Source organism: Micromonospora sp. BS32 (assembly GCF_059089345.1).
In genome coordinates this window covers 57,672-283,348 of sequence record NZ_JBSSHR010000007.1, presented here as the reverse complement: position 1 = coordinate 283,348, position 225,677 = coordinate 57,672, and the positions used below count along the sequence as shown (strand labels likewise).

Sequence of the window (225,677 nt, the reverse complement as noted above, 5' to 3'; positions counted from 1 at the left end):
CAGCAGGCCCTCCGGCTGGTGCACCACGAAGTAGGCGTACGCCATCGAGCCGGACGCGAGCAGCGCCGCCGGTCGGGTGAGCAGCCCGGCCAGCACGAGCGCTCCGCAGACGAGCTGGATCAGGGCGGCCCACCAGCCGGGCCAGACACCCACGGGTACGGCCTTCCCGGTCATCGGGTTGCCGCCGAACACGCCGAAGACCGATGACAGCCCGTGACAGAGGAAGAGCAGGCCGAGCACCACGCGGTACAGGGAGAGGATCGGCCCGCCGAGCCGGTCGAGATTCATGTGACACCTCCATGGAAGGGGATGTATGCCCCTCAGAATCGTCCACGGATATATCTAAATACATGAGTTCTTTGTTAACGGGACGGTCCCGCCGGCCAGCGGGCCGGCCGGCTAGCAGCTCAGCCGGCTACGAGGTGACGTCCTTGCGGGTGAAGCGCCAGAACGCCAGCCCCCAGAAGAGCGTCGCGTAGCTGACCGCCGAGATCGCGCCCCGGACCACGTCGTCGGTCTGCACCGGCGTGGAGAGCAACCCGAGCCAGGCGGTGCTGTAGTGGGTGGGCAGGAAGGCGCGCAGCCCGCCGAGCGCGGTGATCTGGTCGAGGATGCTGGAGAGGATCCAGAGCAGCACCGCGCCGCCGACCGCGCCGAGCGCGGCGTCCGTACTCACCGACAGCAGGAAGGCCAGGCCGGCCACCACCAGGAGAACGACCGCCAGGTAGCCGAGCACCGCCAGCAGCCGCAGCAGTCCCTCCCCCGGTGCCAACTCGGCCGCCACCTGGCTGCGCAGCGGCGTCCAGCCGTACCGGAGGGTGCCGGCGAGCAGGGCGGTGCCGGCGAGCAGCAGCAGCGCCAGCGCCGAGTACGCGAGCGCGACCACCAGCTTCACGGTGAGCAGCCGGGCCCGGGGTACCGGGACCGCCAGCAGGTAGCGCAGGCTGCCCCAGCTCGCCTCGCTGGCCACCGTGTCCCCGCAGAAGAGCGCCACCACCACGACCAGCAGGAACGACGCCGACACGAAGATCGAGAAGAGGGTGAAGTTGAGCCCGCCCGAGGTGGCCAGGTCGACCAGGCTGGCGAACTCGTTGCGCCCGTTGTCGTCGTCGCCGCCCGAGTCGAACTGGAACGCGATCAGGATGATCAGCGGCAGCAGCACCATGAAGCCGAGCGCGAGCTGGGTCCGCCGCCGGGACGCCTGCCGGCGGAACTCCGCCGCGAACGGCAGCGTCGCCGACGGCCGGTAACCCGCCGCCGCCCCGGGACCGGCCGGCCCCGGGCCCGCCACGTCGATGGATGAACCCGCCATCACCGGTCCCCGCTTCCCCGAGAGTTGTCGCCCACCAGGGCGAGGAACGCGTCCTCCAGGCGGCGCCGGGGCACCACCCGGTCCACCCCGATCCCGGCCCGGACCAGCTCCGCCACCACCTCGCTGCGGGCGGTGCCGTTGGTGTCCACCACCAGCTGCCCGTCGGTGTCCGGCAGCACCCGCACGCCGGCCAGCCGGTCGAGCACGGCCCGCGCGGCGTCCGGGTCGGTCACCTCGAACAGCACGCTCGGCGACTCGCCGACGATCTCCCCGACCAGGCCGGACGCCACGATCCGGCCCTTGTTGACCACCACGGCGTGGGTGCAGGTCTGCTCCACCTCGGCGAGCAGGTGACTGGAGACCAGCACCGCCCGGCCGTCGGTGGCGTACCGCTGGAGCACCCGGCGCATCTCGGCGATCTGGGGCGGGTCGAGCCCGTCCGTCGGCTCGTCGAGCACCAGCAGCTCCGGCAGGCCGAGCATCGCCTGCGCGATGGCCAGCCGCTGCTTCATGCCGTGGCTGTAGTTCTTGATCCGCCGGTGCACCGAGGCGCCCAGGCCGGCGATCTCCAGCGCCTCGTCGAAGTGCGCGTCCTCCCACGGCCGGCCGGTCGCCCGCCAGTACGCCTTCAGGTTCTCCAGGCCGGACAGGTGCGGCAGGAAGCCCGGCCCCTCCACCAGCGCGCCGATCCGGGAGAGCACCGGCGAGCCGGGCACCAGCCGGTGGCCGAAGACGTAGATCTCGCCGGCGGTGGGCTGGGTCAGCCCCATCAACACCCGCAGGGTGGTGGTCTTGCCGGCGCCGTTCGGGCCGAGCAGGCCGACCACCTGGCCCGGGTGCACCTCGAAGTCCACGTTGGACACGGCGACGAAGCCGTCCGCGTACTCCTTGCGGAGCTGGCGGACGGCGAGCGGGATGCCCGCGTACTCCGGATGCACGGAGCTGTCCTGGCGACGGTGCCGGCGGCGGGCGACCAGGACGACCAGGGCGAGCCCCACCGCGATGGCGGCGAGCAGCCCGACCAGCACCCAGCGCCAGACGGCGGCGGTGGTCGGGATCGGCTCGGCGCCGACCGTCGGCAGGCCGACCGGGCCGTCGCCCGCGGCCACCGTGTAGACCGTCGGCTCGACGGGTGTGGTGTACGCCTGGTCGGAGGTGGCCACCACCACCCGCACCCGGTGCCCCGCCTCGAACCGGCGGACGATCGCCGGCAGGGTCACGGTGACCGGCCGCGCCGCGTCGACCGCCCTCGGCAGCCCGGTGAGCCGGACCGGGGCGACCAGACCGTCGGGGAGCGTCGCGGCGCCGTTCGGGTCCACGTCGTAGAGCTTGACGAAGAGCACCGCCTCGCCGGTCGGCGACGCCGCCCGCAGCGAGAAGGTAGGCGCGCCGACCACGTCCACCGCGTCGGGCAGCGGCGCGGACTCGAACCGGGCGTGCTGGCCGGGGATGTCGCCGGCCACCCCGTCGAGCAGCGAGCCGAGTGCCCCGGCGAACGGCACCGACGAGATCGCCGCCGGGTTGCCGTTGGGCGGGTTCGCCACCGGCTGCGCCGGCCCGGTCACCGCGACCTCGCGCCGCTGGTCCCCGGCCACGCCGGGGTAGTCGCTGGTGGAGTAGCCGGTCGCCACCAGGCCCCGGTTCAGGGCGTCGAAGCCGGCGATCCGGGAGAAGGTGAAGTCGTCACCGGGGGCCTCGCCGCCGCCCCTGACGTAGTGGTCGAGCCACTGCGCGGTCAGGAACTTCACCCGGTCGGAGTCGCTGGCCGGCCCCGACCCGCCGTCGTGGCCGCCGGTGAACCAGGCGACCCGCACGGGGGTGCCGGCGGCGGCGATGCCGCGCGCGTTGGCGTCCGCCTCGGTGAGCGGAAAGAGGCTGTCCGCCTCGCCCTGCACCAGCAGGGTCGGCGCCTTGATCCGGTCGAGCACGCCGGCCGGGGACGAGCGGCGGAGCAGGTCCACCGCCGCCTGGTCGGCCCGGCCCGTGGTGGCGATCCGCAGGTACGCGGCGCAGACGTCCGCGGCGAACCGGCCGCAGGACGGGTCGGCGGCGCCGGCCGGGGCGCGCCCGGGAGCGGTGCCGGGGCCCGCGCCGGGCTGCGGGCTGGGCGCGCCGGCCGAGGCCGGGGCCCCCTCGGGCGCGGCGGCGGTCGCGCCGGAGAGCCCGGTCGGGCCGGAGCCGGCGTTGCCGCCACCGCCGAAGAAGATGCCGGCCCAACCCTTCTTGAACACGCCCTCGGTGGCCGGCTTCCCGGTGCTCTCCGGCAGGAAGGCGCGGGAGAGGTCGTTCCAGGTGATCATCGGGACGATCGCGTCGACCCGCCGGTCCTGGGCGGCGAGCAGCAGGGCCAGGCCGCCGCCGTACGAACCGCCGACCACGCCGACCCGGGGATCACCGGCGGCGTCGGTACGGATCTCCGGGCGGGCGGCGAGCAGGTCCAGCAGCCGTTGCGCGTCCCGGATCTCGTAGTCCGGGTTGTCCAGGTGGATCTCGCCGCCGCTGCGGCCGAACCCGCGGGCGGTCCAGGTGAGCACGGCGTACCCGCGCTCCACCAGGTCCTCGGCGTCGGAGCGGACCGAGTCCTTGGTGCCGCCGAAGCCGTGCGCCAGCAGCACCGCGGGCACCTTCCGGTCGGCCGAAGCGTCCGCGGGCAGCCAGAGCGTGGTGTCCAGCGACACCGGCTGGTCACCCGCCGGCCCGGAGCGGACGGTGACCAGGGCCGACTCGGTCCGGTGCCCCGGCCCGTCCGGCCACGCCGCCCAGACCGCGACGGCGGCGAGCAGCACGACGACCACCGACGCGGCCACCACGCGACGCCGGTTGGCCAGGACGCGCCGTACCGGGGCGGCCGACAGCGGTGATCTCATGCGGCTCACGGTACGGCGCGGATCCTGAGCGTTGGCTGAGATCCTCCGTACGTCCGTTCGGTTGGCCCGATCGGCGCGCCGGGTCGGTCGACCGCGTCACGTCCAGACCAATCCCGGCGGGATGACTTCGGATCACGTGAATTCCGACCCTTGGCGAAAATCACCTCTGATCCGATCATCACGCACGAGTGAGGGGACACTACGTGTCGACAAGGTCAACGACACGTAACATCGCTCCCAGTGACGCATAAATGACTGACTAATCGCGACCTTCCCTCCACACCGGTCGGTTAGTTTTCCGGTCCGGTGCACGGGACTCCATCGGCGACCCCCGACACCCGACGAGATCCCCCGCCGTCGCCGGAGGAGACAGACATGACAGTCCCCGCGCAGCGGGTCCGTCGGCGGCCCTCCGCACCGGGCCGCGTACTGCCGCTGCTGCTCGTCGCGGCGCTGCTCGCGCCGGTGGCGTTCCTCTTCGCGCAGACCCACCGGCTCACCGGGGAGGACCGGGACCTGGCGGCCCGCGAACGGCTCGGCGTCGAGTACCTGCGCGCCCTCGGCCCGGTGACGGAGGCGCTGGTGGACGCCCAGTCCGCCGCCGTGGCCGGCCGTCCCGGCTCGCGCGAGGGGCTGGACCGGGCGGTCCAGGCCGCCGCCGCGGTGGACGCCCGGATCGGCGGCGAGCTACGCAGCCACGAGCGGTGGGCCGGGCTGCGCGCCAAGCTGGAGGCGCTGCCCGACCGTGCCCTCACCGACCCGGAGGCCGCGTTCGCCGGGTACGGGGAGGTCACCGACCTGCTGCTGGCCCTGCACCGCAAGGTACGGGAGAGCTCCGGGCTGATCCGCGACCCCGCCTCCGACTCCTCCTTCCTCCAGGACGGCATCGGCGGGGACCTGCCCACCGCGATGGTGACCGCCGGAAGGCTCGCCGACCTCACCTCCCTCGCCACCCGCCGGCCCGCCACCGAGCGGGCCGCCACCCAGGGTCAGCTCGCCGAGCTGCGGGTGTCCGCGCTCGGCTCGGCCACCGACCTCGTCGCCGACCTGCGGTCCGCCGTCGACAGCACGGAGAGCACCGACCTGGGCCCCAGCGTGCTCACCCCGCTGGACACCTACCAGCGCTCCGTCGAGGCGCTGGCCGCGCTCTCCGCGCCGACCGGGCGCACCGGGCAGACCGAGCCCGGGCAGGTCGCCGCCGCCCGGCTGAACGCCCAGGCCGCCGCCAAGCAGCTCCAGCCGGTCATCCTCAACGAACTCGACGTGCTGCTCAAGGAGCGGATCGACTCGTACGACCGGGACCGCTGGTGGGCGATCGGCGCCGCCGCCGCCGCGGTGCTGCTGGTGCTGGTCCTGGCCGGGGTGCTGATCGCCGCCTTCCGGCGGGCGTACCGGCGGGCCGCCGAGGAGCGGCGCGCCCGGCGGGAGAACTCCGGCGCGCTGCCCCAGCCGAGCGCCTGGCAGCCGCCGGCCGGACGCACCATCGGAGCCGAGGACCGGCGGCTGCTCCAGCCCGTCGCCACCGGCCAGGACGGAACCGAACGCTGGGGGCCGTTCGATGCTGCTCGGTAGGCTCCGGATCCGGGGCAAGCTGGCCCTGCTGGTGATCATTCCGCTGCTCAGCATGGTGGGGCTGGCCGTGCCGGTGGTGCTCGACCGGATCGCCGCCGCCCGCGAGGCCGGTGAGATCGCCGACACCGTCCGGCTCGCCAGCCGGATCGGCACCCTGGTCCAGGACCTCCAGCAGGAACGCATCCTCTCGGTCGGCCTGCTCCTCGGCCGGGTGCAGCGCAGCGAGCTGATCCAGCGGTCGGCGACCGTGGACGACCGGGTCGCCGACCTTCGCGCCGAACTGGGCGAGGAGCTGCCGGCCCAGGTCTCCGCCGCGCTCGACGGGGTACGCAAGCTCGACGAGCTGCGCGGGCTGGTGCTGGCCGGCGCGGCCACCCCCACCCAGATCATGGAGGTCTACGGCCCGGTCGACAGCGCGCTGATCGAGTCGCTGCGGCTGAACTTCCAGGTCGACACCAACACCTCCGCCGGGCGGCAGGTGCTGGCCCTGGACGGGCTGCTCCGGGCCGACGAGGGGCTGGGCGCCTGCGCCACCCTGATCGTCCTGGTCAAGGCGACGAAGGACCCGAAGGTCTCGGCCGCCTACATCGCCTGCATGTCCGCGCTCCAGGTGGACAACCTGCGGTTCCGCAGCCTGATCACCGCCGAGCAGTACCAGCTCGCCATGCTGGACGACGCCGCGGTCGGCGCCCGGACCAGCCCGACCTTCCTCGTCGACAGCGTGAAGGACCCCGTCGCGGCGATCGAGAACGTGTCGCTCGACGCGCTCTTCCCGTCCGTCCGCTCGATGATCACGCTCGGCCAGTTCGTGGAGAAGAAGATCGTCGCGGACGTGACCGCCGAGACGAAGGACGACCAGCGGGACGCGCTGACCGCCGCCTGGCTGGTCGGCGGCGCCGCCACGCTGATCCTGCTCACGGTGGTGCTGCTCAGCTTCGCGGTGGCCCGTACGGTGGCCCGGCCGCTGACCCGGCTCACCCGCTCCGCCGACCGGGTCGCCCGGGTCGCCGAGGCGGAACTGGTCCGGGTCGCCGACGACGAGACCGAGGCCGGCCCACCGGTCCGCCTCGACCCGGTCGACGTCCGGGCCCGCGACGAGATCGGCGACCTGGCCCGCGCCTTCGATCGGGTGCAGAGCACCGCCGCCAAGCTGGTCGAGCGGCAGGTAGCCGGCCGGCGCAACGTCGCGCAGATGTTCGGCCACGTCGGCCGCCGTACCCAGAACCTGGTCGGCCGGCAGATCGCGCTGATCGACCAGCTGGAACGGCAGGAGGCCGACCCGGGCCGGCTGGAACACCTGTACCGGCTCGACCACATCTCCAGCCGGCTGCGCCGCAACGCGGGCAGCCTGGTCGTCCTCTCCGGTTCGGCCGGCACCGACGGGCACGTCGCCCCGGTGCCGCTGGCCGACGTGGTCCGGCTGGCGCTCGGTGAGATCGAGGACTACACCCGGGTGGACGTGCAGGTCGCCCCCGGCGTCTCGGCGGCGCCCTCCACCGTCGGCGACCTGGTGCTCGCGCTGGCCGAGCTGATGGAGAACGCCACCGTGTTCTCCCCGCCGCACACCCGGGTGGTGGTGGCCGGCGAACTGACCGCCACCGGCGCCCGGCTGTCGGTGGTCGACCGGGGCATCGGGATGACCGAGGAACGGCTGGCCGCGGAGAACGCCCGACTGACCCGCCGGGAACGGCTCGACCTGGCTCCGACGGAGGTGCTCGGGCTCTTCGTGGTCGGCCGGCTGGCCCGCCGGCACGGCTGGAGCGTGGACCTCGCGCCGACGGCCGGGGGCGGGTTGACCGCCCGGCTGGAGGTGCCGCACGCGCTGCTGGTGGTGCGCCCGGCCGACCGGGCCGGCGCGACGGTGGCCCGGGCGACCGTACCGGCCCGGGACCGCCGGTCGGCGGGGGCGCTCGACGCGGTCCGAGCCGGCCGGGCCCTGACCGCGGCGCCGGCCGCACCGCCCGGCGGGGCGCACCGGGACGACGCGGCCCTCGGCTTCGACCCGGCGCTGCTGGACCGGGCCACCCGGACGATGGAGTCCGGCGAGTCCTGGGACGCGTTCGGCGCGGGTACCGGCCCGGAGCCGGCACCCGCCGCCTTCGTGGCGACCGAGCCGCCCACCCGCGACGCCGGGCCGCCGCCCGACGGCACGACCACCCAGGGCGGGTTGCCGAGGCGCCGCCGCACCGACCATCCGGGCGAACCCGCCGGCCAGGCGGCCGGGCCGGCCGCCGCAGCGCCGCCCGCACCGGTTCCGGCGCCACCGCCGGTGGCCCCGGTCGCCGTCCCGGCGGCGTCGGCCGGTCCCGCCGCCCCGGCCGGCCCGGTCGCCCCGGCCGGTCCTGCCGCCCCGGCCGGTCCCGCCGGTCCGCCGGCCTGGCCGCCGGTCACCGCCGCGCTGCCCACCGTCCGCCAGCGGGTGCCCGGCGCCAGCCTGCCGCCGGCCGGGCCACCGACCGGGCCGGTGGACGCCAGCACGGCCGACCCGGAGGCCGCACGGGCCCTGGTCGAGCAGTTCCAGTCCGGCGTACGCCGGGCCGAGCAGAGCCGGCCCGATGGCCGGGCGGTCGAGCTGGACGTCACCCCGGACCGCCCGCGGCTGAGCCGACGGGTGCCCGGGGCGAACCTGATCGCCACCCCGCAGCGCGCGGCCATCCCCAGCCAGCACCCGGGCGACCCGGCCGAGGTCCGCGACCTCATCACCGAGTTCGAGGCGGGCGTGGCCCGTGCCCTGCGCGACGTCCGTACCGACCACCGCCACGACGAAGAGGGATCATCACGGTGACCAGCCCGTTCCTGCACGACAACGTCGACCACCAGTCGCACGCCGGCCCGGAGCTCAGCCCGGAGGCGCGCACCTTCAACTGGCTGCTGGACTCGTTCACCTCCAGCACCGCCGGCGTGTTGGAGGCGATCGCCGTCTCGTCGGACGGGCTGCTGATGGCCATGTCGGCGATCAAGGACCGGTCCAACGCGGAACGCCTCGCCGCCGTCGTCTCCGGCATGACCAGCCTGGCCGGCGGCGCGGCGAGCTGGTACGCCCTCGGCGGGCTGAACCGGGTGATCGTCGACATGGCCGACGGATACCTGCTGATCAGCGCGATCAGCAGCGGCTCGGTGCTCGGTGTGGTCGCCGACCGGTCGGCCAACCTCGGCACCGTGGCGTACGAGATGACTCTCTTCGCGGGCCGCGCCGGTGGCGCGCTGAGTCCGCGACTGATCGCCGAGCTGAAGAACGCCGTTCAGCAATGACCCCGGAGGTCGCCGGTGGGGATCCGGATCCGCAGATCCGGATCCGCCCCTACCTGCGTACGCCCTCACCGTCCGGTGACGGCCCGCCGGCGACCACCCCGGCGCCGGCGGTCGACCCCGACCCGGAGGTCGGCCGCCCCACCGGCCCGCGCCCGTTCGTGCTGACCGCCGGGCGGGTCGCGGGGGCGGACCCGGCGATCGGGTTGGAGACCCAGGTGACCGCCCGGCCCGGCGCGGGCCTGCAGCCGGGCGGGCCGCCGTCCCGGCTGTCCCCGGAGTTGCAGGCGATCGTCGCGCTCTGCGGCGAACCGATCTCGGTCGCGGAGATCTCCGCCCGGATGCAGATGCACTTCGGCGTGACCCGCGTCCTGGTGGGTGACCTCCGTGCCGCCGGCCACCTCGACGTGCACGTCGGCACCTTCGAGGACGCCCATGACCCCGACATCATCCTGCGACTGATTGATGGACTCCGTGCGATCTCCTGAATGGCCGGTCGCCCCGCTCGGGGGGCTCGCCGCGAACAGCGCCTCCGCCCGTTACGGCCAGCCGGTGGGTGGGCCCCCCGCACCGACGTCGGTGCCGCCGACCCACGCGCCGGCGCCCCCGCCGTACCGGCCGCCGGTGGGGCAGCCCGCGCCGGTCCCGCAGACCCGGCCCGCGCCGCCGATCCCGGTGAAGATCCTCGTCGCGGGCGGGTTCGGCGTCGGCAAGACCACCACGGTCGGGGCGATCTCCGAGATCGCGCCGCTGACCACCGAGGCCGAGATGACCAGCGCGGCCATCGGCGTGGACGACCCGGGCGTACGGAGCTCGAAGACCACCACCACGGTGGCGATGGACTTCGGCTGCGTCACGATCGACCGCAGCCTGAAGCTCTACCTGTTCGGCACGCCCGGCCAGTCCCGGTTCGGCTTCATGTGGGACGACCTGGCCCGGGGCGCGCTCGGCGCGCTGGTGGTGGTGGACAGCGCCCGGCTGGACGACTGCTACCCGGCGATCGACTTCTTCGAGCGGGCCGGCCTGCCGTTCGTGGTCGGGGTGAACGCCTTCGACGGCCGGGTGGCGCACGACCTCGGCGCGATCCGTTGGGCGCTGGCGATCGGCGACCACGTGCCGCTGGTGCAGTTCGACGCCCGGGACCGGCTCTCGGTGCGGGACGCCCTGCTGGTCGTCCTGGACCGGGCGCTGGACCGGGCCACCCGCGAACGGGGGGTGTGAACCGTTCGCCGGCACGGCCCGTTTTCATCATCAGACAAGGGGGACGTGATGAGAGGTGGTCTGGACGAGACACTGGCCCGGATGGCCCGCCGGGAGGAGGCCCTGCGCCGCCGCGCCACGGACCCGGGCGAGGAGACCGGCGCGGACGTACCCGTCGTCGACCCACCGCGGGGCGTGGAGCCGGACGGGTGGGGGCGGTTCGGGGCTGGCCGGCCGGCGGCCGATGACCGGGACCCGGTGGCGGAGGTCGCCGAGGCGGTCCGCCGGGTGGTGGCGGACCACCCCGGCCTTGCCGTCGTGGTCCGGGTGGAACACGAGGGGCGGACGTACCCGCTGCGGGTGGACTGGGCCGACACGGACGTGACGGTCGGCCCGGACAACCCGAGCACGCCGCCGCCGGCCTGGCCGCTCTCGGACCGGACGGTGCCCGCCTGGTCCCCCGGTCAGGAGGGGCCGACCGGGGACCCCGCGGCCCGGCTGGCGGAGATGATCCGGCGCGATCCCTCGCTGCTCGACGACGACCGGTGACGCCGGTCGGGACGGCCCGGCGGGCGGTGCCGGCGGCGGCTACTGTCGGGCGATGGCCGAACCGGACCTGACCCTCACCGCGAGCCTGCGGCCGGCCGCGCTGGACGCCCGCCGGGGCATCGTACGGCTGCACCCCGAGGTGCTCACCGCCCTCGCGCTGCGCCCGGGCGACCCGGTCCGGTTGGCCGGCCGGCGGGTGACCGCCGGGATCGTCGCCACCGCCGAACCGGGCGCCAGCCCCGCCCTGCTCTACGCCGACGACCTGATCCTGGGCAACCTCGGCCTGCGCGACGGTGGCCAGGTGACGGTCAGCCCGACGCCGGTGACCGCGGCCCGCCGGATCACGCTGCGCGGGCCGGCGCCGGTCGTCGCCGCCGTCTCGCCGGAGATGCTCCGGCTCGCCCTGCTCGGCAAGGTCGTCACCACCGGCGACGACGTCTCCCTGCTGCCCCAGGACGTGCTGCCGGACGCCTCGGTACGCGGCCTGGTCGAGGCGGCCCGCCGCCGGCTCGCCGACACCGTCGGGTACGCCTGGACGAGCACCCTGCTCACCGTCGTCGACGCCGAGCCGGACGCCGGCGTGCTGGTCACCATGGACACCGTGGTCGGCTGGGAGCACGGCGCGGCCACCCACGGCTCCCCCGGCCCGGTCCGGGGCCGGTTGAACGGGTCCGGCGGCCCGGCGGCCGACCGCGCCACCGACCCGCTCGGCGACGCGCCCGACGATCCGCCGCACGTGGACGAGCTGCCCGGGCTGCGGGCGCAGGCCGAGGAGCTGACCGAGCTGCTCGACCTCGGTTTCCACCACCGGGAGGTGCTCGGCCGGCTGGGCACCACCGTCTCGCTCGGCGTACTGCTCGGCGGGCCGGCCGGCTCCGGCAAGTCGGCCCTGGTCCGGGCGGTCGCGGCCGCGGTCCGGGTCCCGGTCCACCCGCTCTGGGCGCCGGAGCTGGCCGCGCTGACCAACGACGCGGCGGCCCGCCGGCTGCGCACGGCCGCCGCCGAGGTGACCTCGGCCGGGCCGGCGGTGCTGCTGGTCACCGACGTGGAGGCGCTGGCGCCGGCCGACGGGCCCGGTCCGCTGGCCACCGTCTTCCGCCAGGTGGTCGCGGAGACCGTCCGGTCCGGGGCGGCGGTGGTCTGCACCACCTCGCGACCGGAGGCGGTCGACCCGGCGCTGCGCGCGCCCGACCTGCTCTCCGTACGGATCACCGTGCCGCTGCCCGACCCGGCGCTGCGCCGGGAGCAGCTGACCGTGCTCACCCGGCAGGTGCCGCTGGCCGAGGACGTCCGGCTGGACGAGGTGGCCGGGCGTACCCCCGGGTTCGTCGCGGCGGACCTGGCCGCGCTGGTGCGGGAGGCCGGGGTGCGCGCGGCGCTGCGGCAGAAGACGGCGGAGCGGCCCACGGTGGCGATGGCGGACTTCACCGCGGCCCTCGAGGTGGTCCGACCGACGACGATGGCCGCGTCCACGCTGGAGCTGGCCTCGGTCACCCTGGACGACGTCGGCGGCCTGGTCGAGGTGAAGCAGACCCTCACCGAGTCGGTGCTCTGGCCGCTGACCTACCCGGACACCTTCGCCCGGCTCGGCGTGCAGCCGCCCCGGGGTGTGCTGCTCTACGGCCCGCCGGGCTGCGGCAAGACCTACCTGGTGACCGCGCTGGCCGGGTCGGGAAAGGCGAACGTGCTCTCGGTGAAGGGCGCGGAACTGCTCTCCAAGTGGGTCGGGGAGAGCGAACGCGCGGTGCGGGAGCTGTTCCGCCGGGCCCGGGAGGCCGCGCCCACGCTGATCTTCCTCGACGAGGTGGACGCGCTCGCGCCGGTCCGGGGTCAGGCCACCGACGGGGGTACGACCGACCGGGTGGTCGCGGCGCTGCTCACCGAGCTGGACGGGGTGGAGGCGCTGCGCAACGTGGTGGTGGTCGGGGCGACGAACCGGCCGGACCTGGTCGACCCGGCGCTGCTGCGACCGGGCCGGCTGGAACGGCTGGTCTACGTGCCACCGCCGGACGGCCCGGCCCGGTCGGAGATCCTGCGCGCCGCGTCCCGGACCGTGCCGCTGGCCGAGGACGTGGACCTCGCCGCGCTCGGCGAGGAGCTGACCGGTTTCTCGGCCGCGGACTGCGCCGCGCTGGTCCGGGAGTCGGCGCTGGCCGCGATGCGGGAGTCGCTGACCGCCTCCACGGTCACCGCCGCTCATGTGGCCACCGCCCGCCGCCGGGTCCGCCCGTCCCTGGATCCGGCGCAGGTCGCCTGGCTGGCCGCGTACGCGGAGAAGCAGTCCAGCTGACCGGGCGCGCCGGGAGCCGGGCGTGCCCGGCGGCCCGGGCGGGCCCGGCGTGTCGGGGCCGTGGGAGGCGTCTTCCTGATGAGCGATATGACGGAGAGTCATGAATATGCCTCTGCGTCATATCGCTCAAGGCGACATCCGTTCCCCGGACCCGCTCAACTCCCTGCCAGTGGGTCGCGGGTCAGTCGGTGGGGAGGAGAGGGCCGAGCGGGCCCAGGTCGAGGTTGAGGTCCTCGGGGGCGAGGCCGAAGTACTCGCGGAGGTGGGTCATCTGCTCCTCCAGCGCCATCAGCGTCGCGCCGACCCGTTCGATCTGGTCCTCGGTGAGGTCGCCGAGGTCGACCCGGCGCAGCGCCTGGCGCTCCATCAGCTGCCGCAGCAGCTCGATCACGGTGAGCACCAGGCTGGCCAGCCCCCGTTCAACAGAGTCGCTGTCCACGGCCAGCCGACGGTCCAGCGGCTTCACCCGGGGCGCCTGCCAGGGCGTCGTGTCGCCCAGCGCGGCGGCCAGCTCGGCCGCCTCGTTCCGCCGCTCCGGGCGCGCCTGCTCGGGTTCGGTCATCCCGCCTCCCCCGTCAGCACCGCAGCGCCGGGCGGGGCCGCGTCGGGCGCCACCGCCGTTCCGCGCAGTTCGGGCGGGGCCAGGGCGCCGACCGAGGCGACCAGCGCGCGCAGCGAGATGCGCACCAGGTCGATGTCGGCGATGGCCAGGGTGATGTCCCCGCTGATCACCACCCCGGTGGCTAGCACCCGGTCGAGCAGGTCGACCAGGGCGACGGGGCGGTAGGCCAGCGGGTCGTCAGCGCTGCTGGGGGCGAGCGAGGTGGTCACCATGCCGGCTCCCGGACGCTGTGCGCGGGCTCTGCCGGACCGTCCGCCACGAAGGAGTACGGCGGCCACGGGCCGGTCAGCTCCAGCCGGATCTCCGGATGCCGCTCGGCCAGCTCCCGCACCAGCCCGGCAAAGCCGTCCACCCCGGCGTTGTCCACCAGGTACGCCCCGTTGAGCACCATCGCGGTCGGCGCGCCGGAGAGCCGGCGGTCCTGAGCCGTGTGTCGGCGGGCGGCGGCGGCGTACCCGGCGAGGGCGGCGTGCACGGTCGCGGCAGCCTCGCCGGCGATCCGTTGCCCCTCGTCCCGGGCGGTCAGCTGGGCCCGGCGCCGCCGCAGGTACGCCGCACCCGCCCCGCCCCCACCGGCCGGTTCCTCCGTTCGGGGCAGCGCGCCCGGCACCACGTACCCCTTGACGCCCCACTCGCCGCGGCCGGTGAGCCGGTCCAGCACGCCGGCCAGCTCGGCCCGCCGCTCGGCGAGCATCGCCGCGACCCGGGCGTCGTCGAGGTGGACGGTGGCCAGCCGGGCCGGCACCACCGCACCGGCACGGCTGAGCGCGTCCACCACCGCGTGGTGCGCCCGCGCGGCCCGCTCCAGCCAGGCCAGATCCTCCAGGTTGCGGCGCAGCGCCTCCTCGCCGTACTCGGTCAGCGGGGCGGCGCTGACCACGGCGGCCAGGCCGGCGGCCCGGACGACCCGGACCGGCCCGCCGTCCATGCCGGACACCCCGGCCAGCGCGGCCGGGTCCGCGTCGCGCACCACGCCGTGCAGCCAGGCGCCGACCGCGACCGTCGGGTCAGCTGTCGTACTCATTCCCACACCTCCCGTGCGGCCGCCCGGCGGGCCACCCGGGGGCGGCGCTCCGCCTCGACCTCCTCCGGGTCACGCGGGCCCGGTTCGATCGGCGGGTGGGCCTTCGAACTGAGCCACGGGTCGTGCTCCCACCAGTCGATGCCGATCTGCCGGGCGGTGTCCACCGAGGCGATGACCAGCCGCAGCTTCAAGGTGAGCAGCTCGATGTCGAGCAGGCTGACCCGGATGTCACCCGCGATCACGATCCCCCGGTCGAGAACCCGCTCGAGGATGTCGCCGAGGTTCGCCGGCTCGTTTCCGGCCGGCAGCACCTGGCCGGAGTTCTGCACCACCGCCGGTTGCCGCGGACTGGTCATCTCATCCCCCGTCGCCCTTGCCCCGCTGGTAGCGGCGGGTCCGCCGGTAGCCGAGCAGCCCGCCGGCCATGTCGAGTTCGACCTCGTACAGGCCGAGCAGGTCGGTGGAGGCCGGGATCCGGTGGTCCTCCACCACCTCCACCCCGATCAGCCAGCCGTCGTCGGTCGGCTGGATCGAGACCACACCCAGCGCGTCCCTGCCGGTCAGCGCGACGATCTGGCGCTGCCCCTCCCGGGCCGCCTCGGCGGTCGAGATCGGCTCGTAGTCCTCGTCGTCGTACCGGTCGTCGCGGCCGGCCGGTTCCGGCCGGCGCGCCCGATCGCCGTCGCCACGAATCAGTGCTGAGGCCACCCGTTCCCCTCTCCTCGTCGCCGGTCCCGGCCGCCCCGCCGGTCGGCGGCGCGCGGCGCGGAGGCACCCCGGCGAGCAGCGCGGCGTCGCTCCTGAGCAGCGCCCGCCGCGGCGGGCCGGCCGGCGGAAGCCCGCCGACCGGACCCGGCGGCCGAGCCGCCACCGCCCGAGAGGCGCTCGAGGACCTGTTCCTGCCCCCGGTCGCGCTCCTCGGTCGTGATCTCCCCGGCCGCCGCCGCCTCGTCCAGCTCCTCCAGCTCACGCCGGATGTTGACCGGGTTGTGCTGGCGGGACTCCGCCTCCCTGGCGATCACCTTGACCAGCGAGGTCAGGCCGCGTACCGGCGCGTACGGCAGGGTGAGCAGGTTCCACAGGATCTCCACCGGTCACTCCGCCAGTTGGTGCGCGCCGACGAAGTCGTACGGGGCCAGCGGGCCGAGAAGCCGGAGCCGCATCAGGTCCCGCCGCTGCTCGGCGAATTCCTCGGCGGCGTCCACGAACTCCGCCTCCCGGTCGGCGTCGACCAGGAACGCGGCGTGCACGGAGTCCAGCTCGCTGCTCGGCGGGCGGGCCACGTTCGCCACCGACACGCCGGCCAGCGCGTCGAGCAACTGGCCGTTCTCGGCCTCCCGGCGCAACTCCACCGCCTGGCTGATGATCTCGCCGAGCCGGATCCGCTGCTCCCGGCTGACCTGCTCCGGCTGGCCGCGCACCTGGCCGGCCAGGTCGGCGGCGGCCGGGTTGTCGGCGAGGATGGCGCTGATCAGCGCCTGCTCGTCGTAGCGGCCGTGCAGGATGTACTGGAGCTTGCCCTCGAACTCGTCGAGGGCCTGGGCGAACTCGTCGTGGTGGGCGTCGAGCAGGTCGGCCACCGCGTCCGGTCCGGTCACCACGGTGCCGAACCGGACCGGCAGCACCGGCGCCACCGCCGCCGTGCCGTCCAGCAGCTCCTGGTACGCGGTCAGGTCCGCCGGGCGACCCAGCGGCTCCTCCAGCCCGACCTCGCTGACCAGCGCGGCCAGCTTGCCGTGCCGGACGGCGGTCACCTCGCCGGGCGGGTTGCCGACCCCCTCCGCCTCGGGGGTCGGCTCCACGTCGGACGGCACGATGCCGTAGATGAACAGCCCGATTTCCTCGGCCATGTCAGCGCCTCCCGTCCGGCCGGCGGCGGGGCCGGTCGCGGACCGCCTCGGTCGCCTCATCGACACCACTGGTGGCGGTACGGCCCAGCTCACCCGCGGTCGTGCCCAGTTCCCGTGCGGCACCACCGACCTCGCCGACGGTCTCGCCGAGGCCGGAGGTGACCTGCTTCGCGGCGCCGGTGACGTCGCCGACCAGGCCGGAGAGTCCGGCGCCCTCCTTCGGCTGGATGTCCAGCCGGTCGGTCATCTCGGCGAACTTCAGGTACGTCTCGATGCTCGCCACCACCACCCGGGCGTTGATCTCGATCAGCGGAATGCCGATCACGCCGATGGTGACCTGGGCGTCGATCACGACGCCCTTGTCGAGGACGGTCTCCACCACGTCGGCGAGCCCGGAGGCGGCGCCGCCGCGCTCAAGAGCACCCTCGCCCGGGGCGCCGCCCGTCGTCGCGATGCTCATCCGTCGCCCTCCTCGCGCCGACGCCGGACCACCGGCCGACGGGGCGCTTCCGGGGCACGGCGGGCGACGGGACGACGCTCCTCCCGTGGCTCGCGCGGCTCGCGCGGCTGCTCCCGCTCCGGACGGGGCTGCGCCCGGCGGGCCCGCTCCGGCTGGGGGCGGCGACGCGGCGGGGGCTGCTCCTCCTCGGGCTCCTCCTCTTCGTACCCCTCGTCGTAGTCCTCGCCCTCGTCGTAGGCCTCGTACTCCTCTTCCTCCGGGGGACGACGGCGCTCGGGCGGGCGACGGCGGCCGCGCTCGGCGGGCCGGCGCTCCTCCTCCGGCTGCTCCTCCGGCTCCTGCGGCTCCGCGCCCCGCTCCTGCTGCTCGCGGGCCTCCTGCTCCTCGCGCAGGGCCGTCTCGTGGTCCTTGACCACCTGGGAGTCCTCAATCTCGCCGCGCCAGCCCTCGACCGAGTCGGGGTCGAGCACGGTGGAGGTCATCACGTGGCGGACGAAGTGCTTCAGCTCCAGCCGCGCCCGTCGGCCCTGGGCGCGCCAGAGGTTGCCGGTGTGCTCGAAGAGGCCCTGCGGGTGGTACTCCAGGACGACCAGGATCCGGGTCAGGTCCGGGGTCAGCTCGTGGAAGCTGACGGTGCCGTCCACCGCGCCCTTCTCGCCCTTGGACCGCCAGTGGATGAGCTTGTCCGGGATCTGCCGGACGATGGTCGACTCCCAGGTCCGGTGCGACCAGAAGACCTGCGCCTTCCAGGTCATCTTCTCCTCGGACTCGTTGTCGGCCTGCTCGACCTTCTTCATGAAGCTCGGGAAGTCGCCGAACTGGGTCCACTGGTTGTACGCGACCCGGACCGGCACGCCGACCTCGATCGTCTCGACGATGTTGGTGACCTTGAGCTTCTTCTTGCCCTTGCCACCCTTGCCGCCGCCACCGCCGAACGCCGACATCAACTTCTCCTTACCGCCGGCCAGGCCGGCATGGAACATGGCCTTCATCGGGGAGTGACCCTCGGCGAGCTTCTGCGCACCGGTGGCCGCGGCGATCAGGCCGGGGCCGCCTCCCTGCTTGGCGTACTCGCTGAGTCGGCCGGTGGCGCCGGTGAGCCGTTCGGTGACGACCGCGACGGCGCGTTCGCCGATCGCGGAGGCGAGGTCCTTCAGGTCCGCGGTGAGCTGCTCCTTGGCCCGGTCGGCCAGGCCGCCGGTGGGGTTCGGGGCCATGGTCACCGCCCCCGTCCGGCCTTGGCCGACCGGTCGCCACGGTCCGGGTCGTCGCCTGCGGCCGGCTGGTCGGCCAGCTCCTGCTCCTCGTCGGGCGCCGACGAGGAGTCGCGGCCGGACTTCCGGCGCAGCGTGTCGGCCCGGCCGCGGAGCTTGCCGCTGAGCGCGTCGATGCCGCTGCCGGCCGCCGCGGCGGCGGCGGACTTGCCGGCGGTGGCGAGCGGAGCGCCGAGCTTGCCCAGGTTCGCCAGCTGCGGGGTGGAGGTCAACAGGTCGCCGCCGCGCTTGAGCAGCTGACCCGGGTCACGGCTGGCCCGGCCCGCCGCGACGGCGGCAGCGAGGGTGAGGGCGGTGCGCAGCTTTCGGCGCCGCCCGAGGATGTAGCCGATACCGACCGCCAGGCCGATACGTGTTCCGCTCTTCATCGGTTCTCCTTCACTCCCCGGTGGTGGGACGACCCGATCCACCGAGGGCCGGAAAACAGCTACCGGGGAATAGCGCACGGCGGGCCTGCGATCGGGTGTCCCGTATTGGCGGACCCGGCCGGCAGTACCCGAAGCCGGTGGCGCAAAACATTTCCGCGCCATTCCCGGGCGACCTCACCACAGCAAGGCGGAAACCGCACGCAGCGACCGACGAAGGGGATCAATCGGACAGTGGGGCGGCAGTGAGCAGGGAGGACAGAAAGAACGCCATACCGCAAGGAATCTGGCAGAAATGCTTCAGAATGCCGGTGGAGTGGCGTCCAGGCAGATTGTCGCGTGCACCTTACCGCCCTCTTCGAGCAATTTGGCGCCACACTTCTTCAGCACCGAGACAGCGCCCGCGTTGTCTGCCGTGGTGTGCGCGACGACGGTGTGCATGCCGGCCGCCGCGGCGGCGTTGAGCAACTCCCGCAGCGCGGCCGGGCCGAGCCCCTGGCCCCGGGCCGACCGGCCCAGCCACATCCCGGTCTCGGCGACTCCGGGCTCGTCGCAGCGGCTCATCCGGACCATGCCGACCACCTCGCCGCCGGCCAGGATCGCGTACATCCGGATTCGGGTGGGGCCGTCCAGGCCGCCGAAGCTGGCCCGGTGGAACTCGCGGAACGCGTCGCGCCGGGCCTGCGACCAGCCCGCCGGAGCCTCCACCGGGGGCATCACGTCCCCCGGTTCGGCCTCGGCAACCGCTACAGAGAGCAACGGTTCCAGGTTCTGTTCGTCCACCGGCTCCAGCCGTACCGCACCCGCCACGTGCCGCAGTCTGCCGGCCCCACCGGCCCTCGTCCACCCCTTTGGGCGTCGACTGCCGGTCCGGTCGGAGGTCTCGACCGGTCGTCCCATCGGAGTGTTCCGCGTCACGCTCCGCTGTCGACGCCGACGCCGCGCCGGTCGATGGAGGTCAGCCCCTCGGCGAGAACTCGCAGCACACCACGGAGGCGTCGTCGGCGTGCTTGTACCGGCTCAGCCGGTCCGGGTGCTCGCGCTCGGCGGTGCGCACCCGGTCGATCAGCGCCCCCGGCCCCTCCGCGGTGACCAGGCCGAGCAGGCCGGCCCAGTCGAAGAGCCCGAACTGCTCGACGGCGCAGGAGGCGCCGTCGGAGAGCAGCACCGCCCGACGCACCGCGTCCGGCCCGCGCAGCGGCAGGGTGCCGGTCACCGCGTGGTACGCCGCGTCCGGGTCGGCCGCGGCCACCCAGTACCCGTGGGTGCGGTTCATCCGCTCCCGTTGCAGCCGCACCGCCTGCCGGAACCGGGTGGCCGGGTCGGCCTCCCCCGCCGGCACGGCCGCCACGATCCGCCGCAGGTCCGCCATCGCGGCGTCCAGCCGGTCGTCCGCGACCACCTGGATCCGGCCGCCCACGTCCAGCACCAGCGGGCTGTCACAGAGCACCAGGTAGTCGATCTCCTCGGCGCCCTCCCGCAGCAGGCACACGGTGGCCGAGGGCGTCCCGGGGTGGTCCAGGTCGCAGGTGTCGGCGTGGTCGGCGCGGACCCCGAGCAGCGCCGCCGCGAGGCTGCTGACCAGCGTCGCGGCGGGTCGCGCGGCGACCGCCAGGCCGATTCGTGCGGCGAGGTGCCGGACGAACCAGGCCGGCCCGTGCAGGCAGCCGGTGTCGAACCCCTCGGGGACGGTCGCCCCGTCCAGCACCCCGACCAGCGGGCCGAAGCGGAAGACCAAGTCCTCGTTCTCCGCCCGCCCGGGCGCGGGCGACGAGGCGGACCGGACCTGCATCGTCCAGGCCTCACCCACGGTCCGCACCGTGTGCCCCGCCGGGTGCCGTGCCTCCGGTCCCACCATCGGTCTGCTTCCCTTCCCCGTGCGATCCGTCCGCCGGGCGGCTACCCGGCCAGCCGGCCCCCATGCCGCCCGGCGGGACGATCGCCCGAACTCACCGGTACGCCTTCGTGACCGACGGTAGCGTCGGGGACGGTGGGCTTCCCGTCACCCGCCGGCGCCGCCAGGGGCCGGTCAGATCGCGGGAGCCGTTCGACGCGACAGGGGGATCGCCATGTTGGCACGGTTGCACGACTCGGGACTCAAGGCGGAGCACGCGTACATGGCGGGGTTCGTCAGCATCGGACTCTCCTTCACCAGCTGGTTCCTATCCAAGCACCTGGAACGGGCGGGCGTTGCCCGGGCCGACCGGTGGGGGATCTTCATCGGGGAGTGGGCGCCGACCTTCTTCGCCATCGGCAACGGGCTGCGCACGTACGAGAAGTGATCAGCGGCGCCGGTTGCGGGCCCGGGAGGATCGCAGCCGGCGGAGCCGGCCGACCAGCAGTGGCTCGGCGGCCAGCGCGGCGGGCCGGTCCAGCAGCGCGTTGAGCAGCTGGTAGTAGCGGGTGGCGGAGAGCCCGAAGGTGTCCCGGATGGCCTGCTCCTTGGCGCCGGCGTGCTTCCACCACTGCTGCTCGAAGGCGAGGATCCGCTGTTCGCGCTCGGTCAGCGCGTCGGCGCCGGCCGGGCCCGCCGGCACGGCGGCGGGGCTCGCCGGTGGGGCGTCGGCGGAGTCGTCGGGCGCGGGCCGCTCCGGGTCGCCGGTCGCGACGTCCGGCGCGTCCTCTAGGGCGGGGGCGCTGCGCGGCGGGGGGACCCGGCCGCCGGCCACGTCGACCCGGCCGGTCACCGACCGCTCCGGCGACGGCTCGGACCGGTCGGCGTCGGCCGGGGCGGCGTCGGCGGGGGGCATGGCGCTCCTCAGCAGGGCGGACGACCGGCCACGGACCGGCCGCTCGGGGGACACCAAGCCTAACCAGCGGGGGCGACGGTCGCAGCGGGCGACGAGCGGGCCCGTGCCCCCGGTCACCGGGTCGGCACGGGCCCGCTCGCCCGCCGGGGCCGTCCGAACCGGACGGCCCCGGATTCAGGAGATGTCCCGCCGGCGCATCGTCACCAGGGCCGCCCCGACCACCACGACCAGCCCGACGGTGAGCAACACCGAGGACTGCTGCCAGGTGATGTCGAGGGTGTCCGGTTTGCACTCGCCGAACGAGGCGTTGTTGCAGGCGTTCCAGTCCTCCAGGGTGACCTTCTTCTGCATCCAGGCCAGCCCGTAGGTGGGCAGCAGCCACGCCTCCATGAACCGGACGCCGGCCATGGAGAGCAGGATGCCGAGGCCGAACTGCCCCACCACCGCGACGCCGATCGCGCCACCGAGCGCCATCGCGGTGTGCCGGCCGAGCGAGGCCAGCGCGAAGCCGATCGCCGCCACCGCCAGCACCAGCACCAGGCCGCGCAGCCCGGTGAGGGCGAAGGACCGCCACACCCCGGCCGTCATCTTCGCCGTCGTACCGCGGAAGGTGCCGATCAGCCAGAACCCCAGGGTCCAGAGGGCCGCGGTGGCCAGGGTCAGGGTGACCAGCCCGGTGAGCAGGGCCGCCAGCTTGGTCAGCAGTACGGTGAGCCGCCGCGGCCGCCAGAGCAGCAGGTTCATCATCCCGCCGGTGCTCCACTCCGCTCCGACGAAGGAGGCGCCGACCACGAACCCGACCAGGGCGAGGATCGCGGTGAACGCGGTGATCGTCTCCTCGAAACCCCTGCGGAAGTCGAAGCTGGACGGCAGGAACCACTGCGCGTCGAAGGCCTCTCGGGGCGGCGGGGTGATCATCTCGCAGTCGGGCGGGAAGCGGTCGTTCGCCTTGCCGTCCGCCTTCGCCTCCTGGCAGGCCACCTTGTCCCGCTCGACCGCCCGCACCGTCTCCCGGTACTGCTGCTCGGCCTGGCGCTCGGCCCGGACCTGGTCGGCGGGGCCGACCTTCTGATTGGTGAGGAAGACGCCGGCCAGCACCGCGATCAGGACCAGCAGGCCCGCCAGGGTCATCCAGCGGGTGAAGCGCCGCTTGATGAGCCGGCGCAGCTCCGTGCGGTAGAGACTCATGCTCCCCAACCTCCCCCGGCCGCGCCGGCCTGCTCGGTTCCGCCGACGCGGGTGGACTGGTCGACCTGGCGGTGCTGCCCGGGGACCGGCGCGGTGGCGGTCAGTTCCAGGAAGACGCTCTCCAGGTCGACCGCGACCGGGGCGAGTTCGCTGACGTACAGGTGCTGCTCGGCGAGGAGCCGGCTGACCGAGGCGGGCTTGTCGACGCCGGTGAGCATCAGGTGGTCGGCGTGCCGGGTGGCCGGCACGCCGGCCCGGTCGAGCAGCTCGGCGGCGGCGGCCAGGTCCTCGGCCGCCTCCAGCCGGACCCGGACCGTGCCGTGCGAGTACGCCGCGAGCACCTGGTCGACCGGGCCGAAGGCGACCCGACGCCCCAGCGAGATGATGGTGACGGAGTCACAGATCAGCTGGACCTCGCCGAGGATGTGGCTGGAGAGCACCACGGTCATGCCGGACTCGGCGAGGGTGCGCATCAGGGTGCGCATCTCCCGGATACCGCCTGGGTCCAGGCCATTGGCCGGCTCGTCGAGGATGAGCAGCTGCGGATTCTTGAGCAGGGCCGACGCGACGGCGAGCCGCTGCTTCATGCCGAGCGAGTACGTCTTGACCCGCTCGCCGGCCCGGTCGCGCAGACCGACCAGCTCCAGCACCTCGTCGATCCGGGTGGCCGGCACCTCCCCCGCCCCGGCGAGCAGGGAGAGCGTGTCCCGCGCGGAGAAGTGCGGGAAGAACTGCGGGCTCTCCACGATCGCGCCGACCTGACCGGCCACGGTGGGCAGTGCCGCCGGCACCTCCTGCCCGAGCAGCGCCATCCGGCCGCCGTCGGGGCGGATCAGGCCGAGCAGGGTCCGCAACGTGGTGGTCTTGCCGGAGCCGTTGGGCCCGAGGAAGCCGTGCACCTGGCCGGCCTCGACCCGCATGTCGAAGCCGTCCAGCGCGTTGCGGGTCCCCCGCCGACGGCTCTTGTACGTCTTACGTAGACCTTCGATCTCCAGGACAGCCGACAAGCTGCGCCTCCCCCGATGGTTGGCTTATGACAGCGGTCACCATACTCGGTATGCCCCGAGAGGCAATACCTGGTATGCACCGGCGCGCCGATCGCTACCGTCGATAGAGGAACGATTCACTCAGGCGCAGATGACGTGAACCCCGGCGTCCCGGAAGGCCTCGACCACCTCGGGCGCCGCGCCGGAGTCGGTCACCAGGGTCTCCACCCGGTCCACCGGGCAGATCCGGGCGAAGGCGTGCCCGCCCAACTTGGACGAGTCCGCGATGATCACCACCCGCTTGGCCCGGGCCACCATGAGGTTGTTCATCGCCGCCTCGCCCTCGTGGTGGGCGGCGGCGCCGAGTTGCGGATCGACCGCGTCCACGCCGAGCAGGGCGACGTCCAGGGTGACCTCGCGCAGCAGCGCCCCGCCCAGCGGGCCGACCAGCTCGAAGGACTTCGGTCGGACCACGCCGCCGGCCACCACCACCTTCATCCGCGAGCGGACCAGCAGCTCGTTGGCGATGTTCAGGGCGTTGGTGACCACGGTGAGCTGGGCGCCCTCGGCACTGGTGTTGAGGTCGGGCCGGACGGCGAGCGCGCGGGCCACCTCGGTGCTGGTGGTGCCGCCGTTGAGGCCGACCACCGTGCCCGGCGTGACCAGGGCGGCGGCGGCCGCGCCGATCCGCTGCTTCTCGGCGGAGTGCTTCGCGGTCTTGTAGCGCAACGGCAGGTCGTACGAGACACCGTTGGCGACCGCGCCGCCCCGGGTCCGGGTGATCATCTGCTGCTGGGCGAGCTGGTCGAAGTCACGGCGGATGGTGGCCTGGGAGACGTCCAGCCGCCCGGCCGCCTCCTCGACGCTGACCCGGCCACTGTCGGTCAGCATCTCGAGCAGAGCGTTCCATCTGGCGTACCGGTCCACCGCGGGGGCCTCCGTTGACTGACTCTGCACGAACGGTGATTGATTGCGTGCACAGTAGTGCGCGAAACTACGAGGGCGCAAAACTTGTGTCTGCGCGAACCGGGAGCTGGTTGCCAGGGCCACCCGCGTTCGCGCAGAATAACGCGCGAAAGACGGTCGTAATGAGCCGTAATGCGCACCGCTGCCTGTGCGAGGAGTCCTGATGGCGTACGTCGACGCCGAGATCGCTAGCCAGCCCGACTGTTGGCGGGAGGCGGCGGTACTGGCCCGGGCCGTCACCGCCGATCTGCCCCGCCCCGGCGAGCGCGTCGCCGTCGTCGGCTGCGGCACGTCGTGGTTCATGGCGATGGCGTACGCGGGGCTGCGCGAGCAGCTCGGCCAGGGCGAGACCGACGCCTTCCAGGCCAGCGAGTTCCCCCTCGGCCGCCGCTACGACCGGCTGATCGCGATCACCCGCTCCGGCACCACCACCGAGGTGCTCGACCTGCTCGCCGCGCTGCGCGGCCGGACCACCACCACGGTGCTGGTCGGCGACCCGGCCGCGCCGGCCGCCACGCTGGCCGACGCGGCGGTCACGATGCCCTTCGCCGACGAGCGGTCGGTGGTGCAGACCCGCTTCGCCACCACCTCGCTGGCGCTGCTCCGCGCCCACCTAGGCGACAACGTGGAGGCGCTCGCCGCCGACGCGGAGGTGGCCGTCCGGGCACCGCTGCCGATCGACCCGGCCCGGATCGAGCAGGCCACCTTCCTCGGCCGCGGCTGGACCGTCGGGCTGGCCCAGGAGGCGGCGCTGAAGTGCCGCGAGGCGGCCACCTTCTGGGCCGAGGCGTACCCGGCGATGGACTACCGGCACGGCCCCATCTCGGTCGCCGCCCCGGGCCGGCTGGTCTGGGCTTTCGGCGCGCTCCCCGAGGGCCTGCCGGAGGACGTGGCGGCCACCGGGGCCGCCTTCGTGCACAGCCGGCACCACGGCCGCCGGGCCGTGCTGGGCAGTTGGGCGGCGGGGCGCACCCCGGTCGACCCGATGGCCGACCTGATCCTGGCCCAGCGCTTCGCGGTGGCGCTCGCCACCAGCCGCGGCCTCGACCCGGACGCCCCCCGACACCTGACCCGGTCCGTGGTCCTCGCATGATCGACGGCTCCGCCACCGACCGCCGGGTGGTGGTGGCGCTGGACGTCGGTGGCACCGGGATGAAGTGCGCCCTGGTCAGCCCGGACGGCCGCGTCGTGCACGCCGAGCGGCACCCCACCGACGCCGACCGCGGCCCGGACGCGGTGGTCGGCACGATCCTCGACGTCGCCGAGGGGCTGGCCGGCAAGGCCCGCGCCGACGGGCTCACCCCGGTCGCCTGTGGCATCGCCGTGCCCGGGGTGATCGACGAGGCCGCCGGGGTGGCGCTCTGGTCGGCGAACGTCGGCTTCCGGGACGTACCGCTGCGCACTCTGGCGCAGGCGCGGCTCGGCCTGCCGACGGCGCTCGGCCACGACGTCCGCGCGGGTGGTCTCGCCGAGGCCCGGCTCGGTGCGGGCCGGGACACCGGGCACGTCCTCTTCGTCGCGATCGGCACCGGCATCGCGGGCGCGCACGTGGTCGGCGGGTCCGCCGCCACCGGCGCGCACGGCGCCGCCGGGGAGATCGGCCACATCCTGGTACGCCCCGACGGCCCGCGCTGCGGCTGCGGCCGCCCCGGCTGCCTGGAGGCGGTGGCCTCGGCCTCCGCGATCGCCCGCCGCTACGCCCAGCTCGCCGCGCCCGTGACGGCGGCCGATGTGGCCAGGCGGGCGGCGGGCGGCGAGGAACTGGCGCTGCGGGTCTGGCGGGATGCCGTCGAGGCGCTGGCCGACGGGTTGGCCACCGGCCAGGCGCTCTTCGACGTGGAGACCATCGTGGTCGGTGGCGGCCTGGCCCGGGCCGGCGGCCAACTGCTCGACCCGCTGCGCGCCGCCCTGCACGAGCGGATGACGTTCCACCGGGAACCGCGCCTGGTCGCGGCGGCCCTGGGCGACGAGGCAGGCTGCCTCGGCGCCGCCCTGCTCGCCCTCGACAGTCTGGAGAAGTGATGGCCCTGCGGGTGAACGGCAAGGTGGTGACCCCGACCGGCGTGGTCCGCCAGGGGTGCGTGGAGATCGACGGCGACCGGATCAGGGCCGTGGCCGAGTACCCGTCGGTGCGCGACGGGCACTGGATCGTGCCCGGGTTCGTGGACATGCACACCCACGGCGGCGGCGGGCAGACCTTCACCACCGGCGACGCCGGCTCCGCCCGCGAGGCGGCCGCGTTCCACCTGCGACACGGCACCACCACCCTGCTGGCCAGCCTGGTCAGCTCCCCGTTCGAGCTGATGCGGGCGGCGACCGAGGCGTTCGCCCCGCTGGTCCGCGAGGGCGTGCTGGCCGGCGTCCACTTCGAGGGGCCGTACCTGTCGGCGGCCCGCTGCGGCGCGCAGAACCCCGAGTTCCTCCGCGACCCGTCCACCGACGAGCTGGCCGAGCTGATCGAGCGGGGCGCGGGCGCGGTCCGGATGGTCACCCTGGCCCCGGAACGGGACGGCGCGCTGGCGGCGATCAAGCTGCTCACCTCGCACGGCGTGGTCGCCGCGGTCGGCCACACCGACGCCACCTACGACGAGACCCGGGCCGCGGTGGCGGCCGGCGCGAGCGTCGCCACCCACCTGTTCAACGGCATGCGCCCGGTGCACCACCGCGAGCCCGGCCCGGTGGTGGCGCTGCTGGACGCGCCGAACGTGGTCTGCGAGCTGGTCGCCGACGGGGTGCACCTGCACGACGGGATGCTCACCTTTGCCACCTCGGTCGCCGGCCCGGAGCGGGCCGCGCTGATCACCGACGCGATGGCCGCCGCTGGCATGCCCGACGGGTCGTACGAGCTGGGCGGCCAGGCGGTCACCGTCACCGACGGGGAGGCCCGGCTGGCCTCCGACGGCGCGATCGCCGGCAGCACGCTGACCATGGACGCCGCGCTGCGGCACGCGGTGGCCGCCGGCATCCCGATGGCCGACGCGGTACGCATGGTCTCGACCACCCCGGCCCGGGCGATCGGCCTCGGCGACAAGACGGGTGCCCTCCAGGTGGGCCTCCGCGCCGACCTGGTCGTGCTGGACGACGATCTGAACGTGGTCCGGGTGATGCGCGCCGGCGCCTGGCAGGAGTAACCCTCGGCCCGGCTGCCGCTGACGGCCGCGCCGGGGGCCTCACCGGCCGGGCGTGGCCTGGGGCGGGCGGATCCGGTCCTCGACGAGCTGGCCGCGGGGCGGCTGCTGCCCGCTCATCTGGGCGCCGGGGGCAGCCGGGGCGGCGGGGCCGCTCGGGGACGTCGAGGGCGCGGGGCGGCCCGGGCGTCAGGTGGCGGCCGGGGCTCCCGGGGCCGCTACGAACTTGATGACGTGAACGAATCATGCTTCCACCGCCAAGGCGTGCCGGCCCGGCGTGGAGCATCGCCACGCCCGTGATTCGTTGACGTCATCAAGTTCGTAGCGTCCGAAACGAAACCCGGTCTGGCACGGCGACAGCCCGGCACGGCCGCCGGACCAGCGTGGCCGCCCGACCAGCACGTCCGCCGAGCCGACATGGCCGCCGAGCCGACATGGCCGCCGAACCGACATGGCCGCCGAACCGACATGGCCGCCGAGCCGACATGGCCGCCGAACCGACATGACTCGCCGAGCCGACATGACTCGCCGGGCCGACATGGCTCGCCGGGAGGACCTGAGCGACGGCTGCGGCCGGTTGCCAGGCGCGGGTCGAGCCCAGGGGATCAGGTGATGGCGGGGACCTCGACGCCGAGCACGGCCTGCTCGTCGGGGCGGTGCACCAGCACGTCGGCCAGGTACGACTGCACGGCCGGCCCCATTCCGACGTCCCGGCCGGCCTGTTCGGAGAGCAGCCACTTGTGCTCGATGATCTGGGCGAAGAGCTCCTGCGGCTCGAGCTTGTGGCGCAGGTGCGCGGGCACCGCCCGGACCACCGGCTCGAAGACCTCCGTCAGCCAGCGGTGCGCCGCCTGCTGCTCGTCGGTCAGGTCGCTCTCCACCCGGTACGCGTCCAGGTCGTTGAGGAGCCGGCGGGCCTGGTTCTCCTCGGCGTCCAGGCCGGTCAGGCGGAGCAGCCGCCGGGTGTGGTAGCCGGCGTCCACCACCTTCGGGCGCACCAGGTAGCGGCCGTTGTCGACGGTCGACAGGGCCACCTCGGCGACGTCGAAGCCCAACTCGTTGAGGCGGCGGATCCGCCCCTCGATGTCGTGCCGGGCCTCCCGCTCGACCTGCTGCTCGTAGGTGATCTCGTGCCAGAGCCGCTCGTAGCGCTGCACGACCTCCTCGCAGACCACCTCCGGGTCGATGGACTCGTGCAGCAGCCCGGCGGCCTGCAGGTCCAGCGCCTCGCCGAAGATGTTCACCCGGGCGATCTCCAGGTCCTCGCCGCGCTGGCCGTTGGAGAGGGAGCTGTGCAGGGCACCCGTCTCGGCGTCGACCAGGTAGGCGGCGAACGCCCCGGCGTCCCGGCGGAACAGCGTGTTCGACAGCGAGCAGTCGCCCCAGAAGAAGCCGGTCAGGTGCATCCGGACGATCAGGGCGGCGAGCGCGTCGAGCAGTCGGCTCATCGTCTCCGGGCGCAGGGTGTGCGAGAAGAGCGCCCGGTAGGGCAGCGAGAACTGCAGGTGCCGGGTGATCAACACCGACTCGAGGGGCTCCCCGTCCTCGGTCTGCCGGTCGGCGACGATCGCCACCGCCTCGACCGACGGGAAGTCGATCCGCTCCAGCGCCCGGAGCAGGTCGTACTCCCGTTCGGCGATCCGCTCGCGAGTCTCCTTGAACGCGTACACGTAGTCGCCGAGCCGGACGAACCGGACGATGTGCCGGGAGATGCCCTGTGGCAGCGCCACCAGGTGGTGCGCAGGCCACTGCTCCAGCGGGGTCGACCAGGGGAGGTCGAGCAGCGCCGGGTCGACGAGGGCCGAGGTGATCCGCACGCGGACAAGTGTGACGGGTACCCCCGCTGAGCGCTTCCCTTCGTGGCTCGGCACACATCGACCCCGGCCGCGGCACCCCGGCGTGCGCGGGCGGCCGGTAGCGTGACCGGGTGCGGGAAACCACGACGGTACGCCACGGGCTGCGGCTGAACCCGGTACGCCCGGCCAGCTGGTGGTGGGACGCGGTGCTGCTCACCGCGCTGGTCGGCCTGACCGTCGCGCTCGCCACCGACCACCTCTTCGGGCTGGACCGGGCGGTCGCCGACTGGTCCGCCGACCACCGGCCGACGGTGGCGTACTGGGTGGCCCGGGTCTTGAACTTCCTCGGCCAGGGCACCCCGCTGACGCTTTTGGCCGCCGGATTGGGCGTGCTGGTGGCGGTCCGGCTCCGCTCGATCCGGCCGGTGCTGCCCCCGGTGGTCGCCTTCGTGCTCACCTACCTGACCATCGGCCCGCTGAAGGTCTGGACCGCCCGGCCGGCGCCGAGCGCCAGCGTTCGGGAGCCCTTCCTGGCGCCCGAGCGAACCCTGCCGCTGTTCCAGCACGACCTGTCGGTGAGCTACGCCCAGTCGTACCCGTCGGGGCACGTGGCCAACGCGATCGTCTGGTACGGCGTGCTGGCGCTGCTGCTCGTCCCGCTGCTGCGTACCGTCGGCCGAAGCCTGCCGCCCCGACTGGTCACCGTGGTCCGGGTGGTGCCGCCGCTGGTGGTCCTCTGCACCACCACGTACCTGGGCTGGCACTGGCTGACCGACTCGGTGGCCGGGCTGCTGCTCGGCCTGCTGCTGGACCGGCTGCTGCACCGGGCGCCCTGGGACGACGTCCCGTTGCCGGGCCGGTTGCGCGACTGGGACCGGCCGTTCACCTCGTACCCCTAGGGTCTGTGCTCGTGGATCGACTCGCACGACGGTTGGGCGTACCCGACGCGGTGGTCATCGGGCTGGGATCGATGCTCGGCGCGGGCGTCTTCGTGGTCTTCGCTCCGGCCGCGGCGGCGGCCGGCGGCGCCGGGCTGCTGGTCGCGCTGGCGCTGGCCGGCTTCATCGCCTTCTGCAACGCCACCAGCTCGGCGCGGCTGGCGGCCCGCTACCCGGAGTCCGGCGGCACCTATGTGTACGGGCGGGAGCGGCTCGGCCCGTTCGCCGGGTTCCTGGCCGGCTGGGGGTTCGTGGTCGGCAAGACGGCCAGCTGCGCGGCGATGGCGCTGACCATCGGCGCGTACCTCTGGCCGGGGCAGGCCCGGCTGGTCGCGGTCGGCGCGGTGCTCGCGGTGACCGCGGTGAACCTGCGCGGCATCGCCAAGACGGCCGCCGCGACGAGGGCCCTGGTGGTCGTGGTGCTCGCGGTGCTGGCCCTGGTGGCGGTGGCCGGGGCGGGCGCCGGTGACCTGCGGCTCGACCGGCTCACCGAGTCCGGTGGGTCCACCCGAGGTGTGCTCACCGCCGCTGGTCTGCTCTTCTTCGCCTTCGCCGGGTACGCCCGGATCGCCACCCTCGGCGAGGAGGTCCGCGACCCGGAACGGACCATCCCCCGCGCGGTGCCGCTGGCCCTCGGCGTGGTGCTCGCCGTCTACCTGGTCCTCGCCGTGGTCGCGGTCGGCGTGCTCGGGGCCGACGGGCTGGCCGACTCCGCCGCGCCCCTGGCCGACGTGGTGACCGCCGCCGGGCTGCCCGGCCTGGCCTGGGTGGTCCGGGCCGGGGCGACCGTCGCGGTCACCGGGGTGCTGCTCTCCCTGGTCGCCGGGGTCGGCCGCACCACGCTGGCGATGGCCCGCCGGCGGGACCTGCCGGGTGGGCTGGCCGCCGTGCACCCGACCCGCCAGGTGCCGCACCGGGCCGAGCTGGCGGTGGCCGCCGTGGTGATCGTGGTGGTCGCGCTCGGCGACGTCCGCGGGGCGATCGGCTTCTCCAGCTGCACGGTGCTGGTCTACTACGCGATCACCAACGCGTCGGCGCTGACATTGGGGCGAGACCCGGCGCGGAAGCTGCCGGTGCAGGTGCTGGCCGCGTTGGGGCTGGTCGGCTGCCTGGTGCTGGCGGTCAATTTGCCGCTGGCCAGCGTGCTCGCCGGGTTCGGGGTGCTCGCCCTCGGCGCCGCCTGGTACGCCGGGAAGTCCCGGTTCACTCCGTCGCGCGCGGGTGGCCGGTCCCCGCGTAGGTGAGCCAGACCGTGCGACGCTCGTCATCGATCAGGTACCAGATCCGCCCGCCGCCGGTCACCTCGTACTGCCAGCGCTCCAACTCCTGGCCCTTCCAACTCGCCGAGGCGAGGGAGCCCTTGAGGCGGTGCTGCCGCTCCGGCGACGTCCTCGACCTCGGGTCGGCCCGCAGGGCGTCGTAGGCGCGGCGGAGGTTGGCCGGCGCCTGCCGGGCCAGTTGCTCCCAGCCGTCCGCTGCCGCGGACTCGGCGAAGCGCAGCTCGTACTCCCCGGCCAGGGCCGGCGGGGCGGCCCGGTCTCCGCGCTTTGGGCTCACCGCGGGAGGTCCGGAGTCGGCACGGCACCGAGATCGCCGCTCGGCTCACGGGTGATCATCTCGTGCAGGACCGGGTCGGCGTGGATCTCGGCGGTGTGCCGCCACTGGGCCAGCAGGACCGCGATCGGCGACAGGTTCTCCAGGGAAGCCGCCCCCTGGGCCACGGTGATCAGCTCGGTCAGCAGCTGATCCACGTCCTCCTCGGGGAGGAAGGCCACCCAGGGCAGTGCCTCCCCCAGCACCCGCCGCACCACGTCCGTCGGTTCGGACCGCACCAGGCCGGCCAGCAGCCGTGCGGTGAAGTCGATGACGACGGCGTCCTGCTCCAGCTGGTCGGCTCGGGTCAGGGCCAGGTCACCCGCATCACGGCGACGCAGGCGCAGTGCGCGGACCCGTTCCAGCCGGTCGGCGGCAGCCGCCGGTCGGTGCAGGAACTCACTGAAGGGCACTTCGTCGTACACGGCGGCCATGACATCCACACTACCTTGGAAGTCCCGGTGTGAGGTCTACCGGTGGGCACCACCCAAGGCCGCCATGTCCTCAACGCCAGAGATCACTCGATCAGCAGATGGGCGGGCGGGACAGGTGGAGCAGATCCGGATCCCTGCGGACCAACTCGCCTTCGAAAGCGTCCCAACCATGCTCGATGATGTACCGCTTCTCCGATTTACTGATCGGGACCAACCAAACAATCGCCGCTTCCGCTCCCTCGTCGAGCGCGACCTGGTCGAATCGCTCGTCGAAGTAGCCGGGGACTGCGGCATACAGGCAGGAAAGCTCGCTACCCTCGGCGACGCCGCCCGGAAGGTCGAAGGTCTGTCCCCGCAGGATCGCCTCGTGGCGATTCAGCAGATCCCTACCGACCACCTGCAGCGATTGCGGAAGACGTGCGGGTGCCAGCGCGGCATGCGTCGTCATGATCAGCTCCAGCCGCATCTCCTTCCCTCCCGTCGGGGAGGGAAGGAGATGCCGGCTGAGTCCCAGCGTCGCGTAGGACATCGATCCTTCGAGCGTTCCTCCGCCACCGAGCTCGGCTACCTGAAAGGGCAGTTCCAAGCCATTCGGATCGCGGGTCCACCCGGATCGGATCGGACCGAGCCGCTCCTCCAAGTGTGCGACGAGCAGGGACATGAGCCACCAATCAGTCAGCGCCAGCGCCACGGTTGCAAGGGATGCACTCTACCCCGCCGCCCTGGTGGTACCGATCGATCACTTCCTCACGTGTCACGTCGGCCGGGAACTTGGTGTTGCTCCAAGCATCTCCCTGATCGTGCCCGTAGTCCCAGTCCCGGTTCTGACCGGAGCCAGGGGCAACGGTCACCTCACCAACACAGTTCGGACCGCCACGTCGGCAAATCCTGCCCCCGGTCGGACCCACTGGTGCCGCCGCCCAGACCCGCTGCTCGACGCTGGTTCGCAGGCTCGGCCTGCTCGTCACGAAGCCGGGTTCATTGGTGCCCCGTAGCATGCCGTCCGCGTCTGCGGTGCCGGGCTGGTGCCGGTTGGGATCGGCAAGCCAACGGCCATTGTCGCCGCGAGGACGAGCCCCGTTCGCACAGTCGCACGTTGCCGAGTGCCCGGACTCTCCACCACCGCAGTTGTGCACGAGGACCGGCTCGTCCTCGACGACCACGTAGTACGTGTGGACGTCGGCGACCGTGAGGTCGCGCATCTCCTCGGCGCCCGCCTTGTTGAGCACCGCGACGACCGTGACTGCGCCCGTGCCCCGCACCAGCAGCTTCGTGCCCGGCTTGAGGTCCTTGGCGTCGTCCCACTTCCGCTTGGACGCGTTCCAGAACGGGTGGTGCTGAGTCGTCTTGACCTTCGTGGTCTTCCCGTCCTGGTCGCGGACGGTCAGGTCGGTCAGGTCCTTGTCGGTGTTCCGGTGAAGTTGGGTGACCTTCTTCGGCTCCGACTTGCCTGTCTTCGGGTCGGTTGCGACGACTTTGTCGCCGACGTTGACGTCCTCGATCGGCCGCTTCGAGCCGTCGGCCATCAGGACCTTGGTCTTCGGATCGAAGCTGTGGCGACGGCCTCGGGTTCGTGAGTCGTCGTTGGTCGAACACGCTCCCCCGCCACCGACCCCCTTGATCAGGTTCAGGCCGGGGACCATGTTCTCCACGGCCGCCCGCGGGTTGTACCGGCCCGACGTCGCGATCTGGTCGACCGCGTCCTCGACGCCGTTCTCCGCCGCCTCCTGGGCGAGTCGGCCGGCCAGGCCGGTGCCCACCTTCTTGGCGACGATCGCGCCGACCCGGCTGGCCAGGGCGCCACCGGCGCCACCGATCAGGCCGGTCACCGCTCCGGTGCCGAGCGAGCCCAGGGCGTCACCGATGCTGTGGATGTCGCCCTGCGCGGCGTCCTTGGCCAGGTTGATCAGTGCGGCCGTACCGGCCATGCAGGCGATGGCGCCGGCACCGGCGGTCAGCGCGGTGCAGGCCATGCCGGCGAGGATCGCCCCACCGACCGCGGCCACCTCGATCAGGACGTCCTTGTGCTCCTTGACCCACTTCTTGGTCGCGTTCGCGGCGTCCTTGACGTGGCTGACCGCCTTCTTGACGACCCGGTGGGCCTTCGCGGCGATCTTCTTACCGGCCTGCTTCGCCTTGTTGTAGAGGTGTTTCGCGCGCTTCTTCGCCGCGGCGATCTTCTTGGAGACGTACTTGCGGCCCTGCTCGTACTTCTTCTTCACGTACCGCTTGGCCTGGTGGTACTTCTTCTTGACGTACCGCTTGACCTGGTTGTATTTGCGCTTGACCTGGTGGTAGCGCTTCTTCACCGCCGCCTTGGCCCGGTGGTACGTCTTCTTCACCGCGCTCTTGGCCGCCTGGTACCGCGTGCTGACGTACGAGGAGGCGTAGGAGTAGTAGCTCGACGCGTACGACGACGCGTACGAGTAGGCCGACGAGGCGTACGAGCGCACCGAGCTGACCGTCGAGCTGAAGGCCTTCTTGATGCTGCCCCAGCCCCAGTGGCCGGTCGGGTCGGTGACGGTCAGCGGGTTGGCGTCGCCGTACTGGTAGCGGTTGGCGTTGATCGAGTCCGGCACCGGGCTGTTGTTGGCGGTGTCCCGGGTGTCGAACTGACCGGTGTCGGTGTTGTACCAGCGGGCGTGCATGTTGACCCGCGAGGTGAGCGCGTCGGTCCACTCGGACTGGTAGCCCAGCGAGCCGAGCAGGCCGGCGGTGTTGACCACCTTGCCGAGCGGGTCGTAGGTCATCGAACCGTCCAGCGCCGTCCCGGTGGCCGTGAACTGCCCGACCACGTCGGTGTGCAGGTCGGTCCAGACCATCCGCTGGGTGCCGCCGGCGGCGGCGCCGACCACCTCGCCGGAGGGGCCCCGCACGTAGGTCGCGGAGCCGTCGCCAGCCAGGTCGTTGGCGAGACCGGTGTACGAGTGGTTGGGGCGGATCGCCCGACCCAGACCGTCGTACGTGTAGGTCTGGGTGCCTCCGCCGGCCTGCTGCGACACCACCTGGCCGAACGCGTCGGTGCTGGTGGTGTTGCCGCCGGCCGTCGCGAGGGTGCCGCGGGCGGTGTAGGTGTAGGCGACCCCGTCCGCGGTCTGAAGCCGGTTGCGCTGGTCGTACGTGAACAGCTTCGAGCCGTTCTGTACGCGGTTGCCGGACTTGTCGTAGGCGTACACCGTGGTGGCGGCGCCGTTGTTCCACGACGTCAGCCGGTCGGCCAGGTCGTAGGTATAGGTGTTGGCCGTCGAGCCCGCGAAGCCCGTGGTGGTCTTCGAGGTGATGTTGCTGTTGGCGTCCCAGCCGTAGGTGATCTTCGCCAGCGAGGTGCCGGTCGACGACTTCAGCTCGTCGCCGGTGAGCCGGCGCAGCGGGTCGAAGGTGAAGTTACGGGTGTTCCCGTTCGTCCCGTAGGTGATCTTGCTGACCTGGGAGAGCGTGTTGTAGGTGTACGCCATCTGCACGCCCGCAGTCGGGTTGTCCAGCTTCGAGAGCCGGCCCGCCTGGTCGTAGTTGTACGAGGTGGCACCGGCGGCGTCCTGGCGGGAGGCCAGCCGGCCGTCCGGGTCGTAACCGAACGACGAGTCACCCGACGGGCCGGTCACCGACAGCGGCAGACCACGGTCGTCGTAGCTGATCGTGTTCGTGCCGCCCGAGCCGGACAGCGAGGTCATCCGACCGGCCACGTCGTAGTCGAAGACCCGGTCCTCGGTGGCCGCCTCGGCGCCCGTGCCACTCTGCCGGATCAGCCGACCCATGTCGTCGTACGCGTTGGTGACCGACACGCCACCGGGCAGCAACTGCGTCGACGGCCGTCCGCCCTGGTCGTAGACGATGGTGAAGGTCCGGTCCGCGGCGTCCGGGTGGGCCGCCGTGGCCGGCTCGATCTGCGACTCCGGCAGCCCCCACGTGTTGTACGTGGTGTAGAAGGCGTTGCCGCGACCGTCGGTGAACCGGGTGCGGTTGCCCTCCAGGTCGTAGCCGAACGTGGTCTGGATCGAGTCCGATCCGGAGATCGGCTGGATCTCCTTGGTCAGCGCGCCCGTCGCGTCGTACTCCATGGTGGTGGTGGTGCCGCGGGCGTCCGTGGTCGCCACCATGTTGCCGGCGCGGTCGTACTTCGCCGACTGCGACGACAGCAGCGTGCCGGTCGGGCTGTACTCGGCCGTGCCGGTCGCCCGGTCCGCCATGTCGTAGGCGACCGTGGCGTACGAGTTGTCCGGGCGGATGCTCTTGGTCGTCCGGCCCTCGCTGTCGTACTCGTAGCGGGTGGTGTTCCCCGCGCCGTCCACGACCGCGATCGGCTCGCCCGCCTTGTTGTAGCTGGTCGAGCTGGCCACCCCGGCGGCCGAGGTGACGGTGGTCTTCTGGTCGGCGGCGGTGTCGTCGTACGTGTACCTGGTGGTGTAGTTGGTGCTGCTCTGCCGGACCACGTCGGTCGAGGTGAGCGGCCGGCTCAGGTAGTCGTAGGTGCTCGTGGACACCGCGCCGGACGGGTCCTTCGATGAGAGCAGGTTGCCCGCGTCGTCGTAGGTGTACGTGGTCACCCCGTCGTTCGGCGCGGTCTCCTTCGCGAGCCGGCCGAGCTGGTCGTACTCGTAGCGGGTGATCTTGCCCAGCGGGTCGGTCACCGCGGTGACCTGCCCGGTCGAGTCGTACGTCTGGGTGCTCTCCGGCACGATCGGGACGCTCGAACCCGGCGGCGTGTAGGCCGGGTCCTTCTGCGACACGACCCGGCCGGCGGCGTCGTAGCCGGTCACCGACCAGTTGCCGTTGGCGTCGCGCGCGTCGGTCTGCTCGTCGAAGGTGTTGTACCCCGCGTAGCTGACCGCGTTCGCCAGTGCCGGCAACTGCCCGGCCTGCTCCACCATCGCCGCCGGCGCGGTGGAGCGCGCCACCCGGCCTTCCTCGTCGTAGGCCTGGTAGGTGGTGTTGCCGTTCTCGTCGGTGATCGCGGTCGGCAGGCCGTCCTGGTCGAGCACCTGGGAGGTACGGATGACCTGCGCGTCCGCGGCCGGCGCGGTACCGGCCTTGAGCTGCGAGATCTCGGTGGCGGTCAGCGCCTTCTGGTAGACCTGAACGTCACTGATCTTGCCGTTGAAGTAGTTGGTGCAACCGCCGTTCCACAGGCCGCAGCCGACGGTGAACGGACCGTCCGTGGCCCAGGACGTCACCGCGGTCTTCGTACCGTCGGCGACACCATTGACGTACAAGGTCATGGTGGCGGTCTTGGCGTCGTACACACCCGCCAGGTGGGTCCAGGTGTTCACGGCGGGAACGGCCGTCGCGGTGGCGGCCTGGTCACCCGTCGGGTTGTCGATGTCACCCGACTTCATGACGAACTTCCACTGGTTCGTCTCGTGGTAACGCAGCTCGAACGCGTTCTGCCGGTCACCGTCCTGGCCCAAGATGCGGCCCTTGACGCCGGTCGCGCCGAGGTTGACCCAGGCGGCGAAGGTGAGGCTCCGCTCGGTGTCCACCAGCGGTCCCGTCGTCTGGAACTTGGCGTTCGTACCGTTGAAGACGGCCGAGCCGCCCCGCTCGGTCGACCAGGCCATGCTGCCCGACCCGGTCGCCGGGCTGTTGCCCACCGAGTCCGCGGCCTTGGTACCCGAGGTCTCGTTGAGCTTCCAGCGCGCGACCGGGGTCAGCGCCGCCGACGGGTACGTCGTCTCGGCGACCGCCCGACCGGCCCTGTCGTAGAGCGCCTCGGAGATCCCGGTGACCTGGTTGCCGTTCGCACCGTCGGTGGAGACGGTGGAGATCACGTTGTCGTCGGCGTCGTAGGCGAGAGTGGTGGTCCGCTTCAACCCGTTCGGGTCGACCGTCGAGGAGATCGTCCGGCCGGCCGCGTCGTAGCTGGTGGAGGTGACGCTGCGGCCGTTGTTGCCGACCTCGGTCAGCTCGTTGCCGGCCGCGTCGTAGGTGTGCTCCTCCACCACGAACGTCTTGGTGCCGTCGGTGCGGATGACCTTGGCTTCCAGGCCGTTGTCCGTGTAGGTGAACGACGTGGTCCAGCCCATCGCGTCGGTCTCCGACGCGAGCCGGCCCGCCGGGTCGTACGACCGCCGGCTGGTGACCAGGTCACGCGGCGCCGAGGGGTTGTTCGGGTCGCCGGTCCAGCCGACCACGGTCGAGGTGAGCAGGTTGCCCTCGGCGTCGTACGTGCTGGTGGTGACCCCGCCGTCCGCCTCGGTCTCCTTGACCACCCGGCCGTACAGGTCGTACTCGAGGTTGGTGGTCTCGTTCGTGGCGTTGGTGGTCGCCGTCTCCTGGCCGTACGCGTTGTAGGTGTGCTTCTCGGTGCGCGGCGCGTCACCGCCGGTGGTGTCGCTGACCGTCTGCTCCACCACGTTGCCGTCGACGTCGTAGGTGGTGTCGGTCTTCGCGGTGTGCACCGCGCCGGTGACCCGGTTGGTCACGCCCGGCTCGGTCTCGCTGAGCGGCCGGCCCAGTTTGTCGAAGGTGCGGGTGGTGGTCAGTCCCGCCGGGAAGGTGTCGGTCACCTCCGTCTCGCTGACCGGCTGGCCCAGGCCGTCGTAGGTGTAGCGGGTGACCTTGCCGCCCGGCTCCACCACCTCGGCGACATCACCGCTGGCGTAGTAGACGACCGTCTGGACCTGCCCACCCGGGGTGGTCACGGTCGAGGCCAGGCCGGCCGGGGCGAAGCCACCATCCTTGGCCGCCACGGTGGCGCCGTCGGTGTAGGTGGTGCGGGTGACCCGGCCGAGCGGGTCGGTGATGGTGGTCTGGTTGCCCTTGGCGTCGTAGTCGTAGCTGGTCTTGTACGTGTTGTCGGTCTCCGACGCCGACCGGCCATCCCGCATCGTCAGGATGACGTCGTTCCGCGGGTCCGGCTGGCCACCGATCTTCACCGAGGCGCCGGTGACCCAGCCGCCGGTGCCGTTGCCCGAGACCAGGTACATGTCGTTGTCGGTCGACTTGCGGTAGACGAAGTCGGCCTTCTTGTCGCCGTCGAAGTCGCCTGAGGTGAGCAGCGCGTTGGCCGAACTCCAGCCCGTGCCGATCTTGACGGACGTACCGGTCGACCAGCCGCCGGTGCCGTTGCCGGCGACCATGTAGAGGTTCTTGTCGGAGGAGTTGCGGTAGACGATGTCGTCCTTGCCGTCACCGTTGAAGTCCCCCGGGGCGGCCAGCAGGTCGGCGTTCTGCCATCCGTTGCCGATCTGCGTCGCAGTGGCGCTGACCCAGCCGCCGGTGCCGTTGCCCTTGAGCATGTAAAGGTTGTTGTCGACCGAGCTGCGGAAGATCAGGTCCGGCTTGCCGTCACCGCTGAAGTCGCGGGACATCACCATGAGGTTCGCCGAGCCGACAGCCGGGCCGATCTTCACCGAGCTGCCGGTGGTCCAGCCGCCCGTGCCGTTGCCGGCGAGCAGGTACATGTTGCTGTCGCTCGAGCTGCGCCAGAGGATGTCCGGCTTGCCGTCGCCGTTGAAGTCCTTGCTGCCGACGATCAGGTTGGCACCGGCGATGCTCGTGCCGATCTTCGTCGGGATGCTGGTCAGCCAGCCGCCGGAACCGTTGCTCCGCACCATCTGGATGCTGTTGTCGGTGGCCTCCCGGTAGACGATGTCCGGGTAGCCGTCGCCGTCGAAGTCGTTGAACATCACCGGCAGCTGGGCGGTGGACCAGTCGAGCGGGTCGGCCGAGTTCCCGTAGTAGGTGTAGTAGACCGACGAGCACTTGTTGGCCGACTGGTCCTGGCAGGTGATTACCTGCTTGGTGTTGCCCCGGACGTCCTGCAGCTCCTGCGTCCACACGCCGTTCGGGTCGTAGGTCAGGTTGCCGAAGCCGCCGACGTCGTAACCGAACTTGGTGGTGTTCCCCAGCGCGTCGGTCTGCGCCACCATCCGGTTGCCGTTGACCACGTCGTAGCTGTAGGAGAGCTGCTCACCGGTCGGGCCGGTGACCGTGACCGTGGAGACCGGCATCGCGACGGCCGTCGCCTGCCCGGACACCATGGTCACCGCGACCGGAACGGTCTGCTTCGACGCCTGGAAGTGGGAGCTGACCTGGGCGTCGCTGAGCTGCGTGCGGTAGAACGCCACCTCGGCGATGGAGCCCGGGAAGTACGCCACCCCGCTCGTCGGGGAGGACGGCCACGACTTGGTGTAGCCGGCGCCGATGTAGGCGTTGGCGGCGGTGGTGGTCTCCCCGGCCAGGGCGAGTTGGCCGACGGTCGCCCCGTCGAGGTAGAGCTTCTGGGTGGAGCCGCTGAGGGTGAGTGCGACGTGGTGCCACTTGCCGTCGTTCACCGCCGCCGTGGTGATCGGCGGGTTCGTGGTGTTGCTGCCGCAATAGCACCACTTGCCGCGCAGCTTGCCGTCGATGCCGACGTAGAGCGCGGGCACCCAGTTGCCGGTGAAACCGCGGGTGGCGATGTCCTCGGTCTGGAAGCCGAAGAGCGTGCCACCGGCGGTGCTGCCGGACGGCATCTTGAACCACATCTCGACCGAGTTGGGTCCGGTGGTGGGGATGTCCTCCGCCGGCATCTGCAGGTACGAGCTGGAGCCGTTGAACGAGGCAGCCTTGCTGTCGCTGAACGGGCCGGCGACGCCGAGCGTGGCGTCGCTGAAGGTGGCCGTGCCACCCTCGACCTCGTTGATCGCGTCGGTGACGTCGACCTCGCCGAGCCGCCAGTAGTCGACCGGCTTCGCGCCGAGCACCGAGGCGGCGTACACGTCGCTGTCACCGGAGACGGTCGGGGTACCCATGGTCCAGGCGCCGCCGTTCTCGTCCTTGACGCTGGCGACCCGACCGGTGGTCTTGTCGTACGAGATCTCCGCGGTGACGCCGCCGGAGGGGCGGACCACCTTGTTGAGCACCGGGTGGCCGGTCCGGCCGGCGCTGTTCAGCGCGGCGATCGTGGTGCCGGTCAACGCCTGGTTGAAGAACGCCACGTCGGAGATCGAGCCGGAGAAGTAGTTGGCCACCGCCGGGGAGGCGCCGGTGTTCTTGTGGCTGGGCCACGAGCCGCCGACGAAGCCGGCGCCGATCTGCACGTTCGCCGATCCGTTCGGGACCTGGGCGATGGTGCCGGCCAGGGTGCCGTGCAGGGTCCCGTCGAGGTAGAGGGACTGCGTGTCACCCGCGCCGGTGAGCACCACGTGGTGCCAGGCGCCGTTGTTCACCACGGAGGTGGAGGCCATCGCCTGCGTGGCGTTGCCCTGCCACCACTCGCCGCGCAGCTTGCCGTCGCTGCCGATGTAGAGCGCCGGGGTGTAGTTGCCGGTCGTGGTGCCCTTGGTGATCGCGTCGCCGTTGTAGCTGAACAGCACGCCGTTGACGGTGGTGGTCTTGAACCACATGCTGATCGACTGGTACTGGCCGTCGGCGACCAGCTTGCCAGGGAGCTGCACGTACGAGCTGGTCCCGTTGAAGCCGGTGGTGGTCGCGGTCGAGCCGGCCAGGCCGGCCGGCTGGCCCAGGGTCACGCCGTTGTAGCGGGCGTTGTCGACACCGGCGTTGCTGAGCACCCGGCTCGCCGCGATGGTCGCGCCGCTCGCCTCGTTCAGCGGCCAGTACGAGTACGGGCCGGCGTTCAGCACCGCGTTGGCGTACTGGGAGGTGGTGTCCGTCTGGTACGTGGTGCAGTTGGCCCAGTCCGTCGGCGGGCAGACCTTGGTCAGCGCGTCGTTGGAACCGTAGGTGTACTGCCAGGTCGCCGAGGTGTTCCAGTCGCCGGCGGTGGCGGGATCGGTGTAGACCGTCGCGACGTGCGGAGCACTCGACCCGGCCGGGGTCGACCAGGTGACGTACAGCGACCGGCCGGAGGCAGAGGTGAGCTTGGTCAGATTCCCCGAGGTGTCGTAGGAGAAGCTGAGCGAGCGACCGTTGGCGTCGGTGATCTGGGTGACCTTGTAGACGCCGGTGCCGGCCAGCTGGCTGAAGACGTAGACCGTGCCGTCCTTGTCGGTGAGCGTGTAGCCGGCCACCGCTCCCGCGGTGTCCTTGTTCTCCTTGAACACCGAGTACCGGCCGGAGGTGGAGGTGAAGCTGCCGTCGGCGTTGCGCCCCATGGCCACCTCCTGACCGGTGGGGTAGGTGATGAGCACCGACTGGATGCTGCCCGCCACGTCCTTGACCTGGGTCGCGCGCACGTCCAGCAGGCTGGACCAACCGGTGCCGAAGGCGTTGCTGCGCCGGGTGTCGAGGCTGTTGTAGCTGCGGGTGACCGAGAGCGACGGGCCCACCGTGGTCACGCTGGCGTCGGTGGCCGAGGTGGTGTAGTTGCCGACGCTCGGGTCGTAGCCCTTGCCGGCGTTCTGCGCGAGGTTCGCGGTCAGCAGCGGCTGCGGCACCGAGGTGGTGAAGGCGTACGCCGGGGAGACGGCGCTGTAGGCGGCCTTGTCGTAGACCTGGACCGTGTAGAGGTAGGTCTTGTTCCAGGTCAACTTGCCGGACGGCACCGTCCAGCTGGGGGTCGTGATCCAGCCCGAGCTGACCACGGTGGCGTTGGTCTCGGCGTCCGTGACCACGTAGTTGTAGGTCAGGCCCTTGGCCGGCCAGTTGTCCGAGTCGACGGCCCGGGAGAGCAGTTCCGGGGTGAGCGTCTGCACGACCGCGTTGTTGGCCGGGTACCGGAGGTTGACCTGCGGCGCGACGTCGTTGGTGTAGGTGAACTCGACGTACGGCTTGTAGGCGCCGGAGGAGAAGTTGGCGGAGGTGAACCGCTTCCAGGCGTACGAGTCGGTCTCCGACGCGGTCAGCGCGAGACCCTCGTTCGCGCCGCCGGTCGACCAGTCGTTGAAGGTGTCGACGTTGAGCGGGACGCTGACCCACTTGCCGATGCTCCGGTCGGCGCCGCTGTTGGTGCAGGCCGGGTTGTTGTCGCTGATGGTCAGCGAGCCGATCGACGACGAGATCGTCGGTCCCGGGTAGCTGGCCGTGCTGAGGTCCTCGACGGTCCAGGCCTGGGTGGCCCGGTGCACGTAGAACGGCTTGTGGGTGGCGCAGTCGTACGACCACGTGTGGTAGAGGAAAAGCTTCGCCGCGCTGAACCGCTTGCCGACGAAGCCGTTGTTGTCGAAGTCGTCGAGGTGGATGAACGAGCGAGCCTTGGTCGTGCCGCCGTTGTAGGTGCCGACCGGCAGGTTGTCGCCGTTGTTGGTGGTGGTGCTGTCGTTGTCGACGAAGACGTCACCGGTGGTGCCGGTGGTGGCGGTCGGGTCGATCCGCACCGGGTACTGCCGGGCCGGGTCGCGCAGCCACGCCTGGTCGGCGGTGACCTTCAGCGCGGGAGCGCCGTCGACGGTGACCAGCTCGAAGACCACCTTGTCGGACTCGGCCGGGGCACCGGACTTCGGGTCGACCTTGGCGTCCTGCATGGAGCCGCGCGGGAACCAGGCGACGGCCTTGCCGCCGGCGTTGAGCAGTTCCACCGAGCCCTGCGCGGTCAGCCGCGGGGTGAGGCCCTTGAGCCGCAGCGGGAAGACCCAGCTCGACGCCGCGTCGGGCGAGTGCAGGACCAGGGTCTCCTTGACGCCGGCGTCGAAGGCGGTCAGCTCCAGGTCGGTCTGCCCGAGGATGTCGCGGTAGCGGGCGGTGGCGCCGTCCACGGTCGGCGCGGTGACGTTGGCGCCCTGAAGCTGGTAGCCCACGCTCTCGCCGGTCGGCAGGGTGAGCTGCGCCAGGTCGGGGCCGGTGGTCGCGGTCGCGGCGGGAGCGGTGCTCGGGTCAGCGGCGGGGGCGGCGGTCGGGGCGGCGGCATCCCGGGTGGCTGGCGCGGCGGTGCCGGCGACCGAGACGCCCAGCTGGTTCGCCTTCACGTGCAGCCGGCCGTCGGCGCGCCCGGTCAGGTTCGAGTCGATCTTCTGCCAGGTGCCGTCGGCGGCGCGGTAGTTGACCGGGCGGTTGTAGGTCCGCTTGGTGTACGAGCCGTCGGCGTTCTGGAAGACGTCCGAGCGGGCGCTCGACCGGGCAGCGAGCCGCTTGCTGGTCCGCCCGTCGAAGCCCTGCTCCGCCGGGCCGGTGGTTTCCGGCGTCGTCTCGATCTCGTGCGGCCGGTACGAGTCGAGCGTGCCCGCGGCCGGCTTGGGCGCCCGTCCGGCGCCCTGACGCGCGTCGGTCGCGGCGGCCGAAACGTGCGGGTCGACCGCGATCGGCCGGCCCTTCTGCTGCACGGGGAGGCCCAGGAAAGCAGCGGTGGCCGACCAGGCCGGCCGCTGAGCGAACCAGGTCAGCCAGGTCAGCGGGAACTCGCCGCCCGGACGGACCACATCTGCTGGCACCGCGACACTGAGCCCGAAGACCACCGCGATCACGATGGCCAGACGGCGCGCAGAACTGGTGACGGATCGGCGCACGGCCGGTCCCCTCCCCGTGAAGTGAAAATTTCTCCGCGGAGTTTGAGGGTCAGCCGGTCCGGGTAACAAGCCCCCTGATCAGATTCTCCTGAGAGGAAGCTGAAAGAAGCTCCGCCTCAGGAGGCGAGCCCGGAGATCAGTTCGCGGGCCTTCTGCTGCGCGACTTGCGGGCTTTTTGCTTCCACAACGGACACGTTACTTGCGGCGCTTCCACCATTGATACCCACGAAGTGGACAGTTGGGAATCTTGCCGCTCCGGCCCGCAATGCGCCCACCGGTGCCGGACCCGCGCTGAGAATAAGATCACACCTGCTCTGGACCAGGCTCGCCAGGTACGTCTCGGCATTCTCCGCCGTCTGCGGGCCGTTCACCTCGAGATACTGGATCTTGACGTGGGTGGTCACGGACGCCTCCTGCATCCCGGCCCAGACCGGTGCCGCCTCCGACTCCGCGACACCCTTCTCGCCGGTCAGCAGGCACGCCGTCTCCGCCCGGTACTCGCGCTGGCGCGGCGGCGGCGCGTCGGCCGGCCACAGCGTCCATGCCAGCCCGCCGGCGGCGACCACCAGCACGGCGACCACCGCCCACCACGGCGGGCGCACCCGCAGCCACGACGGGAGGGCGCCCGCCCGCGCGGGGCGCTGCCGCTCCCGGATCCGACGTCCCAAGCCTCCACCAAGCACGGCGAGAGACTACTCGGTGCCGGATTCAGTCCTGGCCCTCCCGGGGCACCGGCGCAGCCGGGGAGGCAGGCGGGGACGAAACCGCCGGCGGCGGCGGGGTGGACTCGCGCAGCAGCCCCGCGAGCCCGGCCCGGCGGGCCACCACGGTCAGCCGGTCCCCCGCCGAGATCACCATCCGCGGGTCGGTCTTCCAGTCGGTCTTCTGCCCCGACCGGGTGTGCGCGAGCAGGCGCACCTCTCCGGGGCGGGCCACCGAGGCGAGTGGACGGCCGTCCAGCGGGGCACCCGCAGCCACCGGCACCTCCACCACCAACAGCGCGTGCCGGTCGACCGGGATGGTGGCGATCACCGCGCGGTCCAGCAGCGCCACCGCGAACGAGGGCGCGGCCAGGTACGACACGCTGCGCGAGATGCCGATGCCGAACGCCTTCTGGATCCGCTCGGCGAAGTCGCCGTCGAAGAGCCGCAGCACCACCCGCACCTCGGCGTTGAGCGCCCGCGCGTTCAGCGCGGCCCGCAGGTTGACCCCGTCGTCGGTGGAGACCACCACCAGCGCCTGGCAGTGCTCCACCGAGGCCGACCGCAGCGTCTCCTCCCGGGCCGCGTCGCCGACGATGAGCGGCACGCCCAGCCGGCGGGCCAGCGCCGCGCCCCGGGCCTCGGGGTTCCGGTCGATCACCACCACCTCGACGCCGAAGTCGCGCAACTGCGCCATCACCCGGGTGCCGATGTTGCCCAGCCCGACCACCACCACGTGCCCGGCGCGGACCGGCTGAATCCGCCCGGAGTGCAGGGCCAGCCGGGCGTTGACGATGCCGTCGACGACCACGGCGGTGATCAGCGGGATCAGCGCCAGCCCGGCGAGGTTGAGCACCACCTGCATGATCTGCGCGGCGGCCGGCTTGCCGACATCCGGGTCCTGCCCGCTGAGCGTGGTGACCAGGGTGAGGTAGAGCGCCTCGGCCCAGCTGACGTGCGCCGCCCGGCCGTTGAGCCAGCCGAGCACGGCGATCACCGCCAGCAGCAGGAGGACCGCGATGCCGATCTTGCGGGTGGCGAAGCTGCGGACCGCGCGGAGCAGCACGGCCAGCGGCTGCCGCCGGCGGCGGGCCCGGACCAGTCGGCGGGCGGCCAGCTCGGTGCCGACCGGCTGCCCGGTCGCCTCGGCGAGCACCACGTCGGCGGCGGCCTCGTCGGCGGGCAGCACCCGGACCAGGTCGGGGTCGGTCGTCACGGCCAGGCCGCTGACCACGTCCACCGGGCGTACGTCGTCGCGGCGGGCCACGTAGAGGGTGCGACCGCCGTGCCGGAAGTGGGTGGGAGCGACCTCGCCGAGCGCCGCGGCGACGAACGCCGGGGCGGCCATCGAGGCGTCCGACAGGACCGCCGAGTCGGGGAAGAGCTGGCGCAGCCCGTTGGCGAGGCTGGTGTTGAACATCCGGACCACCAGGCGCAGCCGCGGCTCGACCTCCTGGGCGCAGAGCGCGGCGTGCATGTTGCCCACGTCGTCCTGGTGCAGCAGGGCCAGCCCGTCGGCACCGGCCAGCCCGGCCCGGCGAAAGGTGGCCTCGTCGAGCCGGTCGGCGCGGACCACCTGGATGCCGTCCAGGTCGCGGCCGTCCGGGCCCTCGGAGCGGCGGCGCTCCGGCACGACCAGGGTGATCCGGATCCGGCCGTACGGCAGCTCGGTGCCGAGCAGCGCCCGGACCACCCAGTACGCCAGCGGGTCGTTGCCGCAGACCACGTAGTGCGGGCGGGTCTCGCCGTTCATCCGCAGCCGCCAGCCCGTCGCGCGCCGGGCGCGGTCGCGCAGGGGTTCGGCCATGACCGGATGGTAGTCAGCCGGTCGCACCGGGCGCAGCCCCCGTGATCATGAACGTCGGGCGTACCGGCATGTCCGGGCCGGCGGCGGGTAGAGCACCGGCATGCAGACCTTCCTCCCGTACCCGGACTTCCTGGCGAGCGCGCGGGTGCTCGACCAGAAGCGGCTGGGCAAGCAGCGGGTGGAGACCATCCAGGTGCTGCGCGGGCTGACCCGGCCGAACTACGGCTGGCGCAACCACCCGGCGGTGAAGATGTGGGCCGGCTACGAGGAGGCGCTGACCCGGTACGGGCTGGACATGTGCGCGGTCTGGTCGGAGCCGGGCCGGGCCGACACCTGCGCGGCGACCATGGCCACGGACCTCGCCGCCGCGTGCGGCATCACCGCGATCCGTACCCAGGCCGAGCTGGCCGGGGCCGGTGAGCTGCCGCCCTGGCTGGGTCAGGAGGACCTGCACCTGAGCCACCGCTCGTCGCTGCTGCGCAAGGACCCGGAGCACTACCGGCCCCGCTTCGGCGAGCTCCCGCCCGACCTGGAGTACGTCTGGCCGGCCTCGGACCGGGATCGGCGCTGCCTGCTGCCGTCCGACGGCTGAGCCGGGCAGACTGGGGACTCGGGCGGGCGGGAAGGTGCACATGGCGCTGTCGCAACTGTTGGGTCGGCTCATCGGCGTACGCGAGCACGAGGTGGACCCGGGCGGCGGCGGTGCCCCCCGCGTGCCGCGCCCGGTCACGGCGGTGGTGGTCGGCGGCGGTATCGCCGGCATGTCGGCGGCGGTGGTGCTCGCCGAGCGCGGGGTGGACGTGACGGTGCTGGAGGCCGCGCCGACCCTGGGTGGCCGGCTCGGCGCCTGGCCGGAGCAGCTGCCCGACGGCAGCCAGCAGAACGAGCACGGTTTCCACGCGTTCTTCCGGCAGTACTACAACTGGCGGTCCGTCCTGCGCCGGGTCGACCCGGGGCTGGGCTTCCTCAAGCCGATCCCCGGCTATCCGATCCTGAGCGAGCGGTGGCCGACCGAGGAGTTCGGCAAGCTGCCGCCCGCAGCGCCGGCGAACCTGCTCGCGCTGCTGCTGCGCAGCCCCAGCCTGCGCCTGGCGGACCTGCGCGGGATGGACCGGGACGCGGCCCTGCCGCTGCTCAGCTACGACCCGGTGCGCACCTACGCCGAGTTCGACCACACCACCGCCGACGAGCTGCTCACCTCGTTGCGCCTGCCGGACCGGGCCCGGGCGATGCTCTTCGAGGTCTTCTCGCACTCGTTCTTCAACCACGAGGCGGAGATGTCGGCCGCCGAGATGATCGCCCAGTTCCACTTCTACCTGCTCGGCAACCCGGAGGGGCTGGCCTTCGACTGCCCGGACGAGGACTACGCGACCGCGATCTGGCAGCCGCTGACCCGGCACGTGGAGAAGCACGGCGGCCGGGTGGTCACCGGCGCCGCCGCGACCCGGCTGGACCGGAGCCCGGACGGCTGGCGGGTGACCGTCGCGGACGGCACGTCGTACGACGCCGGTCACGTGGTGCTGGCCGTCGACCCGCCGGCGTTGGCCGCGCTGGTGGCCGCCTCGCCCGGCCTGGTCGCGGCGGCGCCCCGGCTGGTGGCGGCGATGCCCGCGTTCGGGCAGGCCGGCCCGCCGTACGCGGTGGCGCGCTACTGGCTGGGCGGGGACGTGCGCGCCGACCGGGCGGTGTTCAGCGGGGTGTCCCGGCAGCCCACCCTGGACTCGGTGACCCTCTACCACCGGCTGGAGAACGAGTCCCGCCGCTGGGCGGAGCGGACCGGCGGCGCGGTGGTGGAGCTGCACGCGTACGCCTGCGAGCCGGACGTGCCGGCCGAGGAGCTGGCCGAGCGGATGCGGGTCGAGCTGACCGCGCTCTGGCCGGAGGTGGCCGGGCTGCGGGTGCGCGAGCTGCGCGCCCGGGTCGAGGCGCAGGCCCCGGCGTTCACGCCGGGTAGTCACGCCGGCCGTCCGGGAATACGCACCGATGCCCGCGGCCTCTACCTGGCCGGGGACGGCATCTCCACGGAGTTCCCCAGCGCCCTGATGGAACGGTCGGCCGCGACCGGGATCATCGCCGCGAACCACATCCTGCGGGGTGCGGGCGCGGCGGCCGAGCCGGTCCGCTCGATCCGCCCGCGGGGGCTGCTGGCGCGCCGCTGAGGGATTCCCTGCGCACCCGCCCGAGGCGCGGCAATCGGCTTATTCGCCCCTTTTCGCACCAAATCCTGATCTACGCTCGACTGACGTCGATCGACGCCGGCGCACGGCCGGCACGGGAGGTCGGGAGGGTGGCAGCGCACCGGGCCGGCGTGAACGCCGGCCCCGCCGAGGAGAACGGCCGCGACGACGCGTACGGGCTGCTCCGCGACGAACGGGCCTGCATCGGCACCGCGCTGCGCCTCGGCTGGTGGATGGCCGACGCGTACCACCACGCGCAGACCGCCGACCTGACCGGCGTCGACGATCCGGCCGCCGCCCCGCCCGCGAAACTCTCCAACCTCACCGAGATGTCCGGCCGCGACCGGATGCGGATGTACCTCGACGGGGCCGAGGTGGCCCTCAACCAGATCGCCGAGCTGACCGACACCCGCCGGCCCGGTCCGTCGCTGGCCGCCGCCCGCGCCGAGACCGCCGGCGAGCCGCTGCTGCTCGCCCTGGACGCGCTCAACATCGACGTGCTGCGCTGGGCGATGGCCACCAACCACCGGGTCGGGCTGGCGTACCGGCTGGGCCGGTCCCTCGCCGACACCGTCCGGCACGGCGACGCCGACCAGCTCGTGCATCGCTTCGGCGGCCGGCAGATCGAGATCAGCCGGTGGCTGGACGAGCTGGCCAGCGTGCTCCCGCCGTACTCCTCGGCGGTGGTGCGCCGGTCCCTGCTGGCGTGGGCGGACGCGGCCACCCGGGCCCGGGTCGGTGACCCGGCCGAGGCCGACACCGCCGAACTTGCCCGGGAGCTGCGCAACCAGGGCGACCTGTGGCGCGGTGTGCTCACCGGCGGGCTGCACCCCCGGGACCTGCTCGACGAGGAGGACTGGGCCGTGATCGCCCGGAACCTGATCATCCGGGACCGGAAGCTGGTGGTGCAGGCCGCCCGGGGCGTCTTCTGGCCGGTGCTCGTACCCCTGCTGGTGGTGCTGGTGGCGGTGGTCGGGGTGAGCGCCGCCGCGGCGGCCGGCTCGCCCATTACCCGGGCCGCAGTGGCCCTGCTCGGCCTCGGCGCCGGGCTGACCGCCATCTGGCGCTCGGTCTCCGGACCGGCCCTCACGGTCGCCGCCGAGGTCAACCGGCCGCTGCTGGACAGCGAACTCGTCTCCCGGATGACCGGCCGGATCAACCGGCCCCTCACCGCCGCCCGGGCCGCCGGCCGCACCCGCCGGCAACGGCACCCGGGCCGGATCGAGGGCGGATCGAAATACGTTGCCCCTCTCTCCCCCGCCGACCTACCGTGATCGCGCAAGGTCAACCGCCGGATCGGGAGTTCAGCATGACGAACGCGCACGCCACCCGTGTGCCGTCGACGCTGCCCAGCGGCGGTCACCGAGCCGAAGGTCCCCGGGACAGGTGGCCCGACTGACGCGTGTCCGCACGCGCCTCAGCCGCCCGTCCCACCGTGGACCGGGCGGCTTTTCGCTGTCCGGCCCGCTCCGCCGCCGATCGTGAAGGGAGAGCCCGGTGGACGCCGTCCTCGTCATCAACGCCGACCTCGGCCCGCTGCACCGGGTCACCGTCCAGCACGCCATCCGGATGCTGTGCCGCCGGGTCGCGGAGATCCACGAGGCCGAGCCGGACCAGGTGATCGGCGTCTTCCCGGTCCCCCGGGTGGTCCGCCTCGTCCGGTACGTCGTGACCCGCTGGCGGTTCAGCGCCGGGCCGGCCTGGTCCCGGGCCGGCGTGCTGCGCCGCGACGCCCGCTGCTGCGCGTACTGCGGCGGGCCGGCCAGCACCGTCGACCACGTCCTGCCCCGCTCGCGCGGCGGCCGGAACACCTGGCGGAACACCACCGCCGCCTGCTACGCCTGCAACCAGCGCAAGGGCGACCGGACGCCGGCCGAGGCGGGCATGCCGCTGCGCCGCGAGCCGGTCGTGCCGAGCTGGGCCGCGTTCGCCGGGCGGTGACGAGACCGGCCGGCGGGCACAGGGGGCCGTGTCGGGGGTACGCCCCGGCGCGGCGCCCGCCGGCCCCGAGCCGTCAGTTCCGGCCGGACGGCGACCAGGTGAAGCGCGGCGACCGGCGCTCGTGGAACGCCGCCACCCCCTCGCGGGCCTCGCCGCTGGACCGCGCCTTGGAGTGCCACCAGGCGATCCGGGTGCTGTTGGCCCGGTCGTCGACGATCTCCTTGGCCGCCGCGACGCTCAGCTGGGAGCGCTGGGCGATGGCGGCGGTGACCGCGTCCACCCTAGCGGCGAGGTCGTCGACCACCTCGTCGACCAGCCCCACCCGCAACGCCCGCTCGGCGTCGATCAGCTCGGCGGTGAAGAGCAGGAACTTCGCGGTGGACGGGCCGACCAGCCGGGTCAGCCGCCGGGTGGTCGGCGCCGGGTAGACCAGGCCGAGCCGGGCCGGGGGTACGCCGAACCGGGCATCGGGGGCGGCGATCCGCAGGTCGCAGGCGACCGCGAGCTGGCAGCCGCCGCCGACGCAGGGGCCCTGGATCGCCGCGATGGTCGGCTTGGCGAAGGCGGCGAGCCGCTCCTCGGCGGCGACCGCGATGCTCCGGTCGCCGGCGTCCAGCAGCTCGTCGAGGTCACCCAGGTCGGCGCCGGCGCAGAACGCGCCGTCCGCGCCGGTGAGCACGAGGACCCGCACCGCGGGGTCGGCCTCCAGGCCGTCCAGCAGACCCGGGAGCTGCCGCCACATGGCCGGCGTCATCGCGTTGCGCCGCCCGGGATGGCGGATCGTCACCGTCGCCACGGCGCCGGTCACCTCGACGGTCAGCTCGGCGTCCGGCACCGCCACCACCCCTCTCCGCGGGGCCGCCGCGTGCCGGGACCCGTCCCGGCGACCATAACGGCGCGGGCCCGACGACCACCCGCGAGGGGTGGCCGCCGGGCCCGCCGACGGCGAGGTCAGGTCAGGAGACGTTGACCGCGGTGTCGTCGATCACGAAGGACGTCTGGAGCGAGGAGTCCTCGACGCCGCTGAACTTCAGGGTGACGGTCTGGCCGGCGTACGAGGCCAGCGAGAACGACCGCTGGGTGTACCCGGTGGCCTTGTTCAGGTTCGAGTAGGTCGCCAGGGTCGCCAGCACCGTCCCGGAGGAGTTGAGCACCTGCACCTTGAGGGTGTCGTACGCGATGCTGGTGGTGGTCTCCGACGTGTCGATGTGCAGCCAGAAGCTGAAGTTGTACGAGGTGCAGCCGGCCGGCAGGCTCACCGACTGGGAGAGCGTGTCGGTGTGGGTGCTGCCGTACCCGTCCAGCCAGGCGTTCCAGGTGCCGCCGTGGGTCGGCTGGCCACTGCCGCCGTACTGGCCGATGACGCCGGAGGTGGAGGCCCAGACCGTGTTGCCGGACTCGAAGCCGGGGTTACCGAGCTTCTGGCCGGCGCCGGTGCAGCCGCCGCCGGTGCCGTTCACGGTCAGCGTGTAGCTGGCCGAGTGGCTCACCGCGCCGGCGCCGGTGACGGTCACCGTGTAGGTGCCGGCCGGGGTGCTCGCCGAGGTGGCGATGGTGAGGGTGGACGAGCCGCCCGAGGTCACCGAGGTGGGGTTGAACGACGCGGACGCGCCGGTCGGCAGGCCGGACGCGGAGAACGTCACGGTCTGCGCGGTGCCGCTGGTGGTGGCGGTGGCGACGGTGGTGGAGACCGAACCGCCCGCGGTCACCGAGCCGGAGGTCGGGGAGAGCGAGACGGAGAAGTCGTTCCCGGTCGACGTGCAGGGCGCGTCGCTGCCGGAGACGGCGACCGCGGTCCACGCCGCCTGGACGGCCTTGTACTCGGTGGAGCAGTTGCCGTACAGGTCGGTCGCCGCCCGCAGGCTGTAGGCCCGGGCGGTGTTCGACGGGGTGGTGGTGTTGACGTACGAGGTGTTGGAGGTGAAGTACACGTCCAGGGCGCGGAACCAGATCTTCTCGGCCTTGGCGCGACCGATGCCGACCACCGCCGGGGCGGAGCCGCAGACCGGCGAGGTGCCGTACGCGGTGGAGCCGGTGCCCTCGGCGAGGTTGAAGTAGAAGTGGTTGGCCGGGCCGGACGAGTAGTGCACGTCCTTGTTCTTGGTGCTGGTGGTCCAGCAGCTGTCGGACGAGCCGTCCAGCGAGGGGTTGTACATGTAGCGCAGCGGCGTGCCGTTGCCGTTGATGTTGATCTTCTCGCCGATCTGGTAGTCACCCGGGTCGGCGGTGGTGTTGGCGTAGAACTCGACCATCGTGCCGAAGATGTCGCTGGTGGCCTCGTTGAGGCCGCCGGACTCGCCGGAGTAGGTCAGGCCGCCCGGCACCACGTTCTCGGTGACGCCGTGGCTCATCTCGTGGCCGGCCACGTCGAGGGAGACCAGCGGCTTGGCGTTGCTGGAGCCGTCGCCGTAGGTCATCCGGGAGCCGTCCCAGAAGGCGTTGACGTAGTTGCTGCCGTAGTGCACCCGGCTCGGCACGCCGGTGCCGTTGCCGAAGATGCCGTTGCGGCCGTGCACGTTCTTGTAGTAGTCGAACGTCTTGGCGGCGCCGAAGTGGGCGTCCACACCGGCCGACTGCCGGTTGGAGGTGGTGCCGTTGCCCCAGGTGTTGTCGGCGTCGGTGAACGTGGTGCAGGTCGACGTGCCGTTGTTCATGTCGCAGGTGGAGTTGTTGCCGTGCGACGGGTCGACCATCTGGTACGTGCTGCCGGAGAGCGTCGTGTCGATGCTGACCGTGCCGGAGTAGATGCTGTTGCCGGTGCCGGCGACACTCTCGATCTCGTCGTACGAGCCGATCACCCGGCCGGTGGCGGCGTCGGTGATGACGTGCAGCTTCGACGGGGTCTGCTTGTCGGCCTTCCAGCCGGAGGCGACGGTCTCCCAGGCGAGGCGGCCCCGGCCGGAGCTGGCGTCGACGAAGAGCTCCGGGGCGCCCACGGTGGTGAGGCTGCCGGAGAACGTCTTGCGCGCGGTCGCGCTGGCCGCCGCCGAGGAGATCTTGGCGCCGGTGCCGAGGGTGAGCGGGGCGGCGAGGCCGACGGAGGTGCCGGCGTAGCTGCCGTTGGGCGCCGTGTGGATGACGAAGTCACCACCGTAGACGCGGAGGCCCTTGTAGGTGCGGGTGTAGCGGGTGTGCGCCGCTCCGTTGGCGTCCACCTTCGTACGGACGGCCTGGTACGACTCTCCGCTGGCGCCCTGGACGGCGCCGGGGTTGCTACGGAGCAGGCTTTCGGCACGAGCTGCGGGTGAGGTGTCCGGGGCGGGGGCGGTGGGGGCCGCTTGCGCTGCGGTGGCGACGCAGGTCAGCACCCCGCTGGTGAGCAGAGCTGCGCTGACGGCGGCGAGGGTTCTTTTCACGTGCCCTCCTGACAAGGGAAGTTGTGACGGGGGTAGTCACGCATGTAGATATAGCGATACACCGCGGAAAAGAGAAGGGGTGGAGCGCTTCCAGCCCTCGACACTGGCCGAACGGAGGAGGAGCCCTGGTGAGGGAACCCGGCGGCGTCGATGCACGTCCGATCGGCATGAGATCACCCGCCCCTGCCGCTGTCAAGATCATGGTCGCTGCCGCCCTGCTGACCGGCTGCTCAGCGACCGACCCGGCGTCACCTGGGTTGTCGCCGTCCGCCTCGGCCACCGGGGCCACCGCGTCCCCCGGTTCCACCCCGGCGAGCAGCACCCCGGGCGGCGTGACCTCGGCCCCCGCGACGACCGGCGCGCCGCCCACCACGGGCACGACGCTCCCCCGGGTGGTGCTGAACCGCACCGGCGGCTTCGCCGGGCAGACCCGGACGGTCACCGTCGAGCCGGACGGCCGCTGGACCGTCACCGGTGACGGGGCCCGGGGCAGCGGGCGGCTGACCCCGGCCCAGCTCGACCAGCTCCGCTCCCTGGTCGCCGACCCCCGACTCGCTGCCGAGGCGACCCGGCCCACCGCGTCGACCGTGTGCCGGGACGCCTACGAGTACCAGCTCACCGTCGGCGCGACGAGGTCGTTCTACGTCGACTGCCCCTCGGACGCCGCCCGCCCGCCGGCGACCCGCGCCGCGGTCGAGCTGCTGACCCGGGCCACCGGCGGCTGAGCCGACCGCCCGGCTACCAGCCGGCCGCCGCCGCCCGCAGGGCCCGGCGTACCGCCTGTACCTCCCGCCGCCCGGCCACCCCCGGCCGGGCGGTGAGGAAGAGGGTGTTCAGCGGCGGCACCGCCGGGGTGAGCAGCGGGCGCAGGGCGCCGGCGGCCAGCTCACCCCGACAGAGGTACGTCGGCAGCACGCTCACCCCGGCCCCGGCGAGCACCGCCGCCCGGACCGCGCGCAGGTCGGCCACCACCAGGCTGGGCGCACGGGTCAGCCGGGTGTCGAAGACCGTGCGCCACCAGCGCCGCAGGATCGGCGCCTCCTCCGCGTACGCCACCAGCGGGACGTCCCGCAGCACCGCTGCGGTGACCGGCTCGGGCAGCCGCTCGGCCCACCCGGGCGCGGCCACCAGCGCGAACTCCTCGTCGTAGAGCGGTTCGGCGGTGAGCCCGCGCCGACGGGGCCGGACGCTGCTGACCGCCAGGTCGAGCCGGCCGGCCACGACGTCGTCGAGGAGCTGGTCGGGCAGGCCGGCGGAGACCCGCAGCTCCAGCCCCTCCGCGACCAGCCCGGCCACCGCCGGCAGGGCCAGCTCCGCGAGGAACTCGGCCGGCCCGCCGAGGAAGACCGTCCGGGGGTACGGGGTGGCCGAGTCGTCGGCGAGCACGGCGTCGAGCCGGTCCAGCGGCTCCGCGACCCGGCGGGCCAGCTCGTCGCCGGCCGGGGTGGGCACGACACCCCGGGGGACCCGGTCGAAGAGCGGCCGGCCGACCGCCTCCTCCAGCGAACGGAGCTGGGCGGTGACCGTCGGCTGGGCCAGCCCGAGCAGTTCGGCCGCGGCCGTGATCGATCCGGACCGGTGCACGGCCAGGAAGCTGCGGAGCAGGTCCAGCGACACCTTCACATCAGCAAACCTATCGCCGGTGTGTCATTCGCCTATTGGTCAGCTATGGATTCGCGAGCCAGCATGGTCGGCATGACACGTGCACTCATCGCTCTGACCAGCCACCGCCAGCTCGGCGACACCGGCCGGGAGACCGGCTTCTACGTCGGCGAGGCCGCCGAGCCGTGGGAGGTCTTCCGGGGCGCCGGCTGGGACGTCGACCTGGTCTCGGTCGCCGGCGGCCAGCCGCCGCTGGACGGCCGGGACGAGAACGACAAGACCCAGAACGACTTCCTGGCCACCGCCGACGTGGCGAACACCCCGAAGGCCGCGGACGTCGACCCGACCGGCTACGACGTGATCGTGTACGCGGGGGGCCACGGCGCGATGTGGGACTTCCCGGACAACCCGGACCTGGCTCGGATCGCCGCGTCGATCTACGAGCGCGGCGGCGTGGTCTCCGCGGTCTGCCACGGCCCGGCGGCGCTGGTGAACCTGAAGCTCTCCGACGGTTCGCATCTGGTGGCGGGCAAGCGGGTGGCCGGCTTCACCAACGACGAGGAGAACGCCGTCGGCCTCACCGACGCGGTCCCCTTCCTGCTCGCCGACAAGCTGACCGCCGCCGGCGCCACCCACGTCCCGGCGCCGAACTTCACCGAGCAGGTGGTCACCGACGGCCGCCTGGTCACCGGCCAGAACCCGCAGTCGGCCCGGGCCATGGCGGAGGCCGTCGTGCAGGCCGTCCAGTCGCGCTGACAGCCGTTCTCCTTCGAGGGGTCGTCCCGCCCGGGCGGCCCCTCGACGCGTTCCAGGGGCCCACGGCACTTTGCAACGCGACGTTGCGTTGCGGTAGCGTGCGGGACATGACCGCCGCCGCGTTCGCCTCGCAGACCGCCGCCCCGAGCAACCCGGCCACCAGCGGGGTGCCGCCGGTGGTGCCCGACCGGACCGGGGAGCTGGTGGGCCAGGTGCGGGGCAGCGGTCCCGCGTTCACCGCACTCTCCCCGCTGACCGGGGCGCCCACGGTGGACGTACCGTCGAGCGGCCCGGCCGATGTGGCGGGCGCCTTCGCCGACGCGACCGACGCCCAGCGGGCCTGGGCGGCCCTACCGGTCGCCCGTCGGGCCGCCGTGCTGCTCCGGCTGCACGACCTCGTCCTCGACCGGCAGGCCGAGGGGCTGGACCTGATCCAGCTGGAGTCGGGCAAGGCCCGCCGGCACGCCGTCGAGGAGGTCCTCGACGTGGCCATCACCGCGCGCTACTACGCCCGGGCCACCGCGCGGCTGCTCCGCCCCCGACGCCGGGCCGGCGCCCTGCCGGTGCTCACCCGCACCGTCGAGCTGCGCTCCCCGGTCGGCGTGGTCGGCGTCGTCTCGCCGTGGAACTACCCGCTCTCGCTCGCCGGCGCCGAGGTGCTGCCGGCCCTGATGGCGGGCAACGCGGTGGTGCACCGGCCCGACCCGGCCACCATGCTCAGCGCGCTCTGGCTGCGCGACCTGGCCGTCACGGCCGGGCTGCCCCCAGCGCTCTGGCAGGTCGTCGCCGGGGAGGGCGCCGACGTCGGCCCGCTGGTCACCGGGCGCGCCGATCTGGTCTGCTTCACCGGTTCCACCCGGGTCGGCCGGGAGGTCGCCGCCCAGGCGGCCCGCCGGCTGGTCCCCGCCTCGCTGGAGCTGGGCGGCAAGAACCCGCTGCTGGTGCTCGACGACGCCGACCTGGACCGGGCGGTGGAGGGGGCGATCCGGGCCTGCTTCGCCAGTGCCGGCCAGCTCTGCGTCTCGGTCGAGCGGGTGCACGTCGCCGACCGGCTGCACGACGAGTTCCTGCGCCGCTTCGTGGCCCGCACCGCGACCCTGCGACTCGGGGTCGGCGGCGACTTCGACGCCGACCTCGGCTCGCTCGCCTCCGCACGGCAGCTCGACACGGTCACCGCGCACGTCGCCGACGCCGTCGCCAAGGGCGCCACCCTGCACACCGGCGGCCGGCACCGCCCCGACATCGGCCCGTACGTCTTCGAGCCCGCCGTGCTCACCGGCGTCACCCCCGGCATGACCATGTACGCGGACGAGACCTTCGGCCCGGTCGTCGCGGTGTACCGCTTCGACACCGACGACGAGGCGGTCGCGCTGGCCAACGACACCGCCTACGGGCTCAACGCGAGCGTGTTCAGCGGCTCCGGCGCGCGCGGCGAGGCGGTGGCCGCCCGGGTCGACGCGGGCAGCGTGAACGTCAACGACGGCTACTCCGCCGTCTGGGGCAGCATCGACGCCCCGATGGGCGGCTGGAAGGACTCCGGGCTGGGCGGCCGGCACGGCGCCGACGGGCTGCTCCGGTTCACCCGGGTCAAGACCGTGGCCCGGCAGCGTGGGCTGGACCTCGCGCCGGCGTACCACCGGTCGGGCGCGGAGACCGCGGCCTGGACCCGCCGGATGACCGCGGCGCTGCGCCTGCTGCGCCGCACCGGCCGATGACCGCCCCCGGCTCCGCGGCCAACGGCGGCCGCGGCCCGCGCGGCGCCGCGGCCATCCACGCCGCCGTGCTGGACCTGCTGGAAAGCGAGGGGTACGCCGGCCTGACCATCGAGGGGGTGGCCCGCCGCTCGGGGGTCAACAAGACCACCCTCTACCGCTGGTGGCCGTCGAAGCCGTCGCTGGTGGCGGCGACCTTCCGGCACGCCATCGCCCGCGACCTGCCGGTGCCGGACACCGGCTCGCTGCGCGCGGACCTGGTTGCGCTGGTCCGGTCGAAGGCGGCCTTCCTCGGCGACGGGCCCGGACGGCTCGCCGCCGACGTGCTGGCGCACACCGGCGCGGACGGCGAGCTGGCCCGACTCGCCGACGAGCTGCTCGGCCAGCACTGCGCGCACGTGGCCGAGGTGACCGCCCGGGCCCGCGCCCGGGGTGAGCTGACCGGCCCGGTGGACGACCTGCTCCTGGCAGACCTGCTGCTCGGCCCGGTGTGGCTGCGGGCCGTGGTGACCCGGCGTCCACTGTCGACGTCCGAGACCGACGCGCTGGTCGACACCCTCCTCGCCGGCCTGCCCCTGGCCCCCTCAACCGGCCCGGCCTGACCGGTCCCGCCGTTCCCGCCCGGCCGGCGTCGCCGTTGGCCCCGGCCTGTCCTCATCGGCGTCTCCATTCCGGCGGTCCGGCCGCGACCGGAGGCCTCACCTCCCACCTACCAACTTGATGACGTCGGCGAATCACCGCCGAGCCGTCGAGTGCCGGCCTCGCCCGCGGGCCGTGGTGCATCCACGTCATCAAGTTGGTAGCGAAGCAACCGGCCTACCAGCGCCCGCGCCGCTGGGACGTCGCCGCGCTGCCGCTCGGGCGGCCGACATCCGGGCGGCCGGGATCAGAGTGCCGTGACCAGGCGGAACCGTAGGGCCACGGCTACCGTGTCGTCGTCCACGGTGAACGCCGGGTCGCCGAGCCAGCCGCGGTAGTCGGGCCCGTGCCAGAACTCCTCGTGGCCGGCCCGCCAGTCGGCGACCGACTCGTACCCCTCGCCCTCGTCCCGGGCGTGGTCCAGGTCGACGTCGCCGACGCGGACGATACGCACCTCGGTCAGCTCGATCACGGCGACCGGACGACCGGCGGAGTCGACGACCACCGAGCGGTCGCCCACGACCGACAGCGGCTCGGCGTCGCGCTCGTAGTCCTGCAACAGCCCGGTGGTCGAGGTCTTCGCCCCGGAGAGCACGGCGGCGACCAGCTGGTCACGCAGCGGCCCCGGGAAGGCGAACTCGCAGATCGGCAGGTCGTCCGGTGTCGTCGTCACCGGGCCGACGGTAGCCGGGTCACGCCGCCGGTCACACCCGATAATCCGGGGGCAGCCCGGTCCCCCGCAGCTCCGGCGGCAGGTGGGCGACGTCGTTGAAGGCGATCAGGCTGGGTGGGCCGGCCGAGCTGTAGCGGATCACCGTCAGCCCGGCGTTGTGGTGGTTCAACCCCAGCCAGCGCCGCTCCGGCGCGTCCAGGGCGTGCCGGACCAGCCAGGCGATCAGGAAGTTGTGGGTGATCACCAACTCCCGGACGTCCCCCTCGGCCGGCGCCGTGGCGAAGCGCGCCACGGCCTCCGCCGCCAGTCGCGGCCCGTCGACCCGCTCGGCCGCCGGGAACCCGGCCAGGAAGTCCACGTACGCCGGGGGCAGGCCGGCCGGATCGGTGTCGTGCGGGAGGTGGTCGCCGGCCAGCTCCGTCGCGTACACCGGGATGCCGGTCAGCGACCCCGCGACCAGCTCGGCGGTCTCCGCGGCTCGGCGCAACGGGCCGTGGTGGACAGCGCGCACCGGTACGCCCCGCAGCCGCTCGCCGAGCAGCGCCGCCTGCCGCCGGCCCCGCGCGGAGAGCCCCACCTCGGGCGCCTCGGCGGCGGCGCTCTCCTGCTCGGCGTGCCGGGCCAGGTAGAGCAGGCGGGTCGGCATGGTCGTCTCCTCGTGAGGTCGGGAGGCGCGATGCTAACCCGCGCCCCCCGGCCCGCACCGCCCCGGGCGTCGCCGGCCCCGGCCACCGTCTCCTCAGGACCGAGGGAACATCTGGCCGATGCGGATCCGGTTGCCGAACGGGTCCCGGATGCCGAAGTCTATGCCGTACGGCCGCTCGGTCGGCTCGTCGGTGATCTCCACGCCCTTGGCGACCAGATCCTCGTACGTCTTGTGGGCGTCGTCGGTGGTCATGAAGAGGTAGCCGCCCAGCGCCCCCTTGGTGAGCAGCTCCCGGACCTGCTCGGCGGTGGCCGGGTCCAGCGCGGGCGGGCCGGGCTTCTCCAGCAGGATCTCGCGCTCCTGGTCACCCGGGAGGTTGACCGTCAGCCAGCGCATGAAGCCGAGGTCCTGGTCCGTGTTGACCTCCATGCCGAGCTTGCCGACGTAGAAGTCGAGGGCCTGGTCCTGGTCGAGGACGTAGATCTGGGAGCGGCTGATCGCGTTCATCGTCATGCCTGAAACGCTAGAGGACTGCGGTGACCTGCTGCTTATCCAAAACTGCTGGGCCTGGTCCAGGCCTTGGTGAAGCAGCTCGGCACGTGCGCGGCGGCGGCCGACCGGCTCCTGCGGAAGTCGCTCGGCGACTCGCCGACGATCTGGCGGAACGTCCGGCTGAACGAGCCGAGGCTGCTGAACCCGACCGCGAAGCAGATGTCGGTGACGTCCCGGTCGCTCTCGATCAGCATCGACATGGCCCGTTCCACCCGTCGGCGTTGCAGGTAGCGGTGCGGGGTCTCGCCGAAGGTGGCGCGGAACGTCCGGATGAAGTGCGCCTCGGAGACGAGCGCGATCCGGGCCAACGCCGGGATGTCCAGCGGCTCGGCGTACGCCCGGTCCATCGCGTCCCGGGCCCGCAGCATCGCCCGGTTCGACTCTTCCACCGCACGACTCATCGCACCCTCCCGGCCCGCGCCGACCCCCGTCCCCGCCGAGCCTAGGCCAGACCCCGCCGACCGAGGGGGCACCGATCCACGGCTACGGGTGACACCGGCCTCCCGTCACCCTGCTGCCGGTGTCACCCCGGGGGCTTCGGCTGCGCGACGAGCAGGAGCACCGCCCCCAGCAGCGCGGCGCCCACGACGAGGGACGGCGACACCTGGTCGAGGAACCGGACCCACCCCGGGCTGGCGGCATCGTGCACCCAGCCGAGCTCAGGGCCCGTGCGGTCCTGGCGGGGGCGGTTGCTGAACCAGTTGGCGCAGCAGAGGAGGAAACCACCGTGCGTCAGCCCGAGGATCGTCCGCCAGCCGGCGCTGCCGTCGTTGAGCCTCGCGGTCCCGAAGAGCAGCAGGATGACGACCACCGGCGTGAGGACGAGTTGGGCCATTCCCACCTGTTCGGCCAGCAGGTAGCCGAGGGAGCCGTTCATCGAGTCGGGGGACCCCGCGTAGAACACGTCCGGGTGGGTCAGGTCGTAGCCGGTGAGAACGGCGGAGAACACCAGGCCCAGGCAGAGGAGACCGGTCGTCGCCCAGAGCCACTCTCCGGCGCGTACGGCGGCGGGGGTGGCCAGCCCAGGGTGGGACTCGTCCGGGTCGCTCCCGGGTCGCTCCCGACGCTCGTCGATCGGTTCCATCCGATCATGATGCCGGCCGCACGGTGGCAGTGGTGTCCCCCGTCGATCCCCCCTGCCCGGCACGACCCGCCCGACAGGGTCGTCAGCCGCCCCGGCCCACCCGCCCGGCCCGCCTCCGGTACGCGCGCAGCGCCCGGTCGAACGCGGCGGGCGGCAGCGACCAGTCGCCCTCGGCGGGCGCGCCGAGCCGTGCCAACGTGGGCGGCAGCACCTCCATCCAGCCGAATAGGCCGCGTCCCGTACTCCCGCGCCGCAGCGCCGCCCCGGCCTCGGTGAGCCAGTACCGGTCCGCCGTGGCGTCGGCGCCGACGAGCCCGGCGGCGACGAGGCGGGCGACTGCCCGCACCAGTTCCGTCTCGGCCGGAACGGCGTGGTTGATGGCGTCGGCCTTCGCGATCACCTGGGCGAGGGTGTACCCGTCACGCGGGCCGCCGCCCTCGATCGAGGCGAACACCCACGCATCGGAACTGGTCCATCCGGGGGACACGACCCAACCCCGGTCGACCTGCTAATGCTGAGCCTGCTGCCGGGTCACGGCGCGATCTTCAGCGTGTACGTGTACGACGCCGCGGGCGAAAAGTTTCCGGCCGCGTCGTAGCCGGCGACGGTGAACGTGAAGGGCGTGCGCCGCCCGGTGTAGTAGGACTCCAGGTCGTAGGTACCGAAGGTATGGGTCCACGTCCCGTCCGCCCCGATGGACTCGGTGGCCGCCTGGCCCGACTCGGGCTGGATCCACACCTCGGTCGACGGCTCGCCGGTACCGCTGATCGTGAACGACTTCGTCGTGATGACCTTCTTCGGCGACGGCGAGGTGACGACGGGCGTCGGCGGCGCCGTGCCGTCGACGGTGAACGTGACGCTGGCCGTCGCCGTCCTGCCGTAGCTGTCCGTGGCCTCGAAGACCGTCGTGTACGTCCCGTCAGCGATGTAGCCGCCGTCGTAGACGAAGGAACCCGAAACGCCGCTCAGCAAGGTCGGCCCACTGCCGTCGACGTACACCTTGATGGTGGACTCGTAGTTGACGTAGCCGGTGATCTTCACGGTCGGGTCGACGATGGCCCCGTCGTTGGGCCCGGTGATGTACAACTCGAGGGGCGGCGGCAGCACCTGGTAGGCCGAGCAGTAGCTGGCGTAGGTGACGTTGAGGTCGAGGTTGCGGATCTGCGCGCACAAGGTGTTCCAGCCGTAGTCGAACTGCTGGTACACCATCTCCCAGGTGCCGTCGGCGCGTAGGGTGCCGTAGCGGTCCTCGCCGTTGACGACCAGGACGAGGCGGTAGGCGCTCGGGTCGGCGTTGGAGGTACCAGTGACGCTGATGTCGCTGGGTCCGGTGCTCCCGTTGGCCGGCGACGTGATCGTCACCGACAGGTCTTCCGCCTGGGCGGGGGCGGCCCCAACCAGCACACCGACCAGTGCGGACAGCAGAACGACGATCCCCATACGCAGCCTCATCGCTGCCCCCTCCGTGTGGTAACCAGGATCGTGCCCCACCCCACCGACGCGGACAATCAATTGCCATAGGTCAAGTTCTGCAAATGGCGCGATGGTACGCCCGGGCACCCGGCCAGTCGGTGCAGGTCAACCAGCATGGGCCGGCGGCGGTGGGTCCTGGGTACGTGGAAGCGCAACTTGGAGCCCCTGCGGACCCACCAGTGGCTACAGCGCAGATGCCCCTGGCAACGGTCTGTGACCGCTCGATCCGGTGCCGGCCAGCCTCCTGGCGCAACCAGGCTCGCGACGAAATCACGAGACACCACCGCAGTCGGGGGTGGACGGTATGCGGTGTGGAATTCGTACTCCCCTGTCCGTGCTGCGGCTACCGGACGATGAGAGGAGCGCCGGGCAGTTACGACATCTGCCCGGTCTGCTGGTGGGAGGACGACATCCTCCAACTCCGTTGGCCACAGCTCGCCAGCGGCGCCAACAAGGTCTCACTCATCGAGGGCCAGCGAAACTTCGCACATACCGGCGCCAGCACCGAATTGCCGCTGGGGGTTGAGCTCGCCGACCCGAACAACCATGACCTCGAACCGCACTGGCGCCCCATCGACCTTGGCCGCGACACCTTCGAACCGCCCCTCTGCCAACTCGCACCGTGGCCGGACGACCTGACCGTCCTGTACTGGTGGCGCTACCGCGACGCCGGCGCTTGGCGCAGACGGTAACCACATCCCACGCGCTGCTGGCATGATCGCGCCGTGGGGCTTCTGTGCGACTACTTCCCGGCCGCGTCCGATGACGCTGCGGCTGCGGTGATCGATGTCCTCGGCGGTCCGCGGGCCGCTTCAGACCGCGGCTCGGATGTTGTCGAGCTGAAGGGGATAGAGCCCTTTGTGCAGCTCGGGAAGCTGGAGGGGTTACTGACGGGCGTCGACTACGAGTCCGTGACCGAGAATCCGAGGTGGGGCCGCGCCCTCGCTGTTCGTCATGACGGCGAGCTACTTGTCGTCTCGCTGACGGACGAAGTCCAGGCGGCGCTGGCGGGCGCCTCGAAGAGCCAGCTACGTGAGGTTGCGGTGCCCTGGTCGCAGAGCGAGGAGTTCTGGGGGCAGGGAGAGCCCTCCGACCTGGCCGAGATCCTGATCGAGCTGGCGGCCTTGGCGCGCGCAGCGAAAGCACGTCATGAACGCCTGTACTGCTGGGTTTGCGTCTGATCGGCGCGCCGTCGTTGTCGCTGGTCGGTCCGTTCCGGGATCTTGCGGTCCCGGAGCTGCCTGATGGACTTGGAGCCCCCGGCCGGGATCGAACCGGCGACATCTCGCTTACAAGGCGAGTGCTCTGGCCAGCTGAGCTACAGGGGCGCGTGTATCGACGTCAGCATAGCGACCGGCGTCCGGTTTTCCCGCTCGGCACGGGTCCCGGGCACGGGAAACGTCAGTTTCCCGACCGGTCCGCCGACGGATCGGTCCTGCGGGCGACCGTACGGCGTGGTATTTGATGCCTCGCCGTGCCCGACTGACCGTTATGTGTATGCCGGGCGTCCCATCCGCTGTCCCTCGTCTTGGCAGGGGTGCGAAACCCGTTTACCGTGCAGTGACACGGAAGACACCCCGATCGGCTCCGGCCGCCCCCCGGTGCGTCGCCCGTGAACCGGCGCCGACTCGGCGCCGGTGGCTCCTTCACTCGGATCGTCCGGCACGTTCCTGCCGGTGAAAGGAAGCGCTTCACCATGGCTACGGTCACCTACGCGAAGGCGTCCCGGATCTACCCGGGCACCGAACGCCCCGCCGTCAACCAGCTCGACCTGCAGATCGGCGACGGCGAGTTCCTCGTCCTCGTCGGCCCGTCGGGCTGCGGCAAGTCCACCAGCCTGCGGATGCTCGCCGGCCTGGAGGACGTCGACGACGGCGCGATCTACATCGACGACCGGGACGTCACCCACCTCCCGCCGAAGGCCCGCGACATCGCGATGGTCTTCCAGAACTACGCCCTCTACCCGCACATGTCGGTGTACGAGAACATGGCGTTCGCGCTGAAGCTGCGCAAGACCTCCAAGGACGAGATCGACCGCCGGGTCAAGGAGGCCGCCGCCCTGCTCCAGTTGGAGGATTACCTCAACCGTAAGCCGAAGGCGCTCTCCGGTGGCCAGCGCCAGCGGGTCGCGATGGGCCGGGCGATCGTCCGCGAGCCGCAGGTCTTCCTCATGGACGAGCCGCTGTCGAACCTCGACGCCAAGCTGCGCGTGCAGACCCGTACCCAGATCGCGTCGCTGCAGGCCAAGCTCGGCATCACCACGGTCTACGTCACCCACGACCAGGTCGAGGCCATGACCATGGGCCACCGGGTGGCGGTCATGCTCGACGGCGTCCTCCAGCAGGTGGACACCCCGCGGGCGCTCTACGACACCCCGGCCAACGTCTTCGTCGCGGGCTTCATGGGCTCCCCCGCCATGAACATCAAGACCGTGCCGCTGAACGAGCAGGGCGCGGCGTTCGCGGAGATGCACATCCCGCTGACCCGCGAGCAGGTCGAGGCGGCCCGCGCCGAGGGCGGCGACGGCAAGGTGACCGTCGGCTTCCGTCCGGAGGACTGCGACCTGGTCAGCCCGACCGAGGGCGGCATGCCGGTCATCGTCGAGCTGGTCGAGGACCTCGGCTCGGACGCCAACGTCTACGGCCACGCCGCGCTGGAGGGCCACGACGAGCGGTTCGTGGTCCGCACCGACCGGCGCACCATGCCGAACATGGGTGACACCGTGTTCGTCAAGCCGCGCGCCGGCCAGAGCCACATCTTCAACGCCGCCAGCGGCAAGCGGATCTGACGTACGGAAAAAGGGGGCGGTCCGCTTCGGCGGACCGCCCCCTTTCCGTGTGCCTGTCGTCGATCAGGCCTCGGCGGCGCGGCGCCGGGCCACCTCGGCCAGGGTGACGGCGGCGGCCACGCTGGCGTTGAGCGACTCGATCTCGGAGATCATCGGGATGCTGACGGTCAGGTCGCAGGTCTGCCCGACCAGCCGGGACAGCCCACGCCCTTCGGAGCCCACCACCACGACCAGCGGGCCGACGGCGGCCTCCAGGTCGTACAGGTCGGTGTCGCCGTCGGCGTCCAGGCCGACCACCATGAAGCCGGCGTCCTGGCAGGCCTTGAGCGAGCGGGTCAGGTTGGTGACCTGGGCGACGGGGACCCGCGCGGCCGCGCCGGCGCTGGTCCGCCAGGCGGTCGCGGTGATCCCGGCAGCCCGCCGCTCGGGTACGAAGACACCCTGCGCGCCGAATGCGGCGGCGGACCGGATCACCGCGCCGAGGTTGCGCGGGTCGGTGACCCCGTCCAGCGCCACCAGCAGCGGGGCGGCCTGCTCCAGCGCGGCGGCCATCAGGTCGTCGAACGGCTCGTACGCGAAGGGCGGCACCTGGAGGCCGACGCCCTGGTGCAGCACACCGCCGGTCATCCGGTCCAGCTCGGCCCGGCTGATCTCCAGGTTGGCGATGCCCCGGTCGGCGGCGGTCCGGAGGATCTCGTTGACCCGGTCGTCCATGTCGATGCCCTGCGCGACATAGAGCGCGGTCGCCGGCACCGCGGCGCGCAGCGCCTCCAGCACCGGGTTGCGCCCGACCAGCAGCTCCGGGCCGTCCTTGGACGGGTTGGACTTGCGGCCCGGCGCGACCCGGGGGCCGGTACGGCCGGTGGGCTTACCGCCCCGGCTGGACGCGGCACCCCGGCTGGCCGGTACGCCCCGTCCGCCGCCCTTGCCCCAGGTGGTGTCCTTGGCACCGGGCTGGCCGATCTTGGGAACGCGCCCCTCCTCGGCCGCCGCGCGGCGCTCCTTGTCCTGCTTCCACGCGGTGCGCTGGGGCAGCTTCTCGGTGCCCGAGTACGCCTTGTGCCAGGGCCGCTCGTCGGCGGGCAGAGTCTTGCCCCGACCGGCGAGGGAGTCCTTGTTCTTGCCGCCGGAGCCCTTCGGGGCGCCCTGCTTCGGGGACAGTCGCCGGCCACGGCGCTGCGAGTTGCCGGCCATCAGTCCTGCTCTCCAATAGTCCAACGGGGGCCCTGGGCGGTGTCCTCGACCACCACGCCGGCCTGCTTGAGCTGGTCGCGTACGGCGTCCGCGGCGGCCCAGTCCTTGCGGCTGCGGGCCTGGGCGCGCTGCTCCAGGGCCAGCGCGATCAGGGAGTCCACCACACCGCGCAGGTCGCCGGCGCGTTCGCCGCCGGTCCAGGCCGGGTCCAGGGGGTCGACGCCGAGGATATCCAGCATCCCCCGGGCGGCGGCCAGAGTCGTGCGGACGGTCACATCGTCGCCGGCGGTCAGCGCGGTGTTGCCGTCCCGGATCACCTCGTGCAGCACCGCGAGGGCGGCCGAGGTGTTCAGGTCGTCGTCCATCGCGGCGACGAAGCCGGCCGGCAGCTCGCCGGGCTGGCCGCCGCCGACCCGCTCGGCGGCCCGCTGCACGAAGCCCTCGATCCGCCGGTAGGCCACCGCCGCCTCGCGCAGCGCGTCCTCGGAGTAGTCGATCCGGGAGCGGTAGTGCGCGGCGGCGTAGTAGTAACGCAGCTCGACCGGACGCACCCCGAGCGAGGCCACGTAGTCGAGGTCGAGGGCGTTGCCGAGCGATTTGCCCATCTTGGCGCCGCCGATGCTGAGCAGGCCGTGGTGCACCCAGTAGCGGGCGAACGGCAGGTCGGCGGCCTGGGACTGGGCGATCTCGTTCTCGTGGTGCGGGAACGTCAGGTCCAGCCCGCCACCGTGGATGTCGAACTCGGCGCCCAGGTAGCGCCAGCACATCGCCGAGCACTCGATGTGCCAGCCGGGGCGGCCGCGGCCCCAGGGCGACGGCCAGTAGGCGTCGGTCGGCTCGTCGGGCTTGGCGCCCTTCCAGAGCGCGAAGTCACGCGGGTCCCGCTTGCCCCGCTCCGGGGCGTCGCCGGCGGACTGCATCTCGTCGGGCGACTGGCCGGACAGCGACCCGTACGCCGGCCAGGAGGCCACGTCGAAGTAGACGTCGCCGGAGCCGTCGGTGGCCGGGTAGGCGTGACCGGTCTCGATCAGCCGGGCGATCAGCTGATGCATCTCCGGGATGTGTCCGGTGGCCCGCGGCTCGTACGTCGGTGGCAGCACGTTCAGCGCCCGGTACGACTCGGCGAGGATCTGCTCGTTGGCGTAGGCGATCGACCAGAACGGCCGCCCCTGCTCCATCGCCCTGACCAGGATCTTGTCGTCGATGTCGGTCAGGTTGCGGATGAAGGTGACCTCGTAGCCGGCGGCGAGCAGCCAGCGGCGCAGCACGTCGTAGTTGACGCCCGAGCGAAGGTGGCCGATGTGCGGGGGTGCCTGCAGGGTGAGACCACACAGGTAGACCCCCACCTTGCCGGCTTCCCGCGGGACGAAGTCCCGCACCGATCGGGTGGCGGTGTCATACAGGCGTAGCGTCACCGTACAAGGGTAGCCGTCCAGGCTTTCCGGGGTCTTCCGGAGCCGGGTCGTACGCTGCGTGCTGTGGAGACGACGGCGGGGCCCGGCGGGGCGGCGGCCCGTCCCGGGGAGACGGCGCAGACCCTGGATCGGGGGCTGCGCCTGCTGCACCTGGTCGCCGACGCGCCCGCCGGCCTGACGGTCACCGAGGCGGCGCACCGGCTCGGCATCGGCCGGGCCGCCGTCTACCGGCTGGTCGGCGCGCTGACCGGGCACGGGATGCTGCGCCGCGACGGCGACGGCCGGCTGCGTCTGGGCGCGGGGGTGCTGCACCTGGCCCGGCGCGCCCAGCCGCTGCTGGCCGAGGGAGCGCTGCCGGCGCTGCGCCGCCTCGCCGAGCAGGCCGGCGCGACCGCCCACCTGACCGTCGTCGAGGGCGGCGAGGGGGTGGCTCTGGCGGTGGTCGAGCCGAGCTGGACGTCGTTCCACGTGGCGTACCGGACGGGCGCCCGGCACCCGTTGGAGCTCGGGGCGGCCGGGCGGGCCATCCTGGCCGGCCGGGCGGGCGCCGCCGGCCCGGTGAGCACCAGCGGGGAACTCCAGTCCGGGGCGTACGGGGTGGCCGCACCGGTGCTCGGCGTGCCGGGGCTGGAGGCGAGCGTCGGGGTGGTGGCGCTGGCCCCGCTGGACGTGGCGGCGGTGGGCGCCCAGGTGAGGGCCGCCGCCGAGGCGATCGCCGCCGCCCTCTCCTGACAATCGGCCGCGTCGGACCAACTCGTCGCCGCCGGCTGGCTCGCGCCGACATGACCGGCGCCAGCTGCACCACCGGCCGGAAGGCTGCCACGAAGAGGGCCCGGGCGACAGTCGGTCGCCCGGGCCCCCTCCCCGGCCGTCACATGGGGGTGGTCACCGCGGCGTACGCGTCGACGATCCCGTAGCCGTAGAAGCCGTTGAACTCCTCGTTGCCTTCGCAGTAGGCGTTGAACAGGCCACTGCGTCCCTCGCGCTGGTAGGTCTGCATCCGCGGCTGCGGGCAGGCGTGCTCCGCGGCGGTGGCGTAGAGCTGGCGCTCCACCGCGTCCGGCGCGAGGCCGAAGCCGGCCTGTGTCGCGCCGCCGAACCGGCTGACGATCAGCGAGGCCACGCCGGAGGCGTGCGGTGCCGCCATCGAGGTGCCCTGCAGGTAGGTGTAGTAGCCGCAGGTGCCGGTGGCGGTGCACTGCTTGAAGACGAAGCTCTGTGCGTCCGGCACGATGTTGCCGTTCTTGTCGACCGCGCCCTCCTCCTGCAGCACCTTCTTCGGGTAGCTGGAGAGGATCATGTTGGCGTCGGTGCGGTAGGCGTCGGTCCCGTAACCGTCGCGGAACCATCCGCCCGGCGCGGCGACCGAGATCTGCTCAATGCCGTAGTTGGAGTAGTCGGCCTTACGGCCCGACGGGCCGACCGAGGAGACGCCGATCACGTGCGGGCCCTCCACTGGCAGGTCGAGGCAGGTGTCGTTGTCGATCGGCCGGTGGTACGGCGCGGGGCCGTAGTCCGGGCTGCTGGTGTCGACGCGGGGCTTGCCGAGGTCCTCGTGGTTGTTGCCGAGGGCGCCGACGAGCGTGACGCCGTGCTCGTGGGCGTAGTCGAGGGCCCGCTTCATCGCCGTGATGATGGCCCGCTGCTCCGCCTGCGCTTCCGGCGAGTCGGTCGGGTTGCCGGTGCAGTTGTAGAGCCACGGGTCGACATAGAACGACATGTTGACCACGTCCAGGCCGTTGTCGCCGGCGTGGACCAGCGCGTTGACCACCGGGTCGAGGAAGAAGTATCCGGAGTCCTGGCCACCCTTGAGCTCGACCAGGGTGACGCCCGGCGCGACGCCGGAGACTCCGAAGCCGTTGGCGGCCGCGCCGACGGTGCCGGCGACGTGCGAGCCGTGTCCGCCGTCGTCCGTGCCGACCGGGTCGAGACAGCTCGCGACCTCGCACGCGCCGTCGATGTCGGTCATGTCCGGGGCGAAGTTCTTCGACAGCGACCAGCTGAAGTTGGCGGCCAGGTCGGGGTTGCTGGCGTCGAGGCCGGTGTCGAGGATGCCGACGGTGACGGCGGAGCTGCCGTCCTCGACGGCACGCGCCCGGTCGGCGTGGATCATCGACAGGCCCCACAGCTTGTCATCGAGCGGGTCGAGGCCGGTCGGACCCTTCGCCAGCTCGATGCTGCCCTTGGTCTTCGCCGCGCTCGCCAAGTTTTCCCGCTCGACCTTGTCCAGCTCGGCCCTGGGCGCGTAGCCGACAGCCTTTCGCTGGGCCGCGCCGACGAGGGAACCGCTGCTGGCGATCCTGCTGGTGAAGTCGGCACGGTTGCTGACCACGCGGTACATGCCGACGCTGTCCGTGCGGGAGACCACCGTTCCGCCCGCGGCCTTGATCGCGGCGATCGCCGTGCTGGCGGAGACGCCGTCCTTTGCCACCACGGTGAAGGTCCGGGTGCTGGTGGTTCCGGCGTTCGCCGGGGCGACCAGAGCGGTCACCGTGAGTGCCAGCGCGGCCGCTGTCGCGACCCCGCCGACGGTGAAGCGTTTGCTCACCACATCAGATCCTCTCCGTTGAGGGACGTGGCAGACATCACATAACACCGAGCTGGTTTACGCCAGACAACTGTTCGGAATGGACATCGATTCGGCTTATGTCGGATCCATCCAGCTCAGCGCGTCGGGCAGTTCGGCCAGGGTGGACACCTCGGCGTCCGGCGAGAGACCGGCCGGACGGGGCAGTCCACCCCGGTTGAGCCAAACCGCCCGTAAGCCGGCCCGCTGCGCCGCCACCACATCGTGTTCCGGCGAGTCCCCCACGTAGACGATCCGCGCGGGCGACACGCCGACCGCGGCCACCACCGCCGCGTAGAACTCGGGTGCCGGCTTCTTCAGCAGGCCGTTCTCGTGCGCATACAGCTCGAAGGCGAACTCGCCGGCGAGCCCGCAGCGTTCCGCGCGACTGTTGCCGTTGGTGGCGAAGCCGAGCAGGTGACGCCGGCGTAGCGCGGCGAGCGCCGGCAGCGCGTCCGGAAACGGTCTGGTCAGCGCGAACCGACGCGCGAAGAAGAGCGCGGCGAGCTCGTCCAGGTGGTCGTCGAGGCCGGCCCGGGCCAGCGACCGGGCCAGCGCGGTCCGCCGGATCTCCTGCACCGGTGCGGCGCTCTGCTCACCGAACACCGCGTGCCAGTCGGACTCCAGGTCCGCGAGGGAGAGGCCGGCCGACAGCGGGGTCAGCCGCCACATCTCCTCAAGTACGGCGACCAGCGCACCGGTGACCGCCGGGCGCAGGTCCAGCAGGGTCTCGTCGGCGTCGAACACGACGGCGGTCGGCATGGCGGTCAGCCTCTCACCGGCCCGGTGCCGACCTGGCTTCGGGCCGGGCCGGGTGGGTCCCGGTGTCTTACCTCTCGCTCGCCAGGGCCGGCTGGGCCGGCGGTTCGGTCGACTGCCCGGGCGCCGGCGCCACGCGCAGCTCGTCGAGGCGGACCAGCGCCACCCCGGCGACGATCAGCGCCCCACCGAGCAGCTGCACCACGCTGGGCAGTTCGCCGAGGACCAGCCAGGCGATCAGCACCGCGAACATCACCTCGGTGAGGCCGACGAAGGAGGCCAGCCGGGCGCCGAGGACCCGGGTGGCGGCGATTCCCGCCAGGTAGGCGACCACCGCGGCCACCAGGGAGAGCCCGGCGATGGGCACGAGCCAGCTGGTGCGCTGCCCGGCGAAGTCCACCGCGCCGAAGGTGGCCCGCAGCGGCAGCACCCCGACCAGGCCGAGCAGGACCAGCACCGCGGCGCCGACGGCCATGCCGAAGCTGGCCATGGCGACCGAGGGCAGGTCGGCGTCCACCCGGGCGGCGAGGACGAAGTAGCCGGCGAGTCCGACCCCGGCGCCGAGCCCCCAGAGCACGCCCACCGGATCGAGTCGGCCGGTGCCGGTCAGGTCGAGCACGAAGGCCAGCCCGGCCAGCGCCGCCACCGAGCCGACCACGGTGAGCCGGCGGGGACGCTGCCCGTGCACCAGCCACATCCAGCCGACGACCAGGATGATGCCGAGGTATTCCAGCAGCAGGGCGACGCCGACCGGCAGGTAGCGGACGGCGTTGAAGAAGCAGGCCTGGGCGGTGGCCACGCCGAGCAGCCCGAAGACGCCGACGGAGCCGAGGGTGCGGCGCAGCACCTCACCCCTGCCGCGCAGGGAGAGCACGGCCGGCACCGCGAGGAGCAGGGCGGCGATGCCGACCCGGGCGACGACCACGGCCTCGGCCGACCAGTCGGCGGCGATCAGCGAGCGGGCGAAGGTGCCGGAGGTGGCGAAGGTGACGGCGGAGAGCAGGGCCAGCCCCAGGCCGACGCCGGCGGTGGGTCGGTGCGGCATGGGTTCCTCCGGAGGTCATGGGCAAAGTACCCTTACGCTCGTGACGCTAGCGGCCGGCTCAGACAGGAGTCAAGTTGCTCTTTGCCCATGACACCGAGTGCGGGCTGCTCGCCGCCGCCGCCCTGGTCAACACCGACAGCCGGGACGGCGAGGGGCTGCCCGACGTCACCGCCCTCGACGGATTCGTCACCACCCACGGCTGGACCGGCCGGCACGAGCACACCGAGGACGAGCTGCGCGCCGTCCGCGCGCTGCGCCCCCGCCTGCGCCGGCTGTGGGAGGCCGACCCCGACCAGGTGGTCGCCGTCGTCAACGAGCTGCTCCGCGAGTCCCGGGCGCTGCCGCAGCTGATCCGGCACGACGACGAGCCGTACCACCTGCACGCGGTGCCCCGGGACGCGCCGCTGGCCACCCGGATGGCCGTCGAGGCCGCGATGGCGGTCGCCGACCTGGTCCGCAGCGGCGAGCTGAGCCGGCTGCGCAGCTGCGAGCACCCCGACTGCGACAACGTGCTGGTCGACCTCTCCAAGAACCGGTCCCGGCGGTTCTGCGAGGCCGGCTGCGGCAACCGGGCGGCGGTCAGCGCGTACCGGGCGAGGAAGGCGGCCGGTCGCTCCTGAGCAGCTCGTACTCCACCTCACCGTGCTCGGTCCCCGGGATCGGGTTGTCGAAGTGGAGGTGGAAGGTCCGGACGTACCGCAGGCCGGCCTTCTCCATCACGCTGCGGGAACGCCGGTTCACCGCCATCGTCTCGGCCCACACCCGACCCAGACCCACCGTGTCGAACGCGTGCCGGAGCAGGGCGCGGGACCCCTCGGTGGCCAGCCCCCGTCCCCAGGCGGCGCGGCGCAGCCGGTAACCCAACTCGGCCTGCGTCCCGTCCTCGGCCGGGTCGAGCGCGAACCAGCCCAGGAACTCGCCGGTCGTCCGGGCCTCCGCCGCCCAGCGGCCGAGGCCCGGGTGGCGGTCGTACCGGGCGAGCAGCCGGGGCAGCTGCTCGTCACGGACGGTGGCGGGCGGGGTCGGCCGACCACCGGTCAGAAAGCGCATGACCTCCGGGTCGGAGTCCAGCTCCACCAGGTGGTCCACATCGTCCAGGGTGACGCGGCGCAGCCGCAGCCGGGCGGTCTCCAGCAGCACGTCACCGGTCATGCCCGGATCATGCCGCCGGCCCCGGGCAGCGGTCGACCGCTTATTCCGGCATCGCCAGTGAGCTGCGCGGGCCGGCGGTCACGTTGTGCGCCGTGACGTCAGCGCGGCGGCGCGGCCACGAAGACCTGCGGCCCCACCGCCCGGGCGATGACGCAGCCGACATCAAGTTCGTAGGGAGCGAAACCATGCCCCGGTCACCCCGCGAGGAGCGGCGGTGAGCGGCCCGACGCGGTCGTACGCACCCGGGGGGCTGCGGCGGCGTCAGGGGTGGGTCATCCGGAGCAGGTCCAGGGCCTCGTCGAGCTGCGTCTCGCTGAGCTTGCCGGAGTCGACGTGCCCCCGGGAGATCACCACCTCGCGGATCGAGGTCTGCTTGGCCAGCGCCTCCTTGGCGATCGAGGCGGCCTCGTCGTACCCGAGGTAGCGATTGAGCGGGGTGACGATGGACGGCGACCCCTCCGCGTACGCCAGGCAGACCTCGGCGTCCGCGACCAGGCCGACCACCAGCCGGTCGGCGAAGAGCCGGCTGGACGCGGAGAGCAGCCGGATCGACTCCAGCAGGTTGCGGCCCATCACCGGGAGCATCACGTTCAGCTCGAAGTCGCCCTGCGAGCCGGCGAAGGCGACCGTCGCGTCGTTGCCGATCACCTGGGCGCAGACCTGGCGCATCGCCTCGGCGACCACCGGATTCACCTTGCCCGGCATGATCGACGAGCCGGGCTGGAGGTCCGGGATGCGCAGCTCACGCAGGCCGGCCCGAGGCCCGGAGCCCATCCAGCGGATGTCGTTGGCCATCTTGTACAGCCCGACCGCGATGGTGCGCAGCTGGCCGGAGCTCTCCACCAGCGCGTCCCGGGCGCCCTGCGCCTCGAAGTGGTTGCGCGCCTCGGTCAGCGGCAGCCCGGTCGAGTCGCGCAGCTTCTCGATCACCTTGGCGGCGAAGCCCAGCGGGGTGTTGATCCCGGTGCCCACGGCGGTGCCGCCGAGCGGCAGCTCGGCCAGCCGGGGCAGCGCCGCCTCCAGCCGCTCCACGCCGTAGCGGACCTGGGCGGCGTACCCGCCGAACTCCTGGCCCAGGGTGACCGGGGTGGCGTCCATCAGGTGGGTACGCCCGGCCTTCACCACCGTCTCGAACTCGGCCGCCTTCTCCTCCAGCGCACCCGCGAGGTGTTTCAACGCGGGCAGCAGATCCTCCACCACGGCCTGGGTGGCGGCCAGGTGGATCGAGGACGGGAAGACGTCGTTGCTGGACTGCGAGGCGTTGACGTCGTCGTTCGGGTGCACGCTGCGGCCCAGCTCCCGACCGGCCAGGGTGGCGATCACCTCGTTGGTGTTCATGTTGGACGAGGTCCCCGAGCCGGTCTGGAAGACGTCGACCGGGAACTGGTCGTCGTACCCGCCGTCGGCCACGTGGGCGGCGGCGGTGGCGATCGCGCCGGCCACATCCGCGGCGATCACCCCCAGCTCCCCGTTGACCTGCGCGGCGGCGCCCTTGATCATGGCCAGCGCCTTGATCTGGGCCGGTTCGATGCCACGCCCGGAGATCGGGAAGTTCTGCACCGCGCGCTGGGTCTGCGCCCGCCACAGCGCCTCGGCGGGCACCTCCACCTCGCCCATCGAGTCGCGTTCGATCCGGTAGCCCGCTGCCTCTGGAGTCGTCACGCGTACCATCCTGCCGCGCTCGCCGCCGACTCGCAGATGATCGCTCAGTCCAGCTCGGCGAGCAGCCGCTCCACCTCGTACCGGTCCGGGGACTCGACCTGGCGGAACAGCGCCAGCGCCCGCTTCCAGTGCGAGCGGGCCGCCGCCGGGTCGGTCTCCCGCAGGCAGCGGGCGATGCCGTCCAGCGCCCGCGCCTGCTCGTAGCGGGCGCCCAGCCGGGTGGCGTCGGCGAGCACCCGGCGATGCAGGTCCAGCGCGCTGGAGCCGTCGCCTTGGTCGAGGATCGCCCGGGCCAGCAGGTTCCGGGACGCGCACTGTCCGATCCGGTCCCCCGCCTCGCTGATCGCCACCAGCGCCTCCCGGTGCAGCGCGGCGGCCTGCTCCGGCCGCCCCTCGTTCCGCTCCATCACGCCGATCTCGTTGAGCACCTCACCCTCGCCGTACCGGTTGCCCACCTGCCGCTTGAGGTGCAGCGCCACCCGCAGCAGCCGTCGGGCCGGCCCGAGATCGCCCATGCGGTGGCGAACCAGCCCGAGGTGCCCCACCGCGTTCACCAGCTGGCGCTTGTCGGACGCCGCTCGGGCCAGCAGGAGATGCAGCCGGCCCGTCCGCAGCGCCTCCTCGTACCGGCCCCAGTTGAGCAGGGCGAAGGTGATGTTGTTGAGCAGGTTGGCCAGCTCGGCGAGCTCGTCGGGGCCACCACCCATCGTGAGGGCCAACGCCGCGTCGAAGCACTCCTTTCCGCGCCGGTGGTCACCGTGGGCCGAGTAGGAGATGCCGAGGTTCCACAGCGTGCTGCGTACCTCGCGGCGCAGCCCGAGACGCCGCCGGACGTCGAGCGCCACCTCCATCAGCCCGATCGCCTCCGGGAACCGGGCCAGCCGGTAGTACGCCGACGAGAGGTAGTTGAGCATGACCGCCCGGGCCGCCTCGTCACCCACGCGCTCCGCCGACCGCAGGCCGACGGTGTGCGTCTCGATCAGCTCGTCCAGGTGGCCACCGTCGAAGTGCGACCGCCAGCAGGCCCGGGCCAGCTGCCAGCAGTGCCGCGGGAAGCCCTCGGCGTCGGCCAACCGGACCAGTGCGGTCAATGCCGCACGGTTCTCGTCGAACCAGACCACGCCCTGGGCCGCGCTTGCGCCGACCAGGTCGGGCCGGGGCGGCGGCGGGAGGACGAGCATGTTCCGGCTACCCGCCGACTCGATCGTCCATGAGATCGTCGCGGCCACGTGCAGGTGATAGTCGAGCAGGCGTTCGGTGGCGGAGGTGCGCTCGGCCGCGTGTCCGGGTTCGTCCAGCAGCGACCGGGCGTACTCGCGGAGCAGGTCGTGCAGCCGGTACCGGCCGGGTTCCGCCTCTTCGGCCAGATGCGCGTCGACCAGCTCGTCCAGCACGTCCTGCGTCTCCGGCAGGGGCAGCTCGGCGAGGGCCGCGGCGACGCGGTTGTCGAACCGTACGCCGGGGTGCAGGCCGAGCAGCCGGAACACCCGCTGCGCCGCCGGCGACACCTGCGCGTACGACAGGGAGAACGCCCGCCCCACGGAGCGCTCCCCGGCCGCGAACTCGGCCAGCGGGTCCCGCCCCGACGCCAACCGCTCGGCCAGGTCGGCGACCCGCCAGCGGGGCCGGTGGGCCAGCCGGGCGCCGGCCAGCCGGATCGCCAGCGGGAGATAGCCGCAGCGACGCACCACCTCGGCGGCTGCCCCGGGCTCGGCGGCGACCCGCTCCTCGCCGGCCACCCGGCCGAGCAGTTCCACCGCCTCGTCGGCGTCCAGCACCGGCAGCGACGACGGGCGTCCCTCGTCCAGGCCGACCAGCCGGCGGCGGCTGGTGATGAGGACCAGGCAGTCCGGGCCGTTGGGCAGCAGCGGCGCCACCTGGTCGGCGTTGGCGGCGTTGTCCAGCACCACCAGGGCGCGCCGGCCGGCCAGCTCGCTGCGCCACAGGGCGAGCCGGTCGTCCAGGTCCAGCGGGACCCGCTCCGCCGGTACGCCGAGCTGCCGGAGCAGCGTGGCCACCGCCGCAGCGGGAGTCAGCGGACTCCGTTCGCTGTGCCCGTGCAGGTCGATGAAGAGGTGCGCGTCCGGATAGCGGTCGGCCAGGGCGGTGGCGATCTGTACGGCCAGGGTGGTCTTGCCGCTGCCGGCCATCCCGTCGATCAGCTGGATCCGGGCCGCGTCCTCGTGGATCTCCTTCACCAGCCGGGCGATGGTCTGCTGCCGACCGGTGAAGTCGCTGATTGCCCGGGGCAACGAGCGGACCGGCGCGGCCGGGCGGTTCTCCGGGGCGGCCAGCGCGAGGTCGCCGGCGAGCACCCGCTGGTGCAGCTCCTGCAGCGCCGCGCCGGGCTCGATGCCCAGCTCCTCGGCGTAGATCCGCCGGCCCTCCCGGTAGACGGCGAGGGCGTCGGCCTGCCGACCGACCGCGGAGAGGGCGAGCATCAACTGGCCGCGCAGCCGTTCGCGCAACGGATGCCGCTCGACGCTCTCGGTCAGCTCGTCGAGCAGGTCGGCCGCCTGCCGCAGCCGCAGCTCGACGTCGACGCACTCCTCCAGGGCGGCGAGCCGCTGCTCGTCGAGGGCCTGGGCCCGCCGCCGTACGCTCCGGCTGGGGATGCCGGCGAGCGCCGGCCCCCGCCACAGGCCGAGCGCCTCGCGGTAGTGGCGGCGGGCCTCGGCGGGCCGCCCCGCGGCGACCGCGGCGCGGGCGGCGTCGACCCGGCGGGCGAAGACCTCGGCGTCGAGGTCGGTGTGGTCGACCCGGATGCCGTAGCCGATCGGGTCGGTGGCGATGGCGTCGGCGGGCAGGCCGAGCGTGGCGAGACGCTGTCGCAATCGCGACACGCAACTGTGCAGCTGGGCCCTTGCGGTAGCCGGGGGCCGTTCCTCCCAGACCGCGTCGACCAGGTCCTCCACCGCGACGACCCGACCGGCGCGCAGCAGCAGCATGGCGAGCACGACCCGGTCCCGACCTGCGGTGACGGTGGCTTCGCCACCGCCGACCCGCAAGGGCCCCAGGATCCCGAACCGCATCTGCGCCCCCGCATGCCGACTCTGCAACTTGCAGCGTAGCCCGGGCGTCACGGGTCGCCCTCTTCAGGCGATAGCGATCCGATAGCGGAACGACAGTGGTGGAGCCGAGACTCTTCCTGGGTTGTCGGTGACGGCATCCGACGGGGGCGGTGCGCCCGACCGGGCGAACACTCCGCTCGGGCGCACCGATGTCGGCGAGCACCAGATGACGAGGGGGCGCCGGGCTTTCGCCCGGCGCCCCCTGTCGTCCGTCCGGCTCAGCGCCGCCCGACGGTCAACACCGGCTTGGTGACCTCGGCGAAGAAGTCGTTGCCCTTGTCGTCGACCACGATGAAGGCCGGGAAGTCCTCCACCTCGATCTTCCAGACCGCCTCCATGCCCAGCTCGGGGTATTCGAGGACCTCGACGTGCTTGATGCAGTCCTGGGCGAGCCGGGCCGCCGGGCCGCCGATGGAGCCGAGGTAGAAGCCGCCGTGCTGCTGGCAGGAGCGGGTGACCTGGGCGGACCGGTTGCCCTTGGCGAGCATCACCTGGGAGCCGCCGGCGGCCTGGAACTTCTCCACGTAGGCGTCCATCCGGCCGGCCGTGGTGGGGCCGAACGAGCCGGAGGCGTAGCCCTCGGGGGTCTTCGCCGGGCCGGCGTAGTAGACCGCGTGGTCGCGCAGGTACTGCGGCATCGGCTCGCCGGCGTCCAGCCGCTCGGCGATCTTGGCGTGGGCGATGTCCCGGGCCACGACCAGTGGGCCGGTCAGCGAGAGCCGGGTCTTCACCGGGTACTTCGACAGCTCGGCGCGGATCTCGTCCATCGGCCGGTTGAGGTCGACCTTGACGACCGTCTCGGCGTCCAGCGTCTCGTCGGTGACGTCGGGCAGGAAGCGCGCCGGGTCGGTCTCGAGCCGCTCCAGCCAGACGCCCGACGGGGTGATCTTGGCTACCGCCTGCCGGTCCGCCGAGCAGGAGACGGCGATCGCCACCGGGCACGAGGCGCCGTGCCGGGGCAGCCGGACCACCCGCACGTCGTGGCAGAAGTACCGGCCGCCGAACTGCGCGCCGATGCCGAAGTTGCGGGTCAGCTCCAGCACCTCCGCCTCCAGCTCCAGGTCGCGGAAGCCGTGCGCGGTCATCGAGCCCTGCGTCGGCAGCGCGTCGAGGTACTTCGCGGAGGCGTACTTGGCGGTCTTCAACGCGTACTCGGCGGAGGTGCCGCCGATGACGATGGCCAGGTGGTACGGCGGGCAGGCCGCGGTGCCGATCAGGCGCAGCTTCTCCTCCAGGAACTGCATCATCCGCGTCGGGTTCAGCAGCGCCTTGGTCTCCTGGTAGAGGTACGACTTGTTGGCCGAACCGCCGCCCTTGGCCATGAAGAGGAACTTGTACGCGTCGGGGTGCCCGTCCGGGTCCTCGGCGTAGAGCTCCACCTGGGCCGGCAGGTTGCTGCCGGTGTTCCGCTCGTCCCACATGGTCAGCGGGGCCAGCTGCGAGTAGCGCAGGTTCAGCTTCGTGTACGCCTGGTAGACGCCACGCGAGATCGCCTCGGCGTCGGTGCCGTCGGTGAGCACGTGCCGGCCGCGCTTGCCCATCACGATCGCGGTGCCGGTGTCCTGGCACATCGGCAGCACACCGGCGGCGGCGATGTTGGCGTTGCGCAGCAGGTCCAGGGCGACGAACCGGTCGTTCGGCGAGGCCAGCGGGTCGTCGATGATCGACCGGAGCTGGGCCAGGTGCGCGGGGCGGAGGAAGTGGGCGATGTCGTGCATCGCCTCGGCGGTCAGCGCGGTCAGCGCGGCCGGCTCCACGGTGAGGAACCGGCGGCCCCCGGGACCGTGGACGACGTCAACGCCCTCGTCGGTGACCAGGCGATACTCCGTCTGGTCCGGCCCGGTCGGCAGCAAGGGGTCGTACGAGAACGCGGCGGCACTGCTCATGAGCGGAAAGCCTAGGGCAGACCGGTCGATCAGTGGCACCCGCCGGGTGCGTCGTGGGACGCCGCTCTCATCCGTCCTTGGGCTCCTCGGTGTAGCAGAGTTCCCGCTTCGGGCCGCAGCTGTCGTCGACGTCGGGGATGCCCCCGGTGTCCCCCGGCCCGGGGGCGCCGCCGCCGTCCGCGGGCGGCACCGGCGCGACGCCGGTGCCGGCGCCGAAGCGGACGTATCCGATCTCCCGCCCCTCGCCGATGATCATGCCGTACGGCCCGATCGCCAGCGCGTCCGCGCTGGTCCGCAGCACCAGCAGTTCCCGGCCGGTGCGCGGGTCCAGGGCGATCAACCGGTTCGGCTTCTCCTGGGAGACCAGCGCCGCGTACGGGGTGAGCGTCGCGCCGACCTTCCCGCCGACGGGACGGGTCCAGCGGGCCCGGGCGACGCCCAGCTCCCGGCCCACGACGGTGCCCTTGTCGGCGGTGCGCACCAGCGCGTACCGGTCGTCGACGGCGAGCAGCTTCTCGCCCTCGGCGTCGACCAGGAGCAACCGGCCGTCGTACCCGTCGAGGACCGCCTCCCGGCCGTCCGGTCCCACACCGATCAGCACGTTGCGGGCGCCCTGCGGGTCCTCCCGCTGCGGGCAGCCGGCGTTGTCCGCGGTACGCGGGTTGAGGCCGGGCCGCCGCCACACCTCCTGCCCGGTGATCGGGTCCCGCGCGGAGATGACGAACTGGCAGGTGCCGTCCCGGGAGACGGCGGTGATCCGCAGCATCCGGCCGCCGATCACGGCGAGCCGCTCGTCCCGCCCGGGCTCGACGTTCTGCACCACCTTGCCGGTGGCGGTGTCGACCACGTGCACCCGGCCGTCGACCGGGAAGCCGAGCAGCGGCGGCACCGGCTCGGGGCCGGCCACCCCGGCGTCGATCCGGGGCGCGGTGAGCCGCCGGGTGCCGAGCAGGCGCGGGTTGTCGGCGAAGAGCCCGGTGCTGACGCCGGGCAGCGCGGCGGTCCACAGGGGCGCGGTGCCGCGCGGGTCCCAGGCGCTCAGGGTGCAGTCGGTGGGCTCGAAGCAGCGGGCGTCGAGCAGCAGGTTGCGGTACGTCCAGACGGCCACCGCGTCGTCGTCCCGGCGACGGACCGCCCCGGTGGCCGGGTCGAGCAGCTCGTACCCCTTGACCAGGAGCTTGCCCACGGCGACGACCGGGTCCCGGTCGCCGCCGGCCACCGCCGCCCAGTCCGCCTTGCGTTCCCACAGCTGGGTGCCGGTGGCCAGGCTGAGCGCCTCGACCCGGGTGCGCTGCTCGACGATCACGGTGTCGCCGGCGATGGTGACGCTCTTCGGCGTGCCGCCGACCCGCTGCTGCCAGACCACGTCCGGTTCGGAGATCGGCTGGCTGCGGTTGACCCAGTCCCACAGGCGCGGAAAAGGGTTCCACACCCCGGTGGCGGCGAGCACGACCACGGTGAGGAGCCCGAGCAGCAACCACCCGCGCACTCCGAGGCCCTTCACACCGCACACGCTAGCGACGATCACCGAACTCCCGTGCCCCTCGCCGGCCGTGTCGCCGCGCTTTCTGGCGGCGGGCCGGTCAGCGGGGGAGGGCGGCCGAATGGACCAGCGGCAGGACCCGGTACGGGATCTGCTCGGCCAGCGCGATGATCGTGGAGGCGCGGCGGATGCCCTCGTAGGAGACGATCTGGTCGATCACCCGCTGGAGGTCGGTGTTGGAGCGGGCCACGATCCGGCAGAGCAGGTCGCTGGAGCCGGTGATGGTGTGCGCCTCCAGCACCTCCGGGATGGCGGCCAGGTGGGCGGTGACCGCGTCGTGGCCGTGCCGCTGGCTGATCTCCAGGGTGACGAAGCTGGTCACCCCGAAGCCGATCGCGGCCGGCGAGATCTCCGGCCCGAAGCCGCTGATCACCCGCCGGTCGACCAGCTTGTCGAGCCGGGCCTGGACGGTGCCGCGGGCCACCCCCAGCCGCCGGGAACACTCCAGCACCCCGATTCGCGGCTCGTCGGCGAGGAGCTGGACGAGCCGGGAGTCCAACTCGTCGAGCTGTACAGCCTGTCCAGGGTTCATGTCAGAAGACTCTACCGATTGCGCAAGCTGACCAGGTATATCGCCGACAGTTGCCCAGTGACCCGGGGTCCGGCGATCCTCCCCACAAGAGCAACCGAACCACCGCGGCGGCCCACGAGGCCGGCCGGTACGCAAGGGAGGCCACCATGACCCAGGCGATCGACCGACCCCAGACGACCGACGAGGTCGACGTCGACCAGCTCGTCGGCGCCGTCGACCACGACATCAGCCGGGACCCGTTCCCGGTCAAGGGCCTCGACCACGTGCACTTCCTGGTCGGCAACGCCAAGCAGGCCGCGCACTACTACTCCACCGCGTTCGGCATGACCTGCGTGGCGTACCGGGGGCCGGAACAGGGCTACCGCGACCACGCCGAGTACGTGCTGACCAGCGGTTCGGCCCGGTTCGTGCTGACCGGCGCGGTCCGCCCGGACGCCGCCGGCGCCGACCACGTCGCCAAGCACAGCGACGGCGTCTCCGACATCGCGCTGGAGGTGCCGGACGTGGACGCCGCGTACGCCCACGCCACCGCGCAGGGCGCCACCGGCCTGGTCGAGCCGCACGACGTCGCCGACGAGCACGGCACCGTCCGGATGGCCGCCATCGCGGCGTACGGCGACACCCGGCACACCCTGGTCGACCGGTCCCGCTACACCGGCCCGTTCCTGCCCGGCTTCGTGGCCCGCGGCCCGATCGTGGACCGGCAGCCGATGATCGACGCCGGCATCCAGCCGAAGCGCTTCTTCCAGGCGATCGACCACGTGGTCGGCAACGTCGAGCTCGGCCGGATGGACGAGTGGGTGGAGTTCTACAAGCGGGTCATGGGCTTCAGCAACATGGCCGAGTTCATCGGCGACGACATCGCCACCGACTACTCGGCGCTGATGAGCAAGGTCGTGGCCAGCGGCACCCGCAAGGTGAAGTTCCCGCTCAACGAGCCGGCCGTGGCCCGCAAGAAGTCGCAGATCGACGAGTACCTGGAGTTCTACCAGGGCCCGGGCGCCCAGCACATCGCGGTCGCCACCAACGACATCCTGGCCAGCGTCGACGCGATGCGGGCCGCCGGCGTCGAGTTCCTGAACACCCCGGACTCGTACTACGACGACCCGGAGCTGCGCGCCCGGATCGGCAACGTGCGGGTGCCGATCGAGGAGCTGAAGGCCCGCAAGATCCTGGTCGACCGGGACGAGGACGGCTACCTGCTCCAGATCTTCACCAAGCCGGTCCAGGACCGCCCGACCGTCTTCTTCGAGCTGATCGAGCGGCACGGCTCGCTCGGCTTCGGCAAGGGCAACTTCAAGGCCCTCTTCGAGGCCATCGAGCGGGAGCAGGAAGCGCGCGGCAACCTGTAACACTGTCGAGCGTGACGCAGCCTCCGACGCACCCGACGCCGCCGGCCGGTGGGCCTCCGCCCGCCGCCGGCGGCTTCGCGCCGCCCACCGGTCCCCAGGGGTACCCGATGCGACCCCCCTACCCGGTGCCGCCCCAGCCCGGCCCGTACTCCGGGCTGCCGACCTATCCGGTAGGGCCACCCGGGGTCCCGCCGTACCCCGGCTTCGCCCCCGTGCCACTCTCCCCGGGTGGGCTGCCGCTGGCCAGCTTCGCCGACCGGCTGCTGGCCTGGCTGATTGACGTCGCCGTGGCGAGCGTGCTGTCGGTGGTGCTCTTCGTGCCGGTCTTTTTCTGGATCTGGTACCGCACCTTCAGCGACATGATGAAGGTCAACCCCGACGGGACCCTGGTCGAGCCCGACCCGGCGCGGATGATGAACGACTTCGTCGTTCCGCTGCTGCTCGCCGAGGCCGCGCTGCTCCTGGTCCTCCTCGTCTTCTACTGGTTCTACCACGTGGAGTACGCCCACCGGACCGGCCAGACGCTCGGCAAGAAGGCGATGAGGATCCGGGTCGTCCCGCTGGACCCGGCCCGCACTCTCACCCGGGGCATGGCCGGCAAGCGGTACCTGGTCGAGTTCGTCGCCAGCTCGCTCGTCCCCTTCCTCAGCTACCTCGACGGCTTCTGGCAGCTCTGGGACAAGCCCTTCCAGCAGTGCCTCCACGACAAGTTCGCCGGGACCGTCGTCGTTAAGGTGTCCGGGTGAGCGTTGAACCCGGCTGGCACGTCGACCCCGCAGAGCCCTCCACCAGGCGTTACTGGGATGGCGAGGGCTGGATTGGCGCGCCCGTCCCGGTCGACGTGACCCCGCCGGAGGGTCCCCCGCCGGCGGAGCCGCAGCCGGCCCCCGAGCCGCCCCGCCCCACGTCCCCGGCCGCCGGCTCCCCGGCGGCCCCGGGCACTCCACCCGGCCCCGGAGCGCCGTACGGGCCGCCGCAGGCTCCGAGAGCGCCGTACGGCCCCGGAGCGCCCCACGGTCCCGGCATGCCGTACGGCCCCGGCCCGACCCAGGGGCCGCCGCCCGGCTGGCCGTACCCGACCTGGCCCGGCCGACCGCCCGAGCCGCGCCCACACGGGCTGCCGCTGGCCGGGTACGGTGCCCGGCTGGCCGCGAAGCTGATCGACTTCGGTCTCGTGTTCCTGCTCAACGCGGCGGTCAACGGCTGGTTCGTCTGGCGGTACGTCCGCGAGCTCCGCCCCGCCCTGGACGAGGCGTGGCGGCGGGTGAGTACCAACGACACCACCACCGCACCGCTGCCGCCCCCCGGCGAGCAGGCCGCCTGGCTGCTGATCGCCATCCTGATGATCGCCACCGCGCTCTGGTTCGCCTACGAGGTCCCCTCGATGGCGGCCAACGGGCAGACCTTCGGCAAGCGGATCATGCGGATCCGCGCGGTGTCGCTCGAGGCCGATCAGCCGCTCGGCTTCGGCCGGGCGACCCGCCGGTGGAGCACCATGGGCCTGCCCACCCTGCTCTGGTACTGCTGCGGCCTCGGCCTGCTGCTCCAGTTGGTCGACGCGGTCTCCGCGCTCGTCGACCACCCGCTGCGCCAGGCGCTGCACGACAAGCGCGCCCGGACCGTGGTGGTCCAGCTGCCGCGATCCGGCGGCCCGGCCACCCCCGCCACCCCGACCGACCGTGCCGACACCCCGGGAGACACCCCATGACCGACACCGGACGTCACCAGCCCCCGCTGCGGCTGACCCGCGCCGACCTGGACGCGCTGCCCAACTACGTGCCCGGCCGCAGCCCCGCCGACCTGGCCCGCGAGCTGGGCCTGGACGAGGCCATCAAGCTCGCCAGCAACGAGGTGCCGTACGGCCCGCTGCCCGGCGTGGTCGAGGCGGTCACCGAGGCCGTCGCCGGCTCGCACCGCTACCCGGACATGGGCGTCGTCGCGCTGCGCAGTGCGCTGGCCGACCGGTACGGCGTGGACGTCGACCGGATCGCCACCGGCTGCGGTTCGGTGGCGCTGGCCGAGCACCTGGTCCGGGCCACCTGCCTCCCCGGCGACGAACTGCTCTACTCGTGGCGCTCGTTCGAGGCGTACCCGATCATCGCGGCGACCAGCGGCGCGACCAGCGTCCGGGTGCCCAACGACGCCGGGCACGGCCACGACCTGGCGTCGATGGCGGCGGCGGTGACCGACCGGACCCGGATGGTGCTGGTCTGCAACCCGAACAACCCCACCGGCACCGCGGTACGCAAGGCGGAGCTGGACCGGTTCCTCGACTCGGTGGGCGACGACGTGCTGGTCGTCATCGACGAGGCGTACCGGGAGTTCGTCACCGACCCGGAGGTGCCGGACGGCCTGACCTACCTGGACCGGCCGAACGTGGTGGTGCTGCGCACCCTGTCCAAGGCGTGGGGCCTGGCCGGGCTGCGGATCGGTTTCCTCGTCGCCGCCCCCGAGGTGGCCGCCGCCGTGCGAAAGGTGGTCACCCCCTTCTCCACCAGCATGGCCGCCCAGGCCGGGGCACTCGCCGCGCTGGCCCAGGCCGACGAGGTCGAGCGGCGCTGCGCGCTGGTCGTCGCCGAGCGGGAGCGGGTCACCGAGGCGCTGCGCAAGCTGGTCCCGGACGTGCCGTCCAGCCAGGCCAACTTCGTCTGGCTGCCGCTGGGCGACCGGGCGGTCGACTTCGGCAAGGCGTGCGAGGCGCGCGGCGTGATCGTCCGGCCGTTCGCCGGTGACGGGGTCCGGGTCACCATCGGCACCCCGGCCGAGAACGACGCCTTCCTGGTCGCCGCCGAGGCGGCGCTGGCCTGACCCGTCGCCGGCGAGGCTCGCCGCGGCCGGCTCAGGTCGCGGCGAGCAGCACCGGCTCGGCCGTCAGGAACCACCCCTGGTCGTCGTCGTCCGGCCGGGCATCCTCGCGGAGCCGCTCGACGGCCACGTAGCCGTCGGCCGCGTACGCCATGCCCGGGTCCCAGCCGATGCCCTCGCGGCCCAGGGTCATCGGGAAGCTGGACCGCTGCGCCCCGGTGACCGGGTCGAGGGTGACCAGCTCACGCGCCTCGGTCAGCACGTGCACCCGGCCGGGCTCGGTGGCGATCACCCGCACCGGCCCGAGGTCGCCACGCCGCCACCGCTGCTTGCCCGTCCGCGCCTCCCGACCGGCCAGCACCCCACCGTCGACGCCGATCGCCAGCTGACCGGCGAGAACCGTCCCGGCCGCGTCCAGCGCGGGCGCGGCCGCCGGCGCACCCGGACCGACCAGCCAGCCCCGCCCGGCCGTGTCCCCCGGCCCTGCGGTACGCACGCCCCGGCACTGCGAGCGGGGAGTCAGGCAGCCCAGCGGCGTCACGGTCAGCTCGGCCGGCGCGTCCGGCGGTCGCCAGCGGGTGGCCACCGCGCCCGTGGCCACGTCCCGGAACTCGACCGTGGCCGGCCCGGCGCAGGAGTCGACGGAGACCACCCGGCCGGCCGCCGTGGTGCCCAGGTCGGTACGGCAGTCCCCGCCGCCGTCGGCCCGCCACAGCTCACGCCCGTCGGCCAGCGCGTACCCGCGCAGCCGGCCGTCGCCGGAGGCCACCAGGACCGGCCGGCCATCGGGACCGGAGCCGACGAAGATGCCCTGCGGGTCCCACACCGTGGCGGCCCCGGTGCGCCGGGAGGTGAAGCCCTCGCCCGGTTCGGGGCCGTCGGCCCGCCAGGTCACCCGGCCGGTCAGCGCGTCCAGCGCGACGAGTTTCCCGTCCGACCAACGGCTGACCACCGTGGTGCCCGTCGCCAGCACCCCGTTGAGCTGCGCCGGCCAGCGCCGGTACGACCAGAACGGGGTGACCCGGAACCTGCGGTCGGCGGGCTGGTCGGCGTAGAGCTGCCGCTCGGCGGCGTACACCCGCAGCCGGCCGTCGATGATCAGCGGTGCCGCCGGGAGCCGGCCGAGCGTGCCGATCGGCGGGGTGCCGGCCGGCGGCAGGGCAGCGCCGGCGGGCGTGCTGACCTCGGCCGGCGCGAGCACCCGGTAGCCGACGCCGGCCGCCGCCACCAGGGCGGCCAGCGCCGTGACCGCGACCACGACCCGTCGCCGGCCCTTCGGGACACCCATGCCGCACCTCCGCCCGGCACCCTACCGAGGCAGCCGCCGGTCGAGCCGGTCAGGTCTGATCAACGAAGTGGGCCTGCTCAGGCCGCCACGGCGCTGTCGCCGTGGCTCGCGGCGGCGAGGTCGGCGAGGTCACGCCGGATGGCGCCCTCCACCGCCCGCGCGGCCAGCCCGCCGAAGAGCAGCGCGACCACCCGCCCGTACGGCGCGGTGGGCACCGCGGTGTGCTCGACGGTGACGGCGGTGCAGCCCCGGCGGCGGCGCTGCACGGTGCGCAGGGTCCAGGTGATCCGGTAGTCCACCCCGATGCCGGGGGAGCTGAGCACCAGTCGGCGCGGCGGCTCGGCGGCCAGGACGAGGAACTCCTCCGCCTGGTCGCCGCCGTCGGGTCGGGTGCGGGTCTCCCGCCACGCGGTGCCGGGGCCGAACCCGCCCGTGGTCAGCAGCTCGACGCCCCCGACGGTGCGCAGCCAGCCCGCGCGGACCGGCAGGTCGACCAGGCGCGCCCACACGTCGACGGCCGGCGCCTCGATGAACTCGGTGACCGTGACCGTCGACATGACACCTCCCGTGGCGTCCACGGTACGGCGGGTGAGCGCGCCACGGGGGGTCCTACGGCGGAATTTCCGTCACCGGCGCCCCGGATCGGGGCACCGGTGCGGTCCCGCCGGGCGGGTCAGGGGCGGAAGTCGCCGAGGCGGATCGCCCCGACGAACGCCGTCCAGCCCGGCGGGCCGACGACGAGCACCGGCCCGTCCGGGTCCTTGGAATCGCGTATCCCGACCACGCCCCGGTCGCGTACGAGGTTGTCCGCCACCTCCACGCAGAGCCCCTGATCGTTCGATCGACTACTGGTGCGCCAGACCGCGCCCACGAAATCGTCCATGCTCGTACCTCCTGTCCGCTGGGATGTGCCACGCCGGTCACGACCCACGCCGCCCCGGGACGGGACGGCGTGGGGTGGTGACCGAATCCGGTCGATCAAACGCGGCAGGGGGGCCGGCCGGTCGCACAGCTGGTGCGACCGACGGATCCGGAACGTCAGCGGGCCGGCGGGAGCCCCGACGTGGCCGCTTCTCCGGTCCAACGGGGCATCGGCCGCCTTCAGCGGCCACTACTCTGGCTTCCCCGGGCGGCGCCAGTCAGCGCGCCCGGCAATCCATTCCCCAGGAGGAAACGTTGGCTCCATCGAGGGCCCGCACCATGCTGCGCATGGTGATCACGGCACTTGTGACGGCGGTGCTGGTCGCCGGCGGCCTGGCCGCCCCCGCGGCGGCCGCCCGCACCCCGCGGATCACCTTCTCCGCGATCTTCTTCTCTCCCGAGCACATCGACACCACCGCCGGACCGTACGTCGTCAACGCGAACTGGACGGTCGCCGACACCAGCGCGACCGCCACCCAGGTCACGGGCACGACCTGGTTGCAGCAGTTCACCGGGCCGACCGCGGTGGGCCCGGAGCTGCCGGTACGGTTCACCCTCACCCCGGACGGCACCGGGCAGGTCTCGGCCAACAGCGGCGGCACGGTCAGCAGCTCGTCGTACTCGTACGAGTTCGTCGTCCCCCAGTACGGCGCCAGCGCCTCGGCCACCTGGCGGATCACCCGGATCACCGCCCAGGACGAGCAGGGTGCCACCGGCAGCATCTCCGGCAAGGCCCTGGCCAAGTACGACCCCGAGGTCGTTGTCACCCAACTGGTCGACTCCACGGCGCCGGAGCTGGAGAGCTTCGGGCGGGCCAGCGACCAGCAGGACGCGGTCTACGACGACGGCTCGGGTGCCACCCTGCGGTACTCCACGTCCATCTCGGACCAGGCGGGGTTCTGGAAGGGCAGCTTCGTCCTCGCCGGCCCCGGCGGCGCCCGGATCACCGCTCCCATCGAACTGCGCGACTCCGGTGCCTACCCGCTGTACTGCGGGAAGGACTCACAGATCTACGACGCCACGTGGATCTGGTGCGACGGGATCGAGGCGAAGGTGCCGGCTGGCAGCCCGTCCGGCACCTGGACCGTCGAGAAGGTCGTGGTCACCGACCGCGCCGGTAACACCCGTGAGGTGACGGACGTGCCGGCGAGCCCGATCCGGGTCAGCCGCAACGACGTCCTCTCCGCCAGCGACTTCACCCTCGACCCCGCCCAGGTGGACAACTGGCGGGAGGAGCAAGCGGTCACGCTGCGCCTCAAGCCGGCCGGTGTGGTGGGCGGGCTGGTCTCCATCGCCCCGTACACCGACCGGTGCTGGGGCGCGACGACCGAGCCGACCATGGGCGCGGACGGCACGGCCTCGGTCACGCTGCGCATGCCGACCTACATCGACAGGTGCGCGGTCACCGGAATCGTGCTGACCGACAGCGCGGGCAACGTCGCCGTGTACGGCAACGCGTACGGCGGCGCCGCGCTGGACCTGGTGGTCACGCGGGTGCCGGACACCACCGCGCCGGTGATCTCGTCGGCTCGGCTGAACCTGACCACGGCGTCGGCCAGCACCCTGCCGTACGCGATCGGCGTCTACGTGACCGTCGACGACACCAGCGGCGCGCCGGTCAACGGCATCTCCACCACCATGTACGACGCGGAGGGCCGCTCGGTCTCCGGGTCGTCCGGCGGCGCCTCGCCGCTCCCGACGGGTGAGTACACCGCGACGATCCGGACCGAGGGCCTGGCACCCGGCACGTACACGGTCGGTGTGACGCTGACCGACGCGGCGGGCAACAGCACCCTGATCGGGTACCCGAACGGGGCCGGCGACCCGGCGCCGGACGGGCCGTTGGTCTTCACGGTCACGCCCTGACCTATTGAGACGGCCGGGCCGCCGCGCCACCGGCGGGGCGGCCCGGCCTGTTGTCACCAGCGTGACCGTGGGAACGGCCACGGCCGCCGGTGCGCCGGCAGGAGAGTCCGCCGGTCGCACGGCGGGTGCGACCGGCGGAACGGAACGTCAGCGGGCGGGCAGGATCCGCCCGGTGACCTCGCCGAGGGCGACGGTGGTGCCGTCCGGACCGGGGGCCGTGGCCCGGACGGTGACGATGTCGCCGTCCTCCAGGAAGGTGCGGGTCTCCCCGCCGCCGACCTTCACCGGCTCGGCGCCACCCCAGGTGAGCTCCAGGAACGAGCCGACCTGGCCGCGCTCGGGCCCGGAGACGGTGCCCGAGGCGTAGAGGTCGCCGGTGCGCAGCGAGGCGCCGTTGACGGTGAGGTGGGCCAGCTGCTGGGCGGGCGTCCAGTACATGGTGGCGAAGGGCGGCTCGGTGACCCGCTCGCCGTTCCACTCGACCGCCAGGCGCAGGTCGAGGCCGAGGTGGGGGGTGTCGCGCAGGTAGTCCTGGACCGGCGGGTCCTGCTCCGGGGCGGGCACGAACGCGTCGGCGAGCGCGTCCAGCGGGGTCACCCACGCCGAGATTGAGGTGGCGAAGGACTTACCGAGGAACGGGCCGAGCGGCTGGTACTCCCAGGCCTGGATGTCCCGGGCGGACCAGTCGTTGACCAGCACCACCCCGAAGACGTGGTCGGCGAAGTCGTCGACGGCGACCCGGTCACCGAGCCGGCTGGGCACGCCGACCACGAAGCCGACCTCGGCCTCGATGTCGAGGCGTACGGAGGGGCCGGTGGTGGGGCCCTGCGGGGTGGCGCGCTGCCCGCTGGGGCGGACCACCGGGGTGCCGGAGACGACCACCGTGCCGGCCCGGCCGTGGTACCCGATCGGCAGGTGCTTCCAGTTGGGCAGCAGCGGCGGCTGCCCGGGGCGGAAGATCTGCCCGACGTTCGAGGCGTGGTGGTCGGAGGAGTAGAAGTCGACGTAGTCGGCGACGTCGAACGGCAGCAGCAGCTCGACCTCGGCCAGCGGGACCAGCAGCGGCTCCACCGCCGGCCGGTGCGCCTCCTCGGTGAGCAGCTCAACGAGACGCTGCCGTACCGCCGTCCACTGGGGTCGGCCGAGCGCCATGAAGTCGTTGAGCGTCGGGCGCCCGAGCGCGCCGCCGGCGAGCACCAGGCCGGCCGCCTCCGCGCCGGCCAGGTCGAGCACCAGGTCGGCCACGCGTACGCCGATCCGCGGCTCCCGCCCGTCGTGCCGGAACACCCCGTACGGCAGGTTGCTGATTCCGTACGCCGAGCCGTCCACTCCGGTCACCCAGCTCATGCCGGCACTCCGCTCCGCTGCGTGCCGCCATGAGGCACGACCGCACTGCGCCTACTGATTCGCTCGCTACGCTCGCTCATCGGTCGAATCCCCCGTTCACCAGCCCCAGCCGGATCAGATCGGTCAGTGGTTCCAGGATGCTGCACGAGCCGAACCCGATCCACAGCGGACGCCTCGCCTCGAGCCGGGCGCGGACCTGCTCGACCACCGGCAGCGGATCGGTCGCGGCGAGCAGCACGGCTACCGCGTCCACCTCCGCGCCCTCGGCGGCGGCGAGCGTGGCCGCCAGCACGTTGCCGAAGCCATGGTGGGTGAAGCCGGTCTCCGGGTCGAGGTGGCGGGTCGCCTGGTGCAGGCCGGCGGTCAGCTTGAACGGCACGTCGCGGTCGCGGCAGGCACCGATCACCGCGGCCAGCTCGACCGGGGTGGGGAAGAGTTCGGCGGCCAGCCCGCCGGTGCGGAACTTGGCGGCGATCGGCACCCCGTCGGCGCGGGCGGCGGCCAGCGCGTCGAGCGCGCTGCTCAGCCCGAAGGTGAGCGGGATCTCGGCGTACCAATCGAGCGCGCTGCCCTCGGCGGGCCCGGCGGCCGATCCTGGCCCGGCGGCCGGGGCGTCCTTGCCGGTGCCACGGGCGAGGTCGATCAGCGTGGTCAGGCCCGGGAGCGGGTCCTCGCCGCGCTTGGCGACGGCCGCCTCGACCTGACGGACGGTCAGGCGCGGGTCCGCGGCGGCGCGGGCCTCGTCGAGCCGGTCCAGCGGGACGTCGCCGATGATCCCGACCGCGATCCGCTCGTCGGCGTGGAGCAGCGCGGCCAGTTCGGCCAGGCGCGAGGCGGGCAGCAGCAGCGGGCCGACCAGGTCGGCGTACCAGGAGGCGCGGTGCCCGCGGTGCGCGGCGAGCGCGTCGGGCAGCGACGCGCTGCCGGGCGGGAAGACGGCGGCGTCGTCGACGAGGCCGGCGAAGAGGCGGGGGACCTGCGTTGACACGAGACAAGAATCTACGGGACGCTACAAGGACCGGACAACAGCGTCCGATTATCGGACGCCACCGCCCGGAGAACGGGACATAACGGGAGGCGACATGCCGTACTACCGCAGCGTCGGTGAGCTGCCCCGCAAGCGGCACACCCAGTTCCGCCAGCCCGACGGCAGTCTCTACGCCGAAGAGCTGATGGGCCAGGAGGGCTTCTCCTCCGATTCCTCCCTGCTCTACCACCGGTACGCCCCGACCGCGATCGTCGCCGCCGAGGAGTTCACCCCGCCCGCCCTCACCCGGCTGCCCAACCTCCCGCTCAAGCCGCGCCACCTGCGTACCCACAAGCTCGACGGCTCCGGCGCCGACCCGGTCCTCGGCCGGCGTTACCTGCTCGCCAACGACGACGTCCGGATCGCGTACGTGCTGGCCGACCGGCCGTCCCCGCTCTACCGCAACGCCACCGGCGACGAGTGCCTCTACGTCGAGGCCGGCACGCTGCGGCTGGAGTCCACGTTCGGCGCGCTCGACCTGGTCGCCGGCGACTACGTGGTCATCCCGACCTCGACCATCCACCGGCTGGTGCCCACCGGCGACCAGCCGACCCGGCTGCTCGCGATCGAGGCCACCGGGCACATCGGCCCGCCGAAGCGCTACCTGTCGGTGCGCGGCCAGTTCCTGGAGCACGCGCCGTACTGCGAGCGCGACGTCCGCGGACCGGACGCGCCGCTGCTGGTCGACGGGACCGACGTCGAGGTGCTGGTCCGCCACCGCCGCGGCTGGACCAGGTACGTCTACGCCAACCACCCGTTCGACGTGGTCGGCTGGGACGGGCACATGTACCCGTGGGCGTTCTCCATCCACGACTTCGAGCCGATCACCGGCCGGATCCACCAGCCGCCACCGGTGCACCAGACCTTCCAGGGCCCGAACTTCGTGATCTGCTCGTTCGTGCCACGCAAGGTGGACTACCACCCGGATGCCATCCCGGTGCCGTACAACCACCACAACGTCGACTCCGACGAGATGCTCTTCTACACCGGCGGCAACTACGAGGCCCGGCGCGGCTCGGGGATCGAACAGGGCTCGATCTCGCTGCACCCGTCCGGCTTCACCCACGGCCCGCAGCCCGGCGCGGCGGAACGCTCCATCGGGGCGGACTTCTTCGACGAGCTGGCGGTCATGGTCGACACGTTCCGCCCGCTCGACCTCTGCGACGCCGCCGGCGAGTGCGAGGACGACGGCTACGCCTGGACCTGGGCCCGCCGCCCCTGACGCCGACCCCGCCCGCCCGTCCGGTCACCCCTGTGCGGGCGGGCCGGGCGGACGCCGCCGGCCGGCCCGCCGCCGCGCCCGGCGCAGCAGGGCCACCAGCCCGGTCACCGGCTTCGGCAGCAGGCAGACCCCGGCCGCGCTCAGGGCGACGAGCGGACCCGTCCGGACCCCGACCGGCTGGACCACGTGCGCGAAGACGAGCAACGCGGCGGCGGCGGTCATGACGAAGTCCACCGCCTCGTCGCGCACCGCGGCGGCGACCCGGCGCCAGCCACGGCGCACCGGCGGCTCGGGCAGCTCGGCGCCGCTCACCAGCGCACAGACGCGGCGGCCGGAGACCGCGGTCGTCCAGGCGAGCACCATCGGCAGCTTCACCACCATGATCAAGGCGGCGTACCGGGCGGGACGCAGCACCACGTCGCCCAGCACCTCGGGGTCGACCGCCGCGGTCACCCGGTAGGTGACCAGGAGCAGCACGAAGTCGATCCCCGGCGCGAGCAGGAACACCAGCACGGCGGTCCACCGGGTCAGGTGCCTGAACTCGGCCTCGGTCATGGCAGACATCGGTTCATTGTCGGCGCGGAGGCCGGGCGCCGCCGCCCCGTCCGGTCGGCGCAGGGCCCGGCCGGCTCAGCGCAACGTGCGTGCGCCTCAGCGCGGGGCGCGTCCGGCTCAGCGCAGGGCGCGGGAGAGGAAGGCCAGTTCGGCGGCGGCGACGACGGCGATGGTCGCCACCAGCGGCCACGGGGTGCCGACCAGGGCGTACAGCAGGAGCAGGGCCGGGCCGGCCGCCACCGCGTACACCGCGAGGGCCAGCGACCGGTCCTCCCGGCGCAACGCCGGCAAGACGGTACGGGTCAGCTCGGGCACCCGGCCGGCGAGCCGCCAGAGCAGCAGCGCGCCACCGGCCGCCGCCAGCCCGGCGAACACCCGCGACGCCCCCGCGCCGCCACCGGCCAGGACGGCGCTCAGCAGGCTGGCCACCAGCGACCAGCCGCCGCCGACCAGCACCAGGCGCCGGATCCCCTCGCCCACTCCGAGCGTGCCGGAGCCTTCCGGACGGATCGGTGCCAACGCCGCCACCTGCGCCAACGCCTCGGCCCAGCGCCGCCGTTCCAGCCGCAGCACACCCGGGTCGTCCTCGGCCCCGGCCAGTTCCGGGTCGAGCCGCAGCGCCTCCCGGTAGGCCCGCTCGGCCAGGTCGAACAGGTCCAGCCGGCCCGCCACCAGCGCCAGCACCAGGTGCGCCTGCGGCTCGTCGGGGGCCAGCTCGACCCCGCGCCAGGCTGCGTTCAGCGCCGGCTGGCCGTTGCGCGCCTCGGCCAGCAGCGCCGCGCCGGCCCGCTGGGCGTACGCGTCGGCCGGCGCGACCGCGAGGATCCGGTCCGCCGTACCGGCCGCCTCGGCGTACTCCCCCAGGTCGGTCAGGGCGAAGGCGCGAGCGACCAGGGGTGGTACCGCGTCGGGCGCGGCGGCCGAGGCGGAGTCGGCGGCAGCGAGCGCCTCCCGCGGACGACCCGCCACGAGCTGCACCCGGGCCAACAGGGTAAGCGCCGCGCTGTCGCCCGGCTGCGCGGCGATGCCGGCGGCCAGTTCCTCGGCGGCCTCGTCGTACCGGCCCAGCTCGGCGAGGAGCTGGGCCCGGTCACGGTAGCCGTCGGCGGCGGACCGCTCGGGGCCCGGTTCGGCGGTCACCCGGTCAGCCCACCGGGGCGTCGTAGACCAGGGCCACCGCGATTCCGGTGAGCCCCTCGCCGCGCCCGGTGAAGCCGAGCCCGTCGGTGGTGGCGGCCGAGACGGTGACCGGCGCGCCGACCGCCTGGGAGAGCACCTGCTGCGCCTCGTCCCGGCGCGGACCGATCTTGGGGTGGTTGCCGATTACCTGGACGGAGACGTTGCCGATCTCGAACCCGGCGGCCCGGACCCGCCGGGCCGACTCGGTCAGCAGCGCCACCCCGGAGGCGCCCGCCCACTCCGGCTGGCCCACCCCGAAGTTGGCCCCGAGGTCACCGAGCCCGGCGGCGGAGAGCAGCGCGTTGCAGGCCGCGTGGGCGGCCACGTCCGCGTCGGAGTGCCCGGCCAGGCCGTCCTGGTCCGGCCAGTGCAGGCCGGCGACCTGGCAGGGCCGGCCCGCCTCGAAGGCGTGCACGTCGACGCCGACGGCGACCCGAGGAACGATCATGACCCGAGGGTACGCGCCGACGCCCGCGCCCCGTCACCACCGGCCTGCTCGGGCCGGACGTCCGTGACGAGCCGGCGCTCGTACCGCCGGCCGGGGCGCCCCCCGATCTCGACGTCCCCCACCAGCACGAACCCGGTACGCCCCAGCACGGCCATGGACGCCGGGTTGTCGAGGGTGGTGACCGCGGTGAGGGTGGTGAGCCGGTACGTCGCCACGGCGAGCCGGCACACCTGCCCGACCGCCGCCGTCGCCACGCCCCGGCCCGCGGCGCGCTCGCCGATCCGGTAGCCGAGTTCGGCGGTCCCGCCCTCGACGTCCACCAGGTTGACCCGGCCGATCAACTCGCCGCGGTCGTCCAGGACGACGTGGAAGTGGCAGGTCCCGCCATTCTGCTCGGCGAGGAGGGCGCAGTGCCGGGAGGCGAAGTCGGCGAAGTAGGCGTCGCCCCGATCCGGCACGGAGCGGGCGAACCACTCCCGGTTCTCCCGCTCGAAGGCCAGCAGGGCGTCCGCGTGGTCGGCCCGGAGCCGCTCCAGGGTGATCATGGCGGCCAGCATAGGTACCGTCGGACCGGCGAGGGCTCAGCGGCCGGTGGTCAGCAGGTGCTCGGCCAGGGCCAGGTCGAACGGGCGGGTGACCTTCAGCGCGTACTCCGAACCCGGTACGCAGAACACCGGGACGCCCTGCTTCTCGACCAGGCCGGCGTCGTCGGTGAGCGGGCCGCCGGCCGCAGCGTGCGCGGCGGTGAGCACGTCCCGACGGAAGCCCTGCGGGGTCTGCACGGCGCGCAGCGCCGACCGGTCGACGGTGCCGAGGACGATCTCGCCGGCCCCGACCTCCTTGATCGTGTCGACCACGGGGAGCACCGGGATCACCGCATGGTGCCCGGCCCGGACCGCCGCGGCCACCGACTCGACGAGGTCCGGCGGGGTCAGCGCCCGGGCGGCGTCGTGCACCAGCACGATGCCCGGCCCGGGCGGGACCGCCGCGAGGGCGGCCGCCACGGACGCCTGCCGCTCGGCCCCGCCGGGTACGACCAGCACGGGCGCCACCGGGGCGAGCAGCTCGCGGACCGCCCCGACCTCGGCGGCCGGGGCGGCCACCACGATCGTGTGCACGGACGGCGCCGCCGCGATCCGGCGTACGGCGTGCACCAGCAGCGGCTCGCCGCCGAGCAGGCGCAGCGCCTTGGGAGCGCCGGGACCGAGGCGTACCCCGGCACCGGCCGCAGGCACAAGGACCGCGACGTCACCGCGCGGATTGAGCTGCGCGGTCACGTCGCGGTCCTCGGGTTTCTTTGCTTCGGGCTGGGTACGACGATGCTGTGGAAATCAGGCCTCGGTCAGTACCTTGTCGAGCAGCGACTCCGCCTCGTCCTTGGTGCTCTTCTCGGCCAGCGCGACCTCGCCGACGAGAATGTCGCGGGCCTTGGCGAGCATCCGCTTCTCACCCGCGGAGAGGCCCCGCTCCCGCTCCCGACGCCACAGGTCGCGGACGACCTCGGCCACCTTCAGCGGGTTGCCGGAGGCCAGCTTCTCCAGATTCGCCTTGTAACGCCGCGACCAGTTGGTCGGCTCCTCGGTGTGCGGTGCACGGAGCACGTCGAAGACCTTGCCCAGGCCCTCTTCGCCGACCACCTCGCGCACACCCACGATCTCGGCGTTCTCAGCGGGCACCCGGACCGTCAGGTCACCCTGCGCGACCCTCAGGACGAGGTACTGCTTAGGCTCGCCCTTGATGACCCGAGTCTCGATTGCCTCGATGAGTGCGGCCCCGTGGTGGGGGTAAACAACGGTCTCGCCGACACTGAAAACCATAGGTTCGAAACCCCTTTCGCTGTGTCTAGAGTAACACGCTCAGGCACCGATGTCCCACCGCTGTCCTGACCGTTGGCGCAGCTCAGGGGCCCTGTGAGAGGTATTTCTTCAGCTTGACAGGCGGTCAAACCGATGGTTTGAACACGCTCCGTAAGCAACGGATGACAACCCGGTACGGGTGATCGGAGCGTGGATGTCTCGGGCTATGCGCTCCTCCCATGGTAGCCCGGTGCCGCTCGCCCCGCCCAGGTGTAGCGGGAGGAGGGGGCGGTGCGGGAGGCTGGAGGAGGTACCACAGCCCGCTCGCCGCGACGCTTCCCGGGGGTCCGATGGGCATGCCTGACGCAGAGGGTCACGGCCCGCCAGAAGGGCTGCCCGACCTGCCACCGGAGTGGGGCCGGGTGGTCGTACCGGACGACGCCTCGGCGCTGGCCGCGGAGGCCGCTCAGCTCCGGCGGGAGCTGCGCCGGCGCGGCCCGGCGGGCCGCTGGCGTCGCCGGCTGGGTCTCGCCCCCCGCCCGGACGGCGGGCCACCCCTCGGCCTGCCCCTGCTGATCCTGCTGGTCGCCGTGCTCACCACGCTCGCCGGGCTGGCCGCCGTCACCTGGCCCCGGCCGCCGCGCAGCGGGGATCGACCCACCGTCCTGCCGTACCCGTCGGGGCCGGCCGCACTGACCGGCCGGCCGCTGCCCGCGCTCGACCTGGTCGGCACCGACCAGGCGCCGGTGCCGCTACGCCGGCTGCTCCCCGCCATGATCATCTTGGTGGACGCCTGCGCCTGCGCCGACCAGGTCGTCGCGGCCGCCGCGGCCGCGCCCGCCGGCGTCCAGGTGGTCACCGTCACCGGCGGTCGCACGGTCGGCGCCGCTCCCACCCGCGCCGGCGGCGACCGGGTCCGGGCCCTCGCCGACCCGGCCGGCGGCCTGCGGGCCGCCCTGCATCTCGACAGCCGCCCCGGCGTCGCCCCCGCGCTGCTGGTGGACCGCGCCGGCACGGTCGTCCGGGTGCTGCCCGAGCTGGGCGCCGCCGACAACTACCGCGCCGACCTGGCCCGGCTCGCCGGCTGACCACCCCGGCCGGCACGCCCGCCGACGGGCGGACTCAGCGCAGGGCGACCAGTTGAGCCTCCAGCTCGACCGGGCCGGGTTCGACGGCGGAAAGGTAGAGCCGGGTCCGCACCAGCGGGTCGGGCAGCTCCAGCGAGCCCAGGTCCCCGTCGCAGGTCGTCTGGCGGTTCTCGGTGTACCGCTCGTCGTGAATGATCGTGACCAGCAGCTGCCCGTCGCCGGAGCAGCGGTACTGGAACAGGTGCCGGGCGCCGTCCGGCAGCGAATCCCGACTCACCGGCGGCTGACCCGGCACCAGGACCAGGCGCTCCCGCCAGAGGGTGTCGGTGGACGTGGGCAGCCCGACGTCCGGGTCGCCGTGGTCCGGCACCTGTGTCAACCCGGTGATCCGGCCGGTCCCCGGGGCGATCTCCACCCGGACCGTGGCGAGCGGGCCGGGCACGGGCAGGTCCGCCAGCGCCGGGGTCGGGGTCGGCGCCGCCGTGGGGCCGACCACCGGCGCGGCGTCCCACCACCACCAGCCACCGGCCGCCAGGACGGCCAGCGCCGCCCCGATCAGCACGGCACCGCGCAGCCGGCCACCCGCATCGACGCCCATCCGGGCAGCCTAGCCGCCGGTCCGTTCCAGCAGGGCCGCGTAGAGGGTGAGGCCCGGTCCGAAGGCGAGCATCACGATCCGCTCCGGCCGGTGCGCGTCACGCAGCAGCCGGTCCAGGATCAGCAGCACCGTCGGGGACGAGCAGTTGCCGTGTTCGTCCAGGATGGCGCGGGACGCCGCCAACGCCTCCGGCGGCAGCGCCAGCTCGCGTTCCACCACGTTGAGGATGCGCGGGCCGCCCGGGTGCACCGCCCAGCCGTCCACGTCGGCGATGCTGCTGCCGTGCCGGGCGAGCAGACCCTCGACCAGGCCCCGGACGTGGGTGGAGAGCACCTGCGGCACCTTCGGCGACAGCCCCATCCGGAAGCCGGTGTCGGTGACGTCCCAGGTCATGTGGTCGGCGGTCGAGGTGTCGGTGACCGAGGAGACTTCGCGCAGCGCGTACCCGGACGGAGCGCCCGGGACGAGCACGGCGGCGACCGCCGCGTCGGAGAAGAGCGCGTGCGAGACGATCTGCTGGGTGTCCATCCGGGCCGACGCCGGCTGGATGTGCAGGCTGGTCAGCTCGGCGCAGAGCAGCAGCGCCGGCCGCCCCCGGGCGGTGACGAAGTCGCCCGCCGCGCCGAGCCCGGGCAGCGCGGCGTAGCAGCCCATGTGCCCGACGAACATCCGCTGGGTGTCGGGGGCCATGCCCAGGTCCCGGGCGAGCAGGATGTCCAGCCCCGGGGTGGCGTACCCGGTGCAGGAGCAGACGACGAAGAGCCCGACGTCCCCCGCGGCCAGCCCCGCCGAGGTCAACGCCCGGCCCACCGCCTCCTTGCCCAGCGGCAACGCCTCCACCTGGTAGCGCCGCATCCGGCGCTCGGTCGGCCAGTCCGACACGTCCTCCAGCAGCGGGTTGACCGCGGCCTGCCGACGGGACACCCCGGAGTTCGCGAAGATCCGCCGGGCCAGGGCCCGCGTCGTGCCGGAGAAGTGCCGGGAGAAGAACCCCTCCCAGAGTTCGTCCTGCCCGGCACCCGGCGGCTGCGCCGTACCGAGCCCCGCGATCACTGGCACGGCCATGTCCCCACCTCTCGTTCGCACACCACACCCGGCGGCCGTCCCCGTCCGGAAGACGGCCGTCCCCACCGCCCTCACCAACGAGGGGTCGAACCATCACGGTCCGGGTCGCCACCCAACGCCGCGATGCCCAGCCGGTCGGCGCAGACGTCGCCCGCACCGCCCGACGCTCGGGGGAGCATCAGTCCGAAGAGGCCGGCCTCCCGCAGGTCGGCGAAGTCGTCCACCGGAAAGGAGCCGTCCCGGTCGTGCACCGCCGCCCGCGCGGCGAACCGCGGCGCCAACCGACGGGCCGCCTCCAGCGCGTGCACAGCCATGTCGCCCCCTTCTCGGCGTCCCCTCTACCCCCGCCCGGTCGGACTACCCGTGTCGGACACCGCGTCCCTGGTAGAGCACGGCGGTCGACCAGGTCGGCCGGATCCGTGGTTCCCGGCCGGAGGTGGGCGTCGGGCCGCCCCGGACCCGGCGCACCAGCCAGGCCAGGGTCCCGCGCAGCCCCGGCCGGATGCCGCACGTCCGCAGCGTCACACCGTGCCGGGCGCATTCGGCGATCAGCTCGCGCTCGTCCACGAACAACTGTGGATCATGGATTCCTCGGGGCACGGTGGGCAGCCGCTCACCGAGGTGGACGGCGACCAGCCGGCTCAGCGCGGTGTCGTTGAGGGTGTCCAGCACCAGCAGGCCACCCGGCCGCAGCAACCGGCACGCCTCGGCGACCGCCCGCCGCCAGTCGGGTACGTGCTCCAGCAGCTCACCGGCGGCGACCACGTCGGCGCAGCCGTCGGCGAGCGGCACGGCGGTCGCGTCGCCGTTGACCACGGTCACCCCGTGCGCCGCGGCCTGGGCGAGCGCGGAGCGGGTCAGGTCGACACCGACGTGCCGGTAGCCCTTGCCGGCCAGGTGCGGGGCGAGCAGGCCGGCGCCGCAGCCCAGGTCGACCAGGAGCGCATCGGGGCGGCCCGCCGGGGGGACCAGCGCGGCCCGGGCCCGGGCCAGCCAGTGCAGCATCGCGAAGGCGCCATCGGGCCGCCACCACTCGCCGGCCAGCTCGTCGTACTGCCGGGGGTCGTTGGGGGGCAGCACCCGGCCACGGGTGGCGACCGGACCGTTCCGCATGGACCGAGCCTGGCACGACTCCCCGATAACGACCAGACTTCCCTTATGTCGTCGACGGTGTTAGGGCTGGTCAGGGCGAGCCATCCGGAGCCGGCCGCGGCGGTCACCACGGTGACCGGGCTGCTGGCCTGGGGGGCCGGGCACTCCCCGGCAGGGGTGGCCGCGGTGACCGTCAGCGTGCTCGCCAGCCAGCTCGCCGTCGGCTGGGCCAACGACGCGCTCGACGCGGAGCGGGACGCGGTGGTGGGGCGTACCGACAAGCCGGTCGCCACGGGCGCGATCGGCCGGCGCACGGTCGCCGTCGGCGCGGTGCTGGCCGCCCTGGCCTGCCCGGCCGTGGCGCTGACCACCAACCCGGTCGCCGCCGGCTGGGTCGCCGTCGCGCTGGTCTCGGCGCTGCTCTACGACTGGCCGCTGAAGTCCACTGCGGCCTCGGTGCTGCCGTACGCGGTCTCCTTCGGGGCGTTGCCGGCCTTCGTGGTGCTGGCCCTGCCCGGCGCCCCGACCCCGCCGGTCTGGCTGGTCGCCGCGGCGGCCTGCCTGGGCGCCGGGGCGCACTTCGCCAACGTGCTGCCGGACCTGGCCGACGACGCCCGGACCGGGGTGCGCGGCCTGCCGCACCGGCTGGGGCCGGCCGGCAGCCGGATCGCCGCCGCCGCGCTGCTGCTGGCCGCGACCGTCACCCTGGTCCTCGGGCCGCCCGGGCCGCCGTCGTGGGCGGGGCTGTCGGCGGTCGTGGTCGCCGCCGTGGTGCCGGCCCTCGGCTGGTACGGCGGGCGCGCCACCACCCGGGCCGGCGGCCGCCCGGTGGCGGCCTTCCGGGCGGTGATGGTGGTCGCCCTGATCGACGTGGTCCTGCTGGTGGCGAGCGGTCGGGTGGTCTGACCGACACCCCTGTGGGTGGCACCCCCGGGTCGGCGTGCGGCAGTCGATCAGCCCCAACTACCCTGGAGCGCGGTCTGCGCGGGTATGACCACCCCGTGCCCGGGGTATGGCCGGGAGGGGATCGTGACGAGGAGGACCGACGTGACGCGCTCGATCAGGGGTTCCCGGCGGGCGGCCCTGCTGCTCTCCGGCATGGCGGCCGCGACCGCCCTGCTGGCGACCGGATGCGGTGCCGGCCAGGCGGCCGAGACCTCCAACAAGCAGCCGTCGGTCCAGGGCATCAACGTCCAGACCCCGGACAACGCCTACAAGGTGCGCGGCCTCTACGTCGAGTACCCGGGCACCGAGGGTTACCCCGCCGGCGCGAACGCCTCGGTCAACGCGGTGATCTACAACGACACGGAGAGCCCGGTGACGGTGACCGTCACCACCGACAGCGCGCGCCAGCTCGTGATCACCGGCACGGCCGGCTCGCCGAGCCCGTCCGCCTCGGTCTCGCCCAGCTCGTCCCCGTCGGAGAGCGCCTCGCCGTCGGAGAGCGCCTCGCCGTCCGCGTCGGCCAGCCCGGCGGAGAGCGCGTCCGCCCCCGCCGGCGAGCCGGCGAAGGTCGAGATCCCGGCGCTGAGCTACGTGCAGCTGAACGTGCAGGGCGGCCGCTACCTCCAGCTCGTCGGGCTGAACGAGGCGCGCAGCGTCGGTGAGCAGGTCAACCTCACCTTCGACTTCGGCAACGGCAAGACCATCACCACCGCGGCGGCGATCGGCATCCCGCTGACCCCGGCCGCGCCGGTCTCCCCGATCATCAGCCGCGAGGGCGGCGAAGAGGGCGGCGAGGGCGGCAGCGCCGGCCACGGCGGCTGACCCGACGCACGACGATCTGCCGACACCGTCGGCGTGGTGACCACCACGCCGACGGTGTTTTCGTCACAGGTGGGGGTTAGCGTCCTGGGGTGACCACGTCCCGATCGACCTCCCCGCGCGCCGGCGCGGCGTCCGGTGCCGCCCGGGGCCGGGCCGCCCGCGAGCCGCGCCCGGCCTACGCGTGCGACGCCTGCGGCCACCAGCCACCCAAGTGGGTGGGGCGCTGCCCGGAGTGCGGCGAGTGGGGTTCGGTGGTCGAGTGCACCGTCACCGGGCCGCTGGTCTCCGGCCGGGTGGTCAGCTCGCGGATGCCGGCCGAGCCGGCCCGGCCGATCGCCACCATCAGCGCCGCCCCGGCCCGGGCCCGACCCACCGGGGTCAGCGAGCTCGACCGGGTGCTCGGCGGCGGCCTGGTCCCCGGTGCGGTCGTGCTGCTCGCCGGCGAGCCCGGGGTCGGCAAGTCCACCCTGCTGCTCGACGTGGCCCAGCAGTGGGCCACCGGCGCCGGCAGCCCGTCCCTGGTGGTCAGCGGCGAGGAGTCGGTCAGCCAGGTCCGGCTGCGCGCCGAACGGATGGGCACCCTGCACGACCAGCTCTACCTGGCCGCCGAGAGCGACCTCAGCGCCGTCCTCGGCCACCTCGACGCGGTCAAGCCGGGCCTGCTGGTGCTCGACTCGGTGCAGACCATCTCCACCACCGGCACCGAGGGGGTGCCCGGCGGCGTCACCCAGGTCCGGGCGGTCACCGCCGCGCTGGTCTCGGTCGCCAAGGAGCGTGGCATCGCCACCGTCCTGGTCGGCCACGTCACCAAGGACGGCCAGGTCGCCGGCCCCCGGGTGCTGGAGCACCTGGTCGACGTGGTGCTGCACTTCGAGGGCGACAAGCACTCCTCGCTGCGGATGGTCCGGGGGGTCAAGAACCGGTTCGGCGCCGCCGACGAGGTGGGCTGCTTCGAGATGCACGAGGGCGGCATCAGCAGCCTGGCCGACCCGTCCGGGCTCTTCCTGACCCGCTACTCCGAGCCGGTGCCCGGCACCTGCGTCACGGTGGCGATGGAGGGGCGCCGGGCGCTGGTCACCGAGGTGCAGGCGCTGATCGGCGCGACGGTCGCCGGCTCACCGAGGCGTACGGTCTCGGGGCTCGACGGGGCTCGGCTGGCCATGGTGCTGGCGGTGCTCCAGCGGCGTACCGAGCGGCTGACCCTGCACGACCGGGAGGTCTTCGCCGCCACCGTCGGTGGCATCCGGGTGGTGGAGCCCGCAGCCGACCTCGCGGTGGCCCTGGCGGTCGCCTCCGGCGGGCTCAATCTGGCCATCGCGCCGAATCTGGTGGCGATCGGCGAGGTCGGGCTGACCGGCGAGGTTCGGCGGGTGGGCGCGGTGCCCCGGCGGCTGGCCGAGGCGGCCCGGCTGGGCTTCCGGGTGGCGCTGGTGCCGTCCGGCTGCGGCCCCGCCGGCAGCGGGGTAGCCGCACCGGCGAACATGCAGGTGATGGAGGTCACGGACGTCCGGTCGGCGCTCCAGTGTGTCGCCCGCGCGTCCGCCGAGTGACCGAGGGTGCCCGTCGGGCGGGACGCCCGACGCATAGCGGACACCGATCACCGCCTCCGACCGGGCGGAGGAATCCGACGCCGTGACACATCACAGTAACCACGACAGCACCCACCGCACGGCAGTCCGTAGACTGTGCCCGTGCCGATCGACCGCGATACCACCAAGCCTGCCGGCGCGACGCCCCACGCCCGCACCGGTGCCGTGGGTTCGCCCGCCCGTCAGATCAGCGTGAGCGTCACCGGGGGCGCCGGCAGTGCGGGGGACCCGCTGCGGGCCAATCTCGCCCTGATGGCGCCCGGCACCGCGCTCCGCGACGGGCTGGAGCGGATCCTGCGCGGCCGCACCGGCGCGCTGATCGTCCTCGGCTACGACAAGGTGGTCGACCAGATCTGCACCGGCGGCTTCCCGATGGACGTCGAATTCTCCGCCACCCGGGTCCGTGAGCTGTGCAAGATGGACGGCGCCGTGGTGCTCTCCAGCGACGGCACCCGCATCGTCCAGGCCGGCGTCCACCTGATGCCCGACCCCTCCATCCCCACCGAGGAGTCCGGCACCCGGCACCGCACCGCCGAGCGGGTCGCCCGGCAGACCGGCTACCCGGTCATCTCGGTCAGCCAGTCGATGCGGATCATCAGCCTCTACGTCAACGGCCAGCGGCACGTGCTGGACGACTCGGCCGCCATTCTGTCCCGGGCCAACCAGGCGCTGGCCACCCTGGAGCGCTACAAGCTCCGGCTGGACGAGGTATCCGGCACGCTCTCCGCGCTGGAGATCGAGGATCTGGTCACCGTCCGGGACGCGGTAGCGGTCGTGCAGCGGCTGGAGATGGTCCGCCGGATCGCCGACGAGATCTCCGGTTACGTGGTCGAGCTGGGCACCGACGGTCGCCTGCTCGCCCTTCAGCTCGACGAGCTGATGGCCGGCGTCGACGCGGACCGCACCCTGGTCATCCGGGACTACCTCCCCGCCGGCCGCAGGCCCCGCACCCTCGACGAGGCGCTCGTCGAGCTGGACCTGCTCGGCGCCACCGAGCTGATCGACCTGGTCGCGGTCGCCAAGGCGATCGGCTACCCGGCCGCCTCCGACGCGCTCGACGCCGCGGTCAGCCCGCGCGGGTTCCGGCTGCTGGCCAAGGTGCCCCGGCTGCCGGTGGCGATCGTCGACCGGCTGGTCGTGCACTTCGGCAGCCTCCAGCGGCTGCTCGGCGCCACCGTGGAGGACCTCCAGGCCGTCGAGGGGGTCGGCGACGCCCGGGCCCGGGGCGTACGGGAAGGGCTGTCCCGGCTCGCCGAGGCGTCCATCCTGGAACGCTACGTCTGACCCGCTCAGCCGGTGATGATCAGCGCCACCGGCTCGCTCAGCTTGGTACCCACCCGGGCGAAGACCTGGTACGTCCCGGCCGGCGGGTTCGGCCCGGCGGCCACCCCGTTGGCGCAGCGGGTGACGTCCATGCCGTTCCAGGTGAGTTGGTAGGAGCGCACGAAGCCCGGGGTGAACGACTGCACGTCGGAGCCCCGGCCGGTGCCGCAGGTGTCCGACGACCAGACCTTCTCCGCACCGGACTTGATGAACAGCTCCTGCACGTCCGCGCCGACGTCCCGGCTACACGTCCGCTGCGACCTGTTCTTGATCTTGAGGCTCAGGTCGACGGGCGCGCCGCGCTGCGCCTGGGAGGGCATTGCCACCGGGGTCACCACGATCTCCGCGTCCGTGCAGGTGCCGTCGTCGACGGCGGCCGGGCCGACGGGTGCGGCGGGCGGGGCGGTGGGCGGGGCGGTGGTCGTACCCGGGTCGGCCGCCGGACCGACTGACCCGCCGGGCGCCCCGGACGCGGCCGGCGGGGACGCGGAGTCCGGACCCGACGCAGGGGGCGAACCGGTCGGCGACGGGGCCGTCACCGGCGACGACGGGGTCGACCGCGCCCCCGGTGTGGTCGCCGTGTCACCCGACTGGTTGCAGGAATAGAGCAGGACAATCAGGAAGAGAAGCCCTGCTCCGAGTACGACCGCACGACGCCGCCAGTACACGGCGGAGGGCAGAGGACCGACCGTCAGACGCATGATGCCCCCACCGTAGTCGCGCCCCGCACGGGGACCCGGCGCGACGCGCCGTACTCCGTGCGGGTCAGGACGGCCGTTCCACTCACGACAGACGGCAGCCCGGGTTCACAGGTAGACCTTGCGCTGGTAGACGGCGTGCGCGCCGGCGACCTGGTCCAGGAAGAGCAACCCGGCGCAGTGATCGATCTCGTGTTGCAGCGCGCGGGCCTCGAAGCCGTCGGTGACCAACCGGACGGACTTCCCGGTGCCGGGCAGCACGCCCTCGACGACCAGCCGACTGGCCCGCTTCACGTCACCGGTGAGGTCGGGCACCGACATGCAACCCTCCCGCCCGGCCTTCCACCGGCTCGCCTCCACCACCCGGGCGTTGCAGAGCACGAAGACGCCGTGCACGGTGACCGCCTTGGGGTGGCCGGTGACGTCCACCGCGAAGACCTGTGCGCCCACCCCCACCTGCGGGGCGGCGAGACCCACGCAGCCAGGCGAGACCTTCATCGTCGCGACCAGGTCGGCGGCGAGCCGGACCACCTCCTCGGCGGTCGGGTCGACCTCCGGGCCGGGCCGGCTGAGCACCGGGTCGGGGGCGCAGACCACCGGGCGCACCTCCCCCACCAGGCCCAGGCTCTCCGGGGTCCAGTCGCCGAGGCCGGCGTACTCCTCGCTCACAGCACGTCCGGCTCGGTCGGCCGCAGCGACACCCCGACCCCCAGGTCGGCGGCGGCCCGGGCGAGCCGCCCGGCCACCTCGTCGGCGCTGCCCGGGCGCAGGTCCACCTCGGCGACCACCACGTAGAGCGAGCCGGCCAGCCGGGTACTCAGGTCCGTCACGTTGCCGCCCGCGTCCGCGAGCGCCCGGGTCATCCCCGCCACGATCCCCATCCGGTCCGCGCCGTGCACCGCCATCACGTACGGCTCACCCCCGGGCGCCGCCTCCCCGTCCGGGGTGACGGCTCGTACGGTGGCCAGCAGTTGGCCGTCGGCGGCGAGTGGGGCCAGCGCGGCCTCGACCTCGGCGGCGGCCGGGCCGACGCAGATCAGGGTCATCGCGAAGTGACCCCGTAGCCGGGTCATGGTGGAGTCGGTGAGGTTCGCGCCGAGCCGGGCGAGCACCTCGGCGACGTCGGCCACGATGCCGGGCCGGTCCCGGCCGATGACGGTGATCGCGAGCTCGTTCATCCGGGCATTCTCCCCTTTCCGGGTCGAGCCGCCGCGTCGCCCCGCCCGGGCCGCCCATCCTGCGGGAAGCCGACGCGTGACATCATCGGCGACGCGATGACTGAACCCACCTTCGCCACCCGGGTCAGCCGGTGGTACGAGCAGAACGCCCGTGACCTGCCGTGGCGCGAGCCCGGCGTCGGGGCGTGGGCCATCCTGGTCAGCGAGGTCATGCTCCAGCAGACCCCGGTGGTCCGGGTGCTGCCCGCCTGGCAGGCCTGGCTGGCGCGCTGGCCCGACCCGGCCGCCCTGGCCGCGGACCCGCCGGCTGAGGCGATCCGGATGTGGGGCCGGCTCGGCTACCCCCGCCGGGCGGTCCGGCTGCGTGACTGCGCGGTGGCGATCGTGGAGCGGCACGGCGGGGCGGTGCCGGACCAGCTCGACCAGCTGCTGGCCCTGCCCGGCGTCGGGACGTACACCGCGCGGGCGGTCGCCGCGTTCGCGTACGGGCAGCGGCATCCGGTGGTCGACACCAACGTCCGGCGGGTGGTCTCCCGGGCGATCGCCGGTGAACCGGACGCCGGACCGGCGACCCGTCCCTCCGACCTGGTCGCCTGCGAGGAACTGCTCCCCGTCGAGCCGGCCGCCGCCGCGCTGGCCAGCGCCGCCTTCATGGAGCTCGGCGCGGTGGTCTGCACGGCCCGTACGCCGCGCTGCGCGGTCTGCCCGGTGGAGTCGGTCTGCGCCTGGCGGGCCTCCGGCCAGGACGCCCCGGCCGGCCCCACCCGCCGGCCCCAGCGGTACGCCGGCACCGACCGGCAGGTCCGGGGACTGCTGCTCGGGGTGCTCCGGGAGGCCACCGGGCCGGTCCCGCACCAGCGGCTGGACCAGGTCTGGCACGACGACGTGCAGCGGGCCCGGGCGCTCGCCGGACTGGTGAAGGACGGCCTGGTCGAGCCGGTGGGCGAGGAGTCGTTCCGCCTTCTCGGCGACGGCCCGGCCACCCCCCTCGCGCTCCCCTGACCCCTTACCCCAGATCCACGAAAAGGCGACGGCCCCGGTTGGCTTTCGCCGACCGGGGCCGTCGCCCTCGTGCTGTCGTCCTTACTCGTCCGCGCCCGCGGTGGCCGCGCCACCGAGGTCGGCCGGAACGGCGTCCGGCACCTCGGCCGGGCGGTCCGAACCGCGGAAGACCAGCTTGGACTTGTCGATGTCCTCCGGGTCGCCCTCGCAGTCCACCACCACGATCTGACCCGGGGTCAGCTCGTTGAAGAGGATCCGCTCGGAGAGGTTGTCCTCGATGTCGCGCTGGATCGTGCGACGCAGCGGACGCGCGCCCAGCACCGGGTCGAAGCCCTTCTTGGACAGGTACTTCTTGGCGTTGTCGGTCAGCTCCAGACCCATGTCCTTGTTGCGGAGCTGGGTCTCGATCCGCTGGATCATGATGTCCACGATCGAGAGGATCTCGGACTGACGCAGCTGGTGGAAGACGATGGTGTCGTCGATCCGGTTGAGGAACTCAGGCCGGAAGTGCTGCTTGAGCTCGTCGTTGACCTTCTGCTTCATCCGGTCGTAGTTCGACTCGGAGTCCTCGGAGGCCTGGAAGCCCAGCGACACCGCCTTGGCCACGTCCCGGGTACCGAGGTTGGTGGTCAGGATGATGACCGTGTTCTTGAAGTCCACGATCCGGCCCTGACCGTCGGTGAGCCGACCGTCCTCCAGGATCTGGAGCAGCGTGTTGAACACGTCCGGGTGGGCCTTCTCGATCTCGTCGAAGAGGACCACCGAGAACGGCCGACGCCGCACCTTCTCGGTCAGCTGCCCGCCCTCGTCGTAGCCGACGTAGCCGGGAGGGGCACCCACCAGCCGGGAGACCGTGTAGCGGTCGTGGAACTCGGACATGTCCAGCTGGATGAGGGCGTCCTCGCTGCCGAAGAGGAACTCGGCCAGCGCCTTGGAGAGCTCGGTCTTACCGACGCCGGACGGGCCGGCGAAGATGAACGAGCCCGACGGGCGCTTGGGGTCCTTCAGGCCGGCCCGGGTACGCCGGATCGCCTTCGAGACCGCCTTGACCGCGTCCTCCTGGCCGATGACGCGCTTGTGCAGCTCGTCCTCCATGCGCAGCAGGCGCGAGGTCTCCTCCTCGGTCAGCTTGTAGACCGGGATGCCGGTCCAGTTGCCGAGCACCTCGGCGATCTGCTCGTCGTCCACCTCGCTGACGACGTCCAGGTCACCGGCCTTCCACTCCTTCTCCCGCTGCGCCTTCTGGCCGAGGAGCTGCTTCTCCTTGTCGCGCAGCTGGGCGGCGCGCTCGAAGTCCTGCGCGTCGATCGCGGACTCCTTGTCGCGACGCACCTGGGCGATGCGCTCGTCGAAGTCGCGCAGGTCTGGCGGCGCGGTCATCCGGCGGATCCGCATCCGCGCGCCGGCCTCGTCGATCAGGTCGATCGCCTTGTCCGGCAGGAAGCGGTCGGAGATATACCGGTCGGCCAGCGTGGCGGCGGCCACCAGAGCGGCGTCGGTGATGCTCACCCGGTGGTGCGCCTCGTAGCGGTCCCGCAGGCCCTTGAGGATCTCGATGGTGTGGGCCAGGGACGGCTCACCCACCTGGATCGGCTGGAAACGACGCTCGAGAGCGGCGTCCTTCTCCAGGTGCTTGCGGTACTCGTCCAGCGTGGTGGCGCCGATGGTCTGCAGCTCGCCACGGGCCAGCATCGGCTTGAGGATGCTCGCCGCGTCGATCGCGCCCTCGGCGGCACCCGCACCCACCAGGGTGTGGATCTCGTCGATGAAGAGGATGATGTCGCCGCGGGTGCGGATCTCCTTGAGCACCTTCTTGAGGCGCTCCTCGAAGTCACCGCGGTAGCGGGAACCGGCGACCAGGGCACCGAGGTCGAGGGTGTAGAGCTGCTTGTCCTTCAGCGTCTCGGGCACCTCGCCCTTGATGATCTTCTGGGACAGCCCCTCCACCACGGCGGTCTTGCCGACGCCGGGCTCACCGATCAGGACCGGGTTGTTCTTGGTACGGCGGGAGAGCACCTGCATGACCCGCTCGATTTCCTTCTCGCGCCCGATCACCGGGTCGAGCTTGCCCTCGCGGGCGGCCTGGGTCAGGTTGCGGCCGAACTGGTCCAGCACCAGGCTGGTCGACGGCGCGGCCTCACCCGGCGTGGCACCGGCCGCGGCCGGCTCCTTGCCCTGGTAGCCGGAGAGCAGCTGGATCACCTGCTGGCGGACCCGGTTGAGGTCGGCGCCGAGCTTGACCAGCACCTGGGCGGCGACGCCCTCGCCCTCGCGGATCAGGCCGAGCAGGATGTGCTCGGTGCCGATGTAGTTGTGGCCGAGCTGCAGCGCCTCGCGCAGTGACAGCTCCAGCACCTTCTTGGCCCGCGGCGTGAACGGGATGTGCCCGCTCGGCGCCTGCTGACCCTGGCCGATGATCTCCTCGACCTGCTGACGGACGCCCTCGAGGGAGATGCCGAGGCTCTCCAGGGCCTTAGCCGCGACGCCTTCACCCTCGTGGATGAGGCCCAGCAGGATGTGTTCCGTACCGATGTAGTTGTGGTTGAGCATCCGGGCCTCTTCTTGGGCCAGGACGACAACCCGTCGCGCTCGGTCGGTGAACCGCTCGAACATGCCCTCGTGCTCCTCACGTGCCGTGCGCCTTGATAGCCAAGATCTTGGCGGGGCCGGTGCGCGGACGTCCGGGACGGGCGTCCGTGCCTCCTTACTCTATCGCCGCTGACCGACTCCGCTGAGGTCGTGTCTCCCCGTGCTGAGCCGTTCTGACGTCGTTTTGAACAACCATCCGCGCTCAGGAGGTGTTCCGGGACCCTCAGCTGTACGCGCAGAGCGAAATTCGCCAGGGGGGTCCGCAGCGCCTTCCGGCGCCACGGTGACCTCATCCACAGGCTGTGGACAACTTCTCCACCGGTTGTGGACAACGTCGGCCGGGCTGAGAACCTTCCCGGCCCCGACGGCGGCGCCGACATCCGCCCCGGACCGCCCCCGGACACGGCGACGCCGGCCCGGAGCCACGCTCCGGTCCGGCGTCGTGTCGCCTGGGCCCTCGGTCAGTGACCGGCCTTCGAGTGGTACTCCTCGACGATCTCCTGCGGGATGCGACCCCGGTCGGAGATGTCCCGGCCGGCCTTCTTGGCCCAGGCCCGAATGGCCTTGTTCTGCTCGCGATCGGCAGTGGCGCCGCCCCGGCCCCGAGCGGCCCGGCCGCCGACGACCACGCCGCCCCGGCCGACCCGGGTGCCCGCCGCCACGTACTGGGCGAATACGTCGCGCAATTTCTCGGCGTTCTTGGCCGACAGGTCGATCTCGTACTGAACGCCGTCCAGGGCGAACTTGACGGTCTCGTCCGCGTCCCCGCCGTCCAGGTCATCGACCAGCTTGTGAATGATCTGCTTGGCCACGTCCCACATTCCTTTCGAGCAGGGTGCTCCTGCAATAGGAGCACGATAACCCGCCCGATGCTTGTCGCGTCAACGGGATGCGGTAACGAGCCGGAGAAGAAGTCGTCCGGTCACTCGGCGCGAACCAAGGGGAACAGGATCGTTTCCCGAATTCCCAGGCCGGTGAGCGCCATCAGAAGGCGGTCGATTCCCATTCCCATACCCCCGGCCGGCGGCATTCCGTACTCCATCGCCCGGAGGAAGTCCTCGTCCAGCCGCATGGCCTCGTCGTCGCCGCGGGCGGCCAGCTGCGCCTGGGCGACCAGCCGCTCCCGCTGCACCACCGGGTCCACCAGCTCCGAGTACGCGGTGCCCAGCTCGAAGCCGAGCACGTAGAGGTCCCACTTCTCGGCCAGCCCCGGCTCGCTGCGGTGGGCCCGGGTGAGCGGGCTGGTCTCCTCCGGGTAGTCCCGCACGAAGGTGGGCGCCTGCAGGCCCGGGACGACCAGTTCCTCGAAGAGCTCCTCGGCCAGCTTGCCCGCGCCCCACTTCGGGTCCACGGAGAGCCCGACCTTGTCGGCGTATTCGACCAGGCGGGACCGCTCGGTGCGGACCGTGACCTCCTCGCCGAGGGCCTCCGAAAGCACCCCGAACAGGGTCACCGAGCGCCACTCGCCGCCCAGGTCGAACTCCCGCCCGTCGGCGTGCGTCACCACCGTCGAACCACTCACCGCGACCGCCGCCCGCTGCACCAGATCGCGGGTCAACTCGGCCATGGTGTCGTAGTCGCCGTACGCCTGGTAGGTCTCGAGCATCGCGAACTCGGGCGAGTGCGACGAGTCGATGCCCTCATTGCGGAAGTTGCGGTTGATCTCGAAGACCCGCTCCACGCCGCCGACCACGGCGCGCTTCAGAAACAGTTCCGGCGCGATTCGCAGATACAGATCAGTGCTGAGCGCATTGCTGTGGGTCACGAATGGGCGGGCCGCCGCGCCACCGTGCAGCAACTGGAGCATCGGCGTCTCGACCTCGATGAATCCCGCATCGTGCAACGAGTCACGCAGACTGCGCACCGCGGCCGCCCGGGTACGAACCATCTGCCGCGCCTGCGGGCGGACGATGAGGTCAACGTACCGCTGGCGGACCCGGGCCTCCTCGCTGAGCGGCTTGTGCGCCACCGGCAGCGGGCGCAGCGCCTTGGCGGTGACCGCCCACTCGTCGGCCAGCACCGACAGCTCGCCCCGGCGGCTGGTGATCACCTCACCGGTCACCCCGACGTGGTCGCCGAGGTCGACCAGGCGCTTCCAGTCCTCCAGCCGCTCGGCGCCGACCCGGTCCAGGGAGAGCATCGCCTGCAACTCGGTGCCGTCGCCGTCGCGCAGGGTCGCGAAGCAGAGCTTGCCGGTGTTCCGTACGAAGATCACCCGGCCGGTGACCGAGACCTTGTCCCCGGTGGCTGTGTCGGTGGGCAGCTCGGCGTACTTCTCGCGGACCTCCGCCAGGGTGCTGGTGCGGGGGAAACCGACCGGGTACGGCGCGACGCCCTCGGCGAGCATCCGGTCCCGCTTCTCCCGGCGGACCTTCATCTGCTCCGGAAGGTCGTCGGCGGGGTCGACTGGCACGGCGTTCTGCTCGCTCACGGCACGCTTCCTCAGACAGGAGATATCGGCGGGGTCAGGCCCCGAGCGTACTCAAGCCCCCAGGTGGCCGTAACGGGATAACCTGCCCGCCATGACGGACCCCACTCACGCCCTCTCGTTCGGCGCGGCGGCAAGGGAGTACGACCGGTTCCGCCCCCGCTATCCCCGCGAGGCGGTGGTTTGGGCCCTGGCGGACGTCGGCAACCCGCCCCGGGTGGTCGACCTCGGCGCCGGCACGGGCATCCTCACCCGGCAGATCCTCGACCTCGGCCACCAGGTGTTGCCGGTGGAGCCCGACCCGGGGATGCGGGCCCGGCTGGACGCGGTCACCCCCGGCGTCACGGCGCTCGCGGGCACGGCCGAGGCGGTGCCGCTGCCCGACGGGGCGGTGGACGCGGTGCTGGTGGGGCAGGCGTACCACTGGTTCGACAAGGAGCGGGCGCACGCCGAGATCGCCCGGGTGATCCGGACGGGCGGGACGTTCGCCCCCATCTGGAACAGCCGGGACGACAGCGTCGAATGGGTGACGGAGCTGGGTCGGATCGCCGGTATGCGGAACGACTCCGGCGACCTAGTCGAGAAGGTCACCGACTTCGGGCCGGCCTTCGGACCGGTGGAGCTGGCCCGGTACACGCACCGGACCACGGGCACCCCCGACGAGGTGATCGGCATGCTGCGCACCCGCTCGTCCTGGCTGACCGCGCCCGCGGAGGAACGGCAGCGGGTCGACCGGGAGCTGCGCGAACTCTTCGCCACCCACCCGGACCTGGCCGGGCGGGAGACCGTCGAGCTGCCGTACCAGACGCTGGTCTTCCGGGCCCGGCGGCGCTGAGCCCGGCGCGACGCCCGACCCCGGCGGCGGCCGGGGTCAGGTGTTGCGCTCGTAGACCATCCGCAGGCCGATCAGGGTGATCATCGGCTCGTGGTGGGTGATGGTCCGGCACTCCCCGATCACCACCGAGGCGAGGCCGCCGGTGGCGATCACCGCCTTCACCTCGCCCAGCTCCTCGATCATCCGCTCGACGATCCGGTCCACCTGGCCGGCGAAGCCGAAGTAGAGGCCGGACTGGAGGCACTCCACGGTGTTCTTGCCGATCACCGAGCGGGGCTTGGTCGCCTCCACCTTGCGCAGCTGCGCGGCCCGGGCGGCGAGCGCGTCGAAGGAGATCTCGATGCCCGGGGCGAACGCCCCGCCGAGGAACTCGCCCCGACCGCTGATCACGTCGAAGTTGGTGGTGGTGCCGAAGTCCACCACGATCGACGGACCGCCGTAGAGGGTGTACGCCGCCAAGGTGTTCACCACCCGGTCGGAGCCGACCTCCTTCGGGTTGTCGATGGCCAGCTGCACGCCGGTGCGTACCCCCGGCTCGACGATCACGTGGGGCAGGTCGGCGTAGTACCGGCCCAGCATGGCGCGCAGCGAGCGCAGCGCGGCCGGCACGGTCGAGCAGGCGGCCACCCCGGTGATCTCCACGGCGTCACCGGCCAGCAGCCCGCGGAACATCAGGCCCAGCTCGTCCGCGGTGGACCGGGCGTCGGTCTTAATCCGCCAGGAGTGCACCAGCTTGTCGCCGTCGAAGGTCGCCAGCACGGTGTTGGTGTTTCCGATGTCGATGCAGAGCAGCACGCACGCAGCCTAGACAACCCGCGGCCGGGCGGGCGCGCAGCGGCGGGCTAACCGTACTCTGGAGCCATCGCGACATGAACATGGTTCTATCCGTGGCGGCCGGACGGGGAGCGGACATGTCGAGGATGTGGTGGGCCCGGGGGCGTAACGCACTGCGTCGACGCCAACGGCACCTGCTCGTGCTCATGGCGCTGGCCGGCGGCGCGCTCTGGATGGTCGTCGGGGCCTGGCGGTCCGACCAGCGGGACGGGCAGACCTTCCGCGGCGACCTCTACCTGAACATCGGCACGGCACTGATCATGACCCTCCTGACCTACCTCGTGCTCAACCCGCTCTTCCGGGAGCTCCAGACCGCGACCATCATCGAGCACCCCCGGCTGGACCGGGACGCGCTGATCCAGCGGATCGCTCAGTCCCGGGAGACCGTCGCGATCCTGGAGACCTTCACCAGCATGCTGGAGGGGCCCTACACGTCGCGCTTTCTGTCCGCGTTGCGGTTCGCGCTCAACGACGGCGCGATGGTCAAGGTGCTGCTGCTCGACCCGGACTCACCCGCCGTCCGGCTCCGCGCCGAGGAGCTGCGCCGCGCGGACGCCGCCATCGCGATCATGAACAACCTGTACCACTTCGGGCAGCTTCAGCAACAGCTCGCCCCGGCCGCCCGGTCCCGGCTCCAGGTACGGACGTACGCGACCGCGCCCTCGGTCCAGATGTACCGCTGGGATCACAAGGCGTTCATCTCCTTCTTCCCCGTGCACGGCAAGACCTTCGACGCCCAGCAGCTGGAGGCGTTCGTCTCCACCCCGCTCGGTGAGTTCGTCGACGACCGGTTCACCGAGCTGTGGGAGACCGCACCGGTCCGCGACCTCGACGCCTGCCTGCATCTGAGCGTCTGCCTCCGGCGCGGCGGCACCGAGCTGGAATCGTGCGAGGCACGCTACGTCCGGGTCGACGGCACCTGGTACATCGCCGGCGCGGACCTCGTGCGCAACGTGGCCCGGCACGGGCTGGCCGGGCTGAGCGTGGTGCTGGACCGGCCGGAGGCCGCCGGCCAGGCGTTTGCCCTCGGCGAGGCGGACGAGCTGGAGCCCGAGGTCTACCAACGTGCGCTCCAGCTCTTCCGTGCGAAGTACGGCCTGGACGGCCGGGACGACACCGAGAACCAGGTCATCTTCAACCTCGTCGTCGCCACGCTCACCCGGCAGCTGACCTGACCGTCACACCTCCCGGAGGTCCAGCGCGATGTCCAGGATGGGCGACGAGTGGGTCAGCGCGCCCACCGAGATGAAGTCCACGCCCGTCGCGCCGTACTCGGCAGCCACCGGCAGGGTCAGCCCGCCGGTCGCCTCCAGCTCGGCCCGGTCGCCCACCGCCGCGACCACCTCGCGCAGCAGCGCCGGGGTCATGTTGTCCAGCAGCAGGAAGTCCGCCCCCGCCTCGACGGCCTCCACCGCCTCGGCGAGGGTGTCCACCTCCACCTGCACCGGGACGTCCGGGAAGGCTTCCCGCACCCGCCGGTAAGCCGGCGCGATCCCGCCGGCGGCCAGCTTGTGGTTGTCCTTGATCATGGCGACGTCGTGCAGGCCCATCCGCTTGTTGGTGCCGCCGCCGGCCCGCACCGCGTACTTCTCCAGCGCCCGCAGGCCCGGAGTGGTCTTCCGGGTGTCCAGCACCATCGCCTTCGTGCCGGCCAGCGCGTCCGCCCAGGCCCGGGTGTGGGTGGCCACCCCGGACATCCGGCAGAGCAGGTTCAGCGCGGTGCGCTCGGCGGTGAGCAGCAACCGGGTCGGGCCGGTCACCGTCGCCAGCACGTCGCCGCGCGCCACCCGCGCGCCGTCGTGGGCCACCACCGACACCTCGACGGTACGGTCCGACCCGGTCACCTCGCCCACCAGCTCGAAGACGGCCGCGGCCACGGCCAGCCCGGCGACCACGCCGTCGGCCCGGGCCACCAGGTCGGCGGTGTCGGTCTGCGCGTCGGGGATGGTGGCGACGCTGGTGACGTCGAGGAAGTCCAGCCCCAGATCCTCGGTGAGCGCGTCCACGATCACCCGCCGGACCCGTTCCGGGTCCAGGCCGGCCTCCCGCAACGCCCGCTCCGTGCCTGACCTCACGCTGCCTCCTCAGTTCGCGACTGCGGGGCTCGCAAGATCGGCTCACTCCTCGCGCTCACGCCGACTCCTCCCACCGCTGCGTCACCCTGCCCTGCGCCCCGACCGCCTCGACCAGGTGGCCGCGCCACCGCTCGTCGGCCGTCGGGAAGTCCTCCCGCCAGTGGCACCCCCGGGTCTCCTGGCGTATGTACGCGGCGGCGACCAGGGTCGACGCCACGGTGATCAGGTTCGTCGCCTCCCAGTCGGCGGTCCGCGGGGTGCCGCGCCCCTGGCCGACCTCGGTCAGGGTGCCCGCCGTCGCGACGAGCGTCTCCGCCGAACGGAGCACGCCCGCGCCCCGGGTCATCGCCCGTTGCAGCGTCGCCGTGCCCTGCGCCGGCACCACCCAGCCCTCGCCGCCCACCCAGGCCCCGGTCTCCGCCGGCTTCGCCTGCTCCGGCAGCCCGGCGGCGACGTCCTCGGCGATCCGGCGGGAGAAGACCAGCCCCTCCAGCAGCGAGTTGCTGGCCAGCCGGTTCGCGCCGTGCACGCCGGTGCAGGCGACCTCGCCGCAGGCGTACAGGCCGGGGATGGAGGTGCGGCCGCGCAGGTCGGTGCGGACGCCACCGGAGGCGTAGTGGGCGGCCGGGGCCACCGGGATCAGGTCGGTCGCCGGGTCCACCCCGATGGCCAGGCAGGACGCCACGATGGTCGGGAAGCGCCCGGCGAGGAAGTCCCCGCCGAGGTGCCGGGCGTCGAGGAAGACGTGGTCCGCGCCGGTCGCCAGCAGCACCCGGTGGATGCCCTTGGCGACCACGTCCCGGGGGGCCAGCTCGGCCAGCTCGTGCTGCCCCACCATGAACCGCTTGCCGTCGCCGTCGACCAGGTGGGCGCCCTCGCCGCGCAGCGCCTCCGAGACCAGCGGCTGCTGGGCCAGTCCCGCGCCCGGCACCCGGGCGTGCTCGGGCACGATCAGCGCGGTCGGGTGGAACTGGACGAACTCGACGTCGGTGACGGCCGCGCCGGCCCGCATCGCCAGCGCCACCCCGTCGCCCGTGGAGACCGCCGGGTTGGTGGTGGCCGCGAAGATCTGGCCCATCCCGCCGGTGGCCAGCACCACCGCCCGGGCCAGCAGCGCGCCGACGCCGTCCTCGCTGCCCTCGCCGAGCACGTGCAGGGTGATGCCGCAGGCCGGGCCCAGCCCGTCCGGGCCGTCGCCGGGGGCGCGCAGCAGGTCCAGCACCAGGGCGTGCTCGACCAGCCGGATCCACGGGTCGCGGCGGACCGCGGCGTGCAGCGCCCGCTGCACCTCGGCGCCGGTCGCGTCCCCGCCGGCGTGCACGATCCGGTCGGCCCGGTGGCCGCCCTCGCGGGTCAGCATCAGCGAGCCGTCCGGGTGGCGGTCGAACTCGGCGCCGATCCGCATCAGCTCCCGCAGCCGGGGCGGCCCCTCCTCGACCAGCACCCGCACCGCCGCCGGGTCACAGAGGCCGACCCCGGCGACCTCGGTGTCGTACGCGTGCGCGGCCGGGGTGTCCGCCGGGTCGAGCACCGCGGCGATCCCGCCCTGCGCCCAGCGGGTGGAGCCGTCGTCGATGTTGACCTTCGTGACGACGGTGACATGCAGGCCCGCCTCGCGCAGGTGCAGCGCGGCGGTGAGCCCGGCCACCCCGGAACCGACCACGATCACGTCGGTGGTCTCCACCCAGCCGGGCGCGGGAGCGGCCAGCAGCCTGGGCAGGGCCGGCAGGTCGACGGTCCGAAGTTCCATGGACACAGTCAACCCGAACGGCCCTCACCCTGGGCGGCGGGGGCGGGACGAGTGGTTTGGACTACGGCGTCCGCTACCTCGTCCGTAGTGGCAGGCCGGCCGGGCCGGCGCCCTTCAGCGAGGCGGTCACCGTGCGGTTGCTGAGCCACAGGTAGCAGCGGACGCCCCGGTCGCCGACCCGCCAGCGCCCGGCCCCGGGCGGCCGGACCACCACGTCGCCGCGGAAGCGCAGCTCGGCGTCGTCCGGCACACCGACGTACCGGCTGATCGCACCGCGGCAGCCGGCGTAGACCGGCAGCCAGTCGACGTCCCGGGTGGGAAAGGGACGGTCCGGCGCCTTCCACACCCCGACGAACTCGGCGTCGTGGGCGGTGCCGCAGCCGACCGGGGTCAGCGTGCGCACCCCCAGGGTGCTCCCGGCCCGGGACTGCTGGCAGCCCAGCCGTAGCGCCGAGGCGCCCCGCAGCGCGTCGCGGAGACTGCCCGTCCGGGTCACCACCGTGGCCGCCGCCTCCACCGTGGTGAGCTCGCTGACGTCGCAGCGGTACCAGCGGGAACCGGCCGCCCAGCCGGGGGTGGTGGGCAGCGCCACGGCCAGCCGCAGCCGGCCGGCCCGCCAGTCGTCGCCGACGTACCCGGTGGCGCGCGCGTCGCACTCGGCGAAGGCGCCGCGCAGCTCCGCCGAACCGGTGGCTGGACGGGTCGGGCGGTCGCCCGGGAAGGCACCCACGTGCACGGTCTCCACCCGGTGCGGCACCGCGCAGTCGACCGGGGCGTATCCGGCCAGCGGGACCTCGTCGGCGAAGTCGGCGACCTGGCAGACGCCGGCCGCCGGAGTGAACGCGGCCGCCGTGGGCAGCGCCGCCCAGTCGTCGGTGAGATTCCCGTCCAGCCCGGCCGCGTTCCCGCAGCCGGCCAGCAGCGCCGCCGCCAGCAACGCGGCGACCACGATCGTCATCGCACGGCGCATCGCGGCCTCCCCCGGCGACGACCGTCAATCCGACGGTTCGACCAGGGTAACCAAAAATGACCTTCCGGTGACAGACCGGATGCCTGGCTCAGCCGAGGACGGCCAACGGGCTGGAGACGGGATCGCCGGCGGTGCCGGGGGCCACGGCGGCCGGGTCGGCGCCCAGCTCGACCACCCGGTTGTCGGCGTCGACGTGCACCACCCGGGGCTGGTACGACCGCGCCTCGGCGTCGTCCATCTGCCCGTACGAGATGAGGATGACCAGGTCACCGGGGTGCACCAGGTGCGCCGCGGCGCCGTTGATGCCGATCACGCCGCTGCCCCGCTCGCCCGGGATCACGTACGTCTCCAGCCGGGCACCGTTCGTCACGTCCACGATCGCCACCTGCTCGCCGGGGAGCAGGTCGGCGGCGTCGAGCAGATCCTGGTCCACGGTCACCGAACCGACGTAGTGCAGGTCGGCCTGGGTCACCGTGGCCCGGTGGATCTTCGACTTCAGCATGGTCCGGAACATCAAGGGTGCCTTTCAGCAGGGTGTGGTGGTGGGTGTTCAGGAACGGGGGGCGAGCCGGATCGCCAGGTTGTCGATCAGCCGGGTGCCGCCCACCCAGGCCGCCACCAGCAGCCGGGCCGGGCCCGCCACCGGGCCGGGTTCCAGGTCCGGATCGGTGAGCACCAGGTAGTCGAGCCGGGCGTCCGCGCCGGACGCGCCGAACGCCCGGTGCGCCTCGGCCAGCACGCCGCCCGCGTCGTGCCCCGCCTCGGCCGCGGCGACGCCGGCCCGCAGCGCCACCGACAGGCTCAGCGCGGTGCGCCGCTCCTCCGGGGAGAGGTACCGGTTGCGGCTGGACAACGCCAGCCCGTCCGGCTCGCGGACCGTCGGCACGCCGACCACCTCGACCGGTACGTCCAGGTCCCGCGCCATCCGCCGGACCAGGGTGAGCTGCTGGTAGTCCTTCTCACCGAAGAAGGCCAGGTCGGGGCGGGTGAGCTGGAGCAGCTTCAGGACCACGGTCAGCACTCCGTGGAAGAAGCCCGGCCGGCTCTGCCCCTCCAGGTCCTCGCCGAGCGGGCCCGGGTTCACCCGGACCCGGGGCTGCCCGTCCGGGTACATGTCGGCCACCGACGGGGCGAACACCACGTCCGCGCCGGCCCGGCGGCAGATCTCCAGGTCCGCGTCGAGGGTGCGCGGGTACCGGTCGAAGTCCTCGTTCGGGCCGAACTGCAACGGGTTCACGAAGATCGTCACGACGACGTGGTCGACCCGCTCCCGGGCCGCCCGGAGCAGCGCCTCGTGGCCCGAGTGCAGCGCACCCATGGTCATCACCACGCCGACCGTGCCGGTCAGCCCGTCCCGGGCCTTCGCCAGCTCCGCCCGCGTGTGCACCAGCTCCGTCATGCCGTCACCTCCGTCCGCGACCGCGCCGCCCGCGAGATCACGCTCACGCTGCTACCTCCCGATGGATGCCCGCCAGCACGTCGAGCAGCGACTCCGCGTCCACCGGCCGCAGCCGGCCCGCCGCGATCGCCCGATCGGCGCTCCGTCGGGCCAACGCCAGGTAGGGGGCCACGGATTCCGGGGCGGTCTCCGCCAGCCGGTCCAGGTGCCGCCGCACGGTGCCCGCGTCACCCCGGGACACCGGGCCGGTCAGCGCGTCGTCGCCGAGGCGCAGCGCGTTCTCCAGCGCGGCCCGCAGCAGCGGGGCCAGCACCTTCTCCGGATTCGCCACCCCGGCGTCGCGCAGCCGGTCGGCCGCCTCGTTGACCAGGGTGACCAGGTGGTTGGCGCCGTGCGCCAGCGCCGCGTGGTAGAGCGGCCGGTCCGCCTCGCCCACCCACTCGGGCACCCCGCCCAGGTCGGCGACGAGCCGGGCGGCCAGTGGACGCAGCTCCGCCGGGGCGGTCACCCCGTACGAGATGCCGGTGAGGCGGGTGAGGTCGTCCGGGGTACCGGTGAAGGTCATCGCGGGGTGCAGGGCCAGTGGCCGGGCGCCCACCGCGGCGGCCGGGTCGAGGACGGCCAGGCCGTGTGCGCCGGAGGTGTGCGCCACCACCTGACCGGGGCGCAGCGCGCCGGTCTCGGCCAGCCCGGCGACCACGCTCGCGAGGGCGTCGTCCGGCACGGCGATCAGCAGCAGGTCCGTCGCGGCCCGGGCTACCGAGGTGGCGGAGCGGTTGCGGGCGCCGGGCAGCAGCAGGGCGATCCGGGCCTTGGCGGCGCCGGAGACTCCCGAGGCGGCGACCACCCGGTGGCCGGCGGCGACGAGTGCCGCGCCCAGCACGGCGCCGACCCGGCCGGCGCCGATGACGCCGACGGTCAGGGTGCGGGGAAAGGTGAGCGGGGCGCCGGATCCGGCGCCGCCCGACAATACGGCGGCCTCACGCGGGGCGGCCGGACGCGGGCGCAGCGGTGCGCTCATGGCATCGATCCAGTCCTCGAAGGGGGTACCGGTCGACCGCAAGTATGCGCCGGGGTTACAGAGCCCAAACAAGCATGTGTGAAAACCTTCACCACCGGTGGGACCGGGCCGCCCCGGGGTGCGCGGCGGCCCCGCCGGTGGGTGCCGCCCACCGTAGGGTCGGCACGGTGACGCCCCCTGAACGAGGAATGAAACCGACGCGCTGGCGCGACGCGATGGACCGTGCGCTCTACGGCCCGGACGGCTTCTTCGTCTCGGGGGCGGGGCCGGCGGCCCACTTCCGCACCAGCGTGCACGCCTCCCCGGTCTTCGCGTCGGCCCTGCTCCGCCTGGTCGAGCAGGTCGACGCGACCCTCGGCCACCCGCCGGTCCTGCAGGTGGTCGACGTGGGAGCGGGGCGGGGCGAGTTGCTCCGCGCCCTGGCCACCGCGATCTCCCCGGCCACCTCGGCCACCGCCGGCCCCCCGCTCGCCGATCGGGTACGGCTCACCGCCGTCGAGCGGGCCGCCCGACCCGACGACCTGCCGGCGGAGATCGGGTGGTGCGACGAGATCCCGACGGGGATCGTCGGCCTGCTGATCGCCACCGAATGGCTGGACAACGTCCCCCTCGACCTGGCCGTACCCACCGACGACGGCTGGCGCTACCTGCTGGTCGACCCGACCACCGGCACGGAGTCGGTCGGCGACCCGGTCGAACCCGCCGACATGGACTGGCTCGACCACTGGTGGCCCAGCGCGGGCGGCGGGATGGCCGGCCGGGCGGAGATCGGGCGGAGCCGGGACGAGGCGTGGGCGGACGCCGTCGGCCGGATTGAGCGCGGGCTGGCCCTGGCCGTGGACTACGGGCAGCTGCGGGACGACCGGCCGGTCGACGGAACGTTGACCGGGTACCGGAACGGCCGGCAGGTGCCGCCGGTGCCGGACGGGTCGTGCGACGTCACCGCGCACGTCGCCATGGACTCCGTCGCCTCCGCCGGTGAACGGGTCGCCCGGTGCGCGTACTCCCTGATGGTGCAGCGGGAGGCGCTGCGGGCGCTCGGGGCCGACGGCGGCCGACCGCCGCTGAGCCTGGCCGGTTCCGACCCGGCCGGGTACGTGCGGGCGCTGGCCGCCGCGTCGGCGGCGGCCGAGCTGACCGACCCGGCCGGGCTCGGCGGGCACTGGTGGCTGCTCCAGCAGGTGGGCGTGCAGCACCGGTACGGCGGGCCGTCCATGGCACGATGACGGACATGACCACCGATGCCGGCGACCTCCGCGAACTGACCGTCGGCACCGGGGCCGGCGGGGAGCAGCTCGGCACCGACATGGTGCTCAACATCGGGCCGCAGCACCCCTCCACGCACGGCGTGCTCCGACTGAAGCTGGTGCTCGACGGCGAACGGGTGATCTCCGCCGAACCGATCGTCGGGTACATGCACCGGGGCGCGGAGAAGCTCTTCGAGGTACGCGACTACCGGCAGATCATCGTGCTGGCCAACCGGCACGACTGGCTCTCCGCGTTCTCCAACGAACTGGGCGTCGTGCTCGCCGTCGAACGGCTGATGGGCATGGAGGTGCCGGAGCGCGCGGTCTGGCTGCGGATGGCGCTCGCCGAGCTGAACCGGGTCCTCAACCACCTGATGTTCCTCGGCTCGTACCCGCTGGAGATCGGCGCGATCACCCCGGTCTTCTACGCCTTCCGGGAGCGGGAGACCATCCAGGCCGTCATGGAGGAGGTCTCCGGCGGTCGGATCCACTACATGTTCAACCGGGTCGGCGGGCTCAAGGAGGAGGTCCCGGCCGGCTGGACCGGCCGGGCCCGGGCCGCGATCGGCGAGGTGCGCCGGCGGATGCCGGACCTGGACCACCTCATCCGGCGCAACGAGATCTTCCTGGCCCGCACCGTCGGGGTGGGGGTGCTCTCCGCCGCCGACGCCGCCGCGTTCGGCGCGTCCGGGCCGGTCGCCCGGGCCTCCGGCCTCGACCTGGACCTGCGCCGGGACGAGCCCTACCTCGCCTACGACCAGCTGGACGTCCCGGTGGTCACCAGGACCGCCGGGGACTGCCACGCCCGCTTCGAGGTACTGCTCGACCAGGTGTACGCCTCGCTCGACCTCGCCGAGCAGTGCCTGGACCGGGTGGACCGGCTCACCGGCCCGATCAACACCCGGCTGCCGAAGGTGCTCAAGGCCCCGGAGGGGCACACCTACGCCTGGACCGAGAACCCGCTCGGCATCAACGGCTACTACCTGGTGTCCCGGGGCGAGAAGACCCCGTGGCGGCTCAAGCTGCGCACCGCCTCGTACGCCAACGTGCAGGCGCTGGCCACCCTGCTCCCCGGCTGCCTGGTGCCGGACCTGATCGCCATCCTCGGCTCGATGTTCTTCGTGGTCGGCGACATCGACAAGTGACCGGCCCGGCCGTGGACCCGCGGCCAGGTCAGCGCCAGCTACCGCCGGCGCGCGGGACGTCGTCCGGCGGCGGGTAGCCGTACCGCTCCTCGCCGTCCCACTGCTGGCGAGCGCGCGGCTCCGGCTCCGGGGCCCGCCAGGACCCGGCCGACTCCCGGTCCCGCTGCGCGGGCGGCCGCCACGCCTCGACCGGCTGCCGGCCCCACCGCTCCTCGGCCGGCTGCTCCCACCGGTCCCCGGCGGGTTGCTGCTCGCGGGCCGGTCGCCACTCCTCCGGTACGGGCACCCCGCCGACCGGCAGCGCCGGCCGGTCCGCCGGCTCGGCCCGGTCACCCCACTGCCCACCGGGTCGGTCGTGCTCCCGGCGTCCCTCGGTCCGGCGCGGCTCCTCGTGGCGCACCTCGGCCCACCGGTCCGCGTACCGGAAGCCGGCGCCGTGCACCTCCGCCCGCCGCTCCCCCACCCGCAGCTCACGGGCGTTCCCATCGTCGCGCACCTCGGCCCAGCGGTCCCCGGCCCGGGCCCCGGACCACTCCCCGGCCTCCTCTGCCGGGTACCCCCGGCCGGCCCAGGACTGGACGGGACAGTCCTCTGCCGCCCCGGACCAGGAGCGCTCGCCCCGCTGCCCGTCCGACCAGGACCGGTCGTCGCGCTCGCCGGCCGACCACTCGTCCCGCTCGTCGCCCGACCGGGGCCGGTCGTCCCGCTCCGGCGCCGCCCAGGACCGGTCGTCGCGCGGCGCGGCCCGGTCCTCCCGCGAGCGACCGCCCCGGGACCGTTCCTCGGCGGTGCCCGGCCAGCTCCGGTCGGCCGGCTCGGACTGCACCGGCCAGGCGTTCTCCGGCTCGGCGGCCGGCCAGGCGGCCTCCTCCGGCGCCCAACGGCCGGCGTAGCCGGCGTACGCGTTGCCGACCGCCGGGTCGGCGCCGTCCACCACGGTGTGCCGGGTGGTGACGTGGACCGTCTCGGTGTGCCGTACCACCCCGAGCGGGCGCTGGGCGGAATCCGGGACGGCGGCGGCGCCGCGCGGTTCACGGGCCGACCCGCCGTACACGCCGGGCTGACCGGCGGCGGCACGGTCGGTGCCGTACCGGCGGCCGGCCGGCTCGTCGTCCTCCCGGTCCGGGGCGGTCCAGCCGCGGGCGGCCGGGGCCTCCTCGGCCGACCGACGGCGACCGGCCGGCGCCTGGTCGTGCTGCAGCTCCGGCGCCGGTACCCGGGCCCGGCCGGCGCCGGCCCGTTCGTCGGCGGCCGGAGCGCTGATGCCGGCGGCGGCGGCGATACCGGCCGCGGCGGCGTCCAGCCGTCGACGCAGGGCGGCGACCTGCTCATCGACCCGCTGGGCCTGGTCGAGTGCCTGGTTGCCGCGCTGGGCGGCGGCCACGATCTCACCGCGCAGCTCGCGGCGCAGCTGCTCCAGCTCGTCCAGCAGCTCGTCGTCGTACGGCCGGCCACCGCCGTCGGCCCGCAACGCGATGGAGAGGCCGATCAGGACCACCGCCGTGATGGCCAGCACCGCGGCGAACCGGAGCGGGCCGTTGCCGTCGGCGACCAGCAGGATCAGCGCGGCTATCGGAGCGAGCGCCACACCGATCCAGAACAGGACGGTCAGCAGCGACGCGGTGCGCTTTTCGGGAAGGACCGGGGCCGACATGGCTGTGCAGCCTACCGAGAGTTGCCCTGGCTGGGAACGGTCCCGGGGGCCGTTCACCGCCCGTTCTCCCGTGCTGGGCCCCGGTGTTCAGCAGCTGGCGAAGATCAGCCGGCGAGCGCGGCGTCGGACGAGAAGACCAGGCCCACGCTGGCGCTCCCCGTCTTCAGGGCGTTCTTGGTCTGCGGGCCACCGGCGTCCAGCGAGCTGAACGAGCCGGCCTTGAAGTCGTAGACCTCGACCAGACCCTTCTGGCACTTCGGCCGCTGCGGGCACTCCGGCGGCCCGGCCAGCACCGTCGCCTTGCCCGAGCACTTGGCGGCCAGGTCGGAGAGGGTCTTCACCTGGTACTTGTCGGCGAAGGCCGTGGTGACCGCGAAGGCGTTCTGGTCCTGCGCGGCGGCCGGGGTGCCGAAGGTGATGCCGACCTTGTCGCCCTCCGACTTCAGGGCGGTCACCGTCTTGTCCAGCTCCGGCGCGGAGACCGGCGTGGCACTCTGCCCGTTGGCCTTGGTGTTGAGGAACTCGGCCATGGTCGCCGCGTACTCCGGGACGACCTGGATCTCACCCTTCTCCAGGGCCGGCTCGTAGAGCTCCCGGTTGCCGATCTGCTGCACCTTGACCTGGTAGCCGGCCGCGGTGAGGGCGATGTTGTAGAGCTCGGCCAGGGTCTGGCTCTCGGAGAAGTTGCCGGCGCCGACCACGATCTGACCGCCCGGCCCCTTGGCGATGCCGGCGGTGATGTTGTTGGCGGATGCGAACTCCTCGGCGGCCGACTTCGGCGTCTTGCGGTCGACGTCGACGGCCTTGTTGAGCGCGATCAGCTTCGGCGTGTCCAGCGCCGCGGAGACCTTGTCCAGCGCGGCGAGCAGCTGAGGCTTGGCCGCGTCGGCGTTGACCGCCGGGATGATGTTGTCGGTGTTCTGGAGCTTCTTGTCGTCGTCGAGGACGACCAGCTTGTCGCCGGCGACCGGGGCGCAGCCCGCCCCGCTGGCGCCCTGCTCCGGCGCGTCGGTGCCGGACGAGCCGGCGCCCCCGCACCCGGTGAGCAGACCCGCCACGGTGAGGGCGCCCACCGCGCCGACCGCCAGCCGTGTCCGTACGCGCATGATCGCGCCCGCCTTCCGTGTCCCGGCGCGGCCCCGATCGGGCCGGCCGCGTGTCCGACGGACGATCCGGTCGGGCCGCCCGCGTTTCCACCCAACATCTTCCGGGTGGGACCGACAACTCGGCGGGATGTTCGTCACCGGATCGTCACCAGGAGGTTCAACTTCCCGCGATCGCTCCCGCCGCCCGCCGGTCGGCCCGCGCCCGGGTACGCCGCAGCGGGCGCGGCGTGACCAGCCGCTCGACCACCGCGAGCAGCCCCTCGACCAGCAGCGCGAGCCCGGCCACCAGCACCCCGCCGGCGATGATCTGCCCACCCCCGGCCGCGATGTCCAGCCCGAACCCGGCCCGGATGATCTGGCCCAGCCCACCGCCGTTGACGAACGACGCGAGCGCGGCGGTGGCCACCACCTGCACCGCAGCCGTCCGGAACCCGGCGGCCAGGTACGGCACCGCCAGCGGCAACTCCACCCGGCGCAGCACCTGCCAACCGGACAGCCCCATCCCCCGCGCCGCGTCCCGCGCCTCCGGATCGGCCTGCCGCACCCCGGTGTACGCGTTGGCCAGCAGCGGCGGCACGGCGAAGACCGCGAGCGCCACCACCACCGCCGGCCGGCCGAAGCCGAGGAAGGTCAACGGCAGGATGGTCAGCAGCGCCAGGGTGGGAATGGAGAGCGTCAGGTTGGAGATCAGCACGACCGCGCCGCCGCCCCGGCCGCTGTGCCCCAGCCAGAGCCCGATCGGCCAGGCCACCAGGCAGCCCACCAGCACCGCCGCGGCGGACATGCTGAGGTGCTCGCCGAGCCGGTCCAGGATGCCGCCCGGGTTGGTCCAGTTCAGCGGGTCATTGATCCAGCGCACCGCCTGCTCGACCGGATTCACGCCCGCCCTCCGTCCGTGACCGTGGCCGGGGAGGTGGCCGGGGCCGTCACCGGGCCCGCCCGCGCAGCCAGGGGGTGAGCAGCCGGCCCAGCCCGGCCAGGATCAGGTCCAGCACCAGGGCGAGCAGGACACAGAGCAGCGTCCCGGTCATGATCTGGGCCTTGTAGAAGTTGTTCTGGAAGCCGGCGAAGATGAGCTGGCCCAGGCCACCCCGGCCGACCACCACCCCGACGGTGACCAGGGCGACCGTGGAGACGGTGGCCAGTCGTACGCCGGTGAGGACGCCGGGCAGCGCCAGCGGCAGGTCGATCCGGAACAGCCGGGCCCAGCGGCCGTACCCCATCCCCTCGGCGGCGTCGCGCACCTCCGGCGGCACCTGGTTGAGCCCGGCCACCGCGTTGCGCACGATGACCAGCAGCGCGTACAGCACCACCACGGTCAGCACGGTGACCGCCCCGATGCCCAGGTACGGCGCGATGAAGGCGAACAGGGCCAGCGACGGGATCGTGTAGAGCACGCCGGTGAGTGCGAGAATCGGCCCGGCGAGGCGGCTGAACCAGTACGCGGCCACCGCCAGCGGCAGGGCCACCAGGGCGGCGATCAGTACTGCCCGCGCGGTCAGCGAGGCGTGCTCCCGCAGCGCGGCCAGGATCGTGTCAGAGTTGTCCCGCACGTACTGCCAGGAGAACCAGGGGTTACCCGGGTCGGCCCGGTAGCTCAGGTGGAAGGACACACGTGGACGTTACCCCGGGGACCTCCGGCGACGCCGGACAGAGCGCGGCCTCGATCACGTTGGACGGCATCCGCAAGCGCTACCCGGACGGCACCGAGGCGGTGCGGGAGCTGAGCCTGGAGGTCAAGGCCGGCGAGCTGGTGGTGCTGATCGGCCCGTCCGGTTGCGGCAAGTCCACGGTGCTGCGGATGGTCAACCGGCTGATCGAGCCGACCGGTGGCCGGATCCTCCTGGGCGATGAGGACATCACCCGGGTCGACCCGGTGAAGCTGCGCCGCCGGATCGGGTACGTCATCCAGAATGTCGGGCTCTTCCCACATCAGACCGTGGCCGCCAACGTCGGCACCGTGCCCCGGCTGCTCGGCTGGTCGAAGGAGCGGATCCGGCAGCGCAGCAGCGAGCTGCTGGAACTCGTGGGCCTCGACCCGGCGCAGTTCGGCCGGCGCTACCCGCACGAGCTCTCCGGGGGTCAGCGGCAGCGGGTCGGGGTGGCCCGGGCGCTCGCCGCGGACCCGGTGGTGCTGCTGATGGACGAGCCGTTCTCCGCGGTGGACCCGATCGTCCGGACCCGGTTGCAGGAGGAGTTCCTGCGCCTGCAGGCCGAGGTCCGCAAGACCATCGTGCTGGTCACCCACGACCTGGACGAGGCCGTCCGGCTGGGCGACCGGATCGCGGTGCTCTCCCAGGGCGGCCGGCTGGAGCAGTACGACACCCCGGCGGCCCTGCTCGGCGCGCCCGCCTCCCCCTTCGTCCGGGAGTTCGTTGGCGCCGACCGGGGCATCCGCCGGCTGGCGGTCACCCCGGTCACCCGCGAGGTGCTGGCCCCCGGGCCGGGCGACACGGGCCTGCCGGCGGTGCCGCTGGGCGGGTCGGCGTACGACGCGTTGGCCGCGATGCTGACCTCCGGGTCGGACGCGGTCGTGGTCACCGACGACGACCGCCCGGTCGGCACGCTCAGCCGATCCCGGGTGCTCGAACTCGGCCAGACCGGCGCCTGAGCGCGGCCCGGTGGCGGGTCGTCAGGCCCGGCCGCCGAGGCTGGCCAGCCCGATGATCCAGCCGGCGAAGAAGCCGTAGGTGGCACCCGTCCCGGTGGTCTGGAACGCGGCGAGCATCGACCCGTCGGCGGTCAGCAGCGCCGCCAGCAGCGTGGCGACCCCGGAGGCGAGCGCGTACGCCGCCCAGCCGGAGAGGAACTGGCTGGCCGAGCCCTGCACCCGGGCCACCTGCGAGGTGGGCAGCAGGTAGAGGAAGGCCGCCGCGAAGACCAGCAGCAGGATGGCCCGCAGGTCGGTGGCGAGCACGCCCTGCCCCGGCTCGGCGGAGTCCAGCCGCCAGGCCGGCCAGGCGAGCAGCCGCACGAACCAGCCGCCGGCAGAGTTCGGGTCGGTGTGGTCCGCCCAGGCCACGTACCACGGGCTGCCGCAGACGCCGACCAGGATGAGCGCGGCCAGGGTGCCGGTTCCCGCGGCGGTGCCGTACCCGCTGACGGTCCGGGGGCGGTTGGTGAGGGCCATGCGGCGGGAAGTTCCCGAGCCACCGCGACCGGCAAACCTCCGCCACCCGGCGGCAGGTCCGCTCAGTGCTTCAGCAGGTAGTCGATGAACGCGGCCCGCAGCAGCGGCGCGGACTCCTCGTAGCCGTGGCCGGTCAGCTCCCGCCACAGCGCCGACGCCTCGTCGATGGTCGGGCCGACCGAGTTGGGCGCCCCGTCCAGCGCGGCCGCCTCGTCGGCGTTGGGCAGGTGCCGCAGCACCGACCAGAAGAACCCCACGTCACGGCGCTCCCGGGCCAGCGTGAAGGCCCGCTCCCGCAGCTCCTCGGTGGGTAGGGCGTCGAGCTCGTCGAAGGTACGGCCGGTGCCGGCAGAAGGAGTCTCGGTCATGCCCGCGAGCCTAACCGGCGAGATCACTTCGGGCCCGCCGGACGCGGCGGCCCGGCTGGCGCTGGTGCCGCTGCTCGACGCGGGGCACGTGGGCTCAGCGGTCGCCGGCGTCCCAGCGGTCGGGGGCCTTCTCCCAGCGCGGCGCCGCCCACGGGTCGGACGGGATGGCGTCCGTCCGGTCGGGCAGCGCGGGCGGCCAGTTGCCGGTCCCGTTGGGTCGGGGCAGCGACCAGCCGGAGCTGACCGTGCCGTCGCTCGCCGGGACGACCTCGGCGCGCTCGGCGACCGTGCCCCGGGGCCGGCCGAACGTCTCGACCAGGCGGGTCACCACGAGTCCGACGCCGAGCGCCGCCGCGCCGACCGACCACCGGCTGACCGTCCAGCCGCGCGCCTCTGCCCAGGCCAGGAAGACGACCACGAGGCACACCGCCAGCAGGGTGCCGAAGATGCCGCCCCGCCGGCCGTACGCGCTGGTGCCGGCGAGCATCGCCACCCCGATCGCCAGCACCGTCCAGTCCAGCCCGGCGGCCGGTACGACCGGGCCGGCGTCGTTCGCCGCGACCAGCACGCCGGCCAGCATGGCCAGCACCGTGGAGCCGACCAGTCCGGCCGAGGTCACCACGGCGGCCACCACACCGCGGCGGCGGGCCGGGTCGGCCACCGGCCGGTACCGGCCGACCAGCCGCCGGACCGTCCGGAGCGCACCGAAGACCCCGCCCAGCGCGGCGACCGCGGCGAAGCCGGCGAACAGGTAGAAGGCGGTGCGGTGCGGGTCGTAGTCGCCCTGCACCGGCACCGGGCCGGTGCGCTGCTCGATCCAGACGATCACGCCGGACGCGGCGGCCAGGCTGGCGGCCCAACCGGGCACGTGCAGCACCACCACCGCCCAGGCCAGGGCCAGGCCGCCGAGCGCCGCGGCCACCAGGGCCGGGGTGAGTGCCGCGGTCACGCCCCGGTCGCCCTGCTCGGCGAAGTGCAGCGCGGCGGCCACCGCGACCGGCCCGATCGCCAGATTCACCGCCGCGGTCCGCAGGCTCAGGCCGGCGGCGAGGGCGAGCAGGCCGAGCGCGACCGCGTCGACCAGGAGGCCGCGCAGGCCCGTGCCGCGCAGCGCGTCGGCGTTCTCCCGCCAGAGCAGCACGGCGAACACGGCCAGCGCGACCAGGAGCACCGCCTCCCAGAGCAGGTGCACGCCGATCCGGTCCCGGCCGGGCTCCCCGTGGGTGGGGTCGTCGAAGACGTTCTCGAGCACGGCCGGGGGGACGCCCGGCGAGGGCTCCACCGACGCGGTCCGGCCCGATTCGTCGTACGCCATGCCGTGCCTCCCACATGGCCGGCCGTCATCGTCGACGGCCGGCTGATTCCGGTCGCCAGGGACGGTACCTGCGCCGGAGGCCGGGCGTAACCCCCCTGATCAGCGCTGGCCGGGGCGACCCCGCCGGTCGACGCCGTCGCGGTCCTCGTCGTCCTCCTGCTCGGGGACCCGGCAGGAGCGTTCCAGCCAGAGCGCGGCGGCGACCAGGGCGAGCGAGGCGAGCACCCCGGCCCCGGCGGCCGGCCGGTCCTCGATCGCGGCGTTGGTCCGCTCGACGAAGAGCCAGCCGGTCAGGCCGGCGTAGAAACCGGTGAAGATGGCGCCGGCCAGCGCCGAGGCCTTGGCCAGCACGACGAAGCGGGCGACCATCAGCGGGTTGACCGGGTCCCGGCCGGGCCTGCGCTCGATCCGGTTCCGCGTGTTGACCGCCGCGTACGCCTCCAGCACGGCGAGCGCGGCGAGGGTGACCACCGGCAGCCAGGGCAGCCGCGGGATGCCGCTGTAGTAGAAGCTGCTGATCAGCAGCCAGGCCAGGGCCGCGGCGGCGAGCGCGGCGACCACCAGGGTGGAGATCCGGGTCGGCCCCATCCGGCCCCGGTCGGGCTCCGGGCCGCGGGGCGGTCGGGACTGCGCCTGCGTCATGCCGGCCGGCTCCAGTGGGTCATGGAGTCGACTCTAACGCCAGATCCGGGCGGGGGCGCAGTTCCAGGGCGTCCCCGGCCAGCGGCTCGGCGTTGAGCAGATCGGTGAGCCAGCCGTATCCGGGGAGCCGGCCGTGCGGCTCGATGTCGATCCACGGCCGCAGCACGAAGGCCCGCAGGTGGGCGCGGGGGTGCGGCAGGGTCAGCTCCGGGTCGTCGCTGAGCACCGGCTGGCCGGCGTCGTCCCAGACCGCGATCACGTCCACGTCGAGGGTGCGCGGCCCGAACCGGCGCTGCGGGTCGCGGGTCCGCGCGGCCGCCGCCTCGGCGGCCCGGGCCCGGCCCAGCCAGTCGCGCGGGCCCGCCGCCGGGTCCGCGACCATCACCGCGGCGTTCAGGTACGCGGGCTGGTCGGTGTCCCCCCACGGTGGAGTCTCGTAGACCCCGGAGACCACCAGCACCGCGTCGTCGAGGATGGCCAGCGCGGTGCGCAGGTGGGCCAGCCGGTCGCCGAGGTTGCTGCCGAGCGACAGCACGGCTCGGGTCACCGGGTACGCCGCATCGTGACGGCCACGTCGGCGAAGGTGTGCGGGATGGGGGCCTCGGGCTTGTGCACGGTGACCGTGGCGGCGGCGACCAGCGGCTCGGCCAGGCAGACCGCGAGCAGCCGGTCGGTGAGCGTCTCGATCAGGTTGACCGGCTCGCCGGTGACCACGGCCACCAGCTTCTCGGCCAGCTCGCCGTAGTGCACGGTGTCGGTCACCTCGTCGGAGCGGGCGGCCGGGGCGAGGTCGAGTTCGAGCACCGCGTCGACGACGAACTCCTGCCCCCGGGCGCGTTCGAAGTCGTAGACGCCGTGCCGGCCGTGGGCGCGCAGGCCGGTCAACTCGATCCGGTCGGTCATCGTGCTTCCCCTCCGTGGCGGGCGGCGGTCGCCGCGGGTCCGCCGGTCCGTCCGGTTCCGGTGCCCGCGGTCTCGGCGGTCCTCGTTCCCGCGGTGGCCGCGGTTCCCGTGGCCGGGGCCGGCGGGCGGTCACCGCCGGTGTCGACGGCCAGGCGGGGACGGCCGGTGGCCGCCCAGACGGCGAGCGCGTCGGCGGTGCCGCGGACGTCGTGCACGCGTACCCCCCAGGCGCCGGCGGCGACGGCGAGCAGGCTGGTGGCGGCCGTGGCCGCTTCCCGTTCGGCGGTGGGGCGGGGTGCGCCGTCGGGACCGGCGAGCAGCCGGCCGAGGTAGGACTTGCGACTCGCCCCGAACAGCAGCGGGAAGCCGAGGTCGACCAGCTCCGGCAGGCGCGCGCTGAGTTCCCAGTTGTGCGCGGCGGTCTTGGCGAAGCCGAGGCCGGGGTCGACGATGATCCGGTCGGCGGCGATCCCGGCGGCGAGCGCCTCGTCGATCCGCTGCCCGAGTTCGGCCCGGACGTCGGCGACCACGTCGGTGTAGCTGGCCAGCTCGCGCATGCCCCGCGAGTGGCCACGCCAGTGCATCAGCACCCAGGGGCAGCCGGCGTCGCGCACCACCCGGGCCATGTCCGGGTCGGCCAGCCCGCCGGAGACGTCGTTGACCACGTCCGCGCCGGCGTCGAGGGCCGCCGCTGCCACCGAGGCGCGGGTGGTGTCGATGCTGACCGTCACGCCGACCGCGGCCAGCCCGCGGATCACCGGGACCACCCGGGCGGCCTCGGTCCCGGCGTCGACCCGGTCGGCGCCCGGCCGGGTGGATTCGCCGCCCACGTCGACCAGGTGCGCGCCCTCCGCCCGCAGTCGCACTCCGTGTGCGACCGCCGCGTCGAGGTCCGCGTACCGGCCGCCGTCGGAGAAGGAGTCGGGCGTGACGTTCAGGACGCCCATCACCACCGGGGTCTGCGCCCGTACCAGATCGGTCACGACTAGACCGTACCGGTCGTTCCGCGCTGCTCCGGCGACCCCCGCCGACGCCCTCCAGCCGGGGGCTGACGTGGGCATTGGAACAGGTGTACGATCGGTCGTCCGGGTCGAATCGGGCCGACTCCTCGCGGGTTGTCGCAAAGGGGGACGGCCCGTACGCTGTGGAATTGCCCAGCATCGAGATGGCGAAGCCTGGAGGGAGGGCCGAAGCGGGAAGAATCCCCCCAAAGCTCACCACTCTCCGTGGTGGGTAACTAACGTAGCGTCGTCGACGCTGCGCCAGTGAGCACATTCCCGCCAGGCTTGCCTACTGCACCGCCGCGGCACCGCCGGCCGCGATATGGGGAGGTTCCAGTGATCGCCTTCGAGCTCATGGAGACGGCGTCGTCCGGCGTCGCGCAGGCGCTGCACACCCTGGCGTCGGCTCCACTCGCCGAGCAGGCCCCGAAGGGCATCGACACCAACGGGGTCGTCACCTTCTTCGCCAGCAAGATCGCGCCCATCCTGCTAGCCGTGCTCGGTGTCATCTTCATCGGCCGCGCGAGCCGCGGCGAGATCTCCAAGGTGCTCACCAGTTCGGCCATCGCGATCGTCGGCCTGGCCTTCATCGCCGGGGCGGCCACACTCTTCTTCGTCGGTGACTACCTGATCGACCTGATCTTCGAATAGGCGCGGGCATCAGATGCGGCTGCGCACCGACGACGACATCTACCGGGCCCGCCTGGTCTACCTCGGGCCGCCCGGCTACACCCTTCCCGTCCATCTGCCGTACGCCCAGTACGGCCTGTTCATGCTGCTCGTACCCCTCTACATGTTCATCCACTGGCTGTTCACGCTCCAGGTCGAACTCTTCCCCGCGTGGGAGATCGCCCTCGCCATCGTGAGCACCTCGTTCATCTTCCGGTACGTCGACCCGGACCGGCCGGCGCGGATGGTCATCCGTACCGCGCTCACCGACTGGCGACGCACCCGGGAACCGGCCACCGAACTGCGGGACCCCCGCCTGGTCGGCAGCCGGATCAGGATCCGGGAGGAACTGGCATGACCGGGCGTACGTCGAACGGGCGGTCGCAGCAGCACGCGGGTGAGGCGGTCGAATGAGTCGCTCTTCCACGCCGGGCTATCCGGCCGGACGTCACAGCGCCCCGCACGGTAACCGTGCGCGGTCGTTCGACTACCCGGAGGACGAGGCCCGCGACGAGGAGACCTACGACCCGGCGCTGCTCGCCAACCCCGGGCACGGGGGGGTCGGGGTATTCCAGGCGCCCCGCCCGGCCGGCCGTGGCACACCCCCGGTCGAGCCGGTCTCCGCCGCGCCGATGCTGGTCGGCGACGGCACCGACATCGACTCGCCGTTCCTCGACCTGTTCGGCGGCCCGCACCCGGGCGCCGCGCCGGCCGTGCCGCCGCCGGCCGTGCCGCGCCGTGGCGCCGGGCGGGAACAGGCGTCGATCCCGCACCAGCCCGTCGCGCCACCCACCCCCGTCTCCCCCGCGCCCGAGGCCACCGCCCCGCCCGCCATCGAGACGAACCGGCTGGCGGCCATCGAGCCGCCCCCGGCCGTCGACCCGTCGACCCGTACCCGGGTGCCCCACCAGCCCGCGGCCCGGTTGCCGGTGACGCGGCCGCCCGCCGAGCCGGAGCCGACCCCGGAGCGGGCGGTGGAGGCGCCGCCGCAGCGGTCGCCGCGCCGACCCCGGACCGAGCCCTTCCCGCGCCGGGACACGACCGGGACCGCCGGGCGGGTGACCCCCGAACGCGGCGCCGAGCGCGTGGCCCCCCGCCCGCTCCCGGAGCCGGTGGCGGCACCGGCGGAGCCCGGGCCCGCCGACCCCTTCCCGCCGGACATCGCCGAGGCGTACGCCGCCGAGCCGTACGTCCACCCGGAAGCCGAGCCGGTGACCCCGGCCGCGCCGCCCCGCCGGGTGGTCGCCGAGACGGGCGCCCGCGCGCTGACCGGGACGGGATCGCAGGAGCTCGCGGAGCCCGCCTCCCGGGAGCTGGCCGAGCCGCGGCAGCGCGCCGCGGCCACCCGGAGCGCCGCCAACAAGCCGGTCCGGGTCCGCCCCCCGAAGATCAAGTTCGGTGACCGGGACCCCTCGGTCGACCTGGCCATCACCGAGATCGCCGGGCACCTGACCTTCACCCCCAACACCGTCACCGCCTGGTACTGGCTGCCCGAGGTGCGCTGGGCGTTCCGCCCCGACGCCGAACGTGAGGCGCTGCTCGCGGCGATCTCCGAGCAGTACGCCGGCCTGGCCGGCTTCCGGCTCCACCTGCGCCGCACCACCCGGCCCTTCCCCGCCGACGAGTGGGCCCGCACCATCGACGCGCACACCGTGTCGCCGCTGCCCGACGTCCCCGGCACGGCCGGCTGGGCCGACCACCTGGTCGCCGCGCAGCGGCACCTGATGGCGGTCAACCACGCCGAGGGGCAGACCTACCTGGGCGTCACTTTCGCCCGCCGCTCACTCGGCGACTCGCTCACCGAACGGCTGCTGCGCGCCTTCGGCCGGGGCACCGCCGACGGCGAACGCCGCAAGCTGGGCCGTACCGTCGAGCAGTTCGACGAGGTGCTCGGCGCCTTCGGCATGCGCGGCCGGCGGGTCAGCTCCCAGGAACTGGAGTGGCTGCTCTACCGCTCGGTGGCGCTCTGCATGGCGCCGCCCGGCGCACTCTCCCCGATCACCAACGGGCGGTGGGAACGTGGCGACCTGCTCGCCCTCACCGAACAGGTCGAGCGCTACCGCACCCCGTACGGCTCGACGGTCAAGCTGGTCAACCGGATGACCGGCGAAGAGCGGCACGTCGCCGTGCTCGCCGTCGGCCGGATGGAACCGCTGGAGATCCCCGAGCGGCACGAGCCCTGGCTGCACTTCCACGAGCGGCTGCCCTGGCCGATGGAGATCTCCACCCGGGTGGACATCCTCGGATCCGGCGACTCCTTCCGGAACCTCGAACACCGGCTGCGGATGATCCGCTCCCAGCAGCTCGACTACGCCGAGCACGGCATCGACGCCCCGCCCGAGCTGGAACGGCTGGCCAAGCGGGCCCTGGTGATCGGCGACGAGATGACCACCGGCCTGCCGGTGGACTCCGCCCGCGCACACGGCTGGCACCGGATCGCCGTCGGTGGCCGGACCCGCGAGGAGTGCCTGGAACGGGCCCGCCGGCTCATTCAGCTCTACTCGCGCGAGCTGCGCATCTCGCTTCAGCACCCGAAGAACCAGGACTGGCTGGCCCGCGAGTTCATCCCCGGTGAGCCGATCGCCAACACCGGTTACGTCCGGCGGATGCCGGTCAACCTGCTCGCCGCCGCGCTGCCGCAGGCCGCCTCCACCGTCGGCGACCGGCGCGGCGACCTGATCGGCCGTACCGCCGGGACCTGCCGCCGGCCGGTCTTCCTCGACCTGCACTTCCCGATGGAGGTCCGGGAGCGCTCCGGCCTCGCGGTCTTCGTCGCCGAGCCGGGCGGTGGCAAGTCCACCCTGCTGGGCGCCCTGGGCTACCTGGCCGCCCGGCGCGGCGTCCAGGTGACCATGCTCGACCCGTCCGGCCCGCTGGCCCGGCTCTGCGCGATGCCCGAGCTGAAGCCGTACTCCCGGGTGCTCAACCTGACCGGCTCCGAGCCGGGGACGCTGGCGCCCTACTCGCTCATCCCGACCCCGCTGCGCAGCGAGTTCAGCACCGGGGCGGCGGGCGACCGGGAGTTCGAGATCGCGGTCTCCAACGCCCGCGCCGAACGCCGCATGCTGGTGCAGGACATCTGCATGATGCTCGTACCGCCGCAGGTGGCCCGCGAGGCGTCCACTGCGACGCTGTTCCGGCACGCCGTACGTCAGGTGCCCGCCGAGGAGACGTCCACCCTGGACGACGTGGTGACCTGCCTGCAGGGGCTGGACGACGACGCCGGCCGGGAACTGGCCAACCTGCTGCTGGACACCGCCGAGATGCCACTGGCGATGCTCTTCTTCGGCCGCCCGCCGGAGGGGCTGCTCGGCGCCGACGCGGCGCTCACGGTGATCACCATGGCCGGCCTGCGCCTGCCAGACCTCAAGATCGAGCGCGAGTACTGGTCGGCCGAGGAGGCACTGGCCCTGCCGATGCTGCACACCGCGCACCGCCTCGCGGTCCGGCGCTGCTACGGCGGGTCGATGTCGTCCCGTAAGTTGGTCGGCCTGGACGAGGCGCACTTCATGGAGGGCTGGCGCTCCGGGCGCTCGTTCCTGGTCCGGCTCGCCCGGGACTCCCGGAAGTGGAACCTCGCCGCCCTGGTCGCGTCGCAGAACCCGAAGGACATCCTCGGCCTCGACGTGCAGAACCTCGTCTCCACCGTCTTCGTCGGCCGGATCGCCGAGGACACCGAGATCGCCTCCGAGGCGCTGCGACTGCTCCGGGTGCCGGTCGACGACGGCTACGAGGCGACACTGGCCTCACTGTCCGCCGTGGACACCACCTCGGCCGCCCGGCTCGGGTTCCGCGAGTTCGTCATGCGCGACGTGGACGGCCGGGTGCAGAAGGTCCGGGTGGACGTGTCGTACGTCGAGGGGCTGTTGGAGCACCTGGACACCACCCCCGCCGCCCAGGTGGCCGGGCAGCTGCCGACCGTCCTGGCTGATCTGGAGGCGTGACATGGCGCGGGCCCGGGCACGGATCACGGCGCTCCTCCTCGCGCTCGGCGTACTCGCCGGTGCCACGATCGCCTGGCCGGTGGTCGCGGCCACACCGGCGTACGCCGCCCCGCCCGCGGCCCAGGCCGCCGCCGACCTGTGTACAACCAAGGAGTGGCAGGCCGACTTCCGTGCCTGCGTCGCGAAGCTGAAGCAGGTCAGCGAGACCGAGGTCGACTGCCGGAAGCCCCCGGTCCCTTCCACGCCGGACTCGGGCCTCGCCGGTTGGTTCGCCTCCCGGCCGGACTCGGCCAAGCTTCCAGGCCCGAAGGGCCTCTACAGCGACTACGGCTACGGCGGATACAGCTTCAACACCTACGACGTCGAGGGCGGCTGCGCGTCCACGGTGCTCCACCCGGACTACAAGTTCACCACCACCGTGGCCAACGGCGAACTGATGATGGCCACCGCGATCGTGGGCGCCTCCAACGCCCTGCGCGAACGGGCCTGGGACCCACGCTCGATGTGGAACTGGGCCGACCCGCTGGTCGAGAAGGCGACGAAGGCCGTCTACCAGAAGGTCTTCAGCGTCTTCGGCATCATCACCCTCTGCGTGGTGGGCCTCTACCTGCTCTGGCGCTCCCGCCAGTCCGACATGAGCAACGCGATGACCACCGCCGGCTGGGCCCTGCTGGTGATGGTGGCGGTCACCGCGTTGGCCGCCTGGCCGGTGAAGTCGGCCAATCTCGCCGACGGCACGCTGATCACCTCCCTCGGGGTCGTGCACGATGCCGTCGGACCAGCTTCCAGGGACATCCCGGCCGATAGGTGTGTGCTTCCCAACCCGGACGCCTGTGTCGACAAGCGGCCGCCGGCCGTCCGCGCCAGCGACACCGCCACGGAGTCGATGCTCTACCGCAACTGGTTGCGCGGGGTGCTCGGCTCGGCGGACAGCGAGACCGCCAAGAGGTACGGCCCGGCGCTCTACGACGCCAAGTCGCTCTCCTGGGGCGAGGCGCAGTCGATTCGTGCCAATCCCGCCACTCGTGAAGTGGTCGTCAAGGCCAAGCAGCAGCAGTGGATGACGGTGGCGCAGCAGATCAAGTCGGAGGACCCGGAGGCGTACGAATACCTCACCGGCGCCCGGGACATGGACCGGATCGGCTCCGGCTTCATCGCGGTGCTCGCCTCGCTGCTCTTCGCGATGTTCGATCTCACCGCGTCGGTGCTGGTGCTGCTCGGCTTCCTGATCTTCCGGTGGGCGGTGATCGCGGCCCCGATCCTCGGCACGGTCGGCCTGTTGCGGCCAGCCAGCGCCGGGCTGCGCCGGCTCGCCAACGCGGTGGTCGCCGCCGTCTTCAACATCGCCATCTTCGGCACCGGTGCGGCGATCTACCTGTTCGCGGTGGACCTCATCATGAGTACGCCCACCCTTCCGGGTTGGCTGCAGGTAGTGCTGGTCTGGCTCTGCGGCGTGGTCGGCTGGCTGCTGCTGCGCCCGTACCGACGGATCACCCAGCTCGGCGGCAAGGACAGCAGCGAGGCGGTCAGCTCGGCGGGATCGTGGCACCGCCGGTTCTTCCGGGACATGCGGATCGCCGCCCGGCTGGACGTGGTCGAGCCCGGCGGCACCGCCGAGCCGGCCATCGCGAAGCGACGCGGGGTCGCGTTGGAGCCGTCCAGCCTGCGCCCTGAGGCGCGCCGTGAGGACCCGGCCCACTCGACGATCAGCACCCCGAAGCAACGGGAGCGGCCGGACGGCCGGGAGCCCGGCGACGAGACGGGGACGACAGCGCCGCAGCGGGACGCCGGACGGTCCGCCACCCCGCCCCGCCCGCGTCGCCGGCAGCCAGCCAGTTGGACGGAGCCGGACGTGCCGGAGGAGGCGCCGAGCTTCGCGGTCTACCGACCCGACTCGGCCGAACGGGCACCGGCCAGGCCGAGCCCGCGGGTGCGCTCCGAGGCCCGGTGACGGCGATGCGACGGGCGCTGGAGTTCCTGCTCACCCAGGTCCTGCGGTCCAGGATCGGGATCGGCCTCGGGATCGCCATGCTGGTCCTCGTGGTGATCGGCGGAGCCCGGCTGGTGGCCGGGCCGGTCGATTCCGCCAGCGGGCTCAGCAGTCGACCCCGCGAGCCGATCACCACCGTCGATCCCGAGGAGGGTGACGACGGGGTGATCGGCACCGCCGCCCCGCAGTCGCCTCGCACCCGGCCGGGTGAGCTGAACCCCGAGCAGACCGCTTCGCGGTTCACCGCCGCGTGGCTCGCCGGTCCCACCGAGACAGCGGACCAGTGGCAGGCGAAGCTGCGCCCGCTGTCCACACCCGCGCTCACCGAGAAGCTGGCCGGCGTGGACCCGTCCGGTGTGCCGGCGGAGAAGGTCACCGGCACGCCCACCCTCCAGCCACGCACGGAGGTCTTCACGCAGGTGCTGGTCCCGCTGGAGACCGGCCGTCTCCGGCTGGACCTGGTGGCGCCGGAGGGGCGCTGGCTGGTGGACGCCGTGGACTGGGAGCGGGAATGAGCGCCGAACTGTCAGGTCAGCCGACCCGTCGGCGACTGCGGATCGGCGTCGTGGCCGCCGTGCTCACCTCGTTCCTCGCCCTGCTCTGCTGCGGTGGCGGCACCGCCGCCTTCTTCCTCACCAACCTGGGCGGCGACGACGGGCAGAGCCTGGTGACCGCCGCGCAGGAGTGCGTCGACAACCACCGGGTCACCGTGAACGGCCGGCTGCCGCGGATGTCCGACTACGGCCAGACGCAGATGCGCAACGCCGCCGTCATCATCAAGGTCGGCCAGGACATGAAGGTGCCGCCACGCGGCTGGGTGATCGCGGTCGCCACCGCGATGCAGGAGTCGGCCCTGCGAAACCTGGCGAACAGCACCGTCGCCGGATCCGGCTCGCTCTCCAACGAGGGCGTCGGCCGGGACCACGACTCGGTTGGGCTGTTCCAGCAGCGGGCCGGCTGGGGCAGCGTCGCGCAGCGGATGAGCCCGGACTACGCGGCCCGCAAATTCTACGAAAAGCTGCTCCAGGTCGACGGCTGGCAGCAGCTTCCACTGACCTGGGCGGCGCAAAAGGTCCAGGTCAGTGCCTACCCGGACGCGTACGCCAAGCACGAGGACATCGCGAGCCAGATCGTCAACGCGCTCGCCGGAGGCGCCGGCCGCACGGTGCAGATCGCGAATCGGATGCTCTGCGACCGGGCGTCGGCCAGGACGATCGCCGCCTCCGGCTGGACGGCACCGATCGCCGGCGGGGTGGGCTCCGGATTCCGCACGGCGAGCCGACCGCGTCACAACGGGGTGGACATCGGTGCCGAGAAGGGGATCGAGATCCACGCCGCCGCCACCGGACGGGTGCTCGTCGCCCGGTGCGACCCCGACCGGCTGGGCCGCCGCAACTGCGACGTGGACGGCTACCCGGGGAAGGGCGGCTGCGGCTGGTTCGTGGACATCCTGCACGCCGGCGGCTACATCACCCGCTACTGCCACATGGTGGTACGGCCGTTCGTGGTTCCCGGGCAGGAGGTGAAGGCCGGTGAGGTGATCGGAAAGGTCGGCAGCAGCGGCAACTCCTCCGGCCCGCACCTGCACTTCGAGGTACACCTGGACGGCGACCGGGGCTTCGCCGGCGCGACCAACCCGGTGCCGTTCATGCGGCAGCGGGGAGCGCCGCTGGACGGCACGGCATGAGGTTCACGCGACGATGAGCGGGCCACTTCCCGACCCCTTCGCCGGCCAGCCCGACTGGGCTCCGCTGCCGCCGCGTCCGATCGAGATCGTCCCCGCCACCGGCCGGGTCGAGCTGCGGGGCCGACGGGTCCTGGTCGGCCTCCCCGGCCTCGGCTGGCGGGGCGACCTGCGGGCCGACGAGCGGGTGGTGCAGGGCAGTCGCACCTACGTGCCGATCATCCCGGAGCACGAGTGGTACCGGGCGGAAGCCGACCAGGTGGAGGTCTTCGCCCCGCTGATCCCGGTGGAGCGGGTCTGGGTCGAGACGCTCGGCGGTCGGCCCACGCCCGGAGCCGCCGGTCACGACCATGGGCTCCGCCTCGTCTCGTTGGATGCCCCGACACACCCGGCGCCGGTTCCGATCTTCGAGGCCGGTGCGGTCAGCGGCCGGCGGGTGGTACACGTCGAGGACTCCGTCGAGCGCCGGGACCTGCGCGCGGTCACGGAAACCTACTCCGGCGCGGAGGGCGACATCTGCGTCCGGGTCACCCCGGAGCTGGAGTGGTACCGATGGGCCTGGCGTGGGCAGGCACCGACCACTCTGGAGGTGCCGGTCCACCTGCTCTGGATCGAGTAAGGACGGTCAGGAGCGCTTCGCTGCACATATCCGCCAGCCGTCTTCACGTCGTGCCTCAAACCGCCACTGCTGACGATCGCTCTGCGAAATCCCGTCCACGAGGGCCGAGAGTATGAGGTCAACTTCGACGTTGGCCCGGTCACCCTGCTGCTGAACGTTCAGGTTCTCCCAGCTCGTCGAGATCGTCGTGCCGAAGCGGCGTTCCCGCGCTACGAGGTCGTCGCGTAGGAGCCGTAGATCCTCGATTGCGGCACCGTCTTGGCAGGCGAATTCGCTTGCCCTCGTGTCGTTGCGGTCCGCGAGGAATGCCTGAATGTAACTGGCCACAACCACGTCCGGAGTGCTGCGGTCGGGCGTCGTCACACGATCGTAAAGCACGACGCTGATCACTGCTCCGCTAGCACAAAGCACCGTGAGTACCACCGCGACCACGGTGAGGACGGTGCGCAGCCGGCGGCGGGGCCGCTCGGGCGCCGGGGCGGGCGCGACGGGCGGCGCCAGATTGTCCGGCGGGGTCCGCTGCGCCGGTACGCGGGACACCTGGGAACCGGCGGGGGGCTGCACTGATTCCACCCTCTGAGGCTATCGGCTGAGCGCCTCGTACCCAATGCCCCAGATGCTGCGGATCGTGACCCGACAACCCCGAGAGGTGAGAGTTCGGCACCATTTGCCACAAGACCGGCGCAGCGCCGTCGCGCTTCCCCGGCGCACGGCTCCGGCTGGGATACGGTCTGTGCTCGGGGAGGTTTCCAACCTCGGAAAGAGGGGTGGACGCGGTGGCCGGTCCGAAGGCTCGCACCAACCGCGCCGCCGCCCTGCACCGGCGGGCCGCCGCCACCGCCGCCGCGGCGGCCGGCGTCCTCGACGAGACCCGACCAGCCCCCGCCGACCAGCGCCGGCAGTACGAGTTGGCGGACCGCCTGCGCGGCGCCGCCGCGCTGCTGGCCCCGGGCTGGGCCGGGGCGCCGCTGGACACCCTGACTCCGGAGACCCCGGCCGGTGAGGACACGCCGCCCTTCATCCGGATCGGCACGGCGGCCCCGCTGGACGACGCCCGCTTCCCCGCGCTGGTGCCGTTGCTCGGCACCGGTCACCTGACGCTCGACGTGGACGCCCGGGAGCCTCGGGCGGCGGGCCTGCTCCGGGCCGTGCTGCTGCGTCTGCTGGCCGCGACCCCGGCCGGCTGCCTGCTGGTCCGCGCGGTGGACGGCACCGGTCTGAGCGGCACCTTCGCGCCGTTCGCGGCGCTTGCCGACGCCGGGCTGCTACCCCCACCGGCCGTCGACGTGGCGGGGCTACGGGCCGTGCTCACCGAGGCCGAGCAGTGGGTCTCGCCGGGCAGTGGCCGGCCGCGCCGGCACGATCGGACGATGCTGCTGGTGATCGCGGGCCTGCCCGAGCTGGCCGGGCCGAGCGACCTGGAGCGGATCGAGGCGCTGGCGGAACGGGGCCGACCGGCCGGGCTGCACCTGGTGGTGGCCGGCTGGCCCCCGGTCAACGCCCACCCGACGCCGCCGCTCAACGCCCACCCGGCGCCGCCGGCCAGCACCCATCTGCCGCTGTCACAGGGGAACGCCCGCCGGCCGCTGCCGCAGGCCACGCCGGTGGAACTGCGCACGGCGTACGCGCTGCTCGGTGACCCGCCCGGCAGCCCGTTCAGCGGGCCGGGGGCGGAGTCCCCGGGCGGTCTGAACTCGCCGGTCTTCGTGGACGAGGATCCCGGGCCGGAGCTGGTCGAGCGGGTCTGCCGCCGGCTGGCCGCCCAGGTGGAGGCGGGGTCTCGGCTCAGCCTGACCGAGCTGCTGCCGCCGGACGGTGAGGAGCTCTGGTCGGCCACCTCCACCGACGGGCTCTCCACCACGGTGGGTGACGCCAACGGCCGGCCGGTCACCGTCGGCTTCACCGAGTTGACCCCGCACTGGCTGGTCAGCGGTCGGTCGGACGCCGGCCGGTCCACCTTCCTCACCAACGCCCTGCTCGGCCTGGCCGCCCGGTACGGCCCGGACGAGCTGGTCCTGCACCTGGTGGATCTCGGCGAGGGTGAGTCCTTCGTGGAGTTCCTCCAGACCGAACGGGACCGTTCCTGGGTGCCGCAGGTACGCGCGGCGGCGATGGCCGCCGACCCGGAGTACGTGCGGGACCTCTTCGAGCAGCTGACCGCGGAGGTCCGCCGGCGGGAGAAGGCGGGTGCCCGGGCGGGTGGCCAGCGCTTCGCCGAGCTGCGGCAACACCAGCCGCTGCCCCGGATCGTCTGTGTGATCGACAACTTCCCGCTGCTGCTGGCCGACCGGGATCCGGCCGCCGTCGAGGTGCTGGCGGGCCTCGACGGGCTGGCCCGCGCCGGCCGCGCGTACGGCATCCATCTCGTCCTGGCGGGCGCGGGCGACCTGGGCATCGGTGCCGGGCCGGCGCCGCGCGACTCGGTGCTGGGTCAGTTCCCGGTGCGGGTCGCGCTCTCCGGCGGCGGGACGGTGCTGATGCCGACCAACGACGCGGCGGCCGGACTGTCGGTGGGCAGCGCGGTGGTCAACACCGCCGGTGGGCTCGGTGGGCCGCGCGGCGCCACCCGCGGTCACGAGCGGCTGGTCCGCTTCCCCGACCCGCTCGACGAGCCGGAGACGGTGGAACGGCTACGGCACCGGCTCTGGGAGGCGCGCCCGCAGGGCACACCTGCCCCGGTGGTCTTCGCCGGCTGGGCCCGCCCGCTGCTGCGCAACGACCCCCGGCTGCGCGCCGCCGTCGCGGGCCGGGCCGGCGGGCCCGCGGCGCTGCTCGGTCGGGCGGTGGACGTGTTCCGGACGACGGTGGCGGTGCCGCTCGGCCCGGCGGCGGGGCGCAACCTGGCCGTGCTCGGCCCGGGCGTGGAGCCGGCCCGGCTGCTGGCCACCGCGGCGCGCAGCCTCGCGGCGCACCATCCGCCCGGTACGGCCCGGTTCGTGCTGGCGCCGCTGGCGGAGGGTTCCGCGCCGCTGGCCGCCGGGCTGGCGGCTGAGCTGGGCGAACGGCAGCGGGTGGACACGGTCGACGGTCCGGGGTTGCTGGCGACGCTGGACGACGACGAGCCGGCGTACCTGGTGGTGTTCGGGGTGGACGTGCCGCCGGCCGGGGAGCTGCCGGTGGAGCGGCTGCGCGCGCTCTTGCGGGAGGGGCCACCGGCCGGGCGGCACCTGCTCGGCTGGTGGCGGACGGCACCGCCGTTCGCGGCGTTGCTGGAGCCGGACGGCGAGGTGGGCAAGCTGGCGGCGGTCGCCGTGGTGGACATGCCCGGGGCGCAGCTGACAACCGTCTTCGGCCGCCCGGTGCAGTGGCGGCCGCGACCGGGGCGGGCGGTGCTCTGGGACGGCCCGGGTGACCAGGGCACGGTGCTGGTGCCGTTCGCCGACGGGGAGGAGCCGGCATGAGCCTCGACGACGTGACCACGGTGGCGCCGGTGCGGCAGCGGGTCGGCGACGAGCCCGTCCCGCCGGTGGCCGCCGCCTGGACGGACTATCTCGCCGCCGCCCGCCAGCTCGACGGGGTACGCCGGAGCGCGGCGACCGCCGCCGCCGAGCAGGCCCGGGTGGTGGAGGAGGCCCGCGGCGAGCTGGCGGAGGTGCACGCCCGGTTGGCGCCGCAGCAGGCACAGCTACGGGAATTGGGCGTACCGGTGATCTCGCTGACCCCGACGCCGCCGGAGCTGACCGAGGCGACCCGGACGATGGTGGGTGGGCCGACGGCCGTGCTGACGGCGCTGCGGGCGGCCCGGGGCTGGGCGGACGCCGCCGACGGCGCGCTCACCTCCGGCGGCACGCTGCGCCCGGCGGCCTGGCCGCCTCGGCTGCGCAACCTGCTGGTGTACGGCCCGCTGGCGCTGGTCGTACCGGTGATCCAGCTGGTCATGCTGCTGACCGTCGGGGCGGGCGCGGCGACCGTGGCGGCGCTGCTGGTCGGGTTGCCGATGCCGGTGGTGGCGTTCGTCGCCGGCTGGGTCGGCGTGGGCCGGCTCTTCGGGGCCGGTGCGGGTGACCGGGTGGATCGCACCCCCCGGCTGGGCGCGCTGGTCTGCCTGGTCCCGGCGGTGGCGGTGACGGCCGCGATCGTGCTGGCGCTGCTCGCGGGCTGATTCACCGGAGACGCAACGGCCGCGGCGCCCCGGTTGTGGGGAGGCCGCGGCCGGTCGGATCGTTGCGGTCAGCGGGAGTTGATCAACGCCATCGCCTCGGCCCGGGACTTCGCGTCGTGCTGGAGCACGCCGCGGACGGCCGAGGTGATGGTCTTCGCGCCGCTCTTCTGGATGCCGCGCATCGCCATGCACATGTGCTCGCACTCGAGTATCACGACGACGCCCCGCGCCTGCAGCTTGCTCATCAGCAGGTCGGCGATCTGCGAGGTGAGCCGCTCCTGCACCTGGGGGCGGCGGGCGAAGACCTCGACCAGCCGGGCCAGCTTGGACAGGCCGGTGATCCGCCCGTCCTGGCCGGGGATGTAGCCGATGTGCGCGCTGCCCCGGAACGGGAGCAGGTGGTGCTCGCAGAGGCTCATCACGTCGATGTCCCGGACGAGCACCAGTTCCTCGTGGTTGGCCTCGAAGGTGGTGCTGAGCACCTGGGCCGGGTCGACCCGGAGGCCGGCGAAGAGTTCGGCGTACGCCCGGGCGACCCGGGCCGGGGTCTGCTGGAGGCCGTCCCGGTCGGGGTCCTCCCCCACCGCGATGAGGATCTCCCGGACGGCCTTCTCGATCCGACCGAGGTCCATGGCCTCCTCGACCGGGCGGCCGGTGAGCCTGCCGCTGATCAGCCGGGCGGCCACGTAGTCGAGGGTCTCGTCGCCGTCGGGTTCGGTCGACGAGGCGGCCAGCCCCGAATGGTCGGGGCTGGCCGCGGCGTCCGTGTTCAGTGGGTACCGTCCGAGTTGTTCGAGCCGGCGACGGAGACCCCGTCGGCCTGCGCCTGCGCCTTGAGCTTCTCCTTCTCGGCCGGCGTGAGCACCGGCGGCTCGGTGGAGGGCTGACGCTTGCCGAAGGCGTTGTAGGGGGCCATCGGCGGGCGCTTCACCACCCGCGAGCAGATCCGGGCCATGTCGGCGGTGGAGAGGGTTTCCTTCTCCATCAGCTCGAGGACCATGCTGTCCAGGACGTCCCGGTATTCCACCAGGATCTCCCAGGCCTCGTCGTGGGCCAGCTCGATCAGCGCCCGCATCTCGCCGTCGATCTCTGCGGCCACCGAATCGGAGTAGTCCCGCTCATGGCCCATGTTGCGGCCGAGGAACGGCTCGTCGCCGCTGGTGCCGTACTTGATCGCGCCGAGCTTGGAGCTCATGCCGTACTGGGTGATCATCGCGCGGGCCAACTGGGTGGCCTTCTCGATGTCGTTGCCGGCGCCGGTGGTGGGCTCGTGGAAGACGAGCTCCTCCGCGGCCCGGCCACCCAGCGCGTACGCCAGGGTGTCGATCATCTCGGCCCGGGTCTGGGTGTACTTGTCCTCGGTCGGCAGGACCAGGGTGTGACCCAGCGAGCGACCGCGGGACAGGATCGTCACCTTGTGCACCGGTGCCGCGTGCGGCAACGCCCAGGCGACCAGCGCGTGTCCACCCTCGTGGTACGCGGTGATCTTCTTCTCGTTGTCGCCCATCACCCGGGTCCGACGCTGCGGACCGGCGATCACCCGGTCGATCGACTCCTCCAGGGAGTCGTTGCTGATCGCCCGCTGGTCCTTGCGGGCGGTGAGCAGCGCCGACTCGTTGATCACGTTCGCCAGGTCGGCGCCGCTGAAGCCCGGGGTACGCCGGGCCACCGCGTCGAGGTCGACGTCGGGGGCGAACGGCTTGCCCTTGGCGTGCACCCGCAGGATGGCCTTGCGGCCCTCCATGTCGGGGGCGTCCACCGGGATCTGCCGGTCGAAGCGGCCCGGGCGCAGCAGCGCCGGGTCGAGGATGTCCGGCCGGTTGGTGGCGGCGATCAGGATGACCCCGCCCTTGGTGTCGAAGCCGTCCATCTCGACGAGCAGCTGGTTGAGGGTCTGCTCGCGCTCGTCGTGGCCGCCGCCCATGCCGGCGCCACGGTGCCGGCCGACGGCGTCGATCTCGTCGACGAAGACGATCGCCGGGGCGTTCGCCTTGGCCTGCTCGAAGAGGTCGCGGACCCGGCTGGCGCCGACGCCGACGAACATCTCCACGAAGTCGGAACCGGAGATCGAGTAGAACGGCACCCCGGCCTCGCCGGCGACCGCGCGGGCCAACAGCGTCTTACCGGTACCGGGCGGGCCGAAGAGCAGCACGCCCTTGGGGATCTTGGCGCCCAGGGCCTGGTACTTGGCCGGGTTCTGGAGGAAGTCCTTGATCTCGTGGAGCTCCTCGACGGCCTCATCGGCCCCGGCCACGTCGCCGAAGGTGGTCTTCGGCGTGTCCTTGGTGATCATCTTCGCCTTGGACTTGCCGAAGTTGAGCACCCGGGAGCCGCCGCCCTGCATCTGCGACATGAAGAACAGCAGCAGGAGCACCAGCAGGGCGATCGGGAGCAGGTTGACCAGCAGGCTCACCCAGACGCTGTCGGACGACACCTTGGCGTCGGCCGGGCCGGTGACCCGGTTGGCCGCCTTGGCCGCGAGGACGTCGTTCCAGACCTGGTCGCCGGCCTCGTACGGGAACTGGGCCTCGATGCGGTCGGTGGTGGTGTCGCCGAACTTGGTCTTCTGGTCCAGGTTGAGCTGGAGCGTCTGCTCCTTGTCCTGGAAGACGACCTTATCGATCTTGGCAGTGTGCAGTTGGTCGAGCGCAACGGAAGTGTCCACCCGGTGGTAGCTGGGACCAGCGGTGAACAGCTGACTGAGCACAACGGCGCCGAGGATGACCAGGATGATCCAGACCACCGGTCGGCGGAAGAAACGCGTACGTTCCATGCTGTTGTCGAGCGCCGAGACGCCCGCATCCTCCTGATCGACGTCCTGACCGTCTGAATGGTGTCACCGCCTGCGGCGGCGCCGGAGCCGCCGTGCGGGCCGGCCTCGACCCCGGGCGCGCCAACTGCCGCGCCACGGTCATTCGACGGTACACCTTGCGCGCGAGGAGTGAGCTTGCGAGCCCAGCACTTACGCGGACGGCGAACCGGGGTTTCAGCCGGCGTGGCGGGGAGCTCCGACCCGACCACCCGACCGCCCGGTCACGCGGGTCGAGGGGCCGGACGCGGAGGAAACCTCCACGCCACCGACACCTACCGTAGTCGGATTCGCTGAGAGCCCGCTGAACGTCGGCTCGATGGACGCCGATACGAGCAGCTCTCGGCTCTGCCGGGCCGGGTCAGGCGCGGGCGTAGACCTCGGGCTTGAGCACCCCGACGTACGGCAGCTCGCGGTAGCGCTCGCCGAAGTCGAGGCCGTAGCCGACCACGAACTCGGTCGGGATGTCGAAGCCGACGTACTTCACCGAGACCGGGACCTTGACCGCCTCGGGCTTGCGGAACAGCGCGACGACCTCGACGCTGGCCGCCGAGCGGGACTCCAGGTAGCGCAGCAGCCAGGACAGCGTCAGGCCGGAGTCGACGATGTCCTCGACCACCACGACGTGCCGGCCGGCGATGTCACGGTCCAGGTCCTTGAGGATGCGGACCACGCCCGAGGAGGTGGTGCCCTGGCCGTACGAGGAGATGGCCATGAAGTCCAGCTCGGCCGGGGGGCCCTGCCGGCCCAGCGCGCGGGCGAAGTCGGCCATGAACATGACCGCGCCCTTGAGCACGCAGACGAGCAGCAGTCCGTCCTCGACGTGCGCGTAGTCCGCCGAGACCTGCTTGGCCAGTTCCGCGGTCTTCTCGCGGATCTGCGCCTCGGAGATGATCACGTGATCGATGTCGGCGTCGTACCAGGAGCCGTCAGCCATGACTCCTAGCCTGCCGTACGCCGGATGGCCTTCGTCGGCGGGGCCGCCCCTTTTGCCGCTGTCCCGCGCCGGATTTTTCCGGCCATCCGGACCAATCGCCTCAGCAGGTGCCGGACTGCCAGCGGCGGCCGTCGTCGCTCGGCTTCCAGTCGGCGGAATCGTGGGTGTCGGTGGTGAGGCCGGCCGCCGAGGCGACGGCCAGGCCGAGGAGGAAGAGAAGGAAGAGCAGGAACTCCATGGCGGCGCTCGCTTTCACATGGTCTGAGTGGTTTTCGCCGCCGGTGCGCACCGGACAGCACCCAGTTTCCGCCGAGCCAGGAGTGCCGGACAGTGGCAGAGATGCCATTGCCCATCGATTTACTGCCAACCTGTCGGTTACCCTCGTCACATGCTGCGCTCGGTCGCCGTCGTCGCCCTCGACCAGATCGCCCCCTTCGAACTCGGGGTGCTCGCCGAGGTGTTCGGCACCGACCGCACCGCCGACGGTTTCCCCGGCTACCGCTTCGCGGTGTGCAGCGTGGACGGCGCGCCGGTGCGGACCGCCGCCGGCTTCGGGCTGACCCCGCACGCCGACCTCGCCCCGATCGAGGAGGCCGACCTGGTCGCCGTACCGGCGCACGGCCAGGGCGGTGCGGTCCCGCCGCCGGTGCTCGACGCGCTGCGCCGGGCCGCCGACCGGGGCGCATGGCTGCTCAGCGTCTGCTCGGGGGCGTTCCTGCTCGGCGCGGCCGGGCTGCTCGACGACCGGGAGTGCACCACCCACTGGCGGTACGTCGACGAGCTGCAACGCCGCCACCCCCGGGCCCGGGTCCGCTGCGACTCGCTCTACGTCGCCGACGGGCGGGTGCTCACCAGCGCCGGCACCGCCGCCGGCATCGACGCCTGCCTGCACCTGGTCCGCCAGGAGCACGGCTCGGCCGTCGCCACCCGGCTGGCCCGCCGGATGGTCGTCCCGCCCCACCGCGACGGCGGCCAGTCCCAGTACGTCGAGGCGCCGATCCCCGCCACGCCCGAGGCGCCCACCCTCGAACCGGTGCTCAGCTGGCTGATCGGGCGGCTGGACCGGCCGACCACGGTGGACGAGCTGGCCGGCCGGGCCGGCATGTCGCCGCGCACCTTCGCCCGCCGGTTCCGCGCGGAGACCGGCACCACCCCGCACGACTGGCTGACCAATCAGCGGGTGCTGCTGGCCCGCCGGCTGCTGGAGGAGACCCGGCTCAGCGTGGAGGAGGTCGCCGACCGGGTCGGGTTCGGCGACGCCGCGGCCCTGCGCCACCACTTCACCCGCCGGGTGGGCACCACCCCGCACGCCTACCGCACGACCTTCCGGGACCGGGTCGCCGCGGGCTGATCACCAGCCGAGCGCCGCGCCGTCGACCCGGGACTCGGTGCCCGCCGCGTAGCCGCCCGACTCCAGGCGCCAGATCGCCTGGCCGTACCCGAAGACCGACGGCTCCTCGGCGACGGCGACCTGGTGGCCCCGGGCGCGCAACCCGTCGACCAGGCCGGGCACCGCCGCCAGTGCCGGCTCCACCAGCAGGGTCCGGCCGGCGTGCCAGTACCAGCGGGGCGCGTCCAGCGCCGCCTGCGGGTCGAGGCCGTCGTCCAGGGCGGCCGAGATCAGCTGGACGTGCCCCTGCGGCTGCATGTGCCCACCCATCACCCCGAACGGCCCGACCGGGGCGCCGTCGCGGGTCAGGAAGCCCGGGATGATGGTGTGGAACGGCCGCTTGCCCGGCGCCACCACGTTCGGGTGGTCCGGGTCGAGACGGAAGCCGAGACCCCGGTTCTGCAACGCGAAGCCGTGCCCGGGGAGCACCACGTGCGAGCCGAAGGCCAGGTAGGTCGATTGGATCAGGCTGACCATCATCCCGCCCGCGTCGGCCGCGCAGAGGTAGACCGTGCCGCCCCGCTCGGGGTCGCCGGCCACCGGGTCGCCGGCGTGGTCGGTGAGCAGCGCCCGGCGGGCCGCCGCGTAGCCGGGGTCGAGCAGGGCGGCGGTCGGCACCGGCGCCCGCTCCGGGTCCGCCACGTGGGCGTGCGCGTCGGCGAAGCCGAGCTTCACCGCCTCCACCCGGCGGTGCAGCCGCTCCTCCGGGTCCAGCCCGGCCAGGTCGACGCCGTCGAGCAGCTGCAGCGCGAGCAGCGCGGCGATCCCCTGCCCGGGCGGCGGCAGCTCCCAGACCTCGTGCCCGCGGTAGCGCACGCTCACCGGCTCCACCCAGGCCGAGGTGTGCCGGGCCAGATCCGCACCGGTGATCAGGCCGCCGGTGCGGGCGGCGTGCGCGTCCAACGCCTCGGCGACCGAGCCGGAGTAGAAGTCCTCCGCCCCGGTCTCGGCGATCCGGCGCAGGGTGCGGGCCGCGTCCGGGTTGCGCCACCGCTCGCCGGGGCGCGGCGCCCGGCCGCCGACGGTGAAGACCCGGTCGAACTCGGCGTACTCCTCGCCGACCAGGCCGGCGTGCCCGGCCACCGCGCGAGCCCAGCTCGCGGCGGTGCCGGCGGCGACCGGGAAGCCCTGCTCGGCGTAGCCGACCGCGTCGGTGAAGAGGTCGGCGAAGGGCAACGAGCCGAACCGGTCGTGCAGGTCCCGCCAGCCGGCCGGCGCGCCCGGCACGGTCACCGGCAGCCAGCCCCGGGCCGGCATCGCCGGGCCGCGCGCCTGGGCGCCGCCGAGCGCCTCCGCCGGCTCGCCGCTGCGCCCCCCCGTCGCGGTCAGCACCACCTCCCGGGTGAGCGCCGCCGGGGACCGGCCGGCGGCGTTCAGCCCGTGCAGCCGCTCGCCGTCCCAGACGATCGCGAACAGGTCGCCGCCGATGTCGTTCGAGGGCGGTTGGAGCACGGTCAGCGCGATCGCCGTGGCCAGCGCCGCGTCGACGGCGTTGCCGCCGCGCCGCAGCACGGCCAGGCCCGCGGCGGCCGCGAGCGGCTGGCTGGTCGTGACCGCACCGTGCGGAGCGAAGAGCGGCTGTCGGGGGTACGCCATCGGTCATGTCTACCGCCTCCGGCGGCTCCCGGGGAGGGGCCGGCCCGCCGGGTGTCCGACTCACTCTCGGCACGCTTTGCTCTGCTGCAGCCACGGCAACAGTCGGCCGTGCCCGGTGTTGCCTCCACCGCAGCAGAGCAAAGCGTGCGACGGGGTGACCCAAATCCGCCGTTGATGGTGCCCTCAGTGTGGGTAGACGGGCCTCAGCGAGCCCTCGCGGCGGACCACCCGGATCGCACCGGGCAGGTGCACCGCACCCTGCCCTCGCCACCCGGTGACCAGAGCATCCAATGCCGCGACGTGCCGGTGCGACAGGGCGGCCGGCGGGGCGCCCAGCTCCCGTGCCCAGGCGTGCAGCACCCGGGTGCGCACCGCGGCGGGCAGATCCGACAGCGCGGCGACCAGGAGTCCACCCCCGACCGCACGCACCCCGGCCGGGGTGGCCCCGCCTCCACCGGCGTCGACCGTCGGGCCGGCAGCGACGGCGGGTGGGCCGGCGAGCGCGGCGCACGCGAGGTCGTCCAGCGCGGCGGTGTCGGCGGCCACGAGCCGGGCCGTCCGGGCCAGGTTGTCCAGCACGCCCGGCCCGAGCGTGCGCACCAGCACCGGCAGCACGTCGCCACGCACCCGCGCCCGGGCGTACGCCGGGTCGACGTTGTGCGGGTCCTCCCACGGGGTCAACCCGAGCGCGGCGCACGCCTTGCGGGTCTGTTCCCGGGTGACCTCCAGCAGCGGACGCAGCAGCGGCACCCCGTCCCGCTCCCGGCGCGGCGGCATCCCGGCCAGCCCGCGCGGGCCAGCGCCCCGGGCCAGCGCGAGCAGCACCGTCTCGGCCTGGTCGTCGCGGGTGTGGCCGAGCAGCACCGCGGCGGCCCCGTGGTGCCGGGCGGCGGCGGTGAGCGCGGTGTAGCGGGCCTCGCGGGCGGCCGCCTCCGGGCCGCCGGGACGACCGGCGACCGTCACGGCCACCGCGTCGACCGGGTCCAGCCCCTGCTCACGGGCCCACCGGGCGACCGCCTCGGCCCGCTCGGCCGACCCGGCCTGCAGGCCGTGGTCGACGGTGACCAGGCCGGCGCGGCGCCCCGACCGGGGGGCCACGAAGGCGGTGGCAGCGGCGAGGGCGAGCGAGTCCGCCCCGCCCGAGCAGGCCACCAGCACCGGGCCCGCGCCGCCGGGCAGCCCGGCCAGCGCGCGGCGGACCGCGATCCGGATCGCGGCGACCGGCGGTGCGAGCGCGGCCACGGGCGTACGGTCAGCCGGCGGTCGGGGTGGTGGCGGCCGGGCCGTGCACCCGGGCCACCCAGGCGTCCGGGTCGCCCAGTTCGTCGAGCCGGGGCAGGGTCAGCGGCGAACCGAAGATCTTGTTGAAGCCGTCCATGCCGACCCGCTCGACGACCCCGTGCACGAACTTGCGGCCCTCGGCGTACTGGCGCATCTTGACGTCCACGCCGAGCAGCCGGCGAATCGCCTTCTCCAGCGGGTTGCCCGACTCACGGCGCCGGTTGAACGCCGCCCGGATTCGCTCCACGCTCGGGATGACCTGCGGCCCGACCCCGTCCATCACGAACTCGGCGTGCCCCTCCAGCAGGGTCATCAGCGCGGTGAGCCGGTCCAGCACGGCCCGCTGGGCCGGGGTCTGCACGATGTCCAGCACGCTGGCGCGGCTCTCCGGGTCCTTGACCGCGTCGGAGAGCGTGGCCACCCCGCGACGCAGCCGCTCGACCAGGTGCTCGCTGCCCTGCGAGGCGTCCACGAACGCCTGCACCTCACCCAGGAAGTACGCCCGCATCCACGGCACGGAGGTGAACTGGGTCCGGTGGGTGACCTCGTGCAGGCAGACCCAGAGCCGGAAGTCGCGCGGGTTCGCCTCCAGCTTCCGCTCCACCTCGACGATGTTCGGCGCGACCAGCAGCAGCTGGCCCGGGTCGGCGGAGAAGACCTCGTACTGGCCCAGGACCCGGCCGGAGAGGTACGCCAGCACGGTGCCGGCCTGCACCCCGGTCAGTCGCGAGCCGACCGCCTCGGTGAGCGGGCCGGGCCGCTTGTCGCCGGTGAGCCGGTCGACCAGCGGGGTGATCACCTCACGCAGCCCGGCGATGTTGGCGGCCGCCCAGTCCCGGCGGTCCACCACCCGCACCGGCGGGTGGGTCACCTGGGACCGCAGCCCGGTGTAGTCGGCAACGTGCCCGGCCGCTTCCTCGGTGAGCTGCCGCAGGTCGCCGACCACCTCGGTGGCCTCCGCGTACGACACCCGAGGCCCCGACTTGCTCAAGGCCCCCGCGGTGGCGGCGGCCAGATCCCAGTCCACGAACTGCGCCATGCACCCACCGTACCCGCGCCGGAACACCCCGGCCCGGCCCGCAGCGACGGGCGGAGCCGGACCGGGTCAGCGGCAGCCGCAGGTGGCCAGCGCGCCGGCGATGCGGTCCAGGGCCCGACGGGTGACGTCGGGGTCGCCGTCCGGGGCGCGGTCGGTGAGCACGGCGAAGGTGAGCAGCCGGTTGTCGGCGGTGGTGACCAGCCCGGCGATCGCGTGGACGCCGGTCAGCGTGCCGGTCTTGGCGCGGACCACACCGGCCCCGGCCCGGGTCGCCGCGACCTGGTAGCGGTCGCCCAGCGTGCCGGACCAGGCGGCCACCGGGAGGCCGCCGAAGATCGCGGCCAGCTCGGGGTGGCTGCCGTTGCCGGCGAGCGCGATCAGGTCGGTCAGCAGGGAGGGGCTGATCCGGTTGCTCCGGGACAGGCCGCTGCCGTCGGCGAGGGTGATCTCGTTGGCCGGCAGGCCCAGCTCGCCGATCACCTCGTCCATCGCCGCGGCCCCGCCGACGAACGAGGCGGGCTTGTTCCGGGCCAGCGCGACCTGCCGGGCCAGCGCCTCGGCGATCACGTTGTCGCTGTCGCTGATCATGATGTCGACCAGGCGGACCATCGGCAGCGACTGGACCTTGCCCAGCTCGGTGCCGGGCGCCGGCGCTCCGGTGGCCGCCGCGCCGCCGGCGGCGGGAGCGGCGGGGGCGGGGCCCTTGCCGACCTCGACGTCGCCGAGCCCGAGCAGCCGGGCGAACGCGCGGCCGGCGGCCAGGTCGGGCTCCGCATACCGCTCGGCCGCGCCGTGGGTGTCGTCGAAGGTCTTGCGGGCGGACTCCGGATCGCGCCGAGCACCGTCGGTCATCAGCGCGGTGATCGACGCGCCGTACCCGCCGGTCGGGATGTCGGCGTCCCAGCCGGGGCCGTGCACCGCACCGGGGAAGAGCGTCGAGTCCACCACGACCTTGGTCGGCGCGGCGCCACCCAACGCCTGCTTCACCTGCCGGGCCAGCTCGTCGAGGCGGGCGGCGCCGGGGTAGAAGCCGTTCTTGTCCACCGCGAGGGTGGGGTCGCCGCCGCCGACCAGCACCACCTCGCCGGGGTTCGCGCCGGCCACCGCGCGGGTCGGGATCCGGTAGCCCGGGCCGCGAGCGGCCAGCACGGTGACGCCGGTCGCCAGCTTGGTCACCGAGGCGGGCACGGTGCCGTCGTCGCCGCCCCGGGCGTAGAGGGACTGCCCGGTCGTCACGTCGGCCACCGACACGTTGACCCGGCTGCCCAGCTCGGCCGCGCCGAGCAGCGGGTCGAGCGCGGTGCGCACCCCGTCCGGGGTGGGCTCGGGCGCGTTGGCGTCCGGGCCGGCGAGCACCGGGGACGGGTCGGGCTCGGGCGGCCGGGCGGCGGCCGTCGCGGTGGTCTCCTCACCCAGCCAGCCGGCGACCGGGCCCGGGCGGACCACCACGGCGACCCCGGCGAGCACGAGCAGCAGCACGGTGGTCAGCACCGCCACCGGCAGCAGTCGGCGCCGGCGGCGCGGTGGCGGGGTGGGCTGCGGTGGCAGCGGGTGGGTGCTCACCGGCGGCGGGCAGCCGTACGAGGGCGGGACCGACGCCGAGCCGGCGGCCGGCGAGACCGGTACGCGTCCCGTGGCCGGTGCCGCGCCGTACATTTGAGGGCGGCCGGACGGGTACGCGCCGGGCATCTGGACCCGGCCGCTGGCGCCTCCGGAAACGGATCCGGCGGACCCTCGTCCGTCAACCCCCTCCGGGCGGTAGTGTGAATCTTCCCTCCCCACGACCCCCTCCTCCCGCATCCCGAACCAGCCTGGGTGACACTACTTCGGTCCGAAGACTATGCGGCGTCCGGAGCCGGCGGGTGACACTTCACCCGTCCCGGGGCGTCAGTGGTTCCGTTTCAGCCAGCGTGGGCAGACGAGGGAGCGTGGAAGATGGATTTCGACGTCACGGTTGAGATCCCGAAGGGTCACCGGAACAAGTACGAGGTGGACCACGCGACCGGCCGGATCCGGCTGGACCGCACCCTCTTCACGTCGACCCAGTACCCGGCCGACTACGGGTTCATCGAGGGCACCCTGGGCGAGGACGGCGACCCGCTGGACGCGCTGGTGCTCGTCCCCGAGCCGACTTTCCCGGGCTGCCTCATCCGGTGCCGCACCATCGGCATGTTCCGGATGACGGACGAGAAGGGCGGCGACGACAAGGTCCTCTGCGTGCCCTACGAGGACCCGCGCCAGGAGCACCTGCGCGACATCCACCACCTGGGCGAGTTCGACCGGCTGGAGATCCAGCACTTCTTCGAGGTCTACAAGGACCTGGAGCCGGGTAAGTCGGTCGAGGGCGCCACCTGGGTGGGCCGGGTCGAGGCCGAGGCCGAGGTCCGCGCGTCGTACCAGCGGGCCAGGGACGCCGAGGCCGAGGGCGGCGCCGGGCACTGACCACCACACGTCGACGAAGGCCCGGGCCGGCGGCCCGGGCCTTCGTCGTGGGTCAGCCCAGCAGGCCGCGGGCGGAGTCGTAGAGGTCGAGCACCGCGCAGGCGACCGGGACCACCGAGACCACCAGCGCGGTGTCGGTCAGGTCGGCCATCCGACCGAGGTACGGGGAGACCGGCCGGCGGGCGTACGTCGTACCGGCGGCGACGGTGAGCAGGGCGACCAGCAGCCCGCCCCCGGCCAGCGCCAACAGCCCGGCGGCGCCGGCCCGGCCGGCCAGCACCCCGCCGAGCACCGCGAACCCGGCCAGCCCGGCCGCCACCGGCGGGACCCGATGGCGGACCGCCACGAAGAGCCGGGAGCGCAGCAGCAGCACCGCCGAGCCCACCGCCACCAGCAGCCGGCCGGCGACCCCGCCGGTCAGCCCGAGCACGACCGCGGTGGCGACGGCCAGCACGGCGTGCCCGAGCAGCATCCCGGTGAGCATCTCCTCGGTGCGGGCCACCGCGGCGTGCACCCGGGCGCGGTCCGGCAGGTCCCGGACGCCGTCCGGCCCGCCGGTCGGGCCGGCCGGGAGGGTGATCGGCGGCAACGGCACCTTGCCGAGCCGGATGGCCAGCAGGGGGAGCCCGCCGAGGGCGAAGACCAGCGCGCAGAGCAGCACCGCCGCCGTGGCCGCCGGATCGAGCAGCAGGCCACCGAGGGCCGCGACCGCACCCAGCGCGCCCACCGTCGCCCCGGCCACGAAGACCCGCAGCCGGGTGGCCGTGCCGAGCAGGCCGAGCACCGCGACCAGCAGCAGCGCCACCGCGCCGGCGAGCAGTTCGGGGGCGCCCAGCCAGGGCAGCGGCCGCAGCGGGCCGACCGGGTCCCCGGAGGCGACCGCGAGGACGCCACCGGCGAAGGCGTACGGGAGGGCGTACCCGCCGAGGGTGGCGCCGGTCGGCGCGTCGCCGTACGCCCGGGAGGCGACCGTGCCAGCGAGCGCGAGCAGCAGCGCCACCGCCACCGCGACGGGCCAGCCGGCGGGCTGCCCGGGCCCGGCGGCCAGCACGGCGAGCAGCCCGACGGCGAGCGGCACCCCCGCCCCGGCCAGCGCGGCGGCCCGGGTGGCCCGGGGGGACCAGGCGGCGCCTCGGCGGCGGGCGCCGTCGGCGATCGCCTCGACCACGTCGTCGTACTCCAGCTCGGGCCACTGGTCGTGGGCCGGCACCAGGTGCAGCACCTCGCCGTCGCGCACCCCCTGGGGCAGCAGCGCCTGCGCGGTCGCCAGCACCGCGCCGTCGGTACGCCGGAGCACCCAGCCGCCGTGCCGCTCGCCGTCGTCGGCCAGCCCCTCGCCGGCGTGCCGCAGCACCTCGGGCAGCAGCTCGGCCAGCGGGACCTGCTCCGGCAGCGCCACGTCCACCCGCCGCTGCGGTGCGCTGATCGTGACTCGGGCCAGCCCGGTAGTCATCGACTGATCTCCATATCGATCGGTAACGGTGGCTGACGGACGACAGGACTTTACCTACCATGAGCCAGGCTCGGGTTACCGAGAGCCATGGGAGGCTCAGTGTCCACTGTCGTCATCAAGCGACCGCCACGCCGGCCGGCGCCGGAGATCCCGGTCGGTGAGCTGCCCGTGGAGGCGCCCCCGGAGATCCCCGCCGTCACCGGCGCCCGCTGGCAGCAGGCGCTGATGGTGCTGCCCATGCTGGGCGGCACGGTGGCGATGGCGATGATGTTCGGCCGCGGCGGCGGGGCGTACTCGTACGTGGTGGGCGGCATGTTCGGGCTCTCCTCGGTGGCCATGCTGGTCACCTCCTGGGGCAGCGCCTCCGGCACTCCGAAGAAGTCGGAGATGATGGCCGCCCGCCGGGAGTACCTGCGGCACCTCACCGCGCTGCGCCGCCGGGTCCGGCAGACCGCCGGGCAGCAGCGGGCCGGGCTGTACTACCGGCACCCCGACCCGACCCGGCTCTGGTCGACGGTGGACAGCCACCGGGTCTGGGAACGCCGCCCCACCGACCCGGACTTCGCCGTGGTCCGGGTCGCCGTCGGCCCGCAGACCCTGGCCACCCCGCTGGTCCCGCCGGTCACCCGGCCGCTGGAGGAGCTGGAACCGATGACCGCCGGGGCGTTACGACGCTTCCTCGACGCGTACTCGGTGGTGCCGGACCTGCCGGTGGCGCTCTCCCTGCGCAGCTTCGCCCGGGTGCACGTGCGCGGCCTGCCCGCCGCCCCCACCCGGCCGGACGCGCAGGCGCCGGGCACCGGCTCGGCGGAGGCCCAGGCGCTGGGCCGGACCCTGCTCACCCAGCTCGCCGTCTTCCACGCCCCCGACGAACTGCTGGTCGCGGTCTGCGCCGGGCCGGAGCGGCGCGCCCTCTGGGAATGGGTCAAGTGGTTGCCGCACGCCCACCACCCGACCCGGGTGGACGCGCTCGGCCCGGTCCGGCTGGTCACCTCCTCCGCGGCCGAGCTGGAACGGCTCCTCGACGACGTGCTCGCCAGCCGGTCCCGGTTCAGCCCGGCCGGCCCGGCCACCGACGGGCCGCACGTGGTGGTGCTGCTCGACGGCGGCGACCTCACCGGGGCGACCGGCCTGACCGGCGACGGCGGCATCGACGCCGTCACCGTGATCGACCTGGAGACCCCGCCGCCGCGCCTGCTGGACCGCTTCGCGCTGCTGCTCGAGGTACGCGGGGACCGGCTGCACTCCTGGTCCGCGGAGGGGCACGCCGAGGTGGGCACCGCCGACCGGCTGGAGATCGCCGACGCGGAGGCGGTCGCCCGCCGGCTCGCCCCGCTGCGGCTCGCCGCGACCGTACGCGGGGCGGAGGCCGCCCCCGGCGCCGAGCTGGGCCTGCCCGAGCTGCTCGGCATCGGCGACCCGGACGGGTTCACCGCCGAGCAGGGCTGGGCGCCCCGCCCGGCGCGGGACCGGCTGCGGGTGCCGATCGGCGTCGGCGCCGACGGCGGCGCCATCGAACTGGACCTCAAGGAGTCGGCGCAGGACGGCATGGGCCCGCACGGGCTGCTGATCGGCGGGACCGGCTCCGGCAAGTCCGAGCTGCTCCGCACCCTGGTGCTCGCGCTGGCCGCCACGCACAGTTCGGAGCAGCTCAACTTCGTGCTGGTCGACTTCAAGGGCGGGGCCACCTTCGCCTCGTTCGACCGGCTGCCGCACACCGCGGCGGTGATCACCAACCTGGCCGACGCGCTGCCCCTGGTGGACCGGATGGTCGACGCGATCAACGGGGAGCTGGTCCGCCGCCAGGAGCTGCTCCGCCGGGCCGGCAACTTCGCCAGCCTGCGCGACTACGAGCGGGCCCGGGCGGCCGGCACGCCGCTCGCCCCGCTGCCCTCGCTGCTGCTGGTCTGCGACGAGTTCTCCGAGCTGCTCTCCGCAAAGCCCGACTTCATCGACCTGTTCGTCCAGATCGGACGGCTGGGCCGCTCCCTCGGCGTGCACCTGCTGCTGGCCAGCCAGCGCTTGGAGGAGGGGCGACTACGAGGGCTCGACACCCATCTGTCGTACCGGATCGGGCTGCGGACCTTCTCCGCGCTGGAGTCCCGGACGGTGCTCGGCGTCCCCGACGCGTACGAGCTGCCCCGCTCGCCCGGCCACGGCTACCTGCGCGCCGGCACCGAGCCGCTGGTCCGGTTCAAGGCCGCGTACGTCTCGGGGCCGGTCGCCCGGCGCGGCGGCGCGGCCGGCGGCGGCCCGGGCGGCAGCCCCCGGCTGCTCTCCTTCTCCACCCACCTGGTGCCGCTGCCCGAGTCGGCCGCCCCGGTGGCGCTGCCCGCCGTCGAGGAGGAGACCGAGAGCCTCCTCGACGTGCTGGTCGGCCGGCTGGCCGGGCAGGGGCCGCCGGCGCACCAGGTCTGGCTGCCCCCGCTGGACCTGGCGCCCACCCTCGACGAGCTGCTCGGCCCGGTGAAGGTGGAGCCGCAGCGCGGCCGCACCTTCGCCAATCCGGGCCTGCACGGCGCCCTCCAGGTGCCGGTGGCGGTGGTGGACAAGCCGTACGAGCAGCGGCGCGACCTGCTCTGGCTGGCGCTGGACGGCGCGGCCGGGCACGTCGCCGTGGTCGGCGGCCCGCAGAGCGGCAAGTCCCACCTGCTCCGGACGCTGATCTGCGCGCTGGCGCTCACCCACACCCCGGCCGAGGCGCAGGTCTACTGCCTCGACTTCGGCGGCGGCGGGCTGTCCGCGCTGCGCGACCTGCCGCACGTCGGCGGGGTGGCCGGCCGGGCCGACCCGACGGTGGTCCGCCGGACGGTCGGCGAGATCGGCACCGTGCTCGCCGAGCGGGAGCACCGCTTCACCGAGCTGGGCGTGGAGTCGATGGCGGCCTGGCGGCAGCGCCGCTCCGCGCTGGCCGCGGCCGGTCAGCCCGCCGTCGACCCGTTCGGTGACGTGTTCCTGGTCGTCGACGGCTGGGCCACCCTGCGCGGCGAGTACGACGACCTGGAACCGCTGATCACCGACCTGGCCACCCGTGGCCTGTCGTACGGGGTGCACGTGGTGGCGAGCGCGGTGCGCTGGATGGACTTCCGGCCGGCCATCCGCGACCTGTTCGGTTCCCGGTTGGAGCTGCGGCTGGGCGATCCGTCGGACTCGGTGGTGAAGCGGAGCGCGGCGGCGACCGTGCCGGAGAAGAAGCCGGGCCGGGGCGTCACCGCGCAGGGCCTGCACTTCCTCACCGCGCTGCCCCAGCTCACCGGCGGCGAGCCGGGCGAGCTGGTGAAGGCGGTCGCCGACGGGTGGGCCGGCCCGCCCGCGCCCCGGGTCCGGCTGCTCCCGCCGGTGCTGCCCTACGCCGAGCTGGACCGCTCCGACGCGACCGGGCTGGCCTTCCCGATCGGGGTGGCCGAGGCGGACCTGCGTCCGGTGACGCTGGACTTCGCCACCGAGCCGCACTTCGTGGTCTTCGGCGACGCCGAGTGCGGCAAGTCGTCCTTCCTTCGGGCGCTGGCCACCTCCATCGTCACCCGGTTCACCCCGGACCAGGCCCGGGTGATCCTGGTGGACTACCGGCGCAGCCTGTACGGCACGGTCGAGTCGGACCATCTGATCGGGTACGGCACCGCGGCGGCGCACACCACCGAGCTGATCGAGTCGGCGGCCGGCTACATGCAGCGCCGGCTGCCCGGCCCGGAGGTGACCCCGGCGCAGTTGCGGGACCGGTCCTGGTGGTCCGGGCCGGAGCTGTTCGTGCTGGTCGACGACTACGACCTGGTGGTCAGCGGCCCGGCCAACCCACTGCGGGGCCTGGAGGAGCACCTGCCGCAGGCCCGGGACATCGGGCTGCACCTGGTGCTGGCGCGCCGGGCCGGCGGCGCGGCCCGGGCCCAGTACGAGCCGGTCATCCAGCGGCTGCGGGAGCTCTCCACCGCCGGGCTGGTGATGAGCGGCAGCCCGGACGAGGGGCCGCTGGTCGGTCAGGTCCGTCCGGGGCCGCTGCCGGCGGGACGCGGTCGTTTGGTCACCCGACGCGAGGGGGTACGGCTCGTCCAGCTGGCTCACCTGCCGCCACAGTGACCGGTGTGCCGGGAACGCTCCGTGGGGCAGGGGAAAACCGGTAATCTCTCCCAGCAGCACGTGTCCGCCGCAATGAATGGCTGAGGATGTGACCAGGGTTCGGCAGGGCTCCACGACGGCGCTCCACCGGTTCGCCGGCCGGGCACTGCTCGGTGCGGCGGCGACGGCCGTGACCGTGGTGGGCGCCGTGCCGTCGCCGGCGTCCGCCGTCCCGGCCCACCGGGCGACCGTCGCGGCGCGGGCGGCCGTGGCGCCCCTGGCCGAGCCGGACTTCGCGCCGGTCGACACGACCGCCCGGGCGGACCGGGTCCGTGACGACCAGTTCCAGCTCGAGGAGTTGGGGGCGTCGACGGCCTGGCGCACCTCGACCGGGCGCGGGGTCACCGTGGCGGTGATCGACTCCGGGGTGGACGCCTCCCATCAGGACCTGGTCGGTCAGGTGCTGCCCGGCATCGATCTGGTCTCCCCCGGCGGCGCCGCCGAGCCGGACCCGGTGGGTCACGGCACCACGGTGGCGAGCCTGATCGCCGGCCGCAACGACGACCGGCGGGGCGTGGTCGGGCTGGCGCCGGACGCGCGCATCCTGCCGGTCCGGGTGCTCGACGACGAGAACCGCTACGACGACGCGATGATCGTCGCCAAGGGGGTCCGCTGGGCGGTCGACAACGGGGCGCGCGTGATCAACCTGTCGCTGGGCGGCGGCGGCGACAGCCCAGCGCTGGCCGCCGCCCTCGACTACGCCTTCGCCCGGGACGTGGTGGTGGTGGCCTGCACCGGCAACGTGGCCACCTCGACCAGCCCCAAGGTCTGGTACCCGGCCCGGGAGCCCGGCGTGATCGCCGTGGCCGGCCTGGAACGCGACAGCGAGAACCTCTGGGCCGGCTCGATCACCGGGCACGCCACCGTGCTGACCGCCCCCGCCACCGGGCTGGTCGGGGCGCGGCCCCCCGGCAGCTACTGGGGGGTCCAGGGCACCAGCTTCGCCTCGCCGCTGGTCGCGGCGACCGCCGCGCTGATCCGGTCCCGCTACCCGCAGATGTCCGCCGGGGACGTGGTGAACCGGCTGCTGGTCACCGCGAAGGACATCGGGCCCACCGGCCGCGACGACCGTTTCGGGTACGGCCTGGTCGACCCGGTCGCGGCGCTGACCGCGGACGTGCCGGCGACGCACCGCAACCCGCTGGACGACAACGCCTCCCCGGGGGTGGTGGGCTTCGGCCCGGCCCCCGGTTCGGCGGACGACGCCCAGGCCGGCGGCACCGGGGCGGACCCGCTCGGCTTCACCGCCCCCCGCCAGCACGCCCGCTGGACGGCCCAGCCGGCGGGTGCCGGGGAGGATCCGGCGCCCCGCCGACTCTGGACCGGTGTCGCCATCCTGGTCGCCCTGGTCACCGGCGCGGCGCTGATGATCCGCCGGTTCCGTCAGTGGCGGCGCTGAGGGCGGTCTGATCCCGCCTCCGGCTGGGTAAGTGCTGCTCCCATGAGCCACCCCGGTCACCGCGACGCCGTAGCCCCACCGGACCGGCCCTGGCGGGCCCGCCGCCTGGACCGCGACCATTCGCTGGGCCTGCGGCTGACCGTCGCCTCGGCGGCGGCGTTCCTGGTGCTGGTGCCGTTCGCGCTGCTGGCGGTGCTGGTGGTGGGGGCCTGGCCGCCGCTGCACGGGCTGGACGCCACGGTGACCGACGCGTTGCACCGGTACGCCGTCGACCATCCCGCCTGGGTGCGGACGATGGACGTCTGGACGCACGTCTTCGGGCCCGGGCCGCTGCGGGTGGCCGCGCTGGTCGTGGTGCTCTGGCTGTGGAGCCGGCAGGCGCGGCGGCTGGCGCTCTGGGTGGTCACCACGATGACGGTCGGCGGGTCGCTCGGCGCGCTGCTGAAGCTGTTGGTGGGCCGGAGCCGGCCGGACCTGCTCGACCCGGTGGCCCGGGCGGCCGGCTTCTCCTTCCCGTCCGGGCACGCCTTGAACGCCACCCTGGCCGCCGGGGTGCTGCTGCTGGTGTTCCTGCCGTTCACCCGGGGCCGGCCGGTCGCCCGGGTCGCGCTCTGGGCGGCGGCGGTGCTGATCGCCGGGGTGACCGGGCTGAGCCGGGTGGCGCTCGGCGTGCATTTCACCAGCGACGTGCTGGGCGGTTGGCTGCTCGGTACGGCGGTGGTGGCGGCGACCGCCGCCGCGTTCACCACCTGGCGGACGCGGACCGGCCGGCCCACTCCCCGGCCGGCGGCGGAGGGCGTGGAGCCGGAGCTCGCCGACCCGCCCGGCCATGCGTAGTTCATCGCCCCGAGGGGTAATGGGCGGCCCATGTCCGACTTCGCGGTGCAGGTCCTCAAGCGGGTGCTGTTCCCGGTCACCCTGCTGCTGTCCTTCATGATCCTGCTCGGGGTGCTGGTGACCCGGGTCCTCGACAAGACGTGGCCGTTCACCGTGGAGGACACGGTCAACCGGGAGTTGGCCGCGGATCGCAGCGGCGGCTGGAACGACGTCTCGCTGGTCTTCAGCACCCTGGCCAGCACCCAGCTGATCGTCGTGGTCACGGTGCTGGTGGCGCTGATCCTGCGGCTGGTGCTGCACCGCTGGCGGGAGCCGCTGTTCCTCTGCGCCGCGGTGAGCGCCCAGGCGCTGGTCTTCCTGCTGACCACCATGGCGATCGACCGGCGCCGGCCGGCCGTGGAACACATGGACGTCTCGCCGCCCACCTCCAGCTTCCCGTCCGGGCACACCTCGGCGTCGGTGGCGCTCTACGTCGGCATCGCCCTGCTGCTGGCCCTGCGGGCGAAGAGCACCGCGGCGAAGGCCACCTGGTGGACGCTGCTGGTGCTGGTGCCGATCGGGGTGGCGGTCACCCGGATGTACCGGGGCATGCACCACCCGAGCGACGTGGTGGCCTCGTTCGTCAACGGCGGCATCTGCGTGGCGATCATGGCGCGGGCGGTGCTGGACCGGACCCTGCACTGGGGTCGGGCCAAGCTTCCCGGGCTCACCACGTCGGGCGATGTGGGCGCCGCCCGGGCCTCCGCCGGGAGCTGACCCCGGCCGCGGTCGGCCGGGGCCCGTGGGCGGGGCTCAGGTGCACTCGCCGGTGCCCACCCCACGGGTACGCTCCGCGCCGGCCAGCGCCACCGCCCGGGCCTCGGCGGCGGTCACCGCGAAGCCGGTGTTCGGGTCGTCCGCCGCGGCCGCGAAGATCACGCCGAGCACCAGGCCGTTCGAGGAGACCAGCGGGCCGCCGGAGTTGCCGCTGCGGACCAGCGCCCGGATCGTGTAGATCTCCCGGGTCACGTCGCCGGAGGAGTAGATGTCCGGCCCGGTGATCCGGTCGACGTCCCGTACCCGGGCCGGCCGGGCGTCGTAGGGGCCGTCGAGCGGGAAGCCGAGCACGATCGCGTCCGCGCCGGAGGCGGCCTGCCCGGCGGCGAAGCGCAGCGACGGGCCGGGGAGCCCGGGCACGTGCAGCACGGCGAGGTCGCGGTCCGGGTCGTAGACGACCACCTCGCCGTCGTACCGTTCGCCGCGCAGCTCGACCGCGACGGAGCGGGTCCCGGCGACGACGTGCGCGTTGGTCATCACCCGATCGTCGGCGTACACGAAGCCGGAGCCCTCGATCCGGCGGGCGCAGCTGGGCGCGGAGCCGAGCACCTTGACCACGGCGCGCTGGCTGTTGGCCACCACCTGCGAGCCGGCGAGCGCCGGGTCGGGCGGGGAGACCTGCCGGGCGGAGGTACGGCCCAATCCGTTGAAGACGTCCGGGAAGCCGTTGGTGTCGACGGTGTCCCGCAGCGCGGTGGAGAGCTCCTGGGCCCGGTCCGGCAGGACCCGGTCCACCACGGTCAGCAGGGCGCTGTTCTTGACCGAGGCGGCCAGCCAGGGCAGCGACGACGAGCCGAGCGGCACCGCGACCAGCCAGGCCACCAGCATCACCGCGAAGATCGAGACGAACGCGCCGCCGACGTCGTCGGCGCGCTTGGCCACGTCGTTGGTGATGGTGCGGCGCAGGTGCGAGCCGAGCCAGCCGGCGAGCGCCTGGCCCAGCACGGCCAGCCCGAAGACGGCGACCAGGGAGACCAGCACCCTGGTCCCGCTGTCGACGAACTGTCGGGCCAGCAGCGGGCCGACCTGGAGGCCGATGAGCGCACCCAGGAAGAATCCGGAGAACGACAGCGCTCCGATGACGAAACCCTGACGGTATCCGCTGATCGCGAACACGAGCATGAGCAGGAGCAGAACGAGATCCACGGCGGACACGGGTCAAGGGTACGGGCACCGGGCTCGGCTGAGGTCCACCGCTTGCGGAACGTGACCGTCAGGTCAGCGGACCGGCCATCTCGTCGACCTCGTCGGTGCCCGCCGAGGGCGCCGGGGTGGCCCCGACCGGCGGCAGCTCCATGACCCGGCCACGCGGCCAGGGGCGGGCCCAGCCGCCCATCTCGAGCAGGGTGGCGAGCACCCCGGCGGTGAAGCCCCAGACGAGCATCCCCCGGGCCGAGAAGGCCGGGCCGATCCAACCGCTGGGGTGGCGTACCCGCATCCGGTTGGCCGGGTCGACCAGTTCGGCGATCGGCAGCCGGGCGACGTGGGCGACCTCGGCCGGCTCGCGGGGGTGCACCGGGTGCGGGGTGTGCCACCAGGCCAGCACCGGGGTGACCACGAAGTCGCTGACCGGGATCCAGAGCTTCGGCAGCTCGGCCAGGACGGTGACGCTGGCCGGGTCGAGGCCGACCTCCTCGTTGGCCTCGCGCAGCGCGGTGGCGGAGGCGTCGGCGTCCTCCGGGTCGGCCGCGCCACCGGGGAAGGCCGGCTGACCGGCGTGGTTGCGCAGGGTGGCGGCCCGCTGGAGCACCAGCACGTCCGGGCCGGCGCCCGGCACCTCGCCGAGCAGCACCAGCACCGCGCTCTCCCGGCCGCCCTCCTCAGGGGTGGTGAGCCGGGTGAAGTCCTCGGCGCGGGCGGTGCCGAGCCGGCCCAGCAGCGGGTCGATCCAGGACGGCGGGCGGCGGGTCACCGCGACACTCCCGTTCGCGACTGCGCGGCTCGCCGGACCGGCTCACTCGTCGCGCTCACGACGGCACCGCCACACCCAGGTGCCGCTCGACCAGCGCGGCGAGGCGGGCGTCGTCGAGGGCGCCGGTCGCATCGACGTGGCGTACCCGGCCGTCGGCGTCGACGAGCAGGGTGAGGGGAAGGGCGTTGCGCCGCAGTTCCCGTTGCAGCGCCTCGCCCTGGTCGACCAGCATCGGGAAGCGGACGCCGAAGTCCTCACCGATGGACCGGGCGCCGTCGCGGGTGTCCCGGCTGTTGACCCCGAGCACCTGGAACCGGCCGGCGGAGCGTTCGCTGAGCCGCTGGAAGGCGGGCAGTTCCTTGCGGCAGGGCGGGCACCAGGACGCCCAGACGTTGACCACGGCGGGGCCACGCACGTCGCGCAACGCCACCGGGGCGCCCCCGGTGAAGCAGGAGAGGGTCAGCTCGGGCAGCAGCTCCCCCGCCCCGCCGGCAGCCGCGGTGGCGGCGCCGGCTGCTCCGACGCCCAGCGGCGACGCGCTGCTCGTCGGGGCGGCGTTGCCGCTGTGGGCGGCGCTGCTCGTCGGGGCGGCACTGCTGCTCGGGGCGGCGCCGGGCGGGCTGGTCAGCGTGGCGCAGTCGGCGAACGGCGACGGGCGCTCGGCGCGGGCGGTCGGGGTGGCCTGCTCCTGCTCGGTGGCGGTGCAGCCGGCGGCGGCCAGCAGCGCCGGGACGAGCAGGGCGGCGAGTCGCCGGTTCACGGCGCCTCCGCGGCGATGGCCTGCTGGGGCACCAGCTCCGGGTCCACCCCGGCGGCGACCGCGAGGTCCCGCGCCCGGGGACCCTTGAGCAGCTTGGCGGCGGCGGTCGGATCGGTCGGCCCGGTCCCGTACGACGGGCAGAGCTTCGCCAGCGTGCACGCGCCGCAGGCGGGCTTGCGGGCGTGGCAGACCCGCCGGCCGTGGAAGATGATCCGGTGCGAGAGCATGGTCCACTCCCGCTTCGGGAAGAGCGCGCCGATCTCGTGCTCGATCTTGACCGGATCGGTCTGGGCGGTCAGCTTCCAGCGCTGCACCAGCCGCTGGAAGTGGGTGTCGACGGTGATCCCCGGGACGTCGAAGGCGTTGCCGAGGATGACGTTGGCGGTCTTGCGGCCGATCCCGGGCAGCGTCACCAGGTCGACCAGCTTGCCGGGGACCCGGCCGTCGTACCGCTCGACCAGGGCATGGCCCAGCTTGATCAGCGAGTCGGTCTTGTTGCGGTAGAAACCGGTCGGTCGGATCAGCTCCTCCAGCTCGGCCCGGTCCGCGCCCGCGTAGTCGGCGGCGGTCGGATAGCGGGTGAAGAGCTTCGGGGTGACCTCGTTGACCTTTTTGTCGGTGCACTGCGCGGAGAGGATGGTGGCGACGGCCAGCTCCAGCGCGTTGGAGTGGTCGAGTTCACAGTGCGCGTCGGGGTGCGCCTCGGTCAGCGCCCGGCCGATCCGCCGGGCGCGCCGGGTCCGGCCGAGGTCGGTCTCGGTGGAACTGATGGTCACGCCGGCCAGCCTACGTCGCCGGGACGACAACCCGCCGGGCCCACGCCCGGGGTCGCCGGGTCAGCCGGCCTGCGCTGCGCTGATCTTCCCGGCGGCGTCGAACCGGGCGCCGCGCTCCCCGAAGTCGCTGCGGCTGAGCTGCCTGACCAGGCCGAGCCCCTGGTCGGCGGAGTCCACGGTCGGCTTGCCCACGGAGCTCATCCGGGTGGAGGTGAACGAGCCGCCGGCGAAGCTGCCGTCCGGCTTGAGCGACACTTTGAGCACGCCGCCCCAGCCGAGCCGCCCGCTCGGGTTCAGCGACCGCCCACCGCCGGCGAAGTTACCCAGGCTGTACGCGATCAGCCGGCCCTGGTAGAACTCCATGCCGCGCAGCACGTGCGGGCCGTGCCCGACGATCAGGTCCGCCCCCGCCTCGATCATGGCGTGGGCGAACTTCACCGGGTCACCCCGGTTCTCGCCGTAGAAGAGTTCGGTGCCCGGCCTGACCCTGGTCTTGTCGGCGCCCTCGGCGCCCATGTGCACCTGCACGACCACGATGTCGGCCATGGTGGCGGCCTTCTCGACGACCACCTTCGCGGCGTCGATGTCGGTCAGGCTGTTGGACCAGGGGTACGACGAGAAGCCGGCGACCGCCACCTTCACGCCCTTGACCTTGACCACGGTGATCTGGTCGGGCGCCCCGGTGTGCTTCAGCCCGTGCGCCTCCAGCGCCTTGCGGGTGTTCGCGAAACCCTGGGGGCCGTAGTCGTAGCCGTGGTTGTTGGCCTGGTTGAGCAGCTGGAAGCCGGCTTCCTTGAGGTGGGCGGCGTACTCGGCCGGGGCCCGGAACTGGAAGCAGTTGGTGGAGCCCGGGGCGCACTTGCCGGTGCCGGTGTCCGCGGTGAGCGGCTCCTCCAGGTTCCCCATCACCAGGTCGGACGTCAGCGCGTCGGAGATCTCGTCGAAGAAGCCCTTCCCGCCGTTGGGCGGGAGCTTGGCCGGGGCGTTGCCCATGATGACGTCGCCGGTCGCCGAGAGGGTGATCGCGCCGGCCGCCCGGTCGGCGGTGGGTGCCGGCCCGTCGGTCGGGACCGGGGAGCCGGTGGCGCCGCCACCGCCACCTGGCTGCCAGACCGGCGCGGGATCGTCCGACCGGGTGCAGCCGGCGCCGAGCAGCACGGCGAGCAGCGCGCCGGCGGCGAGCGCGGCGCGGCGGCGGGGGCGCGGGGGTGCGGCAGCGTACATCGGGCGCCACGCTACCGGGTATGTATCCGCCCGACGATGGCCGATCGGACGGAACTTCAGCCCGCCGACCGGTCCGACCACGGGACGCACGGTGCCGCTCCGCCGTCCCGGACGGCGGCGTGCACGGCGCGGGCGAGCGGGGCGCCCCAGGTGGAGCGGGGGCCGCCGTAGGGCTCGGCGGGGCCGTCCACCGGGCAGAGCACGGTGACCGCGTCGGTGGGCGTACCGGTGGCCGGCAGGCCGAGTTCCCAGATCGCCTGGGCCTTCGCCTCGGTGGCGGTGGCGACCGCGTTGACCAGGGCGGCGTCGCTCAGCGCGGCCGGCACGTACGCCACGATGTTGACCGTGCCGACGCGCTGCGCGGGGGCCGCCGGCGCGGCCGCGGCGGCCCAGAGCGGGGTGCCGAGGCCGACGGTGGCCCAGACCCGCACGCCGGTGTCGGCGCGGGTCACCACCTTCGCGACGTCCACCCCGGTCAGCAGGCCGATCCCGCGCCCGTCGAGGCCCTGGCCGTCAGCGAGCGCGGTCAGGTGGTCCGCCGGGTCGTCCCGGTGGTACGACATCGGCACGGTCGCGTTGACCACCCAACGGCGGACGCCGATCCCGCCGCCCAGCGGGCCGGAGCTGACCGCCCGCAGCGGGCCGTCGGCGCGCCACACCAGCAGGGGGACGTCCCGCCCGTCCTCGGGTCGGGTGGCCAGCACAGGCTCGTTCAGCACGCCGGTCACCCTACGACCTGCGCCGGCGACGACCGGTGACAACCCAGGGCGCGCGCGGGATACTAACCCTTGATCAGGTCCGGAAGGTTACGCCCAACGATCAAGTTTCGAGGGGTGCGGCTCTGATTCATGCTCACGTGCGCCTAGACTTGGCGGCGCGCGAGGGATCAGCGGACGGCGGACCCGGCCGACGGACGGCACGCGCAACCGGAGGTGCGCGATGGACGAGGTACTGGCCCGCAGCGGGATCTTCCAGGGTGTCGACCCGGAGGCTGCCGAGGCGCTCGCCAAGGAGATGGAGACGATCGACGTCCGCAAGGGCGAGATCGTGTTCAACGAGGGCGAGCCCGGCGACAGTCTCTACATCCTCCTGTCAGGCAAGATCAAGGTCGGGCGTCGGGCGGCCGACGGCCGGCAGAACCTGATCGCGGTGATGGGCCCGTCGGACATGGTCGGTGAGCTGTCGCTCTTCGACCCGGGTCCGCGTACGGCCACCGCCACCGCGGTCACCGACACCCGGCTGGTACGGCTGCGCAAGCAGGCGCTGCGGCCGTGGCTGAACAACCGGCCCGAGATCGCCGAGCAGTTGCTGCGGGTGCTGGCCCGCCGGCTGCGCCGGACCAACGACTCGCTGGCCGACCTGATCTTCACCGACGTGCCGGGCCGGGTCGCCAAGAACCTGCTCCAGATGGCCGGCCGCTTCGGCACCCGGGACGGCGGCGTCCTGCGGGTGACCCACGACCTGACCCAGGAAGAGATCGCCCAGCTGGTCGGCGCCTCCCGGGAGACCGTCAACAAGGCGCTCGCCGACTTCGCCTCGCGCGGCTGGCTGCGCCTGGACGGCAAGAGCATCATCATCCTCGACCCGGAGCGGCTCGCCCGCCGCGCGCGGGTCTGACACGTCAGATGGGTCTTCCCGGCCCGGCCCGCCGTCGTGCGGTCCGGGCCGGTCCGGTTCCTGCCCGCGCCCGCCCCGGCCACGGATACTGCCGTTCATCCAGGGGCGGCACCGGCCGGCGGTGCCGCCCGTCCTCCGCCTGCCCACACCAGTGCGACCAGGTGCGCCGGAGGTACCACCCGTACAGCGCGGCGGGAACCACCCCGAGCGCGACCAGACCGGCGTCGGCGACCGGCGACGGCTCGACGAGGGGCAGGGACACGTCCTCCGGCTCGGCCGGGTCGTAGACGACGGTGACCACGTCACCGGGGGCGGGCCGCGGCGCCACGGTAGGCCGCTCCGGCAAGCCTGGACCCCGTCTGCCCGGGGCAGAATTCCTGGACATCGGACGCGGGCCGGGGCCAGGGTGTGCCGATGCTGCAACGTGTCGCCGTACTCTCCGACATCCACGGCGTGCTGCCGGCGCTGGAGGCCGTCCTGGCCGAGCCGGACGTGGCCGCCGCCGATCTGATCGTGCTCACCGGTGACCTCGCGGCCGGACCGCAGCCGGTCGAGGTGCTGGACCTGCTCGCCGGGCTGGGCGAGCGGGCCCGCTGGGTCCGGGGCAACGCGGACCGGGAGCTGGTCGAGGCCCGGGCCGACACACCCTCCCCCATCGAGGTCTCGAACTGGGCGGCCGCGCAGCTACGCGACGACCAGCTGGCCCGGTTGGCCGCCCTGCCGCTGACCGTCACCCTGCCGGTGGCCGGCCTCGGCGACGTCCTGTTCTGCCATGCCACGCCCCGGGACGACGAGGAGGTCGTGCTGGCGGACTCCCGGCCGGCGCGCTGGGCGGAGGTCTTCGCCGGCCTGCCGGTCACGGTCGGCACGGTGGTCTGCGGGCACACCCACATGCCGTTCGCCCGGTTGGTCGACCGCCGCCTGGTGGTCAACCCGGGCAGCGTCGGCATGCCGTACGGCGGGCCGGGGGCTTACTGGGCGCTGCTCGGGCCGGGGGTGCAGCTACGCCGGACGGAGTTCGACGTGGACGCCGCGTGCGCGCGGGTGGCGGCCGAGTCCGGCTTCCCGGACGCCGCCGGATTCGCCGACGAGTACCTGCGCTCCCGGCACGGCGACCTGGACGCGCTCGCCGCCTTCGGTCCCCGCGACGGCCGCTGACCCGCCTCGCCCGCCGCCGCGCCGGCCTGTCGCCCGTTCCCCACCGGCCCTGCGGCGCCCGCGAAAAAAGTCAGTCTTGACTGTTTGTTTCGGTGCCGGCACGCTGTCCCCGTGCCCACCGCATCGACCCGCGTCCCTCAGCAGGAGCGCAGCCGCGCCACTCAGGCCCGGCTGCTGGAGGCGACCGTCGAGTGCCTGGTGGAGCACGGCTGGTCCGGCACCACGACGACCGTGGTCGCTGCCCGGGCCGGCGTCTCGCGCGGCGCCCAGCTGCACCACTACCCGACCAAGGCCGCGCTGGTCACCGCCGCCGTCGCGCACCTCGCCGAGCGGCGGGCCGGGGAGCTGCGCACCGAGGCCGAGGCGCTGCCCACCGGCCCGCAGCGGCTCGACCGGGTGGTCGACCTGCTCGGCGTGGCCTTCACCGGCCCGCTCTTCGTCGCCGCCCTCGAACTCTGGGTGGCCGCCCGTACCGACGCCGAGCTGCGCGACGCCCTGGTGCCGCTGGAGGCCCGGGTCGGTCGGGAGATGCACCGGCTCACCGTCGGCCTGCTCGGCGTCGACGAGCGCCGGCCCGGGGTCCGTGAGGCGGTCCAGGCCACCCTGGACCTGCTCCGTGGGCTCGGCGTGGCCAACCTGCTCAGCGACGACTCGGCCCGCCGCACCGCCCTGCTGCACACCTGGAAACGCCAGCTCGCCGCCCTGCTCACCCCGGATCCGGGTCTGCAACACCCGGCTCCGGACGCCGGCACCTGACCGGCCCACCGCCCGGAGGCACCATGGTCGACCTGACAGCACTGCTCGCGGACCTGGCCGCCGAGTCCGAACAGCTCGACGCCCTCGTCGCCGCGCTGCCGGCGGACGGATGGTCGCGGCCCACACCGGCTCCCGGCTGGACGGTCGGCCACCAGATCGCCCACCTCGCCTGGACCGACCACGTGGCCCGGCTCGCCGCCACCGACGCCGAGGCGTTCTTCGCCTCGGTCACCTCGGTCCCCGATCCGAGCCGGCTGGTCGACGACGGCGCGGAGCAGTTCCTCGCCCCGCCGGCCGAGCTGCTCGCCCGCTGGCGGGCCGGCCGGGCCGGGCTCGCCGAGGCCCTCGCCGCCGTCCCGCCCGGGGAGAAACTGCCCTGGTACGGCACCCGGATGTCGGCCGCCTCGATGGCCACCGCCCGGATCATGGAGACCTGGGCGCACGGCGAGGACGTCGCGGACGCACTCGGCGTACACCGCACCCCGACCGAGCGGCTGCGGCACGTCGCGCACCTCGGCTTCCGTACCCTCGGGCACGGCTTCGCCGCCCACGGCCGGCCGGTCCCGACGGCGCCGGTGCGGGTGGAGCTGACCGCGCCCGACGGGTCGACCTGGGGCCTCGGGCCGGCGGGCGCGGTGGACCGGGTCACCGGCCCGGCGCTCGACTTCTGCCTGCTGGTCACCCAGCGGCGGCACCGCGCCGACCTCGCGCTGGTCGCCACCGGGCCGACCGCCGACGCCTGGCTCGACGTGGCGCAGGCCTTCGCCGGTCCGCCCGGCGCCGGCCGCCGGCCGCGGACCACCAGCGGGGCCCGGGCATGACCGGGGTGCTGCGGGTCGGCAACGCCTCCGGCTTCTACGGCGACCGCCTCTCCGCCTGGCGGGAGATGCTCGACGGCGGCGAGCTGGACGTGCTCACCGGCGACTACCTGGCCGAACTGACCATGCTGATCCTCGGCCGGGACCGGATGCGCGACCCCGACCTGGGCTACGCGAAGACTTTCCTCCGCCAGCTCGAAGGCACCCTGGGCACCGCGCTGGACCGGGGAGTGCGGATCGTGACCAATGCCGGCGGGTTGAACCCGGCCGGGCTGGCCGCCGCGATCCGGGCGCTCGGCGACCGGCTCGGCCTCACCGTGCAGGTCGGCCACGTCGAGGGTGACGCCCTGCCCCGCCCGGACGCGCTCACCGCGAACGCGTACCTCGGCGCGTTCGGCATCGCCGCCTGCCTCGACGGCGGCGCCGACGTGGTGGTCACCGGCCGGGTCACCGACGCCTCCCTGGCGGTCGGGCCGGCGATCGCCCGTTTCGGCTGGGGGCGCGACGACCTGGACGCCCTGGCGGGGGCGACCGTCGCCGGGCATCTCATCGAGTGCGGCACGCAGGTCACCGGCGGCAACTTCAGCTTCTTCACCGAACTGCCCGACGGGGGCCACCGCCCCGGCTTCCCGATCGCCGAGATCCACCCGGACGGCTCCGCCGTCGTCACCAAGCATCCCGGCACCGGCGGCGCGGTCACCGTCGAGACGGTCACCGCCCAGCTGCTCTACGAGGTGGGCGGGCCGGCGTACCTCGGTCCGGACGTGGTCACCCGGCTGGACACGGTGCGGCTGCGCCAGGACGGGCCGGACCGGGTCCACGTCTCCGGCACCCGGGGCACCCCACCGCCGGACACCCTCAAGGTCGGCATCAACAACCTCGGCGGCTTCCGCAACTCGATGACGTTAGTCCTCTGCGGGCTGGACATCCCGGCCAAGGCCGCGCTGGTCCGGGCGCAGCTGGAGGAGGTGGTCGGCAAGGAGGGGCTGGAGTTCACCCTGGCCCGCACCGACCACCCGGACGCGAGCGACACCGAGACGGCGAGCGCGCTGCTGCACGTACACCTGCGCGACGGCGACCGGGAGCGGGCCGGGCGGGCCTTCTCGGCCGCCGCGGTGGAGCTGGCCCTGGCCTCCTATCCCGGTTGCACCCTCACCACCCTCCCCGGCGACGCCACCCCGTACGGCGTCTTCACCGCCGTCGCGGTCGGACAGGACGAGGTCGCGCACGTCGCGGTGCTGCCCGGCGGCGAGCGGGTGCCGATCGCCCCGCCGATCCGGGCGACGCCCGCACCCGCGGAACCGGCGCCGACCGGGCCGGCCGCTCCACCGGATTCGGGGCGGCCGACCCGGCGCGGGCCGCTCGGTGAGCTGGTCGGGGCGCGCTCCGGCGACAAGGGCGGGGACGCCAACCTCGGCGTCTGGGCCCGCACCGACGCCACCTGGGCCTGGCTGCGCGGCTGGCTCACCGTGGACCGGCTCGCCGAGCTGCTGCCGGAGACCGCCCCGCTGACCGTCGAGCGGTACGAGCTGCCGCACCTGCGCGCGGTCAACTTCGTGCTCCGCGGCCTGCTCGGGCAGGGCGTGGCCGCCTCCACCCGATTCGACCCGCAGGCGAAGGCGCTCGGCGAGCTGCTCCGCTCCCGGATCGTCGACCTGCCGGCGCAGGGGTGACGGCGATGGCCATCGTGGACACCCCGGAACGCCGGCAGCTGCGCGAACTGACCCGGGCCTTCGTCAAGAAGGAGGTCCTGCCGCATCTGGCCGACTGGGAGCGGGCCGGCGAGGTGCCGCGTGACCTGCACGCCACCGCCGCGAAGATCGGCCTGCTCGGCATCGGCTTCCCCGAGTCGGTCGGCGGCAGCGGCGGCGACCTGCTCGACTCGATCGTGGTGACCGAGGAGATCATCCGGTCCGGTGGCTCGTCCGGGCTGGTCGCGGCGCTCTTCACGCACGGCATCGCCCTGCCGCACATGGTCGCCGCCGCCGGCGGCCGGGCCGGGGGCCTCCTCGGCGGCCGGCTCGGCGGAGGCGGGGCGCCGGGCGACAACGACCTGGTCGACCGGTACGTCCGCCCCACCCTGGCCGGGACGATGATCGGCGCGCTGGCGATCACCGAGCCGGGTGGCGGCTCGGACGTCGCCGCGATCCGTACCACCGCCCGCCGGGACGGCGACCACTACGTGGTGAACGGGTCGAAGACCTACATCACCAGCGGCATCCGGGCCGACTTCGTGACCACGGCGGTCTGCACCGACTTCCCGGGAAGCGGCGAGCTCAGCCTGCTGGTGATCGAGAAGGGCACGCCCGGCTTCACCGTCGGGCGGCGGCTGGAGAAGCTGGGCTGGCACTGCTCGGACACCGCCGAGCTCTCCTTCGTCGACGTACGGGTGCCGGTGGCGAACCGGATCGGCGAGGAGAACACCGGCTTCCTCGCGATCATGCAGCACTTCGCCGCGGAGCGGCTCTCGCTGGCCACCCAGGGGTACGCCACCGCGCAGCGCTGTGTGGAGCTGGCGGTGCGGTGGTGCCGGGACCGGGAGACGTTCGGCCGGCCGCTGGCCAGCCGGCAGGTGGTCCGGCACCGGCTGGCGGAGCTGCACACCCGCGCCGAGGCGGCCCGGGCGTACGTGCACGACGTGGCGGCCCGGGTGGCGGCCGGCGAACCGGTGGTGACCGAGGTGGCGATGGCGAAGAACGTCGCGGTGGCCGCCTGCGACCACGTGGTCGACGCGGCGCTGCAACTGCACGGCGGCTTCGGCTACCTGCGCGACGCCGAGGTGGAACGGCACTACCGGGACGCCCGGATCCTCGGCATCGGCGGCGGCACCACCGAGATCATGAACGAGATCATCGCGAAGGGCATGGGGCTGTGAGCGCGAGGAGTGAGCCGGGTCTGCGAGCCCCGCAGTCACGAACGGAAGGGAGCCCTGTGACCACACTGGACAGCGCGATCGACCCGTCCTCGCCCGGCTTCACGGCCAACCGCGAGGGGCTGCGGGAACGCCTCGCCGAACTGGAGGCCGCGCTCGATCAGGCCCGGGCCGGCGGCGGTGAGAGGTACGTGACCCGGCACCACCAGCGGGGCAAGCTGCTCCCCCGGGAGCGGATCGAGCTGCTGCTCGACCCGGACAGCCCGTTCCTGGAGTTGTCCCCGGTGGCCGCGTACGGCACCGACTTCCCGGTCGGCGCCAGCACGGTCACCGGCATCGGCGTGGTCGAGGGCGTGGAGTGCCTGGTCGTCGCGAACGACCCGACGGTACGCGGCGGCGCGGTCAACCCGTGGTCGCTGGCGAAGACCCGGCGGGCCGGCGAGATCGCCCTCGCCAACCGGCTGCCGATGATCAACCTGGTCGAGTCGGCCGGGGCGGACCTGCCCACCCAGGCGGAGATCTTCATCCCGGGCGGCCGGGTGTTCCGCGACCTGACCCGACTCTCCGCGGCGAAGATCCCCACGGTCAGCGTGGTCTTCGGCAACGCCACCGCCGGCGGCGCGTACGTGCCGGGGATGTCCGACTTCACCATCATGATCCGGGACCGGTCGCAGGTCTACCTGGCCGGGCCGCCGCTGGTGAAGATGGCGACCGGCGAGGTCACCGACGACGAGTCCCTCGGCGGGGCGGCCATGCACGCGTCGACGTCCGGCCTGGCCGACTTCCTGGCGGAGGACGAGCGCGACGGCATCCGGCTGGCCCGGCAGTGCGTGCGCCGGCTGAACTGGCGCAAGCAGGGCCCGCCGCGGCGTACCGCCTCCCCCCGAGAGCCGAAGTACGACCCGGAGGAGCTGCTCGGCATCGCCAGCGCCGACCTCAAGGTGCCCTTCGACCCGCGCGAGGTGCTGGCCCGGGTGCTGGACGGCAGCGAGTTCGACGAGTTCAAGCCGGCGTACGGGACCGCGCTGGTCACCGGCTGGGGCGAGCTGCACGGGTACCCGGTCGGCGTGCTGGCCAACGCCCGGGGCGTGCTGTTCAGCGAGGAGGCGCAGAAGGCGGCGCAGTTCATCCAGCTCGCCAACGCCGCCGACACCCCGCTGGTCTTCCTCCAGAACACCACCGGCTACATGGTCGGCACCGAGTACGAGCAGCGCGGCATCATCAAGCACGGCGCTCTCATGATCAACGCGGTGTCGAACTCGAGGGTGCCGCACCTGACGGTCAACCTGGGCGCCTCCTACGGCGCCGGCAACTACGGCATGTGCGGCCGGGCGTACGAGCCGAGGTTCCTCTTCACCTGGCCGAACGCGAAGTCCGCGGTGATGGGGCCGGCGCAGCTCGCCGGGGTGCTCTCGATCGTGGCCCGGCAGGCCGCCGCCGCCCGGGGGCGCTCCTTTGACGAGGACTCCGACGCGGCGATGCGGATGATGGTCGAGCAGCAGATCGAGTCCCAGTCCGGGGCGCTCTTCCTCTCCGGCCGGCTCTACGACGACGGGGTGATCGACCCCCGGGACACCCGGACCGTCCTCGGGCTCTGCCTGTCGGCGATCCACAACGGACCGGTGAAGGGCGCCGACGGCTTCGGCGTCTTTCGAATGTGAGCGCGAGGAACGCAGCGAAGCGGAGTCCCGCAGTCGCGAACGAAAGGCAGACTCAGTGATCCAGAAGCTGCTCGTGGCCAACCGGGGCGAGATCGCCCGCCGGGTCTTCGCCACCTGCCGGGCGCTCGGCGTGGCGACCGTCGCCGTGCACTCCGACGCCGACGCCGACGCGCCCTTCGTCGCCGAGGCCGACCAGGCCGTCCGCCTGCCCGGGAACACCCCGGCCGAGACGTACCTGCGGATCGAGCTGATCCTGGACGCCGCCCGGCGGGCCGGCGCGGACGCCGTCCACCCGGGCTACGGCTTCCTCGCCGAGAACGCCGAGTTCGCGGCGGCGGTGACCGATGCGGGGCTGACCTGGGTCGGCCCGCCGGCCAAGGCGATCGCCGCGATGGGCGACAAGATGGCGGCCAAGGCGCTGCTCGTCGACGCGGGCGTGCCGATGCTGCCGACCTGGACCGACGGCGACCAGGTCACCGGCTTCCCGGTGCTGGTCAAGGCGTCCGCGGGTGGCGGCGGCCGGGGCATGCGGATCGTCCGCGACGCCGCCGGGCTGGCCGAGGCCGTCGCCTCCGCGCGCCGCGAGGCCGCCGCCGCGTTCGGCGACGGCACGGTCTTCATCGAGCGGTACGTCGAGCGCGGCCGGCACGTCGAGGTGCAGATCTTCGGCGACAGCCACGGCTCGGTGGTGGCGCTCGGCGAGCGGGACTGCTCGATCCAGCGCCGGCACCAGAAGATCGTCGAGGAGGCCCCGGCGGTCGTCGACCCGGAGCTGCGGGCCCGCCTGCACGAGGCGGCGGCGGCGGCCGGCCGGGCCGTCGACTACGTCGGTGCCGGCACGGTCGAGTTCCTGCTCGCCCCGACCGGGGAGTTCTTCTTCCTGGAGATGAACACCCGCCTCCAGGTCGAGCATCCGGTCACCGAGGCGGTCACCGGGCTGGACCTGGTCCGGCTGCAACTGCTGGTCGCCGAGGGCGCACCGCTGCCGCTGGCGGCGACCCCGCCGGTCGACGGTCACGCGATCGAGGTACGCCTCTGCGCCGAGGACCCGGCCCAGGGCTTCCGCCCGGCCACCGGCGTCCTGCACCGTTTCGCGGTCCCCGGGGTGACCGGCGAGTTCGCCGCCGCGCGCGGGCTGCGGCTCGACTCCGGCGTGGTGGACGGCTCGACGGTCGGCGTGCACTACGACTCGATGCTGGCCAAGCTGATCGCCTGGGCGCCGACCCGCGGCGAGGCCGCCCGTGCCCTCGCGGGCGCGCTGGCCCGGGCCGAGTTCCACGGCGTCGCCACCAACCGGGACCTGCTGGTCCGGGTGCTGCGCAGCCGGGAGTTCGGCGCGGCCGAGGTCGACACCGGCTTCCTGGAGCGGCACGACGAGGTCTTCGCCCCACTCCTGCCGGCCGAGCAGGTGCCACTCGCGGCGCTGGCCGCCGCGCTCGCCTCGGCCGCCGGGCGGCGCGCCGGCGCGACGGTGCTCGCCGGGCTCCCCTCGGGCTGGCGCAACGTGCCCGCCTTCCCGCAGCTCACCCGCTACGCCGGGTCGGACGGGACCGAGTTCGAGGTCCGCTACCGGCTGGACCGGACGGGCGCCCTCGCCGCGTGGTCCAGCACCTCCGGGGCCACCGGCGACCCCGCGGCCGACCCGGCGGACGCGGCGCCGATCGGGAGCGCCGGGTCGGCCGGAGACGCCGCCGGGCAGCCGCCGACCGTGGCGCTGGTCGAGGCCACCCCGCACCGGGTGGTGCTCGACGTGGCCGGCGTGCGGCGCGAGTTCCGCGTACACCGGGTGGGTGCGGAGGTCTTCGTGGACGGCCCGGACGGGGCGGCAAACCTGACCGAGCTGCCGCGGTTCCCGCTGCCCACCGCGGAGCTGGCGGCCGGTTCGCTGCTGGCGCCGCTGCCCGGCACGGTGACCCGGGTGCACGTCGAGGTCGGCCGGCGGGTCGTTGCCGGAGAACTGCTGCTGACCCTGGAAGCGATGAAGCTCGAACATCCCGTGCTCGCACCGACCGACGGCGTGGTCGCCGAACTGCCGGTGCCGGCCGGCGGCCAGGTCGAGACCGGCGCCGTGCTGGCCGTGGTCAACCCCGAGGAGGACCTCCGATGAACTTCGACCTCACCCCCGAACAGGACCAGCTCCGCGACGCCGTCCGCGCGCTGGGCCGCAAGTACGGCCACTCCTACTTCGTGGAGAAGGCGAAGTCCGGCGGGCACACCACCGAGCTGTGGAGCGAGGCCGGCCGGCTCGGCTACCTCGGCGTCAACATCCCCACCGAGTACGGCGGCGGGGGTGGCGGCATCACGGAACTGGCCATCGCCTGCGAGGAGCTGGCCGCGGCCGGCTGCCCGCTGCTGCTGCTGGTGGTCTCCCCGGCCATCGCCGCCACGGTGATCAACAAGCACGGCACCGACGAGCAGCGCAAGCGGCACCTGCCCGGCCTCGCCGACGGCACCCAGAAGATCGTCTTCGCGATCACCGAGCCGGAGGCCGGCTCGAACTTCCACCGGCTCGGCACGGTGGCCCGCCGCGACGGCGACGACTGGCTGCTCTCCGGCCGCAAGTGCTACATCTCCGGCGTGGACGAGGCGCAGTACGTCCTGGTCGTGGCGCGTACCGAGGATGCCTCGACCGGGAAGCTGAAGCCGGCGCTGTTCATCGTGCCGACCGACGCTCCCGGGCTGACCCGTTCCAAGCTGGACATGGAGATCCTCTCCCCGGAGAACCAGTTCCTGCTCTACCTGGACGACGTGCGCCTGCCCGCCGACGCGCTGGTCGGCGAGTCGCTCGACGCCGGCCTGCCGGCGCTCTTCGCCGGGCTCAACCCGGAGCGGATCACGGTCGCCGCGATGGGCGCCGGCACCGGCCGGTACGCCATCGAGCGGGCCAGCGAGTACACCGCCACCCGCAAGGTGTGGGGCGGCCGGAGCATCGGCTCCCACCAGGGCGTCGCCCACCCCCTCGCGCACGCGGCGGTGCAGGTGGAGCTGGCCCGCCTGATGATCCACAAGGCGGCCACCCTCTACGACGCCGGCCGGGACCTGGAGGCCGGTGTCTCCGGCAACATGGCCAAGTACGCCGCCGGCGAGGCCGCCGCGCTCGCCGTGGACACCGCCGTGCAGGCGCTCGGCGGGGCCGGCATGACCACCGAGTACGGCGTGGCCACCCTGCTCGGCGCGGTCCGGGCCGGCCGGATCGCCCCGGTCAGCCGGGAGATGATCCTCAACTTCGTCGCCCAGCACGTCCTCGGCCAGGACAAGTCGTACTGACAGCGGGTGGGCGGCGACTCCGGCCGGGTACGCCGCCGGCCTGACGTGCCGCCGGCGGAAAGGGTGACCGTTTCGACACCCTGCGTTCGCCCGTCCTCCACTGCCACGATCGGGGCGACGATCCACAGGGGAGGGTGTCATGGACAGAAGAGCCATTCTCAAGGGGCTGGCCGCCACCGCGGTGACCGCACCGGCGGCCGGCCTGCTCGGCGCCGCGCCGGCCGAGGCGGCGACCCACTACGTGATGGCGACAGAGCAGGCCAGCGGACGGATCCTGCGCTTCAACCCGGCGGCCTGGAACAGCGGCACGGTGCTCTGGAAGGCGCCGAGCACCACCGGCACGTGGACGAACCTCTCCGACGTCAAGCGGCGGGCGACCGCGCGGTGGGGCAACGTCATGCTGGTGACCTCCTCCGGGGTGGGTGACCACCTGGGCCGCGCCGCGATGATCGACGAGAGCGCGATCAGCTCCGCCAGGACCGGCGGCATCGTCTGGCAGGCGACCGTGGACGGCAATCCGCACTCGATCGAGCGGATCGAGGGCAAGGGCGCCATCGTGGTCGCCACCTCCAAGGGGCCGACCGGTTCGTCCACTGGTGGTGGGCTGCACCTCTTCGTGCCGTCCAGCAACGGCGGCAAGCCGGGCACCAGCGCGGTGAAGTTCTACGGCTTCCCCGGCGCACACGGGGTGATCTACCACCAGAGCGGCTTCGTCATCGCGGTCGGCAGTGGCGAGGTGCGGCTGTACGCGATCACCGGCAACGGATCGAGCACCCGGCTGTCGTACCGGACGAAGCTGACCTTCAGCGACGGCGCCGGGCGGGCGAAGACCGGACATGACATCCTGCCCGACCACGACGGCAGCGGGTACTTCTTCACCTCGTCCTACAACGTGCGCTCGCTCAGCGTCGTCTACGCGGGCAACAGTTGGCAGCTGACCTCCAGCGTGGTCAGCGGCGCCGACCACGTGAAGGCGTACACCCGGCTGCCCAACGGGGTGCGGACCTGGGTGGTGCCGGGCTCCGGCGAGGGGGAGTGGAGCCGGACCATCCACTTCAGCTCGGGCAACCACAGCAAGAGCGGCGCCCGCTTCTACCGGGTGCGGTACTACACCACCGCCTTCGCGTGACCGGCCGTTCCGGGTCGGCACCTCGCTGACCAGCCGGGCCCGGGGTACGGCGGGCGACCCGATCGCCCGCCGTACCCCGGAGTCGGTCAGCGGACGGTCAGTGAGCCCACCACGGGCAGCGGCGCGACGACCGGCGGGAGCCGCTTCGGCTCGCCCGCCCGCCGGGCGAGCCCCGGCTCGCGCTCCACGAACGGCTGCGCGTCACCGGTGCAGACCGTCCCCCTGGCCGGCAGCTTCAGCCTGAGCAGGTAGGCGTCCACCGCGCCGGTGACGCACGCGGACGTGCCGTACGCGGTGTGGCCCCAGCTGTCGCTGCTGAGCAGCCGGCTGTTCGGCAGCAGCTTCGCCGAGCTCACCGCGCCCTGGTAGTTGGTGGCCGGGTCCCAGTAGTTCCCCACCACCAGCACCGGGTTGGCGGTCCGGCGGTTGAACGGGCCGGTGTAGGCGTCCTCGTCGCGAACGGTCCAGCTGTCCCGCGCGCATGCTGCGGTGCCCCAGGCCCAGGCCCGCCCGAAGTACGGCGCCCGCTTGTCCTCCGCGGCGCTGAGCGCCGGCCAGTCCGCGAGCTTCTTGGGGTGGTACGAGTCGGTGCAGTCGACTCCGAGGAAGGTCTCCAGGCCGTTGTCGTACGGGAAGTCGTACCGTCGCTGCTGGCGGGCCTGCGTGGCCCGCTGCCCGAGCGCCTTGCGTGCCTGGGCGAGCCGGGCCGGGGTGACCGACTGCGGGTCGGTGAGGGCCAGCAGGTCGCTGGTGATCCCGATGATCGACTGCCACCCGTCCGGGCTGTACAGCGCGCCGAGGCTGGCGCTGACGAAGTCGGCGTAGCCGACCGTGTAGGAGCCGTACTCCGGGTCGTCCACCACCACCGGCTTCTTGCGCAGCCGCTGGGCCACCAGCTCGTACGAGGCGACCGGGTCGCCGGCCGCGAGCGGGCAGGCCTGCGCGCCGGCCTTGTCGCAGCGGACCAGGATCTCGTGCAACGCCTGGTACGCGCCGTCGGCACTGCGCAGCCGGGTCTCCTGGAGCTGGCCGCGGGCGGCGCCCTGGCCCACCCAGGCGTCCGGGTTGAGCACCCCGTCGACGACCACCGCCCGGACCCGGTCCGGGAACATGTTGGCGTAGTACTGGCCGAGCGCGGTGCCGTAGCTGAAGCCGAGGTAGCTCAGCGTCTTGTCGCCCACCGCCCGGCGCAGCACGTCCATGTCGCGGGCGACCTCGGCGGTGGACATCGCCCCGGTGAGCGGCCGGCCGGTCGACGAGCACGCCTTCCCGACCACCTTCGACGAGGTCAGGTAGGCCTTCGTCTCGTCCGCCGTCCATGGAAAGGCCACCTTGAGCCCGGTGTACGCCCTGGTCTGGTCCTTCACCGAGGGGAAGCACTTCACGTTCTCGCTGGCCGCGATCCCGCGCGGGTCGACGCCGACGACGTCGAAGCGGTCGAGCAGGTCGTCACCGAGGAAGTAGGGGGCCGCGAGCGCGATGTCGGTGCCGGATCCGCCGGGGCCGCCGGGGTTGAGGAAGAGGCTGCCGATGCGGTGCTGCTGGTCACGGGCCCTGACCCGGAGCAGGGCGATCTCGGTGGTCGCGCCGTGTGGCTGGTCGTAGTCCAGCGGCAGCCGGACGGTGGCGCACTCGGCGGAGTCGTAGCAGGCGTACCAGTCGAGCTTCGGCGTGGGCACGCGGTCGACGCGGCGGGCCTCGACGGCGCTGGTCCGGTCCGACGTGGCCGGTGGGCCCCAGCCGGGGGTGGCCGCCGCCGAGGTGGCGGGGACGACCGCCGATCCGGTGAGGACGAAGCCGGCGAGCGCTGCTGCGGCCAGGGACCGGGTTCTACGTGGCATGTGGATGCCTTCCGGTGGAGGACGGGGACGGTCGAGGAACACCTCGACCTCCGTCACTCTAGGAACGACCGACAAGGCAAACGGCCCGGCAAAACCCCATCAAAGCCGCGTTCCTCCAGAATGATGTAACGAATTTTTCATGGTCGACGCTCTTGATATTTCGGTCCGACGACCACCCGAAATGTGAGGCCCGGAACGAGGCGGCGTGTCACCGATGCGCGGATTGACAGTCCCGCCGGGGCGGACATGCTTGTCGGATGGGCCGAATACTCAGGCCGGACCCGCGGATCGTCGCGGCGGTCGCGTCGCTCGCCACCGTCGCCGTGCTGGTGGTCCTGGTCGTCTGGCACCCCGCCGGCATCCCCACCGTGGGGCTGGCGTTGCTCTGCGTCGTCCTCGCGACGACCGCCGGCACGGCGGTGGCCGCGCTGCGCCAGCGCGACCATCGGGAGGAGGCCGCCGCCCTCGGGCAGCCCGACGCCGCGCTGCCCGGCCTCGACGCGGACACCTTGGACGCGCTGGACAGCGCGGCGGTGCGATCCCGGCTGGACCCGCCCGCCCAGCGGGTCAGCGACCGATGAGGGTCGGCCCGACCAGGGCGTCCACGCCCCGGCCCGCCAGGCAGCGGTACCGGCGGTCGAGGTCCGCCCCGGTCGGCGGCAACACCTCCAGGTGCCAGCCGGCGGCCTGCTCGATGCCGCTGGTCAGCCGGAACGTCCGCGCGTTGCAGACCGCCCCGACCACCGGATCCGCGCTGACCTCGGCGTGGCCGGCCTCGACCAGCCTGGCCGGCAGCTCACCCTCCAGGTAGGACTCCCAGGTGTGCCGGCCGTCGCAGGAGGTCCGGGCCGCCTCCGCCCGGTCCCCGCGCAGCCGTACCGGCCCGAAGCACTCCAGCTCCGCGGCGCACCGCGCGGCCACCGGCAGGGACACCGCCGGGCCGAGCGCCGCGCAGGCCGGCAACGCCCGCCCACCGGCCGCCGGCGAGGACGACGGGGTGCTCGCCGCCGCCGTCGCAGCGGGCCCGGCCACCGGTGGGGCGCCGCCGGCCAGCCAGGCCCCGGCGCTCGCGGAGGCGGCCAGGGCGAGGACCCCGGCGCCGCCGAGGAACCACCGGCGCCAGCGCCGGCCGGCGTGCGGCACGGTCGGATGGTCGCTCTCCGCCGGCGGCCGCGGACCGGTCCCGACCGCGGGGTACGGGCTGCCGGTGGTGGCACGCCCGCCGACCGGCGACCCGGAGATCGGGGCCCCGCTCACCGGCGCGCCGCTGACCGGGGCCGGGGCCGGGTCCAGCGGCAGGGCGAGGAGCAGGTCCCGCAGCTCGATCGCGGACGGCCGCTCCGCGGGATCGTTCGACATCCCGGCGCGCAGCACGTGGACCAGTTCGGGCGGCACCCCGGGCAGCTCCGGGATCGGCTGGTGGAACATCTCCAGCACGGTGACCAGGCTCGGGTTCCGCTCCGACTGCCAGCGCGGCGGCTTCCCGCTCATCACCGCGTAGAGGGTGGCGCAGAGGGCGTAGACGTCCACGGCCGGCGAGGGCGGGCTGTGGCTGAACATCTCCGGCGGCGCGTACGCCGGGGTCAGCACCTCCAGCGTGACCGACGCGTCGCGCACCTCGGCCAGCACCGCCAGCCCGAAGTCCGCCAGCACCGCCGGGTTGAAGTGCGAGTAGAGGATGTTGGCCGGCTTCACGTCGCGGTGCAGCACCCCGGCGGCGTGCGAGTGGGCGAGCGCGTCGGCGATCTTGATGCCGAGGTCGCGGGTCTCGGGCGCGCCGAGCGGGCAGTGCCGCATCCGCTCCGCGTACGAGCCGTCGCAGAGTTCCATGATGAGGTAGGGGTGCTGGTCGACGGTCACCCCGACGTCGAAGAGGTCAACCACGTGGGGGTGGGAGGACATCTTGCCCGCCGCCCGCGCCTCGCGCAGGAACCGGGCCTGGTCCCGCTCGCTGTCCAGCGTGCGGTTCTCGACCTTGACGGCGACCTCCCGCCCGACCGAGATCTGGGTCGCCCGGTACACGGTGGCGTAACCGCCCCGGGCGAACACCTGCAGATCGGTCAGACCGGGCACGATGGGCAGCCGGAGCGCGCCGGGCGAGGTCTCGGTCACGGCTTCGAAAATACCCGTCCCGCCGGGGCGCTCAGCGGACCGTACCGGCGGAGGACGCGGGACCGGCGGCGGCCGGGCCGGCCTCCGCACCCGTCACCGGGCCGCTGGCCTGCGCCTTCACCCCCGGCTGCGGCTCGGCGTCCGGCGCATCGGCGAGGTTCGAACCGTCGACGGCCGGGCCGTCCACCAGCCCCGGTCCGGTGGCGCGGCGGGCGTCCCACCACAGACCGACGGCGGTGGCGACCGCGCCCAGCCCCTCCCAGAGGGCGACCCCGATGAACCGGTCCGGCGCCACGCCGGCCAGCACGGTCAGCGTGAAGACGGTGAAGGTGACCAGCCGGAAGAAGACCGTGAAACGGTAGAACGACCGCCACTCGGTGACCGTCGCCAGCAGGTAGTAGACGCCCATGTTGAACGAGGCCATCGAGGACGCGGTGAGGAACGTGCCGGTGTAGTCGCCGGCCGCCCGCCGCGCCGGCACCTCGAAGCCGAGCAGCCGCAGCTGCGCCTCCGGCCAGAGCAGCCCGAGCGCGCCCATCACCAGCGCCAGGACGCCGAAGACCGCGATCGTCCAGCCGGCGCCGGAACGCGGCAGCCTCATCTGTCCTCCCAGGCGGACGGCGCGGCCGTCGCATCCGGACGACCGCGTGGAAGTGCCACGCTAACCGGCCCTCACCGTGGGACACATCCCCGAAACCGGCAGACCTTGCCCGAGGGGCGGGAGCGGCGGATCAGACCCCGGCGGCCAGACCCGCGCGCAGCGCGTCGGCCGACGCGCGCTCGCTGCGCTGCTCGGTCGCGTACGCCAGTCGGACCGCCTCCTGGGCGCAGGCCAGCGCCTCCACCGGCCGGCCGCAGGCGGCCAGCGTCTCGGCCAGCACGCTCGCCCCGATCACCTGGCTGCGCACGTCCTCGGCCGGAGCGGCGACCGCCCGCTGGGCCCAGTCCAGCGCCTGCTCCCGCCGACCGTGCGCGAGCAGCGCGGAGGCGTACCGGGCCATCGTCTGGCGACGGGAGAAGAGCAGGGTCGGGGCGCTGGCCGCGGTGGTCGCCACCGGGGCGAGCAGCCCCACCGCGGTGGCCGGGTCACCGGCGGCGAGCCGGGCGGTGGCCAGCAGCACCCGCGGCCCCACCTGGGCCGGCGCCTGCGGATTGTGCGGTTCGACGGCGGTCAGCACCGCCCGGGCGTCCCGCTCGGCCAGCTCGCAGTCGCCCATGTCCAGCGCCACGAAACCGCGCAGCGTGCCGGCCATCCCGGTCAGCAGCGGGTGCGAGGTGCGCTCGGCGTACGCCAGCGCGTCGGTCAACAGGTCCGCCGCGTGCTCCGGCTCGCCCAGGCCGCGCGCCACCACCCCCCGGACGACCAGGGCGAAGCCGCGCCCCCAGTCGTCCGAGACCTCGGCGAAGTCCCGGTACGCCCGGCGGGCCTCCCGGTCGGCCTCGGCCACCTCGCCCAGCTCCGCCCCGGCGAACGCGTGGACCGCCCGCAGCGTGCCCACCGCCCACGCCTCGCCGACCCGCTCACCGAAGGGCAGGAAGACGTTGGCCAGCCGGCAGGCCTCCTTGAGCCGCCCGGCGAGCAGCCGGGCGAACGCGGTGGTGCCCCGCAGCCAGGCCCGCCCGTACGGGTCCTTCAGCTCGGCGAAGAGCCGGGCGGCCCGGGCCAGCACCGCGTCCGTGCCGGCGAAGTCGCCCCGGGTGGTGGTCACCCACGCCAGGTTCTGCAACGACCAGGCCTGCCCGCGCGGGTCCTTCGCCGCCAGGCTGACCTGGTACGACGCCGCGAGGCGGCTGCTCGCCTGGCCGAGTCGACCGGCGATGAAGTCGGCCATCCCGAGCCGGCGCATGGCCGAGGCGCGCAGGGTCGCCAGGTCGCCGTCGGTGGCCACCTGCAACGCCTCCTGCCAGCACGCGGTCGCCCGCTGCTGGTCGCCGAGGGTCTGCCAGGCCTGCCCGGCGAGCAGCAGCGCGCTGGCCCGGGTGCCCTCGTCGGTGGTGTTCGCGGCGATCTTCTCGGCGAAGGCGAGCGCGTCGGTGGGGCGCCCGACCTGGAGCAGCGCCCGGGCGTGCACCACCCGGTCGGCCGGCGGTACCCCGTCCCGGGCCAGCTCGGCGGCGCGTTCGGCGTACTCGACGGCCAGCGCCGGCTCCCCGGCCTGCAGCGATCGGCGGGCGGCCCGGCCCAGCGCGGCCACGCCCAGCGGGGTGACCGTACGCGCCGGCGCGTCCGGCCGGAGCTTGACCGCGTCGGCCAGCGCCGCGGCCCGTTCCACGTGCTCGGCGACGAAGTCGTCCCGGGCGGCGTCGGTGAAGCCGCCGGGCGCGGTGACCGGGGAACCGCTGGCCGGCGCCGCCCACCGGGCCAGCGCGGCGTGCCGCTCGGCCAGCTCGGCCTTGCTCACCCCGGCGTACGCGGCCTCCCGCATCAGCGGGGTGGCGAAGGCGTACCCGGTCCGGGTGCGATGCAGCATCCGTCGTTGCAGCAGCTCCTCGACGGCCCGTTCCAGCTCGACCGCGGCCACCGCGGCGGGCCGTCCGTCGCCGCCCGCGCGCTGCCCGCGCAGCGCCTCCAGCGCCCCGGTGGGCACGCTGTCGCCGACCACGGCGGCGTCCCGCAGCACCGAGCGGGCGTCCGTCGGCAGCGCGTCGATCCGGGCGGCGAGCACGGCGGCCAGGTCGCGGGAGAGCAGTCGGCTGCCCAGCGAGCCGGGCACCAGCCGCCAGCCGCTGTCCGATCCGGCGGTCAGCGCGCCGCGTTCGCGCAGCAGGGTGACCAGCTCGGCCAGGTAGAACGGGTTGCCCTGGGCGGTGGCGAGCAGCCGGTCCGTGTCGGGCTGCGGCAGCCGGCCGCCGCTCAGGTAGCCGGTGAGCAGGCGCGAGGCGTCCGCCCCCCGCAGCGGCGGCAGCGCGTGCACCTCGGCGTCCGCGACCCGGGTCAGCGCCCCGGCGGTCCGCACCAGCTCCGGCCGGCCGAGCAGCAGCACCAGCGCCGGGCCGGTGAGCCGGGACAGGGTCAGCCCGAGGGCGCGGATCGTCTCGGCCGTGGCGTCGTGCAGGTCGTCCACGACGATCACCAAGGGCGCCTCGCCGGCGAGCGCGCTGAGCAGCCCGGCCACCGCGTTCGGCACCGCCTCGGCGTCGGCCGGGGGCGGGCTGGCGCTCCACTCGCCCTGGTCGCTCGGGCTGCCGGCGGGCAGTTCGGCGTAGCCGAGCAGGGCGAGCAGCTGGTCGGTGGCGAGCGGCGTCGGATCCGGGCGCAGCCGGCCCAGCCGCTGGCCGAGCCGGCGCAGCCGCTCCTCCACGGCCGGCCGGGTGAGCGCGGTGGCCGGGTCGTTGGGCAGGCCGACGGCGGCCCGTACCAGGTCGGCCAGGGGGGCGAGCCGGCGTCGCTCGCCGAACGCGGCGCAGCGTACGGAGAGCACCCGGGCCCCGCTGTGCGCCGCGTACCGGCCGGCGCCGACGTCGTAGCCGGCGGCGAGGCGTTCCACCTCGGCGGCGAACCGGGACTTGCCGATGCCCGCCTCCGCGGTCATCAGCACCACCCGGGGTTCGCCCCGGTCGATCACCTCGGCGAGTCGCCCGGCGATCCGGCCGATCTCGGTCTCCCGGCCCACGAAGGGCGCCTCGTCACCGAGGCCGGAGCGGGTGCCCGGCGCGTCGAGCAGACCCAGCAGCTCGTACGCCTCGACCGGTTCGCGCTTGCCCTTGAGCCGCAGTGGCCGCAGCGCCCGCCAGGAGGCGATGTGCCGGGTTGCGGCGGAGGTCCGCGCACCGGCGTAGACCGCGCCGACGGCGGCGGCGTCGGCCAACCGGGCGGCGGTGTTCACCGTGTCGCCGATGACGGTGTATTCGATGGCGGCCTGGATGCCGGCGATGACGTCGCCGGTGTTCAGGCCGACCCGCAGGCCGAGCGGCGCGCCGCCGCCCCGCTCGTCGTCGAGCACCCGGCGGACCGCGCGTTGCATGGACAGCGCGGCCCGGACGGCCCGCTCGGCGTCGTCCTCGTGGGCCACCGGGGCGCCGAAGACCGCCATGATGCCGTCGCCGGTGAGCTTGTCGACGTGCCCGCCGAAGGTCTTGACCGCGCCGGCGAGCGCGGCGAGCACCCGGTCGGTGACCGCGCCGACCCGTTCCGGGTCGAGGTCCTCGGACCAGGAAGTGAAGTCGGAGAGGTCGCCGAAGAGCACGGTCACCACCCGGCGCTCGGCGGCCGGCAGGGTGGCGGCGGCCGGGAGCGCGGCGCCACAGTTGTGGCAGAACCGCGCGCCGGGCACCGCGACGGTTCCACACACGGGGCAGGTCACGGCTGCTCCAACTCCGCACCCCCGGCGCCGGATTCCCGGGGGTCGACACCGAGGTACTCCAGTTGAGCCCGAACCGACCATTCGGCGGCCCACCAGAGCGACCGGTCGACGTCCGCGTAGACCCGGGCGACCACCTCCGGGGCGGTGGTGGCGCCCTCGGCGACCGCGGCCCGGACCTGGTCGAGCCGGGCCCGGCGGTGGGCCAGGTAGAACTCGGCGGCGGCGCCGCAGTCGGCCAGCGCCGGGCCGTGCCCGGGCAGGGCCGGGATCCCCCGGTACGTGGCGAGCAGTTCCAGGCTGGTCAGGTAGTCGCCGAGGTGGCCGTCCGGGTGCGCCACCACGGTGGTGCCCCGGCCCAGGATGGTGTCGCCGGTGAGGACGACCCGCTCGTCGCCACGCTCCGCCAGGAAGCAGACCGAGTCGGCAGTGTGTCCGGGGGTGGGCAGCAGCCGGAGGGTGAGGCCGGCGGCGTCCAGCGCGGCCTGCGGGGTCAGCGGCCCGGCGCCGACGGTGTGCGCGGGGTCGGCGGCCAACACGGGAGCTCCGCCGAGCAGCTCGTGCAGGCGGGTCGCGCCCTCGGTGTGGTCCGGGTGCCCGTGGGTGATCAGCACGGACCCGACCGGCCCGTGCGCGGCGATCCGGGTCAGGTGCTCCTCGTCGGCCGGGCCCGGGTCGACGACGACTGCGTGCTCCGCCCCGGGGGCACGCAGCACCCAGGTGTTCGTCCCGTCCAGCGTCATCGGCCCCGGATTGGGCGCACGAAGCAGGGTCACCCAGCCCGGCAGACCGTCCGCGAGCGCGGCCGCCGGCCCCGTCACATGCCCGCCCATGGCTGCGATCGTACGACCCCGCCCGCCACTCCCCGCGATCTTGCTGCTTCCGCCCGGCATTTGTGGCCGTTCACGGCTTTCGCCGGCGTACCAGCTGCAAGATCGCGGGGACGGACGGTGACGTCAGCCGACCTCGACGATGACCTCGACCTCGACCGGGGCGTCGAGCGGGAGCTCGGCGACCCCGACCGCGGAACGGGCGTGCCGGCCGGCCTCGCCGAAGACCGCGCCGAACAGGTCGGAGGCGCCGTTGATCACGCCGGGCTGACCGGTGAAACCGGGCGCGCTGGCGACGAAGCCGCTCAGCTTTACGATCTTGACGACGTTCTCCAGGCCGACCAGCGAGTCGATCGCCGCGAGGGCGTTCAGCGCGCACCGCTCGGCCAGGTCCTTCGCCTGGTCGGCGGAGACACCCGCGCCGACCTTGCCGGTGGCGAGCAGCTTGCCCTCGGCCATCGGCAGCTGGCCGGAGACGTAGACGTGCTGGCCGGACTGCACGGCCGGGACGTAGCTGGCCACCGGGGGCACCACGTCCGGCAGGGTGAGGCCGAGTTCGGCCAGCTTCGCGTGGGGTCCGTTGCTCACGAGCCTCAGCCCTTCGGGCGCTTCAGGTAGGCGACCAGCTGGTCCGGGTTCGGGCCGGGCACCACGGCGACGAGTTCCCAACCGTCCTCGCCCCAGTTGTCGAGGATCTGCTTGGTCGCGTGGACCAGCAGCGGGACCGTGGAATATTCCCACTTCTGCATCGGAGGAAGGCTCCCTTGCCTGCGCGTGGACTGCTTTCCGGCACAGCCTACGGTCCGGAGGTCGACCGGGGCGCGGGACGCTGCTCGGGGGCGGCCGGCACCTCGCCGCACCGGCCCTCGTGGTCGTACGGCTGGGGCCTCGTACCTGAATGACCGCCGTCCGACCGGACCCACCGCCCGACCCGCTCCCCCGCACCGGGACGACCGTAGGACCACCTGCAAGGACGCCACAACGGGACGCGCACGCCCGATCACTTTCGGTCACATATGCGACACGCCGCCGATCCGGAACATGACCGCGCGGAACAGCACTTCTGAGCGGTCCGGCACGCGGAGCCCATCGACCGCTACCCTTCTGCGTCGACGGGCGATCAGGGGTCGCCCGCCGTGCCGAGCCCGCGTCGTCGCCTGGGGCGGCGAGGACGCCCCACCCCCCGGGGGACCACATGACCCAACCGCCGTTCGGTGGCGCGAGCGGATCGCCGGACACGCCGGCGTCCCGGCAGGAGGGGACCGGCCGCACCGGCCCGACCTCCGCCGGCACGCCGACCCCGGGCGCCGTCCCGCCGGCCTATCCCACGTACCAGGCACCGGCCGCACCCCGCCGGCGCGGCCTGCTGATCGCCTCGATCGTGCTGGCCACGGCCATCCTGCTCTGCGGTGGCGGCGGGACCGCCGCCTTCCTGGCCCTGCGGGACACCGAGAGCGGCCAGGGCTCCCCGGAGCCGACCGTCGCGGTGGACGGCTTCCTCACCGCCGTCTACCGGGACCGGGACGCGCGCAAGGCGGCCACCTTCGTCTGCTCCGCCTCGCGGGACAGCAAGAAGATCGACGGCAAGGTCGCCGAGGTGAACCGGTACGCCACCGACTACCGCAATCCGCGCTTCCGGTGGTCGAGCCCGAAGGTGGACAACCAGACCGGCGACCGGGCCACCGTCACCACCAAGCTCACCATGACCACCGCGGACGAGAAGGTCGCCGAGCAGTCGCTGCGCTTCACAGTGGTGCGGAAGACGGGTTGGTGGGTCTGCGAGGTGGGCTGACGCCGCCGGGTGGATAGGCTCGTCGGGTGCGATCAGCTGAGCGGCCGGCGGACCCGGCAGGCACCGGATGGCCTTCCCGCCTGCACGTGGTGACCGGCAAGGGCGGCACGGGCAAGACGAGCGTGGCGGCCGCGCTGGCGCTCGCCCTGGCCGGCGACGGGCGGCGCACGCTGCTGGTCGAGGTCGAGGGGCGGCAGGGCATCGCCCAGCTCTTCGGCACCGAGCCGCTGCCCTACGAGGAGCGGCACCTGACCGACGCCCCCGGCGGCGGCGAGGTGCGGGCCCTGGCGGTGGACGCCGAGGAGGCGCTCCTCGAGTACCTGGACATGTTCTACAAGCTGGGCGCGGCCGGGCGGGCGCTGCGCAAGGTCGGCGCCATCGACTTCGCCACCACCATCGCCCCGGGCCTGCGGGACGTGCTGCTCACCGGCAAGGTGAAGGAGGCGACCACCCGCACGACCGGCCAGCGCCGGGCGTACGACGCGGTGGTGCTGGATGCGCCGCCGACCGGCCGGATCGGCCGCTTCCTCAACGTGACCGCGGAGACCGCCCGGCTGACCAAGGTCGGCCCGATCAAGACCCAGAGCGAGGGGGTCTCCGCGTTGCTGCGCTCCCCGATGACCGCAGTGCACGTGGTCACGCTGCTGGAGGAGATGCCGGTCCAGGAGACGGTCGACGCGATCACCGAGCTGAACCAGTTGGGCTTCCCCGTCGGCCGGGTGATCGTCAACGCGGCCCGGCCGCCGCTGCCGACCGGCCGTGAGGTGACCCGGGCCGAGCTGAAGCGCGGGCTGGTCGCGGCCGGGCTGCCGGCCGACGCGGCGACCGTCGCCGGACTGGCCGACGAGGCGCGCGACCAGCAGGTCCGCCGGGAGCTGGAGGACTCGCTCCGGACCGACCTGATGGAGCTGGACCTGCCCCTGACCGAGCTGCCGCTGCTTCCCGACGGGGTCGACCGGGCCGGGTTGGAGACGCTGGCGAAGATCCTCGGCAGGGCGGATTGACTCACACCTGACGTCGGCACGGGAGCGCGGACCGCACCGGCCCGATACGCTCGATTGGTGCCTTCCGAAGACGCGGCGCCACCGCTGGACGTCGACCAGATCCTCGCCGACCCCGGCGTGCGGATCGTCGTGTGCTGTGGCGCGGGCGGGGTGGGTAAGACGACCACGGCGGCCGCCCTCGCGCTGCGCGCGGCCGAGCAGCACGGCCGGCGGACGGTGGTGCTCACCATCGACCCGGCCCGGCGGCTGGCCCAGTCCCTCGGCCTGACCGAGCTGGACAACACCCCGCGCCAGGTCAAGGGGATCGACGTCGAGGTCAGCGGCGGCGAACTGCACGCCATGATGCTGGACATGAAGCGCACCTTCGACGACGTGGTGCTGCAGCACACCGATCCGGTGAAGGCGGCGGAGATCTTCGCCAACCCCTTCTACCAGGCCATGAGCTCCACCTTTGCCGGCACCCAGGAATACATGGCGATGGAGAAGCTGGGTCAGCTGCACGCCCGGGGCGAGTGGGACCTGATCATCGTCGACACCCCGCCGTCGCGCTCCGCGCTGGACTTCCTGGACGCGCCGGCCCGGCTCTCCCGCTTCCTGGACGGCCGGATGCTGCGCCTGCTTCTGGCGCCGGCGCGCAGCGGCGGGCGGAGCATGTTCAGCTTCGTGACCGCCAGCTTCGGGATGTTCTCGAAGGTGGTGCAGAAGGTGCTCGGCGCCCAGCTGCTCACCGACCTGTCCGGCTTCGTCGCCGCACTGGACTCGATGTTCGGCGGTTTCCGGCAGCGGGCCGAGCAGACGTACCGGATCCTGCAGGCGCGGGAGACGGCCTTCCTGCTGGTCGCGGCGCCGGAGCCGGACGCGGTCCGGGAGGCGGCCTACTTCGCGGGGCGGCTGCGGGAGGAGCGGATGCCGCTGGCCGGCCTGGTGCTCAACCGGGTGCACCGGCCGAGGGTGCAGACGCTGGACCCGGCGGAGAGCCTGGCCGGGGCGGCCCGGCTGGCCGAGCTGGGCGGCCACGACGGCACCGTCGAGGTGCTCCGGGCGCACGCCGCGCTGGCCCAGCAGGCGATCCGCGAGCAACAGGTGGCGGCCCGGTTCACCGAGGCGTTCCCGGCGGTGCCGGCGGTGTCGGTGACGGCGCAGCCCGCCGACGTGCACGACGTCGACGGGCTGCGGACGATCGGCGCGGCGATCAGCCGGCCGTGACCGGCGTCAGCCGGCGGAGGCGGTGACGAGGACCTTGTCCTTGCCGGTCTTGTCCTTGGCGTTCTTCTTCATGGCGGCCTCGAACATCTTGCGCCAGCTCGTCACCTGGGGGTGACGACGCAGCAACGCCCGCCGTTCCCGTTCGGTCATGCCACCCCACACCCCGAACTCGATCCGGTTGTCGAGCGCGTCGGCCAGGCACTCGTACCGAACTGGGCAGCTCCGGCAGATCCTCTTCGCCACGTTCTGTTCGGCGCCCTGTACGAACAACGCGTCCGGGTCCCCGTTCTGACACGCCGCCAGTGACGGCCAGTCAGTGATCATGCCCATGTGTACACGTCCCCCCTTGCAGTACCTACCGACCTCGTGCGACCAGCCGAGTCGATCCCCCCGGTCGTCCGGCCCGTTCCTTCCCCAAGGAGGCACGGACGACGTGTGGCCATGTCGCCGCCACCATCATGCTCTGTAGTCGCCTGATTACGCAACGTTGTCGGCTAAATCCATCATTCCGGACACTCCCGGCTTCCCGGGCCTTCGCGCGCCGCTTACCCGGCCGGAGTACGTGAAAACGCCGCGGTACTCCCCCGTTCGGAGGAGACTCGGCGTCAGGTCACACGCAACCACGCACCGGGGGTCGTGCGTTTAGCACAACGAGGTCGGCGCGCGCAGGAAATGGGGAAAGAACGCCCCAGCGCCCCTCGTTCCCTACTCGCGTACCCTGTCGAGGTGACCTGGATGCGGAAACGTGACCACAATGTCTTCACCAACGCCGCATCGCTACTGATCTGTGGCCTGTTGGCCGGCGTGGTCGTCGCGGCGGCGGCCTTCCCCGCGGTGGCGATGTCCGGCCTGGCCGCCAAGGCCGGTGCCGAGACCTTCGGCGCCCTGCCCAAGGAGCTGACCGTGGCCCGCGCGCCGCAGATCAGCTACCTGCTGGCCTCGGACGGCAAGACGCCGCTGGCGACCATGTACGACGAGAACCGTCGCGACGTGAAGCTCAAGGACATCTCGCCGCTGATGCAGAAGGCCATCATCGCGGCCGAGGACCATGACTTCTACAAGCACAACGGGGTCGACATCAACGGCGTCGCCCGGGCGTTCGTCAACAACCAGGCCAACGCCTCCCAGCAGGGCGCTTCCACGCTGACCATGCAGTACGTCCGGCTGGCCATCGCGTACTCGGCCACCCACCCGGCCGACGTGGTCGCCGCGACCGAGGACACCAGCGCCCGCAAGCTGCGCGAGATGCGCTACGCCCTCCAGATCGACAAGGAGTTCTCCAAGGAAGAGATCCTGGAGCGCTACCTGAACATCGCCTCCTTCGGCAACGGCGCGTACGGCATCTTCGCCGCCAGCCAGGTCTACTTCGGCAAGCCCCCCAGCAAGCTCAAGCTGGAGGAGGCGGCGCTGCTGGCCGGGATGGTCAAGGCGCCGACCACCAACGATCCGACCACCCGCAGCGGCAAGCCGCTCGCGCTGGACCGGCGCAACTACGTCCTGCAGAACATGGTCGACACCGGCGCCATCAGCCAGCAGGAGGCGGACGCCACCAAGGCCACCCCGCTGGTCGTGAAGGACAAGCGCACCCCGAACGGCTGCGTCGCCACCAACCAGAAGAACTGGGGCTTCTTCTGTGACTACTTCTACCGCTGGTGGATGTCCCAGCCGACGTTCGGCTCGACCACCTACGACCGGGAGCGCCGGCTGAAGAGCGGTGGCTACACCATCGTCACCAGCCTCGACGCGCAGGCGCAGAACGGCGCGGACAACGCGGTGCGCCGCAATCTCGGGGTGAACAGCAAGGCCGCCCGGATGGTCGCCGTGATCGAGCCGGGCACCGGCCGGGTCCGGGCGCTCTCGGTGAACCGGAACTTCAAGATCGACGACCCGAAGAAGCCGCAGAACCCGCTCTCCAGCAACCCGGCCAAGGCCAAGGCCAAGATCCGGGCGAACTACCCGAACACGGTGAACCCGCTGCTCTCCGGCGGTCAGGGCATCACCGGCTACCAGGCCGGCTCGACGTTCAAGATGTTCACCATGGTGGCGGCGCTGGAGAAGGGCATCCCGCTCAGCTACACGATCAACTCGCAGCCGGTGTTCAGGTCGAACTACCGCATCGAGTTCAACTCTGACGCCGCCTGCCCGGGCACGTTCTACTACTGCCCGAAGAACGCGAACCCGAGCATGACCGGCGTGCAGAACATGTGGACCGCCTTCGGCAAGTCGGTGAACACCTACTTCGTGCCGCTCGAGCAGCAGGTCGGCGCGGAGAACGTGGTCAAGGCGGCGCAGAAGCTCGGCATCACCTTCCGGGACCGGCTGGATGCCGAGTACGCGGCCGACGCCAACCAGTGGGGCGCGTTCACCCTGGGCGTCTCGGCCACCACCCCGCTGGAGGTTGCCAACGCGTACGCGACCCTCGCCGCGGACGGCAAGTACTGCGAGCCGATCCCGGTGCAGGAGATCCGGGACCCGGACGGCAACAAGCTCGACGTCGCCAACCCGCGCTGCGAGCAGCGGATCGCCACCCAGGTGGCTCGGGCCGCCGTGGACGCCGCCCGCTGCCCGGTCGGCGACAAGTCGGCCACCTCGAAGTGCAACGGCGCCACCGCGCGCAACGTCCGGCAGATCGTCGACGCCCCGGTCGCCGGCAAGTCCGGCACCACCGACGGGGACAAGACCTCCGCGCTGGTCGCGATGACCAAGCAGTACGCGGTGGCCGGCATCATGGCCGACCCGGACTGGCCGCAGACCACCCAGAAGATGGGCCACGACGTCAAGAACGGTATCAACCCGGCGGTCTACGAGACCCTGCGGGACGCGATGAAGGGCAAGGAGCGTATCGAGTTCACCCCGCCGAGCGGCAAGATCATCGAGGGTGACCAGCGGTCCATCCCGGGCGTGACCTGTCAGTCGGTGGAGAGCGCCCGGTCCCGGCTCAAGGACGCCGGCTTCGAGGTGGTCGTCTCCGACAACAAGGTGCCGTCGAACTGCGCGGCCGGCTCCGTCGCCGGCACCAGCCCGGACGGCCGCACCATCAAGGGCGGCGTGGTGACCATCGAGGTCAGCAGCGGCAGCGGCACACCTCTGCCGGGCACGCCGACCGTCAAGCCGGGCACCATCATCCCGCCGCCCCCGACGCGTCCCGGCCGGCCACGCGGCTGACCGACCGTAAGCACGCAGAACGGGCGGGCACCCTTCGCGGGGTGCCCGCCCGTTTCGCGTACGGCGGTCAGATTCCGAGCTGTCGGCGTACCTCGGCGGCCACCCGGCCCCCCTCGGCCTGGCCGGCCACCGCGGCCTGGGCCGCCTTCATGGCCGGGCCCATCTGCGCCTTGCCGGTGAAGCCGCCGGCGGCGAGCGCCCCCGAGACCAGCTCGGTCAGTTCCGCGTCGGAGAGCTGCTTCGGCAGGTAGCGCTCCAGCACCTCACCCTCGGCGGTCTCCTTGCCGGCCTGCTCCGCGCGGCCGGCGTCGGCGAAGGCGGTCGCGGCCTCCCGCCGCTTCTTCGCCTCCTTGCTCAGCACGGCGACCACCTCGTCGTCGGTGAGCTCGCGCTTGGCCTTCCCGGCGACCTCGGCGGTGCCCACGGCGGCCAGGGCCATCCGCAAGGTGGAGGTGGTCAGCTCGTCGCGCGCCTTGAGTGCGGCGCGCATGTCGGCAGTGAGACGGTCCTTCAGCGTGCTCATGGACGGTCAAACTACCCTGAACGACATGCGAAAGCGCACACTATTCCGGCTCGGAGCCGGAACCGTCGCCGCGGGCGCCGCCACGCTGGCGTACGCGTCGCTCGTCGAGCGCAACATGTTCACCCTGCGCCGGTACGACGTGCCGGTGCTGCCGGCCGACGCCGAGCCGCTGCGGGTGCTGCACCTGTCGGACCTGCACATGATGCCCGAGCAGCGACGCAAGCAGCAGTGGGTGGCGTCGCTGGCCGCTCTGGACCCGGACCTGGTCGTCGTCACCGGGGACAACATGGCGCACCCCGGGGCGGTGCCGGGCGTGTTGCGGGCCCTGCAACCACTGCTCGACTACCCGGGTGCGTTCGTCTTCGGCTCGAACGACTACACCGGGCCGGTCTGGAAGAACCCGTTCACCTACTTCCTGCCCGACCGGGAGTACACCGAGGGCGCCGAGCTGCCCTACGGCGAGCTGCGGGACGTCTTCACCGGGGCCGGCTGGGTCGACCTGAACAACGCCCGTACGTCGATCAAGGCGGGCGGACGGCTGGTGGAGCTGGTCGGCGTCGACGACCCGCACGTCGAGCGGGACGACTACCCCTCGGTGGCCGGCCCGGTCTCCGCCTCGGCGGACCTGGCGGTCGCGCTCGCCCACTCGCCCGAGCCGGCCGTGCTCGACCAGATGGCGGCGGACGGCTTCGGCCTGCTGCTCGCCGGGCACACCCACGGCGGCCAGGTCTGCGTGCCGGGCTACGGCGCGCTGGTGACCAACTGCGGGCTGCCCCGCTCCATGGCGCGTGGGCTGCACCGCTGGCCCGGCTCGGACGCCTGGCTGCACGTCTCCGCCGGACTGGGCACCCACCCCACCGCGCCGGTGCGGTTCGCCTGCCCACCGGAGGCGAGCGTGCTGACCCTCATCCCGCGCTGACCCGCCCCGGGGGGTACCGAGTTTGACCATCGGAGCGGGTGGGCTACTATTTGTCGGCACGCCTCGGGGTGTGGCGCAGCTTGGTAGCGCGCTTCGTTCGGGACGAAGAGGTCGTCGGTTCGAATCCGGCCACCCCGACCAGAGGCAAGGGCCAGGTGAGACAGACTCTCACCTGGCCCTTTTCCATGTCCTTGTGACCTTCCCCATCGGCTCTGGTCGTCGGCTAGTCGCCGCTTTCGTCCTCGTCAGCCTCGAAAGTCAGCGGAAAGTCAGCAAACGAGTCCCTGACCTTCTCCGCGCCGGCCTCGAAGGCGTGCGTGTACCGGTCCAGCGTGGTCGAGATCTGCTCATGCCCCATGACCCGGGCCACGTCGTTGATCGGTACGCCGTCCGACACCAGCCAGGTCGCGTACGAGTGCCGCACATCATGGAACCGAAGCCCACCCTGGGCCATGCGCGAGACGCGAGCCCGCCCCGGCGGTTCGGAAACTCCTCGATCACCTCGTTGCCGTCCCGGTCGCGCCAGGTCGCCCGCCACACCCTGGGCCCGACCTTGACGACCTTGCCGAGCTGACCCGCCCGCACGAGCGCCGGCCGCCAGATCCAAGCCCGGAAGACCGTGCGACGCAGCGGCCGCCGGCCTCGTTGGTGAACACCTCCCCCGCCGGGCCGGGCGGCACGAGCCGGCGGTGCGCCCGCAGGAGCTTGACCACGAACGGCGGCAGCGGCACAACTCGGCGGCCGAGGCAGCGAACGACGCCAGCGGCCTGCGATCCCGGTCACGCGTCGAGTGCGTTCAGCGGTCCAGGGTTCTGCTCGTGTCCCATCAGCGTGACCGTGCCTGGTGCGGCTGCTTTGGCGGCCCGCTCGATCGTCGCGCGCCGCGCCTCCCAGAACGCCTTGTCGTGTTCGGCTGCTGCCCCGGTGGAGCCGTCGAGCTGTTCGCGCAGGATGTCGGCGTGTCCGGCGTTGCCGGCTGGTCTCGGTGAGCATGTGGACCAGGATGTTGAACAGCTTCACGTCGGGACGTGGCCACCAGGGCACATAGCCAGGCGAGTCGATGGTGAGGGCGCCGATCGTCGCGTCCGAGTGCTCCCACACCCGCCGACGCCAGGGCGAGGACGATTCTCACGCCAGGCGATCACTCGACTCGGGCGCGATCGTCGTTGCTTCAAGGTTCCGCTGCCCATGATCGGGCGGCCGGGTCACGCGAGAATACCGAGCATTGGCGGCGCAGGCCGTGTCAGGATGCTCGGCATGTCTGGTCGCGCACTGAGCTTCGGAGCGGTGGCGGAAGCATACGAACGGTTCCGGCCGGGGTATCCCGTGGAGCTTTTCGACATGGTGATGGCGTACGCGGGTCAACCGGTCCAAACTGCCCTCGAGATTGGCGCTGGGACAGGCAAAGCAACCCGTCTGTTCGCTCAACGGGGGGTCATGGTCACCGCGACCGATCCTGACGGGGCCATGCTCGCCGAGCTGCGTAAGCACGTACCTGCAAACGTCAAGACTGTACAAGCCGCGTTCGAGGACCTCCGACCGGGCGAAAGCTATGGGCTGGTTTACGCGGCAGCGGCGCTGCATTGGACGAGAGCGGAGGGGCGGTGGTCGCGCATGGCAGCGCTGCTGGAGCCGGATGGCGTGTTTGCCTCGTGCGGTGGACCCGTCCAGCTAGCTGACCCGGCTGTGGAGGAGGCTGTTCGCGCGGCCCGGGCACCGTTCTTGGAGAGCGACGAGGTTCCGTCTCCAGATGGGACGCCGCCGGGACATGACATGCAGTGGCCGGGTACGGAGCTCCAACGGTCTGAGTGGTTCGCCGATGTCCGGCAGTCCGTGATCGAGCGGCGCTTGACGATGAGCGCTCGCGACTACGTTGGCCACCTCTCGACCATCTCGGCCTATCTCGAATTGCCGATCTCTGAGCAGGACCAGGTATATAGCCGGATCATGCAGGTCCTGCCTGAGACGGTCGAGATTGCCGCCGACATCATCGTTCATCTCGCGCGTCGCCGTTGCGAGCAGTAGTGCCGCGATGCGCGCACCCGTCGTGGACCGTGCGGGTTCCGCGGACGCCTTCGGGATCGTGCAAGATGTGGCGCTGCGATACGTGCGCTCGTGACGATGAGCGGGAGTTGTCAGATGGTCTTGAGCCGCTCACCGCGATCGATGCAGGCTCGCACCACGGCAGGTAGGACAAAGCCCTAGCCTTGCCTCCGTGATCGAGGACTTCGCGGATCGACTCCTGTGCGACGTGGCCGGTCTCGACCCCTGCACAGCGCTCGTCGAGGCCGGCGAGCAGGACGTCGACGGGCTGACCGACTACAGCCCGGAGGGCCACCAGGCCCGCGCCGATCTCGCGGCCCGCGCCCTGCGCGAACTCGAGATCTTGGGTGATGCACTGCCGGCCGCGACCCCGCTGCACGCCCACCTCGCCGAACGGCTGCATGCGCGTATCGCCTTCCATGACGCCGGGGAGGACCTGCGCGAACTGCACGCGGCGGCCACCGGTCCGCTCCAGCTCATCCGCCAAGCCGTCGAGGCCGCGGTTCCCAGCCGCGGCGCCGAGGCCGCGGCCTACGAGGAGGGCTGGGCTCGTGTCGGCGCGCGCCTGGCCGCGATCCCAGCGGCCCTGGACGGGTATGCCCGTAGCCTTCTACTCGCCGCCGAGCGCGGCAATTTGCCGGCGCGGCGCCAGGTGGAGCTCGTGACGCAGCGCTGCCGCAACTGGATCGACGACGACGTCGCCCTGGTGGATCGCTACGGCGAGGGGCGTCAGCAGGCGACGTTGCAGGCCGCAGCGACGGGCGCGCGACAGGCGTACCAGAAACTGGCCGAGATCCTGACCTCGGACCTAGCACCGCGGGCCGGTGACGAAGAAGCGTTCGGGCAGCAGCGGTACGCACTGTGGGTGCGCACCTTCCTCGCGACCCAGCCCCACCTGCGCGAGCTGTACGACTGGGGCTGGGACGAGTTCAGCGCGATCGAGGCGGAGCTGGTCGCGGAAGCGAAGGCCATGGGTGGGAGTGTGCCCGAGGTGCTCGCCTGGCTCGACAGCCCCGACGCGCCCGGCACGCTGCGCAGCAGGGAGGCGTTCGGGGCGTGGCTGCAGGAGCTGTTGGAGGCCGCCACCGAGCAGCTGCACGGCGTGTACTTCGACATCCCCGCGCCGCTGCGGCGCATCGAGTCGCGGTTGACCGCGTCGTCCGGCACCGGCTACACCGGGCCGTCGCGGGACCTGACGCGGCCGGGCCGGGTCTGGTGGTTCCTCCCCGAGGACGAAGCGAGCTTCCCCACCTGGTACGCCTACAGCACCGCCTACCACGAGGGCGTTCCCGGCCACCACCTCCACCTCGGCTACGAGGTCTGCCGGGGAGGCCTCGGGCAGCGACTGAACCTGCTCGGCGGGCTCTCCGGCAGCCAGGAGGGCTGGGCCTTGTACGCCGAGCGGTTCATGGACGAGCTCGGGCTCTATGAACAGCCGGGTGCGCGACTGGGGTATCTATTCATGCAGCTGCTGCGGGCGGCACGGGTCGTGCTCGACATTGGCCTGCACCTGCGGCTGCCGATGCCGTCTGGCGACGGAGCATTGTGGACGCCGGACGCGGCGTTGAAGCTATTGCGGGACCGCTGTCATCAGGGGCCGTACGCGTCCGCCGAGCTCGCGCGTTACCTGGGCCGGCCACGGCAGGCGCTGGCCTACAAGGTGGGTGAGCGCATGTGGCTGGCAGGCCGCTCGTCCTTTCCCAGCGACCGGCGCGCATTCCACCGTCGGGCGCTGCAGCTGGGTTCGCTGGGGTTGGATCAGTTGACGGCCGCTCTCGAGGGTGACCGCGCGCCACTCGTGCACCGCGGTGAAACAAGCCGGGGACCGCACTTGTAGCTGTACATCCTTGACATCCGAACAGTCTGAACCAGGGCCGGACCTATCAGCGTGTAAGACCGTGATACATCGGCTCCGTGCGTGCCACCAAAGGTCGGTAGGTCCGTAACGGTCAGCGGACCAGTCCGGCGATGAGGTTGACGGAACCTGCCACGATCACCACGCCGAACACGTATGACAGGACGGCATGGGTCAGCACGGTGCCCCGGATCCGAGGATCGCTGATGGCCGTGTCCGATACCTGGTAAGTCATGCCGATCGTAAAGGCGACGTAGGCCAAGTCGCGGTAGGTGGGCCGCCCCTGCACGGACTGGCCGCCGAAGCCGATCCCCCCGGTCGTTGATCGGAATTGCAGGTCGGCGTAGCGCAGGGTGAAGACCGTGTTGACAACGGTCCACGACAGCAGGACGGTCAGTATTGCGACGCCGATGAGCAGCACCCGCGTTGAGCCGCCATGCCGTCCGGCAGTGCTGAGAGCAAAGCCGACGCCCAGCAGGCTGGTGACGCCGGCCCCTACCAGCAGCACTGCGGCGGATCCCCGCGTCTCGTCCTCACGTGTGGCGAGTAGCTCGGTGTGGGAGCTGTCCGCTCGGACAATGATCGGCCAGATGGTGAGGAGGAAGGCGAGGGCGGCGGCGTCCCAGCCCCCGACCGCGGCCAACTCCCACGTCATGATCGGCAGGAGCACCAGAGCGACGATGAGCCCGATGGAGGCGACGATGACGGCTCGCCGCAGGGCAGGGGCGTGCCAGCCCAGCGCTCGGTGATACATCGTCTCCGGGGGCATGCCGGTCATCGTCCGAGTGTCTCCCGCCGCATCGCATGGTGTGCTCATAGCCGCGCACAACGAGCCCGTTGGTCACCTGGCTGGCCCACTGATCTAGCAATCGGCATGCCTCTGCGCCCGTCGAGCCGTGCGACTCGACTGCATGCGAGCCGGTAACACCTGAGCAGTCCGTGGCTTGGTCAGTTCATGGCTTCATGTCTTCCCAGGTGGTCAGGCAGAAGGGGTGACCGGCCGGATCGGCGTACACGAAACACTGTCCGCTGTTGGGCTGGAACTCGTACTTGGTTGCTCCTGCCGCCAGCACGCGCGCTTCGGCGGCCGCCCGGTCCTCCACGTAGAAGTCGAGGTGCATCATGATCGACGAGGTCGGGTCGGGCCAGGTGGGCGGTGTGTAGCCAGGCACGGTCTGGAAATCCATTCGGCCACCCGGGCCCTGGACCGTGGCCCAGTGCTCGCCCAGATTCGTCACTGTCCCGCCGGTGATGTCGGCGTAGAAAGCCGCCAGGCGGCCGGCGTCGGGGCTGTCGAGCGTGACCGAACTGAGCTGGATCGAGTCGGACATGTCGTCTCCTTCACAGTCATGGCGGCGGCATCGAGTCAACCATTTTCGAAGATGACGAACGACGTCCGACGAATCGGACAGGTCCTGACGCCTGCATTCATCTGCGATGCGCCCCGCCGCCGCGGACCGTGAGGGCCTCCTCCATGCGTCTCGAAGCGCCGGGGCGCGGAGTCGGGCCCGGCGCCCGACCGGATGGTCGGAACGCCGGGCCCGGTGACAGAGGTACGTCAGATGGGGCGGTTCGGCTCGCTCACCGGGCCACCCGGGTACGACGTGGTCCCGGTCTCGGGTACCACCTCCACCTCGGTCACCACGTAGTCCGTCTCCGTGGTGGTGCCGAGCGTACGGTCGTCATCGCCGGAGCGGTGCTTGGCGGCAGCAGCAGCGGCGGCGGCAGCGGCGCCCGCGACGGCGGCACCGGTCGCGACCGCGGCGCCGGAGACGCCCGCCTTGCCACTGTCGCCCTTGGACGCGGCGGCGTGCGCCACGCCCGGCGTGCCGACGCCGCGCCCCTCACCGACGGAACCGCGCCAGGCGCCGCTCTCGGCACCCCGGGACTCGATGAAGCTCTTGAACTTCTCCAGGTCCGACTCGGCCTGCTTCTCGACGATGTTCAGCTTGTCGCCGGCCTTCTCGACCAGCCCCTCCGGCTCGTACTCCAGGTGCAGCCGGACCATCGTGCGGTCGGTGCCGATCGGCTGGAAGTAGACGGCGCCGGCGTTCGTGGCGCCCTCGGTGGCCGCCCAGGCCACCTTCTCGTCCGGCACCTGCTCCAGCACGCTGGCGTCCCACTCGCGCTTGACCCCGGCGATCTGGGCGACCCAGTGCATCCGCCGGTCGTCGAGCTGGCGAACCTCCTGGACCCCGCCCATGAAGCGGGGGAACTCCTCGAACTGCGTCCACTGGTTGTAGGCGGTGCTGACCGGGACGTCGACTTCGATCGACTTCTCAACCTTGGTGGTCATAACAATCCTCCTCGTTCCGGTCGAACCTCCCTGGGGAGGGATCCGTCCATCTCGACAGAATCGGTACCCCCGGATCGGCGACTCAACCGAAATGGCCGGAGCCGGCGTCCGCCCGCTGGTAGCGGGCGCCGCTGGCTCCGAGGGGTACGCGGGTCAGGACGCCGCGGCGATGAAGTGTCCGGCCTGGTCGACGATCATGTGGGTGTAGCCGAGGCTGTCGTTGAAGACGACGGCCTGGCCGTCCGGGCCGACACCGACGATGACCATGTTCGCGGCCGTCTCACCGACCGCGAAGTTGACGTTCGACGTGCCCGCCTGGTCGGTGTCGCTCGGCCGGAAGGCCAGCGCGCCCGCCCTGGTCGGTTGCGTGGCGGTCACGTTCGCCACCAGCGCGGTCGGCCGAGGCGTCGTGTCGTTGCCGGTCGGGTCCACGTAGAACACCAGCACGCTGCCGGACGCCGTGGCCTGCGGCGCCGCCGGCGCGGGCGCCGCCGGCCCGACCAGGCCGGCACCCGCCAGCAGTGGTACGACCGCCAGCCGCGCCAGCCCATGTCTGATCATCATTGCGCCCCCGTGGCATGCCGATTCGACAGTGCCGCGTCAGCGTACAGCGACCCCGCTCGATGAAGCTGAGCCGCGAACGTACCGGAGGGATCGACCGATCGGCCCCCGCCGACCGCCGACGCGGACGCGTGCCACCGACGACCACGCCGCGTCACCGGTCAGGTACGAAGGGCGGTGGCGGGTCTTTGCTGGCAGAGTTGTCGGATGACCGCGTTGATCCGCTCCCGCCTGACCGACTGGACCTTCGTCGTACCCCTGCTCGCGGTTGTGTTGCTGATCCTCACCTGGGGGCGGGACCTGCCCGGCGTCGTGGTGGCCGTGGTGGCGAGCTTCCTGGCCGGCGCGGTCCTCGCGGCCGTCCACCACGCCGAGGTGGTCGCCCACAAGGTGGGTGAGCCGTACGGGTCGCTGGTGCTCGCGGTGGCCGTCACGGTGATCGAGGTGGCGCTGATCGTCACCCTGATGATCAGCGGTGGGGAGAAGACTCAGGCGCTGGCCCGGGACACCGTCTTCGCTGCCGTCATGATCACCTGCAACGGCATCCTCGGACTCTCCCTGCTGCTCGGCGCGCTCCGGCGCCGAGTGGCGGTGTTCAATCCGGAGGGCACCGGCGGCGCACTGGCGACGGTGGCCACCCTCGCCACGCTGAGCCTGGTGGTGCCGACCTTCACCACCAGCCGTCCCGGCCCCGAGTTCTCCCCCGACCAGCTGATCTTCGCCGCCGTCGCCTCGTTGGCCCTCTACGGACTCTTCGTGCTGGTGCAGACCGGGCGGCACCGGGACTACTTCCTCCCGGTCAGCAGCGACGGCAGGGTGCTGGACGCCGACGGCGACGGGCACGCCGATCCCCCGTCGACACGTACCGCCCTGATCAGCCTCGGCCTGCTCGTCGTCTCGCTGGTCGCCGTGGTCGGCCTGGCCAAGGGGGTCTCCCCCGCCATCGAGTCCGGGGTCGCCGCGGCCGGCCTGCCGCAGTCCTTCGTCGGTGTGGTCATCGCGCTGCTCGTGCTGCTCCCGGAGACCCTCGCGGCCGCCCGCGCCGCCCGCCGGGACCAGGTGCAGATCAGCCTCAACCTCGCCCTCGGCTCCGCCATGGCCAGCATCGGCCTGACCATCCCGGCGATCGCGCTCGCCTCGATCTGGCTCGACGGCCCGCTGCTGCTCGGCCTCGGCGGCACCCAGCTCACCCTGCTCGCGCTGACCGCGGTCACCGGGGTGCTCACCGTCGTGCCGGGGCGGGCCACCGTCCTGCAGGGCGGAGTGCACCTGGTGCTGCTCGCCGCCTTCGTCTTCCTCGCCGCCAGCCCGTGACGGCGACGGCCGACCACCCCTGGTCAGGGGTAGCGGCCCGCCGCCCGCAGCTCAGTCGTGCCGCTCGGTGCGCTCGATCTCGGTGAAGGCCGCCGTGAGGAAGCCCTCGAGCGGCCGGCCCGCGGGGAGCAGGTCGGCGACGAGCAGCGGGGCGTGCCGGGCGATCGCCGCCGGGTCGGGCGGGGAGTCGTCCTCGCCCGGGTGGTAGACGCCGAGGGCGCCGGCGAGCAGCACCAGCACCACGTGCGGGTCGACGTCCGGCCGCCAGTCCGCCGTCGACCGGACGCAGTGCTCCAGCACCTGCCGGACGTCGTCACCGTCGAGCCCGTCGGCGTGGGTCTGCTCCAGCAGCAGCCGCACCACGGCACCGAGGACCAGCCCGGAGCGTTCGGCCCCGGCGAGGCGGACGGTCGCCGCCTCGTACGCCTCGACGTCGCGCGCCCGGACGGCGGCCACGGCATCGGTGGCGGCCACGGCGATCTCCCGGGCCGGCGCGGGCAGGTGTCGCCAGGTCACGGTCACCCGGCCAGCATGGCAGAGCACTCCGACACCGGTGCGGGCCCGGGGCGGCCGGCCCGGACGTGCCCTTGGTCACCCGGCCGGCCCGCCGCCCGCGAGCGCGCCGGTAAACGGCTCGCGGCCTGTCACACCGGGCGACCAGAATCGCGGCATGCTGCGTCGTGCTCTCCCTCGTCGTCCGGAAGCCCGGCGGATCCTGCTCGGCACCCTGCTCTCGGCGGTCGGCCGCGGCCTCACCCTGCCGTTCCTCTTCATCTACCTGACCGACGTGCGTGGTCTCTCCGACCCGCGCGCCGGCCTGGTGATCGGTTGGTACGGCGCGGTCACCCTGGCGCTCTCCCCGCTGGGCGGCACCCTGATCGACCGGTTCGGCGCACGCCGGGTGGTGCTGCCGTCCCTGCTGGTGGAGGCGCTCGGCACCGGCGCGCTGGCCCTGGTCGACTCGACCGCGTCGGCTTTCGGGGTGGCCACGGTGATCGCGATCGGCGGCTCGGCGATCTGGTCCGGGCAGAACACCATCCTGGCCTCGCTCACCGCGGACGACGAGCGCCAGCGGGTGTACGGCCTGAACTTCGCCCTGCTCAACCTTGGCATCGGTGTCGGCGGGCTGATCTCTGGTGCGATCGTGGACACCGCCCGGCCGGCCTCCTTCCAGCTGATCTACCTATTCGATGCGGTCAGCTACCTCACGCCGGCGCTCATCCTGCTCAGCCTGCCGCACGTCGGGCATCGGCTCGCCGCGGCCAGGACCGGCGCGGAGAAGTCGAGCGGCGGCTACCTCACCGTCCTCCGGGACCGTCCGTTCCGCCGCTTGGTGATCTTCGGCCTGGTCCTCACCACCTGCGGCTACGCCCAGATCGAGGTGGGCTTCACCGCGTACGCGGTGCGGGTGGCCGAGGTGACCCCGCGGGTGGTGGCCTGGGCGCTGGCCGGGAACACCCTGATGATCGTGCTGTCCCAGTTGCTGGTGATCCGCCGGATGGAGGGGCGCAGCCGTACCCGCGCCCTGGCCGCGGTGGGCGGCGTCTTCGCGACGGCCTGGCTGGTCCTCGGTGCCGCCGGCCTGATCGAGACCGGGGGCATGCTTGTTCCGGCGCTTGGCGTGGTGTTCTGCGCGGCGATCTTCGGGTTCGGCGAGACGATGCTGTCGCCGGTGATGCCGGCGCTGACCAACGCGCTCGCCACCGACGAGCTGCGCGGCCGGTACAACGCGATGAGCTCGATGATCTTCGGAATCAGCGGGGTGATCGGTCCGGTGACCGCCGGGCCGCTGATCGGCGCGGCCGACGGAAAGGTGTGGGTGGCCTTCGTGGTGGGTGGCTGCCTGGCCGCGTCGTTGCTCGCCCTTTCCCTGCGCCCGCTGCTGACCGCCGCCCAGGACGGTCGCGCCCCGGCCCCCGTCCCGGAACCCGCCCACGCCTGACTGCCGGTCCGACGCGTGGCCTGACCCCGTCCACGCCCGACCGCGACCGGGGACCATCCATCAAGATCGTGCTGAATCCTGGAAGTAGTGGCATCGGTTCGTCTCGGAGACCACTACTTCCAGGATCGAGTGCGATCGTGACCGGCGTTGCCGGTGGCGGTGGCGGGGCGTGGAACGGGAACGGGCCCCGGAGCGGATGCTCCGGGGCCCGTCACGGGCGGGGGTCCTGCCGTCAGGCGACGGGAACCTCGGCGGTGGTGCGGATCCGGTCCAGGGCCGGCGCGGAGACCGGCGAGCTGGCGGTCAGGTACGCCACGAAGGCGTCCAGGTCGATCATGCCGGTGACCAGGTTCGTGCCGCCCTTGAGGACGGTGAAGCCGTCCCCGCCGCCGGCGAGGAAGTTGTTCACCGTGACCCGGTAGGTGCCGCCGTCGGTGACCGCGACGCCGCCCAGGGTCAGGCTGCCCCGGACCACCCGGGTGCCGGCGCACGGGTCGGCGGTGGTGCCGGTGGTCCCGTTCACGTCGACCGTGTAGTGGACCGTCGAGGACGGGTAGAGCGTGCGGCCGGTGACGAACTGCTGCTCCAGCGTGCAGTAGAGCTGCGCACCGGTGAGGTCCAGCGTCACCAGGTTGTTGGAGAACGGCTGGACGGTGAAGGCCTCCTCGTAGGTGACCGGGCCGGCGTCGAGGTCGGCGCGGACACCACCGGGGTTCATGAACGCGCCGAGCGCACCCTGCTCGTTGTCGGTGGCGGCGAACTGCGCGTCCGCGATCACGTTGCCGAGCGGCGACTCGCCCTTGGCCGTACCGAAGAGCGTTTCCTGGTTGCGGTTGAGCACCTCGGTGGTCTCACCGACGACCTTGGTGGCGACCGGGCCGAGCGCGGTCTTGTACCGGGTGATCAGCTCGGTCTGCGCCGCGTCCTTGGCGACGTCACGGGTGACCACGACGTTGTTCGCCTTGGCGGTGAGCACGTCGCCGGTCATCCGGTCGATCTTCAGGTCGATGTCGGTGACCAGGCGGCCGAAGGAGCTGGCGCTGGTGACCAGCTTGCCGTTGATCTCGCAGTTGTACGCCTGGTGGGTGTGGCCGCTGACGATCGCGTCGATCGACGGGTCCATCCGGTTGGCGATGTCGACGATCGGGCCGGAGAAGCCGGCGCAGCCGTTGATGTCGGTGCCGGTGGTCTGCACGCCACCCTCGTGCAGCAGCACGACGATGCTCTGCACGCCCTGGGCGCGCAGGATGCGGGCGTACTTGTTGGCGGTGTCCGCCTCGTCGGCGAAGGTGAGGCCGGCGACGCCCTCCTGGCTGACGATCTCCGGGGTGCCCTCGAGGGTCATCCCGATGAAGCCGACCTTGACGCCGTCGACCTTCTTGACCGCGTACGGCGGCAGCAGCGGCTGGCCGGTCGCGGTCTTGAACGCGTTGGCGGAGAGGTACTGGAAGCCGGCGCCCGCGTACGGGGTGCCGTCGGCGCAGCCGTCGACCGGGTGGCAGCCACCGTTCTGGATGCGGAGCAGCTCGTTGGCGCCCTCGTCGAACTCGTGGTTGCCGACGCTGGCGAAGTCGAGCCCGGCCATGTTCAGCGACTCGATGGTCGGCTCGTCGTGGAACGCGGCGGAGAGCAGCGGGGAGGCGCCGATCAGGTCGCCGGCGGCGACCGTGATGGTGCGCTCCTGCTCCTCCTCGGTGGCCCCGCGCAGCTTGGCGAGCTGGGTGGCCAGGTACTCGGCGCCACCGGCGGGCTGGCCGGCGATGGTGCCGCTGGAACCGGTGGGCGGCTCCAGGTTGCCGTGGAAGTCGTTGATGGCGAGCAGCTTGACCTCGACCGGCGGGGGACCGGCCTCGGCCTGGCTCGGGTTGACGGCGACCGTGCTGAGCGCGGCCGCGGCGAGTGCGGTCAGGCCGACAGCGGCCCGACGCATCCCGGGGACGGACATGGAACTCCTCGTGAGGTTCGGCCTTGGACGCTGCGCGGGCGATGGTTCGCCCGGCGACCCTGATCCGTGCCGTGACAGGGGGTGGATCACGGATGGCGGCGGTCGGGGATGCCGCTCCGTCGGGGACAGCCTCTCATCTCCGGCCGCGCCGGTCGACTGGGGAAGTCGAACAGACCTGCGGATACGTCAGGTGGCCTCGGACGGACGTTCGGACGATTCCGACATGACGGGTAGCTGAACCGCCCGCCCCTCGGCCGCAGCCACGTCGAGCCGAGCCGGGCGGCGTGCATGTTCGACCCGTACGCGACGTACCAGAGCAGGTCCACGGTGGAGCCCCGGTCAGAACCCGCAGGTCTGCCCGGCGGCGTGGCTGACCTGCACGGTGTGCGTGGCACAGCCGTCGTCGGTGACCCGGTGCAGCAGGAAGGCGGTCGGCTCGTCCACCCAGCCGATCTCGTCGTCGGCGGCCATGGTGAGCGACGCCTGCCGCCAGGTGCTCGGCGCGACGGTGAGCACCGTGCCGGCGAAGCCGGTGGTGACCGGGCGGTGCAGGTGGCCGGCGGCGATGCGTACCACGTGGGGGTGCCGGCGGACGACCTCGGCGAGCGCGTCGTCGTCGGCGAGTCGGATGGCGTCGGCGGCCGGGATGCCGACAGCGACCGGTGGGTGGTGCAGGAAGACCAGCGCCGGCACGTCGGGCCGGCCGGCGAGCACCCCGTCGAGCCAGCCCAGCTGTTCGTTGCCCAGCCGGCCACCTCCCTCGCCGGGGATGAGCGAGTCGAGCGCCACGACGGTCAGGCCGGGATGGTCGACGTGGTAGTAGGCGGAGTAGCCCCCGCCCAGGTAGGGCGTGCCGCCGAAGGCGTCGAGCAGCGACTCCCGGTCGTCGTGGTTGCCGGTCACCAGGTGCACCGGCAGCGGGAACCGGCCGATCACCTCGCGCAGCGCGGCGTACTCGTCGGGGCGGCCGTGGTCGACCAGGTCGCCGGTGATCACCACGCAGTCGGGGCGGGGATGCAGCGCCAGCACCCTGCCGAGCGCCCGGTGCAGGCCGGCGGCGGGCACGGCGGCGAGCACGCCGGTGGTCAGGTGCGGGTCACTGAGCTGAGCGACGAGCATGGTGGCTCCTCCACTGCGACCGGGACCCTCACGCTAACCCGCCGGGCCCGCCCGCCGGGTACCCACAGGCCCTGTCCACACCCTGTGGATGAAACATGTGTACGAACAAATCGATCTTGATGGGCGGGGTGGTCGCCGACTGAGTACGCTTGATCGCAGCCCCGGCGCCGGCCGGGACCCTCCCCCATCTGGAAGAACGTGGATCACGAGCGAGTCGTCCGGGACGCCACGGTCCGCCTGCCCATGGCGTCGACCGCGGTAGAGGCGTGCACCTGGACGGTGGCCACGCTCGCCCGGTACACCCCGGCCACGATCTCCGTCCTGCTCCAGGTCCACGACCGGCTGCGCTGCATCGCGGCGACCGGAGCCTGGCAGGTCTTCTCCACCGTGCCGCCCAAGTCCGGCATCGTCGGTCGGGTCTACGCCTCCGGCGCGTCCGCGACCGTCCCCGATGTTGCCGACGACCCCGACTACCTCCCAGTACGCCCCGACGTCACCGCCGAGATCTGCGTACCGGTGCTCGACCCCGCGGGGCGCCCGATCGGCGTCCTCGACCTTCAGTGGAGCGAGCCGACCGAGCTGGGGCCGTGGCGGGAGACCGCCGAGCGGCTCGCCGCCCGGCTCGGCGCCCGGATCATGGCACTCGGCGGCCCGCCCGCCGAGAGCCGCAGCGAGAAGCTGCTCCGGCACGCCACCGCGCTGACCTCCGCCCCCACCGAGTGGGACCTGATGACCGCCGCGATCGTCGCGGCCCGGGACGTCTCCACCCTCTCCGCCGCCGTGCTGGTGCTCAACGGCCGGCGGGGTCCCCGGCTCGGCGCGCCGACCGCCACCCCCGGCGAGCTGGAGTCCCGGATCCGCGCCGAGCTCACCGAAGCCGGGGTGGGCCGGCTCGGCCGGCTGATCACCCGCGCGCACCGGCAGGGCTCGGCGTACACCCTGGGCGAGGCGGGTCATCCGCCCACCGACGAGTACCAGCCGCTCGCCCGCGCCGGGGTGCGGACCCTGGTGTCGGTGCCGATCGGGCGGCCCGACGTCGGTGGGGTGCTGCTGGTGGCCGACGAACGGCTGCTGCGCCCCGACCCGACCACCGTCAACCTGATCGAACTGCTCGCCGGGCAGGCCTGGGGCGCGGTGGACCGGCTGCGCACCCTGGCCCAGTTGCGCGAGCAGGCCAGCTCCGACCCGCTCACCGGGCTGCGGCACACCGGGCCCTTCGGGCAGCGGCTCGCGGCGGCCACGCCGGGGCGTACCGCCCTGCTGGCCATCGACGTGGACGGCTTCAAGACGGTCAACGACACCTACGGCCACCAGGCCGGCGACCGGCTGCTGGTGGGGCTGGCCCGGGCCCTGGAGGGCGCGCTGCGGCACGGCGACGAGCTGTACCGGGTGGGCGGCGACGAGTTCGTCGCGGTGATCGAGGTGAGCCGCCCCGAAGAGGCGGTCCGGATCGCCGAGCGGCTCACCGAGGCGGCCCGCCGTACCGGCCGCACGATCAGCGTCGGCGTGGCCCTCCTCCACCCCGGCGAACCGGCGGAACGGACACTGCGCCGCGCCGACCAGGCCCTCTACCAGGTCAAACGCCAGGGCCGCGACGCCGTCCGCCTCGCCGCCGCCTAACGCGGGGTGAACTCCCGGGCGAGGAGTTCGGCGATCTGGGCGGTGTTCAGCGCGGCGCCCTTGCGGAGGTTGTCGCCGGTGACGAAGAGGTCGAGGGCGCGGGGGTCGTCCAGGGCGCGGCGGATGCGGCCGACCCAGGAGGGGTCGGTGCCGACCGCGTCGATCGGCATCGGGAACTCGCCGGCCGCCGGGTCGTCGACCAGGATCACGCCAGGGGCGTTGCGCAGCGCCTCGCGGGCGCTCTCGGCGTCCACCTCGGTGGCGAAGACCGCGTGCACCGCCACCGAGTGACCGGTCACCACCGGCACCCGTACGCAGGTGGCGGAGACCTTGAGGTCGGGCAGCCCGAGGATCTTGCGGGACTCGTTGCGGATCTTCATCTCCTCGGAGGACCAGCCCCCGTCGGCGAGCGAGCCGGCCCACGGCACCACGTTGAGCGCCAGCGGCGCGGGGAACGGCCCCAGCTCGTCGCCGACCGCCTGCCGCACGTCACCGGTGCGGGAGCCGAGCACCCGGTCACCGGCGATCTTGCCGAGCTGGAGGTGCAGCGCGTCCACGCCGGCCTGCCCCGCCCCGGAGACCGCCTGGTACGACGCGAGCACCAACTCGCGCAGGCCGTACTCGCGGTGCAGCGGGGCGATCGCCACGATCATGCCGAGGGTGGTGCAGTTGGCGTTGGCGATGATCCCCTTGGGCCGGTTGCGCACCTGCTCCGGGTTGATCTCGGGGACCACCAGCGGCACGTCCCGGTCCATCCGGAAGGCGCCGGAGTTATCGACCACGACCGCGCCACGGGCCACCGCGATCGGCGCCCACTCGGCGGAGATTTCGTCCGGCACGTCGAACATGGCCACGTCGACCCCGTCGAAGGCCTCCGGGGACAGCGCCGCGACGGTGAGCTCCTCGCCCCGGCACCGCACCCGCCGCCCGACCGAACGCGCGGACGCGAGCAGCCGGATCTCGCCCCACACGTTGCGGCGGGCGGAGAGCAGCTCGCACATGACGGTGCCCACGGCACCGGTCGCCCCGACCACGGCAAGGGTGGGCAGCGCCGTCATCGGCGCTACCGTCCTGTCCCCGCGTAGACCACGGCTTCGGACTCGCCGCCCAGATCGAACGCGTCGTGGATGGCCCGGACCGCCTTGTCGAGGTCGGTGTCCCGGCAGACCACGGAGACCCGGATCTCCGACGTGGAGATCATCTCGATGTTGACCCCGGCCGCACCGAGCGCGGCGAAGAAGCCGGCGGCGACACCGGGGTGCGAGCGCATGCCGGCGCCGATCAGGGACACCTTGCCGACGTGGTCGTCGTAGAGCAGGCCCTTGAACTTGACCGTCTCCTGGATCTTGCTGAGCGCGGCCATCGCGGTGGGGCCGTCGGTCTTGGGCAGGGTGAACGAGATGTCCGTCCGGCCGGTGCCCTCGGTGGAGACGTTCTGCACGATCATGTCGATGTTGATCTCGGCACCGGCCACGGTGTCGAAGATCCGCGCGGCCGCACCCGGCTCGTCGGGCACCCCGACGATCGTGATCTTGGCTTCGCTGCGGTCGTGGGCGACCCCGGTGATCAGCGCCTGTTCCACGGAAAGGTCCTCCATCGATCCGGTGACCATCGTGCCGGTGTTGGTCGAGTATGACGAACGGACGTGGATCGGCAACCCTGCGCGCCGGGCGTACTCCACGCTGCGCAGGTGCAGCACCTTGGCGCCGCAGGCGGCCAGTTCCAGCATCTCCTCGTAGGTGATCTGCTTGATGTGCCGCGCGTCCGGCACGATCCGCGGGTCGGCGCTGAAGATGCCGTCCACGTCGGTGTAGATCTCGCAGACGTCGGCGTGCAGCGCGGCGGCGAGCGCCACGGCGGTGGTGTCCGAGCCGCCCCGGCCCAGCGTGGTGACGTCCTTGGTGTCCTGCGAGACGCCCTGGAAGCCGGCGACGATCACCACCGAGCCCTCGTCGAGCGCGCCCTTGAGCCGGCCCGGGGTGACGTCGATGATCCGGGCCTTGCCGTGCACCGAGGTGGTGATCACGCCGGCCTGCGAACCGGTGAACGAGCGTGCCTCGTACCCCAGGTTGTGGATGGCCATGGCGAGCAGCGCCATGGAGATCCGCTCGCCGGCGGTGAGCAGCATGTCCAGCTCGCGGCCCGGCGGCAGCGGGCTGACCTGGTTGGCCAGGTCGAGCAGCTCGTCGGTGGTGTCACCCATCGCGGAGACCACCACCACGACGTCGTCGCCGGCCTTGCGGGCCGCGACGATCCGCTCCGCGACCCGCTTGATGCGCTCGGCGTTGGCGACGGAGGACCCGCCGTACTTCTGCACCACGAGTGCCACGACGGTGCACTCCCTCCCAGCGACGACCCTGAGCGTGCCGACGCCGCCGGCTGCTCGAGTCCGGCGGCGCGTGTCAGACCTGTCCAGGGTATCGGGCGGTACGCCAGGCCCGGTCGGGTGATCCCACCATCCGGCGGGGACCGTGGTTTCCGCCCCGCCACGACACGCCGTCCCGACCCGGGTCCCGGCGGTCCCGGCACGGCGCAGAATGTGCCGGTGCATGCCCACCCGCGCCCGGCGCGACGACTCACCGGCGCCGTTCTCGTGACCCTCCCGACACTGCTCGCCGCCTGCGCCTCCGCGGCCCCGGCGGCGGCACCGACCGGGCCGCCGGACGCGTCCCCGGCGGAGCCGGCCGGGGCCCGGGACGCCCTCGCCGCGCTGGCCGCGGCGGCGCGGGACCGGCACCTGACCGCGCGGTACACGCTGACCGGCACCGACGGGCCGCCAAGGGACATCACGGTGACCAGCGCGAACGACGGGACCTGGCGGATCGACGTGCCGGGCGGGGCGCTCGGCGGCACGGCCGACGTGTCGCTCGCCGCCACGGCCGACGGGCTCTTCCAGTGCGGCCTGCCGTCCGCCGGCCGGCCGGGCGCGGCCGGCTGCGTACGCCTCGGCGACCGGGACCAGGCGGTGCCCGCCGCCCTGGACCCGCGGGTGCAGCACCCGTTCACCGACTGGCTGTCGGTGCTGACCGACCGCCGGGCGCCGCTCTCGGTCTCCGCCGCCACCCCGCCGGCCGGGGCGACTGGGATCTGCTACGCGGTCGAGACCACCTCCGCCTCGCTGAACCCACCGCTGGACGTGGGCATCTACTGCTTCGACTCCGACGGCACGCCCACCTTCCTGCGGGCGGCGCTCGGCACGCTGACCCTGGCCGGGCCGCCCGGGCCGGCGCCGGCCACCGTGTCGCTGGCCGGCCCGGTGGTGGGCGGCGAGCCGTTGGGCGTGGCGGCGCCGTCGTCAAGCACGGGCGTGGGAACGTCCTGACCCGGCGTGGCGTTACGGGTGCTCTTGCCCACATCTGTCCGACCCGACCGTCGGCACCAATCGCCCATACGGGACGCTTCATCCATGGCCGACCTCACCCCGCTGCTCGCGTACCGCTGGAGCCCTCGCGCCTTCGACCCGGACGCCGAGCTGATCGGCGGGGAGGCGGCCTCCCTGCTGGAGGCCGCCCGGTGGGCACCCTCGACGGGGAACGCCCAACCCTGGCGGTTCGCCCTCGGCCACCGCGACGACGAGACCTGGAAGCGGATCCTGGTCAGCCTGCCCGCCGACGACCAGCACTGGGCCCGGCACGCGTCCGCCCTGGTGGTCGGGGCGCACACCGGCGGCGACGCCGAGCGGGCCGCGTACGACCTCGGTCAGGCGATCGCCCACCTCACCGTCCAGGCCACCGCGCTCGGCCTGCACGTACGCCAGCTCACCCGCTTCGACCGGGGCGGCCTCGCCGCCGAGCTGGACCTGCCGGCGGGCGTCCGGCCGCTGGTGGTGGCCGCCGTCGGCCGGCTCGGCGACCCGATCGGCCTGCCCGAGGAGCTGCGGCGCCGGGAGACCGCGCTGCGCCACCGGCAGCCCGTCGCGGCACTGCTGCTGCGCTGAGCCGTTCCCCCGCGCCCGTCAGGGTCCCGGCTCAGTCTCCGCAGGCGGCGCGGAGGAGCACCATGGCGGCGTCCGTGTTGCGGTAGAAGACATGCCGGCCACGCCGGGTCCGGACGACCAGCCCCGCGGCGTGCAGCGCCGCCAGGTGCTGAGAGACGCTCCCGGCGGACAGGCCGGTACGCCGGGCCAGGTCGGTGGTGGTGGCCGGCGAGCCGAGCAGGTGCAGCAGCGCGGCCCGGCCCGACCCCACCACCCGGGACAGCGGATCCCCGGTGGGCACGGCGGACGCCTCCCAGAGCGTGCCGACCGCCCGGACCGGGTACGTGCCGGCAGGCGCCGAGTCCTCCAGCAGGTTCCACAGCACCCGCCGGTCGGTGAAGACACCCGGATTGAGCGCCAGCCCGCGCCCACCCAGGTCGAAGTCCCGCTCGAACGGGTCGTCGCTGACCACCCGGTCACCGAGCCAGTGCAGGGTCGGGTGCAGCTGGTCGAGGAGCCGCCCGGCGCCACCCTCGGCGAGCTGGGCGGCGCGGTGCGCGACGTCTGCCTCCAGCAACGCGCGCATCCGCGCCCAGTCCGGGGCGATCGCCTCGTCGTACCAGACCCCCAGCGCGTCGACGACCTGCGGCAGCAGCTCGCGCGGCTCGACCAGCAGGGCCTGCCCGAACGGGGTCAGCGGTCCGCTGGGCAGGGTGGACAGCAGGTCGCGTACCACCACGTCGGGCGGGGTCGCGGCGATCTGGTCGAGCTGCTCGGCCAGGGTCACGTCCACGCGGGGCGCGGCCGGGGTGAGGAAGTCGGGCAGCCAGCGCCGGGGCCGGGTCAGCTCCCGCAGCGGTCGGACCCGTCCGGCCACCTCGGGGCGACGGAGAGCCGTCCTGGCCCGGTCGATCCAGGACAGGTGCACGGCGTACCGGATCGGGTTGTCCAGCACCCACATGCTGGAGACGGTCTCCCACACCGGCGAGACGGTGAACCGTACGCCCGCCACGTCGGCCGGTTCGAAGCGCAACTCGGACATGCCCACCCCCGTGGATTCGGCTCAGCCTAAATCGCTCGACCGGGCGGCCGGGGGCACGGTTCGCTTACCGGTCATGGGGGCCAGAGACACCATCCGCACCGCCGTCCGGCACGTCGTACCGCCGGCCGGCCTCGTCCGCAGCCTGGCCGTGCAGGCCATGGTGTACGCCACCGGC

General features: G+C 73.3%; 202 protein-coding genes, 2 tRNA genes and 4 pseudogenes (2 of these 208 cut by a window edge). 83 read left to right on the top strand and 125 right to left on the bottom strand.

All coding sequences use genetic code 11. The features are described from left to right. The 3 genes from AC5RWQ_RS14260 to AC5RWQ_RS14250 form a co-directional block, all read right to left on the bottom strand. Nucleotides 1–288 carry the 5' portion of a DoxX family protein gene (locus AC5RWQ_RS14260; protein ID WP_494283196.1) on the bottom strand. The gene continues 159 nt to the left of window position 1, outside the view, so only the first 288 of its 447 coding nucleotides appear in the window; the start codon lies at nt 286–288; its stop codon lies off the left edge, out of view. Nucleotides 289–415: 127 nt separating this feature from the next. After that, nucleotides 416–1,312 carry an ABC transporter permease gene (locus AC5RWQ_RS14255; protein ID WP_334486810.1) on the bottom strand — a complete coding sequence of 299 codons (897 nt, stop codon included), beginning with the start codon at nt 1,310–1,312 and terminating at the stop codon, nt 416–418. Then, nucleotides 1,312–4,179, bottom strand: coding sequence for an alpha/beta fold hydrolase (locus AC5RWQ_RS14250; RefSeq protein WP_494283195.1), 2,868 nt, complete (start codon nt 4,177–4,179; stop codon nt 1,312–1,314). Before AC5RWQ_RS14250 ends, AC5RWQ_RS14255 begins: the two co-directional genes overlap by 1 nt. 375 nt (nt 4,180–4,554) lie before the next feature. On the opposite strand from AC5RWQ_RS14250, the gene AC5RWQ_RS14245 reads away from it, so the two are divergent. The 7 genes from AC5RWQ_RS14245 to AC5RWQ_RS14215 are packed head-to-tail and all read left to right on the top strand — an operon-like array spanning nt 4,555 to nt 13,039. After that, entirely contained in the window at nt 4,555–5,751 is a 1,197-nt protein-coding gene (locus tag AC5RWQ_RS14245; protein WP_494283194.1) for a hypothetical protein, read from the top strand. Beyond that, complete coding sequence (locus tag AC5RWQ_RS14240; RefSeq protein WP_494283193.1) at nt 5,738–8,536, top strand: sensor histidine kinase; 2,799 nt, start codon at nt 5,738–5,740, stop codon at nt 8,534–8,536. Before AC5RWQ_RS14245 ends, AC5RWQ_RS14240 begins: the two co-directional genes overlap by 14 nt. Next, nucleotides 8,533–9,003 carry a roadblock/LC7 domain-containing protein gene (locus AC5RWQ_RS14235; protein ID WP_334483787.1) on the top strand — a complete coding sequence of 157 codons (471 nt, stop codon included), beginning with the start codon at nt 8,533–8,535 and terminating at the stop codon, nt 9,001–9,003. Before AC5RWQ_RS14240 ends, AC5RWQ_RS14235 begins: the two co-directional genes overlap by 4 nt. After that, nucleotides 9,000–9,488 (top strand): DUF742 domain-containing protein, encoded by a 489-nt coding sequence (locus tag AC5RWQ_RS14230; protein ID WP_494283192.1) that lies wholly within the window; start codon nt 9,000–9,002, stop codon nt 9,486–9,488. The genes AC5RWQ_RS14235 and AC5RWQ_RS14230 overlap by 4 nt, the downstream gene beginning before the upstream one ends. Then, complete coding sequence (locus AC5RWQ_RS14225; protein ID WP_494283191.1) at nt 9,466–10,221, top strand: GTP-binding protein; 756 nt, start codon at nt 9,466–9,468, stop codon at nt 10,219–10,221. Before AC5RWQ_RS14230 ends, AC5RWQ_RS14225 begins: the two co-directional genes overlap by 23 nt. A gap of 48 nt (nt 10,222–10,269) precedes the next feature. Next, entirely contained in the window at nt 10,270–10,749 is a 480-nt protein-coding gene (locus tag AC5RWQ_RS14220; RefSeq protein WP_494283190.1) for a hypothetical protein, read from the top strand. Between the two features lie 52 nt (nt 10,750–10,801). Continuing rightward, a complete protein-coding gene (locus AC5RWQ_RS14215) occupies nt 10,802–13,039 on the top strand; it encodes an AAA family ATPase (protein ID WP_494283189.1) in 2,238 nt (745 codons plus the stop codon). Between the two features lie 181 nt (nt 13,040–13,220). Here AC5RWQ_RS14215 and AC5RWQ_RS14210 read toward each other — a convergent pair whose 3' ends face one another. From AC5RWQ_RS14210 to AC5RWQ_RS14155, 12 genes are all read right to left on the bottom strand, one after another. Further along, complete coding sequence (locus tag AC5RWQ_RS14210) at nt 13,221–13,601, bottom strand: gas vesicle protein K (RefSeq protein WP_494283188.1); 381 nt, start codon at nt 13,599–13,601, stop codon at nt 13,221–13,223. After that, the gene (locus tag AC5RWQ_RS14205; protein WP_494283187.1) at nt 13,598–13,873 is read right to left on the bottom strand and encodes a gas vesicle protein; all 276 of its coding nucleotides are present in this window, start codon (nt 13,871–13,873) and stop codon (nt 13,598–13,600) included. Before AC5RWQ_RS14205 ends, AC5RWQ_RS14210 begins: the two co-directional genes overlap by 4 nt. Next, a complete protein-coding gene (locus AC5RWQ_RS14200) occupies nt 13,867–14,685 on the bottom strand; it encodes a GvpL/GvpF family gas vesicle protein (protein ID WP_494283186.1) in 819 nt (272 codons plus the stop codon). The genes AC5RWQ_RS14205 and AC5RWQ_RS14200 overlap by 7 nt, the downstream gene beginning before the upstream one ends. Beyond that, complete coding sequence (gvpJ, locus tag AC5RWQ_RS14195; protein ID WP_494283185.1) at nt 14,682–15,041, bottom strand: gas vesicle protein GvpJ; 360 nt, start codon at nt 15,039–15,041, stop codon at nt 14,682–14,684. The genes AC5RWQ_RS14200 and gvpJ (AC5RWQ_RS14195) overlap by 4 nt, the downstream gene beginning before the upstream one ends. A 1-nt stretch (nt 15,042) precedes the next feature. Beyond that, complete coding sequence (locus AC5RWQ_RS14190) at nt 15,043–15,393, bottom strand: gas vesicle protein GvpO (RefSeq protein WP_494283184.1); 351 nt, start codon at nt 15,391–15,393, stop codon at nt 15,043–15,045. Further along, a complete protein-coding gene (locus AC5RWQ_RS14185) occupies nt 15,378–15,776 on the bottom strand; it encodes a gas vesicle protein GvpG (RefSeq protein WP_494283183.1) in 399 nt (132 codons plus the stop codon). Before AC5RWQ_RS14185 ends, AC5RWQ_RS14190 begins: the two co-directional genes overlap by 16 nt. Before the next feature lie 3 nt (nt 15,777–15,779). After that, the gene (locus AC5RWQ_RS14180; RefSeq protein WP_494283182.1) at nt 15,780–16,535 is read right to left on the bottom strand and encodes a GvpL/GvpF family gas vesicle protein; all 756 of its coding nucleotides are present in this window, start codon (nt 16,533–16,535) and stop codon (nt 15,780–15,782) included. A 1-nt stretch (nt 16,536) separates the two neighbouring features. Then, nucleotides 16,537–16,995, bottom strand: coding sequence for a gas vesicle protein GvpJ (gvpJ, locus tag AC5RWQ_RS14175; RefSeq protein ID WP_494283181.1), 459 nt, complete (start codon nt 16,993–16,995; stop codon nt 16,537–16,539). After that, nucleotides 16,992–18,212: an SRPBCC family protein gene (locus AC5RWQ_RS14170; protein ID WP_494283180.1), complete on the bottom strand. Its 1,221-nt coding sequence runs from the start codon at nt 18,210–18,212 to the stop codon at nt 16,992–16,994. The genes gvpJ (AC5RWQ_RS14175) and AC5RWQ_RS14170 overlap by 4 nt, the downstream gene beginning before the upstream one ends. A gap of 2 nt (nt 18,213–18,214) precedes the next feature. Further along, nucleotides 18,215–18,637 carry a hypothetical protein gene (locus tag AC5RWQ_RS14165; RefSeq protein ID WP_494283179.1) on the bottom strand — a complete coding sequence of 141 codons (423 nt, stop codon included), beginning with the start codon at nt 18,635–18,637 and terminating at the stop codon, nt 18,215–18,217. Between the two features lie 297 nt (nt 18,638–18,934). Beyond that, nucleotides 18,935–19,444, bottom strand: coding sequence for a GNAT family N-acetyltransferase (locus AC5RWQ_RS14160; protein WP_494283178.1), 510 nt, complete (start codon nt 19,442–19,444; stop codon nt 18,935–18,937). A gap of 148 nt (nt 19,445–19,592) precedes the next feature. Continuing rightward, complete coding sequence (locus tag AC5RWQ_RS14155) at nt 19,593–20,444, bottom strand: hypothetical protein (RefSeq protein ID WP_494283177.1); 852 nt, start codon at nt 20,442–20,444, stop codon at nt 19,593–19,595. A gap of 259 nt (nt 20,445–20,703) precedes the next feature. On the opposite strand from AC5RWQ_RS14155, the gene AC5RWQ_RS14150 reads away from it, so the two are divergent. Further along, nucleotides 20,704–20,916 carry a hypothetical protein gene (locus AC5RWQ_RS14150; RefSeq protein WP_334483829.1) on the top strand — a complete coding sequence of 71 codons (213 nt, stop codon included), beginning with the start codon at nt 20,704–20,706 and terminating at the stop codon, nt 20,914–20,916. On the opposite strand, the gene AC5RWQ_RS14145 is transcribed toward AC5RWQ_RS14150, so the two are convergent. From AC5RWQ_RS14145 to AC5RWQ_RS14130, 4 genes are all read right to left on the bottom strand, one after another. Then, entirely contained in the window at nt 20,917–21,384 is a 468-nt protein-coding gene (locus AC5RWQ_RS14145) for a DUF3263 domain-containing protein (protein ID WP_494283176.1), read from the bottom strand. A gap of 174 nt (nt 21,385–21,558) precedes the next feature. Then, nucleotides 21,559–22,572 carry an ABC transporter permease subunit gene (locus tag AC5RWQ_RS14140; RefSeq protein ID WP_494283175.1) on the bottom strand — a complete coding sequence of 338 codons (1,014 nt, stop codon included), beginning with the start codon at nt 22,570–22,572 and terminating at the stop codon, nt 21,559–21,561. Then, entirely contained in the window at nt 22,569–23,579 is a 1,011-nt protein-coding gene (locus AC5RWQ_RS14135; RefSeq protein ID WP_494283174.1) for an ATP-binding cassette domain-containing protein, read from the bottom strand. The genes AC5RWQ_RS14140 and AC5RWQ_RS14135 overlap by 4 nt, the downstream gene beginning before the upstream one ends. Nucleotides 23,580–23,699: 120 nt before the next feature. Then, the gene (locus AC5RWQ_RS14130; RefSeq protein ID WP_494283173.1) at nt 23,700–24,485 is read right to left on the bottom strand and encodes a DeoR/GlpR family DNA-binding transcription regulator; all 786 of its coding nucleotides are present in this window, start codon (nt 24,483–24,485) and stop codon (nt 23,700–23,702) included. 202 nt (nt 24,486–24,687) lie between these two features. Here AC5RWQ_RS14130 and AC5RWQ_RS14125 point away from each other — a divergent pair, with 202 nt between their 5' ends. From AC5RWQ_RS14125 to nagA, 3 genes are read left to right on the top strand one after another with little or no spacing between them, the layout of a single operon-like run. Next, nucleotides 24,688–25,617 carry an SIS domain-containing protein gene (locus AC5RWQ_RS14125; RefSeq protein ID WP_494283172.1) on the top strand — a complete coding sequence of 310 codons (930 nt, stop codon included), beginning with the start codon at nt 24,688–24,690 and terminating at the stop codon, nt 25,615–25,617. Beyond that, nucleotides 25,614–26,546: an ROK family protein gene (locus AC5RWQ_RS14120; protein ID WP_494283171.1), complete on the top strand. Its 933-nt coding sequence runs from the start codon at nt 25,614–25,616 to the stop codon at nt 26,544–26,546. Before AC5RWQ_RS14125 ends, AC5RWQ_RS14120 begins: the two co-directional genes overlap by 4 nt. Further along, nucleotides 26,546–27,655 carry an N-acetylglucosamine-6-phosphate deacetylase gene (nagA, locus tag AC5RWQ_RS14115; protein WP_494283170.1) on the top strand — a complete coding sequence of 370 codons (1,110 nt, stop codon included), beginning with the start codon at nt 26,546–26,548 and terminating at the stop codon, nt 27,653–27,655. The genes AC5RWQ_RS14120 and nagA overlap by 1 nt, the downstream gene beginning before the upstream one ends. Before the next feature lie 602 nt (nt 27,656–28,257). Here nagA and AC5RWQ_RS14110 read toward each other — a convergent pair. Continuing rightward, on the bottom strand, nt 28,258–29,469 hold the full coding sequence (locus AC5RWQ_RS14110) for a DUF4032 domain-containing protein (RefSeq protein WP_494283169.1): 1,212 nt from the start codon (nt 29,467–29,469) through the stop codon (nt 28,258–28,260). Nucleotides 29,470–29,609: 140 nt separating this feature from the next. Between AC5RWQ_RS14110 and AC5RWQ_RS14105 the strand changes: the two genes are divergently transcribed. Together AC5RWQ_RS14105 and AC5RWQ_RS14100 are read left to right on the top strand one after the other, a co-directional pair. Continuing rightward, nucleotides 29,610–30,347 carry a phosphatase PAP2 family protein gene (locus AC5RWQ_RS14105; RefSeq protein ID WP_494283206.1) on the top strand — a complete coding sequence of 246 codons (738 nt, stop codon included), beginning with the start codon at nt 29,610–29,612 and terminating at the stop codon, nt 30,345–30,347. A gap of 11 nt (nt 30,348–30,358) precedes the next feature. Beyond that, the gene (locus AC5RWQ_RS14100) at nt 30,359–31,630 is read left to right on the top strand and encodes an APC family permease (protein ID WP_494283168.1); all 1,272 of its coding nucleotides are present in this window, start codon (nt 30,359–30,361) and stop codon (nt 31,628–31,630) included. Here the strand turns inward: AC5RWQ_RS14100 and AC5RWQ_RS14095 are convergent. The 6 genes from AC5RWQ_RS14095 to AC5RWQ_RS14070 all read right to left on the bottom strand — a co-directional run bounded on the left by AC5RWQ_RS14095 (nt 31,590) and on the right by AC5RWQ_RS14070 (nt 47,244). After that, nucleotides 31,590–31,943 (bottom strand): hypothetical protein, encoded by a 354-nt coding sequence (locus AC5RWQ_RS14095; RefSeq protein WP_494283167.1) that lies wholly within the window; start codon nt 31,941–31,943, stop codon nt 31,590–31,592. The two genes, AC5RWQ_RS14100 and AC5RWQ_RS14095, sit on opposite strands and share 41 nt — an antisense overlap. Then, complete coding sequence (locus AC5RWQ_RS14090) at nt 31,940–32,413, bottom strand: hypothetical protein (protein WP_494283166.1); 474 nt, start codon at nt 32,411–32,413, stop codon at nt 31,940–31,942. Before AC5RWQ_RS14090 ends, AC5RWQ_RS14095 begins: the two co-directional genes overlap by 4 nt. Nucleotides 32,414–32,504: 91 nt before the next feature. Beyond that, nucleotides 32,505–33,104 carry a suppressor of fused domain protein gene (locus tag AC5RWQ_RS14085; protein ID WP_494283165.1) on the bottom strand — a complete coding sequence of 200 codons (600 nt, stop codon included), beginning with the start codon at nt 33,102–33,104 and terminating at the stop codon, nt 32,505–32,507. After that, nucleotides 33,085–44,736, bottom strand: a complete 11,652-nt coding sequence (locus tag AC5RWQ_RS14080) for a LamG-like jellyroll fold domain-containing protein (protein ID WP_494283164.1) — start codon at nt 44,734–44,736, stop codon at nt 33,085–33,087. The genes AC5RWQ_RS14085 and AC5RWQ_RS14080 overlap by 20 nt, the downstream gene beginning before the upstream one ends. A 116-nt stretch (nt 44,737–44,852) precedes the next feature. After that, complete coding sequence (locus AC5RWQ_RS14075; RefSeq protein ID WP_494283163.1) at nt 44,853–45,317, bottom strand: hypothetical protein; 465 nt, start codon at nt 45,315–45,317, stop codon at nt 44,853–44,855. Between the two features lie 127 nt (nt 45,318–45,444). Continuing rightward, a complete protein-coding gene (locus tag AC5RWQ_RS14070; RefSeq protein ID WP_494283162.1) occupies nt 45,445–47,244 on the bottom strand; it encodes a potassium channel family protein in 1,800 nt (599 codons plus the stop codon). Nucleotides 47,245–47,344: 100 nt separating this feature from the next. Here AC5RWQ_RS14070 and AC5RWQ_RS14065 point away from each other — a divergent pair, with 100 nt between their 5' ends. The 4 genes from AC5RWQ_RS14065 (at nt 47,345) to AC5RWQ_RS14050 (ending at nt 51,362) form a co-directional block, all read left to right on the top strand. Beyond that, nucleotides 47,345–47,836, top strand: coding sequence for an MSMEG_6728 family protein (locus AC5RWQ_RS14065; protein ID WP_494283161.1), 492 nt, complete (start codon nt 47,345–47,347; stop codon nt 47,834–47,836). Between the two features lie 40 nt (nt 47,837–47,876). Further along, on the top strand, nt 47,877–49,403 hold the full coding sequence (locus AC5RWQ_RS14060) for an FAD-dependent oxidoreductase (protein WP_494283160.1): 1,527 nt from the start codon (nt 47,877–47,879) through the stop codon (nt 49,401–49,403). Nucleotides 49,404–49,531: 128 nt separating this feature from the next. Continuing rightward, a complete protein-coding gene (locus tag AC5RWQ_RS14055) occupies nt 49,532–50,695 on the top strand; it encodes a hypothetical protein (RefSeq protein ID WP_494283159.1) in 1,164 nt (387 codons plus the stop codon). A 223-nt stretch (nt 50,696–50,918) separates the two neighbouring features. Then, nucleotides 50,919–51,362 carry an HNH endonuclease gene (locus AC5RWQ_RS14050; protein ID WP_334483869.1) on the top strand — a complete coding sequence of 148 codons (444 nt, stop codon included), beginning with the start codon at nt 50,919–50,921 and terminating at the stop codon, nt 51,360–51,362. Nucleotides 51,363–51,435: 73 nt separating this feature from the next. Here the strand turns inward: AC5RWQ_RS14050 and AC5RWQ_RS14045 are convergent, their stop codons facing one another. Together AC5RWQ_RS14045 and AC5RWQ_RS14040 are read right to left on the bottom strand one after the other, a co-directional pair. Continuing rightward, complete coding sequence (locus tag AC5RWQ_RS14045; RefSeq protein ID WP_494283158.1) at nt 51,436–52,203, bottom strand: enoyl-CoA hydratase/isomerase family protein; 768 nt, start codon at nt 52,201–52,203, stop codon at nt 51,436–51,438. A 115-nt stretch (nt 52,204–52,318) separates the two neighbouring features. Next, nucleotides 52,319–54,718, bottom strand: coding sequence for a M4 family metallopeptidase (locus AC5RWQ_RS14040; protein ID WP_494283157.1), 2,400 nt, complete (start codon nt 54,716–54,718; stop codon nt 52,319–52,321). Nucleotides 54,719–55,050: 332 nt separating this feature from the next. On the opposite strand from AC5RWQ_RS14040, the gene AC5RWQ_RS14035 reads away from it, so the two are divergent. Next, complete coding sequence (locus AC5RWQ_RS14035) at nt 55,051–55,443, top strand: hypothetical protein (RefSeq protein WP_494283156.1); 393 nt, start codon at nt 55,051–55,053, stop codon at nt 55,441–55,443. Between the two features lie 13 nt (nt 55,444–55,456). On the opposite strand, the gene AC5RWQ_RS14030 is transcribed toward AC5RWQ_RS14035, so the two are convergent. Further along, complete coding sequence (locus tag AC5RWQ_RS14030; protein ID WP_494283155.1) at nt 55,457–56,341, bottom strand: LysR family transcriptional regulator; 885 nt, start codon at nt 56,339–56,341, stop codon at nt 55,457–55,459. A 72-nt stretch (nt 56,342–56,413) separates the two neighbouring features. Here AC5RWQ_RS14030 and AC5RWQ_RS14025 point away from each other — a divergent pair, with 72 nt between their 5' ends. The 3 genes from AC5RWQ_RS14025 (at nt 56,414) to AC5RWQ_RS14015 (ending at nt 59,390) form a co-directional block, all read left to right on the top strand. Beyond that, nucleotides 56,414–57,076, top strand: coding sequence for a type 1 glutamine amidotransferase domain-containing protein (locus AC5RWQ_RS14025; protein ID WP_494283154.1), 663 nt, complete (start codon nt 56,414–56,416; stop codon nt 57,074–57,076). 107 nt (nt 57,077–57,183) lie between these two features. Next, nucleotides 57,184–58,791, top strand: a complete 1,608-nt coding sequence (locus AC5RWQ_RS14020; RefSeq protein WP_494283153.1) for a succinic semialdehyde dehydrogenase — start codon at nt 57,184–57,186, stop codon at nt 58,789–58,791. Beyond that, nucleotides 58,788–59,390: a TetR-like C-terminal domain-containing protein gene (locus AC5RWQ_RS14015; protein ID WP_494283152.1), complete on the top strand. Its 603-nt coding sequence runs from the start codon at nt 58,788–58,790 to the stop codon at nt 59,388–59,390. The genes AC5RWQ_RS14020 and AC5RWQ_RS14015 overlap by 4 nt, the downstream gene beginning before the upstream one ends. A 284-nt stretch (nt 59,391–59,674) precedes the next feature. Here the strand turns inward: AC5RWQ_RS14015 and AC5RWQ_RS14010 are convergent, their stop codons facing one another. The 7 genes from AC5RWQ_RS14010 to AC5RWQ_RS13980 form a co-directional block, all read right to left on the bottom strand. Then, on the bottom strand, nt 59,675–60,100 hold the full coding sequence (locus tag AC5RWQ_RS14010; protein WP_494283151.1) for an ASCH domain-containing protein: 426 nt from the start codon (nt 60,098–60,100) through the stop codon (nt 59,675–59,677). A gap of 31 nt (nt 60,101–60,131) precedes the next feature. Beyond that, entirely contained in the window at nt 60,132–60,746 is a 615-nt protein-coding gene (locus AC5RWQ_RS14005) for a histidine phosphatase family protein (protein WP_494283150.1), read from the bottom strand. Nucleotides 60,747–60,839: 93 nt separating this feature from the next. Further along, on the bottom strand, nt 60,840–61,259 hold the full coding sequence (locus tag AC5RWQ_RS14000; RefSeq protein ID WP_334483892.1) for a VOC family protein: 420 nt from the start codon (nt 61,257–61,259) through the stop codon (nt 60,840–60,842). A 35-nt stretch (nt 61,260–61,294) separates the two neighbouring features. Continuing rightward, the gene (locus tag AC5RWQ_RS13995) at nt 61,295–61,699 is read right to left on the bottom strand and encodes a helix-turn-helix domain-containing protein (RefSeq protein ID WP_334483895.1); all 405 of its coding nucleotides are present in this window, start codon (nt 61,697–61,699) and stop codon (nt 61,295–61,297) included. A gap of 122 nt (nt 61,700–61,821) precedes the next feature. Further along, a complete protein-coding gene (locus AC5RWQ_RS13990; protein ID WP_494283149.1) occupies nt 61,822–62,382 on the bottom strand; it encodes a hypothetical protein in 561 nt (186 codons plus the stop codon). Between the two features lie 82 nt (nt 62,383–62,464). After that, nucleotides 62,465–62,836: a hypothetical protein gene (locus tag AC5RWQ_RS13985; RefSeq protein ID WP_494283148.1), complete on the bottom strand. Its 372-nt coding sequence runs from the start codon at nt 62,834–62,836 to the stop codon at nt 62,465–62,467. A gap of 77 nt (nt 62,837–62,913) precedes the next feature. Next, a complete protein-coding gene (locus tag AC5RWQ_RS13980) occupies nt 62,914–63,942 on the bottom strand; it encodes a hypothetical protein (protein WP_494283147.1) in 1,029 nt (342 codons plus the stop codon). 224 nt (nt 63,943–64,166) lie between these two features. Between AC5RWQ_RS13980 and AC5RWQ_RS13975 the strand changes: the two genes are divergently transcribed. Beyond that, nucleotides 64,167–64,547, top strand: coding sequence for a CPCC family cysteine-rich protein (locus AC5RWQ_RS13975; protein WP_494283146.1), 381 nt, complete (start codon nt 64,167–64,169; stop codon nt 64,545–64,547). Between the two features lie 33 nt (nt 64,548–64,580). Continuing rightward, complete coding sequence (locus tag AC5RWQ_RS13970) at nt 64,581–65,036, top strand: hypothetical protein (protein ID WP_494283145.1); 456 nt, start codon at nt 64,581–64,583, stop codon at nt 65,034–65,036. A 70-nt stretch (nt 65,037–65,106) separates the two neighbouring features. On the opposite strand, the gene AC5RWQ_RS13965 is transcribed toward AC5RWQ_RS13970, so the two are convergent. Further along, nucleotides 65,107–65,183 (bottom strand) — tRNA-Thr (locus AC5RWQ_RS13965). A 368-nt stretch (nt 65,184–65,551) separates the two neighbouring features. Between AC5RWQ_RS13965 and AC5RWQ_RS13960 the strand changes: the two genes are divergently transcribed. Then, complete coding sequence (locus AC5RWQ_RS13960) at nt 65,552–66,643, top strand: ABC transporter ATP-binding protein (RefSeq protein ID WP_494283144.1); 1,092 nt, start codon at nt 65,552–65,554, stop codon at nt 66,641–66,643. 63 nt (nt 66,644–66,706) lie between these two features. Here AC5RWQ_RS13960 and rlmB read toward each other — a convergent pair whose 3' ends face one another. Together rlmB and cysS are read right to left on the bottom strand one after the other, a co-directional pair. Then, on the bottom strand, nt 66,707–67,837 hold the full coding sequence (gene rlmB, locus AC5RWQ_RS13955; protein ID WP_494283143.1) for a 23S rRNA (guanosine(2251)-2'-O)-methyltransferase RlmB: 1,131 nt from the start codon (nt 67,835–67,837) through the stop codon (nt 66,707–66,709). Continuing rightward, on the bottom strand, nt 67,837–69,252 hold the full coding sequence (gene cysS, locus AC5RWQ_RS13950) for a cysteine--tRNA ligase (protein ID WP_494283142.1): 1,416 nt from the start codon (nt 69,250–69,252) through the stop codon (nt 67,837–67,839). The genes rlmB and cysS overlap by 1 nt, the downstream gene beginning before the upstream one ends. A gap of 63 nt (nt 69,253–69,315) precedes the next feature. Here cysS and AC5RWQ_RS13945 point away from each other — a divergent pair, with 63 nt between their 5' ends. Beyond that, nucleotides 69,316–69,984 (top strand): IclR family transcriptional regulator, encoded by a 669-nt coding sequence (locus AC5RWQ_RS13945; RefSeq protein ID WP_494283141.1) that lies wholly within the window; start codon nt 69,316–69,318, stop codon nt 69,982–69,984. 139 nt (nt 69,985–70,123) lie between these two features. Here AC5RWQ_RS13945 and AC5RWQ_RS13940 read toward each other — a convergent pair whose 3' ends face one another. The 3 genes from AC5RWQ_RS13940 to AC5RWQ_RS13930 all read right to left on the bottom strand — a co-directional run bounded on the left by AC5RWQ_RS13940 (nt 70,124) and on the right by AC5RWQ_RS13930 (nt 73,622). Beyond that, nucleotides 70,124–71,800 carry a S8 family serine peptidase gene (locus tag AC5RWQ_RS13940; RefSeq protein ID WP_494283140.1) on the bottom strand — a complete coding sequence of 559 codons (1,677 nt, stop codon included), beginning with the start codon at nt 71,798–71,800 and terminating at the stop codon, nt 70,124–70,126. A gap of 96 nt (nt 71,801–71,896) precedes the next feature. Next, the gene (locus AC5RWQ_RS13935; protein WP_494283139.1) at nt 71,897–72,580 is read right to left on the bottom strand and encodes an HAD family hydrolase; all 684 of its coding nucleotides are present in this window, start codon (nt 72,578–72,580) and stop codon (nt 71,897–71,899) included. 67 nt (nt 72,581–72,647) lie between these two features. Beyond that, complete coding sequence (locus tag AC5RWQ_RS13930; RefSeq protein WP_494283138.1) at nt 72,648–73,622, bottom strand: EamA family transporter; 975 nt, start codon at nt 73,620–73,622, stop codon at nt 72,648–72,650. 74 nt (nt 73,623–73,696) lie between these two features. Between AC5RWQ_RS13930 and AC5RWQ_RS13925 the strand changes: the two genes are divergently transcribed. Beyond that, entirely contained in the window at nt 73,697–74,242 is a 546-nt protein-coding gene (locus AC5RWQ_RS13925; protein WP_494283137.1) for a CGNR zinc finger domain-containing protein, read from the top strand. On the opposite strand, the gene AC5RWQ_RS13920 is transcribed toward AC5RWQ_RS13925, so the two are convergent. The 6 genes from AC5RWQ_RS13920 to AC5RWQ_RS13895 form a co-directional block, all read right to left on the bottom strand. After that, complete coding sequence (locus AC5RWQ_RS13920) at nt 74,202–74,774, bottom strand: GNAT family N-acetyltransferase (RefSeq protein ID WP_494283136.1); 573 nt, start codon at nt 74,772–74,774, stop codon at nt 74,202–74,204. The two genes, AC5RWQ_RS13925 and AC5RWQ_RS13920, sit on opposite strands and share 41 nt — an antisense overlap. 261 nt (nt 74,775–75,035) lie before the next feature. Next, complete coding sequence (locus AC5RWQ_RS13915; protein WP_494283135.1) at nt 75,036–76,445, bottom strand: class II fumarate hydratase; 1,410 nt, start codon at nt 76,443–76,445, stop codon at nt 75,036–75,038. Between the two features lie 35 nt (nt 76,446–76,480). Next, entirely contained in the window at nt 76,481–79,468 is a 2,988-nt protein-coding gene (locus AC5RWQ_RS13910; RefSeq protein ID WP_494283134.1) for an AfsR/SARP family transcriptional regulator, read from the bottom strand. Nucleotides 79,469–79,725: 257 nt separating this feature from the next. Beyond that, the gene (locus AC5RWQ_RS13905) at nt 79,726–81,393 is read right to left on the bottom strand and encodes a fumarate hydratase (protein ID WP_334483942.1); all 1,668 of its coding nucleotides are present in this window, start codon (nt 81,391–81,393) and stop codon (nt 79,726–79,728) included. 67 nt (nt 81,394–81,460) lie between these two features. After that, on the bottom strand, nt 81,461–82,906 hold the full coding sequence (locus AC5RWQ_RS13900) for an outer membrane protein assembly factor BamB family protein (protein ID WP_494283133.1): 1,446 nt from the start codon (nt 82,904–82,906) through the stop codon (nt 81,461–81,463). A 70-nt stretch (nt 82,907–82,976) separates the two neighbouring features. Next, complete coding sequence (locus AC5RWQ_RS13895; protein WP_494283132.1) at nt 82,977–83,468, bottom strand: Lrp/AsnC family transcriptional regulator; 492 nt, start codon at nt 83,466–83,468, stop codon at nt 82,977–82,979. 146 nt (nt 83,469–83,614) lie between these two features. On the opposite strand from AC5RWQ_RS13895, the gene hppD reads away from it, so the two are divergent. From hppD to hisC, 4 genes are all read left to right on the top strand, one after another. Further along, entirely contained in the window at nt 83,615–84,820 is a 1,206-nt protein-coding gene (gene hppD / locus AC5RWQ_RS13890) for a 4-hydroxyphenylpyruvate dioxygenase (protein ID WP_494283131.1), read from the top strand. Nucleotides 84,821–84,927: 107 nt separating this feature from the next. Beyond that, nucleotides 84,928–85,566, top strand: a complete 639-nt coding sequence (locus AC5RWQ_RS13885; protein WP_494283130.1) for an RDD family protein — start codon at nt 84,928–84,930, stop codon at nt 85,564–85,566. Continuing rightward, complete coding sequence (locus AC5RWQ_RS13880; protein WP_494283129.1) at nt 85,563–86,528, top strand: RDD family protein; 966 nt, start codon at nt 85,563–85,565, stop codon at nt 86,526–86,528. The genes AC5RWQ_RS13885 and AC5RWQ_RS13880 overlap by 4 nt, the downstream gene beginning before the upstream one ends. Beyond that, a complete protein-coding gene (hisC, locus tag AC5RWQ_RS13875) occupies nt 86,525–87,628 on the top strand; it encodes a histidinol-phosphate transaminase (RefSeq protein WP_494283128.1) in 1,104 nt (367 codons plus the stop codon). Before AC5RWQ_RS13880 ends, hisC begins: the two co-directional genes overlap by 4 nt. A gap of 31 nt (nt 87,629–87,659) precedes the next feature. Here the strand turns inward: hisC and AC5RWQ_RS13870 are convergent, their stop codons facing one another. From AC5RWQ_RS13870 to AC5RWQ_RS13860, 3 genes are all read right to left on the bottom strand, one after another. Beyond that, a complete protein-coding gene (locus AC5RWQ_RS13870; protein WP_494283127.1) occupies nt 87,660–88,913 on the bottom strand; it encodes an outer membrane protein assembly factor BamB family protein in 1,254 nt (417 codons plus the stop codon). Between the two features lie 77 nt (nt 88,914–88,990). After that, nucleotides 88,991–89,470 (bottom strand): SRPBCC family protein, encoded by a 480-nt coding sequence (locus tag AC5RWQ_RS13865; protein ID WP_494283126.1) that lies wholly within the window; start codon nt 89,468–89,470, stop codon nt 88,991–88,993. Between the two features lie 116 nt (nt 89,471–89,586). Beyond that, nucleotides 89,587–89,796 (bottom strand): DUF397 domain-containing protein, encoded by a 210-nt coding sequence (locus tag AC5RWQ_RS13860; protein ID WP_494283125.1) that lies wholly within the window; start codon nt 89,794–89,796, stop codon nt 89,587–89,589. A 329-nt stretch (nt 89,797–90,125) separates the two neighbouring features. Here AC5RWQ_RS13860 and AC5RWQ_RS13855 point away from each other — a divergent pair, with 329 nt between their 5' ends. Further along, nucleotides 90,126–91,700, top strand: coding sequence for a hypothetical protein (locus tag AC5RWQ_RS13855; protein WP_494283124.1), 1,575 nt, complete (start codon nt 90,126–90,128; stop codon nt 91,698–91,700). Between the two features lie 147 nt (nt 91,701–91,847). Here AC5RWQ_RS13855 and fahA read toward each other — a convergent pair whose 3' ends face one another. Further along, nucleotides 91,848–93,047: a fumarylacetoacetase gene (gene fahA, locus AC5RWQ_RS13850; protein WP_494283123.1), complete on the bottom strand. Its 1,200-nt coding sequence runs from the start codon at nt 93,045–93,047 to the stop codon at nt 91,848–91,850. Nucleotides 93,048–93,123: 76 nt separating this feature from the next. Beyond that, nucleotides 93,124–94,035, bottom strand: coding sequence for a hypothetical protein (locus AC5RWQ_RS13845; RefSeq protein WP_494283122.1), 912 nt, complete (start codon nt 94,033–94,035; stop codon nt 93,124–93,126). A gap of 94 nt (nt 94,036–94,129) precedes the next feature. On the opposite strand from AC5RWQ_RS13845, the gene AC5RWQ_RS13840 reads away from it, so the two are divergent. After that, nucleotides 94,130–95,296, top strand: coding sequence for a homogentisate 1,2-dioxygenase (locus AC5RWQ_RS13840; protein ID WP_494283121.1), 1,167 nt, complete (start codon nt 94,130–94,132; stop codon nt 95,294–95,296). 24 nt (nt 95,297–95,320) lie between these two features. Here AC5RWQ_RS13840 and AC5RWQ_RS13835 read toward each other — a convergent pair whose 3' ends face one another. The 6 genes from AC5RWQ_RS13835 to AC5RWQ_RS13810 all read right to left on the bottom strand — a co-directional run bounded on the left by AC5RWQ_RS13835 (nt 95,321) and on the right by AC5RWQ_RS13810 (nt 99,295). Beyond that, nucleotides 95,321–95,860 (bottom strand): hypothetical protein, encoded by a 540-nt coding sequence (locus tag AC5RWQ_RS13835; protein WP_494283120.1) that lies wholly within the window; start codon nt 95,858–95,860, stop codon nt 95,321–95,323. A gap of 108 nt (nt 95,861–95,968) precedes the next feature. Next, complete coding sequence (locus AC5RWQ_RS13830; protein WP_494283119.1) at nt 95,969–96,991, bottom strand: tetratricopeptide repeat protein; 1,023 nt, start codon at nt 96,989–96,991, stop codon at nt 95,969–95,971. A 4-nt stretch (nt 96,992–96,995) separates the two neighbouring features. Then, nucleotides 96,996–97,478 carry a 2-C-methyl-D-erythritol 2,4-cyclodiphosphate synthase gene (gene ispF, locus AC5RWQ_RS13825; RefSeq protein ID WP_494283118.1) on the bottom strand — a complete coding sequence of 161 codons (483 nt, stop codon included), beginning with the start codon at nt 97,476–97,478 and terminating at the stop codon, nt 96,996–96,998. Continuing rightward, nucleotides 97,475–98,023 (bottom strand): GNAT family N-acetyltransferase, encoded by a 549-nt coding sequence (locus tag AC5RWQ_RS13820; protein WP_494283117.1) that lies wholly within the window; start codon nt 98,021–98,023, stop codon nt 97,475–97,477. Before AC5RWQ_RS13820 ends, ispF begins: the two co-directional genes overlap by 4 nt. 36 nt (nt 98,024–98,059) lie before the next feature. Beyond that, nucleotides 98,060–98,755: a 2-C-methyl-D-erythritol 4-phosphate cytidylyltransferase gene (gene ispD / locus AC5RWQ_RS13815; protein WP_494283116.1), complete on the bottom strand. Its 696-nt coding sequence runs from the start codon at nt 98,753–98,755 to the stop codon at nt 98,060–98,062. 54 nt (nt 98,756–98,809) lie between these two features. Next, nucleotides 98,810–99,295 carry a CarD family transcriptional regulator gene (locus tag AC5RWQ_RS13810; RefSeq protein WP_192766555.1) on the bottom strand — a complete coding sequence of 162 codons (486 nt, stop codon included), beginning with the start codon at nt 99,293–99,295 and terminating at the stop codon, nt 98,810–98,812. 329 nt (nt 99,296–99,624) lie between these two features. Between AC5RWQ_RS13810 and AC5RWQ_RS13805 the strand changes: the two genes are divergently transcribed. Then, on the top strand, nt 99,625–100,362 hold the full coding sequence (locus AC5RWQ_RS13805) for a hypothetical protein (protein ID WP_494283115.1): 738 nt from the start codon (nt 99,625–99,627) through the stop codon (nt 100,360–100,362). 34 nt (nt 100,363–100,396) lie between these two features. Here AC5RWQ_RS13805 and AC5RWQ_RS13800 read toward each other — a convergent pair whose 3' ends face one another. The 4 genes and pseudogenes from AC5RWQ_RS13800 to AC5RWQ_RS13785 all read right to left on the bottom strand — a co-directional run bounded on the left by AC5RWQ_RS13800 (nt 100,397) and on the right by AC5RWQ_RS13785 (nt 103,138). Next, nucleotides 100,397–100,960: a hypothetical protein gene (locus tag AC5RWQ_RS13800; RefSeq protein WP_494283114.1), complete on the bottom strand. Its 564-nt coding sequence runs from the start codon at nt 100,958–100,960 to the stop codon at nt 100,397–100,399. Between the two features lie 9 nt (nt 100,961–100,969). After that, a complete protein-coding gene (locus AC5RWQ_RS13795; protein WP_494283113.1) occupies nt 100,970–102,025 on the bottom strand; it encodes a type III polyketide synthase in 1,056 nt (351 codons plus the stop codon). Nucleotides 102,026–102,174: 149 nt separating this feature from the next. Continuing rightward, a pseudogene (locus tag AC5RWQ_RS13790) lies at nt 102,175–102,339 on the bottom strand (acyl-CoA dehydrogenase family protein); the annotation flags it as partial. A gap of 43 nt (nt 102,340–102,382) precedes the next feature. After that, nucleotides 102,383–103,138 (bottom strand): methyltransferase domain-containing protein, encoded by a 756-nt coding sequence (locus AC5RWQ_RS13785; protein WP_494283112.1) that lies wholly within the window; start codon nt 103,136–103,138, stop codon nt 102,383–102,385. Nucleotides 103,139–103,183: 45 nt separating this feature from the next. Between AC5RWQ_RS13785 and AC5RWQ_RS13780 the strand changes: the two genes are divergently transcribed. The 4 genes from AC5RWQ_RS13780 to disA all read left to right on the top strand — a co-directional run bounded on the left by AC5RWQ_RS13780 (nt 103,184) and on the right by disA (nt 107,757). After that, nucleotides 103,184–104,023, top strand: coding sequence for a UbiA family prenyltransferase (locus tag AC5RWQ_RS13780; protein ID WP_494283111.1), 840 nt, complete (start codon nt 103,184–103,186; stop codon nt 104,021–104,023). A gap of 141 nt (nt 104,024–104,164) precedes the next feature. Then, nucleotides 104,165–104,884 carry a hypothetical protein gene (locus AC5RWQ_RS13775; protein ID WP_494283110.1) on the top strand — a complete coding sequence of 240 codons (720 nt, stop codon included), beginning with the start codon at nt 104,165–104,167 and terminating at the stop codon, nt 104,882–104,884. Between the two features lie 89 nt (nt 104,885–104,973). Next, complete coding sequence (gene radA, locus AC5RWQ_RS13770; RefSeq protein ID WP_494283109.1) at nt 104,974–106,434, top strand: DNA repair protein RadA; 1,461 nt, start codon at nt 104,974–104,976, stop codon at nt 106,432–106,434. A gap of 141 nt (nt 106,435–106,575) precedes the next feature. After that, nucleotides 106,576–107,757 carry a DNA integrity scanning diadenylate cyclase DisA gene (disA, locus tag AC5RWQ_RS13765; RefSeq protein ID WP_334484013.1) on the top strand — a complete coding sequence of 394 codons (1,182 nt, stop codon included), beginning with the start codon at nt 106,576–106,578 and terminating at the stop codon, nt 107,755–107,757. 5 nt (nt 107,758–107,762) lie between these two features. Here disA and AC5RWQ_RS13760 read toward each other — a convergent pair whose 3' ends face one another. The 3 genes from AC5RWQ_RS13760 to AC5RWQ_RS13750 form a co-directional block, all read right to left on the bottom strand. Then, a complete protein-coding gene (locus AC5RWQ_RS13760) occupies nt 107,763–108,497 on the bottom strand; it encodes a hypothetical protein (protein WP_494283108.1) in 735 nt (244 codons plus the stop codon). A gap of 105 nt (nt 108,498–108,602) precedes the next feature. Next, on the bottom strand, nt 108,603–109,163 hold the full coding sequence (locus AC5RWQ_RS13755; protein WP_494283107.1) for a peptide deformylase: 561 nt from the start codon (nt 109,161–109,163) through the stop codon (nt 108,603–108,605). Next, nucleotides 109,160–109,672, bottom strand: a complete 513-nt coding sequence (locus AC5RWQ_RS13750; protein ID WP_494283106.1) for a glycine cleavage system transcriptional repressor — start codon at nt 109,670–109,672, stop codon at nt 109,160–109,162. Before AC5RWQ_RS13750 ends, AC5RWQ_RS13755 begins: the two co-directional genes overlap by 4 nt. A 96-nt stretch (nt 109,673–109,768) precedes the next feature. Between AC5RWQ_RS13750 and AC5RWQ_RS13745 the strand changes: the two genes are divergently transcribed. Continuing rightward, nucleotides 109,769–110,674 carry an HhH-GPD family protein gene (locus tag AC5RWQ_RS13745; protein WP_494283105.1) on the top strand — a complete coding sequence of 302 codons (906 nt, stop codon included), beginning with the start codon at nt 109,769–109,771 and terminating at the stop codon, nt 110,672–110,674. A gap of 81 nt (nt 110,675–110,755) precedes the next feature. On the opposite strand, the gene AC5RWQ_RS13740 is transcribed toward AC5RWQ_RS13745, so the two are convergent. From AC5RWQ_RS13740 to lysS, 3 genes are all read right to left on the bottom strand, one after another. Beyond that, nucleotides 110,756–113,287 (bottom strand): ATP-dependent Clp protease ATP-binding subunit, encoded by a 2,532-nt coding sequence (locus AC5RWQ_RS13740; RefSeq protein WP_334484027.1) that lies wholly within the window; start codon nt 113,285–113,287, stop codon nt 110,756–110,758. Nucleotides 113,288–113,724: 437 nt separating this feature from the next. Then, nucleotides 113,725–114,075, bottom strand: a complete 351-nt coding sequence (locus tag AC5RWQ_RS13735) for a histone-like nucleoid-structuring protein Lsr2 (RefSeq protein ID WP_334484029.1) — start codon at nt 114,073–114,075, stop codon at nt 113,725–113,727. A gap of 110 nt (nt 114,076–114,185) precedes the next feature. Further along, nucleotides 114,186–115,694 (bottom strand): lysine--tRNA ligase, encoded by a 1,509-nt coding sequence (gene lysS, locus AC5RWQ_RS13730; protein WP_494283104.1) that lies wholly within the window; start codon nt 115,692–115,694, stop codon nt 114,186–114,188. Nucleotides 115,695–115,785: 91 nt separating this feature from the next. Here lysS and AC5RWQ_RS13725 point away from each other — a divergent pair, with 91 nt between their 5' ends. Further along, nucleotides 115,786–116,526 carry a class I SAM-dependent methyltransferase gene (locus AC5RWQ_RS13725; RefSeq protein ID WP_494283103.1) on the top strand — a complete coding sequence of 247 codons (741 nt, stop codon included), beginning with the start codon at nt 115,786–115,788 and terminating at the stop codon, nt 116,524–116,526. A 36-nt stretch (nt 116,527–116,562) separates the two neighbouring features. On the opposite strand, the gene AC5RWQ_RS13720 is transcribed toward AC5RWQ_RS13725, so the two are convergent. Next, on the bottom strand, nt 116,563–117,321 hold the full coding sequence (locus AC5RWQ_RS13720) for a type III pantothenate kinase (RefSeq protein ID WP_494283102.1): 759 nt from the start codon (nt 117,319–117,321) through the stop codon (nt 116,563–116,565). Between the two features lie 116 nt (nt 117,322–117,437). Between AC5RWQ_RS13720 and AC5RWQ_RS13715 the strand changes: the two genes are divergently transcribed. Beyond that, nucleotides 117,438–118,535, top strand: a complete 1,098-nt coding sequence (locus AC5RWQ_RS13715) for a hypothetical protein (RefSeq protein ID WP_494283101.1) — start codon at nt 117,438–117,440, stop codon at nt 118,533–118,535. Between the two features lie 3 nt (nt 118,536–118,538). Here AC5RWQ_RS13715 and nadC read toward each other — a convergent pair whose 3' ends face one another. From nadC to AC5RWQ_RS13685, 6 genes are all read right to left on the bottom strand, one after another. Continuing rightward, nucleotides 118,539–119,435, bottom strand: coding sequence for a carboxylating nicotinate-nucleotide diphosphorylase (gene nadC / locus AC5RWQ_RS13710; RefSeq protein WP_494283100.1), 897 nt, complete (start codon nt 119,433–119,435; stop codon nt 118,539–118,541). A gap of 55 nt (nt 119,436–119,490) precedes the next feature. Beyond that, entirely contained in the window at nt 119,491–121,185 is a 1,695-nt protein-coding gene (locus AC5RWQ_RS13705; protein ID WP_494283099.1) for an L-aspartate oxidase, read from the bottom strand. Nucleotides 121,186–121,258: 73 nt separating this feature from the next. Beyond that, nucleotides 121,259–122,155, bottom strand: a complete 897-nt coding sequence (locus AC5RWQ_RS13700; RefSeq protein ID WP_494283098.1) for a septum formation family protein — start codon at nt 122,153–122,155, stop codon at nt 121,259–121,261. Nucleotides 122,156–122,243: 88 nt separating this feature from the next. Further along, on the bottom strand, nt 122,244–122,669 hold the full coding sequence (gene panD / locus AC5RWQ_RS13695; RefSeq protein WP_494283097.1) for an aspartate 1-decarboxylase: 426 nt from the start codon (nt 122,667–122,669) through the stop codon (nt 122,244–122,246). A gap of 36 nt (nt 122,670–122,705) precedes the next feature. Then, complete coding sequence (gene panC, locus AC5RWQ_RS13690; RefSeq protein ID WP_494283096.1) at nt 122,706–123,554, bottom strand: pantoate--beta-alanine ligase; 849 nt, start codon at nt 123,552–123,554, stop codon at nt 122,706–122,708. Nucleotides 123,555–123,597: 43 nt separating this feature from the next. Beyond that, on the bottom strand, nt 123,598–124,575 hold the full coding sequence (locus AC5RWQ_RS13685; RefSeq protein WP_494283095.1) for a Rossmann-like and DUF2520 domain-containing protein: 978 nt from the start codon (nt 124,573–124,575) through the stop codon (nt 123,598–123,600). A 188-nt stretch (nt 124,576–124,763) separates the two neighbouring features. Here AC5RWQ_RS13685 and AC5RWQ_RS13680 point away from each other — a divergent pair, with 188 nt between their 5' ends. Both AC5RWQ_RS13680 and AC5RWQ_RS13675 read left to right on the top strand, forming a co-directional pair. Beyond that, entirely contained in the window at nt 124,764–125,801 is a 1,038-nt protein-coding gene (locus AC5RWQ_RS13680; RefSeq protein ID WP_494283094.1) for an SAM-dependent methyltransferase, read from the top strand. Continuing rightward, the gene (locus tag AC5RWQ_RS13675; RefSeq protein ID WP_494283093.1) at nt 125,798–126,967 is read left to right on the top strand and encodes an NADH-quinone oxidoreductase subunit D; all 1,170 of its coding nucleotides are present in this window, start codon (nt 125,798–125,800) and stop codon (nt 126,965–126,967) included. Before AC5RWQ_RS13680 ends, AC5RWQ_RS13675 begins: the two co-directional genes overlap by 4 nt. A 28-nt stretch (nt 126,968–126,995) precedes the next feature. Here AC5RWQ_RS13675 and AC5RWQ_RS13670 read toward each other — a convergent pair whose 3' ends face one another. From AC5RWQ_RS13670 to AC5RWQ_RS13655, 4 genes are all read right to left on the bottom strand, one after another. Then, on the bottom strand, nt 126,996–128,621 hold the full coding sequence (locus AC5RWQ_RS13670; protein ID WP_494283092.1) for a hypothetical protein: 1,626 nt from the start codon (nt 128,619–128,621) through the stop codon (nt 126,996–126,998). Between the two features lie 104 nt (nt 128,622–128,725). Continuing rightward, nucleotides 128,726–129,727, bottom strand: coding sequence for a glycine betaine ABC transporter substrate-binding protein (locus AC5RWQ_RS13665; RefSeq protein ID WP_494283091.1), 1,002 nt, complete (start codon nt 129,725–129,727; stop codon nt 128,726–128,728). A gap of 157 nt (nt 129,728–129,884) precedes the next feature. After that, nucleotides 129,885–130,607, bottom strand: a complete 723-nt coding sequence (locus AC5RWQ_RS13660; RefSeq protein ID WP_494283090.1) for an ABC transporter permease — start codon at nt 130,605–130,607, stop codon at nt 129,885–129,887. Between the two features lie 46 nt (nt 130,608–130,653). Beyond that, complete coding sequence (locus tag AC5RWQ_RS13655) at nt 130,654–131,340, bottom strand: ABC transporter permease (RefSeq protein ID WP_494283089.1); 687 nt, start codon at nt 131,338–131,340, stop codon at nt 130,654–130,656. A 2-nt stretch (nt 131,341–131,342) separates the two neighbouring features. On the opposite strand from AC5RWQ_RS13655, the gene AC5RWQ_RS13650 reads away from it, so the two are divergent. Further along, nucleotides 131,343–132,338: an ABC transporter ATP-binding protein gene (locus tag AC5RWQ_RS13650; RefSeq protein WP_494283088.1), complete on the top strand. Its 996-nt coding sequence runs from the start codon at nt 131,343–131,345 to the stop codon at nt 132,336–132,338. Between the two features lie 21 nt (nt 132,339–132,359). Here the strand turns inward: AC5RWQ_RS13650 and AC5RWQ_RS13645 are convergent, their stop codons facing one another. The 7 genes from AC5RWQ_RS13645 to folP all read right to left on the bottom strand — a co-directional run bounded on the left by AC5RWQ_RS13645 (nt 132,360) and on the right by folP (nt 137,068). Then, the gene (locus AC5RWQ_RS13645; protein WP_334484072.1) at nt 132,360–132,857 is read right to left on the bottom strand and encodes a hypothetical protein; all 498 of its coding nucleotides are present in this window, start codon (nt 132,855–132,857) and stop codon (nt 132,360–132,362) included. Nucleotides 132,858–132,919: 62 nt separating this feature from the next. Further along, entirely contained in the window at nt 132,920–133,225 is a 306-nt protein-coding gene (locus AC5RWQ_RS13640; protein ID WP_334484074.1) for a hypothetical protein, read from the bottom strand. Nucleotides 133,226–133,319: 94 nt separating this feature from the next. Then, nucleotides 133,320–134,540, bottom strand: a complete 1,221-nt coding sequence (locus tag AC5RWQ_RS13635) for an ABC transporter permease (RefSeq protein WP_494283087.1) — start codon at nt 134,538–134,540, stop codon at nt 133,320–133,322. 99 nt (nt 134,541–134,639) lie between these two features. Continuing rightward, nucleotides 134,640–135,182 carry a DUF3180 domain-containing protein gene (locus AC5RWQ_RS13630; protein ID WP_494283086.1) on the bottom strand — a complete coding sequence of 181 codons (543 nt, stop codon included), beginning with the start codon at nt 135,180–135,182 and terminating at the stop codon, nt 134,640–134,642. A 19-nt stretch (nt 135,183–135,201) separates the two neighbouring features. Then, the gene (folK, locus tag AC5RWQ_RS13625) at nt 135,202–135,729 is read right to left on the bottom strand and encodes a 2-amino-4-hydroxy-6-hydroxymethyldihydropteridine diphosphokinase (protein WP_494283085.1); all 528 of its coding nucleotides are present in this window, start codon (nt 135,727–135,729) and stop codon (nt 135,202–135,204) included. Further along, nucleotides 135,726–136,085 carry a dihydroneopterin aldolase gene (gene folB / locus AC5RWQ_RS13620; protein ID WP_494283084.1) on the bottom strand — a complete coding sequence of 120 codons (360 nt, stop codon included), beginning with the start codon at nt 136,083–136,085 and terminating at the stop codon, nt 135,726–135,728. The genes folK and folB overlap by 4 nt, the downstream gene beginning before the upstream one ends. Continuing rightward, nucleotides 136,082–137,068, bottom strand: a complete 987-nt coding sequence (gene folP, locus AC5RWQ_RS13615) for a dihydropteroate synthase (RefSeq protein WP_494283083.1) — start codon at nt 137,066–137,068, stop codon at nt 136,082–136,084. The genes folB and folP overlap by 4 nt, the downstream gene beginning before the upstream one ends. A 354-nt stretch (nt 137,069–137,422) precedes the next feature. On the opposite strand from folP, the gene AC5RWQ_RS13610 reads away from it, so the two are divergent. From AC5RWQ_RS13610 to AC5RWQ_RS13580, 7 genes are read left to right on the top strand one after another with little or no spacing between them, the layout of a single operon-like run. Beyond that, nucleotides 137,423–137,737 (top strand): hypothetical protein, encoded by a 315-nt coding sequence (locus tag AC5RWQ_RS13610; RefSeq protein WP_334484089.1) that lies wholly within the window; start codon nt 137,423–137,425, stop codon nt 137,735–137,737. Between the two features lie 13 nt (nt 137,738–137,750). Then, the gene (locus tag AC5RWQ_RS13605) at nt 137,751–138,113 is read left to right on the top strand and encodes a hypothetical protein (protein ID WP_194821406.1); all 363 of its coding nucleotides are present in this window, start codon (nt 137,751–137,753) and stop codon (nt 138,111–138,113) included. A 52-nt stretch (nt 138,114–138,165) separates the two neighbouring features. Next, nucleotides 138,166–141,699 carry an ATP-binding protein gene (locus tag AC5RWQ_RS13600; RefSeq protein ID WP_494283082.1) on the top strand — a complete coding sequence of 1,178 codons (3,534 nt, stop codon included), beginning with the start codon at nt 138,166–138,168 and terminating at the stop codon, nt 141,697–141,699. Between the two features lies 1 nt (nt 141,700). After that, nucleotides 141,701–143,650 carry an MFS transporter gene (locus AC5RWQ_RS13595; protein ID WP_494283081.1) on the top strand — a complete coding sequence of 650 codons (1,950 nt, stop codon included), beginning with the start codon at nt 141,701–141,703 and terminating at the stop codon, nt 143,648–143,650. Next, a complete protein-coding gene (locus AC5RWQ_RS13590; protein ID WP_494283080.1) occupies nt 143,647–144,204 on the top strand; it encodes a hypothetical protein in 558 nt (185 codons plus the stop codon). The genes AC5RWQ_RS13595 and AC5RWQ_RS13590 overlap by 4 nt, the downstream gene beginning before the upstream one ends. Beyond that, entirely contained in the window at nt 144,201–145,376 is a 1,176-nt protein-coding gene (locus tag AC5RWQ_RS13585; protein ID WP_494283079.1) for a M23 family metallopeptidase, read from the top strand. Before AC5RWQ_RS13590 ends, AC5RWQ_RS13585 begins: the two co-directional genes overlap by 4 nt. Nucleotides 145,377–145,389: 13 nt before the next feature. After that, complete coding sequence (locus tag AC5RWQ_RS13580) at nt 145,390–145,992, top strand: hypothetical protein (RefSeq protein ID WP_494283078.1); 603 nt, start codon at nt 145,390–145,392, stop codon at nt 145,990–145,992. Between the two features lie 6 nt (nt 145,993–145,998). Here AC5RWQ_RS13580 and AC5RWQ_RS13575 read toward each other — a convergent pair whose 3' ends face one another. After that, nucleotides 145,999–146,565, bottom strand: coding sequence for a hypothetical protein (locus tag AC5RWQ_RS13575; RefSeq protein WP_494283077.1), 567 nt, complete (start codon nt 146,563–146,565; stop codon nt 145,999–146,001). Nucleotides 146,566–146,759: 194 nt separating this feature from the next. Between AC5RWQ_RS13575 and AC5RWQ_RS13570 the strand changes: the two genes are divergently transcribed. Then, entirely contained in the window at nt 146,760–149,393 is a 2,634-nt protein-coding gene (locus AC5RWQ_RS13570; protein WP_494283076.1) for an FtsK/SpoIIIE domain-containing protein, read from the top strand. Continuing rightward, complete coding sequence (locus AC5RWQ_RS13565) at nt 149,390–150,094, top strand: hypothetical protein (RefSeq protein ID WP_494283075.1); 705 nt, start codon at nt 149,390–149,392, stop codon at nt 150,092–150,094. The genes AC5RWQ_RS13570 and AC5RWQ_RS13565 overlap by 4 nt, the downstream gene beginning before the upstream one ends. Nucleotides 150,095–150,162: 68 nt before the next feature. Here the strand turns inward: AC5RWQ_RS13565 and folE are convergent, their stop codons facing one another. The 4 genes from folE to AC5RWQ_RS13545 all read right to left on the bottom strand — a co-directional run bounded on the left by folE (nt 150,163) and on the right by AC5RWQ_RS13545 (nt 154,078). Beyond that, nucleotides 150,163–150,828, bottom strand: a complete 666-nt coding sequence (gene folE / locus AC5RWQ_RS13560; protein WP_494283205.1) for a GTP cyclohydrolase I FolE — start codon at nt 150,826–150,828, stop codon at nt 150,163–150,165. Between the two features lie 35 nt (nt 150,829–150,863). Further along, the gene (gene ftsH / locus AC5RWQ_RS13555) at nt 150,864–152,867 is read right to left on the bottom strand and encodes an ATP-dependent zinc metalloprotease FtsH (RefSeq protein ID WP_334484111.1); all 2,004 of its coding nucleotides are present in this window, start codon (nt 152,865–152,867) and stop codon (nt 150,864–150,866) included. Between the two features lie 397 nt (nt 152,868–153,264). Then, the gene (gene hpt / locus AC5RWQ_RS13550) at nt 153,265–153,840 is read right to left on the bottom strand and encodes a hypoxanthine phosphoribosyltransferase (RefSeq protein WP_334484113.1); all 576 of its coding nucleotides are present in this window, start codon (nt 153,838–153,840) and stop codon (nt 153,265–153,267) included. A 100-nt stretch (nt 153,841–153,940) separates the two neighbouring features. Beyond that, nucleotides 153,941–154,078 carry a hypothetical protein gene (locus AC5RWQ_RS13545; RefSeq protein ID WP_334484115.1) on the bottom strand — a complete coding sequence of 46 codons (138 nt, stop codon included), beginning with the start codon at nt 154,076–154,078 and terminating at the stop codon, nt 153,941–153,943. Between the two features lie 150 nt (nt 154,079–154,228). Here AC5RWQ_RS13545 and AC5RWQ_RS13540 point away from each other — a divergent pair, with 150 nt between their 5' ends. Continuing rightward, nucleotides 154,229–155,191 carry a GlxA family transcriptional regulator gene (locus tag AC5RWQ_RS13540; protein WP_494283074.1) on the top strand — a complete coding sequence of 321 codons (963 nt, stop codon included), beginning with the start codon at nt 154,229–154,231 and terminating at the stop codon, nt 155,189–155,191. Here the strand turns inward: AC5RWQ_RS13540 and AC5RWQ_RS13535 are convergent, their stop codons facing one another. The 4 genes from AC5RWQ_RS13535 to dacB form a co-directional block, all read right to left on the bottom strand. Beyond that, nucleotides 155,192–156,826, bottom strand: coding sequence for a gamma-glutamyltransferase family protein (locus AC5RWQ_RS13535; protein WP_494283073.1), 1,635 nt, complete (start codon nt 156,824–156,826; stop codon nt 155,192–155,194). Between the two features lie 183 nt (nt 156,827–157,009). Further along, entirely contained in the window at nt 157,010–158,068 is a 1,059-nt protein-coding gene (gene tilS / locus AC5RWQ_RS13530; RefSeq protein WP_494283072.1) for a tRNA lysidine(34) synthetase TilS, read from the bottom strand. Between the two features lie 10 nt (nt 158,069–158,078). Then, the gene (locus AC5RWQ_RS13525) at nt 158,079–159,146 is read right to left on the bottom strand and encodes a zinc-dependent metalloprotease (protein WP_494283071.1); all 1,068 of its coding nucleotides are present in this window, start codon (nt 159,144–159,146) and stop codon (nt 158,079–158,081) included. A 66-nt stretch (nt 159,147–159,212) separates the two neighbouring features. Continuing rightward, nucleotides 159,213–160,694 (bottom strand): D-alanyl-D-alanine carboxypeptidase/D-alanyl-D-alanine endopeptidase, encoded by a 1,482-nt coding sequence (gene dacB / locus AC5RWQ_RS13520; protein ID WP_494283204.1) that lies wholly within the window; start codon nt 160,692–160,694, stop codon nt 159,213–159,215. A gap of 387 nt (nt 160,695–161,081) precedes the next feature. Here dacB and AC5RWQ_RS13515 point away from each other — a divergent pair, with 387 nt between their 5' ends. After that, nucleotides 161,082–161,588, top strand: coding sequence for an inorganic diphosphatase (locus AC5RWQ_RS13515; protein ID WP_494283070.1), 507 nt, complete (start codon nt 161,082–161,084; stop codon nt 161,586–161,588). Between the two features lie 52 nt (nt 161,589–161,640). Here AC5RWQ_RS13515 and eccD read toward each other — a convergent pair whose 3' ends face one another. Then, nucleotides 161,641–163,041, bottom strand: coding sequence for a type VII secretion integral membrane protein EccD (gene eccD / locus AC5RWQ_RS13510; RefSeq protein ID WP_494283069.1), 1,401 nt, complete (start codon nt 163,039–163,041; stop codon nt 161,641–161,643). Nucleotides 163,042–163,140: 99 nt separating this feature from the next. Here eccD and eccCa point away from each other — a divergent pair, with 99 nt between their 5' ends. From eccCa to AC5RWQ_RS13490, 4 genes are all read left to right on the top strand, one after another. Then, the gene (gene eccCa, locus AC5RWQ_RS13505) at nt 163,141–167,115 is read left to right on the top strand and encodes a type VII secretion protein EccCa (RefSeq protein WP_494283068.1); all 3,975 of its coding nucleotides are present in this window, start codon (nt 163,141–163,143) and stop codon (nt 167,113–167,115) included. A gap of 76 nt (nt 167,116–167,191) precedes the next feature. Further along, on the top strand, nt 167,192–168,553 hold the full coding sequence (mycP, locus tag AC5RWQ_RS13500) for a type VII secretion-associated serine protease mycosin (RefSeq protein WP_494283067.1): 1,362 nt from the start codon (nt 167,192–167,194) through the stop codon (nt 168,551–168,553). A gap of 42 nt (nt 168,554–168,595) precedes the next feature. Then, on the top strand, nt 168,596–169,390 hold the full coding sequence (locus AC5RWQ_RS13495; RefSeq protein WP_494283066.1) for a phosphatase PAP2 family protein: 795 nt from the start codon (nt 168,596–168,598) through the stop codon (nt 169,388–169,390). A 30-nt stretch (nt 169,391–169,420) separates the two neighbouring features. Further along, the gene (locus AC5RWQ_RS13490) at nt 169,421–170,146 is read left to right on the top strand and encodes a phosphatase PAP2 family protein (RefSeq protein WP_494283065.1); all 726 of its coding nucleotides are present in this window, start codon (nt 169,421–169,423) and stop codon (nt 170,144–170,146) included. 36 nt (nt 170,147–170,182) lie between these two features. Here AC5RWQ_RS13490 and AC5RWQ_RS13485 read toward each other — a convergent pair whose 3' ends face one another. The 6 genes from AC5RWQ_RS13485 to AC5RWQ_RS13460 are packed head-to-tail and all read right to left on the bottom strand — an operon-like array spanning nt 170,183 to nt 175,597. Beyond that, nucleotides 170,183–171,361 (bottom strand): MarP family serine protease, encoded by a 1,179-nt coding sequence (locus tag AC5RWQ_RS13485; protein WP_334484143.1) that lies wholly within the window; start codon nt 171,359–171,361, stop codon nt 170,183–170,185. 58 nt (nt 171,362–171,419) lie between these two features. Next, nucleotides 171,420–172,118, bottom strand: a complete 699-nt coding sequence (locus tag AC5RWQ_RS13480) for an NUDIX hydrolase (protein ID WP_494283064.1) — start codon at nt 172,116–172,118, stop codon at nt 171,420–171,422. A 55-nt stretch (nt 172,119–172,173) separates the two neighbouring features. Beyond that, on the bottom strand, nt 172,174–172,878 hold the full coding sequence (locus AC5RWQ_RS13475; protein ID WP_494283063.1) for a TlpA family protein disulfide reductase: 705 nt from the start codon (nt 172,876–172,878) through the stop codon (nt 172,174–172,176). Then, complete coding sequence (gene nth, locus AC5RWQ_RS13470) at nt 172,875–173,654, bottom strand: endonuclease III (protein WP_494283062.1); 780 nt, start codon at nt 173,652–173,654, stop codon at nt 172,875–172,877. The genes AC5RWQ_RS13475 and nth overlap by 4 nt, the downstream gene beginning before the upstream one ends. Before the next feature lie 60 nt (nt 173,655–173,714). Then, nucleotides 173,715–174,878: a CapA family protein gene (locus AC5RWQ_RS13465; protein ID WP_494283061.1), complete on the bottom strand. Its 1,164-nt coding sequence runs from the start codon at nt 174,876–174,878 to the stop codon at nt 173,715–173,717. A 56-nt stretch (nt 174,879–174,934) separates the two neighbouring features. Beyond that, nucleotides 174,935–175,597 (bottom strand): adenosylcobinamide amidohydrolase, encoded by a 663-nt coding sequence (locus tag AC5RWQ_RS13460; RefSeq protein ID WP_494283060.1) that lies wholly within the window; start codon nt 175,595–175,597, stop codon nt 174,935–174,937. 220 nt (nt 175,598–175,817) lie between these two features. Between AC5RWQ_RS13460 and AC5RWQ_RS13455 the strand changes: the two genes are divergently transcribed. Further along, nucleotides 175,818–176,495 carry a Crp/Fnr family transcriptional regulator gene (locus tag AC5RWQ_RS13455; protein ID WP_067306583.1) on the top strand — a complete coding sequence of 226 codons (678 nt, stop codon included), beginning with the start codon at nt 175,818–175,820 and terminating at the stop codon, nt 176,493–176,495. A 4-nt stretch (nt 176,496–176,499) separates the two neighbouring features. On the opposite strand, the gene AC5RWQ_RS13450 is transcribed toward AC5RWQ_RS13455, so the two are convergent. Then, the gene (locus tag AC5RWQ_RS13450) at nt 176,500–176,823 is read right to left on the bottom strand and encodes a hypothetical protein (RefSeq protein WP_494283059.1); all 324 of its coding nucleotides are present in this window, start codon (nt 176,821–176,823) and stop codon (nt 176,500–176,502) included. Between the two features lie 86 nt (nt 176,824–176,909). Here AC5RWQ_RS13450 and AC5RWQ_RS13445 point away from each other — a divergent pair, with 86 nt between their 5' ends. The 9 genes from AC5RWQ_RS13445 (at nt 176,910) to AC5RWQ_RS13405 (ending at nt 188,156) form a co-directional block, all read left to right on the top strand. Further along, nucleotides 176,910–177,653 carry a metallophosphoesterase family protein gene (locus tag AC5RWQ_RS13445; protein ID WP_494283058.1) on the top strand — a complete coding sequence of 248 codons (744 nt, stop codon included), beginning with the start codon at nt 176,910–176,912 and terminating at the stop codon, nt 177,651–177,653. A gap of 111 nt (nt 177,654–177,764) precedes the next feature. Continuing rightward, on the top strand, nt 177,765–178,409 hold the full coding sequence (locus AC5RWQ_RS13440; RefSeq protein WP_494283057.1) for a TetR/AcrR family transcriptional regulator: 645 nt from the start codon (nt 177,765–177,767) through the stop codon (nt 178,407–178,409). 23 nt (nt 178,410–178,432) lie between these two features. Continuing rightward, the gene (locus AC5RWQ_RS13435) at nt 178,433–179,230 is read left to right on the top strand and encodes a TIGR03084 family metal-binding protein (RefSeq protein WP_494283056.1); all 798 of its coding nucleotides are present in this window, start codon (nt 178,433–178,435) and stop codon (nt 179,228–179,230) included. Further along, nucleotides 179,227–180,900, top strand: a complete 1,674-nt coding sequence (locus AC5RWQ_RS13430; protein WP_494283055.1) for an acyclic terpene utilization AtuA family protein — start codon at nt 179,227–179,229, stop codon at nt 180,898–180,900. The genes AC5RWQ_RS13435 and AC5RWQ_RS13430 overlap by 4 nt, the downstream gene beginning before the upstream one ends. Nucleotides 180,901–180,905: 5 nt before the next feature. Continuing rightward, nucleotides 180,906–182,102, top strand: a complete 1,197-nt coding sequence (locus AC5RWQ_RS13425; protein ID WP_494283054.1) for an acyl-CoA dehydrogenase family protein — start codon at nt 180,906–180,908, stop codon at nt 182,100–182,102. Nucleotides 182,103–182,158: 56 nt separating this feature from the next. After that, nucleotides 182,159–183,760, top strand: coding sequence for an acyl-CoA carboxylase subunit beta (locus AC5RWQ_RS13420; RefSeq protein ID WP_494283053.1), 1,602 nt, complete (start codon nt 182,159–182,161; stop codon nt 183,758–183,760). A 55-nt stretch (nt 183,761–183,815) separates the two neighbouring features. After that, on the top strand, nt 183,816–185,867 hold the full coding sequence (locus AC5RWQ_RS13415; protein WP_494283052.1) for an acetyl/propionyl/methylcrotonyl-CoA carboxylase subunit alpha: 2,052 nt from the start codon (nt 183,816–183,818) through the stop codon (nt 185,865–185,867). Next, nucleotides 185,864–187,027, top strand: coding sequence for an acyl-CoA dehydrogenase family protein (locus AC5RWQ_RS13410; protein WP_494283051.1), 1,164 nt, complete (start codon nt 185,864–185,866; stop codon nt 187,025–187,027). Before AC5RWQ_RS13415 ends, AC5RWQ_RS13410 begins: the two co-directional genes overlap by 4 nt. Nucleotides 187,028–187,166: 139 nt before the next feature. After that, on the top strand, nt 187,167–188,156 hold the full coding sequence (locus tag AC5RWQ_RS13405; RefSeq protein WP_494283050.1) for a hypothetical protein: 990 nt from the start codon (nt 187,167–187,169) through the stop codon (nt 188,154–188,156). A gap of 86 nt (nt 188,157–188,242) precedes the next feature. On the opposite strand, the gene AC5RWQ_RS13400 is transcribed toward AC5RWQ_RS13405, so the two are convergent. After that, nucleotides 188,243–189,997 carry an alpha/beta hydrolase gene (locus AC5RWQ_RS13400; protein WP_494283049.1) on the bottom strand — a complete coding sequence of 585 codons (1,755 nt, stop codon included), beginning with the start codon at nt 189,995–189,997 and terminating at the stop codon, nt 188,243–188,245. 257 nt (nt 189,998–190,254) lie between these two features. On the opposite strand from AC5RWQ_RS13400, the gene AC5RWQ_RS13395 reads away from it, so the two are divergent. Continuing rightward, nucleotides 190,255–190,578 carry a hypothetical protein gene (locus AC5RWQ_RS13395; RefSeq protein WP_494283048.1) on the top strand — a complete coding sequence of 108 codons (324 nt, stop codon included), beginning with the start codon at nt 190,255–190,257 and terminating at the stop codon, nt 190,576–190,578. Here the strand turns inward: AC5RWQ_RS13395 and AC5RWQ_RS13390 are convergent. The 6 genes and pseudogenes from AC5RWQ_RS13390 to sp36 all read right to left on the bottom strand — a co-directional run bounded on the left by AC5RWQ_RS13390 (nt 190,565) and on the right by sp36 (nt 197,989). Then, nucleotides 190,565–192,109: a serine/threonine-protein kinase gene (locus AC5RWQ_RS13390; protein ID WP_494283047.1), complete on the bottom strand. Its 1,545-nt coding sequence runs from the start codon at nt 192,107–192,109 to the stop codon at nt 190,565–190,567. The genes AC5RWQ_RS13395 and AC5RWQ_RS13390 overlap by 14 nt on opposite strands. A 166-nt stretch (nt 192,110–192,275) precedes the next feature. Further along, a pseudogene (locus tag AC5RWQ_RS13385) lies at nt 192,276–192,710 on the bottom strand (hypothetical protein); the annotation flags it as partial. Nucleotides 192,711–192,840: 130 nt separating this feature from the next. Beyond that, nucleotides 192,841–196,413, bottom strand: coding sequence for an adenylate/guanylate cyclase domain-containing protein (locus AC5RWQ_RS13380; protein WP_494283046.1), 3,573 nt, complete (start codon nt 196,411–196,413; stop codon nt 192,841–192,843). Continuing rightward, a complete protein-coding gene (locus AC5RWQ_RS13375) occupies nt 196,410–197,243 on the bottom strand; it encodes an MBL fold metallo-hydrolase (RefSeq protein WP_494283045.1) in 834 nt (277 codons plus the stop codon). Before AC5RWQ_RS13375 ends, AC5RWQ_RS13380 begins: the two co-directional genes overlap by 4 nt. Nucleotides 197,244–197,366: 123 nt before the next feature. Continuing rightward, nucleotides 197,367–197,828 carry a RidA family protein gene (locus AC5RWQ_RS13370; protein WP_334484190.1) on the bottom strand — a complete coding sequence of 154 codons (462 nt, stop codon included), beginning with the start codon at nt 197,826–197,828 and terminating at the stop codon, nt 197,367–197,369. 5 nt (nt 197,829–197,833) lie between these two features. Next, a complete protein-coding gene (gene sp36 / locus AC5RWQ_RS13365) occupies nt 197,834–197,989 on the bottom strand; it encodes a Sp36 family protein (RefSeq protein ID WP_334484193.1) in 156 nt (51 codons plus the stop codon). Between the two features lie 446 nt (nt 197,990–198,435). Between sp36 and AC5RWQ_RS13360 the strand changes: the two genes are divergently transcribed. The 3 genes from AC5RWQ_RS13360 to bagB are packed head-to-tail and all read left to right on the top strand — an operon-like array spanning nt 198,436 to nt 201,242. Further along, nucleotides 198,436–199,032: an Rv0361 family membrane protein gene (locus AC5RWQ_RS13360; protein ID WP_494283044.1), complete on the top strand. Its 597-nt coding sequence runs from the start codon at nt 198,436–198,438 to the stop codon at nt 199,030–199,032. Between the two features lie 26 nt (nt 199,033–199,058). After that, nucleotides 199,059–200,036, top strand: coding sequence for an ATPase BagA (gene bagA / locus AC5RWQ_RS13355; protein WP_494283043.1), 978 nt, complete (start codon nt 199,059–199,061; stop codon nt 200,034–200,036). A 54-nt stretch (nt 200,037–200,090) separates the two neighbouring features. Beyond that, entirely contained in the window at nt 200,091–201,242 is a 1,152-nt protein-coding gene (bagB, locus tag AC5RWQ_RS13350; protein WP_494283042.1) for an ATPase BagB, read from the top strand. A 6-nt stretch (nt 201,243–201,248) separates the two neighbouring features. Here the strand turns inward: bagB and AC5RWQ_RS13345 are convergent, their stop codons facing one another. Next, entirely contained in the window at nt 201,249–201,572 is a 324-nt protein-coding gene (locus AC5RWQ_RS13345; protein WP_334484207.1) for a WhiB family transcriptional regulator, read from the bottom strand. 405 nt (nt 201,573–201,977) lie between these two features. Here AC5RWQ_RS13345 and AC5RWQ_RS13340 point away from each other — a divergent pair, with 405 nt between their 5' ends. Then, on the top strand, nt 201,978–204,407 hold the full coding sequence (locus AC5RWQ_RS13340) for a penicillin-binding protein (protein WP_494283041.1): 2,430 nt from the start codon (nt 201,978–201,980) through the stop codon (nt 204,405–204,407). Nucleotides 204,408–204,474: 67 nt separating this feature from the next. Here AC5RWQ_RS13340 and AC5RWQ_RS13335 read toward each other — a convergent pair whose 3' ends face one another. Continuing rightward, entirely contained in the window at nt 204,475–204,930 is a 456-nt protein-coding gene (locus AC5RWQ_RS13335; protein WP_494283040.1) for a GatB/YqeY domain-containing protein, read from the bottom strand. A gap of 25 nt (nt 204,931–204,955) precedes the next feature. On the opposite strand from AC5RWQ_RS13335, the gene AC5RWQ_RS13330 reads away from it, so the two are divergent. Continuing rightward, nucleotides 204,956–205,849, top strand: coding sequence for a metallophosphoesterase (locus AC5RWQ_RS13330; RefSeq protein WP_494283039.1), 894 nt, complete (start codon nt 204,956–204,958; stop codon nt 205,847–205,849). A gap of 64 nt (nt 205,850–205,913) precedes the next feature. Beyond that, nucleotides 205,914–205,990: transfer RNA gene (locus tag AC5RWQ_RS13325), tRNA-Pro, on the top strand. 82 nt (nt 205,991–206,072) lie between these two features. Here AC5RWQ_RS13325 and AC5RWQ_RS13320 read toward each other — a convergent pair. Both AC5RWQ_RS13320 and AC5RWQ_RS13315 read right to left on the bottom strand, forming a co-directional pair. Beyond that, nucleotides 206,073–206,303 carry a tyrosine-type recombinase/integrase gene (locus AC5RWQ_RS13320; RefSeq protein ID WP_494283038.1) on the bottom strand — a complete coding sequence of 77 codons (231 nt, stop codon included), beginning with the start codon at nt 206,301–206,303 and terminating at the stop codon, nt 206,073–206,075. A gap of 325 nt (nt 206,304–206,628) precedes the next feature. Further along, nucleotides 206,629–206,956 (bottom strand): annotated as a pseudogene (locus AC5RWQ_RS13315) (mycothiol transferase); the annotation flags it as partial. A 150-nt stretch (nt 206,957–207,106) separates the two neighbouring features. On the opposite strand from AC5RWQ_RS13315, the gene AC5RWQ_RS13310 reads away from it, so the two are divergent. Both AC5RWQ_RS13310 and AC5RWQ_RS13305 read left to right on the top strand, forming a co-directional pair. Beyond that, nucleotides 207,107–207,874 (top strand): class I SAM-dependent methyltransferase, encoded by a 768-nt coding sequence (locus AC5RWQ_RS13310; protein ID WP_494283037.1) that lies wholly within the window; start codon nt 207,107–207,109, stop codon nt 207,872–207,874. Between the two features lie 190 nt (nt 207,875–208,064). Continuing rightward, on the top strand, nt 208,065–209,729 hold the full coding sequence (locus tag AC5RWQ_RS13305) for a DUF885 domain-containing protein (protein ID WP_494283036.1): 1,665 nt from the start codon (nt 208,065–208,067) through the stop codon (nt 209,727–209,729). A 112-nt stretch (nt 209,730–209,841) separates the two neighbouring features. Here AC5RWQ_RS13305 and AC5RWQ_RS13300 read toward each other — a convergent pair whose 3' ends face one another. From AC5RWQ_RS13300 to AC5RWQ_RS13285, 4 genes and pseudogenes are all read right to left on the bottom strand, one after another. Continuing rightward, nucleotides 209,842–210,525: a DUF1345 domain-containing protein gene (locus AC5RWQ_RS13300; protein WP_494283035.1), complete on the bottom strand. Its 684-nt coding sequence runs from the start codon at nt 210,523–210,525 to the stop codon at nt 209,842–209,844. Between the two features lie 175 nt (nt 210,526–210,700). Next, nucleotides 210,701–211,078 carry a VOC family protein gene (locus tag AC5RWQ_RS13295; RefSeq protein WP_494283034.1) on the bottom strand — a complete coding sequence of 126 codons (378 nt, stop codon included), beginning with the start codon at nt 211,076–211,078 and terminating at the stop codon, nt 210,701–210,703. A gap of 518 nt (nt 211,079–211,596) precedes the next feature. Next, nucleotides 211,597–212,043, bottom strand: a pseudogene (locus AC5RWQ_RS13290) (SRPBCC family protein); the annotation flags it as partial. Between the two features lie 153 nt (nt 212,044–212,196). Next, complete coding sequence (locus tag AC5RWQ_RS13285; RefSeq protein ID WP_494283033.1) at nt 212,197–212,607, bottom strand: hypothetical protein; 411 nt, start codon at nt 212,605–212,607, stop codon at nt 212,197–212,199. Nucleotides 212,608–212,811: 204 nt separating this feature from the next. Here AC5RWQ_RS13285 and AC5RWQ_RS13280 point away from each other — a divergent pair, with 204 nt between their 5' ends. Further along, entirely contained in the window at nt 212,812–213,918 is a 1,107-nt protein-coding gene (locus tag AC5RWQ_RS13280; protein WP_494283032.1) for a calcium:cation antiporter, read from the top strand. Between the two features lie 51 nt (nt 213,919–213,969). On the opposite strand, the gene AC5RWQ_RS13275 is transcribed toward AC5RWQ_RS13280, so the two are convergent. Beyond that, nucleotides 213,970–214,440 carry a hypothetical protein gene (locus tag AC5RWQ_RS13275; protein WP_494283031.1) on the bottom strand — a complete coding sequence of 157 codons (471 nt, stop codon included), beginning with the start codon at nt 214,438–214,440 and terminating at the stop codon, nt 213,970–213,972. Between the two features lie 148 nt (nt 214,441–214,588). Here AC5RWQ_RS13275 and AC5RWQ_RS13270 point away from each other — a divergent pair, with 148 nt between their 5' ends. Then, nucleotides 214,589–215,860 carry an MFS transporter gene (locus AC5RWQ_RS13270; RefSeq protein ID WP_494283030.1) on the top strand — a complete coding sequence of 424 codons (1,272 nt, stop codon included), beginning with the start codon at nt 214,589–214,591 and terminating at the stop codon, nt 215,858–215,860. Between the two features lie 232 nt (nt 215,861–216,092). Here AC5RWQ_RS13270 and AC5RWQ_RS13265 read toward each other — a convergent pair whose 3' ends face one another. Both AC5RWQ_RS13265 and AC5RWQ_RS13260 read right to left on the bottom strand, forming a co-directional pair. After that, a complete protein-coding gene (locus AC5RWQ_RS13265) occupies nt 216,093–217,805 on the bottom strand; it encodes a bifunctional metallophosphatase/5'-nucleotidase (protein ID WP_494283029.1) in 1,713 nt (570 codons plus the stop codon). 339 nt (nt 217,806–218,144) lie between these two features. Continuing rightward, nucleotides 218,145–218,924 (bottom strand): phosphodiesterase, encoded by a 780-nt coding sequence (locus AC5RWQ_RS13260; protein ID WP_494283028.1) that lies wholly within the window; start codon nt 218,922–218,924, stop codon nt 218,145–218,147. A 243-nt stretch (nt 218,925–219,167) separates the two neighbouring features. On the opposite strand from AC5RWQ_RS13260, the gene AC5RWQ_RS13255 reads away from it, so the two are divergent. After that, nucleotides 219,168–220,544 (top strand): GGDEF domain-containing protein, encoded by a 1,377-nt coding sequence (locus AC5RWQ_RS13255; RefSeq protein WP_494283203.1) that lies wholly within the window; start codon nt 219,168–219,170, stop codon nt 220,542–220,544. Here AC5RWQ_RS13255 and AC5RWQ_RS13250 read toward each other — a convergent pair. Continuing rightward, nucleotides 220,541–221,602, bottom strand: a complete 1,062-nt coding sequence (locus tag AC5RWQ_RS13250; RefSeq protein ID WP_494283027.1) for an aspartate-semialdehyde dehydrogenase — start codon at nt 221,600–221,602, stop codon at nt 220,541–220,543. The two genes, AC5RWQ_RS13255 and AC5RWQ_RS13250, sit on opposite strands and share 4 nt — an antisense overlap. A 5-nt stretch (nt 221,603–221,607) precedes the next feature. Next, the gene (locus AC5RWQ_RS13245) at nt 221,608–222,873 is read right to left on the bottom strand and encodes an aspartate kinase (RefSeq protein ID WP_334484281.1); all 1,266 of its coding nucleotides are present in this window, start codon (nt 222,871–222,873) and stop codon (nt 221,608–221,610) included. A 264-nt stretch (nt 222,874–223,137) separates the two neighbouring features. Between AC5RWQ_RS13245 and AC5RWQ_RS13240 the strand changes: the two genes are divergently transcribed. Both AC5RWQ_RS13240 and AC5RWQ_RS13235 read left to right on the top strand, forming a co-directional pair. Next, nucleotides 223,138–223,866 carry a hypothetical protein gene (locus AC5RWQ_RS13240; RefSeq protein ID WP_494283026.1) on the top strand — a complete coding sequence of 243 codons (729 nt, stop codon included), beginning with the start codon at nt 223,138–223,140 and terminating at the stop codon, nt 223,864–223,866. A gap of 84 nt (nt 223,867–223,950) precedes the next feature. Then, nucleotides 223,951–224,481, top strand: a complete 531-nt coding sequence (locus tag AC5RWQ_RS13235; protein ID WP_494283025.1) for a nitroreductase family protein — start codon at nt 223,951–223,953, stop codon at nt 224,479–224,481. A gap of 31 nt (nt 224,482–224,512) precedes the next feature. Here AC5RWQ_RS13235 and AC5RWQ_RS13230 read toward each other — a convergent pair whose 3' ends face one another. Continuing rightward, on the bottom strand, nt 224,513–225,502 hold the full coding sequence (locus AC5RWQ_RS13230; protein ID WP_494283024.1) for an ArsR/SmtB family transcription factor: 990 nt from the start codon (nt 225,500–225,502) through the stop codon (nt 224,513–224,515). 73 nt (nt 225,503–225,575) lie between these two features. Between AC5RWQ_RS13230 and AC5RWQ_RS13225 the strand changes: the two genes are divergently transcribed. After that, nucleotides 225,576–225,677: the start of an MFS transporter gene (locus AC5RWQ_RS13225; protein ID WP_494283023.1), read on the top strand. Its footprint extends 1,176 nt past the window's final position; only the first 102 of its 1,278 coding nucleotides appear in the window; the start codon lies at nt 225,576–225,578; the stop codon falls past the right edge of the window.

What these genes read in the sequence shown, in the direction of transcription:
- AC5RWQ_RS14140 (WP_494283175.1), bottom strand. Translation starts at nt 22,572, where the DNA reads ATGAGTCTCTACCGCACGGAGCTGCGCCGGCTCATCAAGCGGCGCTTC.
- AC5RWQ_RS13280 (WP_494283032.1), top strand. Translation starts at nt 212,812, where the DNA reads ATGACCGCGTTGATCCGCTCCCGCCTGACCGACTGGACCTTCGTCGTA.
- AC5RWQ_RS13780 (WP_494283111.1), top strand. Translation starts at nt 103,184, where the DNA reads ATGTCGTCGACGGTGTTAGGGCTGGTCAGGGCGAGCCATCCGGAGCCG.
- AC5RWQ_RS13465 (WP_494283061.1), bottom strand. Translation starts at nt 174,878, where the DNA reads ATGTACGCTGCCGCACCCCCGCGCCCCCGCCGCCGCGCCGCGCTCGCC.
- AC5RWQ_RS13405 (WP_494283050.1), top strand. Translation starts at nt 187,167, where the DNA reads ATGGACAGAAGAGCCATTCTCAAGGGGCTGGCCGCCACCGCGGTGACC.
- AC5RWQ_RS13595 (WP_494283081.1), top strand. Translation starts at nt 141,701, where the DNA reads ATGGCGCGGGCCCGGGCACGGATCACGGCGCTCCTCCTCGCGCTCGGC.
- AC5RWQ_RS13805 (WP_494283115.1), top strand. Translation starts at nt 99,625, where the DNA reads ATGGGCATGCCTGACGCAGAGGGTCACGGCCCGCCAGAAGGGCTGCCC.
- AC5RWQ_RS13910 (WP_494283134.1), bottom strand. Translation starts at nt 79,468, where the DNA reads ATGCGGTTCGGGATCCTGGGGCCCTTGCGGGTCGGCGGTGGCGAAGCC.
- AC5RWQ_RS13865 (WP_494283126.1), bottom strand. Translation starts at nt 89,470, where the DNA reads ATGTCGACGGTCACGGTCACCGAGTTCATCGAGGCGCCGGCCGTCGAC.
- AC5RWQ_RS13895 (WP_494283132.1), bottom strand. Translation starts at nt 83,468, where the DNA reads ATGAACCCTGGACAGGCTGTACAGCTCGACGAGTTGGACTCCCGGCTC.
- AC5RWQ_RS13495 (WP_494283066.1), top strand. Translation starts at nt 168,596, where the DNA reads ATGAGCCACCCCGGTCACCGCGACGCCGTAGCCCCACCGGACCGGCCC.
- AC5RWQ_RS14255 (WP_334486810.1), bottom strand. Translation starts at nt 1,312, where the DNA reads ATGGCGGGTTCATCCATCGACGTGGCGGGCCCGGGGCCGGCCGGTCCC.
- AC5RWQ_RS13860 (WP_494283125.1), bottom strand. Translation starts at nt 89,796, where the DNA reads ATGGACGATTTCGTGGGCGCGGTCTGGCGCACCAGTAGTCGATCGAAC.
- AC5RWQ_RS13640 (WP_334484074.1), bottom strand. Translation starts at nt 133,225, where the DNA reads ATGACCGAGACTCCTTCTGCCGGCACCGGCCGTACCTTCGACGAGCTC.
- ispF (WP_494283118.1), bottom strand. Translation starts at nt 97,478, where the DNA reads ATGATCGTTCCTCGGGTCGCCGTCGGCGTCGACGTGCACGCCTTCGAG.
- AC5RWQ_RS13430 (WP_494283055.1), top strand. Translation starts at nt 179,227, where the DNA reads ATGACCGGGGTGCTGCGGGTCGGCAACGCCTCCGGCTTCTACGGCGAC.
- AC5RWQ_RS14090 (WP_494283166.1), bottom strand. Translation starts at nt 32,413, where the DNA reads ATGGCCGCCGTGTACGACGAAGTGCCCTTCAGTGAGTTCCTGCACCGA.
- AC5RWQ_RS13320 (WP_494283038.1), bottom strand. Translation starts at nt 206,303, where the DNA reads ATGGCCCAGGGTGGGCTTCGGTTCCATGATGTGCGGCACTCGTACGCG.
- AC5RWQ_RS14070 (WP_494283162.1), bottom strand. Translation starts at nt 47,244, where the DNA reads ATGGCCGAACCCCTGCGCGACCGCGCCCGGCGCGCGACGGGCTGGCGG.
- AC5RWQ_RS13795 (WP_494283113.1), bottom strand. Translation starts at nt 102,025, where the DNA reads ATGGCCGTGCCAGTGATCGCGGGGCTCGGTACGGCGCAGCCGCCGGGT.
- AC5RWQ_RS13675 (WP_494283093.1), top strand. Translation starts at nt 125,798, where the DNA reads ATGACGGACATGACCACCGATGCCGGCGACCTCCGCGAACTGACCGTC.
- AC5RWQ_RS13600 (WP_494283082.1), top strand. Translation starts at nt 138,166, where the DNA reads ATGAGTCGCTCTTCCACGCCGGGCTATCCGGCCGGACGTCACAGCGCC.
- AC5RWQ_RS14230 (WP_494283192.1), top strand. Translation starts at nt 9,000, where the DNA reads ATGACCCCGGAGGTCGCCGGTGGGGATCCGGATCCGCAGATCCGGATC.
- AC5RWQ_RS14065 (WP_494283161.1), top strand. Translation starts at nt 47,345, where the DNA reads ATGCAGACCTTCCTCCCGTACCCGGACTTCCTGGCGAGCGCGCGGGTG.
- AC5RWQ_RS13715 (WP_494283101.1), top strand. Translation starts at nt 117,438, where the DNA reads ATGTCGAGGATGTGGTGGGCCCGGGGGCGTAACGCACTGCGTCGACGC.
- nagA (WP_494283170.1), top strand. Translation starts at nt 26,546, where the DNA reads ATGGCCCTGCGGGTGAACGGCAAGGTGGTGACCCCGACCGGCGTGGTC.
- AC5RWQ_RS13680 (WP_494283094.1), top strand. Translation starts at nt 124,764, where the DNA reads ATGAAACCGACGCGCTGGCGCGACGCGATGGACCGTGCGCTCTACGGC.
- panC (WP_494283096.1), bottom strand. Translation starts at nt 123,554, where the DNA reads ATGACGGAGCTGGTGCACACGCGGGCGGAGCTGGCGAAGGCCCGGGAC.
- AC5RWQ_RS13540 (WP_494283074.1), top strand. Translation starts at nt 154,229, where the DNA reads ATGCTGCGCTCGGTCGCCGTCGTCGCCCTCGACCAGATCGCCCCCTTC.
- AC5RWQ_RS13360 (WP_494283044.1), top strand. Translation starts at nt 198,436, where the DNA reads ATGACCCAACCGCCGTTCGGTGGCGCGAGCGGATCGCCGGACACGCCG.
- AC5RWQ_RS13785 (WP_494283112.1), bottom strand. Translation starts at nt 103,138, where the DNA reads ATGCGGAACGGTCCGGTCGCCACCCGTGGCCGGGTGCTGCCCCCCAAC.
- AC5RWQ_RS13580 (WP_494283078.1), top strand. Translation starts at nt 145,390, where the DNA reads ATGAGCGGGCCACTTCCCGACCCCTTCGCCGGCCAGCCCGACTGGGCT.
- ftsH (WP_334484111.1), bottom strand. Translation starts at nt 152,867, where the DNA reads ATGGAACGTACGCGTTTCTTCCGCCGACCGGTGGTCTGGATCATCCTG.
- AC5RWQ_RS13960 (WP_494283144.1), top strand. Translation starts at nt 65,552, where the DNA reads ATGGCTACGGTCACCTACGCGAAGGCGTCCCGGATCTACCCGGGCACC.
- AC5RWQ_RS13565 (WP_494283075.1), top strand. Translation starts at nt 149,390, where the DNA reads ATGAGCCTCGACGACGTGACCACGGTGGCGCCGGTGCGGCAGCGGGTC.
- AC5RWQ_RS14245 (WP_494283194.1), top strand. Translation starts at nt 4,555, where the DNA reads ATGACAGTCCCCGCGCAGCGGGTCCGTCGGCGGCCCTCCGCACCGGGC.
- AC5RWQ_RS14165 (WP_494283179.1), bottom strand. Translation starts at nt 18,637, where the DNA reads ATGAAGAGCGGAACACGTATCGGCCTGGCGGTCGGTATCGGCTACATC.
- AC5RWQ_RS13335 (WP_494283040.1), bottom strand. Translation starts at nt 204,930, where the DNA reads ATGAGCACGCTGAAGGACCGTCTCACTGCCGACATGCGCGCCGCACTC.
- AC5RWQ_RS13265 (WP_494283029.1), bottom strand. Translation starts at nt 217,805, where the DNA reads ATGTCCGTCCCCGGGATGCGTCGGGCCGCTGTCGGCCTGACCGCACTC.
- AC5RWQ_RS13705 (WP_494283099.1), bottom strand. Translation starts at nt 121,185, where the DNA reads ATGGAACTTCGGACCGTCGACCTGCCGGCCCTGCCCAGGCTGCTGGCC.
- AC5RWQ_RS13645 (WP_334484072.1), bottom strand. Translation starts at nt 132,857, where the DNA reads ATGGCCCTCACCAACCGCCCCCGGACCGTCAGCGGGTACGGCACCGCC.
- AC5RWQ_RS13345 (WP_334484207.1), bottom strand. Translation starts at nt 201,572, where the DNA reads ATGGGCATGATCACTGACTGGCCGTCACTGGCGGCGTGTCAGAACGGG.
- AC5RWQ_RS13820 (WP_494283117.1), bottom strand. Translation starts at nt 98,023, where the DNA reads ATGATCACCCTGGAGCGGCTCCGGGCCGACCACGCGGACGCCCTGCTG.
- AC5RWQ_RS13670 (WP_494283092.1), bottom strand. Translation starts at nt 128,621, where the DNA reads ATGTCGGCCCCGGTCCTTCCCGAAAAGCGCACCGCGTCGCTGCTGACC.
- hpt (WP_334484113.1), bottom strand. Translation starts at nt 153,840, where the DNA reads ATGGCTGACGGCTCCTGGTACGACGCCGACATCGATCACGTGATCATC.
- AC5RWQ_RS13455 (WP_067306583.1), top strand. Translation starts at nt 175,818, where the DNA reads ATGGACGAGGTACTGGCCCGCAGCGGGATCTTCCAGGGTGTCGACCCG.
- AC5RWQ_RS13545 (WP_334484115.1), bottom strand. Translation starts at nt 154,078, where the DNA reads ATGGAGTTCCTGCTCTTCCTTCTCTTCCTCCTCGGCCTGGCCGTCGCC.
- AC5RWQ_RS14120 (WP_494283171.1), top strand. Translation starts at nt 25,614, where the DNA reads ATGATCGACGGCTCCGCCACCGACCGCCGGGTGGTGGTGGCGCTGGAC.
- AC5RWQ_RS14125 (WP_494283172.1), top strand. Translation starts at nt 24,688, where the DNA reads ATGGCGTACGTCGACGCCGAGATCGCTAGCCAGCCCGACTGTTGGCGG.
- AC5RWQ_RS13760 (WP_494283108.1), bottom strand. Translation starts at nt 108,497, where the DNA reads ATGCGTCTGACGGTCGGTCCTCTGCCCTCCGCCGTGTACTGGCGGCGT.
- AC5RWQ_RS13270 (WP_494283030.1), top strand. Translation starts at nt 214,589, where the DNA reads ATGCTGCGTCGTGCTCTCCCTCGTCGTCCGGAAGCCCGGCGGATCCTG.
- AC5RWQ_RS13585 (WP_494283079.1), top strand. Translation starts at nt 144,201, where the DNA reads ATGAGCGCCGAACTGTCAGGTCAGCCGACCCGTCGGCGACTGCGGATC.
- AC5RWQ_RS14025 (WP_494283154.1), top strand. Translation starts at nt 56,414, where the DNA reads ATGACACGTGCACTCATCGCTCTGACCAGCCACCGCCAGCTCGGCGAC.
- AC5RWQ_RS13295 (WP_494283034.1), bottom strand. Translation starts at nt 211,078, where the DNA reads ATGTCCGACTCGATCCAGCTCAGTTCGGTCACGCTCGACAGCCCCGAC.
- AC5RWQ_RS14000 (WP_334483892.1), bottom strand. Translation starts at nt 61,259, where the DNA reads ATGACGATGAACGCGATCAGCCGCTCCCAGATCTACGTCCTCGACCAG.
- AC5RWQ_RS13235 (WP_494283025.1), top strand. Translation starts at nt 223,951, where the DNA reads ATGGCCGACCTCACCCCGCTGCTCGCGTACCGCTGGAGCCCTCGCGCC.
- AC5RWQ_RS14220 (WP_494283190.1), top strand. Translation starts at nt 10,270, where the DNA reads ATGAGAGGTGGTCTGGACGAGACACTGGCCCGGATGGCCCGCCGGGAG.
- AC5RWQ_RS13905 (WP_334483942.1), bottom strand. Translation starts at nt 81,393, where the DNA reads ATGAGCAGTGCCGCCGCGTTCTCGTACGACCCCTTGCTGCCGACCGGG.
- AC5RWQ_RS14225 (WP_494283191.1), top strand. Translation starts at nt 9,466, where the DNA reads ATGGACTCCGTGCGATCTCCTGAATGGCCGGTCGCCCCGCTCGGGGGG.
- AC5RWQ_RS13935 (WP_494283139.1), bottom strand. Translation starts at nt 72,580, where the DNA reads ATGCCGACCGCCGTCGTGTTCGACGCCGACGAGACCCTGCTGGACCTG.
- AC5RWQ_RS13330 (WP_494283039.1), top strand. Translation starts at nt 204,956, where the DNA reads ATGCGAAAGCGCACACTATTCCGGCTCGGAGCCGGAACCGTCGCCGCG.
- AC5RWQ_RS13740 (WP_334484027.1), bottom strand. Translation starts at nt 113,287, where the DNA reads ATGTTCGAGCGGTTCACCGACCGAGCGCGACGGGTTGTCGTCCTGGCC.
- AC5RWQ_RS13635 (WP_494283087.1), bottom strand. Translation starts at nt 134,540, where the DNA reads ATGGCGTACGACGAATCGGGCCGGACCGCGTCGGTGGAGCCCTCGCCG.
- AC5RWQ_RS14150 (WP_334483829.1), top strand. Translation starts at nt 20,704, where the DNA reads ATGTTGGCACGGTTGCACGACTCGGGACTCAAGGCGGAGCACGCGTAC.
- AC5RWQ_RS13930 (WP_494283138.1), bottom strand. Translation starts at nt 73,622, where the DNA reads ATGCCGCACCGACCCACCGCCGGCGTCGGCCTGGGGCTGGCCCTGCTC.
- AC5RWQ_RS13340 (WP_494283041.1), top strand. Translation starts at nt 201,978, where the DNA reads ATGCGGAAACGTGACCACAATGTCTTCACCAACGCCGCATCGCTACTG.
- AC5RWQ_RS13870 (WP_494283127.1), bottom strand. Translation starts at nt 88,913, where the DNA reads ATGGGTGTCCCGAAGGGCCGGCGACGGGTCGTGGTCGCGGTCACGGCG.
- AC5RWQ_RS13260 (WP_494283028.1), bottom strand. Translation starts at nt 218,924, where the DNA reads ATGCTCGTCGCTCAGCTCAGTGACCCGCACCTGACCACCGGCGTGCTC.
- AC5RWQ_RS13250 (WP_494283027.1), bottom strand. Translation starts at nt 221,602, where the DNA reads ATGACGGCGCTGCCCACCCTTGCCGTGGTCGGGGCGACCGGTGCCGTG.
- AC5RWQ_RS14205 (WP_494283187.1), bottom strand. Translation starts at nt 13,873, where the DNA reads ATGGTGACCACCTCGCTCGCCCCCAGCAGCGCTGACGACCCGCTGGCC.
- AC5RWQ_RS13395 (WP_494283048.1), top strand. Translation starts at nt 190,255, where the DNA reads ATGGGCCGAATACTCAGGCCGGACCCGCGGATCGTCGCGGCGGTCGCG.
- AC5RWQ_RS13745 (WP_494283105.1), top strand. Translation starts at nt 109,769, where the DNA reads ATGACTGAACCCACCTTCGCCACCCGGGTCAGCCGGTGGTACGAGCAG.
- hisC (WP_494283128.1), top strand. Translation starts at nt 86,525, where the DNA reads ATGACCGACACCGGACGTCACCAGCCCCCGCTGCGGCTGACCCGCGCC.
- AC5RWQ_RS13435 (WP_494283056.1), top strand. Translation starts at nt 178,433, where the DNA reads ATGGTCGACCTGACAGCACTGCTCGCGGACCTGGCCGCCGAGTCCGAA.
- AC5RWQ_RS14060 (WP_494283160.1), top strand. Translation starts at nt 47,877, where the DNA reads ATGGCGCTGTCGCAACTGTTGGGTCGGCTCATCGGCGTACGCGAGCAC.
- rlmB (WP_494283143.1), bottom strand. Translation starts at nt 67,837, where the DNA reads ATGGCCGGCAACTCGCAGCGCCGTGGCCGGCGACTGTCCCCGAAGCAG.
- mycP (WP_494283067.1), top strand. Translation starts at nt 167,192, where the DNA reads ATGGCTGAGGATGTGACCAGGGTTCGGCAGGGCTCCACGACGGCGCTC.
- AC5RWQ_RS13995 (WP_334483895.1), bottom strand. Translation starts at nt 61,699, where the DNA reads ATGAGTCGTGCGGTGGAAGAGTCGAACCGGGCGATGCTGCGGGCCCGG.
- AC5RWQ_RS14170 (WP_494283180.1), bottom strand. Translation starts at nt 18,212, where the DNA reads ATGGCCCCGAACCCCACCGGCGGCCTGGCCGACCGGGCCAAGGAGCAG.
- AC5RWQ_RS13490 (WP_494283065.1), top strand. Translation starts at nt 169,421, where the DNA reads ATGTCCGACTTCGCGGTGCAGGTCCTCAAGCGGGTGCTGTTCCCGGTC.
- AC5RWQ_RS13700 (WP_494283098.1), bottom strand. Translation starts at nt 122,155, where the DNA reads ATGCGCCGTGCGATGACGATCGTGGTCGCCGCGTTGCTGGCGGCGGCG.
- AC5RWQ_RS13885 (WP_494283130.1), top strand. Translation starts at nt 84,928, where the DNA reads ATGCGACCCCCCTACCCGGTGCCGCCCCAGCCCGGCCCGTACTCCGGG.
- AC5RWQ_RS13535 (WP_494283073.1), bottom strand. Translation starts at nt 156,826, where the DNA reads ATGGCGTACCCCCGACAGCCGCTCTTCGCTCCGCACGGTGCGGTCACG.
- AC5RWQ_RS13920 (WP_494283136.1), bottom strand. Translation starts at nt 74,774, where the DNA reads ATGACCGGTGACGTGCTGCTGGAGACCGCCCGGCTGCGGCTGCGCCGC.
- panD (WP_494283097.1), bottom strand. Translation starts at nt 122,669, where the DNA reads ATGTTCCGGACCATGCTGAAGTCGAAGATCCACCGGGCCACGGTGACC.
- AC5RWQ_RS14020 (WP_494283153.1), top strand. Translation starts at nt 57,184, where the DNA reads ATGACCGCCGCCGCGTTCGCCTCGCAGACCGCCGCCCCGAGCAACCCG.
- AC5RWQ_RS14250 (WP_494283195.1), bottom strand. Translation starts at nt 4,179, where the DNA reads ATGAGATCACCGCTGTCGGCCGCCCCGGTACGGCGCGTCCTGGCCAAC.
- AC5RWQ_RS13525 (WP_494283071.1), bottom strand. Translation starts at nt 159,146, where the DNA reads ATGGCGCAGTTCGTGGACTGGGATCTGGCCGCCGCCACCGCGGGGGCC.
- AC5RWQ_RS13410 (WP_494283051.1), top strand. Translation starts at nt 185,864, where the DNA reads ATGAACTTCGACCTCACCCCCGAACAGGACCAGCTCCGCGACGCCGTC.
- AC5RWQ_RS13840 (WP_494283121.1), top strand. Translation starts at nt 94,130, where the DNA reads ATGCCGTACTACCGCAGCGTCGGTGAGCTGCCCCGCAAGCGGCACACC.
- AC5RWQ_RS13400 (WP_494283049.1), bottom strand. Translation starts at nt 189,997, where the DNA reads ATGCCACGTAGAACCCGGTCCCTGGCCGCAGCAGCGCTCGCCGGCTTC.
- gvpJ (WP_494283181.1), bottom strand. Translation starts at nt 16,995, where the DNA reads ATGAGCATCGCGACGACGGGCGGCGCCCCGGGCGAGGGTGCTCTTGAG.
- AC5RWQ_RS13230 (WP_494283024.1), bottom strand. Translation starts at nt 225,502, where the DNA reads ATGTCCGAGTTGCGCTTCGAACCGGCCGACGTGGCGGGCGTACGGTTC.
- AC5RWQ_RS13425 (WP_494283054.1), top strand. Translation starts at nt 180,906, where the DNA reads ATGGCCATCGTGGACACCCCGGAACGCCGGCAGCTGCGCGAACTGACC.
- gvpJ (WP_494283185.1), bottom strand. Translation starts at nt 15,041, where the DNA reads ATGACCAGTCCGCGGCAACCGGCGGTGGTGCAGAACTCCGGCCAGGTG.
- AC5RWQ_RS13915 (WP_494283135.1), bottom strand. Translation starts at nt 76,445, where the DNA reads ATGGTACGCGTGACGACTCCAGAGGCAGCGGGCTACCGGATCGAACGC.
- AC5RWQ_RS14180 (WP_494283182.1), bottom strand. Translation starts at nt 16,535, where the DNA reads ATGGCCGAGGAAATCGGGCTGTTCATCTACGGCATCGTGCCGTCCGAC.
- AC5RWQ_RS13685 (WP_494283095.1), bottom strand. Translation starts at nt 124,575, where the DNA reads ATGAGCGCACCGCTGCGCCCGCGTCCGGCCGCCCCGCGTGAGGCCGCC.
- hppD (WP_494283131.1), top strand. Translation starts at nt 83,615, where the DNA reads ATGACCCAGGCGATCGACCGACCCCAGACGACCGACGAGGTCGACGTC.
- AC5RWQ_RS13835 (WP_494283120.1), bottom strand. Translation starts at nt 95,860, where the DNA reads ATGTCTGCCATGACCGAGGCCGAGTTCAGGCACCTGACCCGGTGGACC.
- AC5RWQ_RS14145 (WP_494283176.1), bottom strand. Translation starts at nt 21,384, where the DNA reads ATGCCCCCCGCCGACGCCGCCCCGGCCGACGCCGACCGGTCCGAGCCG.
- AC5RWQ_RS14200 (WP_494283186.1), bottom strand. Translation starts at nt 14,685, where the DNA reads ATGAGTACGACAGCTGACCCGACGGTCGCGGTCGGCGCCTGGCTGCAC.
- fahA (WP_494283123.1), bottom strand. Translation starts at nt 93,047, where the DNA reads ATGAGCTGGGTGACCGGAGTGGACGGCTCGGCGTACGGAATCAGCAAC.
- AC5RWQ_RS13605 (WP_194821406.1), top strand. Translation starts at nt 137,751, where the DNA reads ATGCGGCTGCGCACCGACGACGACATCTACCGGGCCCGCCTGGTCTAC.
- sp36 (WP_334484193.1), bottom strand. Translation starts at nt 197,989, where the DNA reads ATGCAGAAGTGGGAATATTCCACGGTCCCGCTGCTGGTCCACGCGACC.
- AC5RWQ_RS13375 (WP_494283045.1), bottom strand. Translation starts at nt 197,243, where the DNA reads ATGGGCGGGCATGTGACGGGGCCGGCGGCCGCGCTCGCGGACGGTCTG.
- AC5RWQ_RS13445 (WP_494283058.1), top strand. Translation starts at nt 176,910, where the DNA reads ATGCTGCAACGTGTCGCCGTACTCTCCGACATCCACGGCGTGCTGCCG.
- AC5RWQ_RS13285 (WP_494283033.1), bottom strand. Translation starts at nt 212,607, where the DNA reads ATGATGATCAGACATGGGCTGGCGCGGCTGGCGGTCGTACCACTGCTG.
- eccD (WP_494283069.1), bottom strand. Translation starts at nt 163,041, where the DNA reads ATGACTACCGGGCTGGCCCGAGTCACGATCAGCGCACCGCAGCGGCGG.
- AC5RWQ_RS13515 (WP_494283070.1), top strand. Translation starts at nt 161,082, where the DNA reads ATGGATTTCGACGTCACGGTTGAGATCCCGAAGGGTCACCGGAACAAG.
- AC5RWQ_RS13255 (WP_494283203.1), top strand. Translation starts at nt 219,168, where the DNA reads ATGGCGTCGACCGCGGTAGAGGCGTGCACCTGGACGGTGGCCACGCTC.
- AC5RWQ_RS13750 (WP_494283106.1), bottom strand. Translation starts at nt 109,672, where the DNA reads ATGAACGAGCTCGCGATCACCGTCATCGGCCGGGACCGGCCCGGCATC.
- AC5RWQ_RS13665 (WP_494283091.1), bottom strand. Translation starts at nt 129,727, where the DNA reads ATGCGCGTACGGACACGGCTGGCGGTCGGCGCGGTGGGCGCCCTCACC.
- AC5RWQ_RS13725 (WP_494283103.1), top strand. Translation starts at nt 115,786, where the DNA reads ATGACGGACCCCACTCACGCCCTCTCGTTCGGCGCGGCGGCAAGGGAG.
- AC5RWQ_RS14215 (WP_494283189.1), top strand. Translation starts at nt 10,802, where the DNA reads ATGGCCGAACCGGACCTGACCCTCACCGCGAGCCTGCGGCCGGCCGCG.
- AC5RWQ_RS13810 (WP_192766555.1), bottom strand. Translation starts at nt 99,295, where the DNA reads ATGGTTTTCAGTGTCGGCGAGACCGTTGTTTACCCCCACCACGGGGCC.
- AC5RWQ_RS13990 (WP_494283149.1), bottom strand. Translation starts at nt 62,382, where the DNA reads ATGGAACCGATCGACGAGCGTCGGGAGCGACCCGGGAGCGACCCGGAC.
- AC5RWQ_RS14015 (WP_494283152.1), top strand. Translation starts at nt 58,788, where the DNA reads ATGACCGCCCCCGGCTCCGCGGCCAACGGCGGCCGCGGCCCGCGCGGC.
- AC5RWQ_RS13800 (WP_494283114.1), bottom strand. Translation starts at nt 100,960, where the DNA reads ATGGGCGTCGATGCGGGTGGCCGGCTGCGCGGTGCCGTGCTGATCGGG.
- AC5RWQ_RS13310 (WP_494283037.1), top strand. Translation starts at nt 207,107, where the DNA reads ATGTCTGGTCGCGCACTGAGCTTCGGAGCGGTGGCGGAAGCATACGAA.
- AC5RWQ_RS14210 (WP_494283188.1), bottom strand. Translation starts at nt 13,601, where the DNA reads ATGACCGAACCCGAGCAGGCGCGCCCGGAGCGGCGGAACGAGGCGGCC.
- AC5RWQ_RS14005 (WP_494283150.1), bottom strand. Translation starts at nt 60,746, where the DNA reads ATGCCGACCCGCCTGCTCTACCTGGCCCGGCACGCCGAGCAGGAGAGC.
- folB (WP_494283084.1), bottom strand. Translation starts at nt 136,085, where the DNA reads ATGACCGACCGGATCGAGTTGACCGGCCTGCGCGCCCACGGCCGGCAC.
- AC5RWQ_RS13630 (WP_494283086.1), bottom strand. Translation starts at nt 135,182, where the DNA reads ATGACGCAGGCGCAGTCCCGACCGCCCCGCGGCCCGGAGCCCGACCGG.
- AC5RWQ_RS13300 (WP_494283035.1), bottom strand. Translation starts at nt 210,525, where the DNA reads ATGACCGGCATGCCCCCGGAGACGATGTATCACCGAGCGCTGGGCTGG.
- AC5RWQ_RS14240 (WP_494283193.1), top strand. Translation starts at nt 5,738, where the DNA reads ATGCTGCTCGGTAGGCTCCGGATCCGGGGCAAGCTGGCCCTGCTGGTG.